The sequence below is a fragment of the Microbacterium sp. MMO-35 genome (genome assembly GCF_037147555.1).
Classification (GTDB): domain Bacteria; phylum Actinomycetota; class Actinomycetes; order Actinomycetales; family Microbacteriaceae; genus Microbacterium.
The window spans coordinates 1-228,090 of sequence record NZ_JBBCVH010000002.1; the positions used below are offsets into that span (position 1 = coordinate 1).

212 protein-coding genes, 9 tRNA genes, 1 other RNA gene and 1 pseudogene (1 of these 223 only partly in view) are annotated in these 228,090 nt (G+C 70.6%); 153 read left to right on the forward strand and 70 right to left on the reverse strand.

What is annotated here, in order from left to right; genetic code table 11:
• Positions 1-249 precede the first annotated feature (249 nt).
• Genes WFJ01_RS03265 through WFJ01_RS03300 form a run of 8 tightly spaced genes read left to right on the forward strand, consistent with a single transcriptional unit; the run spans position 250 to position 7,472 of the window.
• Positions 250-1,026, forward strand: a complete 777-nt coding sequence (locus WFJ01_RS03265; protein WP_251439402.1) for a FadR/GntR family transcriptional regulator — start codon at positions 250-252, stop codon at positions 1,024-1,026.
• A gap of 26 nt (positions 1,027-1,052) precedes the next feature.
• Positions 1,053-1,841: a PDC sensor domain-containing protein gene (locus WFJ01_RS03270; protein WP_336628197.1), complete on the forward strand. Its 789-nt coding sequence runs from the start codon at positions 1,053-1,055 to the stop codon at positions 1,839-1,841.
• 46 nt (positions 1,842-1,887) lie between these two features.
• Positions 1,888-2,187 carry an Asp-tRNA(Asn)/Glu-tRNA(Gln) amidotransferase subunit GatC gene (gene gatC / locus WFJ01_RS03275; RefSeq protein ID WP_251439404.1) on the forward strand — a complete coding sequence of 100 codons (300 nt, stop codon included), beginning with the start codon at positions 1,888-1,890 and terminating at the stop codon, positions 2,185-2,187.
• Positions 2,184-3,698 (forward strand): Asp-tRNA(Asn)/Glu-tRNA(Gln) amidotransferase subunit GatA, encoded by a 1,515-nt coding sequence (gatA, locus tag WFJ01_RS03280; RefSeq protein WP_336628198.1) that lies wholly within the window; start codon positions 2,184-2,186, stop codon positions 3,696-3,698. The genes gatC and gatA overlap by 4 nt, the downstream gene beginning before the upstream one ends.
• Positions 3,698-5,212, forward strand: a complete 1,515-nt coding sequence (gatB, locus tag WFJ01_RS03285; RefSeq protein WP_336628199.1) for an Asp-tRNA(Asn)/Glu-tRNA(Gln) amidotransferase subunit GatB — start codon at positions 3,698-3,700, stop codon at positions 5,210-5,212. The genes gatA and gatB overlap by 1 nt, the downstream gene beginning before the upstream one ends.
• A 48-nt stretch (positions 5,213-5,260) precedes the next feature.
• Positions 5,261-6,514 carry a DNA polymerase IV gene (gene dinB / locus WFJ01_RS03290; protein WP_336628200.1) on the forward strand — a complete coding sequence of 418 codons (1,254 nt, stop codon included), beginning with the start codon at positions 5,261-5,263 and terminating at the stop codon, positions 6,512-6,514.
• Positions 6,515-6,574: 60 nt separating this feature from the next.
• A complete protein-coding gene (locus tag WFJ01_RS03295) occupies positions 6,575-6,910 on the forward strand; it encodes a hypothetical protein (protein WP_251439416.1) in 336 nt (111 codons plus the stop codon).
• A complete protein-coding gene (locus tag WFJ01_RS03300; protein WP_336628201.1) occupies positions 6,891-7,472 on the forward strand; it encodes a hypothetical protein in 582 nt (193 codons plus the stop codon). The genes WFJ01_RS03295 and WFJ01_RS03300 overlap by 20 nt, the downstream gene beginning before the upstream one ends.
• A 7-nt stretch (positions 7,473-7,479) precedes the next feature.
• On the opposite strand, the gene WFJ01_RS03305 is transcribed toward WFJ01_RS03300, so the two are convergent.
• From WFJ01_RS03305 to WFJ01_RS03325, 5 genes and pseudogenes are all read right to left on the reverse strand, one after another.
• Positions 7,480-7,986, reverse strand: a complete 507-nt coding sequence (locus tag WFJ01_RS03305) for a DUF2017 family protein (RefSeq protein WP_336628202.1) — start codon at positions 7,984-7,986, stop codon at positions 7,480-7,482.
• Between the two features lie 5 nt (positions 7,987-7,991).
• Positions 7,992-8,288, reverse strand: a complete 297-nt coding sequence (clpS, locus tag WFJ01_RS03310) for an ATP-dependent Clp protease adapter ClpS (protein WP_251439421.1) — start codon at positions 8,286-8,288, stop codon at positions 7,992-7,994.
• Positions 8,285-8,632: a metallopeptidase family protein gene (locus tag WFJ01_RS03315; RefSeq protein ID WP_251442298.1), complete on the reverse strand. Its 348-nt coding sequence runs from the start codon at positions 8,630-8,632 to the stop codon at positions 8,285-8,287. The genes clpS and WFJ01_RS03315 overlap by 4 nt, the downstream gene beginning before the upstream one ends.
• A gap of 111 nt (positions 8,633-8,743) precedes the next feature.
• Positions 8,744-9,145, reverse strand: a pseudogene (locus WFJ01_RS03320) (GNAT family N-acetyltransferase); the annotation flags it as partial.
• Between the two features lie 44 nt (positions 9,146-9,189).
• The gene (locus WFJ01_RS03325; RefSeq protein WP_251439423.1) at positions 9,190-10,410 is read right to left on the reverse strand and encodes an ROK family transcriptional regulator; all 1,221 of its coding nucleotides are present in this window, start codon (positions 10,408-10,410) and stop codon (positions 9,190-9,192) included.
• Between the two features lie 150 nt (positions 10,411-10,560).
• Between WFJ01_RS03325 and WFJ01_RS03330 the strand changes: the two genes are divergently transcribed.
• The 4 genes from WFJ01_RS03330 to WFJ01_RS03345 all read left to right on the forward strand — a co-directional run bounded on the left by WFJ01_RS03330 (position 10,561) and on the right by WFJ01_RS03345 (position 15,688).
• A complete protein-coding gene (locus WFJ01_RS03330) occupies positions 10,561-12,711 on the forward strand; it encodes a chitosanase (RefSeq protein ID WP_336628203.1) in 2,151 nt (716 codons plus the stop codon).
• A 1-nt stretch (position 12,712) separates the two neighbouring features.
• Positions 12,713-13,999: an MFS transporter gene (locus WFJ01_RS03335; RefSeq protein WP_336628204.1), complete on the forward strand. Its 1,287-nt coding sequence runs from the start codon at positions 12,713-12,715 to the stop codon at positions 13,997-13,999.
• Complete coding sequence (locus WFJ01_RS03340) at positions 13,996-14,973, forward strand: hypothetical protein (RefSeq protein ID WP_336628205.1); 978 nt, start codon at positions 13,996-13,998, stop codon at positions 14,971-14,973. Before WFJ01_RS03335 ends, WFJ01_RS03340 begins: the two co-directional genes overlap by 4 nt.
• Before the next feature lie 85 nt (positions 14,974-15,058).
• Positions 15,059-15,688 (forward strand): LysE family translocator, encoded by a 630-nt coding sequence (locus tag WFJ01_RS03345; protein WP_251439430.1) that lies wholly within the window; start codon positions 15,059-15,061, stop codon positions 15,686-15,688.
• A 19-nt stretch (positions 15,689-15,707) separates the two neighbouring features.
• Here WFJ01_RS03345 and pdxR read toward each other — a convergent pair whose 3' ends face one another.
• The 3 genes from pdxR to orn form a co-directional block, all read right to left on the reverse strand.
• Positions 15,708-17,087: a MocR-like pyridoxine biosynthesis transcription factor PdxR gene (pdxR, locus tag WFJ01_RS03350; protein ID WP_336628206.1), complete on the reverse strand. Its 1,380-nt coding sequence runs from the start codon at positions 17,085-17,087 to the stop codon at positions 15,708-15,710.
• A 68-nt stretch (positions 17,088-17,155) separates the two neighbouring features.
• Positions 17,156-17,228 (reverse strand) — tRNA-His (locus WFJ01_RS03355).
• Positions 17,229-17,264: 36 nt separating this feature from the next.
• Positions 17,265-17,891: an oligoribonuclease gene (gene orn, locus WFJ01_RS03360; protein ID WP_251439434.1), complete on the reverse strand. Its 627-nt coding sequence runs from the start codon at positions 17,889-17,891 to the stop codon at positions 17,265-17,267.
• A 45-nt stretch (positions 17,892-17,936) separates the two neighbouring features.
• On the opposite strand from orn, the gene WFJ01_RS03365 reads away from it, so the two are divergent.
• Positions 17,937-18,008: transfer RNA gene (locus tag WFJ01_RS03365), tRNA-Arg, on the forward strand.
• 20 nt (positions 18,009-18,028) lie between these two features.
• Here WFJ01_RS03365 and WFJ01_RS03370 read toward each other — a convergent pair.
• Together WFJ01_RS03370 and WFJ01_RS03375 are read right to left on the reverse strand one after the other, a co-directional pair.
• Positions 18,029-18,724 (reverse strand): phosphatase PAP2 family protein, encoded by a 696-nt coding sequence (locus WFJ01_RS03370; RefSeq protein ID WP_295033861.1) that lies wholly within the window; start codon positions 18,722-18,724, stop codon positions 18,029-18,031.
• Between the two features lie 201 nt (positions 18,725-18,925).
• Positions 18,926-19,189, reverse strand: coding sequence for a hypothetical protein (locus tag WFJ01_RS03375; protein WP_251439437.1), 264 nt, complete (start codon positions 19,187-19,189; stop codon positions 18,926-18,928).
• A 103-nt stretch (positions 19,190-19,292) separates the two neighbouring features.
• On the opposite strand from WFJ01_RS03375, the gene WFJ01_RS03380 reads away from it, so the two are divergent.
• Together WFJ01_RS03380 and WFJ01_RS03385 are read left to right on the forward strand one after the other, a co-directional pair.
• Positions 19,293-19,919 carry a LysE family transporter gene (locus WFJ01_RS03380; RefSeq protein WP_336628207.1) on the forward strand — a complete coding sequence of 209 codons (627 nt, stop codon included), beginning with the start codon at positions 19,293-19,295 and terminating at the stop codon, positions 19,917-19,919.
• A gap of 164 nt (positions 19,920-20,083) precedes the next feature.
• Positions 20,084-20,554 (forward strand): single-stranded DNA-binding protein, encoded by a 471-nt coding sequence (locus WFJ01_RS03385; protein ID WP_336628208.1) that lies wholly within the window; start codon positions 20,084-20,086, stop codon positions 20,552-20,554.
• A 61-nt stretch (positions 20,555-20,615) separates the two neighbouring features.
• On the opposite strand, the gene WFJ01_RS03390 is transcribed toward WFJ01_RS03385, so the two are convergent.
• Positions 20,616-22,211, reverse strand: coding sequence for an isocitrate lyase (locus WFJ01_RS03390; protein ID WP_336628209.1), 1,596 nt, complete (start codon positions 22,209-22,211; stop codon positions 20,616-20,618).
• Between the two features lie 159 nt (positions 22,212-22,370).
• Here WFJ01_RS03390 and WFJ01_RS03395 point away from each other — a divergent pair, with 159 nt between their 5' ends.
• The 3 genes from WFJ01_RS03395 (at position 22,371) to WFJ01_RS03405 (ending at position 25,187) form a co-directional block, all read left to right on the forward strand.
• Entirely contained in the window at positions 22,371-22,892 is a 522-nt protein-coding gene (locus WFJ01_RS03395; protein WP_336628210.1) for a DUF6993 domain-containing protein, read from the forward strand.
• Between the two features lie 92 nt (positions 22,893-22,984).
• Positions 22,985-24,664, forward strand: coding sequence for an energy-dependent translational throttle protein EttA (gene ettA / locus WFJ01_RS03400; protein ID WP_251439442.1), 1,680 nt, complete (start codon positions 22,985-22,987; stop codon positions 24,662-24,664).
• Entirely contained in the window at positions 24,657-25,187 is a 531-nt protein-coding gene (locus WFJ01_RS03405; protein ID WP_442928016.1) for an acyl-CoA thioesterase, read from the forward strand. Before ettA ends, WFJ01_RS03405 begins: the two co-directional genes overlap by 8 nt.
• A gap of 15 nt (positions 25,188-25,202) precedes the next feature.
• Here WFJ01_RS03405 and WFJ01_RS03410 read toward each other — a convergent pair whose 3' ends face one another.
• The gene (locus tag WFJ01_RS03410) at positions 25,203-26,087 is read right to left on the reverse strand and encodes an acyl-CoA thioesterase (protein WP_336628211.1); all 885 of its coding nucleotides are present in this window, start codon (positions 26,085-26,087) and stop codon (positions 25,203-25,205) included.
• Between the two features lie 61 nt (positions 26,088-26,148).
• On the opposite strand from WFJ01_RS03410, the gene WFJ01_RS03415 reads away from it, so the two are divergent.
• Both WFJ01_RS03415 and WFJ01_RS03420 read left to right on the forward strand, forming a co-directional pair.
• Positions 26,149-26,805: a hypothetical protein gene (locus tag WFJ01_RS03415; RefSeq protein WP_336628212.1), complete on the forward strand. Its 657-nt coding sequence runs from the start codon at positions 26,149-26,151 to the stop codon at positions 26,803-26,805.
• A 59-nt stretch (positions 26,806-26,864) separates the two neighbouring features.
• Positions 26,865-27,680, forward strand: a complete 816-nt coding sequence (locus tag WFJ01_RS03420) for a DUF2971 domain-containing protein (RefSeq protein WP_336628213.1) — start codon at positions 26,865-26,867, stop codon at positions 27,678-27,680.
• Positions 27,681-28,008: 328 nt separating this feature from the next.
• On the opposite strand, the gene WFJ01_RS03425 is transcribed toward WFJ01_RS03420, so the two are convergent.
• From WFJ01_RS03425 to pepN, 5 genes are all read right to left on the reverse strand, one after another.
• Positions 28,009-28,296, reverse strand: coding sequence for a helix-turn-helix transcriptional regulator (locus WFJ01_RS03425; RefSeq protein WP_336628214.1), 288 nt, complete (start codon positions 28,294-28,296; stop codon positions 28,009-28,011).
• 128 nt (positions 28,297-28,424) lie between these two features.
• Positions 28,425-30,095 (reverse strand): FAD-binding dehydrogenase, encoded by a 1,671-nt coding sequence (locus tag WFJ01_RS03430; RefSeq protein ID WP_336628215.1) that lies wholly within the window; start codon positions 30,093-30,095, stop codon positions 28,425-28,427.
• A 37-nt stretch (positions 30,096-30,132) separates the two neighbouring features.
• Positions 30,133-30,558, reverse strand: a complete 426-nt coding sequence (locus WFJ01_RS03435) for a globin (protein WP_251439453.1) — start codon at positions 30,556-30,558, stop codon at positions 30,133-30,135.
• On the reverse strand, positions 30,555-31,772 hold the full coding sequence (locus WFJ01_RS03440) for a mechanosensitive ion channel family protein (RefSeq protein ID WP_336628216.1): 1,218 nt from the start codon (positions 31,770-31,772) through the stop codon (positions 30,555-30,557). Before WFJ01_RS03440 ends, WFJ01_RS03435 begins: the two co-directional genes overlap by 4 nt.
• 138 nt (positions 31,773-31,910) lie before the next feature.
• Entirely contained in the window at positions 31,911-34,523 is a 2,613-nt protein-coding gene (gene pepN, locus WFJ01_RS03445; RefSeq protein ID WP_336628217.1) for an aminopeptidase N, read from the reverse strand.
• 193 nt (positions 34,524-34,716) lie between these two features.
• On the opposite strand from pepN, the gene WFJ01_RS03450 reads away from it, so the two are divergent.
• The 7 genes from WFJ01_RS03450 to WFJ01_RS03480 all read left to right on the forward strand — a co-directional run bounded on the left by WFJ01_RS03450 (position 34,717) and on the right by WFJ01_RS03480 (position 41,848).
• Positions 34,717-35,892, forward strand: a complete 1,176-nt coding sequence (locus WFJ01_RS03450) for a ferrochelatase (protein WP_336628218.1) — start codon at positions 34,717-34,719, stop codon at positions 35,890-35,892.
• Between the two features lie 65 nt (positions 35,893-35,957).
• Positions 35,958-36,443, forward strand: coding sequence for a ribose-5-phosphate isomerase (locus WFJ01_RS03455; RefSeq protein WP_251439459.1), 486 nt, complete (start codon positions 35,958-35,960; stop codon positions 36,441-36,443).
• Positions 36,443-37,444, forward strand: a complete 1,002-nt coding sequence (locus tag WFJ01_RS03460) for an Fpg/Nei family DNA glycosylase (RefSeq protein ID WP_336628219.1) — start codon at positions 36,443-36,445, stop codon at positions 37,442-37,444. Before WFJ01_RS03455 ends, WFJ01_RS03460 begins: the two co-directional genes overlap by 1 nt.
• Positions 37,445-37,491: 47 nt before the next feature.
• The gene (locus tag WFJ01_RS03465) at positions 37,492-38,163 is read left to right on the forward strand and encodes an FMN-binding negative transcriptional regulator (protein ID WP_336628220.1); all 672 of its coding nucleotides are present in this window, start codon (positions 37,492-37,494) and stop codon (positions 38,161-38,163) included.
• Positions 38,160-39,656: an amidohydrolase gene (locus WFJ01_RS03470; RefSeq protein ID WP_336628221.1), complete on the forward strand. Its 1,497-nt coding sequence runs from the start codon at positions 38,160-38,162 to the stop codon at positions 39,654-39,656. Before WFJ01_RS03465 ends, WFJ01_RS03470 begins: the two co-directional genes overlap by 4 nt.
• 107 nt (positions 39,657-39,763) lie before the next feature.
• Positions 39,764-41,128 (forward strand): sensor histidine kinase, encoded by a 1,365-nt coding sequence (locus tag WFJ01_RS03475; RefSeq protein WP_336628222.1) that lies wholly within the window; start codon positions 39,764-39,766, stop codon positions 41,126-41,128.
• A 48-nt stretch (positions 41,129-41,176) separates the two neighbouring features.
• The gene (locus WFJ01_RS03480) at positions 41,177-41,848 is read left to right on the forward strand and encodes a response regulator transcription factor (protein ID WP_336628223.1); all 672 of its coding nucleotides are present in this window, start codon (positions 41,177-41,179) and stop codon (positions 41,846-41,848) included.
• 36 nt (positions 41,849-41,884) lie between these two features.
• Here WFJ01_RS03480 and WFJ01_RS03485 read toward each other — a convergent pair whose 3' ends face one another.
• Complete coding sequence (locus WFJ01_RS03485) at positions 41,885-42,370, reverse strand: Dps family protein (protein ID WP_251439471.1); 486 nt, start codon at positions 42,368-42,370, stop codon at positions 41,885-41,887.
• 205 nt (positions 42,371-42,575) lie between these two features.
• Here WFJ01_RS03485 and WFJ01_RS03490 point away from each other — a divergent pair, with 205 nt between their 5' ends.
• The 5 genes from WFJ01_RS03490 (at position 42,576) to WFJ01_RS03510 (ending at position 47,811) form a co-directional block, all read left to right on the forward strand.
• Complete coding sequence (locus tag WFJ01_RS03490; RefSeq protein WP_336628224.1) at positions 42,576-44,681, forward strand: acyltransferase family protein; 2,106 nt, start codon at positions 42,576-42,578, stop codon at positions 44,679-44,681.
• A 35-nt stretch (positions 44,682-44,716) separates the two neighbouring features.
• Positions 44,717-45,244 (forward strand): gamma carbonic anhydrase family protein, encoded by a 528-nt coding sequence (locus tag WFJ01_RS03495; RefSeq protein ID WP_295032441.1) that lies wholly within the window; start codon positions 44,717-44,719, stop codon positions 45,242-45,244.
• Between the two features lie 45 nt (positions 45,245-45,289).
• Positions 45,290-45,363 (forward strand) — tRNA-Ile (locus WFJ01_RS03500).
• A gap of 58 nt (positions 45,364-45,421) precedes the next feature.
• Positions 45,422-46,021 carry a TetR/AcrR family transcriptional regulator gene (locus WFJ01_RS03505; protein WP_336628225.1) on the forward strand — a complete coding sequence of 200 codons (600 nt, stop codon included), beginning with the start codon at positions 45,422-45,424 and terminating at the stop codon, positions 46,019-46,021.
• Positions 46,018-47,811: an alpha/beta fold hydrolase gene (locus WFJ01_RS03510; RefSeq protein WP_336628226.1), complete on the forward strand. Its 1,794-nt coding sequence runs from the start codon at positions 46,018-46,020 to the stop codon at positions 47,809-47,811. The genes WFJ01_RS03505 and WFJ01_RS03510 overlap by 4 nt, the downstream gene beginning before the upstream one ends.
• A gap of 65 nt (positions 47,812-47,876) precedes the next feature.
• Here the strand turns inward: WFJ01_RS03510 and WFJ01_RS03515 are convergent, their stop codons facing one another.
• Positions 47,877-48,083, reverse strand: a complete 207-nt coding sequence (locus WFJ01_RS03515; protein ID WP_336628227.1) for a CsbD family protein — start codon at positions 48,081-48,083, stop codon at positions 47,877-47,879.
• A gap of 150 nt (positions 48,084-48,233) precedes the next feature.
• Between WFJ01_RS03515 and WFJ01_RS03520 the strand changes: the two genes are divergently transcribed.
• Together WFJ01_RS03520 and WFJ01_RS03525 are read left to right on the forward strand one after the other, a co-directional pair.
• Positions 48,234-48,551, forward strand: coding sequence for an ArsR/SmtB family transcription factor (locus tag WFJ01_RS03520; RefSeq protein ID WP_251439479.1), 318 nt, complete (start codon positions 48,234-48,236; stop codon positions 48,549-48,551).
• Positions 48,548-49,072: an SRPBCC domain-containing protein gene (locus tag WFJ01_RS03525; protein WP_251439481.1), complete on the forward strand. Its 525-nt coding sequence runs from the start codon at positions 48,548-48,550 to the stop codon at positions 49,070-49,072. The genes WFJ01_RS03520 and WFJ01_RS03525 overlap by 4 nt, the downstream gene beginning before the upstream one ends.
• 12 nt (positions 49,073-49,084) lie before the next feature.
• Here the strand turns inward: WFJ01_RS03525 and WFJ01_RS03530 are convergent, their stop codons facing one another.
• The gene (locus WFJ01_RS03530; protein WP_336628228.1) at positions 49,085-50,347 is read right to left on the reverse strand and encodes an alpha/beta fold hydrolase; all 1,263 of its coding nucleotides are present in this window, start codon (positions 50,345-50,347) and stop codon (positions 49,085-49,087) included.
• Positions 50,347-52,347, reverse strand: a complete 2,001-nt coding sequence (locus WFJ01_RS03535) for a DUF262 domain-containing protein (RefSeq protein WP_336628229.1) — start codon at positions 52,345-52,347, stop codon at positions 50,347-50,349. The genes WFJ01_RS03530 and WFJ01_RS03535 overlap by 1 nt, the downstream gene beginning before the upstream one ends.
• 171 nt (positions 52,348-52,518) lie before the next feature.
• On the opposite strand from WFJ01_RS03535, the gene WFJ01_RS03540 reads away from it, so the two are divergent.
• Positions 52,519-53,292, forward strand: coding sequence for a hypothetical protein (locus tag WFJ01_RS03540; protein WP_251439486.1), 774 nt, complete (start codon positions 52,519-52,521; stop codon positions 53,290-53,292).
• A gap of 205 nt (positions 53,293-53,497) precedes the next feature.
• Positions 53,498-54,001, forward strand: coding sequence for a DUF3145 domain-containing protein (locus tag WFJ01_RS03545; protein ID WP_233309964.1), 504 nt, complete (start codon positions 53,498-53,500; stop codon positions 53,999-54,001).
• Positions 54,002-54,258: 257 nt separating this feature from the next.
• Here the strand turns inward: WFJ01_RS03545 and WFJ01_RS03550 are convergent, their stop codons facing one another.
• The 7 genes from WFJ01_RS03550 to WFJ01_RS03580 form a co-directional block, all read right to left on the reverse strand.
• A complete protein-coding gene (locus WFJ01_RS03550) occupies positions 54,259-55,500 on the reverse strand; it encodes a beta-ketoacyl-[acyl-carrier-protein] synthase family protein (RefSeq protein WP_336628230.1) in 1,242 nt (413 codons plus the stop codon).
• Between the two features lie 79 nt (positions 55,501-55,579).
• On the reverse strand, positions 55,580-55,828 hold the full coding sequence (locus WFJ01_RS03555) for an acyl carrier protein (RefSeq protein WP_045270633.1): 249 nt from the start codon (positions 55,826-55,828) through the stop codon (positions 55,580-55,582).
• 64 nt (positions 55,829-55,892) lie between these two features.
• A complete protein-coding gene (locus WFJ01_RS03560; RefSeq protein WP_336628231.1) occupies positions 55,893-56,891 on the reverse strand; it encodes a beta-ketoacyl-ACP synthase III in 999 nt (332 codons plus the stop codon).
• Positions 56,888-57,823, reverse strand: a complete 936-nt coding sequence (locus WFJ01_RS03565; RefSeq protein WP_292880387.1) for an ACP S-malonyltransferase — start codon at positions 57,821-57,823, stop codon at positions 56,888-56,890. The genes WFJ01_RS03560 and WFJ01_RS03565 overlap by 4 nt, the downstream gene beginning before the upstream one ends.
• A gap of 118 nt (positions 57,824-57,941) precedes the next feature.
• Positions 57,942-59,159, reverse strand: a complete 1,218-nt coding sequence (locus tag WFJ01_RS03570) for a PucR family transcriptional regulator (protein WP_251439490.1) — start codon at positions 59,157-59,159, stop codon at positions 57,942-57,944.
• 13 nt (positions 59,160-59,172) lie between these two features.
• Positions 59,173-61,896, reverse strand: coding sequence for a pyruvate dehydrogenase (acetyl-transferring), homodimeric type (gene aceE, locus WFJ01_RS03575; protein ID WP_336628232.1), 2,724 nt, complete (start codon positions 61,894-61,896; stop codon positions 59,173-59,175).
• A gap of 147 nt (positions 61,897-62,043) precedes the next feature.
• Positions 62,044-62,116: transfer RNA gene (locus WFJ01_RS03580), tRNA-Val, on the reverse strand.
• A gap of 41 nt (positions 62,117-62,157) precedes the next feature.
• Here WFJ01_RS03580 and WFJ01_RS03585 point away from each other — a divergent pair.
• The gene (locus tag WFJ01_RS03585; RefSeq protein WP_336628233.1) at positions 62,158-63,288 is read left to right on the forward strand and encodes an aminotransferase class V-fold PLP-dependent enzyme; all 1,131 of its coding nucleotides are present in this window, start codon (positions 62,158-62,160) and stop codon (positions 63,286-63,288) included.
• Positions 63,289-63,310: 22 nt separating this feature from the next.
• Here the strand turns inward: WFJ01_RS03585 and WFJ01_RS03590 are convergent, their stop codons facing one another.
• Positions 63,311-65,479, reverse strand: coding sequence for a copper-translocating P-type ATPase (locus WFJ01_RS03590; protein WP_336628234.1), 2,169 nt, complete (start codon positions 65,477-65,479; stop codon positions 63,311-63,313).
• Positions 65,480-65,553: 74 nt separating this feature from the next.
• On the opposite strand from WFJ01_RS03590, the gene WFJ01_RS03595 reads away from it, so the two are divergent.
• Positions 65,554-65,958 (forward strand): YchJ family protein, encoded by a 405-nt coding sequence (locus tag WFJ01_RS03595; protein ID WP_336628235.1) that lies wholly within the window; start codon positions 65,554-65,556, stop codon positions 65,956-65,958.
• 48 nt (positions 65,959-66,006) lie between these two features.
• Complete coding sequence (locus WFJ01_RS03600; protein WP_251439496.1) at positions 66,007-66,762, forward strand: zinc ribbon domain-containing protein; 756 nt, start codon at positions 66,007-66,009, stop codon at positions 66,760-66,762.
• 28 nt (positions 66,763-66,790) lie between these two features.
• Here the strand turns inward: WFJ01_RS03600 and WFJ01_RS03605 are convergent, their stop codons facing one another.
• Positions 66,791-67,630 carry an aldo/keto reductase gene (locus WFJ01_RS03605; protein ID WP_251439497.1) on the reverse strand — a complete coding sequence of 280 codons (840 nt, stop codon included), beginning with the start codon at positions 67,628-67,630 and terminating at the stop codon, positions 66,791-66,793.
• A gap of 143 nt (positions 67,631-67,773) precedes the next feature.
• Between WFJ01_RS03605 and WFJ01_RS03610 the strand changes: the two genes are divergently transcribed.
• Both WFJ01_RS03610 and rnpB read left to right on the forward strand, forming a co-directional pair.
• Complete coding sequence (locus WFJ01_RS03610) at positions 67,774-69,501, forward strand: bifunctional 3'-5' exonuclease/DNA polymerase (RefSeq protein ID WP_336628236.1); 1,728 nt, start codon at positions 67,774-67,776, stop codon at positions 69,499-69,501.
• Positions 69,502-69,513: 12 nt separating this feature from the next.
• An RNA gene (gene rnpB, locus WFJ01_RS03615) (RNase P RNA component class A) lies at positions 69,514-69,885 on the forward strand.
• A 72-nt stretch (positions 69,886-69,957) separates the two neighbouring features.
• On the opposite strand, the gene ppgK is transcribed toward rnpB, so the two are convergent.
• The gene (ppgK, locus tag WFJ01_RS03620) at positions 69,958-70,701 is read right to left on the reverse strand and encodes a polyphosphate--glucose phosphotransferase (RefSeq protein WP_251439499.1); all 744 of its coding nucleotides are present in this window, start codon (positions 70,699-70,701) and stop codon (positions 69,958-69,960) included.
• A 66-nt stretch (positions 70,702-70,767) separates the two neighbouring features.
• On the opposite strand from ppgK, the gene WFJ01_RS03625 reads away from it, so the two are divergent.
• The 5 genes from WFJ01_RS03625 (at position 70,768) to WFJ01_RS03645 (ending at position 77,276) form a co-directional block, all read left to right on the forward strand.
• Positions 70,768-71,013, forward strand: a complete 246-nt coding sequence (locus WFJ01_RS03625; RefSeq protein WP_292880366.1) for an SPOR domain-containing protein — start codon at positions 70,768-70,770, stop codon at positions 71,011-71,013.
• A gap of 5 nt (positions 71,014-71,018) precedes the next feature.
• Complete coding sequence (locus WFJ01_RS03630; protein ID WP_251439501.1) at positions 71,019-72,356, forward strand: glutamine synthetase family protein; 1,338 nt, start codon at positions 71,019-71,021, stop codon at positions 72,354-72,356.
• 12 nt (positions 72,357-72,368) lie between these two features.
• The gene (locus WFJ01_RS03635; RefSeq protein ID WP_336628237.1) at positions 72,369-75,350 is read left to right on the forward strand and encodes a bifunctional [glutamine synthetase] adenylyltransferase/[glutamine synthetase]-adenylyl-L-tyrosine phosphorylase; all 2,982 of its coding nucleotides are present in this window, start codon (positions 72,369-72,371) and stop codon (positions 75,348-75,350) included.
• Positions 75,351-75,397: 47 nt separating this feature from the next.
• Entirely contained in the window at positions 75,398-76,321 is a 924-nt protein-coding gene (locus tag WFJ01_RS03640; RefSeq protein ID WP_292880357.1) for a diacylglycerol/lipid kinase family protein, read from the forward strand.
• 106 nt (positions 76,322-76,427) lie between these two features.
• Positions 76,428-77,276 carry a transposase gene (locus WFJ01_RS03645; RefSeq protein ID WP_336628238.1) on the forward strand — a complete coding sequence of 283 codons (849 nt, stop codon included), beginning with the start codon at positions 76,428-76,430 and terminating at the stop codon, positions 77,274-77,276.
• Positions 77,277-77,378: 102 nt separating this feature from the next.
• On the opposite strand, the gene glnA is transcribed toward WFJ01_RS03645, so the two are convergent.
• Entirely contained in the window at positions 77,379-78,803 is a 1,425-nt protein-coding gene (gene glnA / locus WFJ01_RS03650; protein ID WP_251439508.1) for a type I glutamate--ammonia ligase, read from the reverse strand.
• A gap of 163 nt (positions 78,804-78,966) precedes the next feature.
• Here glnA and WFJ01_RS03655 point away from each other — a divergent pair, with 163 nt between their 5' ends.
• A complete protein-coding gene (locus WFJ01_RS03655) occupies positions 78,967-79,395 on the forward strand; it encodes an RDD family protein (RefSeq protein WP_292880351.1) in 429 nt (142 codons plus the stop codon).
• A gap of 6 nt (positions 79,396-79,401) precedes the next feature.
• On the opposite strand, the gene WFJ01_RS03660 is transcribed toward WFJ01_RS03655, so the two are convergent.
• Entirely contained in the window at positions 79,402-79,884 is a 483-nt protein-coding gene (locus WFJ01_RS03660; RefSeq protein ID WP_336628239.1) for an ATP-dependent zinc protease family protein, read from the reverse strand.
• A 25-nt stretch (positions 79,885-79,909) separates the two neighbouring features.
• Here WFJ01_RS03660 and WFJ01_RS03665 point away from each other — a divergent pair, with 25 nt between their 5' ends.
• The gene (locus WFJ01_RS03665; protein ID WP_251439513.1) at positions 79,910-81,106 is read left to right on the forward strand and encodes a RimK family alpha-L-glutamate ligase; all 1,197 of its coding nucleotides are present in this window, start codon (positions 79,910-79,912) and stop codon (positions 81,104-81,106) included.
• A 72-nt stretch (positions 81,107-81,178) separates the two neighbouring features.
• Here the strand turns inward: WFJ01_RS03665 and WFJ01_RS03670 are convergent, their stop codons facing one another.
• Complete coding sequence (locus tag WFJ01_RS03670) at positions 81,179-81,889, reverse strand: DUF4191 domain-containing protein (protein WP_251439514.1); 711 nt, start codon at positions 81,887-81,889, stop codon at positions 81,179-81,181.
• Positions 81,890-82,046: 157 nt separating this feature from the next.
• Between WFJ01_RS03670 and WFJ01_RS03675 the strand changes: the two genes are divergently transcribed.
• On the forward strand, positions 82,047-83,516 hold the full coding sequence (locus WFJ01_RS03675; RefSeq protein WP_336628240.1) for a hypothetical protein: 1,470 nt from the start codon (positions 82,047-82,049) through the stop codon (positions 83,514-83,516).
• A gap of 11 nt (positions 83,517-83,527) precedes the next feature.
• Here the strand turns inward: WFJ01_RS03675 and sucB are convergent, their stop codons facing one another.
• The 3 genes from sucB to WFJ01_RS03690 all read right to left on the reverse strand — a co-directional run bounded on the left by sucB (position 83,528) and on the right by WFJ01_RS03690 (position 88,213).
• Positions 83,528-85,267, reverse strand: coding sequence for a 2-oxoglutarate dehydrogenase, E2 component, dihydrolipoamide succinyltransferase (sucB, locus tag WFJ01_RS03680; RefSeq protein ID WP_336628241.1), 1,740 nt, complete (start codon positions 85,265-85,267; stop codon positions 83,528-83,530).
• 97 nt (positions 85,268-85,364) lie between these two features.
• A complete protein-coding gene (gene lpdA, locus WFJ01_RS03685) occupies positions 85,365-86,738 on the reverse strand; it encodes a dihydrolipoyl dehydrogenase (protein ID WP_292880341.1) in 1,374 nt (457 codons plus the stop codon).
• Entirely contained in the window at positions 86,735-88,213 is a 1,479-nt protein-coding gene (locus WFJ01_RS03690; protein WP_336628242.1) for a leucyl aminopeptidase, read from the reverse strand. Before WFJ01_RS03690 ends, lpdA begins: the two co-directional genes overlap by 4 nt.
• Positions 88,214-88,323: 110 nt before the next feature.
• Between WFJ01_RS03690 and WFJ01_RS03695 the strand changes: the two genes are divergently transcribed.
• The 3 genes from WFJ01_RS03695 to WFJ01_RS03705 all read left to right on the forward strand — a co-directional run bounded on the left by WFJ01_RS03695 (position 88,324) and on the right by WFJ01_RS03705 (position 91,423).
• Complete coding sequence (locus WFJ01_RS03695) at positions 88,324-89,256, forward strand: proteasome assembly chaperone family protein (protein WP_336628243.1); 933 nt, start codon at positions 88,324-88,326, stop codon at positions 89,254-89,256.
• Positions 89,257-89,480: 224 nt separating this feature from the next.
• Entirely contained in the window at positions 89,481-90,722 is a 1,242-nt protein-coding gene (locus WFJ01_RS03700) for an RNA polymerase sigma factor (protein WP_251439526.1), read from the forward strand.
• Complete coding sequence (locus WFJ01_RS03705; RefSeq protein ID WP_251439528.1) at positions 90,719-91,423, forward strand: coenzyme F420-0:L-glutamate ligase; 705 nt, start codon at positions 90,719-90,721, stop codon at positions 91,421-91,423. The genes WFJ01_RS03700 and WFJ01_RS03705 overlap by 4 nt, the downstream gene beginning before the upstream one ends.
• Before the next feature lie 132 nt (positions 91,424-91,555).
• Here the strand turns inward: WFJ01_RS03705 and WFJ01_RS03710 are convergent, their stop codons facing one another.
• Positions 91,556-92,578 (reverse strand): sugar-transfer associated ATP-grasp domain-containing protein, encoded by a 1,023-nt coding sequence (locus WFJ01_RS03710; protein WP_336628244.1) that lies wholly within the window; start codon positions 92,576-92,578, stop codon positions 91,556-91,558.
• A 116-nt stretch (positions 92,579-92,694) separates the two neighbouring features.
• Here WFJ01_RS03710 and WFJ01_RS03715 point away from each other — a divergent pair, with 116 nt between their 5' ends.
• Positions 92,695-93,417 (forward strand): alanine racemase C-terminal domain-containing protein, encoded by a 723-nt coding sequence (locus WFJ01_RS03715; RefSeq protein WP_251439532.1) that lies wholly within the window; start codon positions 92,695-92,697, stop codon positions 93,415-93,417.
• Complete coding sequence (locus WFJ01_RS03720; RefSeq protein WP_336628245.1) at positions 93,405-94,454, forward strand: alanine racemase; 1,050 nt, start codon at positions 93,405-93,407, stop codon at positions 94,452-94,454. The genes WFJ01_RS03715 and WFJ01_RS03720 overlap by 13 nt, the downstream gene beginning before the upstream one ends.
• Positions 94,455-94,547: 93 nt before the next feature.
• Here the strand turns inward: WFJ01_RS03720 and WFJ01_RS03725 are convergent, their stop codons facing one another.
• Positions 94,548-94,763: a DUF7455 domain-containing protein gene (locus tag WFJ01_RS03725; RefSeq protein ID WP_251439536.1), complete on the reverse strand. Its 216-nt coding sequence runs from the start codon at positions 94,761-94,763 to the stop codon at positions 94,548-94,550.
• Positions 94,764-94,945: 182 nt separating this feature from the next.
• On the opposite strand from WFJ01_RS03725, the gene WFJ01_RS03730 reads away from it, so the two are divergent.
• The 3 genes from WFJ01_RS03730 to WFJ01_RS03740 are packed head-to-tail and all read left to right on the forward strand — an operon-like array spanning position 94,946 to position 98,463.
• Entirely contained in the window at positions 94,946-97,063 is a 2,118-nt protein-coding gene (locus WFJ01_RS03730) for a DNA gyrase/topoisomerase IV subunit B (RefSeq protein ID WP_442928017.1), read from the forward strand.
• Complete coding sequence (locus tag WFJ01_RS03735; RefSeq protein WP_336628246.1) at positions 97,063-97,539, forward strand: GNAT family N-acetyltransferase; 477 nt, start codon at positions 97,063-97,065, stop codon at positions 97,537-97,539. Before WFJ01_RS03730 ends, WFJ01_RS03735 begins: the two co-directional genes overlap by 1 nt.
• 12 nt (positions 97,540-97,551) lie before the next feature.
• Positions 97,552-98,463: an arginase family protein gene (locus tag WFJ01_RS03740; protein WP_336628247.1), complete on the forward strand. Its 912-nt coding sequence runs from the start codon at positions 97,552-97,554 to the stop codon at positions 98,461-98,463.
• Between the two features lie 3 nt (positions 98,464-98,466).
• Here the strand turns inward: WFJ01_RS03740 and WFJ01_RS03745 are convergent, their stop codons facing one another.
• Positions 98,467-99,696, reverse strand: a complete 1,230-nt coding sequence (locus WFJ01_RS03745) for a glycosyltransferase (protein ID WP_336628248.1) — start codon at positions 99,694-99,696, stop codon at positions 98,467-98,469.
• Positions 99,697-99,780: 84 nt separating this feature from the next.
• Between WFJ01_RS03745 and WFJ01_RS03750 the strand changes: the two genes are divergently transcribed.
• Genes WFJ01_RS03750 through WFJ01_RS03765 form a run of 4 tightly spaced genes read left to right on the forward strand, consistent with a single transcriptional unit; the run spans position 99,781 to position 103,823 of the window.
• On the forward strand, positions 99,781-100,788 hold the full coding sequence (locus tag WFJ01_RS03750; RefSeq protein ID WP_336628249.1) for an NAD-dependent epimerase/dehydratase family protein: 1,008 nt from the start codon (positions 99,781-99,783) through the stop codon (positions 100,786-100,788).
• The gene (locus WFJ01_RS03755) at positions 100,785-101,585 is read left to right on the forward strand and encodes an MBL fold metallo-hydrolase (RefSeq protein ID WP_336628250.1); all 801 of its coding nucleotides are present in this window, start codon (positions 100,785-100,787) and stop codon (positions 101,583-101,585) included. The genes WFJ01_RS03750 and WFJ01_RS03755 overlap by 4 nt, the downstream gene beginning before the upstream one ends.
• Positions 101,582-102,904: a F390 synthetase-related protein gene (locus WFJ01_RS03760; protein WP_336628251.1), complete on the forward strand. Its 1,323-nt coding sequence runs from the start codon at positions 101,582-101,584 to the stop codon at positions 102,902-102,904. The genes WFJ01_RS03755 and WFJ01_RS03760 overlap by 4 nt, the downstream gene beginning before the upstream one ends.
• A 19-nt stretch (positions 102,905-102,923) precedes the next feature.
• The gene (locus WFJ01_RS03765) at positions 102,924-103,823 is read left to right on the forward strand and encodes a 3-oxoacyl-ACP synthase III family protein (protein ID WP_295034113.1); all 900 of its coding nucleotides are present in this window, start codon (positions 102,924-102,926) and stop codon (positions 103,821-103,823) included.
• 18 nt (positions 103,824-103,841) lie between these two features.
• On the opposite strand, the gene WFJ01_RS03770 is transcribed toward WFJ01_RS03765, so the two are convergent.
• Positions 103,842-106,286: a DNA gyrase/topoisomerase IV subunit A gene (locus WFJ01_RS03770; RefSeq protein ID WP_336628252.1), complete on the reverse strand. Its 2,445-nt coding sequence runs from the start codon at positions 106,284-106,286 to the stop codon at positions 103,842-103,844.
• A gap of 80 nt (positions 106,287-106,366) precedes the next feature.
• On the opposite strand from WFJ01_RS03770, the gene WFJ01_RS03775 reads away from it, so the two are divergent.
• Positions 106,367-107,494, forward strand: a complete 1,128-nt coding sequence (locus WFJ01_RS03775; RefSeq protein WP_336628253.1) for an alkaline phosphatase family protein — start codon at positions 106,367-106,369, stop codon at positions 107,492-107,494.
• Positions 107,495-107,557: 63 nt separating this feature from the next.
• Here the strand turns inward: WFJ01_RS03775 and sepH are convergent, their stop codons facing one another.
• Positions 107,558-108,634, reverse strand: a complete 1,077-nt coding sequence (gene sepH / locus WFJ01_RS03780) for a septation protein SepH (protein WP_336628254.1) — start codon at positions 108,632-108,634, stop codon at positions 107,558-107,560.
• A 193-nt stretch (positions 108,635-108,827) separates the two neighbouring features.
• Between sepH and WFJ01_RS03785 the strand changes: the two genes are divergently transcribed.
• Positions 108,828-109,121, forward strand: coding sequence for a DUF4193 domain-containing protein (locus WFJ01_RS03785; protein WP_233310015.1), 294 nt, complete (start codon positions 108,828-108,830; stop codon positions 109,119-109,121).
• Between the two features lie 95 nt (positions 109,122-109,216).
• Here the strand turns inward: WFJ01_RS03785 and WFJ01_RS03790 are convergent, their stop codons facing one another.
• On the reverse strand, positions 109,217-109,723 hold the full coding sequence (locus WFJ01_RS03790) for a DUF3093 domain-containing protein (protein WP_336628255.1): 507 nt from the start codon (positions 109,721-109,723) through the stop codon (positions 109,217-109,219).
• Between the two features lie 12 nt (positions 109,724-109,735).
• Between WFJ01_RS03790 and dut the strand changes: the two genes are divergently transcribed.
• The 5 genes from dut (at position 109,736) to WFJ01_RS03815 (ending at position 115,356) form a co-directional block, all read left to right on the forward strand.
• Positions 109,736-110,209 (forward strand): dUTP diphosphatase, encoded by a 474-nt coding sequence (dut, locus tag WFJ01_RS03795; protein WP_251439557.1) that lies wholly within the window; start codon positions 109,736-109,738, stop codon positions 110,207-110,209.
• Complete coding sequence (locus WFJ01_RS03800) at positions 110,206-110,814, forward strand: DUF3710 domain-containing protein (protein WP_251439558.1); 609 nt, start codon at positions 110,206-110,208, stop codon at positions 110,812-110,814. Before dut ends, WFJ01_RS03800 begins: the two co-directional genes overlap by 4 nt.
• Positions 110,811-111,596, forward strand: coding sequence for a DUF3159 domain-containing protein (locus WFJ01_RS03805; RefSeq protein ID WP_442928018.1), 786 nt, complete (start codon positions 110,811-110,813; stop codon positions 111,594-111,596). The genes WFJ01_RS03800 and WFJ01_RS03805 overlap by 4 nt, the downstream gene beginning before the upstream one ends.
• Before the next feature lie 194 nt (positions 111,597-111,790).
• Positions 111,791-114,613: an aconitate hydratase AcnA gene (gene acnA / locus WFJ01_RS03810; RefSeq protein ID WP_292880284.1), complete on the forward strand. Its 2,823-nt coding sequence runs from the start codon at positions 111,791-111,793 to the stop codon at positions 114,611-114,613.
• Positions 114,614-114,750: 137 nt separating this feature from the next.
• The gene (locus WFJ01_RS03815; protein WP_336628256.1) at positions 114,751-115,356 is read left to right on the forward strand and encodes a hypothetical protein; all 606 of its coding nucleotides are present in this window, start codon (positions 114,751-114,753) and stop codon (positions 115,354-115,356) included.
• A 155-nt stretch (positions 115,357-115,511) separates the two neighbouring features.
• On the opposite strand, the gene WFJ01_RS03820 is transcribed toward WFJ01_RS03815, so the two are convergent.
• Positions 115,512-116,681, reverse strand: a complete 1,170-nt coding sequence (locus WFJ01_RS03820) for a citrate synthase (protein WP_336628257.1) — start codon at positions 116,679-116,681, stop codon at positions 115,512-115,514.
• Between the two features lie 131 nt (positions 116,682-116,812).
• Between WFJ01_RS03820 and WFJ01_RS03825 the strand changes: the two genes are divergently transcribed.
• The gene (locus WFJ01_RS03825) at positions 116,813-118,126 is read left to right on the forward strand and encodes a citrate synthase (protein WP_336628258.1); all 1,314 of its coding nucleotides are present in this window, start codon (positions 116,813-116,815) and stop codon (positions 118,124-118,126) included.
• Positions 118,127-118,187: 61 nt separating this feature from the next.
• Positions 118,188-120,170 (forward strand): 1-deoxy-D-xylulose-5-phosphate synthase, encoded by a 1,983-nt coding sequence (dxs, locus tag WFJ01_RS03830; protein WP_336628259.1) that lies wholly within the window; start codon positions 118,188-118,190, stop codon positions 120,168-120,170.
• Positions 120,171-120,197: 27 nt separating this feature from the next.
• On the opposite strand, the gene WFJ01_RS03835 is transcribed toward dxs, so the two are convergent.
• The 4 genes from WFJ01_RS03835 to WFJ01_RS03850 form a co-directional block, all read right to left on the reverse strand.
• A complete protein-coding gene (locus tag WFJ01_RS03835) occupies positions 120,198-120,731 on the reverse strand; it encodes a hypothetical protein (RefSeq protein ID WP_336628260.1) in 534 nt (177 codons plus the stop codon).
• Between the two features lie 68 nt (positions 120,732-120,799).
• Entirely contained in the window at positions 120,800-121,492 is a 693-nt protein-coding gene (locus WFJ01_RS03840; RefSeq protein ID WP_251439573.1) for a TetR/AcrR family transcriptional regulator, read from the reverse strand.
• 58 nt (positions 121,493-121,550) lie between these two features.
• Positions 121,551-123,077 carry a glycerol-3-phosphate dehydrogenase/oxidase gene (locus WFJ01_RS03845; RefSeq protein ID WP_336628261.1) on the reverse strand — a complete coding sequence of 509 codons (1,527 nt, stop codon included), beginning with the start codon at positions 123,075-123,077 and terminating at the stop codon, positions 121,551-121,553.
• A complete protein-coding gene (locus WFJ01_RS03850) occupies positions 123,074-123,673 on the reverse strand; it encodes a TetR/AcrR family transcriptional regulator (RefSeq protein ID WP_336628262.1) in 600 nt (199 codons plus the stop codon). The genes WFJ01_RS03845 and WFJ01_RS03850 overlap by 4 nt, the downstream gene beginning before the upstream one ends.
• 20 nt (positions 123,674-123,693) lie before the next feature.
• Between WFJ01_RS03850 and WFJ01_RS03855 the strand changes: the two genes are divergently transcribed.
• Genes WFJ01_RS03855 through WFJ01_RS03865 form a run of 3 tightly spaced genes read left to right on the forward strand, consistent with a single transcriptional unit; the run spans position 123,694 to position 127,904 of the window.
• A complete protein-coding gene (locus WFJ01_RS03855; RefSeq protein WP_336628263.1) occupies positions 123,694-125,358 on the forward strand; it encodes an FAD-binding oxidoreductase in 1,665 nt (554 codons plus the stop codon).
• A 4-nt stretch (positions 125,359-125,362) separates the two neighbouring features.
• Positions 125,363-126,259, forward strand: a complete 897-nt coding sequence (locus WFJ01_RS03860; protein WP_336628264.1) for a diacylglycerol/lipid kinase family protein — start codon at positions 125,363-125,365, stop codon at positions 126,257-126,259.
• A gap of 4 nt (positions 126,260-126,263) precedes the next feature.
• On the forward strand, positions 126,264-127,904 hold the full coding sequence (locus WFJ01_RS03865) for a GMC family oxidoreductase (RefSeq protein ID WP_336628265.1): 1,641 nt from the start codon (positions 126,264-126,266) through the stop codon (positions 127,902-127,904).
• Between the two features lie 196 nt (positions 127,905-128,100).
• Here the strand turns inward: WFJ01_RS03865 and WFJ01_RS03870 are convergent, their stop codons facing one another.
• The 4 genes from WFJ01_RS03870 to WFJ01_RS03885 form a co-directional block, all read right to left on the reverse strand.
• Positions 128,101-130,245, reverse strand: coding sequence for a 3-hydroxyacyl-CoA dehydrogenase NAD-binding domain-containing protein (locus WFJ01_RS03870; RefSeq protein WP_336628266.1), 2,145 nt, complete (start codon positions 130,243-130,245; stop codon positions 128,101-128,103).
• Positions 130,246-130,253: 8 nt separating this feature from the next.
• Positions 130,254-131,459 carry a thiolase family protein gene (locus tag WFJ01_RS03875; protein ID WP_292880246.1) on the reverse strand — a complete coding sequence of 402 codons (1,206 nt, stop codon included), beginning with the start codon at positions 131,457-131,459 and terminating at the stop codon, positions 130,254-130,256.
• A gap of 115 nt (positions 131,460-131,574) precedes the next feature.
• Positions 131,575-132,771: an HRDC domain-containing protein gene (locus WFJ01_RS03880; RefSeq protein WP_251439590.1), complete on the reverse strand. Its 1,197-nt coding sequence runs from the start codon at positions 132,769-132,771 to the stop codon at positions 131,575-131,577.
• Positions 132,764-133,345, reverse strand: coding sequence for a DUF3000 domain-containing protein (locus WFJ01_RS03885; protein ID WP_251439592.1), 582 nt, complete (start codon positions 133,343-133,345; stop codon positions 132,764-132,766). Before WFJ01_RS03885 ends, WFJ01_RS03880 begins: the two co-directional genes overlap by 8 nt.
• A 25-nt stretch (positions 133,346-133,370) precedes the next feature.
• On the opposite strand from WFJ01_RS03885, the gene WFJ01_RS03890 reads away from it, so the two are divergent.
• Positions 133,371-134,531, forward strand: coding sequence for an alpha/beta hydrolase family protein (locus tag WFJ01_RS03890; protein ID WP_336628267.1), 1,161 nt, complete (start codon positions 133,371-133,373; stop codon positions 134,529-134,531).
• A 107-nt stretch (positions 134,532-134,638) separates the two neighbouring features.
• Here WFJ01_RS03890 and WFJ01_RS03895 read toward each other — a convergent pair whose 3' ends face one another.
• Complete coding sequence (locus tag WFJ01_RS03895; RefSeq protein WP_336628268.1) at positions 134,639-135,085, reverse strand: SufE family protein; 447 nt, start codon at positions 135,083-135,085, stop codon at positions 134,639-134,641.
• A gap of 19 nt (positions 135,086-135,104) precedes the next feature.
• Complete coding sequence (locus WFJ01_RS03900) at positions 135,105-135,998, reverse strand: sulfurtransferase (RefSeq protein ID WP_336628269.1); 894 nt, start codon at positions 135,996-135,998, stop codon at positions 135,105-135,107.
• Between the two features lie 178 nt (positions 135,999-136,176).
• On the opposite strand from WFJ01_RS03900, the gene zapE reads away from it, so the two are divergent.
• From zapE to WFJ01_RS03925, 5 genes are all read left to right on the forward strand, one after another.
• Entirely contained in the window at positions 136,177-137,229 is a 1,053-nt protein-coding gene (zapE, locus tag WFJ01_RS03905) for a cell division protein ZapE (protein WP_251439601.1), read from the forward strand.
• A gap of 173 nt (positions 137,230-137,402) precedes the next feature.
• On the forward strand, positions 137,403-138,638 hold the full coding sequence (locus WFJ01_RS03910; protein WP_292880228.1) for an ammonium transporter: 1,236 nt from the start codon (positions 137,403-137,405) through the stop codon (positions 138,636-138,638).
• A 40-nt stretch (positions 138,639-138,678) separates the two neighbouring features.
• Positions 138,679-139,245, forward strand: a complete 567-nt coding sequence (locus WFJ01_RS03915) for a type II toxin-antitoxin system PemK/MazF family toxin (RefSeq protein WP_336628270.1) — start codon at positions 138,679-138,681, stop codon at positions 139,243-139,245.
• Positions 139,246-139,300: 55 nt separating this feature from the next.
• On the forward strand, positions 139,301-141,436 hold the full coding sequence (pta, locus tag WFJ01_RS03920; RefSeq protein ID WP_336628271.1) for a phosphate acetyltransferase: 2,136 nt from the start codon (positions 139,301-139,303) through the stop codon (positions 141,434-141,436).
• A complete protein-coding gene (locus tag WFJ01_RS03925; protein ID WP_336628272.1) occupies positions 141,433-142,623 on the forward strand; it encodes an acetate/propionate family kinase in 1,191 nt (396 codons plus the stop codon). The genes pta and WFJ01_RS03925 overlap by 4 nt, the downstream gene beginning before the upstream one ends.
• 18 nt (positions 142,624-142,641) lie before the next feature.
• Here the strand turns inward: WFJ01_RS03925 and WFJ01_RS03930 are convergent, their stop codons facing one another.
• Positions 142,642-144,642, reverse strand: a complete 2,001-nt coding sequence (locus WFJ01_RS03930) for an ATP-dependent helicase (protein WP_336628273.1) — start codon at positions 144,640-144,642, stop codon at positions 142,642-142,644.
• 145 nt (positions 144,643-144,787) lie between these two features.
• On the opposite strand from WFJ01_RS03930, the gene WFJ01_RS03935 reads away from it, so the two are divergent.
• The 4 genes from WFJ01_RS03935 to WFJ01_RS03950 all read left to right on the forward strand — a co-directional run bounded on the left by WFJ01_RS03935 (position 144,788) and on the right by WFJ01_RS03950 (position 146,640).
• A tRNA-Val gene (locus WFJ01_RS03935) sits at positions 144,788-144,863 on the forward strand.
• Positions 144,864-144,955: 92 nt separating this feature from the next.
• Positions 144,956-145,441 (forward strand): SRPBCC domain-containing protein, encoded by a 486-nt coding sequence (locus tag WFJ01_RS03940; RefSeq protein ID WP_336628274.1) that lies wholly within the window; start codon positions 144,956-144,958, stop codon positions 145,439-145,441.
• Complete coding sequence (locus WFJ01_RS03945) at positions 145,438-145,752, forward strand: ArsR/SmtB family transcription factor (RefSeq protein WP_336628275.1); 315 nt, start codon at positions 145,438-145,440, stop codon at positions 145,750-145,752. Before WFJ01_RS03940 ends, WFJ01_RS03945 begins: the two co-directional genes overlap by 4 nt.
• Before the next feature lie 93 nt (positions 145,753-145,845).
• Positions 145,846-146,640: an SDR family NAD(P)-dependent oxidoreductase gene (locus WFJ01_RS03950; RefSeq protein ID WP_336628276.1), complete on the forward strand. Its 795-nt coding sequence runs from the start codon at positions 145,846-145,848 to the stop codon at positions 146,638-146,640.
• A 23-nt stretch (positions 146,641-146,663) separates the two neighbouring features.
• Here the strand turns inward: WFJ01_RS03950 and WFJ01_RS03955 are convergent, their stop codons facing one another.
• Positions 146,664-147,020, reverse strand: a complete 357-nt coding sequence (locus tag WFJ01_RS03955; RefSeq protein ID WP_336628277.1) for a VOC family protein — start codon at positions 147,018-147,020, stop codon at positions 146,664-146,666.
• A gap of 118 nt (positions 147,021-147,138) precedes the next feature.
• Complete coding sequence (locus tag WFJ01_RS03960) at positions 147,139-148,035, reverse strand: MerR family transcriptional regulator (RefSeq protein WP_336628278.1); 897 nt, start codon at positions 148,033-148,035, stop codon at positions 147,139-147,141.
• A 149-nt stretch (positions 148,036-148,184) separates the two neighbouring features.
• On the opposite strand from WFJ01_RS03960, the gene WFJ01_RS03965 reads away from it, so the two are divergent.
• From WFJ01_RS03965 to WFJ01_RS03985, 5 genes are all read left to right on the forward strand, one after another.
• Positions 148,185-148,260 (forward strand) — tRNA-Gly (locus WFJ01_RS03965).
• Positions 148,261-148,308: 48 nt separating this feature from the next.
• Positions 148,309-148,379: transfer RNA gene (locus WFJ01_RS03970), tRNA-Cys, on the forward strand.
• A gap of 29 nt (positions 148,380-148,408) precedes the next feature.
• A tRNA-Val gene (locus tag WFJ01_RS03975) sits at positions 148,409-148,480 on the forward strand.
• A gap of 106 nt (positions 148,481-148,586) precedes the next feature.
• Complete coding sequence (locus WFJ01_RS03980) at positions 148,587-149,234, forward strand: hypothetical protein (protein WP_336628279.1); 648 nt, start codon at positions 148,587-148,589, stop codon at positions 149,232-149,234.
• Between the two features lie 127 nt (positions 149,235-149,361).
• Positions 149,362-149,613: a hypothetical protein gene (locus tag WFJ01_RS03985; RefSeq protein ID WP_336628280.1), complete on the forward strand. Its 252-nt coding sequence runs from the start codon at positions 149,362-149,364 to the stop codon at positions 149,611-149,613.
• Here the strand turns inward: WFJ01_RS03985 and WFJ01_RS03990 are convergent.
• Genes WFJ01_RS03990 through WFJ01_RS04000 form a run of 3 tightly spaced genes read right to left on the reverse strand, consistent with a single transcriptional unit; the run spans position 149,610 to position 151,449 of the window.
• A complete protein-coding gene (locus WFJ01_RS03990; protein WP_336628281.1) occupies positions 149,610-150,602 on the reverse strand; it encodes a hypothetical protein in 993 nt (330 codons plus the stop codon). The two genes, WFJ01_RS03985 and WFJ01_RS03990, sit on opposite strands and share 4 nt — an antisense overlap.
• The gene (locus WFJ01_RS03995; protein ID WP_336628282.1) at positions 150,599-150,931 is read right to left on the reverse strand and encodes a hypothetical protein; all 333 of its coding nucleotides are present in this window, start codon (positions 150,929-150,931) and stop codon (positions 150,599-150,601) included. Before WFJ01_RS03995 ends, WFJ01_RS03990 begins: the two co-directional genes overlap by 4 nt.
• A 20-nt stretch (positions 150,932-150,951) precedes the next feature.
• Positions 150,952-151,449 (reverse strand): hypothetical protein, encoded by a 498-nt coding sequence (locus tag WFJ01_RS04000; protein ID WP_336628283.1) that lies wholly within the window; start codon positions 151,447-151,449, stop codon positions 150,952-150,954.
• Between the two features lie 186 nt (positions 151,450-151,635).
• Between WFJ01_RS04000 and WFJ01_RS04005 the strand changes: the two genes are divergently transcribed.
• Positions 151,636-151,839, forward strand: a complete 204-nt coding sequence (locus WFJ01_RS04005; RefSeq protein WP_336628284.1) for a hypothetical protein — start codon at positions 151,636-151,638, stop codon at positions 151,837-151,839.
• Between the two features lie 109 nt (positions 151,840-151,948).
• On the opposite strand, the gene WFJ01_RS04010 is transcribed toward WFJ01_RS04005, so the two are convergent.
• The 5 genes from WFJ01_RS04010 to WFJ01_RS04030 form a co-directional block, all read right to left on the reverse strand.
• Positions 151,949-152,812 carry a hypothetical protein gene (locus tag WFJ01_RS04010; protein WP_336628285.1) on the reverse strand — a complete coding sequence of 288 codons (864 nt, stop codon included), beginning with the start codon at positions 152,810-152,812 and terminating at the stop codon, positions 151,949-151,951.
• Entirely contained in the window at positions 152,809-153,108 is a 300-nt protein-coding gene (locus WFJ01_RS04015; protein ID WP_336628286.1) for a hypothetical protein, read from the reverse strand. Before WFJ01_RS04015 ends, WFJ01_RS04010 begins: the two co-directional genes overlap by 4 nt.
• Positions 153,105-153,401 carry a helix-turn-helix domain-containing protein gene (locus WFJ01_RS04020; protein ID WP_336628287.1) on the reverse strand — a complete coding sequence of 99 codons (297 nt, stop codon included), beginning with the start codon at positions 153,399-153,401 and terminating at the stop codon, positions 153,105-153,107. The genes WFJ01_RS04015 and WFJ01_RS04020 overlap by 4 nt, the downstream gene beginning before the upstream one ends.
• Positions 153,402-153,815: 414 nt before the next feature.
• Positions 153,816-154,976 (reverse strand): tyrosine-type recombinase/integrase, encoded by a 1,161-nt coding sequence (locus WFJ01_RS04025; protein ID WP_336628288.1) that lies wholly within the window; start codon positions 154,974-154,976, stop codon positions 153,816-153,818.
• Between the two features lie 237 nt (positions 154,977-155,213).
• A complete protein-coding gene (locus tag WFJ01_RS04030) occupies positions 155,214-155,687 on the reverse strand; it encodes a hypothetical protein (RefSeq protein ID WP_336628289.1) in 474 nt (157 codons plus the stop codon).
• Between the two features lie 94 nt (positions 155,688-155,781).
• On the opposite strand from WFJ01_RS04030, the gene WFJ01_RS04035 reads away from it, so the two are divergent.
• From WFJ01_RS04035 to WFJ01_RS04050, 4 genes are all read left to right on the forward strand, one after another.
• On the forward strand, positions 155,782-156,381 hold the full coding sequence (locus tag WFJ01_RS04035; protein ID WP_336628290.1) for a YdcF family protein: 600 nt from the start codon (positions 155,782-155,784) through the stop codon (positions 156,379-156,381).
• Positions 156,382-156,442: 61 nt separating this feature from the next.
• The gene (locus WFJ01_RS04040) at positions 156,443-157,705 is read left to right on the forward strand and encodes a low temperature requirement protein A (protein WP_336628291.1); all 1,263 of its coding nucleotides are present in this window, start codon (positions 156,443-156,445) and stop codon (positions 157,703-157,705) included.
• Positions 157,706-157,951: 246 nt separating this feature from the next.
• Positions 157,952-159,880 (forward strand): threonine--tRNA ligase, encoded by a 1,929-nt coding sequence (gene thrS / locus WFJ01_RS04045; protein WP_336628602.1) that lies wholly within the window; start codon positions 157,952-157,954, stop codon positions 159,878-159,880.
• Positions 159,877-160,437: an HIT family protein gene (locus WFJ01_RS04050; RefSeq protein ID WP_251439638.1), complete on the forward strand. Its 561-nt coding sequence runs from the start codon at positions 159,877-159,879 to the stop codon at positions 160,435-160,437. The genes thrS and WFJ01_RS04050 overlap by 4 nt, the downstream gene beginning before the upstream one ends.
• A 157-nt stretch (positions 160,438-160,594) precedes the next feature.
• Here the strand turns inward: WFJ01_RS04050 and pdxY are convergent, their stop codons facing one another.
• Positions 160,595-161,446: a pyridoxal kinase PdxY gene (gene pdxY / locus WFJ01_RS04055; RefSeq protein ID WP_336628603.1), complete on the reverse strand. Its 852-nt coding sequence runs from the start codon at positions 161,444-161,446 to the stop codon at positions 160,595-160,597.
• Between the two features lie 90 nt (positions 161,447-161,536).
• On the opposite strand from pdxY, the gene pdxS reads away from it, so the two are divergent.
• The 11 genes from pdxS to WFJ01_RS04110 all read left to right on the forward strand — a co-directional run bounded on the left by pdxS (position 161,537) and on the right by WFJ01_RS04110 (position 172,457).
• The gene (gene pdxS, locus WFJ01_RS04060) at positions 161,537-162,439 is read left to right on the forward strand and encodes a pyridoxal 5'-phosphate synthase lyase subunit PdxS (RefSeq protein WP_292887267.1); all 903 of its coding nucleotides are present in this window, start codon (positions 161,537-161,539) and stop codon (positions 162,437-162,439) included.
• Complete coding sequence (pdxT, locus tag WFJ01_RS04065) at positions 162,436-163,044, forward strand: pyridoxal 5'-phosphate synthase glutaminase subunit PdxT (RefSeq protein WP_292887264.1); 609 nt, start codon at positions 162,436-162,438, stop codon at positions 163,042-163,044. The genes pdxS and pdxT overlap by 4 nt, the downstream gene beginning before the upstream one ends.
• A 104-nt stretch (positions 163,045-163,148) precedes the next feature.
• Positions 163,149-163,907, forward strand: a complete 759-nt coding sequence (locus WFJ01_RS04070) for a YebC/PmpR family DNA-binding transcriptional regulator (protein ID WP_251439661.1) — start codon at positions 163,149-163,151, stop codon at positions 163,905-163,907.
• A 16-nt stretch (positions 163,908-163,923) separates the two neighbouring features.
• Positions 163,924-164,553, forward strand: a complete 630-nt coding sequence (locus WFJ01_RS04075) for a GrpB family protein (RefSeq protein WP_336628292.1) — start codon at positions 163,924-163,926, stop codon at positions 164,551-164,553.
• Entirely contained in the window at positions 164,550-165,137 is a 588-nt protein-coding gene (ruvC, locus tag WFJ01_RS04080) for a crossover junction endodeoxyribonuclease RuvC (protein WP_336628293.1), read from the forward strand. The genes WFJ01_RS04075 and ruvC overlap by 4 nt, the downstream gene beginning before the upstream one ends.
• 9 nt (positions 165,138-165,146) lie before the next feature.
• Positions 165,147-165,764, forward strand: a complete 618-nt coding sequence (gene ruvA, locus WFJ01_RS04085) for a Holliday junction branch migration protein RuvA (RefSeq protein WP_292887254.1) — start codon at positions 165,147-165,149, stop codon at positions 165,762-165,764.
• Positions 165,757-166,785, forward strand: coding sequence for a Holliday junction branch migration DNA helicase RuvB (ruvB, locus tag WFJ01_RS04090; RefSeq protein WP_336628294.1), 1,029 nt, complete (start codon positions 165,757-165,759; stop codon positions 166,783-166,785). Before ruvA ends, ruvB begins: the two co-directional genes overlap by 8 nt.
• 72 nt (positions 166,786-166,857) lie before the next feature.
• Positions 166,858-167,307: a preprotein translocase subunit YajC gene (locus tag WFJ01_RS04095; RefSeq protein WP_251439671.1), complete on the forward strand. Its 450-nt coding sequence runs from the start codon at positions 166,858-166,860 to the stop codon at positions 167,305-167,307.
• Between the two features lie 69 nt (positions 167,308-167,376).
• Positions 167,377-169,104, forward strand: a complete 1,728-nt coding sequence (gene secD / locus WFJ01_RS04100; RefSeq protein WP_251439673.1) for a protein translocase subunit SecD — start codon at positions 167,377-167,379, stop codon at positions 169,102-169,104.
• Entirely contained in the window at positions 169,104-170,105 is a 1,002-nt protein-coding gene (gene secF, locus WFJ01_RS04105) for a protein translocase subunit SecF (protein ID WP_336628295.1), read from the forward strand. Before secD ends, secF begins: the two co-directional genes overlap by 1 nt.
• Before the next feature lie 90 nt (positions 170,106-170,195).
• Positions 170,196-172,457, forward strand: coding sequence for a RelA/SpoT family protein (locus tag WFJ01_RS04110; RefSeq protein WP_336628296.1), 2,262 nt, complete (start codon positions 170,196-170,198; stop codon positions 172,455-172,457).
• 31 nt (positions 172,458-172,488) lie between these two features.
• Here WFJ01_RS04110 and WFJ01_RS04115 read toward each other — a convergent pair whose 3' ends face one another.
• The 3 genes from WFJ01_RS04115 to WFJ01_RS04125 all read right to left on the reverse strand — a co-directional run bounded on the left by WFJ01_RS04115 (position 172,489) and on the right by WFJ01_RS04125 (position 175,169).
• A complete protein-coding gene (locus WFJ01_RS04115) occupies positions 172,489-173,043 on the reverse strand; it encodes a type IV toxin-antitoxin system AbiEi family antitoxin (RefSeq protein WP_336628297.1) in 555 nt (184 codons plus the stop codon).
• A gap of 83 nt (positions 173,044-173,126) precedes the next feature.
• The gene (locus WFJ01_RS04120) at positions 173,127-174,770 is read right to left on the reverse strand and encodes a DUF349 domain-containing protein (protein WP_442928019.1); all 1,644 of its coding nucleotides are present in this window, start codon (positions 174,768-174,770) and stop codon (positions 173,127-173,129) included.
• Positions 174,771-174,857: 87 nt separating this feature from the next.
• Positions 174,858-175,169 (reverse strand): hypothetical protein, encoded by a 312-nt coding sequence (locus WFJ01_RS04125; RefSeq protein WP_336628298.1) that lies wholly within the window; start codon positions 175,167-175,169, stop codon positions 174,858-174,860.
• Positions 175,170-175,297: 128 nt separating this feature from the next.
• On the opposite strand from WFJ01_RS04125, the gene WFJ01_RS04130 reads away from it, so the two are divergent.
• From WFJ01_RS04130 to WFJ01_RS04370, 49 genes are all read left to right on the forward strand, one after another.
• Positions 175,298-176,635, forward strand: coding sequence for a replication-associated recombination protein A (locus WFJ01_RS04130; protein ID WP_295032539.1), 1,338 nt, complete (start codon positions 175,298-175,300; stop codon positions 176,633-176,635).
• Positions 176,636-176,640: 5 nt separating this feature from the next.
• Positions 176,641-177,972 carry an acyltransferase family protein gene (locus WFJ01_RS04135; RefSeq protein ID WP_336628299.1) on the forward strand — a complete coding sequence of 444 codons (1,332 nt, stop codon included), beginning with the start codon at positions 176,641-176,643 and terminating at the stop codon, positions 177,970-177,972.
• A 153-nt stretch (positions 177,973-178,125) separates the two neighbouring features.
• The gene (gene rpsD, locus WFJ01_RS04140; protein ID WP_251439687.1) at positions 178,126-178,755 is read left to right on the forward strand and encodes a 30S ribosomal protein S4; all 630 of its coding nucleotides are present in this window, start codon (positions 178,126-178,128) and stop codon (positions 178,753-178,755) included.
• 140 nt (positions 178,756-178,895) lie between these two features.
• On the forward strand, positions 178,896-179,087 hold the full coding sequence (locus tag WFJ01_RS04145; protein ID WP_091734964.1) for a hypothetical protein: 192 nt from the start codon (positions 178,896-178,898) through the stop codon (positions 179,085-179,087).
• Positions 179,088-179,154: 67 nt separating this feature from the next.
• The gene (gene alaS / locus WFJ01_RS04150) at positions 179,155-181,815 is read left to right on the forward strand and encodes an alanine--tRNA ligase (protein WP_336628300.1); all 2,661 of its coding nucleotides are present in this window, start codon (positions 179,155-179,157) and stop codon (positions 181,813-181,815) included.
• Positions 181,812-182,285, forward strand: coding sequence for a Holliday junction resolvase RuvX (ruvX, locus tag WFJ01_RS04155; RefSeq protein ID WP_336628301.1), 474 nt, complete (start codon positions 181,812-181,814; stop codon positions 182,283-182,285). Before alaS ends, ruvX begins: the two co-directional genes overlap by 4 nt.
• 1 nt (position 182,286) lies before the next feature.
• Positions 182,287-183,642 (forward strand): endolytic transglycosylase MltG, encoded by a 1,356-nt coding sequence (gene mltG / locus WFJ01_RS04160; protein ID WP_336628302.1) that lies wholly within the window; start codon positions 182,287-182,289, stop codon positions 183,640-183,642.
• A 1-nt stretch (position 183,643) separates the two neighbouring features.
• Positions 183,644-184,465: a shikimate dehydrogenase gene (locus tag WFJ01_RS04165; protein WP_336628303.1), complete on the forward strand. Its 822-nt coding sequence runs from the start codon at positions 183,644-183,646 to the stop codon at positions 184,463-184,465.
• Between the two features lie 45 nt (positions 184,466-184,510).
• Positions 184,511-185,740 carry a chorismate synthase gene (aroC, locus tag WFJ01_RS04170; RefSeq protein ID WP_336628304.1) on the forward strand — a complete coding sequence of 410 codons (1,230 nt, stop codon included), beginning with the start codon at positions 184,511-184,513 and terminating at the stop codon, positions 185,738-185,740.
• A complete protein-coding gene (locus tag WFJ01_RS04175; protein ID WP_336628305.1) occupies positions 185,727-186,254 on the forward strand; it encodes a shikimate kinase in 528 nt (175 codons plus the stop codon). The genes aroC and WFJ01_RS04175 overlap by 14 nt, the downstream gene beginning before the upstream one ends.
• Positions 186,251-187,369: a 3-dehydroquinate synthase gene (gene aroB / locus WFJ01_RS04180; RefSeq protein WP_251439700.1), complete on the forward strand. Its 1,119-nt coding sequence runs from the start codon at positions 186,251-186,253 to the stop codon at positions 187,367-187,369. Before WFJ01_RS04175 ends, aroB begins: the two co-directional genes overlap by 4 nt.
• Entirely contained in the window at positions 187,366-187,881 is a 516-nt protein-coding gene (locus WFJ01_RS04185) for a GNAT family N-acetyltransferase (RefSeq protein WP_336628306.1), read from the forward strand. The genes aroB and WFJ01_RS04185 overlap by 4 nt, the downstream gene beginning before the upstream one ends.
• 12 nt (positions 187,882-187,893) lie before the next feature.
• Positions 187,894-188,352, forward strand: coding sequence for a type II 3-dehydroquinate dehydratase (gene aroQ / locus WFJ01_RS04190; protein ID WP_251439703.1), 459 nt, complete (start codon positions 187,894-187,896; stop codon positions 188,350-188,352).
• A gap of 107 nt (positions 188,353-188,459) precedes the next feature.
• Entirely contained in the window at positions 188,460-189,023 is a 564-nt protein-coding gene (efp, locus tag WFJ01_RS04195) for an elongation factor P (RefSeq protein WP_251439705.1), read from the forward strand.
• Between the two features lie 3 nt (positions 189,024-189,026).
• Positions 189,027-189,437: a transcription antitermination factor NusB gene (nusB, locus tag WFJ01_RS04200; RefSeq protein ID WP_233309511.1), complete on the forward strand. Its 411-nt coding sequence runs from the start codon at positions 189,027-189,029 to the stop codon at positions 189,435-189,437.
• Between the two features lie 148 nt (positions 189,438-189,585).
• On the forward strand, positions 189,586-192,543 hold the full coding sequence (locus WFJ01_RS04205) for a DEAD/DEAH box helicase (protein ID WP_336628307.1): 2,958 nt from the start codon (positions 189,586-189,588) through the stop codon (positions 192,541-192,543).
• Between the two features lie 99 nt (positions 192,544-192,642).
• Entirely contained in the window at positions 192,643-194,223 is a 1,581-nt protein-coding gene (locus WFJ01_RS04210; RefSeq protein WP_251439707.1) for a Rieske 2Fe-2S domain-containing protein, read from the forward strand.
• Between the two features lie 48 nt (positions 194,224-194,271).
• The gene (locus WFJ01_RS04215; RefSeq protein WP_251439708.1) at positions 194,272-194,529 is read left to right on the forward strand and encodes a hypothetical protein; all 258 of its coding nucleotides are present in this window, start codon (positions 194,272-194,274) and stop codon (positions 194,527-194,529) included.
• Positions 194,526-194,906 (forward strand): type II toxin-antitoxin system VapC family toxin, encoded by a 381-nt coding sequence (locus tag WFJ01_RS04220; protein ID WP_336628308.1) that lies wholly within the window; start codon positions 194,526-194,528, stop codon positions 194,904-194,906. The genes WFJ01_RS04215 and WFJ01_RS04220 overlap by 4 nt, the downstream gene beginning before the upstream one ends.
• Before the next feature lie 78 nt (positions 194,907-194,984).
• Entirely contained in the window at positions 194,985-195,524 is a 540-nt protein-coding gene (pyrR, locus tag WFJ01_RS04225; protein WP_251439710.1) for a bifunctional pyr operon transcriptional regulator/uracil phosphoribosyltransferase PyrR, read from the forward strand.
• A complete protein-coding gene (locus tag WFJ01_RS04230; RefSeq protein WP_251439716.1) occupies positions 195,521-196,525 on the forward strand; it encodes an aspartate carbamoyltransferase catalytic subunit in 1,005 nt (334 codons plus the stop codon). The genes pyrR and WFJ01_RS04230 overlap by 4 nt, the downstream gene beginning before the upstream one ends.
• A complete protein-coding gene (locus WFJ01_RS04235; protein WP_336628309.1) occupies positions 196,522-197,823 on the forward strand; it encodes a dihydroorotase in 1,302 nt (433 codons plus the stop codon). Before WFJ01_RS04230 ends, WFJ01_RS04235 begins: the two co-directional genes overlap by 4 nt.
• Positions 197,820-198,359, forward strand: a complete 540-nt coding sequence (locus WFJ01_RS04240) for a PH-like domain-containing protein (protein WP_251439720.1) — start codon at positions 197,820-197,822, stop codon at positions 198,357-198,359. Before WFJ01_RS04235 ends, WFJ01_RS04240 begins: the two co-directional genes overlap by 4 nt.
• On the forward strand, positions 198,356-199,507 hold the full coding sequence (gene carA, locus WFJ01_RS04245) for a glutamine-hydrolyzing carbamoyl-phosphate synthase small subunit (RefSeq protein ID WP_336628310.1): 1,152 nt from the start codon (positions 198,356-198,358) through the stop codon (positions 199,505-199,507). Before WFJ01_RS04240 ends, carA begins: the two co-directional genes overlap by 4 nt.
• Positions 199,507-202,794 carry a carbamoyl-phosphate synthase large subunit gene (gene carB / locus WFJ01_RS04250; RefSeq protein ID WP_336628311.1) on the forward strand — a complete coding sequence of 1,096 codons (3,288 nt, stop codon included), beginning with the start codon at positions 199,507-199,509 and terminating at the stop codon, positions 202,792-202,794. Before carA ends, carB begins: the two co-directional genes overlap by 1 nt.
• Positions 202,791-203,633 (forward strand): orotidine-5'-phosphate decarboxylase, encoded by an 843-nt coding sequence (gene pyrF / locus WFJ01_RS04255; protein ID WP_336628312.1) that lies wholly within the window; start codon positions 202,791-202,793, stop codon positions 203,631-203,633. The genes carB and pyrF overlap by 4 nt, the downstream gene beginning before the upstream one ends.
• Positions 203,626-204,540 carry a guanylate kinase gene (gene gmk, locus WFJ01_RS04260; protein WP_251439733.1) on the forward strand — a complete coding sequence of 305 codons (915 nt, stop codon included), beginning with the start codon at positions 203,626-203,628 and terminating at the stop codon, positions 204,538-204,540. The genes pyrF and gmk overlap by 8 nt, the downstream gene beginning before the upstream one ends.
• A gap of 94 nt (positions 204,541-204,634) precedes the next feature.
• A complete protein-coding gene (gene rpoZ / locus WFJ01_RS04265; protein WP_251439735.1) occupies positions 204,635-204,889 on the forward strand; it encodes a DNA-directed RNA polymerase subunit omega in 255 nt (84 codons plus the stop codon).
• A 145-nt stretch (positions 204,890-205,034) separates the two neighbouring features.
• Complete coding sequence (gene metK, locus WFJ01_RS04270) at positions 205,035-206,228, forward strand: methionine adenosyltransferase (protein ID WP_336628313.1); 1,194 nt, start codon at positions 205,035-205,037, stop codon at positions 206,226-206,228.
• Positions 206,229-206,257: 29 nt separating this feature from the next.
• Positions 206,258-208,273, forward strand: a complete 2,016-nt coding sequence (locus WFJ01_RS04275; RefSeq protein WP_336628314.1) for a primosomal protein N' — start codon at positions 206,258-206,260, stop codon at positions 208,271-208,273.
• Between the two features lie 55 nt (positions 208,274-208,328).
• Positions 208,329-209,279, forward strand: coding sequence for a methionyl-tRNA formyltransferase (gene fmt / locus WFJ01_RS04280; protein WP_336628315.1), 951 nt, complete (start codon positions 208,329-208,331; stop codon positions 209,277-209,279).
• A 92-nt stretch (positions 209,280-209,371) separates the two neighbouring features.
• Positions 209,372-210,727: an RsmB/NOP family class I SAM-dependent RNA methyltransferase gene (locus WFJ01_RS04285; protein WP_336628316.1), complete on the forward strand. Its 1,356-nt coding sequence runs from the start codon at positions 209,372-209,374 to the stop codon at positions 210,725-210,727.
• Between the two features lie 61 nt (positions 210,728-210,788).
• Positions 210,789-211,484 carry a ribulose-phosphate 3-epimerase gene (rpe, locus tag WFJ01_RS04290; RefSeq protein ID WP_251439743.1) on the forward strand — a complete coding sequence of 232 codons (696 nt, stop codon included), beginning with the start codon at positions 210,789-210,791 and terminating at the stop codon, positions 211,482-211,484.
• Positions 211,481-211,744 carry a phosphoribosyl-ATP diphosphatase gene (locus tag WFJ01_RS04295; protein WP_045252002.1) on the forward strand — a complete coding sequence of 88 codons (264 nt, stop codon included), beginning with the start codon at positions 211,481-211,483 and terminating at the stop codon, positions 211,742-211,744. Before rpe ends, WFJ01_RS04295 begins: the two co-directional genes overlap by 4 nt.
• A 40-nt stretch (positions 211,745-211,784) precedes the next feature.
• Positions 211,785-212,627 (forward strand): ATP phosphoribosyltransferase, encoded by an 843-nt coding sequence (hisG, locus tag WFJ01_RS04300; protein ID WP_251439744.1) that lies wholly within the window; start codon positions 211,785-211,787, stop codon positions 212,625-212,627.
• The gene (hisF, locus tag WFJ01_RS04305; protein ID WP_336628317.1) at positions 212,627-213,388 is read left to right on the forward strand and encodes an imidazole glycerol phosphate synthase subunit HisF; all 762 of its coding nucleotides are present in this window, start codon (positions 212,627-212,629) and stop codon (positions 213,386-213,388) included. Before hisG ends, hisF begins: the two co-directional genes overlap by 1 nt.
• A complete protein-coding gene (gene hisI / locus WFJ01_RS04310; protein WP_251439746.1) occupies positions 213,385-213,759 on the forward strand; it encodes a phosphoribosyl-AMP cyclohydrolase in 375 nt (124 codons plus the stop codon). The genes hisF and hisI overlap by 4 nt, the downstream gene beginning before the upstream one ends.
• Entirely contained in the window at positions 213,759-214,337 is a 579-nt protein-coding gene (locus tag WFJ01_RS04315; RefSeq protein ID WP_336628318.1) for a Trp biosynthesis-associated membrane protein, read from the forward strand. The genes hisI and WFJ01_RS04315 overlap by 1 nt, the downstream gene beginning before the upstream one ends.
• Positions 214,338-214,428: 91 nt before the next feature.
• Entirely contained in the window at positions 214,429-214,659 is a 231-nt protein-coding gene (locus tag WFJ01_RS04320; RefSeq protein WP_251439750.1) for a DUF6704 family protein, read from the forward strand.
• 2 nt (positions 214,660-214,661) lie between these two features.
• Complete coding sequence (gene trpC, locus WFJ01_RS04325; RefSeq protein WP_336628605.1) at positions 214,662-215,438, forward strand: indole-3-glycerol phosphate synthase TrpC; 777 nt, start codon at positions 214,662-214,664, stop codon at positions 215,436-215,438.
• Positions 215,435-216,685, forward strand: a complete 1,251-nt coding sequence (gene trpB / locus WFJ01_RS04330; RefSeq protein WP_336628319.1) for a tryptophan synthase subunit beta — start codon at positions 215,435-215,437, stop codon at positions 216,683-216,685. Before trpC ends, trpB begins: the two co-directional genes overlap by 4 nt.
• Positions 216,682-217,470 carry a tryptophan synthase subunit alpha gene (gene trpA, locus WFJ01_RS04335; RefSeq protein WP_336628320.1) on the forward strand — a complete coding sequence of 263 codons (789 nt, stop codon included), beginning with the start codon at positions 216,682-216,684 and terminating at the stop codon, positions 217,468-217,470. The genes trpB and trpA overlap by 4 nt, the downstream gene beginning before the upstream one ends.
• 29 nt (positions 217,471-217,499) lie before the next feature.
• A complete protein-coding gene (lgt, locus tag WFJ01_RS04340; RefSeq protein WP_336628321.1) occupies positions 217,500-218,513 on the forward strand; it encodes a prolipoprotein diacylglyceryl transferase in 1,014 nt (337 codons plus the stop codon).
• 169 nt (positions 218,514-218,682) lie between these two features.
• Positions 218,683-223,200 carry a glutamate synthase large subunit gene (gene gltB, locus WFJ01_RS04345; protein ID WP_295033035.1) on the forward strand — a complete coding sequence of 1,506 codons (4,518 nt, stop codon included), beginning with the start codon at positions 218,683-218,685 and terminating at the stop codon, positions 223,198-223,200.
• Entirely contained in the window at positions 223,193-224,656 is a 1,464-nt protein-coding gene (locus WFJ01_RS04350; protein WP_251439765.1) for a glutamate synthase subunit beta, read from the forward strand. The genes gltB and WFJ01_RS04350 overlap by 8 nt, the downstream gene beginning before the upstream one ends.
• 58 nt (positions 224,657-224,714) lie before the next feature.
• On the forward strand, positions 224,715-226,160 hold the full coding sequence (gene pyk / locus WFJ01_RS04355; RefSeq protein WP_251439768.1) for a pyruvate kinase: 1,446 nt from the start codon (positions 224,715-224,717) through the stop codon (positions 226,158-226,160).
• Positions 226,161-226,235: 75 nt separating this feature from the next.
• Positions 226,236-226,318 (forward strand) — tRNA-Leu (locus tag WFJ01_RS04360).
• Positions 226,319-226,522: 204 nt separating this feature from the next.
• Positions 226,523-227,140 (forward strand): ANTAR domain-containing response regulator, encoded by a 618-nt coding sequence (locus WFJ01_RS04365; RefSeq protein ID WP_045252013.1) that lies wholly within the window; start codon positions 226,523-226,525, stop codon positions 227,138-227,140.
• A 4-nt stretch (positions 227,141-227,144) separates the two neighbouring features.
• A complete protein-coding gene (locus WFJ01_RS04370; protein ID WP_336628322.1) occupies positions 227,145-227,696 on the forward strand; it encodes a GNAT family N-acetyltransferase in 552 nt (183 codons plus the stop codon).
• 4 nt (positions 227,697-227,700) lie between these two features.
• On the opposite strand, the gene WFJ01_RS04375 is transcribed toward WFJ01_RS04370, so the two are convergent.
• Positions 227,701-228,090: the 3' portion of a hotdog fold thioesterase gene (locus WFJ01_RS04375; RefSeq protein ID WP_336628606.1), read on the reverse strand. The gene runs 9 nt beyond the window's last position; the window shows 390 of its 399 coding nt (coding positions 10-399); its start codon lies off the right edge, out of view; its stop codon occupies positions 227,701-227,703.

A 228,090-nucleotide genomic window follows, 5' to 3' on the forward strand; every position in this document is an offset into this window, starting at 1 on the left:
CCCCGAAGGACCCAGCATCGAGAAGAACTCCCCCTCCGCGATCTCCAGATCCACACCATCCACAGCAGTCACAGACCCGAACGCACGCGTGAGTCCGGTCAATCTGATCGCGACGGGCTTGTCGGCCATCACATCTCCTTCGATGCGAGGACTAATCCTCTGTTAGTAGATGTTTGGAATCATATGGGAACAGAGGATTTTGTCAACCGGCGTGTTACCGTCGTCTCACAGCCCCGAGAGGAGAGCGGCGTGGCACAGGTGTCGGCAGGCGTGGATCCCGCGCGATCGGCCGTCTTCGCGCCCCTGTCCGACGTCGGCCGCGCGGAGATCGTGGAGCGCCGGCTGCAGGACGCGATCACCTCGGGAGTCCTGCACGACGGCGAGAGACTGCCCAGCGAATCGCAGCTGGGACGCCGGCTCGGCGTCGCCGTCGTCACCGCCCGGGAGGCGCTCGAAGCCCTGCGCGACGCCGGCCTCATCGAGACGCGGCGCGGCCGCGACGGCGGCAGCTTCGTCACCTTCGATCCCGACACCGCCCGCCGGTTCACCGACGAGCGCATCAGGGCGGTCAGCCGGGTCGAGCTGCGGGACGCGTCCACGCACTACGCGGCGATCGCCGGCATGGCCGCCGAACTCGCGGCCGATCGTGCCGGGGAGGACGACGTCCTGGGCCTGCGCGAGCTCGAGGAGCAGGAGGACCTCTCCACGGCGGGCGGGGCACGACGCGCCGTTGCGCGGTTCCAGCTCGAGATCGCGGCTCTCAGCCAGTCGCCGCGTCTCGTGCGCGAAGAGCTGCGCCTGCAGGCGGAGATCGGATCGCTGATCTGGCTGGGGCTGCGCGAGGACGACAACCGCAGGCGCAGCCGTGCCGCACGGCAGGCGCAGGTCGATGCGATCGGCGCCGCCGACACCGCGGGCGCGCGAGCGATCGCCGTCCGCCGCATCACGGGCGGTGTCGAGTGGCTGCTGGATGAGAAGTCCCGGCTGGAGACGGCCGCGGAGGCCGTCGCCTCCGCCCGGGCGTGAGATCGAACACACAGAAGGAGCGCGAGATGACCGGCACCGTCGCCGAGCATGACGCACGCATCGCCGAGCGCATCGAGGGCACGTTCGCGCCCCTCTTCGCCCTCGTCGAGGACTGGCGCACCGCGGTGCAGGACCAGTTCGGCGCCTTTTCCGCGCAGGGGGCCGCGCCGACCGCCGCCGTCCTGGACCCCGTCATGGAGGCGCTGGCGAGACCCGCCCTGGAGGCGCCGGGCGGGCTCGTCACCGGATCCGGTTTCGTCGCGACGCCGGGCGTCTTCGCCGACGCGCCCTGGCATCTCGCCTGGTGGCTGCGTGAGATCCACGGCCTGGACCGCGGCGACCGCGGCGGCGTACGCCGGCTGGAGGCCGTGAACGATCCCGAGTCGGACCAGTTCCGCGACTATCGGCAGCTCGAGTGGTGGAAGGTGCCGGAGCGCACGGGGGAGCGTCACGTCACCGGTCCCTACGTCGACTACCTGTGCACCGACGACTACACCGTGACCGTGACGACTCCGGTCGCGCACGAGGGACGGATGGTCGGTGTGGTCGGCATCGACGTGCACGTGTCGAGACTGGAACGCGTGGTCCTGCCGATCCTGCGCGAGGCGGAGGGCACCGGCACGATCGTGAACGCCGCGGGGCGCGTGGTCGCCTCGAGCGACTCGCATCGGGTGACGGGCTCGCTGCTGCGCGGGGAGGACGTGCAGGGCGCCCTCGCCGCTCTGCGCGAGGGCGCCGTGTCCGCGGCCGGCACCGAGGGCACGCGCGTCTCCCGCTGCGGCGACACCGCGCTGGTCCTCGTCCTGCAGACCTGAGGCACGCCGGGCGGGGGAGCGACAGCCCGCTGGCTAGACTGTCCTGGTGTCTGAAATCACCCCCGATCTCGTACGTCATCTCGGCGTGCTCGCGCGCATCCAGCTCTCCGACGACGAGGTGACGCAGCTGACCGGCCAGCTGGACGCCATCGTCGACAACATCGCGAAGGTCTCGGAGGTGGCGACCCCTGACGTCGCCGCGACGAGCCACCCGATCGCGATGCACAACGTCTTCCGCGAGGACGTCGTGGGTCAGACCCTCACCACCGCGCAGGCGCTGCAGAACGCGCCGGACGCCGATGGCGACCGCTTCCGCGTGACCGCGATCCTGGGAGAAGAGCAGTGAGCGAGATCATCCGCTGGACCGCCGCGGAGCTCGGCGCCAAGCTCGCCGCCGGAGAGGTGTCGAGCGTCGAGGCCACCCAGGCGCACCTGGACCGCATCGCCGCCGTCGACGGCGACGTGCACGCCTTCCTGCACGTCAACGAGCACGCGCTCGACGCGGCGGCCGAGATCGACCGCCGCCGCGCCGCGGGCGAGCAGCTCGGCGAACTGGCGGGCGTGCCGCTCGCCATCAAGGACGTGCTCGTCACGACCGACCAGCCGTCCACGAGCGGCTCCCGCATCCTCGAGGGTTACCGCTCGCCGTTCGACGCCACCGTCGTCGCACGGTCGCGCGCCGCGGGTCTCGTCGGCATCGGCAAGACCAACATGGACGAGTTCGCGATGGGATCCTCCACCGAGCACTCCGCGTACGGGCCCACGCACAACCCCTGGGACCTGGACCGGATCCCCGGCGGCTCCGGCGGCGGCTCGGCTGCGGCGGTCGCGGCCTTCGAGGCGCCGCTGGCCCTCGGCTCCGACACGGGCGGATCCATCCGTCAGCCCGCGCACGTGACCGGCACGGTCGGGATCAAGCCGACCTACGGCGGCGTCAGTCGCTACGGCGCCATCGCGCTCGCGTCGAGCCTCGACCAGGTCGGCCCCGTGAGCCGTACCGTCCTCGATGCCGGGCTCCTGCACGACGTCATCGGCGGTCACGACCCGAAGGACTCGACGTCGCTTCCGGAGGCCTGGCCGTCGTTCGCCGCGGCGGCGCGCGAGGGCGCGACCGGGCAGGTCCTCCAGGGGCTCAAGGTCGGCGTCATCAAGGAGCTGCCCGACTCCGGCTTCCAGTCGGGAGTCGCGAGCTCGTTCCACGCCGCTCTGAAGCTGATGGAGGCGCAGGGCGCGGAGATCGTCGAGATCTCGGCACCGCATTTCGAGTACGGCGTCGCCGCCTACTACCTCATCCTGCCCGCCGAGGCGTCGAGCAACCTCGCGAAGTTCGACTCGGTGCGCTTCGGCCTGCGCGTCACGCCCGACGGCGGCGGCACGGTCGAGGACGTCATGTCGCTCACCCGTGAGGTCGGCTTCGGTCCCGAGGTGAAGCGCCGCATCATCCTCGGCACCTACGCGCTGTCCGCCGGCTACTACGACGCCTACTACGGCAGCGCGCAGAAGGTCCGCACGCTCATCCAGCAGGACTTCGACGCCGCGTTCGCGCAGGTGGACGTCATCGCCACGCCGTCCGCGCCGACCACGGCGTTCAAGCTCGGCGAGAAGATCGGCGACCCGCTGCAGATGTACCTGAACGACCTCACGACGATCCCGGCGAACCTCGCCGGCGTGCCCGGGATCTCGATCCCGTCGGGCCTGGCCGAGGAGGACGGACTGCCCGTGGGCATCCAGTTCCTCGCCCCCGCCCGGGAGGACGCCCGCCTGTACCGGGTCGGCGCCGCACTGGAGACGCTGCTCGTCGACGCGTGGGGCGGGCCGCTGCTCGACCGCGCTCCGATCCTGGGAGGAACCCGCTGATGGCCGCCGTGAAGCTCATGGACTTCGACAAGGCGCTCGAGCTGTTCGAGCCCGTGCTCGGCTTCGAGGTCCACGTCGAGCTCAACACCGAGACCAAGATGTTCTCCGACGCCCCGAACCCGGCGAACGAGCGCAATCACGACGCGGAGCCCAACACCCTCATCGCGCCCGTGGACCTGGGCCTTCCCGGATCCCTCCCGGTCGTCAACGAGAAGGCCGTGCGCTCGTCGATCAGCCTGGGCCTCGCGCTCGGCTGCTCGATCGCGGAGTCCTGCCGGTTCGCGCGGAAGAACTACTTCTACCCCGACCTCGGCAAGAACTACCAGATCTCGCAGTACGACGAGCCGATCGCCTTCGAGGGGTCCGTCGAGGTCCAGCTCGAGGACGGCACACTCGTGACGATCCCGATCGAGCGCGCGCACATGGAGGAGGACGCCGGCAAGCTGACCCACATGGGCGGCGCGACCGGTCGCATCCAGGGCGCGGAGTACTCGCTCGTCGACTACAACCGCGCCGGCGTGCCGCTCGTCGAGATCGTCACCAAGCCGATCTTCGGCGCCGAGCACCGCGCCCCCGAGATCGCGAAGGCGTACGTCGCCGCGATCCGCGACATCGTGCGGGGACTCGGGATCTCCGAGGCGCGCCTGGAGCGCGGCAACCTGCGTTGCGACGCGAACGTCTCGCTGCGCCCCCGCGGCCAGGAGAAGCTCGGCACCCGCACCGAGACGAAGAACGTGAACTCGATGCGCTCCGTCGAGCGCGCGGTGCGGTACGAGATCCAGCGGCAGGCGGCGATCCTCGCCGACGGCGGCTCGATCACGCAGGAGACCCGGCACTGGCACGAGGACACCGGCACCACGTCGCCGGGCCGGCCCAAGTCGGACGCCGACGACTACCGCTACTTCCCGGAGCCGGATCTGCTCCCGGTGGAGCCCCCGCGCGAGCTGGTCGAGGAGCTGCGGGCCGCGCTGCCCGAGCAGCCGGTCGCCCGCCGCCGTCGGCTGAAGGCGGACTGGGGCTTCGGCGACATCGAGTTCCAGGGCGTCGTGAACGCCGGGCTGCTCGACGAGGTCGAGGCGACCATCGCCGCGGGCACGACGGCGGATGCCGCGCGGAAGTGGTGGACGGGGGAGATCAGCCGCATCGCGAACGAGCGCGAGGTCGACGCCGCGTCTCTCATCGCCCCGGCATCGGTCGCCGCGCTGCAGCAGCTCGTCGACGCCGGCACCCTCACAGACAAGCTCGCCCGTCAGGTGCTCGAGGGCGTCATCGCCGGAGAAGGCACCCCGCAGCAGGTCGTCGACGCCCGAGGGCTCGCGGTCGTCTCCGACGACGGCGCGCTCATCGCCGCGATCGACGAGGCACTGGCCGCCCAGCCCGACGTCCTGGCCAAGATCAAGGACGGCAAGGTGCAGGCCGCCGGAGCCGTGATCGGCGCCGTGATGAAGGCGATGAAGGGGCAGGCGGACGCCGCGCGCGTCCGCGAGCTCATCCTGGAGCGCGCCGCGCAGTGAGTCAGAGGCCGCCGGCGCGATGTCGGCGGCCTCGGCCAGAATGGTGTCATGGGCAGAGGAGATGGATCCGGACGGACCGTCTCGGCTCCCGGCGCGGACGACACCGGCACGGGCATCCTGCACGTCGACATGGACGCGTTCTACGCGGCGGTCGAGGTCCTGCATGATCCGAGCCTGCGCGGGCTTCCGCTGATCATCGGGTCGCCGGACGGGCGTTCCGTGGTGTCCAGCGCCTCGTACGAGGCACGGCGATACGGCGTCCGCTCGGCGATGCCGGTGTCGCAGGCGATCCGGCTGTGCCCTGCTGCGCGGATCGTGCCGCCCGACTTCACGAAGTACCGCGACGTCTCGCAGCAGGTCATGGCGATCTTCGAGCAGGTCACGCCGCTGGTCGAACCGCTCTCCATCGACGAGGCGTTCCTCGATGTCCGCGGCGTGCGGCGGCTCTGGGGCAGCCCGGGAGTCATCGGCGCGATGATCCGGAATCGGGTGCAGGCCGAGGTCGGGATCACCTGCAGCGTCGGAGTCGCGGCCACCAAGCACGTCGCCAAGATGGCCTCGACCCTGGCGAAGCCGGACGGTCTGCTCGTCGTCGCGGAGGCCGAGACGCTCGAGTTCCTCGCCGCCAAGCCCGTGCGGGCCATGTGGGGAGTGGGACCGAAGACAGCCGAGACGCTGGAGTCGCGGGGCATCCGCTTCATCCGCGACATCGTCGCGACGCCGATGCCCGCGCTCGAGCGCGCGGTCGGCCCCGCGCTGGCGCAGCGCCTGCACGACCTCGCCCGCGGGCAGGATCCGCGGGGGATCGAGACCAGCCGAGTGGAGAAGAGCGTCGGTCACGAGGAGACGTTCGACATCGACGTCACCGATCGGGAGGCGCTGCGCTCGGAACTGCTGCGGCTCGCCGACCGCGTCGCGGCCCGTCTGCGCCGGGCCGGCTGGGAGGCGGGCACCGTCGCCGTCAAGATCCGCTTCTCCGACTTCACCACGGTCAACCGCTCGCAGACGCTGCCCGAGGCGACGTCGGTGGGGCAGCGCATCGGCGAGGTCGCGCGCACCCTGTTCGACGCGATCGAACGCCGCGATCCGGTGCGGCTGGTCGGGGTGCGGGCCGAGCGGCTCTCCGGAGCCGGCGGGGCGCTCGGCCTCTGGGACGACGACGCCGACTGGCGACGCGTCGAGGATGCGCTGGACAGCGCGCAGGCGCGCTTCGGATCCGGCTCGGTCACGCGCGCCCGGCATCTGGGCGCCCGGCCCGGCCGCGGCTCTGCGCCGCATCCCCGCGCGCACGGTCTCGACTGACCCGGGGGAGATCCACCGGGCACGGTGGTCGGGGCCGCCGAGGTGGGCTAGCGTGGATGCATGCCGCACATCGCACTCGAGCTGGGAAAGAATTCCGCCTCCTTCGGCGTCAAGAGCGCCTACGGCGAGCCGCAGGAGGTCGACGGTGCACAGTTCACGCCGGTGGCGCTGACGTTCTCCGGCTTCGGCGGCGCCTCGGGCGGCGCGCAGGGCGCCGGCGAGGGAGAGGGCGGCGGCGGAGGCGGGATCGCGATCCCGCTCGGGGTGTACGTGCGCCGCGAGGAGGGGCTGCGGTTCGAGCCGAACATCGTCTCCCTGCTGGCCGTGGCGGTGCCCTTCGTCTGGGTCGCCGGTCGCGCGATCTCCCGCATCATCCGTGCCGTCAAGAAGCGATGACCCGGTCGCCCGCGCGCTCGGGCATGCGGTCGCCCGCGTAGCCGACGCGGTGCGCGCCGTGCAGGCGTCGAACCCCGTCGTCCTGATCGACGGTCGCAGCGGCGCCGGGAAGTCCACCCTGGCCCGCCTGGTTTCCGAGCAGTGGCCGCTGCAGACGGCACCGCAGCTGGTCGCACTGGATTCGATCTACCCCGGCTGGGACGGGATGGATGCCGGGGTGGAACGCGCCTACGAGCAGATCCTCCGGCCGCACGGGCGCGGCCTCGTCGGCACCTGGCAGCGCTACGACTGGGAGGCCGGCGAATACGCGGAGAGCTATGCCGTCGATCCGTCGCGCGGAGTGATCCTGGAGGGCTGCGGCGCGCTCGCACCCCGCACGGCGCGCGTCGCCGACGTGCGGGTGTGGGTCGAATCGCCCGAGTCCAGCCGAAAGCGCCGGGCGCTGGATCGGGACGGGGACACGTTCCGTCCGCACTGGGACCGGTGGGCGCTGCAGGAGGTCGTCCATCTGCGGCGGGACGATCCGATCGGTCACGCGACGCTGGTGGTCTCGATCCCGTAGCCGGCGCTCAGCCCGCGGACGGCGCGGCGTCGTCCTCCGCGTCCGCCGCCTCCACGAGCAGCTCCAGGCGATAGCCCAGCCACTCGTAGACGCCGAGCCGGGGATCGTCGGGGTCCGGCGTGGGCTCGTCCTCGATGCCGAGCTTCGTGGCGATCACGAGCCGCAGGGCGGCGAGAGTGCGCAGCCAGGGATCGACGTGGGCCACGGGGATGGTCAGCTGCCCGGAGACCGCGACATCGCCGTCGAGGACCGATTCGAGGTCGTCGCGCACGATCCGCGCCTCCGCCGCCCGTCGGTCCAGCAGATCGTCGCGGGTCGCCGCGGCGAACTCCGCGGAGGCCTCCGGGTCCTGAGGGTAGACGGCCGGGGTCAATCGGGCCAGCAGGTGCCCGTCCTGGTCCGCCTGGACGACGGACTCGGAGTCGCGCAGCAGGGAGACGAACTGGCCCACGAGGTCGGCGAGCTGGTGCACTTCGATCGCCTGCATCGGGACGCCGATGCCGGATCCGGGCACGGCGGTCACTCTCCGGCCCGACGCACGGTCGCCCAGAGCCCGTAGTCGTGCATCGCCTGCGCGTGCACCTCCATGGTCTCCCGCGGACCGGTGGCGACGATCGCATGCCCGTCGTTGTGCACGGCGAGCATGAGGCGGGTGGCGCGGTCCTTCGGATACCCGAAGTAGCTGCGGAACACCCGCACCACATAGCTCATCAGGTTGACCGGGTCATCCCACACGACGAGCTCCCAGGGCACGGCGGGAGCGGCCTGCAGATCGACCTGCTCCTCGACGTCCGGTGCGACCAGCGGCGCGCTCATGCCCAGCCCAGTTCGTGCAGCTGCTGGTCGTCGATGCCGTAATAGTGCGCGATCTCGTGCACCAGCGTGGTGTGCACCTCGTCGCGGAGCTCTCGTTCGTCGGCGCTCTGGGCGAGGTGCGGCTCCCGGTAGACGATGATCCGATCGGGCAGCTCGCCCATGCCGTAGTTGCCCCGTTCGGTGACGGCGAGTCCGTCGTACAGCCCGAGCAGATCGAGCGAGCCGTCCTCGGGACGGTCCTCCACGACGAAGACGAGGTTCTCGAGGCCGTCCACCATCTCGTCCGGGAGGCGGTCGAGCTCGTCTGCGACGAGGTTCTCGAAGGCCTCCGCGTCCATCGTCATGCCCCCGCGGACATCGATCGTCATGTGGACGCGGCGCCCCAGCTCGTCGAGGCCGAGACGGTGCTCCGCCGCTGCCAGCGCGCGGTAGAAGGGGTCGTCGGGCGGGTCCGTCTCGACGAAGCCGGCCGATGCGTAGAACGGCGCGTTCCAGGGCACCTCGGCGAACGTGCGCAGGGTGACGCTCGTGTGCCCGCGTTCCGCGGCCTCGTCGAGGGCGGCCTCCAGGAGCTCGCGTCCGTGCCCGCGTCGGGCGTGCGCGGGCAGCACGGAGAGCTGCTCCAGATGCGCGATGCCGTCCTCCTCGAGCACGTGCACGAACCCCACGGCGGGGCCGTGCTCCGCCTCGGAGACGACGAGGACGTAGCCGCGCTCGGCGGCACGGGCGGCGCCCGGCGGAGCCCCGTGGCCGAGTGCGGACCCGAAGCGCTCCGTGAAGAGCGCATCGGCCTCGTCCTCGATCCGCGCGAGCTCCGCGAGATCGGCGTCGGTCGCGGTGCGCACGAAGGAGGCCATATCTCGATGCTATCCGGGTCGGCGGGTCCGTTCGCCGAGCTCCGTCAGATCGTCCGGGTGTCCCGCGGGGCTCCCGCCGCGACGAGGATCTCCTCCTGCAGCCTCGCGAGCGCGAGGCGGCGGGCGCCGTCGAGCACGGGGCTCTCATCGAGGCGGGTGAGGAGCACGGCGGGCCGTGCGATCACGCTGTCGTGCAGGTGCCGTTCGACGAGGGCGCGGAGACGTTCGCCGCCGGCGACGGCCATGTCGCCGGCCAGCACCACCAGCTCGGGCGCGATGATGGCCACCACGGCGGACAGGCCGAGAGCGAGGCGCCGCGCGATCTCGTCGAGCACCGCCGTCGCCTCCGGCGCGTCGGAGGCGACGGCGGCTTCCAGGGCCGCGGCGGGGGAGGCCCCCTCGAAACCGTGGCGGGCCAGGAGCCGTCCGAGTGCCGGCGCGGCGGCCAGGGCCTGCATCCCGCTTGCGCCGTACTCGTTGACCTGCGGGGGGATCGGCGCGCCGGGGAGGGGGAGGTCCGCGATCTCGCCGGCGCCGCCCGCGAGTCCGCGATGAACGCGTCCGGCGAGCATGACGCCCATGCCGATGCCGTCGGAGACCCAGAGAACTGCGAACACGTCATGGCCCATCGCCGCGCCGTGCGCGTGCTCGGCGACCACGACGAGGTTCACATCGTTCTCGATGTCGACCGGGGCGCCGAGGCGCTCCTCGAGCGAGGCGATCAGGCCTTCGCGCTGCCAACCCGGCAGATGCGCCGCGAAGCGGACCCGGTCCGCACGCGGGTCGGTCGCGCCCTGGATGCCGATGACGACCCTGCGCAGACCCGAGGAGGGGATCCCCGCCGACGCGCACGCCCCCTCGAGGAGCTCCTGCACCCGTTCGACCGGGTCGGGGGCGGTCGCAGCCGTGCTCTGCTCGCCTTCGGGGGTCGACAGCGTGAAGGAGCCGACGACGGTCCCGGTGAGGTCCACGACGACGGCCGAGATGCGCTCCGGTGTGACGTCGACGGCGGCGGCGTGGCCGGCCCGGCCGTCGATGCGGAAGACCTCGGCGGCTCGCCCGATCGCTCCGTCGCGGCTTCCGTCGCTGCGGACGAGGCCGTCGTCGAGCAGCTGAGCGAGCAGGTGCGACGAGGTGGGCTTGGAGACGGCGAGCAGACGCGCGATCTCAGGCCGGGTGAGCGGACCCTGATCCAGCAGGAGCCGCAGTGCCGCGCGCGCGTTGATCGAGCGGACGACGCTGGTTCCGGTCGGGCGTTCTGGCACGGGATCCTCTGGTTCGGTCGGGGGCCTTCCGAATGCTATCGAGCGAAAGGCGTTGCGCCGACCAGGAGGCTCCGGTATAACTCTTCGTAAACAAGGTTTCCTAAAAGGGAAACCGCTTTCACCGGAGGAATCATGCGTCAACGTCGACCGATGATCGCGCTCGTGGCAGCGGCGATCATCATCCCGCTCAGCGGTGTCATGTCTGCGACGGCTCAGGCCGCCACCCCCACCAGCCTTCGCGACCCCGTCAAACGCGAGATCGCGCAGGAGATCGTGACCAGCGCCGAGAACTCGGCTCTGGACTGGTACAACCGCTACTCGTACATCGAGGACATCAAGGACGACCGCGGCTACACCGGCGGGATCATCGGCTTCACCTCGGGGACGCACGACATGCTCGTGCTGGTGCAGCAGTACACGGACAAGTACCCCGGCAATCCCCTGGCCAAGTGGATCCCGAAGCTGAAGCAGGTCGACGGGACCAAGAACACCGGCCCGCTGGGGTCGGCGTATGTGAAGGACTGGGAGGCCGAGGGCAAGAAGCCGGAGTTCCAGCGCGCGCAGCGGGACCTGACGCGCTCGATGTACTTCGACCCGTCCATGGATCTGGCGACCTCGGACAAGCTCGGCGCCCTGGGGCAGTTCGCGTACTACGACGCGGCGGTCGTGCACGGCTTCGACGGCATGGAGGACATCCGCAAGGCCGCGCTCAAGAAGGCGAAGACCCCGGCCCAGGGCGGCAACGAGACGACCTATCTCAACGCCTTCCTGGACGAGCGCGTGAAGGAGATGAAGAAGGAGGCGGCGCACGAGGACGTCAGCAGGATCGAGAAGGCGCAGCGCGTCTGGCTGAAGGCGGGGAACCTGAACCTCGACACTCCCTTGAAGTGGTCCGTATACGGCGATCCCTACTCCATCGCGAGCGACCCGACTCCGCACTGGCCGGCGAGCGAGCTGGGCGGGACGGACTCCACGCCGAGCCCTTCGCCCACGCCCACGCCTACTCCGACGCCGACCCCGTCTCCCACGACGACTCCGAACCCGGGTGCGGTGCTCATCTCCCAGGGGCGGCCCGTCACGGCATCGTCGGTCGAGAGCACGACCTATGCGGCGAAGCTGGCCGTCGACGGCGACGCGAAGAGCCGCTGGGCGAGCAAAGAAGGGTCCGATCCGCAGTGGATCCAGGTGGACCTCGGCACCGGCGCGACCGTCTCGGCGGTGACCCTGAGCTGGGAGGCCGCGTATGCGAAGAAGTACCGGGTGGAGATCTCCGCCGACGGCAGCAACTGGAGCACCCTCGCGACCGAGAACGCCGGTGACGGAGGCAGCGACCAGATCGCGGGGCTGAGCGGCGCCGGCCGGTACCTGCGCGTCTACGGCACCGCCCGCGGCACGGCCTACGGCTACTCGCTCTACGAGCTTCAGGTGTACGGCACCGCAGGCACCCCCGGCGGAGGCAACCCCGATCCGGGATCCGGCGCCTTCACCGTGGTCGCCGCCGGCGATATCGCCGGTCAGTGCGCCAAGGCCGCGTCAGACTGCAACCATTTCGCGACGGCGGCCCTGGCGCAGTCCATCGATCCGGCCTTCTACATCACGCTCGGAGACAACCAGTACGACGACGCGCACGCGTCCGATTTCGCGAGCTACTACGACAAGTCCTGGGGTCGCTTCAAGGACAAGACGTATCCCATCCCGGGCAACCACGAGAAGTACGACCGGGACTACGACGAGCACACCGATCGCGGCGATGAGAAGGCCTACCGCGACTACTTCGGATCCCGGGCGACGCCTCAGGGCAAGACCTGGTACAGCTTCGACCGTGGGAACTGGCACTTCATCGCGCTGAACTCGAACCGGTGGTTCGACGCCGAGCAGATGTCGTGGCTCGACGCCGATCTGGCGGCGAACACCAAGCCGTGCACCGTCGCGTACTACCACGAGCCGCTGTTCACCACGGGAGAGCACGGAAACACGCTCTCGAGCAAGCCCGCGTGGAGCAAGCTCGAGGCGGCCGGCGCCGAACTGATCCTCAACGGCCACGACCACGACTACGAGCGCTTCGCTCCGCAGACGGCAACGGGTGCGGCATCGGCGACGGGGCCGGTGGAGATCATCGCCGGACTCGGCGGGGTGAACCAGCGCGACCTCAACGACACCCCGCAGAAGAACAGCGTGAAGCGCATCAACGACACCTACGGCGTGCTCCGGCTCGATCTCACCGACACCACGTTCACCACGAAGTTCGTCTCGATCGACGGCACCGTGCGCGACACGAGCCCGACGTACACCTGCCACTGACATGTATCTCGCCGGCAGCAAAGCGCGGCAGGACGCCGGCGACCAGGCGGCTCCCACCTCGGTGGGCCGTCGGGTCGCCGGTGCCGGAACCACCGCGATCGCTCTCGGATCGGTGAGCCTGCTCACCGATCTGTCCTCGGAGATGGTGACCGCGGTCCTGCCGCTGTACCTCGTCGTCGGGCTCGGGATGAGCCCGCTCCAGTTCGGGCTCCTCGACGGGCTCTACAACGGCGTGACCGCCTTCGTGCGTCTGCTCGGCGGGCATGTCGCGGACCGCTGGTCCCGGCACAAGCTCGTGGCGGGGATCGGCTACGCGCTGTCCGCCGTCTGCAAACCGCTCCTGCTCCTCGCGGGCGCGAACACCACGGCGCTGTCGGCGACGCTGGCCGTGGACCGGATCGGGAAGGGGATCCGGACCGCACCCCGCGATGCGCTGATCTCCCTGTCGGTCGACGATGCGCACCAGGGGCGGGCGTTCGGGGTGCACCGCGCGATGGACACCGCGGGGGCTCTGGCCGGCCCGCTGGTCGCGTTCCTGCTGCTCTGGCTCGTAGCCGACGCCTTCGACGCCGTGTTCATGGTGAGCTTCTGCGTCGCGTCGCTCGGGGTGCTCGTGCTGATCGCGTTCGTGCCCGGACGCACGGCGCCGGCGACGACGGAACCCCGACCGACTCTGCGCCGGACGGTGGGCATCGTCCGCGGTCCGCGATTCCGGCGGCTGCTGATCGCCGCGACCCTGCTCGGACTCGTCACGATCGGCGACGGCTTCCTGTACCTCGGCGTGCAGGACCGGGTGCACATCGACACCGCGTTCTTCCCGCTGCTTCCGCTCGGCAGCGCTGCGGTCTACCTGCTCCTCGCTGTGCCGTTCGGGCGCTGGGCGGATCGGATCGGGCGCCGCGTGCCGTTCCTGCTGGGCAATGTCGCGCTGCTCGGCGCCTATCTGGTTCCGCTGCTGCCGCTCGCGCCCGTCGTGCTGATCCCGGCCGTGCTGGGTCTTCTGGGCGTCTTCTACGCCGCGACGGACGGTGTGCTGATGGCCCTCGCCGGTCCGTTGATCCCGCGGTCGAACCGGGCGGGCGGGATGGCACTGCTGCAGACGGGGCAGGCGGCGGGGCGGCTGCTCGCCGCGGTGCTGTTCGGGGCGGCGTGGACGCTCTGGGGCGCGGCGCCGGCGTTCGGCGGCGCCGCGTGCGCGCTCCTGGCCGCGGTCGTCGTGGCGGTGGTGCTGATCCGTCCCGAAAGTCGCGGATCTTCGGCATCCGACTCGCTCGAGGACGTGTCGTGACGCGACCGTCGGGACTGTCCCGCTCTGCACGGATCCTCGTCGGGGTGACGGCGGTGGCGCTCGTCGCGCTCGGCATCGGCTACACCGCCTCGGCAGTGGGACGATCTCCGGCCGGAGCGCACGCGCAAGGGCATGCGACGCCGGCGACGCATCCCGGCCTGTACATCCGAGACGGGGACGGCGCGATCGTCGTGCAGGACCGGGGTTCCTCGGGCGGGACCAGAACCGGGACGGGGTTCGCCTGTCAGCGGTTCTACGCGGCGGGCGGGACCGCCGTGTGCCTGAAACCGCGCACGGCGGTCACGCCGATGAGCACGGCGCTCATCCTGGACGATCGCCTGCGCGTGCAGAAGGAGTTCGACTTCGGGGGCGTCCCCAATCGGGCGAGGGTCTCCGCGTCCGGCCGGATGGTCTCCTGGACCGTGTTCGTGACCGGGGACGACTACGCGACGACGGACTTCTCCACCCGGACGGGCTTCTACGACCGCGAGGACGACTTCCTCGTCAAGTCGATGGAGGATGTGGGACTCTACATCGACGGTCAGTTGCGCGATCCGGCGGATGTGAACTACTGGGGCCTGTCCTTCGCCAAGGACGACAACACGTTCTACGTGACGGTGTCGACCGGTGGCACGACGTATCTCGGCAAGGGGGATCTGGCGACCTGGACCGTCCGCACGCTGCGCACCAACGCGGAGTGTCCATCGCTGTCGCCGGATGAGACGCGCATCGTCTTCAAGAAACGGGTGCGTCCTGGCGCGGATGCCCCCTGGCGGCTCTCTGTGCTCGACCTGTCGACGATGAAGGAGACGCCCCTGGCGGAGACGCGGAGCGTCGACGACCAGGCGGCATGGGTCGACGATCAGACGGTGTCCTATGCGGTCGACGGCGGTGTCTGGGAGGTCCCCGCAAGCGGAGCCGGCGCGCCCCGCTCGGTCGCGCCCGGGGCGTCGTCGCCCAGCCTCGTCCGCTGAGGGCCGGGCGCCCGGCGTCTTGGACCGGTGAGAATCGCACGTCTTGGACCTTCTCGATGAGCCAAGCGACATCCATGCTGAGCGGATGGACGCGAGCTTCCTCGTCACATCGATCGTGATCACGGCGACCCCCGGCACCGGTGCCCTCTTCACCATCTCCGCGGGGCTGTCCCGGGGCGCACGGGCGGGGATCGTCGCGGCCCTGGGCTGCACCCTGGGCATCGTTCCCCACCTGCTGCTGGCGCTGACCGGCGCGGCGGCGGTCGTCGCAGCGAATCCGCCGCTGTTCGAGGCGCTGCGCTGGGTGGGCGTCGCCTATCTGCTCTACCTGGCCTGGGGGATGTGGCGGGATGAGCGGGGGTTCGCCGAGGACGATGCGGACACGCGGAGTCGTGCAGCGGGCACGACCGCGCGCGTGATCCGCGACGCCGTGCTCGTCAACCTGCTGAACCCGAAACTCACGATGTTCTTCTTCCTGTTCCTGCCGATGTTCGTGGACGCCGCGGCGCCCGGGGCGGTGGCACGGATGGCCGGCCTCGGCGCGGTGTTCATGATCGTCACGTTCGTGATCTTCGCCGGCTACGGTGCCGGTGCCGCGGGACTCCGGGGTGTCGTCCTCGCCAGGCCGGGAGTCGACCGTCTGCTCGGCCGCGGTTTCGCCCTGACGTTCGCGGTGCTCGCCCTGATCCTCGCGTTCACTCCGCACCAGGGCTGAGCCGGCCGCGGAGGACGGCTCAGATCAGCCGGCCGAGGGCGGCGATGGCCGCCTCGAGTCGTGCGGGGGAATGCGGGCCGTAGCCGATCACCACGCCGGGATCGCCGGGGGAGAACCGGTAGGCGGAGAGCGGTGCGACGCGGATGCCCGCGGCCGCGGCGCGCTCGGCGAGGGCGGTGTCGTCGACGTGTCGGGGCAGGAGCACCAGCAGATGCAGACCCGCGGCGATGCCTTCGATCCGTGCATCGGGAAGATGCGCGCGGACGGCGGCGACGGCGGCGTTGCGGCGCTCCCTGTGCCGCAGGCGCAGCCGGCGGACCTGCCGCTCCAGCGCGCCGGTGCGGATGAGTTCGGCGAGGGCGAGCTGAGGCAGGGCGGGGGAGCCGAGGTCCGTCGCCCAGCGCTTGCGCACGAGGTCGTCGTGCCAGTGCTCCGGCGCGACCATCCAGCCGATCCGCAGGGCCGGAGCGAGCACCTTGGAGAGGCTGGAGACGTGCAGGATCCTGTCCGGGGCGCTGGCATGGAGGGCACGGACGGGAGCACGGTCGTAGCGGTACTCGGAGTCGTAGTCGTCCTCGATGATGAGTCCGTCGGACTGTTCGGCCCAGGCGACGAGCTCTCGACGTCGTGCGGGCGAGAGCAGGGCTCCCGTGGGGAACTGATGCGCCGGCGTCGTGAGCACGGCGCGCGCGCCGGTCGCGGTGAGCGCCTCGACGTCGATTCCGTCGGCGTCCACGGGCACGGGCAGGAGCGAGTCCAGCCAGTAGTCGAGGATCCGCCGGTTGCCGTCCGCGCTCGGATCCTCGATCGCGCACGCGGTGAGGCCGCGATCACGCATGACCTGGGCGGTCAGGCTGAGCGCGCCGGTGACCCCGGCCGTCACGATGATCCGCTCGGGAGGGACCACCACTCCGCGGCTGCGCGCGAGCCATCCGGAAAGCGCGATCCGCAGTGCGCCCACCCCCTGCGGATCCGCATACCCGAGCTCGCGAGAGGTCGCCGCCGAGAGCACGCGCCGCTCCGCGCGCAGCCAGGCGGCGCGCGGGAAGGCGCTCAGATCGGGTGCGCCCACCGAGAGATGCAGCGTCTCGGGGCGGGCAACGGCGGCGTCGGTGGCCGGGCCGGGAGGTGTCGCGGGCGGCACCGTCTCGGCGACCCTCGTTCCCGCGGCTCCCTCGGCGAGGAGGAGACCCTCCTCGGCGAGGCGTCGGTATGCCTCGACCACGACGCCGCGCGAGAAGGCGAGCTCGGCGGCGAGCTCGCGGCTCGGCGGCACGCGCGCACCCGCGCCGAGGGCGCCGTCGGCGATCGCCGTGCGCAGCTGGGCGGCGAGCCAGGTCGTCCGCTCTCGCGGGGGCGCCGCAGCGGGGTCGAGGTGGAGGAAATCGGATCCGGTCATCTGCCACGGATCCTAGCCGGAGAAGGAGAGGAGGCCCGGATCCGATCGGATCCGGGCCTCCTCCTGAGGGTGGCTAACGGGGCTTGAACCCGCGACCCCCGCGACCACAACGCGGTGCTCTACCAACTGAGCTATAGCCACCATGTGCCTGCCGGAGCGGGCAACCTCACCAGTGTATTACAGGTTCGAGGCGAACTTTGACACGACGGCGTCCGAGGTGCTCTGAGCCTCGTCGCTGGAGGGTCCGGGCTGCTCCACGAACACCGCGCGGCGGTAGTACTCGAGCTCACGGATCGACTCCAGGATGTCGGCGAGGGCGCGGTGTCCGCCGTCCTTCGAGGGAGCGTGGAAGAAGACCCGGGGGAACCAGCGGCGCGACAGCTCCTTGATGCTGGAGACGTCGACGTTGCGGTAGTGCAGGTACTGATCGACGTCGGGCATGTACTTGGCCAGGAACATGCGGTCGGTGCCGATCGTGTTCCCGGCCAGGGGAGCCTTGCGCTCCTGCGGCACGAAGCGCCGGATGTATTCGAGGGTCTGCGCCTGCGCCTCGGCGAGGGTCAGGCCCTGGGGGATCTCCTCGAAGAGGCCGGAAGTCCGATGCATGTTCGTGACGAAGTCGTTCATCTGGCCGAGCGCGGCGTCGCTGGCGCGGATGACCACGTGGAACCCCGGATCCAGCAGGCGCAGTTCGAAGTCGGTGATCACGACGGCGATCTCGACGAGTTCGTCGATCTCGAGATCGAGCCCCGTCATCTCGCAGTCGATCCAGACGAGTCGATCGTTCTCGGACGAAGAAACCATGCCGCCATCCTACTGAGCGCCGCCGACGCGCTAGCCTGGAGGGGCGCCTCCGTAGCTCAGCGGAAGAGCAGCGGCCTTCTAATCCGCTGGTCGCAGGTTCGAATCCTGCCGGGGGCACTCCTTCGGACTCGGACCGCTCAGGCCGCCGCGCGGCGGCCGATCCGTGCCGCGATCACGTCGACGATGAGCCAGCGCACGGCTGCGGCGGTGCTGAGCGACCAGATCACGGAGGCGAGAACGTCGGTCGGGAAATGCAGCCCGTCGCTCACGACCGCGAGACCGATGACGACGGTGGCGACGACCCCCAGGATCACCGGCAGCCAGGCGAAGCGGGTGCCGCGCAGCAGGAACCAGAAGGCGACCGCGAGCGCGACGACGTACGCGGTGTGGCCGCTGGGGAAGGACCCGTCGGTCTGCAGCGGGGAGAACGGGTGGGCGAGCAGCGCCGCGTCGGGGCGGGGGCGGTCGACGAGGATCTTGATCGCGGCGACGGGCAGCCAGGTGAATGCGACGAGGAGGCCGAAGAGGATCGCGGTGCGCAGCGAGCGGGATCCCGCCCAGACCGCGGCTGCGATGACGAGGGTGATCGCGACGGCAGGAACCGGTTCGATGCCGCGATAGACCGCGCTGCCGAGCGCGCCCCACCATCCGGTGTGCGTCTGATTGAGGGCGACCACCAGCGCTTGATCCGCCTGGGTCGTCTTCATCGCGAACCCGAGGGCCACGACCACGAGGGCCCCGACCACGGCCGTCGCGACGGCGATGAGGGGCCGGGTGGTCGCGCGCTCGATTCCGGTGAGCGGGCGGGGTCGTGCATTGCGCACCTCGGCCATGTCGTGTCCTCTTCCTGACGGCAGGTTCCTTGCGGCGACGCGGGCGCCGCGGACGGCGCATGCGGATCGACGCGCCGAGGATCCATGCTCGCCGAGCCAGGCTAAGGATTGGCCAAGAAATGCGCGGCGGGGCAGCGGTGCGCTCCGCCGCGGGTGCCGCAGCGCGGGTGCCTCGGACGGATGCGAGGCGTGCCCCGAGGGTCAGAACCGCAGGGCGGCGACCGCGTCGTCGGCGCTCCAGAAGTCTCCGACGATGCGGAACAGGCCCGAGGGGAGATGAAGGCGCTCAGCCCGATAGCGGAGTCCGAGGTCGTGCGGAACGATGCGCAGGTGGCCCCGGATGGCTCCTCGGGCGTCGAGCACGCGCCACAGTCGCTCGCCCGCGGGCTGAAGCGTCTCGACGGCTCGGCTGAGGACCGGGGTCGCCCAGCGGATGGTGGGGGCGGGCGTGATGTCGATGGTCATGGTTCCTCCTTCACCTTCGAACATAAGGACGGCCACCGACATTCGGCCCGCCTCTCCGGGCCGCCCTGCGCGCGCGGCTTCCCGGAGTCCCTACACTGTGCTGGTGACCGTGACCGTCTGGCTCTCCCTGGTGGTGGCGTGCGTGGTGATCAGCCTCACGCCGGGCGCCGGTGCGATCAACACCATGACCAACTCGCTGAACGAGGGGTGGCGTCGCTCGATCTGGGGGATCGTCGGGCAGCAGCTCGCGCTCGTGGTGCACGTCGCGATCGTCGCTGCGGGGGTCGGCCTCCTCGTCGCCCGCGTGCCCTGGCTGTTCGAGACCGTGCGGTACCTCGGGGCCGCCTATCTCGTCTATCTCGGGATCCGGCTCATCGTCGCGCGCGTCCCCGACCCCGCAGAGGAGCAGGCCGTCGAGCGGTCGCCCGAGGGGCGCTGGCCGATGCTGCGCCGTGGCTTCTGGGTCAACCTGCTCAATCCGAAGGCCATCGTGTTCTTCCTCGCCTTCGTCCCCCAGTTCATCCGGCTCGACCGTGATCCGTGGCCGCAGTATCTGATCCTCATTGGGACGACCGTGGTCATCGACGTCGTGGTGATGTGGTTCGTCTTCGCCGCGACGGCGCAGAGCTTCCGCCGGCTCACCTCCAGCCGGCGCGGCCAGCGCACGCTCAACACCGTCTTCGGCGCCCTGTTCATCGCCGTGGCCGCCTTGCTGCTGTTCGTGCACTGACCCCACCGGACGGAGGGCGTCCGGGCCTTCCCTGCACAGCCGGGGTCCGCGACCGGTTCTGCACCGATCCGGACGACAGCGCGTCGAGCGCACCCCCGTCGCGGCACCATCTCTCCAGAAGCGGAGCCGAGGGCGGCTCCGTGCGAACAGCGAGGAGAGCAGACATGGCCGACAGCATCACCGTCCTGGGCAACATCGCCACGGTGCCGGAGCCGGGCCGCACGACGTCAGGATTGCCGACCCTCGGGTTCCGCATGGCGACGAACCACCGGCGCCAGGACGGCACAGGCGCCTGGGTCGACGTGACCACGAACTGGTTCGAGGTCAGGGCATACCGAGCTCTCGCGGAGAACGCAGCCGCGTCGCTGTCGAAGGGGGACGCCGTCATCGTCACCGGGCGGCTGCGGCTGCGCGAATGGGAGGGCAAGGAGGGTCGGCGGGGGATGAGCGTCGAGATCGACGCCGACAGCATCGGCCCCGACCTGCGCCGCGGGCGCAGCGTGTTCCACAGGATCGCGCACACCGCGGCGACGGCGCCGGCGGACACCGCGGCCGCCGAACCTCCGACGGGCGAGATCGGAGAAGCGGCGGACGACGGCTGGGCGGCACCGGGTGCGGACCGGACCCCCTTCTGAGCGCGTGCGCTCGCGAGAATCGGGCCCCGGCGACGCCGGGACCCGATTCCACCGGGGATGGTCAGCTGAACTGGTTCATCGTGTTGTCCTTGCCGCCGGCCTTCAGCGCCGCGGCTCCGGCGAAGTACTCCTTGTGGTTGTCGCCGAGGTCGCTGCCGGCCATGTTCTGGTGCTTGACCGTCGCGATGCCCTCGCGGATCTCGCGGCGCTGCACATCGCGGACGTAGGTCAGCATGCCCTCGTCGCCGAAGTACCCCTTGGCCAGGCTGTCCGTCGACAGCGCGGCCGTGTGGTACGTCGGCAGGGTGATGAGGTGGTGGAAGATCCCGGCGCGCGCCGAGCCGTCGCGCTGGAACGTGCGGATCCGCTCGTCGGCGAGACGGGCCAGCTCGGTGTCGTCGTAGTCGACGCTCATGAGGTTCCCGCGATCGTAGGCCGAGACGTCCTCGCCCTGTGCGGCGAGCTGGTCGAAGGCCTGCTGGCGGAAGTTGAGGGTCCAGTTGAACGACGGGCTGTTGTTGTAGACGAGCTTGGCGTTCGGGATCACCTCGCGGATCCGGTCGACCATGCCGGCGATCTGCTCCACGTGCGGCTTCTCGGTCTCGATCCAGAGCAGGTCGGCGCCGTTCTGCAGCGAGGTGATGCAGTCGAGCACGCAACGGTCCTCACCGGTGCCGGGGCGGAACTGGTACAGATTGCTCGCCAGCCGCTTCGGGCGGAGCAGCCGGCCCTCGCGGCGGATCACGACGTCCCCGTCGCTCAGGTCGGCCTCGCCGATCTCCTCGACGTCGAGGAAGGCGTTGTACTGGTCGCCCAGGTCGCCGGGGGAGGAGGACACCGCGAGCTTCTGCGTGAGCCCTGCACCGAGGGAATCCGTCCTGGCGACGATCACGCCGTTGTCGATGCCGAGCTCGAGGAAGGCGTAGCGGACCGCGTTGATCTTGGCGAGGAAGTCCTCGTGCGGAACGGTGACCTTGCCGTCCTGGTGACCGCACTGCTTCTCGTCCGACACCTGGTTCTCGATCTGGATCGCGCAGGCGCCCGCCTCGATCATCTTCTTCGCGAGCAGGTAGGTCGCCTCGGGGTTGCCGAAGCCGGCGTCGATGTCGGCGATGATCGGGACGACGTGCGTCTCGTAGTTGTCGATCTGCGACTGGATGAACTCGACGGCGGTCTCGTCGCCGGCGGCCCGTGCGTCGTCCAGTTTCGTGAACAGCAGGTCGAGCTCGCGGGCGTCCGCCTGGCGGAGGAACGTGTAGAGCTCCTCGATGAGCGCGGGGACCGAGGTCTTCTCGTGCATCGACTGGTCGGGGAGCGGGCCGAACTCGGATCGGAGTGCGGCGACCATCCACCCGGAGAGGTAGAGGTAGCGCTTGTTGGTGCTCTTGAGGTGCTTCTTGATCGAGATGAGCTTCTGCTGGCCGATGAAGCCGTGCCACACGCCGAGCGACTGGGTGTAGACCGAGGAGTCCTCGTCGTACTCGCTCATGTCGCGGCGCATGATGTCCGCCGTGTACTGCGCGATCTCCAGGCCCGTCTTGAAGCGGTTCTGCGCCCGCATCCGTGCGACGTACTCCGGGTTGATCGCATCCCAGCTGGATCCGTGCTGCTTCTTGAGCGCCTCGATGGCGGTCTCGTCGTTCTGGAACGCGGTCATGATGTTTCCTCCGTGTGCTGGCGGGCCGCCGGGAGCGGGTGCCCTGCGGTTTGGTTCCACCATGCCCAACATCGATCGGTCCTTCCGGCCAAACGGCGGGAGAAGATTCTGCAAAATTCTGCAATCAGGAACAGATTCCCGTCCCCGTAGACTCGATGCGTGTTCAGAGGCCGATCGACCGCCGCCGCGCAGGCACCCCTCGTGACGGCGGGCGCACTGCTTCTGGCGCTCACCCTCGCCGCATGCGCCCCGGCGGGGTCGGCGCGCCCTTCCGCGTCGAGCGGGCCGTCCGGCACGGGCGGAGCTTCGGCGCCGACGACCGCTGCACCGGCTCCCCAGCTCGTGCCCGGAGGTACGGCGGATGAGAACCTCCCGCTGTTCCGCGCCGTGACCGAACGCGTCTGGGGCTCGGAGCAGCGCGAGTCGGGCCGGGCGTACATCGACGCGCTCGCGGCAGCCGGCTTCGACCGCGGTGCGATGCAGGTGACCGAGGACCGCTCGACCGTGGACAACCCCGCCGAGAGCATCCAGTTCTCGGTGCGCTGGGGCGATGCGTCGTGCCTGGTGGGTCAGGTCGGGCCGTCCACCGGGGATCCGGTCACGGCGGTGCTGCCGCAACTCGACGGCGGCGCCTGCCTCGTCGGCAAGACCGCGCCCGTCGGGCCGCAGCCGCCCCGGTAGGCTGGAGTGTCGATCCCGAGGTCCTGAGCCTCCAGGCCCGCCGCCGTCCGCCCGGTCCCCACGATCGTCATCACGACAGAAGGAGTGCCCTCGTGGCCGAATACATCTACTCCATGGTCCGCGCCCGCAAGGCGGTCGGCGACAAGCTCATCCTCGACGACGTCACGATGGCGTTCCTGCCCGGAGCGAAGATCGGCATGGTCGGTCCGAACGGTGCCGGAAAGTCCACCATCCTCAAGATCATGGCGGGGCTCGACACCCCGTCCAACGGCGAGGCCAAGCTCAGCCCCGGCTTCAGCGTGGGCATCCTGATGCAGGAGCCCGAGCTCGACGAGACCAAGACCGTCTTGGAGAACATCCAGGAGGGTGTGGCGATCAAGGCCAAGGTCGACCGGTTCAACGAGATCTCGGCGCAGATGGCCGACCCGGATGCGGACTTCGACACCCTGCTCGCCGAGATGGGCGTGCTGCAGGAGGAGATCGACGCGGCCGACGGCTGGGATCTCGACTCCCAGCTCGAGCAGGCCATGGACGCGCTGCGCACCCCGCCGGGGGACGAGCCGGTCACCAAGCTCTCCGGAGGCGAGAAGCGTCGCGTGGCCCTGGCGAAGCTGCTGCTGCAGAAGCCGGATCTGCTGCTGCTCGACGAGCCCACCAACCACCTCGACGCCGAGAGCGTGCTGTGGCTCGAGAAGCACCTGCAGGCTTACAAGGGCGCGGTGATCGCGATCACCCACGACCGGTACTTCCTCGACAACATGGCGGAGTGGATCGCCGAGGTCGACCGCGGCCGCCTGATCGGCTACGAGGGCAACTACTCCACCTATCTGGAGAAGAAGGCCGAGCGCCTCGACATCCAGGGCAAGAAGGACGCGAAGCTCGCCAAGCGCCTCAAGGACGAGCTGGAGTGGGTGCGTTCGAGCGCGAAGGGGCGTCAGACCAAGTCGAAGGCGCGTCTGGCCCGGTACGAGGAGATGGCGGCGGAGGCCGAGCGCACCAGGAAGCTCGACTTCGAGGAGATCCAGATCCCCGCGGGTCCGCGTCTCGGCAACGTCGTGATCGAGGCGAAGAAGCTGAAGAAGGGCTTCGGCGATCGCTCGCTCATCGACGGCCTGAGCTTCAGCCTGCCGCCCAACGGCATCGTCGGCGTGATCGGCCCGAACGGCGTCGGAAAGACCACGCTCTTCAAGACGATCGTGGGCCTGGAGCCGCTGGACGGCGGCGACCTCAAGGTCGGCGAGACCGTCAAGATCAGCTACGTCGACCAGTCGCGCGCGAACATCGACCCCGACAAGACCCTGTGGGAGGTCGTCTCGGACGGCCTCGACATCATGATGGTCGGCAAGACCGAGATCCCGTCCCGGGCCTATGTCTCGAAGTTCGGCTTCAAGGGCCCGGACCAGCAGAAGAAGGCCGGTGTCCTGTCCGGAGGCGAGCGCAACCGCCTCAACCTGGCCCTGACGCTCAAGGAGGGCGGCAACCTGCTGCTCCTCGATGAGCCCACCAACGACCTCGACGTCGAGACCCTGGGCTCCCTGGAGAACGCACTGCTGGAGTTCCCCGGCTGCGCCGTGGTGATCACGCACGACCGGTGGTTCCTCGACCGCATCGCCACGCACATCCTGGCGTACGAGGGCACGGACGAGAACCCCGACCAGTGGTACTGGTTCGAGGGCAACTTCGAGTCCTACGAGGCGAACAAGATCGAGCGCCTCGGTGCCGACGCGGCCAACCCCCACCGCTCCACGCACCGCAGGCTGACGCGTGACTGAGACCGGCGACGCCGGTGCGCCCGCGGCGGCGGCCCCCCTCGGGGTCGCTGCCGGGCAGCGCCTGCACATCCCGATCCAGCTGCGCTGGGGCGACCTGGACGCGTTCAACCACGTCAACAACACCTCGATGCTGAAGCTGCTCGAGGAGGCGCGGGTGCGCGCGTTCTGGCGCCCGGGCGAGGGGGAGCACGGCCCCAGCACCGCCGTGCTCGACTCCGGACTCGACGCCGGCGCGCTGACGCTCGTGGCACGGCAGGAGATCGAGTACTTCGCTCCGGTGCCGTATCAGCGGCACCCGCTCGAGGTGCAGATGTGGTTCGGCAAGATCGGCGGCTCCAGCGTCGAGGTCTGCTACGAGGTGTTCAACGACGCCTCGTTCGACGAGCGCGTGCTCTACGCGCGCTCGACGGCGGTCATCGTGCTCGTGAGCGCGGAGACCGGGCGGCCCGTCAGGATCAGCCAGGAGATGCGCGACGCCTGGGCGCCGTACGTCGGTGCTCCGATCGTCTACGCGCACCGCTGAGCGGATCGCGGCGTCTCAGGACGCGGGCACCCGGATCGTGATCTCCTGCGCGACGCTCGCCACCAGATCGCCGTCTCGGGTGTAGATGCGGCCGCGGGCGAGACCTCGTCCGCCGCGCGCGTTGGGCGAATCCTGCACGTAGAGGAGCCAGTCGTCGACCCGTCCGGGACGGTGCCACCACATCGCATGGTCGAGGCTCGCGACCTTGAGCCCCGGAGTCGCCCAGCTGAGCCCGTGGGCGCGCAGGATGGACTCCTGGATCGACATGTCGCTGAGGTACGCCAGGGCGGCGCGGTGCAGCGCGGGATCGTCGGGGAACGGGGCGCGCAGCCGCATCCACACCGCTTGCCGGGCGATGTGCTCCGCGCCGGCGTCGCGGAACAGCGGTCCCTCGACGTGCCGCATGTTGACCGGACGCTCCGCCAGCATGCGCTGCGAGAGCGGGTGGATCCCGTCCGAGAGCTCCTCGTCGGGGCGCAGGTCCTCCGGGGCGGGGATGCCGTCGGGCATCGGCTCGGCGTGCTCGATCCCCGGGTTCTCGTCCTGGAAAGAGGCGATCATCGAGAAGATCGGCACGCCGTTCTGGTAGGCCTGCGATCGTCTGGTCGAGAAGGAGCGGCCGTCGTGGATCCGGTCGACGGCGTAGGTGAGCCCCTGCGAGGCGTCGCCGGCGCGCAGGAAATAGCCGTGCATCGAGTGCGGGATGCGCCCGTCCGGCATGGTCCGCTCGGCGGCGATGATCGACTGTCCGAGCACCTGGCCGCCGTAGATGCGACCGGTCGGCATCGGGTGCGAGGCGCCGGTGAAGATGTCCTCCGTGGTGCGGGCGTCCGTGGCGCCGAGATCCAGGATCCCGAGCAGCATGTCGACCGAGCGCCGGGCGTCCTCATCCGAATCCATGGGATCCTCTCCGCCGGGAAGGCGGGCGGGGAGCCGCACGCCGATTGATAGTTTAGAGGGCGTGCCCACGCCCCTGATCCTCGCCGACGCCGACACCGCGCGCGACGCGCTCACCTTCGTCTCCCGTGCCGCGCGGGCCGGCGACGAGGGCGTGCGACTGCAAGCCGACGGCGGCGTCCTGGCGATGACCGCGGCCGCGCTCGCGCCGCAGACGCTGTTCGACGCCACTCCGACGATCCTCGCGATGCGCATCGTGCACGCCGACCCGGAGCTGCGCTGCGACATCGTGATCGATGAGCTCACCGCCACGGACGATCCGCGCTCGCTCGCTCTGCCCGACACCGGGCTCAGCCCCGCCTGGGCCGGCATCGCGCCGCCGCGCGGCGGATGGGCGTCCGCAGGGGCGCTCGGCGCCGACGTCATCGCGCAGCGCGCGCAGTGGGGGATCTCGGCGGTCGCGCACGGATCTCCGGCCGGCGCGGGGGAGGACGCCGTTCGTTCGCTGCGGGCCGCGATCTGGGGCGAGCCCGACGAGGATCTCCTCGGCCTGCCCCGGGGGGTCGCGTTCGCCGCGCACGCGTTCGGCTTCATCTCCGGCGCCGAACAGGTGCCGGTGACGACCTCCGGCCGGTGGACGCGGCTTGCGTTCTCCCGCGGGCATGTGCTGAGCCGGGGTCCCGCCGCCGTGGGGCTGACGGCCGTGCGGGCGACCGGTTGAACAGAGATGCTCGGACAACCGAGACTGGCTCAGAAGTCGATCATCGTAAAGGAAAGCTGATGGAAGATGGTCTGATATACCACTACACCGATGCATCGGGGTTGCTGGGCATCGCGAAGTCAGGGAAATTGTGGCTTACAGATGTCACCTACATGAATGATCGACGCGAGCTGGACTACGGAATTGAAGTACTGCGCGAGGCGCTTAAACCGCGATTGTCCGCGTTGCAGCGCGCGGCAGCGCTAAATCCGGGTGAAGAAAGCCCGGAGGGTAACATAAGTCGTGTGATCGGTGGCGTCATATCCGAACTCAGCAGAATGCTGAAACCCGACGATCCAGGATTTCGCGTCTTTGCGGCATGTTTTTGTGAAGAAGGTGACTTGCTCAGTCAATGGCGCGGATACGCGAAAGGTGTAGGTGGGTTTTCGCTCGGATTCGACCCGGATATATTGGCGCGGGATAAGGGAGGTGCATCTCCTCTTGTCAAGGTTGCATACGGCCCCAGTGAAGCGCAGAGCTTGATAGAAGCCATTATGCCTCGCATCGCTCCTCAGCCGACTGGCCACCCAGGCGCGCACGCCTACACTCAAGCAGAACAGATTGTTCCCATCATCGCAAGAATCAAACACCCAGGATTTCGCGAGGAGCGTGAGCACAGGTTGATCCATCGTTACTGGGGGCGAGGAGGTGGGGATTTGCGAGCGACAGATTCGGGTCTTGTATCCTATGTCGAGAGACCTTTTGATATCAACGCAATTCGTCGGATAATTGTGGGTCCGAGCGCTGACGATCGCAATTTGCGAGCGGCGTACGATTTAGCAAATAGTGTGGGCAAGGGTATTGAAGTTGTGAGATCCGCTATTCCGTTTCGTTAACATATTGACTTATGCGTCCGTAGGCTAGTCCTTCATTTGGATCGGGCATAGCGAGTCGCGATCTCGGGCGAACCCGACGAGGCTCTGCTTGGCTCGCACAGCGGTATCGCGTTCTCCGCGCACGCTTTCGGCTTCATTGCGTCGTGTCGCGATGCTCACTCAGCACACCGCTCCGGCGCCGAACAGGTGCCGGTGACGACCTCCGGCCGGTGGACGCGGCTCGCGTTCTCCCGCGGGCATGTGCTGAGCCGGGGTCCCGCCGCGGTGGGGCTGACGGCCGTGCGGGCGACGGGCTCCGCAGGCTGAGTCCGCCCGAGGCGGATCCGACTCAGCCGCGTGCGCGCCGGGCGGGGTCCGCACGCGCCGATCCGTGGGATCTCTCGCGCTCCCACACGACGGCCACGAGGTCATCGAGCGGCATCCCGAACGCCGCGGCGAGCTTGAGCCACGTCTTTAGGTCGCCGTAGTGCCGTCCCTGCGAGAGGTTGATCAGCGTCTGCCTGCTGACGCCCGAGCGCTCTGCGAGCTGATCGAAGGTGAGGCTCGACGCGTGACGCGCCTTGTTGAACGCCACGCGGAGCTGATCCAGATCGGGCTCGGGCGGCGTGAAGGGCACATCTCAAGTCGATCGGTGCGGGCGCATCGAGTCAGCACAGAGAACTGTACTTTCAGTACAACTCTCTGTATCGGGATGGTGACCGCCCGTCCGCACGGCGGCGGTTCCCGGGACGGCTCCCGGGGCGGTCAGACGGCCTGTGCCGCCGCGCGTCCCGCGGCGCGGCCGGAGAACAGGCAGCCGCCGAGGAACGTCCCCTCCAGCGCGCGATACCCGTGCACTCCGCCTCCTCCGAAGCCGCTCGCCTCGCCTGCGGCGAACAGCCCGGGGATCACGGTGCCCTCGGCATCCAGCGCACGCGCCTCCAGGTCCGTCTCGATGCCGCCGAGTGACTTGCGGGTGATCACGCGGAGCCGGACCGCGATGAGAGGTCCGGCAGACGGATCCTGCAGCCGGTGCGGACTCGCGGTGCGGATCAAGCGGTCGCCCCGATAGGCCCGGGCGGAACGCAGCATCGCGATCTGCGCGTCCTTCGTGAAGTCGTTGCCGATCTCGCGATCGCGCGCCACGACCTCCTCCCGCACGCGCTCCGGATCCAGGGCCTCGCCGCCGGGGAGCTCCTGCATGCGTGCGACGAGGCGGTCGAGATCCGTCTCGACGACGAAGTCCTCGCCCCGGTCGAGGAACGCCTGTACCGGGTCGGTCGGTCCTTTCGCGAGCCGCGAGCGCACGAGCAGCGGCACGTCCTTGCCGGTGAGGTCCGGGTTCTGCTCGCTGCCGGACAGCGCGAACTCCTTCTCGACGATCTGCCGGGTCGTGACGAACCAGGAGTGGTCGTGACCGGTGCCGCGCAGGTGGGCGAGCGTGCCGAGGGTGTCGAAGCCGGGATAGAGCGGGACGGGCAGGCGACGTCCGGTCGCATCGAGCCACAGCGACGAGGGGCCGGGCAGGATGCGGATGCCGTGGCCGGGCCACACCGGATCCCAGTTGCGGATCCCCTCCACGTAGTGCCACATCCGGTCGCCGTTGATGAGACGAGCGCCCGCCGCCGCGGACACCGTCTGCATGGAGCCGTCGACATAGGCGGGCACCCCGGTCAGCATGTCGGCCGGCGGTGTGCCGAGGCGGGCCGGCCATGCGGCGCGCACCAGGTCGTGGTTGCCGCCGATGCCGCCCGACGTCACGATCGTGGCCGCCGCGGTGATCTCGAACATGCCGACCGCGTCGCGCGCGCTCGGCTCGCCACGCCCCGCGGCGGAGGAACCGAGGATCTCGCCCTGCGCTCCGGACACCGCGCCGTCCTGCATGGTGAGCGCGGTCACGCGGTGCCGGGGGAGCACCGTCAGATGCCCGGTCCGCTCCGCCTGCTCCAGGGCCGCCTGGAAGGGGGCCACGATGCCCGGTCCGGTGCCCCAGGTGATGTGGAAGCGGGGCACCGAGTTGCCGGGTCCCAGGGCTCCGTACCCGCCGCGCTCGGCCCAGCCGACGACCGGGAAGAAGCCCACCCCGCGCTCGCGGAGCCAGGCGCGCTTCTCGCCGCTCGCGAACTGCAGGTACGCCTCCGCCCAGCGCCGCGGCCAGGCATCCTCCGGCCGGTCGAAGCCGGCATTGCCGAACCAGTCCTGCCGCGCCAGCTCGTAGGAGTCCGTGATCCCCATGCGGCGCTGCTCGGGGGAGTCCACGAGGAACAGCCCGCCGAAGGACCACCAGGCCTGCCCGCCGAGGTTCGTGCGCGGCTCCTGATCCACGACGATCACGCGTCGGCCCGCCGCGGTGGCCTCGGCCGCCGCGACGAGCCCGGACAGTCCCCAGCCGATGATCAGGACGTCGGTGGAGTGGATGCTGGTCTTCGCCGTCATGAGGTCTCCGTCGATCTCTCAGGTGAGGCGGACGGCGCTAGAGCGTCGGCCGGCCTCCGGCGTCCGGGCCGATCCCGGACGGTTCGAACGTGTTCACCATGGCATGCGCGGCGCGTTCGAGGTAGTCCCACAGCGTCGCCTCCTGGATCGGCGGGAGCCGGGCGTCGTCCACCGCCGCGCGCATGCATCGCAGCCAGCGGTCGCGGGCGTCGGGATCGACGTGGAACGGCATGTGCCGCATCCGCAGCCTCGGGTGACCGCGCTGCTCGCCGTAGGTCGTGGGGCCGCCCCAGTACTGCTCCAGGAACATCCGGAGACGGTCTGCGGCAGGACCGAGATCCTCCTCCGGGTACATCGGCTTCAGTACCGGATCGAGCGCCACCTCGCGATAGAACACCTCGACGAGGCGCTGGAACGTCGCGTGGCCGCCGATCTCGTCGTAGAAGGACACCGGCTCGGTCATCGTTCGTCTCCCGGGTTCTGGGGATCCTGCGGGCTCTGCGGATCGGGAAGCGGAGGCAGGGGAAGGCTCTGCGGCGCGGAGGGCGGAGTCTTTGGCTTCTCCGTCTTCTTCGGCGCAGAGGAGCCCGCGGGTGCCGGCTTGGTGCGCGGCGGCGGGGTGACCGTGGCCGGCTTCTCCCCGGCGGTCTTCTTCTTGCGCCAGAATCCGCGCTCGGGCACCGACGGCGTCGCCACCGGGTTGGGGCGGGTGCGCGGCGGGTTCGCCCCGTGGACCCGCCGCGCGCCTTCGGGGCCGGCGAGCTGGACGGTCGCCATGCTCGGCACGGTCAGGTCCATTCCGAGCACGGTGTCGCGCAGGCGCATCCGCAGCTCCTGGGCGACGTCGTCCATCGCGTTCGTGCGCGTCTTCATGACGACCCTGATGACGAGCGCGTCGCCGTCGATCGACTCGAGTCCCCAGATCTCGGGCTTCTCGATGATGCGGGTGCGCCACTTCGGGTCCTTCGCGAGCCCCTGCGCGGTGGTGAGCAGCGCGTCCTCGACGGCGGGGACGTCCGCATCGGCCGGCACCCCGAGGTCGATGATCGCGCGCGCCCAGCCCTGGGACATGTTGCCGATCCGGGTGATCTCGCCGTTGCGCACGTACCAGAGCGTGCCGTTCGCGTCGCGCACCTGCGTGATGCGCACGCTCACGTACTCCACGACGCCGGAGGCGAGGCCCAGATCCACGACGTCGCCGATGCCGACCTGGTCCTCGGCGACGAGGAACATGCCGTTCAGCACGTCCTTGACGATGTTCTGGGCCCCGAAGCCGAGACCCGCGCCGACCGCGGCCGTGAGCAGGGTGAGGGATCCCAGCAGCGAATTGTCGATGATGTTCACGATCAGGACGATCGCCACCACCACGAGGATGACGTTGACGATGTTCTGCAGGATCGTGCCGAGCGTTCTCGTGCGCTGCACCAGCCGCATGTCGGCGAGCGGGGAACGCTCGAGCGCCCTCGTATCGGTGACCTCGGCCTTGGACTTGGCTCCGGCGACGATGCGGCGCACGACGCGACGGATGGCGAACCGCAGACCGTAGGCGAGGGCTGCGCAGACGACGATGACGAGAGCCGCCTGCAGCGCTTTACCGCCGATGGCAAGGAGCGCACTAGGCAATCCCTCCCACCATTTCGCGATGTCGGAGGGCAGATCCACGGGGACGATGTTCATCGCTCCCGATCCTATGACCGCGCCCTTGGCGGGTTCTGAACGGCGACGGCGCTTCCCGGTGATCCGGGCTCCGGGTGGCCCGGAGACGACGAAGGGCCGGGGGAGAGCGAACTCCCTCCGGCCCTTCGAGGCGGTGCGTCAGGCCTGTGCGTCGGCCGTCACGGCCTCGGCGGCCTCCGCATCGCGAGCCTGGGCGGCCAGGGCGCGCTCGACATCGGCGAGGTTCTCGAACACGAGGCGACGCAGCGCAGGAGCGGCGTCCTGGTGGGCGGAGAGCCAGGCGCGGGTCGCGTCGCGCAGGGCGACGTTCGCGAGCGCCTTCGGGTACAGGCCGACGATCAGGTAGTTGGCGACCTGGAACGTGCGGCCCTCCCAGATCGGGAGCAGGGCGTCGAAGTACTGCGGAACGAACGGCTCGAGCAGCGCGACCCCGGCCGGGTGCGTGAAGCCGAGCGCCGCGGAGCGGACGATCGTGTTGGACAGGTCGTCGTGGTCGACGAGGGACGCCCAGGCGGCCTGCTTGTCCTCGGGCGTGGGCAGCGCCGCGCGGGCCTGGGCAGCGAACTCCCCGCCCTTGGCGGTGTTGTCGCTCTCCAGCGCCGCGTCGATCGCGGCGCCGTCGACGGCCCCCACCGTGGCGAGGCCGACGAGCAGCTGCCAGGAGAGGTCGGTGTCGATCGTGAGCCCGTCGAGCGTCAGCGCGCCGTCGCGCAGGCGACGGACGACGTCGGCGTGCTCGGCCGTGGTGAGCGAGTTCGCGAAGGCCGTGACGAACTGCAGCTGGCTGTCCGAGCCGGCCTCGGCGCCCTGGGCGAGCGCCCACAGGCCGTCCGCGACGCGCGTGCGGGCGGCGTCGCGGTGCTCCGGCGTGACGTACAGCGCGGCGGCGGTCTGCAGCTGGCCGAGGGTGGTGCGCACCGTGGTCGACTCGGTCTCGCGGCCGATGTTGCCGAGCACGAGGTCGATGTAGTCGCTCGCCGCGCTCTCGGCGTCGCGGGTCTGGTCCCAGGCCGCGCCCCACACGAGCGAGCGGGCCAGCGGGTCGCTGATGTCGGCGAGGTGCGCGACGGCGGTCGCCAGAGAGCGCTCGTCGAGGCGGATCTTCGCGTAGGCGAGGTCCTCGTCGTTGAGCAGCACCAGGTCGGGACGCTTCAGGCCCTGCAGCTCGGGGATCTCGGTGCGGTCGCCGTCGACGTCCACCTCCACGTGGTGGGTGCGCACGAGGGCTCCCGAGGCGTCGAGGTTGTAGAAGCCGATGCCCAGGCGGTGCGGGCGGATCGTCGGATAGTCGGCAGGGGCGGTCTGGGTGACGGCGAAGCGGGAGATGGACCCGTCTCCGGCCTCGGCGATGACCGGCGCGAGCGTGTTGACGCCGGCGGTCTCCAGCCACTTCTTCGACCACACCGTGAGGTCGCGGCCGCTGGTCTTCTCCAGCTCGACGAGCAGGTCGCTGAGCTCGGTGTTCTGCCACGAGTGCTTCTTGAAGTACTCGGAGACACCGGCGAAGAACGCCTCGATGCCCACCCAGGCGGCGAGCTGCTTGAGGACGGATCCGCCCTTGGCGTAGGTGATGCCGTCGAAGTTCACCTGCACGTCGTCGAGGTCGTTGATCTCGGCGACGACGGGGTGCGTGGAGGGGAGCTGATCCTGGCGGTAGGCCCAGGTCTTCTCCATCGCGTTGAAGGTCGTCCAGGCCTCGGTCCACTCGGTGGCCTCGGCCGTGGCGATGGTCGACGCCCACTCGGCGAACGACTCGTTCAGCCACAGGTCGTTCCACCACTTCATGGTGACGAGGTCGCCGAACCACATGTGGGCGAGCTCGTGCAGGATCGTGACGACGCGGCGCTCCTTGACGGCGTCGGTCACCTTGCTGCGGAACACGTAGGTCTCGGTGAAGGTCACCGCGCCCGCGTTCTCCATGGCGCCGGCGTTGAACTCCGGCACGAAGAGCTGGTCGTACTTCGCGAAGGGGTACGGGACGCCGAACTTCTCCTCGTAGTAGGCGAAGCCCTCACGGGTCTTGTCGAAGATGTAGTCCGCGTCGAGGTGCTCCCACAGGCTCTTGCGCCCGTAGACGCCGAGCGGGATCACGGCGCCGGAGGCGCTGGTCAGCTCGGAGAACGTCGCCTCGTAGGGGCCGGCGATGATCGCCGTGATGTACGAGGAGATCCGCGGCGTGGGCTCGAAGCCCCAGGTGGCGACCGCGCCGGCCTGCTCGGATCCGGTTCCGTTGGACGCGTCGTGGTGGATCGGCTCGGGGGTGGGGGAGTTCGAGACGACCTTCCACGCGGCGGGTGCGGTGATCGTGAACTGGAACGTCGCCTTGAGGTCGGGCTGCTCGAACACGGCGAAGACGCGACGGGAGTCGGGCACCTCGAACTGCGAGTACAGGTAGACCTCGCCGTCGACGGGATCCACGAAGCGGTGCAGGCCCTCGCCGGTGTTCGTGTACTCGCAGTCTGCGTCGACCACGAGCAGGTTCTCGGCCGCGAGGCCGTCCAGGGCGATCCGGGAATCGGCGAAGGCGCCCGTCGGATCGATCTGCTCCCCGTTCAGGGTGATCTCGCGCACCTCGCGCGCGATCAGGTCGATGAAGGTCGAGGACCCCTCGGTCGCGGTGAAGCGCACCACGCTGCGGGATCCGAACACCTCCGCACCCTTGGTCAGGTCGAGCGCGATCTCGTAGGACTCGGTGTCGACGATCGCGCGGCGCTCCTGCGCCTCGATGCGGGTGAGGTTCTCTCCAGGCACTGCTCAGACTCCCAGGGGTGAGGGTTTCGGCCGCAAGATCCGCGCTGCTGGCGCCGGCGGCAACCCTCCCAGCCTACGCCAGAGCGCGTCTCGCACGGTTTCCCGGGTAACCGCGGCGAAAGGAGTCGCGGTGAGGGCGCTCGGCGGCGGCAAAGGAACTTCAGGAGAAGATGGGAGGGTGAGTGCTCGAAACGTGACCGCAGCAACCGTCCCCTTCGCCTCCGCGCCTGCCGCGAGCGGGCCCGAGTTCGTCGAGACCCCCGTCGCCTACGACGGGATCCTGCTCGCAGGATTCGGCGGACCCGAGGGGCAGGACGACGTGATCCCGTTCCTGCGCAACGTCACCCGCGGCCGAGGGATCCCGGATGAGCGCCTGGAGGAGGTCGCGCACCACTACCGGCACTTCGGCGGGGTGAGCCCGATCAACGCGCAGAACCGCGCCCTCAAGGCCGCGCTGGAGGCGGAGCTCGCACGCCGCGGCATCGACCTGCCGGTGTACTGGGGCAACCGCAACTGGGCGCCCTACCTCTCCGACGCGGTGAGCGAGGCGTCCGGCAACGGCGACACGACGCTGCTGGCCTTCGCGACGAGCGCCTACAGCTCGTTCTCCAGCTGCCGTCAGTACCGCGAGGACTTCGCCCGGGTGCTCGAGGAGACCGGTCTCGGCGAGACCGTGACGATCGACAAGATCCGCCCGTTCTACGACCACCCCGGGTTCGTCACGTCCTTCGTGGAGGGCGTGCGGGACGCCATCGAGTCGTTCACCGCCGACGGTGCGGACCCGGCCGCGATCCAGGTCCTGTTCACCACCCACAGCGTGCCGACGGACGACGCGCTGCGCTCCGGCCCTCGCGATGTGGACTGGGGCGCGGGCGGCGCCTACGCCGCGCAGCACGAGGCCGTTGCAGCCTGGGTCATGAGCCGTGTCGCCGAACTCGTGCCGTCCGCCGCCGACGTGCCGTGGGAGCTCGTGTATCAGTCGCGTTCGGGCCCCGCCTCGCAGCCGTGGCTCGAGCCCGACATCTGCGACGTCATCGAAGAACTGCCCGCGCGCGGGCGCACCGCGGTCGCCGTGGTGCCGCTGGGCTTCGTGAGCGACCACATGGAGGTGCTCTGGGATCTCGACACCGAGGCGAAGGACGCGGCCGCCGAGGCAGGGCTCGCTTTCATGCGCACGCCGACGCCCGGAGTCTCGGACTCCTTCGTCGCGGGGATCGTGGACCTCGTCCTGGAGCGTCTCGAGGGCCGCCCGGTCGCGGACCGCGCGCACGTCACCGCGCTCGGTCCGGCGTTCGACGTGTGCCGCCCCGGCTGCTGCGAGAACATCCGCGCAGGGTTCAAGCCGGCCGCCGCCGGCATCGCGCCCTGAACCGCCCGCGGGGGAGCGCCGTCACGCCGCCCCGCTGCGCAGACGGCGCTCCGTAGGATTGGGGCATGCGCATCCACATCGCCACCGATCACGCCGGCCTCGAGTTCTCCACCCAGCTGCAGCATCACCTCGCCGAGGCCGGGCACGAGGTCGTGGATCACGGCCCCGTCGAGTACGACGCCCTGGACGACTACCCGGCGTTCTGCATCCGCGCGGCTCAGGCGACCATCGCCGACCAGCGCGCCGGCGTCGATGCGCTCGGCGTCGTCTTCGGCGGATCGGGCAACGGCGAGCAGATCGCGGCCAACAAGGTCGAGGGGATCCGCGCCGCCCTGGTGTGGAGCATCGCGACCGCCGAGCTCGCCCGGGAGCACAACGACGCCAACGTCATCGCGATCGGGGCGCGCCAGCACACCTTCGAGGAGGTGGCCGGATTCATCGACCGCTTCATCGCCACGCCGTTCTCGGGCGAGGAGCGCCACGTGCGCCGGATCGCTCAGATCGCCGACTTCGAGCGCGACGGCTCGCTGCTCCCGGATCCGCGCGCCTGATGCCCGAGGGCCATTCCGTCCACCGGATCGCGCGGCAGTTCGCCCGCAACTTCGTCGGCAAGGCCGTGTCCGCGTCGAGTCCGCAGGGACGATTCGCGGAGGGGGCGGCGCTGCTCGACGGTCGCGTGGTGGAGAGCGTGCAGGCGGTCGGCAAGCAGATGTTCCTCGAGACCGAGGGCGATCTCTGGCTGCGCGTGCACCTCGGGCTCTACGGCGCCTGGGACTTCTCCGGAGAGATCCTCGTGGATCCGACCATCGCCTCGGCGAACGGGCGCATGGGGCAGACGAACCAGCGCGGCACCGATCTCGACGAGACGCCGATCCTGGACGAGGACGGCGAGAACTCCCTGGCGTCCATCGGCGCTCCGCGGAAGACCCGGGTGCACGTGCGCATGTCCGAAGCCACGAAGGGGCTGTCGGACGAGGGCGCGGAGTGGCCGCCGCCCGTCGTCGGGCAGGTGCGGTTGCGCCTTCTGACGGATTCGACCTGCGCGGATCTGCGCGGGCCGACGGCCTGCGTCCTGCAGACCCCCGACGAGATGCTCGCGACGGTCGCGAAGCTCGGACCGGATCCGCTCGTGGGCGATGTGGACGAGGGCGAGGAGCGCTTCGTGGCCGCGGTGCGGCGCCGGGGCGTGCCGATCGCGCTCCTGCTCATGGACCAGGCCGTCGTCAGCGGGATCGGGAACGTGTACCGCGCCGAGCTGCTCTTCCGGGCACGGCTCAACCCGCACACCCTGGGGCGGGACGTTCCGGAGGAGACCGTTCGCGCGCTCTGGCGCGACTGGGTGCGCCTGCTCACGATCGGCGTCGAGACCGGCCAGATGATGACCATGGACGACCTCACGCCCGATCAGTACCGGGCCGCGATGGCGCACCGGGACGACAGGCACTGGGTGTACCACCGCACCGGCCTGCCGTGCCGGGTGTGCGGCACGGACATCGTGCTCGAGGAGATCGGCGCCCGCAAGCTGTACTGGTGCCCCCGCTGCCAGGCGTGACGACGTCGCCGGGGCCGTCGGAGCGCGGGCGACCCTAGGCTGGTCCCATGCGTCAGAACCCGAGCTTCGCCATGACCGATGTCGCCGAGTTGCGGCGGATCATCGCGGCGAATCCCTGGGCGACGCTGGTGGGCCGGGACGAGAACGGCATGACGGCGTCGCACTACGCGGTGCTGCTGGACCCTGACCGCGACGACCTCACCGTCGTCGGTCACGTCGGACGTCCGGACGACATCGTCCTCGGGCTGGGAGCCCAGGAGCTCCTGGTCGTCTTCCAGGGCCCGCACGGCTACATCTCGCCCGGCTGGTACGGCGACGTCGCCGCGGTGCCGACGTGGAACTACGTCGCCGTGCACCTCTCGGGTACGCCGGAACTGCTGGACGCCGAGGAGAACCTGCGCGTGCTGGACCACCTCGTCGATCACTTCGAAAGCCGGCTGGCGGATCCCCGCGGCATGTGGGCCCCGCCGAACGACGCGGCGTTCCTGCGCCGGCTCGAGGCCGGCACCATCGGCTTCCGGCTGACGCCGACCCGCGTCACCGCCAAGCGCAAGCTCAGCCAGAACAAGCCGGACGAGGTGATCGAGAACGTGATCCTCGAGCTCTCCGGAGACGGCGAATACGCCGAGCCGCGCCTCGCGGCCGAGATGCGCCGGGCGCACGACGCGCGGCTCGCCGCACGCGATGCGGCGACGGCAGCACCGGCGGCGGAGCGATGAGCGGAGGCAGCATCGCCGCGATCCGCGGTGTGCGCATCACCGGCGCCGGACGGCGACTGCTGGCGGTCGACGGGCCGGTGGACGTGATCCTCGAGGACGGCAGGATCGCCGACGTGGCGCCGACCGGGGCGCTCCCGCTGCGCGGGCCGGTGCTGGAGGGCGACGGCGCCTGGCTCGCGCCGGGCCTGTGGGACCACCATGTGCACACGGTGCAGTGGGCGCTCGCGGCGCAGCGTGAAGACCTGTCGGCGACGACCAGCGCCGTCGAGGCCGCCGCGGCCATGGCGCGTGCTCCGCTGCTGCCGGACGGACGCCGAGTCGGCTCGGGATTCCGGGATGTGCGCTGGACCGACCGCCCGAGCCTCGCGCTGCTCGACGAGGGCAGCGGCGACGTCCCCACCTACCTCATCAACGCCGATGTGCACAGCGTCTGGCTCAACTCCGCGGCGTTCCGGCGCGAGGGCTTCGCGGCGCCCCTCGACGGCATCCTGCGCGAGGAGGACGCCTTCGAGATCTCCCGTCGGCTGAACGCCGCGGACCCCGCCGTCGCGGACGCCGCCGTGGCCGCGGCGGCGCGGCGTGCCGCCGCGCGCGGAATCGTGGGGATCGTCGATTTCGACATGGCCTGGAACGCCGAGGCGTGGGCCCGGCGCGTCGCCCGGGGCTTCGACACGCATCGCGTCGAGTTCGCGGTCTATCCGCATGACCTCGATCGTGCGATCGCCGAGGGGCTGAGCACCGGGGACGCCCTGGCCGAAGACCCGTGCGGACTGGTCCAGGTCGGCCCCCTGAAGATCATCTCGGACGGTTCCCTCGGCACCCGCACCGCGGCGTGCAGTCACGGCTACGCCGACGATCCGCACAACCACGGGGTGCTCACCGTGCCGCCCGCCGAGCTCCACGACCTGCTGATGCGCGCGACCGGATCCGGCCTCGAGATCGCGCTGCACGCGATCGGGGACGTCGCGGTCACGGCCGCGCTCGACGCCTTCGCCGCGACCGGCGCGCAGGGGACGATCGAGCACGCTCAGCTCGTCCGGCACGGCGACCTCGCGCGGTTCGCACGCCTGGGCGTCGCCGCGAGCGTGCAACCGCAGCACGCGCTGGACGACCGGGACGCCGCCGACGTGCTGTGGTCGGCGCAGACGGCGATCCCGTATCCGCTGGCATCACTGGATCGCGCGGGTGCGAGCCTGCGGTTCGGCTCCGATGCCCCGGTGGCGCCGCTGGACCCGTGGCAGGCGATCGCCGCGGCGGTGTTCCGCACCGACGACGAGCGGGCCGCGTGGCACCCCGAGGAGCGCATCGACGTCAAGACCGCCCTCGCGGCGAGCGCGCATCGCGGGACCGGAACGGGGGCGGCGGTGCAGCCGGGTGCCGACGCCGATCTCGTGCTGCTCGGCGCCGATCCCTCCACGGCGGACGCGCGGACGCTGCGCTCGATGCCCGTGTCGGCGACCGTCGTCGGCGGATGGGTGACGCACGGGGGATAGCCCCCGGACAGATCCGGCGGTGCGCACCCTGGCCGGCGGGATCGGAGAACGGCATCGTTGAGGTGGGCCCGATCGGCGCCCTTCCCTCACGGACTCAGGAGAACACGATGACCACCGTCACCCGACGGCTCGACGCCCACCCGACCGCACCACCGGCCGCGCCCCGCCGAGGCTACGGACGGGCGTGGGCCGCTGCACCGGGCAATGCGCTGTACCTCGCGGTGCTCTCGCTGCCCCTCGCGATCGTGGCGATGGGGGTGACCTGGTCCGTGTTCGGGCTCGGCATCGGCTCCCTCGTGCTCGTCATCGGCGTGCCGATCCTGGTCGGCTCGCTCTACGTCGCCAGAGGCTTCGCCGAAGCGGAGCGGGCGCTCCTGCGGATGACCGACCACCCGCCGATCGCCGCCCCCGACTGGCGACGCGGGACCCGCGCCGGCGGGCGATGGGCGCGGCTGACGCAGCCGCTGCGCAACGCGCACTACTGGATGGCGCTGCTGTCGGCGCTGCTCGTGCGCCCGATCGTCGCGATCGTCGGATTCGCGTTCGCGATGATCTGGATCGTGCTCGCCCTCGGCGGGCCGACGTACTGGTTCTGGTCGCCGTTCACGGAGAACGGCAGCGCGGAGAAGGTCTGGGTGCCGTGGGCCGTGCAGCACATCTTTGGCGGCATCGATCCGAACCCGGATCCGCACCGGTGGGCGTCGATGCTCTACCTCGTCGTCGGGCTGGTGTTCCTCGCGACGCTGCCCCTCGTGCTGCGCGGGCTGGTCCGCCTGCACGGCTCCGTGGCCGCTGCGCTGGTGGGTCGCTGGGAGTCGGACGACCTCGCGGCCCAGGTCGTGGGCCTCGACGCCTCGCTCGGCGCGGCGGCGCGCGCCGAGGATGAGGGTCTGCGCCGGCTGGAGCGCGATCTGCACGACGGTCCGCAGCAGCGCCTGGTGCGCCTGCAGATGGATCTCGCGGCCCTCGAGCGCCGCGCGGCCGACGGGGACGCCGAGGCGGTCGCCGCGCTCGCCCAGGAGTCCCGCGGACACGCGCAGGCCGCACTCGACGAGTTGAGGGCTCTGGCCGGCGGGGTCGCCCCGCCGCTGCTCCAGGATCGCGGGCTCGCCGAGGCGATCGCGGCCCTGGCGGCGGCGAGCCCGCTCCCGGTGCACGCGTCCGTCGGCCCGGACGTCGCCCCGGCTCTGAGTCCGGAGGCGGCGCGGAACCTGTACTTCGTGGTCGCGGAGCTGCTCACGAACGTGGCGAAGCACGCCGGCGCCCGGAGCGCGGCGGTCGCCGCGATGCGGGACGGGGACGAGGTGCGCCTGACGGTCCAGGACGACGGGCACGGTGGCGCCGAGCCGCGCAGCGGGGGAGGCCTGGAAGGGCTCGCGCGCCGCGTGCAGGGCATGCGGGGGACGCTGCACCTCGACAGCCCCGTCGGAGGACCCACGATCGTGACGGTCGAGGTTCCGGTCTCGGCGTAGCGGGAGCGTGCGGCGGAGCCGTCCCGGACGCCCTCTAGTCTGAAGGGCGTGACCGATCAGGAGACTCCGCTGCGCGTGATCCTCTTCGAGGACTCGATCCTCCTGCGCGAGGGCCTGGTGCGGCTGTTCGCCGAGGCCGGGTTCGAAACGGCGGGCGCGTTCGTCGACGCCGAGGACGTGGTCGCCCGCACGCGCGACGCCGGCGCGCAGGTGGCCGTCCTCGACGTGCGGATGCCGCCGACCTTCCGCGACGAGGGCATCCGTGCGGCGCTCGCGCTGCGGGCGACGCTGCCGGAGGTGGGCGTCCTGGTGCTGAGCCAGTACGTCGAGGGCGTCTACGCCCGTGAGCTGCTCGGCGCGGGGGAGGGCGGCGTGGGATACCTGCTGAAGGACCGGGTGACGTCGCTGGAGGAGCTCTCCGCGGCGGTGCGCCAGGTCGGCCGCGGGGGCACGGTGCTCGATCCGCGCGTGGTGCAGCAGCTGATGCGGACGGGGCCGGATCCGCTCGGTGCGCTCACCCCGCGCGAACGCGAGGTCCTCGAGTCGATGGCGGAGGGGCGCAGCAACGTGGCGATCGCCGGGCAGATGGGCATCGGCGTGGGCGCCGTGGAGAAGAACATCTCGGCGATCTTCGCGAAGCTCGGCCTGGAGGACTCCGGCACCGCCCACCGGCGCGTGCTGGCGGTGCTCGCCTATGTGCAGAACGACCCCCGTCCCTGAGCGGGGCGGGGGTCGTCCGCGAGGTGCGGTGGTGCGTCAGGCCGCGACGTGCGAGACCAGGAACCAGCGGTCCTTCTCGAGACCGCGCTGGATCTCGATGGCGACGTCCTGGCTGGTGAGGTCGATCTCGTCGAGGCCCTCGACGGCGGCCTTCACGTTCACGAGGATCGCGTCGATGTCGGCGATCACGGCGCGGACGAGGTCGTCCGAGCGCGTGAAGCCGGCGGGGACCTGAGTGGCCCCGGCCTTCTCGGCGACGACCGCGGCGCGGGCGTCGATCGGCAGCCCCAGGGCGACGATGCGCTCGGCGGCGGTGTCGGCGAAGTCGCCGGCGTGGTCGACGATCACGTCGAGCAGCTCGTGCACGCCGACGAAGTTCGCGCCGCGCACGTGCCAGTGCGCCTGCTTGCCGTTCAGGGTGAGCGCCTGCAGGCCGAGCACGACCGGGGTGAGGAACTGCGCGGCGCCGGCGGCGACGGTCGGGTCGACGGACGTTGCGGTGATGGTCTCGGCGTTGCTCATGATGTCTCCTCGGTGATCGTTCGGATCCGTGCCTGCTGATGTCTTGACCCCAACGCTACTCAGCTCAGAATGTTCCGCAAGCAAGCTGAGGCAACGCTAACTCGCAGATCACATGGCAATTCGGCAAGGCTAGCCTTTCCTGTGGATCCCGGTGCGCACCGCGTGGAGGACGGGAGTGCGGACAGATCCGGGATACCTTCGTCAGGTGGCATCAGCTGGTACCTCCTCTCGTGCGGCCCTGCGTCGTACCCGAACGTCCGCCGCGCAGAAGGTCGGATCGAACTTCATCCCCCATGTGCAGGGGCTGCGCGCGATCGCGGTGCTGGCCGTCGTTCTGTATCACTTCTGGCCGGGACGGCTGAGCGGCGGGTACGTCGGCGTCGACATCTTCTTCGTGATCTCCGGCTTCCTCATCACGGCGCACCTGGCACGCGAGCTGAACGCCACAGGCCGGGTGAACCTCGGCCAGTTCTGGGCGCGGCGCGCACGGCGTCTGCTGCCCGCGTCGCTGCTCGTGCTGCTGTTCTGCGCGATCGTGGCGGCGATCCCCGTGCTCTCGCCGCTGTCCCAGCTCCCCGCCGAGCTGCAGGAGATCGTCGCCTCGACGTTCTACGTGGAGAACTGGTTCCTGGCGCTGAACTCCGCCGACTACCTCGCGCACTCGGGCGACCCGACCATGGTGCAGCACTACTGGTCGCTCTCGCTGGAGGAGCAGTTCTACGTGCTCTGGCCGCTGATCATGCTCCTCGCGGCATGGATCGCGGTGAAGTACTTCCGCGGCTCGCGGCTGCGTGCGGCCGCGATCGCGATCGGCGTCGTCTCGGTGGCGTCGTTCGCGTTCTGCGTGTGGTTCACGGCCACGAATCCCGCACCGGCGTACTTCGTGACCTTCGGGCGCATGTGGCAGTTCGGTGTGGGCGCGGTGATCGCGCTCGTGCCGCGTCTGCGCGTGAGCAACGCGATCGGCAGCTTCATCCTGGGCTGGGGCGGCATCATCGTATTGCTCGTCGTCATCTACCGCTTCGACGGTCAGACCCCGTTCCCGGGCTACATGGCCGCGATCCCGACCCTTGCGGCGGCGGCGATCATCGCCGCCTCGAACACGGAGCGCTGGTGGTATCCGACCCGCATCCTGGCGATCCGCCCGATGCGCTTCACCGGCGACATCTCCTACAGCCTGTATCTGTGGCACTGGCCGCTCATCATCATTGCGCCGTCGGTGCCGTTCTGGGGCCTCTCGATCTATCACCGCGTGGCGCTCGTCGGCATCTGCTTCCTGCTCGCCTGGCTCACGAAGAAGTTCGTGGAGGATCCGACGCGGATGTGGAAGCCCCTGACCTCCCGCAAGCCCCGGCTCTCGCTGTGGGCATCGCTGGCCGCCATGGTGATCGTCGCGGGCACGGCCGGCGCCGGGTGGGCCGCGAACGCGGGCACCTACCAGCAGGGGGTGCAGGCGATCGCCGAGCTCCGGGCCAACCCGCCGGCCTGCTTCGGCGCCGCGGTGATCCTCGACGAGTCCTGCGCAGGGAAGAAGACCGACCAGATCCTGCCCGCGCCCGGATTCGCCGGCGTGGATCGCCCCGAGCAGTCGCAGTGCTTCGTGCAGCTCAACGATGCCCGCCCGGTCTCGTGCGAGTTCGGATCCAAGGATCCGAAGGCCAAGCAGATCGCACTCATCGGCGACAGCCACGCCTACCAGCTGCTGACGACGTTCCAGGGCATCGCCGAGAAGGAGGGGTGGCATCTCACCACCTACTTCAAGGGCGCGTGCCCGTGGAACACCACGCCGCTGTCCACCGGAGGCGCCTTCGGCGATGCCTGCACGCAGTACCGGGCCGCCGTGGCCAAGCAGCTCGAGGGCAAGCACTTCGACGCGATCTTCACGGCGGCGCTCTCCACCACGCCCTATGCGGCGGGGGAGCACGCCTCGTCCTACGACGCCGCGGTGGCCGGCTATCGGGAGGCGTGGGCGACGCAGACGTCCCAGGGCACGCCGGTGATCACAGTGGTCGACAACCCGGTGTGGGAGACCGACCCGAACAAGTGCCTGCGCACGCGGGCGCAGAGCGCCTGCGACGGAGCGCGATCCGACCTGCTGACCGAGAAGGATCCGCTGCGCGAGGCTGCGGCGGGGCAGAAGGACGTCACCCTCCTCGACTTCACGAAGGTGTTCTGCGACGACGAGACCTGCCGGGCGGTCGTGGGCGGGGCGAACATCTACCGCGATCAGGACCACATCACGGTGACGTTCGCCAACTCGCTCGCCCCGCAGTACACGGCGGCGTTGAAGGCGGCGATGGGGATCGGCTGACGGCCGGTCCCCGGCGGGACGGATAGGGTCGCGGTATGAGCGACGCCACGATCCTGTCCCTGCCCGATCGCACCCCCGTCATCGACCCGTCGGCGTTCCTCGCCTCGGGGGCGAAGATCATCGGCGCGGTGACCCTCGGCGAGGGCTCGAGCGTCTGGTACAACGCGGTGCTGCGCGCGGACTCCGCGGAGATCAGGATCGGAGCGGGCAGCAACGCGCAGGACAACGTCTCGGTGCACGTCGACGCAGGGCACGGCGTCCTGATCGGCGACGACGTCTCGATCGGGCACAACGCTGTGGTGCACGGCTGCACGATCGGGGACGGATCGCTGATCGGCATGGGGGCCGTGGTGCTGAGCGGTGCGATCATCGGATCCGAGTGTCTCATCGCGGGCGGCGCGCTCGTGCTGGGCGGCACGGAGGTGCCGGACGGGTCGATGGTGGCGGGCGTTCCCGCCAAGGTGCGCCGTGCGCTCACTGCCGAGGAGCGGGAAGGTCTGCGCCGGAACGCGCGGATCTACCGCGAGCACTCGACCCAGCACCGCGAGGCGCGTCCGCTCTAACGCCGCGCGCACGACGTCGCCGGCGCCCGGTAGTCTCGACTGTGCGGGGCGGTGGCCAAGCTGGTGAAGGCAGTGGGCTCATAACCCAACGATCGCGGGTTCAAGTCCCGCCCGCCCCACGTTGCTCACCTTCTCCTGAATGCAAAAAATATGGCGACCGGTCTATATAATCGAAACATGGCTACCAAAGGAGAACTGACCAAGGCGCGGCTCGCAGAGTCGATGCTCGAACTCATCCAGACGAGCGGATACAGCGGAACGGGCTTGAGTGCCGTGATCGACCACGCATCGGCTCCGAAGGGATCGGTCTACTTCCACTTCCCCGAGGGGAAGGAAGGGCTGGGGGTCGCGGCCGTCGAGCTTGCCGCCGCGCAGTTCGGGGCGCTGATCGCCGAGGCCGTCGACTCCGCGGGAAGCGTTCCCGCCGCGGCCCGGACGGCGATCGAGGCGTTGTCGAGCATCGTCGGCGGCAGTGACTTCCGCCTGGGGTGCCCGGTCTCCGTCGTCACCCTCGAGATGGGTGCGGAGAGCGAGCGGCTGCGCCGGGCGTGCGCAGCAGCCTTCGCTTCGTGGATCGGCCCGATCGCAGCCCTTCTCGAATCCGGCGGTGCCGGCGCTGAGGAGGCGCGCACCCTGGCGACCTTCGTGGTCTCGACGATCGAGGGTGCCGTCATCGTCTCTCGGGCGATGAAGACCACCGAGCCGCTGTCCGCGGCGGCCGACGTGATCGCCGCCCTGCTCGAGCAGCGCCTCCCGCAGAAGGGGGATGCACGATGACCGCGTCGGCGGCACCGCGTCACGCGCTCGTCTTCGGCGCTTCGGGCCTGGTCGGCCGTCACCTGATCCTCACCCTCGCCGAGTCAGGTGCGGCCGTCACAGCGGCCGTCCGCAGCGCCGAATCCGGTGCGCGCGTCGAGCGATGGCTGAGGGAGCACGGTCTGACCCGGGCCATCGAGACGACGATCGTCGACTTCGACGCCCCGGAGATCCTCGCCGGCGGGGCCGCGGCGTTCCGCTGCGTGACGGAGATCCACAACTGCGCAGGGTCCTATCGGTTCGGCATGCCCGCGGCGGAGGCCCGCCACGCGAACGTCGGCATCGTCGAGAAGCTGATCGATTTCGCCGAGCGGCTCCCCGAGCTGCAGCGCGTCGTCCACATCTCGGGCTACCGGGTGGGAGGTCAGGACCCGACGACCGTCCCCTGGCCGGAGGAGCACCGCGCCCGCGTGTATCGGGAACTCGGCGGCTACGAGGCCTCGAAGGTCGAATCCGATGCCGTGTTCCACGCCGCCGTCCTGGAGCGCGGGATCCCGTGGACCATCGTCAACCCGGCGAGCGTGATCGGTGACAGCTCGACGGGGGAGGCCGATCAGCACATCGGCCTGGCTGCGACGATCGAGCAGGTCTGGGACGGGACCGCCACCGCCCTGCCAGCAGGCCGGGACACGTTCCTCCCCGTCCTCACCGTCGACTATCTGGCGGCGTTCATGGCGGCAGCGGCGATCGATCCGGCGGCGGCGGGCAAGGCCCTCTGGGTGCTCGACGATGCAACACCCCCACTGGCGGACCTGCTCACGCACGTCGGTCGACACCTCGGCGCGAGGGTTCCGAGATTGCGGGTCCCCGTCAACGTCATCAAGAGACTTCCGCGGCAGATCACCAAGGCGGATCCCGAGACGCTCGGCTTCCTCTCGGACGATCGATACCCGACGGCGCCGGCGCTCGCGCTGGCCGCGGAGCGCGGCATCGTCATGCCGGACGTCCTGGTCTCTCTCGAGCGCTGGGCCGACCACCTGGCGGCGCACCGCTTCGGACGCGCGACAGCGGACGACCGGCGGATCGTCGGCGGCGGCGGACTGAGGACGTTCGAGCTCGGGCAGGTGGGATCGCATCGGCTGATCCTGCCGGGGCTGCCCGTGAACGCCGACACATGGGCCTACGTCGCCTCGGCCATCGGCGCGCGGGCCGTCGACCTTCCGGGCCTCGGCCTGAGCGGCGGAACCGGGGTGCGGGATTGGATCCGGTGGCTGCCGGGGGTGCTGGGGGAGGAGCCCGTCGAGCTGATCGGGCACTCCCTGGGTGCGGCTGCAGCCGTCGTCGCGGCGCAGCACTTTCCACACCGCGTCGCGTCGCTCACGCTGGTCGCACCGTTCTTCCTTCAACCGCGGGCCGGGCTCTCGGTGCGCATGCGACCGCTCATCCGCAGCTACCTGCGGCGTGTCGACCCGGCGCGGCTGTCGCTTCGGCTCACCGGATCGACAGCGCTCGAATCGACGGTGAGCGACCTCAGGCGCACGGGCGCGATGGGGGTGGCCTCTCAGCTGGCGCTTGCCGGCTCGGCCCGGTGGCGTGCCGCCCTCCGGGACGCGCTCGAGCATTTCGACGGACCGATCCGCATCATCGCCGGAAGCGAGGATCCGCTGGATCCGGGCACGGCAGACCATGTCGCATCACGTCCGAACGCCGAGTTGATCTCGGTGGCGGGCGCCGGGCACCACCCGCAGCTGACCCACGGTCAGGAGGTCGCCGGCCTGCTGGCGGGGGTGTCCGAGACCGCCGTGATGTAGCCGACCCGACCGGGGCCGCCCCGCCGTGCTCCCTCCGGGTCCCGGTGGGGCGGCCCGGCGCCGCGTCAGCGTTCCGTGGCATCCTTGAGGTGCTCGCCGGCCCTCTTCGCGTCGTCCTTGAGGTTCTCGCCGGCCTCCTTGAGGTCGGCCTTGGCCTGGTCCAGCTTGCCCTCGTTCTCGAGCTTCTCGTTGTCGGTGACCTTGCCGGTCGCCTCCTTGGCCTTTCCCGTCAGCTTCTCGGCGGTGTTCTTCATGTGGTCTGCAGCGCTCATGGGCCTGCTCCTCTCCTGCGGGTCGATGAGCACAGACTCGCAGGCGGCCGCCGGCAGGTCGACGGGGTTGACGAGGCGTCGGCCGGTCGCTACAAGGGGCGGCACTGATTACCCTTGTTGTTACGTAACTGATCAGGTACATTGTCGGTCATGGATGCCGTGCTGCAGGCCCTCGCCGACCCGAGTCGACGGGTGGTGCTCGGGATCCTGCGTGATCATGAGGCCACGGCGGGCGAGCTCGCCGATGCTCTGCCCATCGCGCGGCCCGGCGTCTCCCGGCACCTGCGCGTGCTGCGTGAGGCGGGTCTGGTCGACGTGCGGCAGGACGCGCAGCGGCGGATCTACCGCCTGCGTCCGGAGGCGCTCTCCGGTATCGACGAGTGGCTCGCCGACTATCGCGACCTGTGGGTCCAGCGGCTCGACGCGCTGCACACCGAGATCGCACGAGGGAAGAGGGACGACGCATGATGGACACCGGGATGATGTGGGACATCGACGACGCTCACGGCGGTATCCGCGTCGAGGAGGTGTACGACACCGATCTCGAGGACCTGTGGCGGGCCTGCACCGATCCGGCGCGACTCGCGCGCTGGATCGTTCAGGTGACGGGGGACCTGAGACCCGGAGGCATGCTGGAGGCCACCTTCACCAGTACCTGGACCGGCCGCATGCGGATCGAGGTGTGCGATGCCCCTCGGCATCTCCTGCTCACGCAGCAGCCGGGCACTGAGGAGGAGACCGTGATCGAGGCCTGGTTGCAGGAGGAGGGCACGCAGTCGCGACTGATCGTGGAGGAGCGCGGATTGGGGTCCGGCGTGCTGCATTTCCACGCGGCCGGCTGGCAGGTGCACCTCGAGGATCTCGCCCGTTCGCTGCGCGACCCCGCAGGCGCCCATCCGGACGGCTGGTCGGCGGAGGCGCCCGCCGCGGCCTGGCAGGCCCGCTGGCGGGACCTCCTCCCCGTCTACGCATCGTCCCGGGGCGTCTGAGGGTGCGGCGGGTCAGCGTGTGCGGCGGTCCTGCGCGAGTCCGATGAGGTGCTCGAGCACGGGGCCGGAGCGCAGCCCGTTGTGCTCGTGCTCGCTCGTCACCCACAGGCGCACTCCGGGCAGCAGTCCGGCCGTCTCCAGCGAGTACTCCAGGGGCACGTACGGGTCGTTGACGTACACCGCCGCAGCGCCGTTGGCCTCCGACGCGACGAGGGCTTCGGGCGCGTAGATCTCCGGCCATTCATGCTGTGCCAGGGCCAGGGACACGTCGCGCCACGGACGGAACGCGGGGACCGTCTCGGTCCACTCCCGGCGGATGTGCTCGCCGGTGAACAGCGTGACGTCCTCGACGAAGTCGGCGGGCTCCACCCGCTCCGCGGACCAGCCGGTCACGTGGCCGTTCGCGTAGCTGGACTCGTGGAAGACGAAGTAGAGCGGGTTGCGCCCGTCGAACGGCATGGCTGCGGCGAGGTCGTACCGGAACGCATTGGTGTCGGGGGCGAGCTCGAGCAGCTGCCAGAGCGTCTGCCAGCCGTCGTCGGTGCCCAGCGCCGAGCCCACCGAGCGCAGGCGCGAGGGCGAGACGACCTCGCCGTCGGGCAGCACGATCCCGCCCGCTGCCGCGAGGTCGACGAGGCGACGCATGCGATCCCGATGCTCGGGGAAGCGCCGGTAGTAGCGCTCGGACGCGTCGCGCATCTTGTCGTAGCAGAGCGCGTAGACCTCGTCCGGGGTGCGGGTGACCGTGCTGAGCCCGCCGGTGAGATAAGCGGCGTCGATCGAAGAGGCGGCGGCCGATAGGTAGGCCAGTGTCGTGAACCCGCCGAAGGACTGTCCGAGCACGTTCCAGCGGTCGGCGCCCAGGTGCGCGCGCAGGGCCTCGCAGTCGCGCACGATGGCATCGGCGCGCAGGTGGGTGAGGTGCTCGGCGACGGCCTCGGCACCGCGGTCGAGGATGCCGTCGGACACCGGGGTCGATCGTCCGGTGCCGCGCTGGTCGATCAGGACGACGCGGTAGTGCTCCAGCGCCTGGTCGAGCCAGGCGGGGCCGGCCGGCGCGTGCAAGGCGCGGGGCGCCTCGTGGCCGGGGCCGCCCTGCAGGAACACGAGGTACGGCAGCGACTCCCCGCCCGTTCGGGTCACCACGGAGGCGAACACGTCGATCGTGCGGGTGTCCGCGGGATCGGACCACACCAGCGGCACGGTGAGCGTGTGCTCTTCGATGGACAGGTCCATCATGCGGCGGCGAAGGACAGGGGCGGCAGAGATCGTCATCACATCACATTCCCGATGTAGGAGTACTTCACGAACACTTCGGCGGCGAGACCCGACTCCTCCAAGAGGCCCTGCACCGCACTCATCATGTATTTCGAGTCCCACCCCATGTAGAGGAAATGGCCCTCGTCGAGCTGATCCCAGGCGCCGTTCCAGGCCTTCTCGGCGTAGATCGGGCCGCCGTTGCGGGCGTTGAAGGCCTCGAGGGCTTCGCGGGTGTCCGTCCATCCGCGGCGGAAGACGCGGTTGAACAGGTACTTCACATCGGGCACGTCCCAGCGCTCTCCGCGATACTCGACATACTCGAACTCGCGCTCCCAGCCGGCCGGCCAGCCGCGACGGCGCACCGCGTCGAGGATCGGCGTGAGGCCGTCGTCGTCGATCTCGGTGACGGCCGGGCGCCGCCAGATGCTCAGGAACGCATCCGTCAGCGCCGCGGTGCGCTGCGAGATCGCGGCGGTGCCCCACGCGTCGCGCTCGGCGAGTGCGGACGTGCCGGGGATCCGGCTTCGACGGTACGCCTCGCGCTTGCTGGGGAAGGAGTCGCCGAAGACGCGCTCGGCCAGCGACTCCTCGATCAGCGTGAGGTTGCCGAGCGTCGACGCAAGCGCGCGATGGCTGTTCTGCTCGTCCTCGGTGTACTCGCTCCAGAGGCGAACGCCGTCGCCGGACCAGTTGTTGTGCGGGGCCGGGGGCACCACGTACTCGACGTCGTATCCCTCCGGGTCCGCGAGCCCCTCGAGACGGCCCAGCACGTAGAGCGCATGCGGGAGATCCGCGAACTTCAGGGCGACCCTGATGCGCTCGTCCGAGGGGGTGATCCGCGCGAACGCCTTCAGCAGTTCGTCCGGTCCCTCGGCTCTGGCGCGGCAGAGGCGGGCGATCAGCCGGTCGGTGGGAACGCCGACCACGGCGCGGCGCAGCAGCAGGGACTGGATGCGCTCCAGGGTGCGGATGAGCTCGTCCTTCGTGATGAGACCGTGCCGGTGGTCCCGATAGGCGCTCATGACGAGCGGATAGGTCGCGCGGCCGAAGGTGTTCACGTACGCGAGCTGCCGGCGGACCTCCGGATCCGGCTCCCTCGCCGGATCCAGCAGCACGCCGTAGATCTCCGCGTACTCGCGCCACACGCTCGCCTGTGCCCGGAGCGTCTCGAGATCGGGCCGCGGGAACTCGTGGCGGAACGCGCTGTAGACGCCGTGCTCGCCGGCGACGGCGACCTCGCGTCCCGTCGTCATGATCAGGTAGTGCCGCCAGAAGGCTCCGATGGCCTGGCCGGTGCGGCGCTCGATCGGCAGCCAGAACTCGTCCTCGACCTGCTGCTGCTCGGAGTGCGACAGGCCCATGAGCACGTAGTTGTGGATCAGCTCGTGGTCGCGCAGCGGTTCGCCGGTGGAGTTCAGGCTCTCGAAGATCTGCTGAGCGCTGGCCGCCGCGCCGAGGGTGATCGCGACGTGCTCGAGCTTCTGCAGGCCCCGCCAGATCCGGGGAGCCTCGTCGGCGTGCACCTGGGAGCGGAAGAAGGCGTAGTTGTCGTCGAAGCGGGACTCCTGCTGTCCCGGAGCGCGCCGATCGAGCACGACCGACTCGAAGAGACCCGCCCAGGCCTCATGCGGTCGCAGCTTGGTGCGTCCGGAGTCGCCGGGACGCACCAGGACGCGCTCGAGCTCGGCCGCGAGGGCCGGATCGGTCTCCCGCACCGTGTGGTGCAGGGCGGCGATGAGCAGCATCAGCGTGGTGATGCGCTGCTGCCCGTCGATGAGGATGAGGTCGGCCTCCGCGTGAGCGTCGTCCTCGGCGGAGAGGATGGATCCGATGAAGTGGCGGTGGGCGTCGTCCTCGTCCGCGACGGAGCGGATGTCGGTCAGGAGCTTCTCGCAGCCGCCGATGTCCCAGCGGTACTGCCGCTGATAGACGGGGACGACGATCGTGGTCGCGGGGGAGGAGAGCCACTCGATCGTAGAGACTGCGGTTGCTTCGACGTTCGTGGCCGTGCTCATGCTGCTGTGCTTCTCCTCGGATCCGGGCTGCGTACCCAGTCTATTCAGCGGCCGGAGGGCGCCGGATATTCACGGCTCGGTCCCCGGGGGCGTCTGAGGGCCGCTGTTAGGCTGTCCTAAGAAGGGCCTGTTAAAACGTGCTGGCCCCTTATGAAAGGACATGACTCGCTCATGGCATACATCAAGTCCGCCGCCCTCGAGGACAAGGGCTTCGTCGTCCTCGACAGCTACAACCAGGAGCTCGACCCCAAGGAGTGGCTCGACATCGAGTACAACGACTGGAAGTCGTCGGGCGACACCCGTTTCGCGCCGCTCGCATCCGCCAAGGGCGAGATCGAGTGCAACGGCTTCTGGAATCACGTGCCCCCGCGCACGGACAAGGACGGCGTCTGGATCGACGAGCAGACGTCCAAGGCGCCGAACCTCACGCGCCGCGCGCAGGAGCCGGGCGCGAACGTCGGCCGCTGCCGCGTCATCGAGCTGCAGCCCACGCCCTACGGCGAGTGCCTCTACAACCTGCACCAGGACGACAACAACCGTCTGAACCCCGACGGCACCGGCTGGGTCGTGCGCGGCTTCTTCAACCTCACCGACGACAAGGACAGCTACTTCGTCCTGCGTGAGAACCGCACCGACCCGAGCGTCGAGTACCGCATCGCGCTCCCGGCCGGCGCGCAGCTGATCGTGGACACGCAGCGCCTCTGGCACGCGGCCACCCACAACGGCACCGAGCCGCGCTACTGCCTCATCACCTCGTGGACCTCCGGCCCCGAGCTCGATGCCTACATCGAGAAGTACCACGGCACCCAGGACGTGGAGAACTACGAGGTCGCACAGGAGATCCTCGACGCCGGCTACGAGGAGCAGGCCCGTCGCGACGCCGCCCGCGCCGCGTACTACGCCGCCAAGGGCCAGCAGGAGAAGATCGCGATGAGCGAGGCCTGAGCCTCCTGACTCGCCGGAGCCCGTCGCAGGGCTCCTGTACCACGACCCCCGGCGTCGACGCGCCGGGGGTCGTTTCCTTTTCGCAATGAGTTACATGCTTGTGATTTCGCTGGGTATCGGTGAGAATGGGCGCATAACCGCATACCGCCATGCTTCGCGGATCAGGTCGTAGGGGAAGACGCACCTGATGAAACGGAGAAAGACCATGGCGACAGCACAAGCACGCGGAGTGGTGTACATCCACTCCGCACCGCGCGCGCTCTGCCCGCACCTGGAATGGGCGGTCGGACGCGCTATCGGGCGCGCCGTCAACTTCGAGTGGTCGGAGCAGCCCGTCCTCGACGGCGCCCGCAGGGCGGAGTTCTACTGGGACGGACCCGTCGGCACCGGCGCCGCTCTCGCGACCGCGATCCGCGGCTGGGAGCACCTGCGCTTCGAGGTGACCGAGGATCCGACACCGCGCAGCGATGGCGGCCGCTGGCTGCACACGCCGGACCTCGGCGTGCACTACGCGCAGACCGACGCGGCGGGCAACATCGTCGTGGGCGAGGACCGCATCCGCTACGCGATGGAGATCGCGGCCGGCAGCCCGATCGAGCTGCAGCGCGAGCTCGACGTCGCGCTCGGGTCGGCGTGGGACGAGGAGCTCGAGCCCTTCCGGCACGCGAGCGACGACGCCCGCGTCGTGTGGCTCCACAAAGTGGGCTGAGCCGCTTCGCCGGCGGGACGGCTGAGACAGAAGGACTCGTGTCGCGCTCCTCCCCACGGAGGAAGCGCGACACGAAGGGACGAGGATCGGAGGAGGCGCGACTATCGGGAGTCGGAGAGAGAGGACCCGGAGACCGAGAAAGCGAATCCCCGATCCGCAACCGGAGAGATAACAGAACAGCACAACCGAACAGAACGAGAATCGCCCCGACCGCTTCGATGAGGAAGCGACCGGGGCGATTCTCGTGGGAGTCGGCGTCAGCCGTCGTAGGAGCGGATCGCGACGACGGCGTTGTGACCGCCGAACCCGAAGGAGTTGCTGATCGCGAGCTGCGGGCCGTCGCCGAGCGGCTGAGGCTCGCCGGACAGCTTGAACGGGACGGCCGGATCCGGCTCGGTCATGTTGATCGTCGGCGGGGCGACGCGGTCGCGCAGGGCGAGGATCGTGAACACGGCCTCGAGCGCACCGGTGCCGCCGAGCAGGTGCCCGGTGGACGCCTTGGTCGCCGAGACCGGGATCTCGGTGATCCGGTCGCCGAAGACGTTCTTCAGCGCCTCGTACTCGTTCGGGTCGCCGACCGGAGTGGACGTGGCGTGCGCGTTGATGTGGGTGACCTCGTCCGGCGTGGCGCCCGCCTGGGCGAGCGCCTGCTCGACCGCACGGGTGGCGCCGGCGCCGGTCGGGTCGTTCGCGGTGATGTGGTGCGCGTCGGCGGACACTCCGCCGCCCACGATCTCGGCGTAGATCTTGGCGCCGCGGGCCAGTGCGTGCTCGAGCGTCTCGAGCACGAGCGCGGCGCCGCCCTCGCCCATGACGAATCCGTCGCGGTCGATCGCGCCGGGGCGCGAGGCGTGCTCGGGGTCGTCGTTGCGGCGGGAGAGCGCCTGGGCGGAGGCGAAGGAGGCCATCGTGATCGGGTGGATCGCGGACTCCGCACCACCGGCGATCACGACATCGGCCAGGCCCTCCTGCAGGTGGTCGAAGGCGTTCGCGATCGACTCCGTGCTGGAGGCGCAGGCGCTGACCACGGAGCGGGCGTAGGCCTTCGCGCCGAACTGGAGCGAGAGGTTGCCGGCGCCGGCGTTGGGCATGAGCATCGGGACCGTGAGGGGCATGACCCGGCGCGGTCCCTTCTCGCGCAGCGTGTCCCAGGCGTCCAGCAGCGTCCACAGGCCGCCGATGCCGGTGGCCCAGTCGACTCCGAGGCGCTCCGGGGCGACTTCGGGCGCACCCGCGTCCTCCCAGGCCTCGCGGGCCGCGATCAGGGCGAACTGCACGGACGGGTCGAGACGCTTGGCCTCGTGCCGCGGCAGGACCTCCTCGGGCCGGACGGACGCCTCGGCGGCGAAGGTGACCGGGATCTGGTAGGTCTCGATCCAGTCGTGCGTCAGGGTGTGCGTACCGGACACGCCCGCGAGCAGGTTCGCCCAGTTCTCCGGGGCGCTGCCGCCCAGGGCGGACGTGGCGCCGATGCCGGTGACGACGATGCGCTTGGTCATGCGTGGTTCCTTCTGGGAATCGGGTGGGGGAGAGGAGGATGCCACGCCCCGCGGAGAGCGGGGGTGGCATCCGCGGGTGTCACTCCTGGCCGGCGACGATGAAGCTCACGGCGTCACCGACGGTCTTGAGGTTCTTGACCTCGTCGTCGGGGATGGTGACGCCGAACTTCTCCTCGGCGTTGACGACGATCGTCATCATCGAGATGGAGTCGATGTCCAGGTCGTCGGTGAAGGACTTCTCCAGAGCGACCTCCGAGGCGTCGATGCCGGTCTCGTCGGTGATGAGCTCTGCCAGGCCGGCGAGGACCTCGTCGTTGCTGAAAGCCATGATTTCCTCTTTCTATGGGGTGGTATCGGAACCGGTGAACAGTCTAGGAGTCGGCGGCGCCCGCTCAGGGGAGCACGACCACCTGCGCGCCGAACACGAGGCCGGCGCCGAAGCCGATCTGCAGCGCGAGACCGCCGCTGAGCTCGGGGTGCTCCTCGAGCAGACGGTGGGTCGCGAGCGGGATGGACGCGGCAGAGGTGTTGCCGGTGGTCTCGATGTCGCGGGCGATGACGGTGGTCTCCGGCAGCTTCAGCTGCTTGGCGAACTCGTCGATGATGCGCATGTTGGCCTGGTGCGGGATGAACGCGGCCAGGTCGGCCGCCTCGACCCCGGCCTGCTCGAGCGCCTGCTTGGCGACCTTCGCCATCTCCCAGACAGCCCAGCGGAACACGGTCGGGCCCTCCTGGCGCAGCGTCGGCCACGGCGCCTGGCCGTCGCGGAACTCGGTGAGGGTGTGGTTCATGCCCACGGCGTCGGACTTGGATCCGTCGGATCCCCAGACGGTCGCCGAGATGCCAGGGGTGTCGCTCGGACCGATCACGACGGCGCCCGCACCGTCGCCGAGCAGGAACGAGATGCTGCGGTCGGCCGGGTCGACGATGTCGGAGAGCTTCTCGGCGCCGATGACGAGAGCGTTCTTCGCGGCCCCCGCACGGATCAGGGCGTCGGCCTGTGCGACCGCATAGGCGTACCCGGCGCATGCGGCGTTGATGTCATAGGCGGCCGCGGGGTTCGCGCCCACCCGGTCGGCGACGATCGCGGAGACCGACGGGGTCTGCTTCGGATTGCTGATCGTCGCCACGATGACGACGTCGATGTCGGAGGGTGCGAGGCCGGACTTCTCGATCGCCTCGGCCGCCGCGGCGGTCGACAGATCGATCGCATCGGTCTCCGGCACCGCGCGGGTGCGGGTGATGATGCCGGTGCGCTGGCGGATCCACTCGTCGCTCGAGTCGATCGGCCCGATCAGGTCGTCGTTGGGCACGGCGTTCTCGCCGCGCGCCGCACCGACGGAGTAGATGCGGGTGTACGCGGGGCCGGTGGCCTGCTTGAGCGTGGTCATGCTGCTTCTCCGTTGTCGTCGGTGCCGTTCAGCAGCGCGACCGCCGCGTCGAGGTCGTCGGGGGTCTTGACCGCGACGGCGGGCACGCCGCGCAGGCCGCGCTTGGCGAGGCCGGTGAGGGCGCCCGCGGGGGTGAGCTCGACGAGGCCGGTGATGCCCTTGTCGGCGAAGGAGGCCATGCACAGATCCCAGCGCACGGGCGAGGAGACCTGCGTGACGAGGTTCTCCAGCGCGGTGGCGCCGTCGGCGAGCACCGAGCCGTCCTTGTTGGTCCACAGGGGCAGGGCGGGGTCGCTCGGGACCACATCCGCGATGGCTCGGCGGAGGGTCTCGACGGCGGAGGACATGTAGTCGGTGTGGAAGGCGCCGGCGACCTGCAGCGGGATCACGCGCGATCCGCGCACCGGGGCCTCTGCCAGTGCGGCGAGGGCGGGCAGCGCCCCCGCCGCCACGATCTGGCCGCCGCCGTTGTAGTTCGCCGGGGTGAGGTCCAGATCCGAGAGCAGGGCGAGCACCGCCTCCTCGTCACCGCCCAGGACCGCACTCATGCCGGTCGGAGTATGCGCGGCGGCGTCGGCCATCGCACGGCCGCGGATGCCCACGAGGCGCATGGCGGTCGCGGCGGGGATGACCCCGGCGCCCACGACGGCCGCGAACTCGCCGACGGAGTGGCCGGCGATGCCGTCGGCCGTGCGGCCCGCGCGTTCACGGAGGGCCTTCTCCGCGATGAGCGAGGCCGCGACGATCAGCGGCTGCGCGATGCGGGTGTCGCGGATCGTGTCCGCGTCGGAGACGGTGCCGTGCTCGATCAGATCGACCTCGGCGGCCTCGGAGTAGGCGGCCAGGTCTTCGGCGACGCCGTCGAGCTCGAGCCAAGGGGAGAGGAAGCCGGGGGTCTGGGAGCCCTGTCCCGGGCATGCGAAGACGATCACGTTCCCAGTCTGCCAACGATCTGGCGGTTTCGGTGGCACAACCCTCACAAGAATCCGCGAATCGGTTGTATCCGAGCCACAGAGCCCTCGGTTCTCGCGCGGTCGCGGAGGACCGGTGTCAGCGCAGACGCCGGGGGCGCAGCCCTCGACGCGCCGGGTCTGCGGTGCCGATCGTTCCGAGCACGAGCGCGGTCTGCAGGATGAAGGCCTCGCGCGGGCCGGTCGCATCCCAGCCGATGACCTCGCTGATGCGCTTCAGCCGGTACCGCACCGTGTTCGGATGCACGAACAGCTCGCGGGCGGTCGCCTCGAGAGACCGGCCGTTGTCGAGATAGCTCCACAGAGTGGTGACCAGATCGCTGGAATGGTCGTTCAGCGGGCGGAACACGCGCTCGATGAGGGTCTGCTTCGCCAGCGGGTCGCCGGCGATCGCCCGTTCGGGCAGCAGCTCGTCGGCGTCGACGGGACGCGGCGCACCGCGCCATGCGCGTGCGACGGCGAACCCGGCGAGGGCCGCTCGGGCGCTCTGCCCGGCGTCGACGAGTGCGGCGACCGCCGGGCCGACCACCACGTGCCCCGGGCCGAAGGACGGCTCGAACGTGCCGGCGATCTCGGCGAAGGAGAACTCGTCGGCGTCGAGGTCGTCGTCCGCCGCCGCCGGCTTCGCCCGGCCCACCACGAGCACCAGCCGGGAACCCTGCACGCCGATGAGCACGTCGACGGCCAGCTTGCGCGCGGTGCGGCGCACCTGGTCGACGTCGAACTGCGGCGGCGTGGTCCCGACGATCACGCAGACCTCGCCGTGACCGTGCCAGCCGAGCGCCGCGATGCGGCTGGGGAGCTCCTCGTCGGCCTCGCCCGTGAGGATCGAGTCGACGACCAGCGCCTCCAGGCGCGCGTCCCAGAGGCCCCTCGCCTCCGCCGCTCGGGCGTAGACGTCCGCGGCAGCGAAGGCCACGTCCCGCGAGTACAGCAGGATCGCGTCGCGCAGATGCCCGCCCTTGCCGGCCACGCGCTCCTCGGTCACTTCGACGGTGACCCGGATGAGCTGCAGCGTCTGCTGCAGGCTCACGCTGCGCAGCAGCTCGCGAGGGGCGGCCGCGAAGATGTCTGCGGCGATCCAGGGCGTCGACGTCGGATCGTCGTACCACTGGATGAACGAGGTGATGCCCGCCTGCGCCACCAGCCCGACGGCGGAGCGTCGGGCCGGCGGCATCTCGGCGTACCACGGCAGCGAGTCTTCGAGACGCTGCAGGGTCGCCGTGGCGAGATCACCGGAGATGCGGCGCAACCAGGCCAGCGTCTCCTCCTTGGTCATCTCAGGGGATCGGCTCATCGTGCTGCGCGGGTCAGCTCTCGCCGCCGGCGTTGCCGCTGGTTCCCGCGTTCACGTTGTACAGGTCGTACTTCGAGATCGCCTGGCCCACGACCGAGCGGTCGATGCGGCCCTGGTCGGCCAGTGCCTGCAGCGCGCGGACCACCATCGACGGTCCGTCGATCTTGAAGAACCGGCGGGCCGCGGCGCGCGTGTCGGCGAAGCCGAAGCCGTCGGCGCCGAGCGTGTAGTACGCGCCGGGGACCCACTGGCGGATCTGGTCCTGCACCGCGTGCATGTAGTCGCTCGTCGCGATGAACGGGCCCTGGGCGTCCTTCAGCTTCTCGGTCAGGTACGCCGTGCGCGGCTCCTGCTCCGGGTGCAGGAAGTTGTGCTCGTCGGCGGCGAGGCCGTCGCGGCGCAGCTCGGTCCACGAGGTGACCGACCAGACGTCGGCGGAGACGCCCCAGTCGGCGAGGAGGAGCTCCTGCGCCTCGATCGCCCACGGCACGCCGACGCCGGACGCGAGCAGCTGCACGCGCTGACCCTCGCCCGATCCGACGGAGATGCGGTGCAGACCCTTCCGGATCCCCTCCACGTCCACGTCCTCGGGCTCGGCGGGCATCCGCATCGGCTCGTTGTACACGGTCAGGTAGTACATGACGTCCGGGTCGGGGTGCGTGCCGCCGTACATGCGCTCGATGCCGTCCTGCACGATGTGCGAGACCTCGTAGCCGTAGGCCGCGTCGTAGACGAGCGTCGCGGGGTTCGTCGACGCGAGCAGCGGCGAGTGGCCGTCGGCGTGCTGGGTGCCCTCACCGGTCAGCGTGGTGCGCCCGGCGGTGGCGCCGATGATGAAACCGCGGCCCATCTGGTCCCCGGCGGCCCAGAAGGCGTCTCCGGTGCGCTGGTAGCCGAACATCGAGTAGAAGATGTAGATCGGGATCAGCGGCTGGCCGTGCGTCGAGTAAGCCGTCGAGGTCGCCGTGAACGCGGCGACCGCACCGGCCTCGTTGATGCCGACGTGCATGAGCTGGCCCTGCGGGCTCTCCTTGTACGCGAGCAGCAGCTCCCGGTCGACCGAGGTGTAGTTCTGGCCGTTCGGGTTGTAGATCTTCGCGGTCGGGAAGTACGCGTCCATGCCGAACGTGCGGGCCTCGTCCGGGATGATCGGGACGATCCGCTCGCCGAAGCCCTTGACCCGCATGAGGTCCTTGACCATGCGCACGAAGGCCATGGTCGTGGCGACCTCCTGGTTGCCGGATCCCTTCTTCGGCAGCGCGTAGTCCTTCTCCTGCGGCAGTTCCAGGCCCACGTGGGTGGTGCGGCGCTCGGGGAGGAAGCCTCCGAGGTCGCGGCGGCGCTCCAGCATGTACTGGATCGTCTCGTCGTTCTGTCCCGGGTGGTAGTACGGCGGGCGGTACGGGTCGGCCTCGAGCTGCGCGTCCGTGATCGGGATGTGCATCGTGTCGCGGAAGAGCTTGAGGTCGTCCAGCGTCATCTTCTTCATCTGGTGCGTCGCGTTGCGCCCCTCGAAGTGCGGGCCGAGGCCGTAGCCCTTGACGGTCTTCGCGAGGATGACGGTCGGCTGGCCCTTGTGCTCCATGGCGGCCTTGTAGGCGGCGTACACCTTGCGGTAGTCGTGACCGCCGCGGCGCAGGTGCCAGATGTCGTCGTCCGAGTAGTCCTTGACAAGGGCGAGCGCGCGCTCGTCGCGGCCGAAGAAGTTCTCGCGGACGTAGGCGCCGCTCTCGGCCTTGAAGGTCTGGAAGTCGCCGTCGGGCGTGACGTTCATGAGGTTCAGCAGGGCGCCGTCGGTGTCCCGGGCGAGCAGGTCGTCCCACTCACGGCCCCACACGACCTTGATGACGTTCCAGCCGGCGCCGCGGAAGAAGCTCTCCAGCTCCTGGACGATCTTGCCGTTTCCGCGCACCGGGCCGTCGAGGCGCTGCAGGTTGCAGTTGATCACGAAGGTCAGGTTGTCCAGGCCCTCGTTCGCCGCGACCTGGAGCTGTCCGCGGGACTCGACCTCGTCCATCTCGCCGTCGCCGAGGAACGCCCACACGTGGGAGTCGTTCTGCTTGATGCCGCGGTTGGCGAGGTACTTGTTCGTCATCGCCTGGTAGATCGCGTTGATCGGGCCGAGGCCCATCGACACGGTCGGGAACTGCCAGAACTCCGGCATCATCCGCGGGTGCGGGTAGGACGGAAGGCCGTTCGGCGCGCCGGACTTCTCCTGGCGGAACGCGTCGAGCTGCTGCTCGGCGATCCGGCCCTCGAGGAAGCCGCGGGCGTAGGCGCCGGGGGAGGCGTGGCCCTGGTAGAAGATCTGGTCGCCGCCGGACGGGTGGTCCTGGCCGCGGAAGAAGTGGTTGAAGCCGACCTCGTACAGCGAGGCGGCCGATGCGTAGGTCGAGATGTGTCCGCCCACACCGATGCCGGGGCGCTGCGCGCGGTGCACCGTGATCGCCGCGTTCCAGCGGATCCAGTGGCGGTAGCGGCGCTCGAGCTCCTCGTCGCCGGGGAACTCCGGCTCGTTCTCCGGGGCGATGGTGTTGATGTAGTCCGTGGTGGGCACCATCGGCACGCCCAGGTGCAGGTCCTTCGAGCGCTTCAGCAGGCTGAGCATGATCTCGCGGCCGCGGCCGTGGCCCTTCGCGCCGACGAGCTCGTCGAGCGATTGCTGCCATTCGCTGGTCTCCTCCGGGTCGCTGTCGAGCGGGCCCTGGGAGTACGGATCCTGGTCGTGAACAGTCACAGGAGGCCTTTCGTCTGTCTGGCAGGTCGTGCCAACGAAATCGGGATGCGGCGCGGGGGAGGCTTGTCGACTCCGCACAAGAGCGCGCGTCAGTCAGCCTAGCCCCGATCGCCGAGACCGGGCGCACGGAGGCGCCGAGGGTCGAGGTGCGCCCAGAGAGACTCGAACTCCCGACCACATCGGTGTAAACGACGTGCTCTACCAACTGAGCTATAGGCGCGTGCCTCCAGCCTAGCGGGGCGCGTGTGCCAGGCTGGGCGCATGAACCTTCCGCACGATGATGTCGATCCCGACGGCCTGCTGGAGTACTCGGTGGTCTTCACGGACCGCTCCCTGAACCACATGTCGGCACGGTTCGTCGAGGTGATGCAGAGCATCCAGGCCGACCTGCGCGCCGCCTACGGCGCGACGACCACGGCGGTGGTGCCGGGCGGCGGCACTTACGCGATGGAGGCGGTCGCGCGCCAGCTCGCCACCGGACGCCGCTGCCTCATCGTGCGCAACGGGCTCTTCTCCTATCGCTGGTCGCAGATCCTCGACGTCGGCGACATCACCCAGAGCACCGTCGTGTGCACGGCCCGGCCGGAGTCCGACGACGCGCAGGCTGCCTGGGCGCCCGCGCCCGTCGAGGAGGTCGTCGCGGCCATCCGGGCGCAGCGCAGCGAGGTCGTGTTCGCCCCGCACGTCGAGACGGCCGCGGGGATCCTGCTCCCCGACGCGTACGTGCGGGCCCTCGCCGATGCCGTGCACGAGGTCGGCGGTCTGCTCGTGCTGGACTCGATCGCGTCCGGTGCCCTGTGGGTGGACATGGCGGCCCTCGGGGTCGACGTGCTGATCTCGGCGCCGCAGAAGGGGTGGAGCGGATCCCCGGGCGCGGGGTACGTGATGCTCGGCGACGCGGGCCGGCAGGCCGTGACGTCGCGGGTCTCCTCGAGCTTCGCGATGGATCTGGCGAAGTGGCTGTGGATCGCGGAGGAGTACCGGGACGGCCGGGCTCCGTATCACGCGACGATGCCCACCGACACGCTGCAGCACAATGCGCTGCTGATGGCGGAGACCCGCGAACGCGGGTTCGAGGCGCTGCGCACCGCCCAGTGGGAGCTGGGCACCCGGGTGCGCGCACTCCTGGCCGAGCGAGGCCTGCCGTCGGTCGCGGCAGCGGACTTCGCGTCGCCGAGCGTGGCGGTCGTGCACACGACCGACCCTGCGCTGCGGACGGGCGTCGCCTTCCGCGAGCAGGGGCTGCAGATCGCGGCAGGGGTGCCCCTGCACTGCGGCGAGCCCGATTCGTTCTCGACGTTCCGCATCGGTCTCTTCGGTCTCGACAAGCTCGCCGACGTGGACGGTACGGTGCAGCGTCTCGCCGACGCTCTGGACCGGATCGGGCGCTGAGCCCGACCCGGTCCCGCGGTGCTCAGCGTCCGGTCGCCGTGACGCTCTCCGGCCGCAGATCCAGCCGTCGCAGGAGCTGTGCGTTGAGCGCGACGACGACCGTGGACACCGACATGAGCACCGCTCCGACCGACATCGGCAGGAGGAACCCGATCGGCGCCAGAACGCCGGCGGCCAGGGGGACGGCGGCGAGGTTGTAGCCCGCCGCCCACCACAGGTTCTGCCGCATCTTGCGATAGGCCGCGCGAGACAGCTCGATCGTGGAGACGACCGAGCGGGGATCCGAGCTCGCGAGCACCACTCCGGCCGAGCCGATGGCGACGTCGGTGCCCGCGCCGATCGCGATGCCGACGTCGGCCTTGGCCAGCGCCGGAGCGTCGTTGACCCCGTCGCCCACCATGGCGACGACGCGGCCCTCGCTCTGGAGCTCGCCGACGCGAGCCGCCTTGTCCTCGGGCCGCACGCCGGCGAAGTAGCGCCGGATGCCGAGCGCTGCGGCCACCGAGGCGGCGACCGCTTCCGCGTCCCCGGTGATCATGACCACGTCGATGCCGCGCCTCTGCAGTGCCTGCACGGTCGTGCGCGACTCCTCGCGGATCGCATCAGCCAGACGGAGGGCGCCTGCGACGACGCCGTCGACGAGCACGTGCAGGATGATCGCGCCCTGCGCACGCCACTGGTCGGAGACCGCCATCTCGGCGACGCCGGCGCGGGCGAGCAGGGCGGGCCCGCCGACCTCGACGATGCGCCCGGCGACCGTCGCGCGCACGCCCAGCGCCGGCTCGGACCGGAATCCCGACGCCTCGGTCCGCGGCAGCCCCCGGTGCGCCGCCGCGATGCGGATCGCCGCGGCGAGAGGATGCTCGGAGTCCGCCTCGGCGGAGGCCGCGACCGCGAGCAGTTCGTCGTCGGTGAAACCGGGGGCGGCGGCCACCGCCGTCACGGCGGGCGCCCCTTCGGTGAGCGTGCCGGTCTTGTCGAACAGCACGGCGTCGACCTGACGCATCCGTTCGAGCGCCATCCGATCCTTGACGAGGATTCCGCCGCGCGCCGCGCGTTCGGTCGCGATCGACACGACGAGCGGGATGGCGAGCCCCAGCGCATGCGGGCAGGCGATCACGAGCACGGTGATGACGCGGACCACGGCGGCGTCGGGCAACCCGATCGCCGTCCAGACGATCGCGGTGAGGACGCCCGAGATGAGGGCGAACCAGAACAGCCAGCCCGCCGCACGGTCGGCCAGGCGCTGTGCTCGCGACGACGAGGCCTGCGCCTCGGCGACCAGCCGGCCGATCCCGGCGAGCGCCGTGTCCTCGCCGACGGCGGTCACCCGCGCGCGCAGCGCCGAGTCGGTCGCGATCGTTCCGGCGACGACCGGGTCGCCGACGGAGCGGGCGACCGCACGCGATTCGCCGGTGATCATGGACTCGTCCACCTCGGCGGATCCCTGCACGACCGTCGCGTCGGCCGGCACGCGCCCTCCGGGGCGGATCAGCACGAGGTCGCCGATCCGCAGATCGGCGGGAGCGACCATCTCGACCTCGTCGCCGACGACGCGCTCGGCGGAATCGGGGAGCAGCGCGGCGAGCGAGTCGAGCGCGGAGGTCGTCTGGGCCAGGGAGCGCATCTCGATCCAGTGGCCGAGGAGCATGATGACGATCAGCAGCGCCAGCTCCCACCAGAAGTCGAGTTCGTGGTCGAGGAGCCCGAGCGTCGCACCCCAGGAGGCGAGGAAGGCCACGGTGATCGCGAGGGCGATGAGCAGCATCATCCCGGGTCGTCGTGCGCGCAGCTCGCCGACAGCGCCGACGAGGAAGGGCCGCCCGCCCCAGACGAAGAGCACGGTGCCGATCACCGGAGGGACCGCGCGCAGCACGAGGAGATCGGGCACCTCGTAGCCGACGAGCATGGCGAACATGGGGGAGAGCGCCACGACGGGCACGGCCAGCACGAGCATGATCCAGAACAGGCGCCGGAACTGCGCGACGTGGTCGCCGTGACCGCCGTGACCGCCTCCGGTGCCGTGGTCGCCGTGACCCGTTTCGGTGTCGTGGTCGCCGTGCCGCGCGTGAGCGGCGTGGCCTGCGTGCGGGGCGTGGCCGCCAGGCTCCGCGTGCGGGCCGTGCGGCGCTTCGTGCATCGGCGCGTCGTCGTGCGCGTGGGTGGTTCCGTGCATCGCTCGTTCGTCCATGATGACTCCAACCATATACCCCCTAGGGGTATTCCGCAGGAGGGGTTCGCCCGTGGGGTCATAGAGTGGATCTGATGGATGAGGCGGCCGGCGACCGGGATCCCGCGCGGCGTTGCCCCTGCGGGAGCGGCGATCGGTTCGATGCCTGCTGCGGGCCCCTCCTCGCGGGCCGCGCCGCGCCGACCGCCGAGCGTCTGATGCGCTCCCGCTACACCGCGTTCGCGATCGGCGACACCGAGTACCTGCGGCTTTCCTGGCATCCCTCCACGCGGCCCACGCGGCTGGACCTCGACGAAGACGTGCGGTGGCTCCGTCTCGACGTCATCGCGAGGAGCTCGGGCGGACCGTTCGACACGGAGGGCGTGGTGGAGTTCGAGGCGATCCACCGCTCGGCGGCCGGCCGCGGCGTCCTGCACGAGCGCAGCCGGTTCCTCCGCGAGTCCGGACACTGGTACTACCTCGACGGCGACGTGTCCTGACGGATCCTGCCGCGCAGGCGGATGCTCGTCTGGCGTAGGTTTGAGGGCGTGAAAGCCAACCCCGCGCACCAGATCGTGCTCCTCGACATCGCCGACATCGACCGCCGCATCCTGCAGGCCGACCACGCGCGCACGCACCCGGTCCAGGGGGAGCGGATCAACGAGCTCGCCGCTCAGCGCCAGGGGCAGCTGCGCGAGCTGACCGAGCTCTCCGGTGCGAGGGACGACGTGCAGGCGGAGCTCAAGCGGCTGGAATCCGACGTCGCACTGGCGGCGCAGCGGCGCGATCGCGACGCCGAGCGGCTCGCGGCGACGCAGAACCCCAAGGACGCGGTCGCTCTGGAGCAGGAGATCGCGAGCCTCGGACGACGGATCAGCGATCTCGAGGACGCGGAGCTCGAGATCATGGGCCGGCTCGAGGACGCCGACGCCGCCGTCGCGGCCCAGCAGGCCCTCATCGACGAGACGGTCGCCGAGGGCACCCGACTGACCGCCGAGGCCAAGGCGCTGATCGCCGCGGCCGTGACCGAGGGGGAGCAGCTCGCCCGGGATCGGGTCGCGCTCGTCGACTCCGTCTCGCCCTCGCTCATGGCGGAGTACCAGCGGCGGTCCGGTCGGACCGCGGGGGCGGCGCTGCTGCGTCGCGCCACGTGCGAGGGGTGCCGGATGGTCCTGTCGGGGACGGATCTCAACGTCATCCGCCAGGCCGCCGACGACGACGTGGTGTCGTGCCCGGAGTGCGGCTGCATCCTGGTGCGCACCGAGGAGTCGGGACTGAGGAGCAGCGCCGCCGCGGCCGACTGACCTCGTCCGCGCGGCGTCGCCGTGCTCGTCAGAACTCTTCGTGGGTGGCGGGATCGGCGCCCCAGAGGCGCCCGTCGGATTCGCCCAGCGCGGTGATGGCGTCGACGTCGTCCCGGCTCAGACGCACCTGCGCCGCGGCGAGGTTCTGCGCCTGATGCTCGGCTGAGGCCGCCTTCGGGATCGCGACCACGCCGCGCGCGGCGTGCCAGGCGAGCACGGTCTGCGCCGGCGTGATCCCGCGTGCGGCGGCGATCGTCGTGATGACCGGATCCTCGAGCACCTCGCCGGCCCGCCCGAGCGGACTCCAGGCCTCGGTGATGATCCCGCGGGCGCGGTGATAGGCGAGCGCCTCCTCCTGCGGGTAGCGGGGATGCAGCTCGATCTGGTTCACGACCGGTCGCACACCCGTCGCGTCCTCGATGCGCTCCAGGTGCTCCGGAAGGAAGTTCGAGACGCCGATCTGGTGGACGAGTCCTCGCTCGCGCGCCTCGATCAGCGCCTGCCATGCCTCGACGTACGAGTCCTGGCGCGGCAGCGGCCAGTGGATGAGGAACAGGTCGATCGCCTCGGCTCCCAGGCGGAAGCGGCTCTCCTCGATCGCGTCGAGCGCCTTCTCCCGCCGGTGGTGGCGGCCGGCCAGCTTCGAGGTGACGATGAGCTCGGCGCGATCGACGGCGGCGCCGGAGATGCCCCAGCCCACCGCGCCCTCGTTCTCGTAGTTGAACGCGGAGTCGATCAGCCGGTAGCCGCTCTCGATTCCGCTGCGGACGGCGTCCGCGCCCGCCTCGCCGCGGAATCCGTAGGTGCCGAGGCCCTGGACGGGCAGGGTGAAGCCGTTGTGGGCGATGAAGGGGGATGCGTCGGACATGGGGTCTCCTCTCCGGTGCTTCCACGCTAACGGTGCTCGAGGCCCTCCGTGCGGGACGCGATACACGCCGACATACCCGGTCGTCACCGGTTCGTCAGGGAGTCTGTCGCGCACCGCGCCGGAGACGGCGTAGATTCGAAGACATGATCGAATCGGCCGTTCCGCACGAGGTCGTGCTGGGACGCTCGGATCGGCCCGAGCACTGGTGCCTCGTGTCGTTCGGTGCGGACGGGGCGGAGCAGGGGATGCGCGAGCTTCCCGCGGCCGGCCTGCACGCCGCGATCGCGGCGATCGAGGAGACGGCGCACCCGCGCTGGGTGGTGCGGAGCCTGCGCGACGTCTATCCGCCGCTGCTCGCCGCGGGGATCCGGATCCGTCGCGCGCACGACCTGCTGCTGTGTCATGCGATCCTGCGCGACACCGCGAGCCTCGCGGAAGCGGTGCCGCCGTCCCCGCGCTGGATCCGCGTGGATCCGCTCGCAGGGTCGGCGGCGGCGCCCGCGCTGTTCGACCTGCACGACGTCGCGGTGTCGCCGGCGGATCAGGTGCCCGAGATCGACGAGCTCCGCGCCGAGTTCGCCCGGCAGAGGTCGGCCCTGCGCCGGGCTCCGGACGGGCGGCTGGCGCTGCTCTGCGCGGCGGAGTCGACCGGCGCGCTGATCGCCGAGGAGATGACAGCGGCCGGGGTGCCGTGGAGCACGAACGTGCACGAGCGGCTCCTCACGGAGGCTCTCGGCCCTCGTCCCGTCGCCGGGGCGCGCCCGGCGCGGATGGCCGAACTCGCCGCCGAGATCGCGCGCACGCTGGAAGACCCCTCGGTCAACCCGGACAGTCCGCCGCGGCTGCTGAAGTCCCTGCGTCGTGCCGGCATCCTCGTCGACTCCACCTCCCGCTGGGAGTTGGGGGAGATCGAGCACCCGGTCGTGGAGCCGCTCCTCGCCTACAAGAAGCTCGCGCGGCTGTTCACCGCGAACGGCTGGCACTGGCTGGGCGAGTGGGTGCGCGATGAGCGCTTCCGTCCGATCTATCTGACCGGTGGCGTCGTCACGGGCCGCTGGGCCTCCAGCGGCGGGGGTGCGCTGCAGATCCCGCGGAGCCTGCGCCCGGCGGTGCGCGCCGATGAGGGATGGGTGCTGGTGAGCGCCGACGTCGCCCAGCTGGAGCCGCGTGTGCTCGCGGCGATGTCCAAGGACGGCGCGATGGCGGCCGCGGCGCGGGGCGCAGATCTGTACGAGGGCGTCGTGCGCTCCGGAGCCGTGCAGACGCGGCAGGACGCCAAGTACGCGGTGCTGGGCGCGATGTACGGCGCGACGACCGGGCCCAGCGGCCAGCTCGGGCCCCGGCTGCGCAGCGTCTTCCCACGCGCGATGGCGCTCGTCGACGGCGCGGCGAAGACCGGCGAGGACGGCGGGGTGGTCTCGACCCTGCTGGGGCGCAGCTCGCCGCGACCGGATGCGGCCTGGACCGCTGCACAGTCGCGTGCGAGCGATCCCGACGCCGATGGCGCCGACGAGCGGGTGGCACGCAGCAGGGCGAGGGATCGCGGCCGGTTCACGCGTAACTTCGTCGTGCAGGGAACCGCGGCCGAGTGGTCGCTGCTGTGGCTCGCCGAGATCCGGCATCGGCTGAGCGCGCTGCCCGAGGCCGCCCGGCCCGCCGCGGGGTCGGGTCCGGTGTTCGGTCGTCGCCCGCATCTCGCCTTCTTCCTGCACGACGAGGTGATCGTGCATGCGCCGGCGGAGCTCGCCGACGAGGCCGCACAGGCGGTGCGGGACTCCGCCGATGCCGCGACCCGCCGCCTCTTCCCGGGATTCGACATCGACATCACGCTCGATCTGCGCATCGCCGAGGATGCGGGGAAGTCCTCGTAGACTGGTCGGGAACGGGTCGGCCGGACGGTCGCGTGGCGGGAGACCGCACCGAGGAACGTCCGGGCTCCACAGGGCAGGGCGGTGGGCAACACCCACCCGGAGCAATCCGCGAGACAGTGCCACAGAGAGAAGACCGCCCCCGCCGTCAGGCGCGGGTAAGGGTGAAAGGGTGGTGTAAGAGACCACCGGGGGCCGTGGCGACACGGCCCGCCAGGTAAACCTCGCCCGGAGCAAGGCCAGACAGGGGATGATGACGCGGCTCGCCGAGTCCCCGGGTAGGCCGCTGGAGCGGCGCGGCAACGCGTCGCCGAGAGAGATGACCGTCGAAGGGACACCCCGAGAGGGGCCCCGGAACAGAACCCGGCGTACAGGCCGGCCCGTTCTCCGCACGGAGAAGGCCCGGATCCGCAGCAGTGCGGATCCGGGCCTTTCGTGCGGGGGCCGGAGGTGTGCGGGTCAGTCCGCGGCGAGCGACGCGGCGCCGATGATGCCCGAGGAGTTGCGGTGCACCGCGGCCACGATCGGGGTCTTCAGATCCAGCAGCGGCAGGAACTTCTCGGGGTGCTTGGAGACGCCGCCGCCGACGACGAACAGGTCGGGGCTGAACAGGAACTCGACGTGCGAGAAGAAGTCCTGCAGGCGCGCCGACCACTCGGCCCAGTCCAGCTGATCGCGCTCCATGGCCGAGTACGCCGCCCACTTCTCGATCGACTCGCCGCGGAAGTCGAGGTGGCCGAGCTCGGTGTTGGGAACCAGCACGCCGTTGTAGAGGAATGCGGATCCGATGCCGGTGCCGAGCGTGGCGAGGATCGTGAGGCCACGGGCGTCGCGGGCCGCGCCGTGGCGGCTCTCGGCGACACCGGCGGCATCGGCGTCGTTCACGAAGGTGATCTGCCGGCCGAGGCCGTCCTCGAAGAACCGCTCCGCCTCGAAGTCGATCCAGTCCTTGGCGATGTTGGCCGCGGACAGGGTGCGGCCGTGCTTCACGATCGCGGGGAAGGCGACGCCCAGGGGGAGCCGGGAGTCCTGCACGCCGAGGGTCGAGAGCACCTGCTTGACCGTCTCGAGCACGTCCGCGGGCTTCGCGCCCTTCGGGGTCGGGATCCGGATCCGGTCGGATTCCAGGGTGCCGTGCTCGAGATCGACGACACCCGCCTTGATGCCGGTCCCGCCGATGTCCACGCCGATCGCTTTTGCCATGCGCAACAGCCTAGCGAGACGCGGGAGCCCCAGTAGGATCGTGACAAGCACACAGGAGGAGCAGCGATGAGCGACGCGCACCGCGACGACAAGTACGACGGCGAAGACTTCGGCGACGAGAAGTACTGGTTCAACAGCAAAACCGGGCAGGTCGAGCACGGCATGCTGTCCTCCTCCCTCGACCGCATCGGGCCCTTCGACACCGCAGAGGAGGCGGCTCGCGCCCCGCAGGTGCTCAAGGAGCGCTCGCGGCTCTGGGCCGACGAGGACGCGGCGGAGGACGACTGGGGCGGGGCGGACGGCGCTCGATGAGCGGGATGGACAAGCAGCGGGACTTCGTGCTGCGCACCATCGAGGAGCGGGGCGTCAAGTTCATCCGCCTCTGGTTCACCGACGTGATCGGCACGCTGAAGTCGGTGGCGATCGCTCCGGCCGAGGTGGAGGGCGCCTTCGCGGAAGGCATCGGTTTCGACGGCTCGGCGATCGAGGGTCTCACGCGGACCTTCGAGTCGGATCTGCTCGCGCAGCCGGACCCGACGACGTTCCAGATCCTCCCGTGGCGCGGGGAGATCGACCCGACGGCCCGCATGTTCTGCGATCTGACGACGCCGGACGGGCGTCCGGCGGTCGCCGATCCGCGGCACGTCCTCAAGCGCACCCTCGCCAAGGCGGCCGATGCGGGCTTCACGTTCTACACGCATCCGGAGATCGAGTTCTATCTGCTGAAGTCGTCGCAGTTCGGGCCCGAGGGCCCGGTGCCGGTCGACTCGGCGGGCTACTTCGACAACGTCCCGGGCGGCACGGCGCACGACTTCCGCCGCCGCTCCGTGCGGATGCTCGAAGACCTCGGGATCTCGGTCGAGTACAGCCACCACGAGGGCGGTCCCGGGCAGAACGAGATCGACCTGCGCTACGCGGACGCGCTCACCACGGCGGACAACATCATGACGTTCCGCACCGTGGTGAAGGAGGTGGCCATCGAGCAGGGCGTCTACGCGACGTTCATGCCGAAGCCGCTGAGCAACCACCCGGGCAGCGGCATGCACACGCACATGTCGCTGTTCGAAGGCGACCTGAACGCGTTCTACGAGGAGGGCGCCAAGTACCAGCTCTCCCGCACCGGACGCCAGTTCATCGCGGGCCTGCTCCGGCACGCGAACGAGATCGCGGCCGTGACGAACCAGTTCGTCAACTCGTACAAGCGGCTCTGGGGCGGCGATGAAGCCCCGAGCTTCGTCACCTGGGGGCATGCGAACCGGTCCGCGCTCATCCGGGTGCCGATGTACAAGCCGAACAAGGGGCAGTCCACGCGGATCGAGTACCGCGCCCTCGACTCGGCGGCCAACCCCTATCTCGCGTACGCACTCATGCTGGCCGCGGGCCTCAAGGGGATCGAGGAGGGGTACGAGCTGCCGCCGGAGGCGGAGGACAACGTGTGGTCGCTGAGCGACACGGAGCGCCGTGCGCTGGGCTACGCGTCGCTGCCCGCGAGCCTGGACCACGCGCTCGAGCTGATGGAGGACTCGGAGCTCGTCGCGGAGACCCTCGGCGAGCAGGTGTTCACCTATGTCCTGCTGAACAAGCGCAAGGAGTGGGAGGCGTACCGCGGTCAGGTCACGCCGTTCGAGCTCAAGAGCAACCTCGAGCTGCTCTGATCGGGCCGCGTCGTGCCCCGATTCGACGATTCGCTCTCCCTCTCCGCTCTCGCACGGCTCGGCTTCGTCGAACTGTCGGAAGCGGCGGCGGGACTGCGTGAGCTGTCCGAGCTGTCCGGCGCTTCGCCCGCGGCGCTGATCGAGGGACTGCGCAGCGCGGACCCGGACGAGGCCCTCGCGGGCCTCATCCGGGTCGCGCGCCGTGACCCGGCGGCGGTGGTGGCCGTGCTCTCCGACGAGGGCGCCCGCGCCCGGGCCTGGACCGTGTTCGGCGCCTCGCCCGGACTCGGGCGGTTCTTCGAACGCCGGCCGGCAGAGCTCGTCGTGCTTCAGGAGGACCGGCCCGCGCTGCCGACCGCTCAGGAGCTCGGCGCCGAGATGCTCGCATCCGTCGGCGCCGACGACGGGTTCGCCGCGACGGCGGACGCGGCGGCGCGGGTGCGTCTGCGTGTCGCCTATCGGCGCGCCGTGGTGCGGATCGCGGTCTGGGACCTGGCGGCGCCGGATCCGGTCGAGGCCGTCGCCCCGGTGGCGTCGGCCCTCGCGGACGCGGCGTCGGCCGCGCTCGAGGCGGCTCTCGCGGTCGCCCGAGCAGAGGTCGCGGGGGCATCGGAGGATGCGCGGCGTGACGTGGCTCTCACCCGGCTGGCCATCATCGGCATGGGCAAGACGGGGGCCCGCGAGCTGAACTACGTCAGCGACGTCGACGTGATCTACGTCGCCGGCACGGAGGACGAGGAACGGCTGGACGAGTCCAAGGCCATCGACATCGCCACGAGGCTGGCCCGCAGCACGATGCAGGCGATCTCGGGCATCGAGGCGGAACCGCCGCTGTGGGAGGTCGACGCGGCGCTGCGCCCCGAGGGCAAGCAAGGCGCGCTCGTGCGTTCGCTCTCCTCGCACGTGGCCTATTACGATCGCTGGGCGAAGAGCTGGGAGTTCCAAGCCCTGCTGAAGGCGCGTGCGATCGCCGGTGATGCCGATCTCGGCCGTGAGTATCTCGCCGCGGTGCAGCCCAAGGTGTGGTCGAGCGCGGCGCGGGAGGACTTCGTCGGCAGCGTTCAGCGCATGCGCGAGCGGGTCACCGAGCACATCGCTCCGGAAGACGTCCCCTACCAGCTGAAGCTCGGGCCGGGAGGCCTCCGTGACATCGAGTTCACCGTGCAGCTGCTCCAGCTGGTGCACGGGCTCACGGATCCCGAGATCCGCACCCGGGGCACTCTCGAGTCCCTGGATGCGCTCGTCCTCGGCGGCTACATCGGCCGTGCGGAGGCCGCGCTGTTCGGGCGCGACTACCGTGTGCTGCGTCTCATCGAGCATCGTCTGCAGCTCCGCGAGATGCAGCGGACGCATCTCGTCCCCCGCGAGGAGGAGGCGCTCCGCGTGCTCGGGCGCGCGACCGGTCTCGCGGAGACCGCGGACGGCATCCGGCGGGTCTGGGAGGACGTGCGCCGCGAGGTCCGCGACCTGCACACGCGCCTGTTCTACCGGCCGCTGCTGAGCGCGGTCGCCTCGCTGCCGGAGGAGGAGCGCACGCTCTCCACCGACCAGGCCCACGACCGCCTCGCGGCCATCGGCTTCCGCGACCCCGCCGGCGCCCTGCGGCACATCGGCGCGCTGACCACCGGCCTCAGCCGCAAGGCGACGATCCAGCGGCACCTGATGCCCGTCATGGTGCGCTGGTTCGCCGACGGCACGGATCCCGATTACGGCCTCATCGCGTTCCGGAGGATCAGCGAGCGCCTGGGGGACACCCCGTGGTTCCTGCGGATGCTGCGGGATTCGTCCGGCGCTGCGGAGCGGCTCACCCGGGTGCTGTCCACGTCCCGCTACATCGGCGAGTTGATGGAGTGGATCCCCGAGTCCGTCGCCTGGCTGGAGAGCACGGAGCAGCTGCGGCCCCGGCCGGGCCGGGCGCTGGACGAGGAGGCCAGGGCGATCCAGACCCGGCACGAGACGATCCTCGACGCGATGCGGTCGGTGCGGGCCCTACGACGGCGCGAACTGCTGCGGACTGCGATGGGTGCGGTGCTGGACGTGCTCACGATCGACGATGTCGCCGCCGCCCTCACCGCGATCACGGAGGCCACGATCCAGGCGGCACTGCGCGCCGTGCGGCGCGACGCGGTGCCGGCGGAGGACGACGCGCTCGATTTCTCGGTGATCGCGATGGGGCGCTTCGGGGGCGCGGAACTGGGATTCGGGTCGGATGCGGACGTGCTGTTCGTCTACGACGCGAACGGGATCGAGCCCCAGCGCGCGCAGCAGCTCGCGGCGCGCATGGTCGCCGGCCTGCGCGAGCACCTGACCGATCATCGTCTGCCTCTGGAACTGGACGCGGATCTGCGCCCGGAGGGCCGCAACGGTCCGCTGGTGCGCAGCCTCGACGCGTACGCGGAGTACTACCGGCGCTGGTCGCTGTCCTGGGAGGCGCAGGCGCTGCTGAGGGCCAGGGGGGTGGCCGGCAGCCACAAGCTCATCGAGCGCTTCACGTCCCTCGCCGACGGCGTGCGCTATCCCGAGGCGCTGGACGTGAACTCGCTGCGGGAGATCAAGCGCATCAAGGCGCGTGTGGAGGGGGAGCGCCTGCCGCAGGGGGTCGATCCGCGTCGCCATCTGAAGCTCGGGCCCGGCACGCTGAGCGACGTGGAGTGGCTGATCCAGATCGTTCAGCTGGAGCACGCCCACGCGGTACCCGCGCTGCGCACCACCTCGACCCTGGCGGCCCTCGACGTCGCTGTCGGTGCCGGCTTCGTACCGGAGGAGGCGGGGGAGCGGTTGCGCGAGGCATGGCGGTTGTCGAGCCGGCTGCGCTCCGCGATGACGCTGCTGACCGGTCAGACCAAGGACGTCCTGCCGGCGGATCCGCGCGAGCTCGACGGAGTGGGCCGGATCCTCGGCTACCCCGATCGCTCGGCGGTCGCGGTCGAGGAGGAATACCTCCGTGTCACGCGCCGCGCGAGAAAGGTGTTCGAGACGCTGTTCTACGGCTGACGCGAGGAGATCCACCATTCGCACGGAGGAACGGGCAGGCTGAGACCATGACGAAGATCGGCGTGGTCCGCAACCCCGTGAAGCTCGCGTCCGAGGAGGAGGTGCGCGCGGCGATCCTGCAGAGCATCCCCGACGCCGACATCCGGTTCTCCACGACCACGGAGGACGACCCGGGGCGTGCCATGGCGCAGGACGCGGTCGACGCCGGCTGCGAGCTCATCCTCGCCGCAGGGGGCGACGGCACCGTACGCGCGGTCGCCGCCGTCGTCGCCGGAACCGACAGTGCACTGGGGATCCTGCCGCACGGCACCGGAAACCTGCTCGCCCGGAATCTCGGCGTGCCCCTGGACAGCACGCAGGCCGCGGTCGCGCACGCCCTGGCCGCGGAGCCGCGCCGGATCGATGTGGGAACGATCGAGATCACCGACGGCGACGACCCGGGCGAGCACGTGTTCGTGGTGATGGCCGGCCTCGGACTCGACGCGCGCATGCTGGAGGAGACGGACGACGAGCTCAAGGCGAAGGCGGGTTGGCTCGCCTATGTGAAGGCGCTCGGCGCGGCGGCGGCCGGGACCGAGCTGGTGCGCGCCTCGCTCTCCCTCGACGACGAGCCGGAGGATCGCGCGCAGCTCCACACGCTCCTGATCGGCAACTGCGGCATGATCCAGGGCGGGATCACGCTGCTTCCCGATGCCGCACCCGACGACGGCGTGCTGGATCTTCTGCTGGTCAGCGCGGACGGCGTCGCCGACTGGTTCGAGACCGTGCGCACCCTGGTCTGGGACAACGGACTGCGACGTCTGCTCGGTGGGGAGACCATGAGCACGGATGTGATGCGCCACGCGTCGGCTCGACGGGTCAGGGTCGAACTGGAGGAGGCGCAGCCGTTCCAGATCGACGGCGAACAGCACGGAACGGTGCGCGCCTTCACCGCGGCGATCCGGCCGGGCGTCCTGCTGGTCCGGGCCTGAGTTCCGAGAGCCCGTCTCTTCACCGAGACCTGGGCGGAGACACCGCGCGCCCCCGTCAGCGAGACCGGGGTTTGCAAGTCTGCGCCCCGGGGACGAACATCGCACTGTGACCGAGTTCGACAGCATCGCGGCGGAGCTCCTCTCCTGCGCGCCCGGTGACTTCGTGTCCGCGCGGGAGACCCGCGCGAAGGAAGCGGGGGACGCGCACCTCGCGGCGCGGATCCGCGCACTGCGCAAGCCGACCACCGCGGCCTGGGCCGTGAACCTCTTCGCGCAGGAGCGCGCGCCGCAGTTGCAGGAGGCGCTCCAGCTCGCCGCCGCGCTGCGCGAAGCACAGGCCGAGCTCGACGCGCCGGCGCTCGCGAAGCTGGGCCGGGACCGGCGCGCGCTCACGGCGCGGCTCGCCGAGGACGCGGCAGAGCTCGCGCGCGCCCGCGGGGGACGCATCAGCGCCGGGACGCTCGACGCGGTGCAGCGGACCCTCTCGGCGGCGTTCTTCGACCCGGGCGCGGCAGCCGCTGTCGCCTCGGGAAGACTCCTGAGTGAGCTCGACGGCGACGGCACACCCGTCGATCCGTCCACGGTGATCGCCGGCGACGTCGCGGACGCGCCGGTGGCAGCGACGCGACCCGATGACGAGCTGGCCGCCCTGCGGGCGCGTCGTCGGGCGGAGCAGACGCTGAGACAGGCCGAGCGAGAGCGCGCGGCGGCCGAACGCGATCACGCTGCGGCCGAGCGGGCCGTCCGGGATGCATCGCGCCGCGGCGCGCAGATCGCTGCGCGCATCGCCGAGCTCGAGGGCGAGCTCAGCGCCGTGCGGGAGAGTGCGCAGGCAGCGGCGATGGCGGTCTCGGGCGCCGAAGCGGAGGAGAGGCGGGCGGCGGCGGAGCTCGCGCGCCGGGAAGAGATCGTCGCGGCGGCGCGCGCGGCATCGGACGCGCGCCCGGCCGGCTGAACGGAGGAACGAAGAACCCGCCTCAGCCGGGGGACGCTGAGACGGGTTCTTCGGAACTGCGGTTCTCCTGCGGACCAGCCCCGGGAGAACCGCGGAATCTGCTTACACCCCGTAGTAGAGCTCGTACTCGTACGGGTGCGGGCGCTGTGCCATCGGCAGGATCTCGTTGTTGTACTTGTAGGAGATCCAGGTCTCGATGAGCTCCTCGGTGAACACGCCGCCCTCGAGGAGGAAGGCGTGGTCGGCGCGCAGCGCCTCGAGCGAGTCCAGCAGAGAGTTCGGCACCTGCGGGATGTTCTTGGCCTCCTCGGGCGGGAGCTCGTAGAGGTCCTTGTCGATCGGCTCGAGCGGCTCGATGCGGTTGCGGATGCCGTCGAGGCCCGCCATGAGCTGCGCGGCGAAGGCGAGGTACGGGTTGCCCGATGCGTCCGGCACGCGGAACTCGATGCGCTTGGCCTTCGGGTTCGAGCCCGTGAGCGGGATGCGGATCGCGGCGGAGCGGTTGCCCGCGGAGTAGGCCAGGTTGACCGGCGCCTCGAAGTGCTTCACCAGGCGGTGGTAGCTGTTCAGGGTCGGGTTGGTGAAGGCGAGCACCGCGTGCGCGTGCTTGAGCAGGCCGCCGATGTACCAGCGCGCCGTGTCGCTGAGCTGGCCGTAGCCGTTCTCGTCGAAGAACAGCGGCTTGCCGTCGAGCCACAGCGACTGGTGCGTGTGCATGCCGGAGCCGTTGTCGCCGAACAGTGGCTTCGGCATGAACGTGACCGTCTTGCCCCACTCCTCGGCCGTGTTCTTGACGATGTACTTGAACTTCAGGATGTCGTCGGCCGCGTGCACCATGGTGTCGAAGCGGTAGTTGATCTCCTGCTGACCGGCGGTGCCGACCTCGTGGTGCGAGCGCTCGAGGTGGAAGCCGGAGTCGATCAGGCGCAGCGTGATGTCGTCGCGCAGGTCCGCGGTCTTGTCGACCGGCGCGACCGGGAAGTAGCCGCCCTTGAACGGCGTCTTGTTGCCGAGGTTGCCGCCCTCCTCCTCGCGGCCGCTGTTCCACGCGGCCTCCTCGGAGTCGACCTTGTAGAAGCTCTCACCGGCGGTGACGGAGTAGCGCACGTCGTCGAAGATGTAGAACTCGGCCTCGGGGGCGAAGTACGCGGTGTCGGCGATGCCGGTCGAGGCGAGGTACTTCTCGGCCTTCTTCGCGACCTGGCGCGGGTCCTTGCTGTAGATCTCGCCGGTGCGCGGGTTGTAGATGTCGAACACCATGACGATGGTGCTCGCCTCGCGGAACGGGTCCACGTAGGCGGTGGTCACGTCGGGGATGAGCTGCATGTCGGACTCGTGGATCGACGCGAAGCCGCGGATCGAGGAGCCGTCGAAGAGCTGGCCGTTGGCGAAGAAGTCCTCGTCGACCGTCGCAGCCGGGATGTTGAAGTGCTGCTGCACGCCGGGCAGGTCGGTGAAGCGGATGTCGAGGAACTTGACGTCGTTGTCGCGGATGTACGCGAGCACGTCGGCGGGGGTGGTGAACATGCATCAACTCCTGGAGGAACGGGTGCGGTCGAGCGACCTGCAAGCAGGTTACGGGCGAGGGATGACGCGGCCGTGTCTGGAATGTTTCCGGCGTGTTACGTCCGGGCGAGGGTCCGACGGCGGCGCGTCGGGTGCTCTGCATCGCCTCGCCTAGGCTGGAGGGATGTCCGACACCGCGCAGAGCTATCCCGGCGAACGACTCGGCCTCCCGGAGACCGGACCCGGCAGCGTCGGTCGTCTCGGGCGTCGGATCGCGGCGCTGTTCATCGACTACGCCGCCGCGACGATCATCGCCACCGCGTATCTCGGATTCCAGCAGTGGGCGCTGCCGAAGGAGGCGGGACTCAGCCAGTTCGCGCCGATGATCGTCTTCGCCGTGCTGCAGATCGTCTTCATCCCGACGATCGGAGGGAGCCCGGGCCATCGCATCGTCGGGATGCGGCTCGTGATGCTGCACGGCGGCTGGGTGGGGCTGTGGCGCCCCATCGTGCGCACGGTCCTGCTGGTCTTCGTGATTCCGGCCGTGATCTTCGACGCGGATCAGCGGGGACTGCACGACAAAGCGGTCGGAACCGTCCTGATCCGCGCCTGAGACCGCTCAGACAGCCGCGTGGCCGCGATTCAGGCGGCGGTAGGTCTTGGGCGCCTTGCCGCCCAGGAAGGACCGTGCCGGGTCGATCGTGAAGCCCTGACGCAGCGCCTCCCGCCCTATCAGCATCCGGAAGCCCATCTCGCTGCGATTGCTCAGGGTCACTTCGGCGGTGACCCTCCGATCGACGAGGATCAGATCGAGCAGCACGACGAGCCGGCTCTGCGCATGTCCGGACGACGAGCGCACGTCCCGGCGGTCGAACACGGGGAGCTCCACGGGAACGAGCTCATGGGCGCCCTGCCACGGGCGCACGTCGAAGCGCACCCAGGCCGCACCGTCGCGTTCGAACTCGCGGATGTGCTGCGCGTGCAGCGACGAGCTGCGTGCCCCGGTGTCGACCTTCGCCTTGATCCACGGCATCCCGACGTCGGGCAGGGAGACCCACTCCCGCCACCCGATAAGGGTGCTTGAATGAGTAGGTCGGTCCACACACACATCCTGGCAGGAAATCACCGTGAAGCTCGCCGTGCTCTCGCGCGCCCCGCAGTCCTACTCCACCCAGCGCCTCCGTGCCGCCGCGATCCAGCGCGGTCATCAGATCAAGGTGCTGAACACCCTGCGCTTCGCGATCGACCTCACCGCGGATGAACCGGACCTGCATTTCCGCGGGCGGCGCCTGAGCGACTACGACGCGATCCTGCCCCGCATCGGCAACTCCATCACCTACTTCGGCACGGCCGTCGTGCGCCAGTTCGAGCAGATGGACGTCTACACGCCGAACACGGCGAACGGCATCTCGAGCGCGCGCGACAAGCTGCGGGCGAACCAGATCCTCTCCCGCCACAACATCGCGATGCCGCCCACGGCGTTCGTGCGCAACCGGGCCGATGTGCGCCCGGCGATCGAGCGGGTCGGCGGCGCCCCGGTCGTCATCAAGCTCCTCGAGGGCACCCAGGGGATCGGGGTGATCCTCGCGCCGCAGGTGAAGGTCGCCGAGGCGATCATCGAGACCCTGCACTCGACGAAGCAGAACGTGCTGATCCAGAAGTTCATCGCGGAGAGCCGCGGCCGGGACATCCGCGCCCTCGTCGTCGGCGACCGCGTCGTCGCCGCGATGCGGCGGGTCGCCAACGGCGACGAGTTCCGCTCGAACGTCCATCGGGGCGGGACGGTGGAGGCCGTGCAGCTCGACCCCGTCTATGAGCAGACGGCCGTGCGGGCAGCCCAGATCATGGGGCTGCGCGTCGCCGGCGTGGACATGCTGGAGGGCGAGGACGGTCCCCTGGTCATGGAGGTCAACTCCTCTCCGGGGCTCCAGGGCATCGAGGCGGCGACCAGCCTCGACGTCGCCGGCGCCATCATCGACTTCATCGCGAACCAGGTGAACTTCCCCGAGATCGACGTGCGTCAGCGGCTCAGCGTGTCGACGGGCTACGGCGTCGCCGAGCTCGTGATCCACGCGGGCGCCGAACAGGTGGGCAAGCAGCTCGGCGAGCTGGGGCTGTGGGACCGCGACATCACCGTGCTCACGCTGCACCGCGGCGTCACCGTGATCCCCAACCCCCGCAAGCATGTCGTGCTGGAGGACGAGGACCGTCTCCTCTGCTTCGGCAAGCTCGATGAGATGCGGTCGATGATCCCCGAGCGCCGACGCCGCAGGGCGAAGGTGCGGAAGCTCCCGAAGGAGCATCTGCCCGATTCGGCGAACTGAGCGGACGCCGCCCTCACGACGAAGCGCCCGGTACCCGCGGGAAGCGGGGCCGGGCGCTCGGACGTTCCGTGCTCAGCGCGGGCGCGGTGCGCGCGTCTTGAGCGGGTCGATGCCCTTCGGGATCGGCAGCGAGGCGACCGACTGCGACACCGACTCCATGCGCTTGATCACGGCGGCCATCGTCGCGTTGTCGATGGCCTTGGGAAGCTTCTTGATGGTCTTGGCGAGCTTGTCGATCGAGACGTCGTCCTCGCCGTGGCCGACGTAGAACACGTTGACGGGCACGCCCTGCGCGACACGCATCGCCTTGGTCTTCTCGTCCTTGACGAGACGGGTGAGACGACCGCGTGCGCCCTCGGCGACCACGACGATCCCGCCTCGTCCGATGGCGCGGTACACCGCGTCCTGCGACTTGGGGTTGACCCCGACCGGCATCTCGGAGCCCTGCCAGCTGCGGCCGAGCGACGTGCTGAGCACGTGCCCTGCGGCGCCCGGCATGCCGTCGATCTTGCGGTACATCGCCGTCGTCGACAGACGGGTCATCAGGAACATGGCGCCGAGCACGCCCGCGAGCAGGCCGGTGACGCCCCACAGCACGACGCTCCAGATCTGAAACGGGGGGATCAGATAGCCGACGATGACGCCGATGAGGATGCCGGCCACCAGGATCGCGATCTGGGCCCAGGGCAGCCACGGGTAGATCTCCCGGGTGAAGCGGAAGAGCGAACGCAGCTGGGAGAAGAAGCCGGGCTGCTTCTCCGTCGCGGAGGGACTTTTTGCCATGCCTTCCAGCCTACCGATTCCGCGGGCTCCATGACGGCGCGCGGGCGAACGCGCTGGGCGAACACGATCGTCCTGCACAGAGGGGATGCGGAGCGTTCAGCGCACAGATCGCGGGCGGCCGGATCCGCGGAGAACGCCGCCGAGGTCGAATGGGGGCATGACCGAACGCAGCATGGGCACCGCCGTGGCGGGGGCGCACCGCACGATCCGGGTGCTCGGTGAGAACGAAGGGCCGTTCCCGGGCGCCCTCGTCCCGCGCAAAGAGGGGATGGCCGTCCGCGTGCCGGCGGAACGGCTGCGGGGCTGGCCCGGGTGGGCGCTCGCGGGCGCGGAGCACGTCGTGGCGCCGCTGGACATCGTGCTGCGGCCCGATGGTCACGACGTGCTGCTGCCGTGGTGCGTCCGCTCCGTCAGCAGCCAGCTGGCGCTCCGGAGTGCGGGAGAGGCCGAGGGAGTGACACGGGGCGAGGCCGTGACGCTCGCGGTCAGCATCCTGCGCGGCGCGGTCGAGCTGATGCCCGGAGACGCCGGGGAAGCCCCGGAGCCTCGGGGACGATGGTGGCTGACCGACGAGGGGCGTCCGGTGTTCGCGATCGCCCCGTCCGCCGAGACCGAGGAGGAATCGCCGTGGGCATCCGCTCGGCGGCTGCTGAGCGACCTGGAGCGCGCGGTGGATGACCGGGCGCTGCGTCGGCTGCTGCTCCGTCTCGCCGATGCGACGCAGGATCCGCGACGTCTGCGCGCCGAGGCCGGGCGCTGGGAGGAGGAGCTGCTGGAGATCGCGGCACCGCGCACACTGCGCATCGTCGAGGGCGACCTCACGGATGCACGGGACGCCGTGGACGCGGCGCGGCGCCGAGAGGGGCTGCCTCCCCGCCGCTGCGATCTGCGGCTCGCTCGCGACTCGCGACGACGTGTCAGGGAAGGGAGTCGGCGCGGGACGGTTCCGCGCTCCGCGGGCGCGACGACGGCATTGCTCACGACTCCGGCGCGGGTGATCGAGGCGGGGCGGCGAGCCATGGCCGGGCTGTCGGCGCGACTCGCCGGGCGGACCTCCGCCGGGCGACGGCGGCGGGCCGGGGCCGAAGCGCCCGTGCGGCGTCGGCGATGGGTCGGGCCGGCGACGGTCGCCGCCTCGGTCGCGGCGGTGATCGCCGTCGGCGGTGCGCTCTGGCCGACCGGCAGCGGCAGCGCCGGGGCGGCCGATGCGACGCCGCGGGAGTCGGCGGCGGTGTCCGGACCCGGAACAGACCGGCCGGACTCTGACTCGGTCGTTCCCGTGCCGGCTTCCACCGCCCCGGATAATCCGCGTGCCCTCGGACCCTCCGCAGAGCCGGATCCGGAGCGCGCGGGGCAGGAGCTCGTCTCGGGCGTGCTCCGCTGTCAGGCGGCGCCGATGCCCGCCTGCGGGGATCTGTGGAACGACGGTCCCGGCGCGATCAAGCCGGTGCGCGATCCGGGCGGGTCGCTCTCGCTGATCGAGGACTACGGCGACCTGGCCGCGCTGCGGAGCGGCTCGGGGGAGGGCGGTCAGATGGTCGTGATCATCCGCCGAGACGCCGAATGGCGGATCCGTGATGTGTACGACATCGCGGATCCGCCATCCGATGAGAGCGGTGCCTCGTGAATCCGTGCGGATCAGGCTCCGAGCTGCGCGGCGAAGTCGGCCGCCTCCAGGCGCGCCTTCACCGACGAGAGGAAGCGCGCGGCATCCGCGCCGTCGATCGTGCGGTGGTCGTAGGACAGCGCAAGGTACACGTAGGAGCGGATCGCGATCGCCTGCTGGCCATCGACGGTCACGACACCGGGCCGCTTCACCACGATGCCGGTGCCGAGAATCGCGGACTGGGGCAGGAAGACGACGGGGGTGTCGAACAGCGCGCCACGCGAACCGGTGTTGGTCAGGGTGAACGTGCCGCCGGCGAGCTCGTCGGGCTTCAGCTTGTTGTCGCGCGTACGGGCAGCGAGGTCGGCGATCTCGTGGGCGATCTGGGCGATGTTCTTGGAACCCGCGTCGCGCAGCACCGGGGTGAGCAGGCCGCGCTCGGTGTCCACCGCGATGGAGATGTTCTCCGAGGCGGGGTACACGATGTCCGTGCCGTCGACCGTCGAGTTCACGATCGGGAACTCCTGGAGCGCCTCGGCCGCGGCCAGGGCGAAGAACGGCAGGAACGACAGCTTGTCGCCGGTCTTCTGCTGGAAGGAGCCCTTGACCTCGTCGCGGTACGCGGCGAGCTTGGTGACGTCCACCTCGACCACGGTGGTGAGCTGCGCGGTCTGCTGCATGGACGCGACCGCCCGCTCCGCCAGCACCTTGCGCAGGCGGGACATCGGCTGCGTCGTACCGCGCAGCGGCGAGATCACGCGCTCCTTCGGAGCGGCGGCCACCGCAGCCGGTGCCGTCGCCGCCGGAGCGGACGCCGCGTTGAGCACGTCCTCCTTGCGGATGCGGCCGCCGACGCCGGTGCCGGCGACGGTCGCCAGATCGACGCCCTTCTCGGCGGCGAGGCGGCGCACCAGCGGGGTGACGTACAGCGAGTCGGAACCGGAATCGGCGATGGGAGCAGCGGCCGGGGCCGGAGCGGCGGCCGGGGCCGGAGCGGCGGCCGGGGCCGGAGCAGCAGCGGCCGCCGCCGGGGCAGCCGCCGGAGCCGGAGCGGCAGCGGGAGCCGGAGCCTCAGCGGGAGCCGGGGCGGCGGCGGGAGCCGGAGCAGCAGCCGGAGCCGGGGCCTCGGCGGGAGCCGGAGCCGCAGCGGCGGGGGCGCCGCTGCCGATGCGTGCGAGCACCGCACCGACGGCGATGGTCTCGTCCTCGGCGGCCAGGATCTCCTGGAGGGTGCCGGCGACGGGCGACGGGATCTCGGTGTCGACCTTGTCGGTGGAGATCTCCAGCAGCGGCTCGTCCACCGCGACGTCGTCGCCGACCTGCTTCAGCCAGCGGGTGACGGTGCCCTCGGTGACGCTCTCGCCCAGCTCGGGCAGGCGGACATCGGTCGCGTCAGACGATGCGGCGGGTGCCGCAGCAGGGGCAGCGGGGGCAGCGGCAGGCTCGGCGGCCGGCGCCTCGGTGGCGGGGGCAGCGGCCTCGGCAGCAGGGGCAGCGGCCTCAGCGGCCGGGGCGGCAGGCGCGGAAGCGCCCGAGCCGTCGCCGATGCGCGCGAGGATGGCGCCGATCTCGACCGTGTCGTCCTCGGCGACGAGGATCTCCTCGATCACACCGCTGACGGGCGAGGGGATCTCGGTGTCGACCTTGTCGGTCGAGATCTCGAGCAGTCCCTCGTCGGCCTGGACGGTGTCGCCGACCTGCTTGAGCCAACGGGTCACAGTGCCCTCGGTGACGCTCTCGCCGAGGGCGGGAAGGACCACAGGTGTGCTCATGACGGAGTCTCCTTAAGGAAGTTCGTGATGGTGTTCAGCTTAGTGGGCAACCGGGTGTTCAGCCCAGCATTGATTTCCACGATGCGCAAGAAAAGTTTCACAATGCGTGAAGTGGCTTGCCCGCGAGCGCGAGGAACGCCTCGCCGAGGGCCTCGCTCTGCGTCGGGTGCGCATGGATCAGGGGCGCGATGTCCTCGGGGTGGGCCTCCCAGCTCACGGCGAGCTGGCCCTCGGTGATGAGCTCGCCCACGCGGTCGCCGAGCAGGTGCACGCCGAGCACGGGGCCGTCCTTGAGCCGCACGACCTTGACCAGGCCGCCGGTGCCGATGATCTCGCTCTTGCCGTTGCCTGCGAGGTTGTACTCGTAGGACGCGACGCGCTCGGCGCCGTGCGCCTCGATCGCGGCGGCTTCGGTGATCCCCACGGACGCAACCTCCGGGCTGCAGTAAGTGACGCGGGGCACCTGCGAGTCGGGGATGACGGCGGGCGCGAGGCCGGCGATGCGCTCGGCGACGGCGATGCCCTGCAGGAACCCGCGGTGCGCGAGCTGGAGGCCGGGCACGATGTCCCCGACGGCCCAGACGTGCGCGACATTCGTGCGCAGCTCCGGATCCGTCAGCACGAAGCCGCGATCCATCTCGATCCCCGCCTCCTCGAAGCCGAGACCCGAGGTCGCCGGTCCGCGGCCCACGGCCACGAGCAGGTAGTCGGCGTCGTAGGTCGTCCCGTTCTCCAGCGTGACCGTGACGCCGTCGGCCGTCTGGGTCGCACTCGCGAACCGCACGCCCAGCGAGTACGCGATGCCGCGGCGGCGGAACGCGCGCTCCAGGCCCTTGCTGAGCGCGATGTCCTCGTTCGGTGCGAGATGCTCCAGCGCCTCGACGATCGTGACCTCCGCGCCGAACGAACGCCAGACGCTCGCGAACTCGACACCGATGACTCCGCCGCCGAGGATGACCACGCGCTGCGGGACCTCCTCGAGCGCGAGCGCCTGCTCGCTGGTGAGGATGCGCCCGCCGATCTCCAGGCCGGGCAGGCTGCGGCTGTACGAGCCCGTGGCGAGGACGACGTCCGCGCCGGTGTAGACGTCCTCGCCGACGGCCACCGAGCGATCGGGGCGCAGGGTTCCGGATCCGCTCACGACCGTGATGCCCCGGGCCTTGATGAGGCCCTCGAGGCCCTTGAACTTCTTGGCGACGATGCCCTCGCGATAGGCGCGGACGCCTGCCGGATCGATGCCCTCGAATGCGGCGCCCACGCCGTATTTCGCGGCGTCACGGACGTTCTCCGCCACCTCGGCGGAGTGCAGCAGAGCCTTGGTCGGGATGCACCCGCGGTGCAGGCAGGTGCCGCCCACCTTGTCCTTCTCGATCAGGGCGACCGACTTGCCGAGCTCCGCGGCGCGGAGGGCGGCCGCGTAGCCGCCGCTGCCGCCGCCGAGGATCACGACGTCGAAGCTGTGCGCGGTCATGCCCTGCCTCCGTTCGCTCGCTTCTCGGCGAAGGCGATCAGAGTGCGCACGATCGCGCCGGTCGCCCCCTTCTCGATGAAGCCGTACGGGGCGCCCTTGTGCTCGGACGAACCCGCGATGTCGAGATGGGCCCACGGGATCCGCGGGGCGTCCGCCTCGTCCGAGGCGCGTCCGACCATCCGCCGAAGGAACAGCCCCGCGAAGAGCGCTCCTCCGGCGGGATCGCCGATCTTGGCGTTCACGAGGTCGGCGATCGGCGACTTCAGCTCGTCCTCCATGTGCTCGGGGAGCGGCATCGGCCAGGCCGCCTCGCCCGTTGCGGATGCCGCGGCGAGGACCTCCTGCACCGTCGGGTCGTCGCCGAAGACGCCGGTGTGCCGCATGCCGAGGGCGACGATGATCGCGCCGGTGAGCGTCGCCACGTCGAGGATCACGTCCGGGTTCTCCCGGCTCGCGGCGACGAGGCCGTCGGCCAGGACCAGGCGGCCCTCGGCGTCGGTGTTGAGCACTTCCACGGTCTGTCCGTCCGCGAAGCGCAGCACGTCGCCCGGGCGGATCGCGGAGCCCGAGGGCATGTTGTCCGCGATGCACAGCCAGGCGGTGACCCGGATCGGAAGGCCGAGCGAGGCGACCGCCTGGGTCGCGGCGAGGATGCTCGCGGCGCCCGCCATATCCGTCTTCATGCCGACCATGCTGGCCGGCGGCTTGAGCGAGAGGCCGCCCGTGTCGAAGGTGATGCCCTTGCCCACCAGTGCGATGTGTCCGGTGGCGTCGGCGGGGGAGTAGTCCAGACGGACGAGACGCGGCGGGCGGGCCGAACCCTGGCCCACGCCGAGGATGCCGCCGAAACCGCCCGCGGCGAGCGCCGTCTCGTCGAGGATCTCGACCTCGACCGGCAGGTCGGCCACCGCTTCCGCGGCGCGCGCGGCGAGATCCTCCGGGCCGAGCCACTCGGCCGGAGTGGTCACCAGGTCCCGCGTGAGGGCGACCGCGTCGGCGAGCGCCTTCGCATGCGCGATCTCTTCGGGGGAGAGGTCGGCATGCAGCACCACGACGCCCGCGCGCCGGGGCTGCTCGCCCGACCGGTAGTCGTCGAAGCGGTAGCCGCCGAGCAGCGCGCCCTCGGCGGCGGCCACGGCGAAGCCGGAGACGGCGTCGCTGAGACGCACCTCCACCCGGTCGAACCCGGTGAGCGTGCGAAGCGCGGCGCCCGCGGCCTCGCGCACGGCGTTCGCGTCCGGCGACGAGCCGGCGCTCACCACCGCGACCGGGACCTCGGCGACCTCGGGTGCAGGGATCCTCGCGACGACACCTGCTTTCCCCGTGAAGCCGACGGCGGTCAGCGCCGCGTGCGTGGAGGAGAAGGGGGACAGGTCTTCCGGGGTGTCCGTGAGACCGGCGACGACGAGCACGACCGCATCCGCGTTCGTGTCCGCCGGAGCGCCTGTGGAGAGCTCGAGCGCAGGTGACGTCATGGCCTCCATCCTAGATTCGGACCGGGGCGGCCGGAGCGGATGCGCCGCACGTGTGTTCGCTCTCAGCGCTCTGCGGATCCGCGGCGCGAGGGGGCTCGTAGCATGGAGGCATGCCCATCTCCGGAGAGATCCACGAACGCGTCGCCCGCTCCGGCGGTGTGCCGTCCGGCCTGCCTCTGGTCATCCTGCTGACCGGGTTCACCGACGCGGGATCGGCGGTCTCCGGGCTGATCGACCACCTCGGCGAGACGACGGCTCCGGAGCCCGTCCTGGTCTTCGACAACGATGCGCTGCTGGACTATCGCGCGCGGCGTCCGGTGCTGACTTTCGACCAGGACCACATCGCCGACCTCACTCCGGCACGGCTCGAGCTCTCGATCGCGCACGACGCCCTCGGCCGCCCCTTCCTGCTGCTGGCCGGGTACGAGCCGGACTTCGCCTGGAACGCGTTCGCCGACGTCGTGCTGGACTTCGCGGCGGAGCACGAGGTGTCCACGGTCACGTGGGTGCACGCGATCGCCATGCCGGTTCCGCACACGCGGCCGATCGGGGTGACGGTAAGCGGCAACCGCGCAGAGCTGATCGCGGTCCATTCCGTGTGGCGCCCCCGCACCCAGGTGCCGGGGACGGCGGGGCATCTGCTCGAGCACCGTTTCGTGCGCGCCGAGCGGAGCGTCGCGAGCTTCGTGCTGCTGATCCCGCACTACCTCGCCGACACCGAGTACCCCGACGCGGTGCTGACCGCGGCGGAGAAGGTCATGGCGGCCACGGGCCTCGTGCTGCTGACGGACGATCTACGGGAGAAGCGCGTCTCGTACCTGGAGCGCGTGGACGAGCAGGTCCGCGACAACGAGGAGCTCGGCCAGATGGTCAGCACCCTGGAGCACCGGTACGACGCGTACATGGCCGGGCTGGACTTCGAGGACGAGGGCCCCTCCGGGTTCGACGAGCGATCCCTTCCCAGCGCCGACGAGCTGGCGGCCGAGCTCGAGCGCTTCCTGGCGTCGCGCCCCGGTGACGAGGACAAGAACGGCCGGATCTGATCTCCTCCCCGGGAGGTTCCCGGGAGGATCCGGCTCTCCGGCAGGATCCGGCCTCGTCCACGGCAGAGTGTGCGATACTTATCTGACGACCCGTTGTCAAGACCCTCCGCAAGGTCGGGGACTTGACAAGGGTCTTACTAGTGCCCGAAACGGCACAGGCCGATCAAGCCGAAAGGCTGAGCGAACACAGGGCGCCCGCGCAGCGCCCCGGTGAGAGGCGAGACGTGACGACTGCCACGAAGAAGAACACCCGGACGAAGAACGAGGCCACCGAGCCCGAGGAGGTCGCGGCCACCGCCGCCGACGCCGCGGAGCAGGCCGCCCCGACCACGGCGGCGGCGAAGAAGCCGGCCGCGAAGAAGACCGCCAAGGCGAAGAAGGACGCTGTCGACGAGGCCACCTCCGACGAGTCGGCCGTCGACGCGGCGGACGACGGCGATGAGGAGGAGGGCGCCAAGCCCGCCTTCACCGAGCCGCTGCCCACCGGCGCCATCCGGATCAGCTCGACCGACGAGGACGACGTCCCCGTCTACTCGACCCAGATCACCGGCGCCACCGCGGACCCGGTCAAGGACTACCTGAAGCAGATCGGAAAGGTCGCGCTGCTGAACGCGGCCGAAGAGGTCGAGCTCGCGATGCGTATCGAGGCCGGCCTGTTCGCCGAGGAGAAGCTGTCGACCATGTCGCCGGCGGAGAAGACCGGCCAGCTCGGGCTCGACCTGCAGTGGGTCGCCCGTGACGGTCAGCGGGCCAAGAGCCACCTGCTCGGGGCCAACCTGCGCCTGGTGGTCTCCCTCGCCAAGCGCTACACGGGCCGCGGCATGCAGTTCCTGGACCTCATCCAGGAGGGAAACCTCGGTCTCATCCGTGCGGTCGAGAAGTTCGACTACACCAAGGGCTTCAAGTTCTCGACCTACGCGACTTGGTGGATCCGTCAGGCGATCACCCGCGCGATGGCCGACCAGGCCCGCACGATCCGCATCCCGGTGCACATGGTCGAGGTCATCAACAAGCTCGCCCGGGTGCAGCGTCAGATGCTGCAGGACCTCGGTCGCGAACCCACTCCGGAGGAGCTGAGCCGTGAGCTCGACATGACCCCGGAGAAGGTCATCGAGGTGCAGAAGTACGGCCGCGAGCCGATCTCGCTGCACACCCCGCTCGGCGAGGACGGCGACAGCGAGTTCGGCGACCTGATCGAGGACACCGAGGCGGTCGTCCCGGCCGACGCCGTCGGCTTCACGATGCTGCAGCGCCAGCTCGAGCAGCTGCTGGACTCGCTCTCCGAGCGCGAGGCTGGCGTGATCCGCATGCGCTTCGGCCTCGGAGACGGTCAGCCGAAGACGCTCGACCAGATCGGCGACACCTTCGGCGTGACCCGCGAGCGGATCCGCCAGATCGAGTCCAAGACGATGGCGAAGCTGCGCCACCCGAGCCGGTCGCAGTCGCTGCGGGACTACCTCGAGTGAGCGCGGAGGCGAGGCCCAACGACGGCAAGAACCTCGAGATCTCGGTCGAGGGGGCGCGCTGGCAGCGGATCCCGATCCGCACGAAGGTGGTCATGCCCGGCGACGTGCTCGCCGACATCGTCACCGAGTACGCCGCGGGCGAGGTGCAGAAGGGCGACATCCTCTTCATCACCGAGAAGATCGTCGGCATCACCCAGGGTCGTTCGTTCCTGCTCGAGGAGATCCAGCCGCGCAAGCTGGCGTTCTTCCTGTCGAAGTACGTCACGCGCACGCCCTACGGCATCGGTCTCGGCATGCCCGAGACCATGGAGATGGCGCTGCGCGAGTGCGGCACGCCCCGGATCCTGCTCGCGGCGGCGGTGTCGGCCGTGACCAAGGCGTTCGGGCGCCGCGGCGACTTCTACCGCATCGCCGGTGAGAAGGCGCGCGCGATCGACGGACCGACCGAGGGCACCATGCCGCCGTACGACCGCTCGGTCGTGCTGGGACCCGCGCGCCCGCGCGAGGTCGCGCACGAGATGCAGCGGCTGATCGGCGGCGTCTGCGATGTCGCCGTGGTCGACATCAACGACCTCGGCGGCAACATCCTCGGGTCCACGCTCGACAAGCCCGCGGAGAAGGGCCTCGTCGCGATCCTCAAGGACAACCCGCTCGGTCAGGGCACGGAGTCGACGCCGATGGGCATCATCCGCCCGGCCTGACTGCTCGCCGGGGTCGTTGAGCGAGCACCGACGAAGTCGGAGCGAGACGAAACGCGGTTCTTCTGCGGGAAGCCGCGTTTCGTCTCGGTCTCGCTGCGCTCGTCCTCGCTGACGACCCCGGGGAGATGCAGCTCAGAACTTGATGGCGGCCTGGTAGCGCGGCTTGTGGCCGGTGCGTATGCCCGAGACGCTCGGCTTGTTCTCGTAGACGCCGGCGCCCCAGTTGCCCTCGACGAGCACGGGGCCGTCCGGGCCGACGACGATGTCCCAGCCGACGTACTGCACCTGCGGCACGACGCGGGCCACCTGGTCGACGAACGCCTTGACCTCGTCGATGAGCGGCAGCTGGAAGTCGGCGATGCGGAAGCCCGAGTCGGGGTGCAGCTCGTGCACGTGCCCGTGGGAGTCGTAGCCGGCGCTCACCGCGTGGCCGTCGTCGTCCAGCATCGTGTAGAAGCCGCCGAACGACATCTGGTCGCTGACCTCGCCGCGGCCGAACTTCTGCGCCATCGCGAGGATGTGGGTCTTCTCGCCGTCGAAGAACGCGGTCACCCGGGTCGTGTTGACCGTGCCGGGGCAGACGGCGGCGAGATCGGGGTGCTGGCGGATGACCTCTTCGACGAGCAGGCGGCCCTGGCCCAGCAGGTCGGCGTGGAACGTGTCCCAGTCGGAGACGTCGGCGGCGTGATAGCGGAACACGCCGGAACCGGCCTGGCCCATCGGTGTCTTCACGATGACGGTGCCCTGGCGCTGCACGAAGTCGCGCAGTTCGTCCGCGTTGCCGGGCTTCACGACCATCCACTCGCGGCGGAGGAAGTCCGAGAACTTCTCGTCGAACTCGATCTTGTCGTGGAAGAGGTGCCGGAAGTCGGGATGCGCGTAGCGCTCCGAGATCTGGTTCGACACGGGGTGCGTCATGTAGGTGGCGCGCTCCGCGCGGTTGAGGATCGCGAAGTCGTAGTCGATGTAGTCCTGGAACCCGACGTTGTGGCGGCCGGCGGACCACAGCATGTCCACCACCACGGCGGGGACGGCCTTGCCGTGCTGCGCGGACGCCTCCTTGGCGCGCTCGATCACCGAGCCGACATTGATGCGACGGGCGCGCTCGGCGAGATAGCCGAGACGGGACTTGAGGCCGAGGCCGTTCGAGGGCATGCGTACTCCGGGTCGAGGATCGGGAACCGGTCCATTCTAGGCGGCGATGCTCCGAGACCCCCGGGACGAGCCCTCGCCGCGGAGGGGCGGTCGCGCTGCGCCGCTAGGCTGGGACGGTGACCGCACTGCTCCCCGCCTCCGATTCGCGGAGCGCGATGCTGCGAGCGGTGGTGTCGCGCTCGGCCCTCGCGGAGGGCGCGGCGAGGGCCGTCGCCGCCGCAGGCGCAGGGGTCGCCGATCTGCGCAGGGATGCCTGGGGGCACGGGCTGCTCGAGACCGCGCGGATCGCGCAGCGCGCCGGCGTCGACGCGGTGCGCGTGGACGGAGCCGACGAGGTCGCGCTGCTCGCCGCCGAGGGGATCGTCGCCACGTGCGAGCGCCGGCCCGACCTGGATCCGGCGCTGTTCTACGGCCTTCCGGACGCGTCCGCCACCGTGGCGGGCGAGCCGGCGATGAGCGCGGTCGGCCGCGTGCTGTCCACGAAGGACATCGCCGCGGGCTCCGGGGTGTCCTACGGCTACATCCATCGGGCCCCCGTCGATTCGCGCCTGGCCCTCGTCACGGGCGGCTACGCCCAGGGCGTCGTGCGGGCCCTCGGGAGCCGCGCGTCGGTCGAGATCGACGGCGTCGTGCACCCGATCGTCGGCCGGATCGCGATGGACGTGTGCGTGGTCGACATCGGCGACGCCGAGGTGATTCCCGGAGCAGCCGCGATCTTCTTCGGGGGCCGCGGCCCTCTCGCCGCCGGACTCGCCGAGTGGGCGCGGATCACGGGGATGACCCCGGGCGAGCTCGCCGCCGTGCTCGGACAACGGACGGAGCGCGTGTGGCTGGACTGAACGGACCGGTGCTGCGCGCCGACGAGGCCGTGCTGCGGGCGAACATCGCCGCGGTGCAGGCCCGTGTCACCCCTGCCGAGCTGATGATGGTCGTCAAAGACGACGGCTACGGACTCGGCGCCGACTGGGCCTCACGGGTGGCTGTGGATGCCGGAGTGGGCTGGCTCGGCACCTATGACATCCCGACCGCCGTCCAGCTGCGCGCAGCAGTCGGCCGGCAGCCGCGGCTCTTCGCCTGGGTGACCTCGTCCGACGAGGAGATCGCCGCGGCGCTGCACGCGCACATCGACCTCGGCGTGGGCAGCGTCGAGTATCTCGAGCGCGTGATCGTGCAGGCGGATGCGACGGGGTTCCGCGCGCGGATCCACCTCAAGATCGACACAGGGCTGCACCGCAACGGCCTGTCCGCCGAGGAGTGGGACGACGGCGTCCGCATCGCGCTGGACGCCCAGCACCGCGGGATGATCGACCTCGTCGGCGCCTGGAGCCACCTCGCGGAGGCCAGCGACGCGGAGGACGACGCCGCGCAGGCGCGATTCCTCGCGGCGGTGACCCGGGCGGAGACGCTCGGCGCACGGTTGCCGTATCAGCACCTGACGGCGTCCGCGGCGACCTGGGAGCGCCCGGAGCTGCGCGGCACGCTCGTGCGCGTCGGGGCGTTCTGCTTCGGCGTGCGGTCTGCGGACGGCCCCGACCTGCCCGGAATCGCCCCGGCGGCCGAGCTCGTGGCCCCGGTACGGCGGATCGAGGACGACGAGGTCGTCATCGGCGCCGGATCGTTCGACGGGCTGCCCAGCACCCTCGCCCGTCGGGTGCGGGTCGGCACCCCCGGCGGCGCGCGGGAGCTCAGGTCCGTGGGGATCGACGAGATGCGCGTCGAGGCGTGGCAGGGAGCGAGCGTGGGCGACGAGGTCGTCGTCTTCGGGCGGGGGCGATGCGGCGAGGAGTCGCCCACGACCCTGGCCGAAGCCGTCGGGACCGTGGGCGAGGAGATCCTCTGCCGTCTCACGCCGGGCGTGCGCCGCGAGTACCGCTGAACCGGCCCGAGCGACGAAAACGCCCGATGTCGGGTGACACCGGGCGCTTCTGTGCATCCGCGGCCGGTCGTCGTGGCCGCGGACCTCGGGCTCTCAGGACGCTTCGCTGAGGCGCGACGTCTCGTCGTGCCAGCTCGTGGCCACGGCCCGCAGCTTCTCTTCGTACTTGCGTCCGTGGTGGGCGCAGTAGAGCAGCTCGTGCCCGTTGACCACGGCGGCGATGTAGGCCTGGGCTCCGCAGGCGTCGCATCGGTCCATCGCCGTGAGGCGGGGGATGACGGTGGCATCCCGTTCGGTCGTCGCGTTCATCTCGATGCCTCCTTGGTGTATCGGGTCCGCTGTGAGGTGTGCTCAATACAACCACGCAGACCTGGGAGTCATGCCCGCGAGACGGCGTGTTTCGCTCAGCGCGTACGAAGGCCCTGCGGGTCCGGATCGCGGTAGGAGTGTCGACCGCCGTACGTCTGCGGGCCTCGATACGATTGAGGATTGTGACAGCCGAGTACTCCGCCCATCATCTCCAGGTCCTCGAAGGGCTCGAAGCGGTCCGCAAGCGACCCGGCATGTACATCGGCTCGAACGGCTCGCCGGGCCTCATGCACTGCCTCTGGGAGATCATCGACAACGCCGTGGACGAGGCCGTCGCCGGCAACGGATCCAAGATCGACATCATCCTGCACCCCGACGGGAGCGTCGAGGTTCACGATCGCGGACGGGGAATCCCCGTGGATGTGGAACCCCGCACCGGACTCACGGGCGTGGAGGTCGTCTTCACCAAGCTGCACGCCGGCGGCAAGTTCGGCGGCGGCTCGTACGCGGCCTCGGGCGGGCTGCACGGCGTGGGCGCCTCGGTCGTGAACGCCCTCTCCGAGCGCCTCGACGTCGAGGTGGACCGCGGCGGCAAGGTCTACGCGATGTCGTTCCGTCGCGGCGAGCCCGGTCTGTTCACCGACGACGGCGAGAAGCGCCCCGATGCGCCGTTCGCGCCGTTCCAGGACAAGAGCGAGCTGCGCGTGATCGGGAAGGCGGCCAAGGGCGCCACCGGCACCCGGATCCGCTACTGGGCGGACCGGCAGATCTTCACGAAGGACGCGGCCTTCCAGCTCGCCGACCTCGAGAACCGCGCCAGGCAGACCGCCTTCCTCGTACCAGGACTGGAGCTCGTCGTCCACGACGAGCGCGTGCCGGCGGGCTCGGACGCAGAGTCCGACGCGTCGGCCGCCGCCGTCGGCAACGAGACCTCGTACCACTACGAGGGCGGCATCTCGGAGTTCGTGGAGTACCTCGCGACCGATGCGCCCGTGACCGACACCTGGCGGGTGCAGGGGGAGGGGACCTTCAAGGAGACTGTCCCCGTGCTGCAGCCGGACGGGCACATGGTGGCGACCGAGGTGGAGCGGGTCTGCGCCGTCGACATCGCCCTGCGCTGGGGCACCGGGTACGAGACCACCACCCGGTCCTTCGTCAACATCATCGCGACCCCCAAGGGCGGCACCCATCAGCAGGGCTTCGAGCAGGAGCTCCTCAAGGTGCTCCGGGCCCAGGTCGAGCAGAACGCGCGACGGCTCAAGGTCGGCAACGACAAGCTGGAGAAGGACGACGTGCTCGCCGGCCTCACCGCCGTGCTCACGGTCAACGTCCCCGAACCGCAGTTCGAGGGGCAGACCAAGGAGGTGCTCGGGACCCCCGCGGTGCGCCAGATCGTGGCCCAGGTGCTCCGCAAGGACCTGGGGGAGCGGTTCAGCTCGCCCAAGCGCGACGACAAGAGCCAGGCGGCTCAGCTGCTCGACAAGATCGTCGCCGAGATGAAGGCGCGCGTCTCGGCGCGCGCCCACAAGGAGACGCAGCGCCGCAAGAACGCGCTCGAGTCCTCTTCCCTGCCCGCGAAGCTCGTGGACTGCCGCTCGACCGATGTGGCGCAGACCGAGCTCTTCATCGTCGAGGGCGATTCCGCGCTCGGCACCGCCAAGCACGCCCGCACGAGCGAGTACCAGGCTCTGCTGCCCATCCGCGGCAAGATCCTGAACGTGCAGAAGGCCTCGGTCAGCGACATGCTGTCCAATGTCGAATGCGCCTCGATCATCCAGGTGATCGGCGCCGGCTCCGGGCGCTCCTTCGACCTCAGCACCGCCCGCTACGGGAAGATCATCCTGATGAGCGACGCGGATGTCGACGGCGCGCACATCCGCACGCTGCTGCTCACGCTCTTCTACCGGTACATGCGACCGCTCATCGAGGACGGACGCGTGTTCGCCGCGGTGCCGCCGCTGCATCGGGTGATCGTGATGAACCCCGGATCCAAGCCCAACGAGACCATCTACACGTACAGCGAGGGCGAGCTGCACGCGCTGCTCGCGAAGCTGCGCAAGCAGAACAAGCGCTGGCACGAGCCGATCCAGCGGTACAAGGGTCTCGGCGAGATGGATGCCGAACAGCTCGCCTCCACGACGATGGACCGCTCCGGACGGCTGCTGCGCCGTGTGCGCATGGAGGATGCCGAAGCCGCCGGCCGGGTGTTCGAGCTCCTGATGGGCAACGAGGTCGCTCCGCGGCGCGAGTTCATCATCGACTCCTCCGACCGCCTGGCCCGCGAGGCGATCGACGCCTGATGACCGCGCTCGCACCGGGCGTGTCACTGCGCCCCGCGCGCCCGGGCGATGTCGATACGGTCGCGGCGCTCAAGGAGCGCGTGCTGCGCGGGGATCTCGAACCGCTGGTCGGCTGGGATCCGGCGCGCTCGCGCGCCCGCGTCGTGGAGCACTTCTCCCCGGCGCACACGTGGATGATCCTCGTCGACGGCGAGACCGCGGGCACGATCACCCTGCGTCCCGACCGCGATGCGCTGTGGCTGGAGATGTTCTATCTGGACGAACGGCACCAGGGACGGGGCATCGGATCCTCCCTCCTTCGCGCCGTGCTGAAGGACGCGCCCGTCGATCGGCCGCTGCGGCTCCAGGTGCTCGTCGGCTCCGCGGCCCTGCGCCTGTACGAGCGGCACGGCTTCGTCGTCGAGGAGAACGACGGCGTGGACATCTGGATGCGCCGCGACCCACGCGCGGCTGCCGAGTCCGTCCCGGCGCCTTGACAGACTGGGACGATGGTCGCGCTCGTCTCCGCCCCCACGAATCTCGGACTGCGTCCGCCCGTGCGCGGCGGCGTGCCCGGCACGGCCAAGGCCCCGGAAGCCCTGCGGGAGGCCGGCCTGCATCGTCGGCTCCATGCCGGGGGCGCGGTCGACGCCGGCGTCGTGCTGCCCGGACGCTATGTGGACGATGACGGACGGCGCCCGAAGGGAACGGTGCGCAACCAGGCGGCGATCGTCGATCACGCGCGGCGACTCGCCCATCGGCTGTTCGAGATCCGGGAGTCGGGTGAGGCCCCTCTCGTGCTCGGCGGAGACTGCAGCCTCGTGATCGCCGCAGGACTGGCGTCGCGGGTGAGCGGCGGCGGGGGACTGGTGCACATCGACGGGCACACCGACTTCCGTCATCCGGGCAACAGCGCCGCCGTCGGCAGCGTCGCGGGCGAGGACCTGGCGATCGCGGTCGGCCGTCATGCGCCCGAGCTCGCCGGGATCGACGGGCTCGGGCCGTACTTCGACGCCGGCCGCGTGGCGCACATCGGGCACCGCTACGAGGACGCCTTCGCCGAGGAGGTACGCGACGCGATCGCCCTCGTCGTCCCCGCCGATGAGGTGATCCTGCACGGAGCGGCGCGGGCCGCGTCCCGCGTGCGGGCGATCGAAGGGCTGGGGCGCGACTACTGGATCCAGGTCGACGTCGACGTGCTCGACCCCGTGCACATGCCCGCCGTGGACAGCCCCGATCCCGGCGGCCTCGCCCCCGATGAGCTGACCGCCCTGCTGCGCGCCCTCGCGCCGCACGCGTGGGGTGCCTCGGTGACGGTGTTCGATCCGGATCTGGATCCGGACGGCGGCCATGCCTCGACCCTCGTCGACGTGATCGCCGAAGGTCTCGCCGAGCTCGGGACGGCTCTCCGCGAGGACTGATGCTCAGCGCGAGGAACGCGCGGACACGGCGGCGCGATAGACGCGGATGAGCCCTTCGCGGTGGGCGCTCTGTGTGACGTGAGGCCGGTGCGCGATGGCGGCCGTGCTCATGCCTGCGACCCGGGCGGGATCGTCGCGCAGCGCGGCGAGCGCCTCGGCGAGCCCCGCGGCATCCGGTCGTGGTGCGACCAGATGACCGTCGGGCGGCAGAGCCTCGGACAGGTCGGGATCCGCGACGATCACCGGCAGGCCGGCGGCGACCGCCTCGAGGAGCACCATCGGCTGATTGTCGAAGTCGAAGGAGCTGGACACGAACACGTGCGCCGCGCGCATCGCGGAGAGCACGTCGGCCTGGGACACGGAGCCGCGCACGTCCACGCGTCCCGGCCCCATCCGGGCAGCCTCGCGGGCGACCGCCCGGCGCGAGATCCCGTCGCCCAGCATCACGGCCTCGACCCCCGGGGTGCGGGACACGGCGTCGAGGAAGACCTCGGGGCGCTTCTCGGGCGACAGCCGGCCGCACCACAGCGCCCGCAGCGGAGCCCCGGGTTCCGGCCGGCGTTCGGCGGGCGCCCCGAGCGCCGCGAGCACGGTGCCCTCGAGCCCGTTCGAGAGCACGTCCACGGGGGTCCGCACCCCCTGCGCGACGAGCTTCGCAGCGAAGTGCGTCGACGGCACGATCACCCGGTCTGCGCGTTGAGCCTGGCTCACCATGAGCCGCCACATGCGCCGTGCCGTGCGAGTGCGGGCGTAGGGGGCGCTCGTGTCGAGGCGGACCGCTCGCGAACCGGGGCCGGCACCGAGCCCGCGCCGATGCAGCCCGGCGAGCAGGGCCGTCGTGATCGCCGGCAGCGGGAGCACCGCGCGCGTGTAGACGTCGATGCGCCCGTGCATGGTCTGGACGAGCGGGATCCGCAGCGCTCGCGCGGCACGATACGCGGCGAGGGCGGCGAACATCTCGGTGTGCACGTGCACGACGTCGAAGCCCGCGAGAGCGCGTTCGAGCTGGCGGGCCGCGTCTCGCAGCGGCCACGTGAACGGGTAGCCGTCGGGTGCGAATCCGCGCGCGGTCGGCAGCCGGACCACGGTCGGATCGGGGGAGGGCTCCGCGAGCGGTGCGAAAACGGTGACCTCGTGCCCTGCGTCCATGAGCTCTTCGCGGTGAGCCTTGATCGCGGTCTGCACGCCGCCGAGCGTCGGCAGGTAATAGTCGGTGACCATCGCGATGCGCACGGTCCCACTCTAGGCGCGGCCCGACGCCGCCCCGCGGGCGCCGGAGCTCCCCAGGGCCGGGCGATCGTGCCTTAGCATCGGGGCATGTCTGCGTCCGCCCGGCCCGTCCTCGTGACCGGAGCCGGGGGATTCCTCGGCGGGTACGTCGTGCGCGAACTCAGGGCCCACGGCATCCCGGTCCTGGCCTCGGGACGCGATGCGCAGGCGCTCGCACGGGTGGCTGCGCCGGCGGAGACGCTGGTCTCGTCCCTGGCCGGGCTTCCCAGTGCGGTGCGCCCTGTCGACGCGATCGTGCACTGCGCCGCGCTGTCCTCGCCCTGGGGGCGTCGGAGCGACTTCGCGGCAGCCAACGTCGAAGGCACCGCCGCGGCCGTGTCGTTCGCCGAGAAGAGCGGAGCGCGCCGGTTCGTGTTCGTGTCGTCGCCGAGCGTCTACGCCGCGGCGCGTGATCGGATCGGCATCCGGGAGGTCGACGTCGACCCCGGCAACCGCCTGAACGACTACATCCGTTCCAAGCTCGCCGCCGAGGAGCTGCTGCGCGAGGCGCAGCGGGCGGGACGGATCCACGAGCTCGTGATCGTGCGTCCGCGCGGACTGATCGGCGCGGGGGATCCGAGCCTCGTCCCACGGCTCATCGCCGTGCACCGTCGCATCGGCGTGCCGCTCTTCGACGACGGGCGCAACCTCATCGACGTCACCGCGGTGGAGAACGCGGCGAGCGCCCTCCGCCTCGCGCTGCGCGCGGGCGATCCGGCCGGCGGCGTCTACAACATCAGCAACGGCGACCCCCGGCCGTTCCGCGAGCTGCTCGAGGGGCTGCTGTCACGGCTCGGCGAGACGCCCCGGTTCCGACGGCTGTCACGGCGCGGTGCCTGGACGCTCGCGGCGTCGCTCGAGGGGATCTGTCGGGCGCTTCCGGGGAGACCGGAGCCGCCGCTGACCCGGTACACGCTCTCGACGATCGCCTATGCGCAGACGCTCGACATCTCCCGGGCCCGCTCCGAGCTGGGCTACGCGCCGGTCGTGTCACTGGACGAGGCGCTCGACCGCGCCGTGGCCGACCTGCGTGCGCGGGCGGAGCGTGGGGCATGACGCGCCGGCTGAGGCACTATGCCTGCGGGAGCACGGTGCACGACATCGGCGTCCTCTTCCGCGGCTCCGGACGCGCGGTGCGTGAGTTCCCGTCCGGGGTGTTCCTCTACGAGCCGGGGGACGGGCGCCGGATCCTCGTCGACACCGGATACGCTCCCGAGCCCTGGGACACGGGGTGGCGCGGCGCCGTCTACCGGCGCATCCTGCCGCCGAGCATGGCCGCCGAAGAGGACGTCGCGCGTCAGCTCGCGGACGACGGCGTCGCTCCCGAGAGCGTCACCCATGTCGTGCTGAGCCACCTCCACCCGGACCACATCGGGGGTGTCGGGCTCTTCCCGGCGGCGCGCATCGTGACGACCGCCGGACAGCTCGAGACGCTGCGGCGGGCGCGCCTGCGCGACGCGATCCTGCCCGGTCTGCTGCCGGCCTGGTTCCCCGGGCCGGATCCGCTCGTCCTGGCGCGGAGCGATTTCGCCCCGACGGAGGTCGCGGGCGTGGGCCTGAGCGTCGCGGATCCGTTCCCCGGGGCGGGCGTGCGGATCGTGGATCTGCCCGGGCACGCGAACGGGCACATCGGCGTGCTCGTCGATGACCGCGTGCTGCTCGCCGGAGATGCCGCCTGGGGCTCCGATCTGCTCGCCGAGGAGCCGCGGATGCGTTCCCTGCCGCGGGCTCTCCAGCACGACGGCGACGCCTACGGCGACACAGCGGGCAGGCTGGTGGCGCTCTCGCACGCCGGGATCCGAGTGGTCTGCAGTCACGATCCGATCGGCGACCGAGAGCTGCTCCCGAGATGAGCAGGCTGCGGATCGTCGCGGAGTTCGCCGCCACGCGCTGGTTCCGGCCGTTGCGCACGCGCGCCGCGGTGGAGCGTCGGCAGCGGCGCCTGCTGCGTCGCCATCTCCGATTCCTCCGTCGCAGATCCGCCTACTTCCGGCCCCTGCTCGCTGAGCGATCCGCGGGTCTCGCGGCGCTCCCGCTCATGGACAAGGGCATCATGATGGAGCGCTTCGACGAGCTGAACACGGTCGAGGTCCATCGCGAGGACGCGTTGCGGACCGCGCTCGCGAACGAGCGCTCGCGCGACTTCGCCGCCGACGTCCGGGGCTGCTCGATCGGATTGTCCAGCGGCACGAGCGGGCACCGCGGCCTCTTCCTCGTGAGCCGCGCGGAACGAGAGGCCTGGGCCGGGACGATGCTCGCGCGCACGCTGCCGCGCGGACGGATCCTCGGACACCGCATCGCGCTGTTCCTGCGTGCCGACAACACGCTGTACGAAGCGGTGGGATCCCGCGCCGTCTCCTTCTCCTACTTCGATGTCTTCGCGGAGATGACGGAGAACCTCGATCGTCTCGACCGCTACGCACCGACGATCCTGGCCGGACCCCCCTCGGTGCTGCTCGCGATCGCCCGCGCGGCGGAGAGGGGCGAGATCGCCGTGCACCCGGAGAAGGTCTACGCCGTCGCCGAGGTGCTCGAGGTCTCCGATGAGCGCAGGATCGCGGCCGGGCTGGGACAGGAGCGGATCCATCAGCTCTATCAATGCACCGAGGGATTCCTCGCGCACACCTGTGAGGAGGGCGTTCTGCACCTCAACGAGGACGGCGTGCTCATCGAGCGGGAGCCGCTGGGCGGCGGCCGGTTCGTGCCCGTCGTGACGGATCTGCGTCGCCGGGCGCAGCCCATCGTGCGCTACCGTCTGGGCGATGTGCTCCGGGAGCGCGACGTCCCGTGCCCGTGCGGGAGCGCCCTGACCGCGGTCGCCCGGATCGAGGGGCGCGAGGGCGACACCCTGCGGCTGCCGGGGCGGGACGGGGGTGTCGTCGAGGTGTTCGCCGATCTCGTGTCCCGCGCCGTGGTCTACGCGGACGGGGTGGCGGAGTACCGCATCGTGCAGACGGGGCGCCGGGAGCTGGAGGTCGGCATCGAGGCGGCCGGGGACACGCCGCTCGCGCTCGCGCGGGCGCACGTCGCGGCGGAGCTGGGATCCTTGGCGGACCGCCTCGGCGCGGAGCGGGCCCAGGTGCGCTTCGTGACCTACGCGCCGGAGCCGGGGCGGAAGCTGCGTCGCGTCGAGCGACGCTGGAGGGGGGAGCAGGACGATGCGGAGCTGTGAGATCGCGGGGTGGGGCAGCATGCTTCCGGGCCGGACGGTGCGGTTCGGCGAGAGCGTGCGCTATCGCATCGAGGATGACGTGTCGCACCTCGACATGCTCGTCGGGGCGGCGCGGCGCGCCATCGCGCACGCCGGCCTGACGACCGATGACGTCGATCTCGTGCTGGGGGCGTCCGCCGCGGGGGTGCAGCCGATCCCGTGCACCGCGGCACTGGTCTGGGAGCGTCTCACCTCGGCCGGCCATGCCGCCGCCTTCGATGTGAACTCGACCTGCACGAGCTTCGTCACGGCCCTGGACATCGCCTCCCGGTATCTCGACGACGGCGACCATCGGACGGTGCTCGTGGTCGCCGGCGACGTCGCCTCGCGGTTCCTCAACCCCGACCAGCAGGAGAGCTTCGAGCTGTTCAGCGATGCCGCGGTGGCGGTCGTGCTGCGCCGTGCCACGGCGCCCGATCGCGGGGTGGTGTCGAGCCTGCAGCAGACCTGGCCCGCACACGCGCACGACACGGAGCTGCGCGGGGGCCTGTCGCACGCGCCCGCCCAGCAGTACGCGGCGGCCGATCCGGCCGATTACCTCTTCGACATGGATGGACGGCGTGCGCTGCTCGGGATGATGCGCGTCCTGCCCGATTTCTTCGACCGCTTCCTGCGCAGGGCGGGCCTCGTCCACGACGACATCGCCCTGTGGATCCCGCATCAGGCCTCGGCGGCGCTCGGGCCGATGCTCGACCGGATCGGGGTGCCGGCGGATCGCCGTGTCGACGAGGTCGAGGCGTTCGGCAACATGGTCTCCGCGTCCGTGCCGTTCATGCTGACCCGGGCGCTCGAGTCCGGCCGCATCGCCACGGGCGACACCGTCGTCCTGTGCGGCACTGCCGCCGGCCTCACCGCCAACGCGCTCGCGCTGCGGCTCTGAACGGCGAGGGGGCGGAGGTCAGGCTCCGAGCACCCCGCCGATCGAGCCGATCACGCCGTCGATCGGCTGGCCGGAGGCGTCGCGCTTCGCTCCGACGTCCGGCAGCGTGCGCGCCGAACCGTCGGGGCCGACCGCGAGCGCCGGCTCCGTGCCGACCCAGGCCAGCGTGAGCCGATCCTCGCCCTTCAGGAACGCGTGCGCGCGGACGCCGCCGGTGGCGCGGCCCTTCCCGGGGAACTCGGTGAAACGCGATGCCTTGGCGCGCCCGGCGTCGGTGCCGGCGATCATGCCTGCGGCTCCCGAGACGGTCACGACGATGGCGTCGTCGCCGGCGTCCAGGACGGAGAACGCGATGACCTCGGCCTTGGCGCCGAGCTTGATGCCGGCCATGCCGCCGGCCGGAGCGCCCTGGGGGCGCACGCCCGACGCGGCGAAGTGCAGCAGCTGCGCGTCGCTGGTCACGAACACGAGTTCGGCGTCGTCGGGCGCCGAGCCCGCGCCGACCACGACATCCCCGGGCTTCATGCCGATGATCTCCAGCTCCGGCTTCACCGCGAGGGCCGACGGGACGACGCGCTTCACGACGCCCGTCCTGGTGCCGACGGCGAGCGGAGTGTCGTCGTCGAACCGGATGAGGGCGAGGATCCGCTCGCTCTTGTCGAGCAGCCCGATGTAGTCGCGCAGCGGAACGCCGGCCGCGAGGTGGACGGACGCCGACGGCGCCGAGGGGAGATCCATCGCGGTGAAACGCAGGACGCGTCCGGCGGAGGTGACCGCGCCGATCTCGGTGCGCGTGGTCGTCGTGAGCGTCGAGAGGACCGCATCGTGCTTGCTGCGCCGCGCGGCGGGGGAGAGCACCTGGCCCGGCTCCAGGTCGACCCGCACCGCACGACCGGTGGTCGAGAGCACGACGACGGTGGGCGCGTCGGCGATCTGCGTGTCCACCGGTCCCTTGGCGGCGCGCGCCTTGGGGGGCGCCGCGTTGAGGAGCAGGGTGCGCCGCGGGGTTCCGTAAGCCTCGGCGGCCGCGTCGAGCTCGGTCGCGACCTGGGCGCGCAACAGCGCCTCGCTGCCGAGCAGCTCCTGCAGCGCGGCGATCTCGGCGAGCAGCTGGTCGCGCTCGGTCTCCAGCTCGATGCGGGAGAACTTGGTGAGGCGCCGCAGGCGCAGCTCGAGGATGTACTCGGCCTGGCGCTCGCTGAGGTCGAAGACGCTCTGCAGGCGGGTGCGGGCCTGTTCCGAATCGTCCGAGGAGCGGATGACCTGGATGACCTCGTCGATGTCGAGGATCGCGATGAGAAGACCCTCCACGAGGTGCAGGCGCTCCTCGCGGCGGGCGAGGCGGAAGCGGCTGCGCCGCGTGACGACCTCGAGGCGGTGCCGCACGTAGACGCTGAGGAGCTCCTTGAGCCCGAGGGTGCGCGGCTGCCCGTCGACGAGGGCGACGTTGTTGATGCTGAACGAGTCCTCGAGCGGGGTCAGCCGGTACAGCTGCTCCAGCACGGCGTTCGGGTCGAAACCGGTCTTGATGCCGATCTGGATCCGCATGCCGTGGTTGCGGTCGGTGAGGTCGTTGACGTCGCTGATGCCCTGGAGCTTCTTCGCCTGCACCGCGTCGCGGATCTTCTCGATCACGCGCTCGGGACCGACCATGTAGGGCAGTTCCGTGACGATGATGCCGGTCCGGCGCGGGCCGAGAGGCTCGATCGAGACCTTGCCGCGCACCTTGAACGCCCCGCGGCCGTTCGCGTAGGCGTCGCGGACGCCATCGAGGCCCATCACGATCCCGCCCGACGGGAAGTCGGGGCCGGGGACGAACTCCATGAGCTCCTCGGTCGTCGCCTCGGGGTGCTCGAGCAGGTGGATGGCCGCAGCGACGACCTCGATGAGGTTGTGCGGCGCCATGTTGGTCGCCATGCCCACGGCGATGCCGCTCGCTCCGTTGACGAGCAGGTTGGGGAACGCGGCCGGCAGCACGGACGGCTGCTGGAACTGGCCGTCGTAGTTGGGCACGAAGTCGACGACGTCCTCGTCCAGGCTCTCCGTCAGCGCGAGGGAGGACGGCGCGAGACGTGCCTCGGTGTACCGGGACGCGGCAGGCCCGTCGTCGAGCGAGCCGAAGTTGCCATGGCCGTCCACGAGCGGCAGACGCAGCGAGAACGGCTGCGCGAGACGGACGAGCGCGTCGTAGATCGCGGAGTCGCCGTGCGGATGCAGCTTGCCCATCACGTCGCCGACGACGCGCGCGCTCTTCACGTGCCCGCGGTCGGGCCGCAGGCCCATCTCCGCCATCTGGAACAGGATCCGCCGCTGCACGGGCTTGAGTCCGTCCCGGGCATCCGGGAGGGCGCGGGAGTAGATGACCGAGTACGCGTATTCCAGGAAGGAGCCCTGCATCTCGCTCGACAGATCGATGTCCTGGATGCGCTCTTCGATCGGCTCGGGCGGCGTGGTGCGGGGCATGGGCTTCCTGCGGTAATCGGGAGGCGGCGGAGCGGTTCTCGACGCCGGACCGCGCCGGTCTCTGTGCGAGACTGACTCGGATGACCCTTATGCTACCGGCGATCCCGTCGTCCCCCCGGAGCATCACCGGGGTGGCGCGCGACCTGCTCGGCGCGCTCGACGGACGCGCGGGAGCCCTCCCGGCGGCGCGATCGGCCGTCCTCGTCGTCATGGACGGGCTCGGCGCGATCCCGCTGAGGGCGCATGCCGGCCATGCGCGGCGTCTGACCGCGGCGATGGCCAAGAAGGACGTGCTCTCCAGCGTCTTCCCCTCGACGACCGCCGCGGCGCTCACGAGCCTGCTCACCGGGGTGGATCCGGGCCACCACGGACTCGTCGGCTACGAAGTGCGTGACCCGCGCACCGGCACGATCGTGAACCAGCTCTCGGGCTGGGAGAAGGCGAAGGCGGATCCCCGCGAGTGGCAGCGCACGCCGACCGTCTTCGAGACCGCGGCGGCCGGCGGCCGTCCCTCCTTCGCCGTCGGGCTTGCGGAGTACGCGCGCAGCGGATTCTCGGCGGCGACTCTGCGCGGCGCCGAGTTCCATGCGGCACGGACGGCGTCGGAGCGCATGGCACTGGCGCTGAACCTCGCCGAGGAGCATGAGGGCGCGCTGGTCTACTGCTATCTTCCCGAGGCGGACAAGGCCGGGCACAAGCACGGCATGGCGTCGGGGGAGTGGGTCGCGGCGCTCGAGGAGCTCGACGCGGCGATCCCCGGGACGGTCCCCGACGGCGTCGGTCTGCTCGTGACCGCCGACCACGGGATGGTCGACGTCCCCGCGTCCCGGCACCTCGTCATCGACGGACGCAGCCCCCTGCAGGACGGCGTCGCCGCGATCGCTGGTGAGCCCCGCATGCTGCACGTCTACCTGGAGGATCCCGCGCGGACCGACGAAGCCGCCGCGCGCTGGGCCGCCGGAGTGGACGGGGCGGCCGACGTCCTCACTCGTGCGCAGGCCGTGCGGGGAGGTCTGTTCGGATCCGGAACCACCCCGGAGGCGCAGTCGCGGATCGGCGACCTCGTGGTCCCGGCGCGGGGCCTGTGGGCCTTGTACGACGGCGCGGCCGCGGATCAGCGGTCGCAGGGCATGGTCGGCCAGCACGGTTCGCTGAGCGCGGAGGAGCTGCGCGTGCCGCTCATCCGCCTCGGTGCGTTCGCCCGCTGAGCGACCTCCACGAGGGCGGCACGACACGGCGACGCCGGAGCCCGGCGAGATCCGGCCGCGCCGTCAGTCCTCGCTGCGGGCTCCGAACACGATCTCGTCCCAGGAGGGCATGCCCCGGCGCCGGCGGCGCGAGCCGGAGTCTCCGTCGATCGACGACGGCGCCTCGGACTCCTCCGGAGCGGGCTCCGGCTGATAGCCCGGCTCCAGCGCGTCGAAGAGGGCGAGCGGACGGGAGTCGTCGCTCTCCTCTTCGACACGGGGACGGGCCTCGCGCTGACCGCGTCGACGGCGCAGTGCCTCCAGCAGGTCGGCGGTGTCGGACGGAGTGGCCGGGGCGAACGACGCGCTGCGCGTGGCCGCCTCCTGTGCGTTCGAGGACGACTGGGGGTGGCGTGCGGAACGCGGCTCGGGCGCGTCCGTCGATCCTTCGTCGCCGGTGGTCTCGGACGCCTCGGCCGGAGCGGCCGGCGCAGGCACGAGGCGCGGGCCGAAGGCGCCGGAGTCGAACCGGGTCTCGTCCTTGTAGGGCGACGGGCGGTCCTTGTCCAGGGCGCGCAGGCGCGGGATCAGCCCCTCCGGCAGCGAGCCCTGCCGGGACAGCTGCGTCGCATCGGCGTTGAGCGGTGCAAGGGCGCTGCGCCGCGGGTCGAAGCTCCAGCGCGCGTCGTGCTCGACCTCGTTCGCGGTGAACTCGAGCTTGACGATCCAGCCGCTGTCGTCCTTCCAGCTCGCCCACCGCTCGTCGGCCGCCGCCAGCTCGGCCAGCTTCGCCCTGATCGCGACTCCGAAGGTGGGCTGGGCGTCGGGTTCGACCTCGCTCCCGATCAGCACGGGGACCGCGAGCGCCTGGCCGACGATGTGCTCGCGCTCGGCGAGCACCGGGCCCTCGAACCGCTGCACGACCTCGAGGTCGACGCCGAGCAGCTCCGCCACCTCGGCCGCGGACATGCCCGCGCGGACATGGGCCTGGATCTCCCGGGGGCTGGCGGCGAGCGGAGCGGGCTTCTCCTCGCGTCCGGCCTTCGCCCGGCGCAGCTCGGTGCGCAGCACCTCGTCGATGGGCAGGGCGAATCGTTCCCCCGACTCGGTGGCGAGGACGAGGACGTCCTCCTCTGCGCCGACGATCGTGACGTGTTCCATGGCTTCAGCCCCTCAGGATGAGTGTCGATTCATGGTGTCATGGGCCGGGGCGGGCGCAGGGAATATCGTGGGCGCGCCGTGAGTTCCGGTGGGATGGATCGAGTGGCATTTGCGATTTGCACGCGCGTCATGCAAACTATGGGCCGCCGAACACCCCCGGCTCCCGCCACTCGCAGGATGAAAGTGGAGATCCATGGCAACCGATTACGACGCCCCGCGCAAGAGCGAAGACGAGAGCGAGTCCATCGAGGCTCTCAAGGAGCGCGTCCCCGACAAGCTGTCGGGATCGATCGATGTCGAGGATTCGGACAACCCGGGTGGCTTCGACCTTCCCGGGGCGGACCTCTCCGACGTCGAGCTCGACGTCGTGGTGCTGCCCCCGCAGGAGGACGAGTTCACCTGTGTCAGCTGTTTCCTCGTGAAGCATCGCTCACAGCTCGATCACGAGGACAAGGCAGGCCCCATCTGCAAGGAATGCGCGGCCTGATTCCTCGACGCTGCTCGCGCCCGGACCATCCTGGTTCCGGGCGCGTTCTGCGTTCTCGGGCCGAACCGGAAGCAGAAGGCCCGGAAGCAGAAGGCTCAGACCGAGGCCGCGTCCGTCGCCGCGGAGGCGCGGGCGGCCTCGATCGCGGCCGCCAGTCGATCCGGAGTGCGCGTCGAGATCGTCCAGCTCGGCGCGGGGTCGGTCGGATCGGTGTTGGGCACGATCACGACGCCGTCGATGCCGCCCCGGATGAGGTGCCAGCCGCGGGCCGGGAGCGCCGGGCCACGGGCCTGCCGGGCGTCCTCGCCGGTCCGGATCTCGGGTGCGCCGAGCCAGGAGGCGTCGATCCATGCACGGCCCGCGCGCAGAACGCGCCGATCCACCTCGACGCGCGGCGAGCCGGCGATCATCAGCGCGATGATGGCGATCGTGGCGACCACGCCGATCGCGAGGGCGATGACGGATCCGGCGGGGACGAACACCAGGGTGATCATCGGACCGCCCAGCGCTGCCGCGAGGAACAGCCAGAGGCTCGGCGCGAGACGCTCGCGATAGCGGACGACGGCGGAAGCGGGGCGGGCGTCGCCCGGTGCGTTCTGCATTAGCCTCTTTCCGTGACCGAAACCGTGGACGTTCCCATTATCGCGCCCGAGCCTCCCGTCTATGCGCACCCGGGCGACGCCGGGGCCGACCTGGTCTCGACCGAGGCGGTGCGCCTCGAGCCGGGGCAGCGGGCGCTCATCGGCACCGGCGTCAGCATCGCGCTGCCCGAGGGATACGCCGCATTCGTGGTGCCCCGCAGCGGACTGGCCGCGAAGCACGGGATCACCGTGGTGAACGCGCCGGGAACGGTCGACGCGGGGTATCGCGGCGAGATCAAGGTCAGTCTTCTGAATACGGACAGCGATGCGGCGTACGATGTCGCGGTCGGTGATCGCATCGCGCAGCTGATCGTCATGCCCGTCACCCGAGCCCGGTTCATCCCGGTCGGAACCCTCGACGAGTCGGCGCGCGGTGCGGACGGATTCGGATCCACCGGCTACCAGACCCAGAGCGCCGCCCCTGTCGGCGCGGAGGAGAACGCATGAGCGACGAAAGCACGTCCGACCTCGAGCCGACCGAGGACACGGTGTCGGCGCCCGCGCACGACCGCGCGGTCGACGGCCCGTTCGACGAGAGCGAGGCCAATCCGGTCCGTCCGTACATCGATCTCGGCGCGATCAAGATCCTTCCCCGGGAGGGCCTGAACCTGCGCCTCGAGGTGGAGGAGCAGACGCAGCGCATCGTCGCCGTGGGCCTGGACTACGCCGACTCGACGCTGCAGGTGCAGCCGTTCGCCGCTCCGCGATCGAGCGGCCTCTGGGACGAGACCCGTGCGCAGATCCAGGAGCAGATCTCGCAGCAGGGCGGCACCGTGACGGAGCGCGACGGTGCTCTGGGTGCGGAGCTCCTGGCCGAGATCCCCGCCGTCGCCGGCGACACGGCCGTCACCCGGCTCGCGCGCTTCGTCGGCGTCGACGGGCCGCGCTGGTTCCTGCGCGGCGTGATCGGCGGGGCCGCCGCCTCGGATGAGACCGCGGGCGCTGCCGTCGAGGATCTGTTCCGATCGATCGTCGTCGTCCGCGGCGGGGCTCCCATGCCGCCGCGCGACCTCATTCCGCTGCGGATGCCCGCGGCGCCCGGCACAGCGTGAGCACGGCGGGCAGACCGGAGCGGCCCGCCGAGTCGGGAGCCGAGCAGTACGTGCCGCCGCCGGCTCCGGATGCGGTGCAGAGCCTGGGTGCTGCACTCGGCGGCGCGGCGCAGCGGCTCGGTATCGATCCCGCCTCCGGCGCCAGTACCGGACACGTCGTGTGGCGCGCCATGGGCGGATGGCGCGGCGTCCTGGAGTCGGTGCTGCCCAGCGCCGCATTCCTCGTGATCTACACGCTGCGCCCCGAGCCGCTCTGGCTCTCCCTGGTCGTCTCCGTGGGCCTGGCCGCCGTCTTCTCCGTCATCCGCCTGCTGCAGCGTTCCCCGGCGGCGTCGGCCCTCGGCGGCCTCGTCGCGGTCGCGGTCGCGGCGGGACTGGCGCTCTGGACCGGCCGTGGCCAGGACAACTTCGTCCCCGGCTTCTTCACGAACGCCGCCTACGGCACCGTGCTGCTGGTCTCCGCACTCGTCGGCTGGGCGCTCATCGGCCTCGCCGCGGGCTTCCTCATGGGCGATGTACGGGGCTGGCGGCAGGAGCCGCGCAAGCGCCGGGCGTTCTTCTGGCTCACGATCGCCTGGGCGGCGCTCTTCTTCGCGCGGCTGGCCGTGCAGCTGCCGCTCTACTTCTCCGGCAATGTGCAGGCCCTCGGCACGCTGAAGCTCGTGATGGGCCTGCCGCTCTTCGCGCCGATGGTGGCGCTCACCTGGCTGGTCGTCCGCGCGCTGTATCCGGCCGGACGCGACGCCGAAGCGGTGGAGGAGCGGTCGGATCCTGCCTCCTGAGACCCGCGTGAATGACGGACTCATCCGCCGTCTCCGCGTGCTAGATTTATCTCGACGTCAAGATAAATCGACACCTTTCGCTCGCTCGCGCCGAAGCGCAGACTGGTAAGGCCCGCCTTGCTAGCCGCGCGGGGGAGCGGGCGAGCAAGATGGAGTCGCCTGTCGCTTCCATCCGAACAGAAGGAGACGGATCCGTGTCCACGGTGAACAGCTTCGGTGCCAAGAGCACCCTGACGGTCGGCAGCACCGACTACGAGATCTTCCGGATCGACACGGTCCCCGGGTACGAGAAGCTCCCGTTCAGCCTCAAGGTCCTCCTGGAGAACCTGCTTCGCACCGAGGACGGCGCGAACGTGACCAAGGCTCAGATCGAGGCGCTCGGCTCCTGGGACCCGGCCGCCCAGCCCGACACCGAGATCCAGTTCACGCCGGCCCGCGTCGTCATGCAGGACTTCACCGGCGTGCCCTGCATCGTCGACCTCGCGACCATGCGCGAGGCCGTCACCGCCCTCGGCGGCGACCCGAGCAAGATCAACCCGCTCTCGCCCGCCGAGATGGTGATCGACCACTCCGTCATCGCCGATCTGTTCGGCCGCCCCGACGCGATCGAGCGCAACGTCGAGATCGAGTACGAGCGCAACGGCGAGCGCTACCAGTTCCTGCGCTGGGGCCAGACCGCGTTCGACGACTTCAAGGTCGTCCCCCCGGGCACTGGCATCGTGCACCAGGTGAACATCGAGCACCTGGCCAAGGTCATCTACGACCGCTCCGTCGACGGCGTCCTGCGCGCCTACCCCGACACCTGCGTCGGCACCGACTCGCACACCACGATGGTCAACGGCCTGGGCGTGCTGGGCTGGGGCGTCGGCGGCATCGAGGCCGAGGCCGCCATGCTCGGCCAGCCTGTCTCCATGCTCATCCCGCGCGTCGTGGGCTTCAAGCTCACGGGTGAGATCCCCGCCGGGGTCACCGCGACCGACGTCGTGCTCACGATCACCGACATGCTGCGCCAGCACGGCGTGGTAGGCAAGTTCGTCGAGTTCTACGGCGCCGGCGTCGCATCTGTGCCGCTCGCCAACCGCGCCACGATCGGCAACATGTCGCCGGAGTTCGGCTCCACGGCCGCGATCTTCCCGATCGACGACGTCACGCTCGACTACCTGCGCCTGACCGGTCGCGACGAGCAGGCCGTGGCCCTCGTCGAGGCCTACGCGAAGCAGCAGTCGCTCTGGCACGACGCCGCGAACGAGCCCGGTTTCAGTGAGTACCTCGAGCTCGACCTCTCCACCGTCGTGCCCTCGATCGCCGGCCCGAAGCGTCCGCAGGACCGCATCCTCCTCTCCGAGGCGAAGGCGCAGTTCGAGAAGGACATCCTGAACTACGCGACCGGTCCGATCGACGTCGCCGACTCCGGCTCGTTCCCCGCCTCCGACCCGGGATCCGTGCCCGGCGAGGAGATCGAGACCAACGAGATCCCGGTCGTGCTCAACTCCGGTGCGCCCACCGAGGCGTCCAAGCCGGTCAAGGTCAAGACGCCCGACGGGCAGAAGTACATCCTCGACAACGGCGCGGTGACCCTCGCGGCCATCACCTCCTGCACGAACACGTCGAACCCGTCGGTCATGATCGCCGCGGGTCTGCTCGCCCGGAACGCCCTCGCCAAGGGACTGAAGCAGAAGCCGTGGGTCAAGACCACGCTCGGCCCCGGATCCAAGGTCGTCACCGATTACTACGAGAAGTCGGGCCTCGACAAGGACCTCGAGGGTCTCGGCTTCTACACCGTCGGCTACGGCTGCACGATCTGCATCGGGAACTCCGGTCCGCTGATCGAGGAGGTCTCCGCCGCGATCAACGAGAACGACCTCGCGGTCACCGCGGTGCTCTCCGGCAACCGCAACTTCGAGGGCCGGATCAGCCCCGACGTGAAGATGAACTACCTCGCCAGCCCGCCGCTGGTCGTCGCCTACGCCCTCGCCGGGTCGATGAACTTCGACTTCGACACCCAGGCGCTCGGCACCGACGGCGAGGGCAAGGAGGTGTTCCTCAAGGACGTCTGGCCCGACCCCGCCGAGGTGCAGCAGATCATCGACTCGTCGATCTCTCGCGACCAGTTCATCAAGCAGTACGCGACCGTGTTCGACGGCGACGAGCGCTGGACCAGCCTGCCCACCCCGACCGGCCCGGTCTTCGAGTGGGACGCCGACTCGACCTACGTGCGCAAGGCGCCGTACTTCGACGGGATGCAGGCGGAGCCGGCGCCGGTCACCGACATCTCGGGCGCCCGCGTGCTCGCGACGCTCGGCGACTCGGTCACGACCGACCACATCTCGCCCGCCGGCAACATCAAGGCCGGCACCCCGGCCGCGCAGTACCTCACCGAGCACGGCGTCGCGCAGAAGGACTTCAACTCCTACGGCTCGCGCCGTGGCAACCACGAGGTCATGATCCGCGGCACGTTCGCCAACATCCGGCTGAAGAACGCGCTGGTCAAGGCGGTCAACGACGGGCAGCAGATCGAGGGCGGTTACACCCGCGACTTCACCCAGGCCGGTGGCCCGCAGTCGTACATCTTCGACGCCTCGACCAACTACCAGGCACAGGGCACCCCGCTGGTGATCTTCGGCGGCAAGGAGTACGGATCCGGATCCTCCCGCGACTGGGCGGCGAAGGGCACGAACCTCCTCGGCGTCAAGGCGGTCATCACCGAGAGCTTCGAGCGGATCCACCGCTCGAACCTCATCGGCATGGGTGTCGTCCCGCTGCAGTTCCCCGCCGGCGAGTCCTGGGAGTCCCTGGGCCTGGACGGCACCGAGATCGTCTCGATCGCGGGTCTCGAGGAGCTGAACGAGGGCACCACTCCCAAGACGGTGCGCGTCACCGCCGAGCCGAGCGAGTTCTCGCCCGAGGGCAAGCAGACGGTCGAGTTCGACGCGGTCGTGCGCATCGACACCCCCGGTGAGGCCGACTACTACCGCAACGGCGGCATCCTGCAGTACGTGCTGCGCTCGCTGGTCTGATCCACGCACGCGATTCGGGGCCGGTTCCTTCGGGAGCCGGCCCCGTTCGCGTGTGCGCTCCGCGCCCACCGCCGCGTGTCGGCATCCGCACGCCGTGCGACGCGTGTCGGCGTCCGCACCCGCGATAGCATCCGTGGGTGGAACACGAGGAGGCGCCCTTTACGGTGGCAGTCGGCGAAGGGGCTCCCGTCTCCGTCCGCAAGCGCGTCGGCCGCCCTCTGCTGGTTCTCGCTGCCGCCGCGGTGGTGCTGTTCGGCGGCTGGGAAGCGGCAGCCGCACAGTTCGCTCCCGCGTCGGTCGTCGCTGCGGCCGTTCTCGTGTCGGCGGCAGTCGTGCTGGCGGCCTTCGGCGAGCTCGCCTACCGGGATCTGACTTCCGGCGCCATCGATCGGTACGTGCTGGCGTGGGCCGGATCGCTGTTCGCCTGCGGAGTCGCGCTGTCCTTCGGCGTGATCGGGTGGATCCCCCTGGCTGGGGCCGGCTGGGTCCTCGCGGGCCAGAGGTTCGCCCCGGTGAGGCGGATCCGGAGGGCGATGCCGCACCGGCGCTGGAGGACCACGGTGACCGCGTCGGCGGCGACCGGAGTCGTCTGCATGCTCCTTCTCCCGCTGGCCGTCGGCCTGGGGTCCCTTCCGCTGATCGTGATCGTGATGGCGGGACGCATCGTGGCGCCACTCTTCTTCGGCTTCGCCCTCCGATGCCGGGGCCGCACGACGTACTCCGGTGCTCCGGCCGACGACTGAGCCAGGACCTTCGGCGACGCGAGGCGCGCCGCCGCGTGTCGGCGTCCGCCTCGCCCCGCGACGCGTGCAGGAGATCGCGACGCATGCAGGAGCTGGTCGGGGAATCGATCCTGGAGGCGCCGTGGGATCCTGCACGCGTCACGAATGCTCGGCGATCAACGAGGTCGTGACGCCGCCCCGACGTAACGGGACGAGGGGCGCAGGATCTTGCCGTCCTGCACCTGTTCGCAGGCATGCGCGCCCCATCCGATGAGCCGCGCCGAGGCGAAGGTCGGGGTGAACAGCTCGCGGGGGATGCCGCACGCCTCCATGACGACCGCGGCGTAGAGCTCGACGTTCGTGCGCAGGGCTCGCCCGGGCTTGAGCTCGTCCAGGACGCGCAGCACGGTCTGCTCCACGGTCACGGCGAGGTCCACGCGGTCCGTCGCCAGTCCGTCGGCGCGCAGCCGCTGAGCGACGCCGCGCAGCAGGCGGGAACGGGGATCCTCCGTGCGGTAGACGGCGTGTCCGAACCCCATGATCCGGCCGCCGTGCTGCACGCGCTCGCGCACCCAGGCGTCCGCACGCTCGGGTGCGCCGATGTCGTCCAGCATGTCCAGAGTGCGCGCCGGAGCGCCCCCGTGCAGCGGCCCGGACAGCGCTCCGAGCGCGCCGCCGACGCACGACGCGAGGTCGGCGCCGGTGGACGCGATGACCCGTGCCGTGAACGTCGACGCGTTGAAGCCATGGTCGATCGCCGCCGTCAGATAGGTCCCCAGGGCCGTGGCGAGGCGGATGTCGGGCGTGACGCCCGTGAGCATGCGCAGATAGTCGGTGACCGGGTCGAGATCTCCGTCGGGCTCGATCGGATCCTGACCCGTGCTCCAGCGGTGCAGCGCGGCGATCAGGGCCGGCGCGACCGCGGCGAGGCGGATCGCGTCATCGATCCGCTCGGTCTCCGTCTCGTCGTAGAGCGCCCGCCTGCCGTCCGCGGACGAGATCAGGGCGAGTCCGGTGCGCAGCTGGGCCATGGGGTCCAGCGCCGACGTCGCGATCGCCGACAGTGATCCGTGCAGACTTTCGGGGATCGCGCGCGCGGAAGCCGTGCGCGCGCGAAAGGCCGCGGCCTCCGCGCCGTCCTGGGGGAGGCCGCCCAGCGCGACCAGGTGCCAGGCGTCCTCGAAACGGGCCTCGGTGGCGAGCTCCACCCCGGAGACTCCGCGGTAGTGGAAGAAGCCCTCCTCGCCGCGGACGTCGCCGATCGCGGTCTCTGCGACGACCACGTTGGTGAGTCCTCGCGGGACGTCGATGAGCTGCGTGTCGTTGCGATCGATGGTGATGGCCATGTCGGCTCCTCTCTGGCGAGTCGCGGATGGCGGCTCTGTGCTCCTCGGAGCCGCGATGCGGCTCCTCGCTCACCCTGCATAGTGGATCCGGATATCGTCAATGTTGATCGGATCAATGAGAGGAGCCGACGATGGACGCACTCACGGCCGCGCAGACCGCGGCGCGGCTCGGCGTACGGACGGAGACGCTCTACGCGTACGTCTCGCGCGGCCTGATCTCGCGGGAGCGCGGAGCGCACGGCTCCCTTTTCGACCCGCTCGAGGTGGAGCGCTTCGCCCGTGCTCGCCGCCGCGTGACCTCGCCCTCGCACGGCGCGGCCCGCGCTGCCGGCGCCGACGGGAGCCCGCTGGCGGTCATCGACACCGACATCGCCTTGATCGAGGACGGCGAGCTCTGGGTCCGCGGCATCCCGATCGACGAGCTGGTCGCGGGAGAGGGCGGTCCGCCGAGGTTCGACGCCGTCGTGCGGTGGCTCTTCGCCCGCACCGACCTGCCGGCGGAGGACGCGCCGCCGCTGGAACGGCCCGACAGCGCAGCGGCGCGCCGGGTGGTCGCCGCGCTGCCCGTCGCCGCCGGGGCGTTCAGCCGCCTGCTCGCCGCGGTCGCGGCTCTCGCGGCGGAGGATCCCGAGCGCTACGACCTCCGCGCGGAGACCGTGGCGCGGGTGGCGCCCCGTCTCGTCGCGGGGCTCGTCGACGCGCTTCCGACGGTCGGCACGGAGCGGGAGGCGAAGGATGAGCCGGCACCGGACCGCAGCGCGGAGGAGGAGCACGTCGCGGCGCGGCTCTGGCCTCGTCTCACGGCCCTTTCGGCATCGCCCGACCGGCTGCGGGTGCTCGACGCCGCACTCGTCCTGCTCGTCGACCACGACATGGCGGCATCGACGCTCGCCGCGCGGGCGGCGGCGTCGGCGCGCGCCCACCCGTACGCGGTCGTGGCGGCCGGATTCGGCGCCCTCGACTCCGCTCTGCACGGCGCCGTGAGCGCCGCCGTGCACGCGCTGCTGCGGCAGGTGCAGGACGGCGAGGATCCGGCGGCGGCGGTCGCGACCGCGACGCGTCTCGGCGGCGCGGGGATCCCCGGCTTCGGGCAGCTGCTGTATCCGGACGGTGATCCTCGCGCGCGGCTGCTGCTGCGACGGATGCGGGAGACCTCGGATCCGCGGGCTCGGGCGGCGCTGGATCTGGCGGACCGGGTCACCGCCGTCGTGCATGCCAGGACGGGCCTTCACCCGACCATCGATCTCGCGCTGGCCGTGATGGCGCTGGCCTGGGACATGCCCGCGGACGCCGGGGAGACCGTCTTCGCCGTCGCGCGCTCCGCCGGCTGGTGCGTGCATGCGCAGGACGAGTACGGACGGGCTCCGCTGCGGTTGCGGCCGATCGGGCACTACGTCGGTCCGGATGCGGCGGATGTCCAGCGCCCCGGGAGCAATGCTCGGTAGTCTTGGTCGGTGCTGCGGGCTCCGGCTCGCGGTTCCCGTTTCGTTTCAGGAGGCAGATACGGTGGCGATCCTTCCCGGCATCTCCGGTCCCCGCGACCTCGATCGGCTCACCCCCGAACAGCTCGTGCAGCTGGCCGCGGAGGTCCGCTCGTTCCTGATCGAGAACGTGGCCCGCACGGGCGGCCACCTCGGACCGAACCTCGGAGTCGTCGAGCTGACGATCGCCCTGCATCGGGTGTTCTCCTCGCCGGATGACCCGATCATCTTCGACACCGGCCATCAGTCGTACGTGCACAAGCTCCTCACCGGGCGTCAGGACTTCTCCGCGCTGCGCTCGCGCGGAGGTCTGGCCGGCTACCCGCAGCGATCGGAGAGCCCGCATGACGTCGTCGAGTCCTCGCACGCCTCCAGCTCGCTGAGCTGGGCCGACGGGATCTCCCGCGCCTTCACCGCGACGGGACGCGAGGACCGCCACGTCGTCGCGGTCGTCGGCGACGGGGCGCTCACCGGTGGGATGACGTGGGAGGCGCTCAACAACATCTCCGATGACAACGAGCGCAACCTCGTCATCGTCGTGAACGACAACGGCCGCTCCTACGCCCCGACGATCGGCGGAATGGCGCGGTACATGAACCGCGTGCGCACGGCGGGCGTGTACCGCGACCTGCATCAGAAGTCGGATCGGTTCTTCCGTGCGTTCGGCCCGGTCGGGCGGGCGTTCTACCGCGGCGTGCGAGGCGGTACGCACGGCTTCCTCTCGCGCTTCTCGAACAACGAGGAGCTGTACTCGAACCTCGACATCAAGTACCTGGGCCCGGTGGACGGGCACGACATCCCGTCGCTCCTCGAGACGCTGCAGCTCGCCAAGGACTTCGGCGCGCCGGTCATCGTGCACGTGATCACAGAGAAGGGGCGCGGCTATCAGCCGGCGCTCGATGACGAAGCGGATCAGTTCCACGCCGTGAACAAGATCGATCCGAAGACGGGAACGCCCCTCGCCGCGACGAGCACGGGATGGACCGATGTGTTCGCCGAGTCGCTGGTCGACGTCGGCGCGCGCACGCCGAACGTCATCGCCATGACGGCGGCGATGCTGCGCCCGACCGGGCTCGCTCCCTTCGCCGAGCGCTTCCCGGACCGGGTCTACGACGTGGGCATCGCCGAGCAGCACGCGGTCGCATCCGCGGCGGGGCTCGCGTACGGGGGACTGCACCCCGTCGTCGCCCTGTACGCCACCTTCATGGGACGTGCGTTCGATCAGGTGCTCATGGACGTCGGCCTGCATCGCGCGGGCGTCACGTTCGTGCTCGACCGGGCCGGCGTCACGGGCCCCGACGGCCCCAGCCATCACGGGCTGTGGGATCTGTCGATGCTGCAGATCGTGCCGGGGATCAGGATCGCCGCCCCGCGCGACGGTGAGCGGCTTCGTGAAGAGCTGGAGGAGGCCGTCGCGGTGGACGACGCGCCCACCGTGATCCGCTTCCCGAAGGGGGCCGTGACGCCCGAGATCCCGGCTCTGGAGCGCCTGCACGACGGTGTGGACGTGCTGTCGCGCGGCGAGAGCGAGGATGTGCTGCTGGTCGGGATCGGCCCGTTCGCGACGCTCGCCCTCGATGTGGCGGAACGGCTCAGGGCGCAGGGGATCGGCGCGACCGTGATCGACCCGCGCTGGGCGATCCCCGTGCAGCCGTCGGTCGTCGAGCTCGCGGCCCGGCATCGCCTCGTCATCACGCTCGAGGACGGCATCCGCGTCGGCGGCGTCGGCACACGCGTGCGTCAGGTGCTGCGCGAGGCCGGCATCGACACGGCGGTCGACGAGCTCGGCCTGCCCGACGAGTACATCGACCACGCGAGCCGGGAGCAGATCCTGGAGGACGCGGGGCTCACCGCCGGCAAGATCGCCCAGGACGTGGTCGCGCAGGTGCTCGGCACGAGGGTTCCGATCGCACGCCCGACGGGCGAGATGCCGTTGCACACGGGCGCGGTCGACATCGTCGCGGGCCGCACCGTCGACTCGGACGCCGAGGAGCGCAGGCGGCTCTGACGCGCCTTGGCCCGGAACGCTCGGAGGTCACCGAGAGGCGGTCGCGGGGATTCGCCGACGGCGGCGGAACCACGCCGGGGTCTTCAGCCCCCGGTCGGCGCGCAGCGCGATGGAGGCGGTTCTCGCCCACCCGAGCGGGATGGCCGCGCTGCCGGCGAGGAAGCCGGTGACGAGGAACGCGCTCATCAGGCTGATCTGGTCCCGGAACAGCAGATGTGAGATGGCGAGCGAGACGGCGCCCGAGAAGACGGTGCCGAACACGCACCAGGCCAGCAGGTGCGTGCGGAACGTCCGGACCCGGACCAGAGCGCGTCCCAGCAGGAGAGCGGGAAGGATCCCGATCACCGTGGCGATCAGGCTGAAGGGAACGGCGTAGGCGCCCACGAAGAGCACGAGTCCGATCGAGCCGCCCAGCGCGGAGAGGAAGACCTCGATCGAGGGCCCGTCATGGACCATCCCCATGACCAGGCTCGCCAGCTCGGAGAGGATCACGAAGAGCGCGAAGTGCAGGGCGACCGCGCGTGCCGCGCCGCTCGCGAACTCGCCGGAGTCGAACGCCATCGGCTTCGCCGGCGTCCGGAGAGAGGGCCAGGCCTGCGTCGGAGGCGTGGGCCGAACGGTCTCGGCGCTCACGGCCGCACGTCCGCGATCTGGTCGAGGAGATCGCGCGTGACGCCGCGAACTCCGGGAACCCGCAGGAACGGCAGCGCGACGGCGAACAGCCGTAGGCCGGTGTCCAGCAGACGGGTCGTCTTCGCCTGCCCCGGCGACTCGTCGTAGGTCCACCGTAGGATCAGGGCCAGGTACATCGGGAAGAGCGCCTCCGGAAGGCGTTCGGCGATGTCCTCGGGAAGGCGATGAGAGGCCCCGCCGACGACCTCGCGGAGCAGCCCGATGGTCATGTCGCGCGCGGGGGAGGACTCCACCGAGAGCGGGTTGATCGGCGAGTCGGGGGAGACCATCGCGCTGAGGAACCCCGGAGCCACCGCGCGATACGCGCCGACCGTCTCGAGTCCGGTCTCGAAGAACACGCGCAGGCGGTCGACGAGCCCGGTCACTCCGTCCAGCCGCGGGCGCGCCGCCGCCCCGTGGTCCCGCTGCTGCTGGTCGTAGAGCTCCTGGACCAGGTGTTCCTTGGAGGGGAAGTAGTAGTAGGCGTTGCCGACGGAGACGCCGGCCTCCTTGGCGATTAGGCGGATCGTGGTGTCGGGATAGCCGCGTTCGACGAACGAGGCCATCGCCGCGTCGCGGATCCGCGCCCTGGTCGCCTCCGCCTTGGGGGTGAGGGGCTTCTGGGAGGCGTCCGCCGATGAACTGAACATGTTCAAAGAATACCCCTGCGGAGTCGTCGCGTCCAACCGGTCGTCAGCGCGAGGTCGCTCAGGCGAGGTCGGCCAGCGTCTCGGCGACCAGGGACGTGACCGCGTCGTGCGCGCGGATGCGATCGTCGTCGACGAGGCCGATGCGCGTGCGGCGGTCGAGCACGTCGTCGGCGGTGAGCGCACCCTCCGCCCGCACGGCGAACTCCACTTCCGCGCGCGTGATGTCGAGACCCGGTGCGACCTGTGCGCGAGGATCCGCGCACCGGGCCCGGGCCAGGATCCCTTCCGCTTCGGCTCCGTACCGCCAGCCGAGCGAGCCTCTCCCGGGCCACGGCGCCGCGATCGCGCCGACGAGCGGCAGCCGGGCCGTGCGTGAGGGGCCGACCGGGAGTGCCGCGAGAGCGACCGCTCGATCGACCGCATCCTCCGCCATCTTCCGATAGGTGGTGAGCTTGCCTCCGAGCACGTTCACGAAGCCGCCGTCCGACAGGGCGACGAGGTGACGTCGTGAGATGTCCGCGGTGGATGCGGCCTCCGTGTCGACCAGCGGTCTGAGGCCCGCGTAGGCTCCGCGCACCTGATCACGTCTCACGGGGGTGCGCAGCCCCGGGTTGAGCGTGTCGAGCAGGAAACGGATCTCGGCTTCGGTCGGCGCGGCGACGGCGGGAACGGGGCCGGGAGCGTCCTCGTCCGTGAGCCCGACGACCACGCGCCCGAGCTGCTGCGGGAGCGCGAACACGAAACGGCTGATCGATCCCGGGTGCGGCATCGTGAGTGCCGCGGTCGGTCCGCCGAGCGCTTCCGCGTCGAGCACGATGTGCGTGCCGCGGCTCGGACGCATCCTGATCGCGTCGTCGAGCTGCCCGGCCCAGACGCCGGTGGCGTTCACCACCGCTCGTGCGCGCAGCTCGAGCCTCTCGCCGGAGAGCGCATCCTCCACATGGGCCCCGTGGCGATGCAGGCTGAGCGCGCGCACCCGGGTGAGGATCCGCGCACCATGCGCCGCCGCGGTGCGCGCGACCGCGACGACGAGCCGCGCGTCGTCGACGAGCTGGCCGTCGGCGGCGAGCACGGCGCCGTGCAGGCCGACCGGATCGAGTGCGGGGACCATCCGCCGTGCCGTGCGCGCCGAGATCGGACGAGGTCCGGGGAGCACCGCCGCGGGAGTTCCGGCACGAAGCCGCAGCAGGTCGCCGAGGGCGAAACCGACCGCCCCCACGGCGCGCTGCCGCATGGTCACGGCAGGGGAGAAGGGGAGCAGCTGGGGCATCGGACGGATGAGGTGCGGGGCGATCCGCGTCATCAGCAGATGCCGCTCGAGCGCGCTCTCCCGCGCCGTCGCGACGTCGCCGGTCGCCAGGTAGCGCAGGCCGCCGTGGACGAGCTTCGAGCTGAAGCGGCTCGTGCCGAACGCGAGGTCCTCGGCCTCGATGAGTGCGACGCTCAACCCTCTGGCGGCCGCGTCGAGCGCGACGCCGGCGCCGGTGATTCCGCCGCCCACGACGAGCAGATCGGCCACCTGCTCCGCGGCGAGCGCGAGCTCGCGGCGACGTCGTGCGGCGTCGAGCTTCGAGGATCCGGTCACGGTCGCAGCAGCCCCTCCAGCGCGGCGCGCAGTTCGCGTTCCCAGGACGCCTCATCGATCAGCTCGCTCACCGTGTTGTGCGAGAGTAGCGCCGACTGCGTGATGAGCAGCAGCATCACGGCCATGGCCTGCGGATCGTCGCGACGCACGGAGCCGCCGCGCTGCGCCGCATCGATCGCGACGGCGAGCCAGGCGAGGATCGCCCGCTGGCTGGATCCGACCCGTTCCAGGGTGTAGCGGGTGAACGACGCCGGTTCCTCCTCCAGCAGATGCCGGTAGACGGGATCGGCGCGGAACCGGGCGGCGAAGCGCAGCACGTCGTCGACGATCTCGGATCGACTGGTCGCGGGCTCATCGAACGCCGTGAGGATGCCGACGACGCGGCGCAGCAGCGCGGACCGCACCGCGTCGTCGGCGTCCGACCAGCTGCGGTAGATCGTCGGGCGGCTGACTCCGGCGCGCCGGGCGAGCTCGGCGATCGTCACGCCGTGCACGCCGCGGGACGCGATGAGGGCGTCGGCGGCGTCGAGGATCCGCGTCTGGGTCGCGTCCCAGGAGGGGAGCGCGGGATCGAAAGCGTCTTGACGTTTTGTCATGATCTGTCACACTGTAACGCATGAGGACCGAGAGCGGCAGACCTGCCGGGAGCGACGACGCTGTGGCGATGACCGAGGTCGCGCCGATGCGCTGGGACGGCTGGGGCGACCCGGCGCGCGCGGATGCGCTGCCCTTCGCCGTGCGGTCCCTGCTGCCGCTCCTCCTGGGCCGTGTGCGTCGCCCTGCCCCCGGACCCGCGCTCGATGAGGTGCGGCTCGACGATCCCGCGCTCACCGCCGCGGATCTCGACGCATTCCGTGCCCTGCTCGGCGCAGAGCACGTCCGCACGGATGCCGAGAGCCGCATCCGGCATGCGGGTGGCCGGTCGACACCGGATCTGCTGCGGCGCCGCGATGTGGTCCAGGCCGCGCCGGACGCGATCCTTGCGCCGGGAGGTCACGACGAGGTCGCCGCGTGCCTGCGCCTGGCCTCGGAGCGCGGCATCGCCGTCATCCCGTTCGGCGGCGGGACGAGCGTCGTCGGCGCCCTCGACCCCGAACGCGGGGAACAGCGCGCGGTGGTGAGCCTGGATCTCGGCCGGCTCAGCGGTCTGCTCGACTACGACGCGATCAGCGCGGAGGCCGTGCTCGCCGCGGGCACGACGGGGCCGGAGGCCGAGCGCCTGCTCGCCGAGCACGGCATGGAACTCGGCCATTACCCGCAGAGTTTCCGTTACGCGACCATCGGCGGATTCGCCGCGGCGCGCTCGTCCGGGCAGAACTCGGCCGGCTACGGGCGTTTCGAAGCGATGGTCACCGGCATCAGGGTGGCCACCCCGACGGGCGACATCGACCTCGGCCGCTCGCCGGGGAGCGCCGCAGGACCCGATCTGGTGCGCCTGTTCCTCGGATCCGAGGGCATCTTCGGCGTCATCACCGAGGTGCGCGTGCGCGTGCATCCCGTGCCGGCCGAACGGGTGCTGGAATCCTGGACGTTCCCGGACTTCGCCGCCGGCGCCGCGGCCCTGCGGCACATCGCGCAGCACGGCGGTGGTCCGACCGTCATCCGGCTCTCCGACGAGACCGAGACGGGGGTGAGTCTCGCGCAGGTCGGCAAGATCGGCAAGGCACTCGCGAAGGGGGCGAGCGTGGTCACCGTGTTCGAGGGTGAGGATGTCGCAGCGCGGCGCGCCCGCACCGCCGCGGCGCTGCAGGCCGCCGGCGGCACGTCGCTCGGCGAGGGCGCAGCGGAGGACTGGCTGCGCACCCGCTTCGACGGTCCCTACCTCCGTGATGCGCTGCTCGATGCCGGCGTCTTCTGCGAGACGCTCGAGACCGCCACGACCTGGTCGCGCCTGGCCGGCCTGCGTGATGCGGTGACCACGACGCTCAAGTCGGGTTTCGCCGAGTCCGGGCGCAAGGCGTTCGTCATGTGCCACATCTCCCACATCTATCCGACCGGTGCGTCGCTGTACTTCACCGTGCTGGCGCCGCTCGGCGACGAGCCGCTCCCGGCGTGGGCGAGGATCAAGCACGCCGTCGGCGACGCGATCATGTCCGCGGGAGGCACGATCAGCCACCATCACGCGGTGGGCCGTGATCACGCGCCCTGGCTCGCCGAGGAGATCGGGGAGACGGGCATCCGCATCCTCCGAGCGGTGAAGCGGGAACTGGACCCGCACGGCATCATGAACCCCGGCGCCGTGCTCGGATCCGTCGCGGTCACGGAACATCCGGGAGAGTAGCCGCGTGCCGAGGATCTCGCTCATCGCCAACCCCCGTTCCGGAAAGGGGCGCGGCGCCGCGGCCGCCGACGCCGCCGTGGCCGCCCTGCGCGCGTCGGGAGCAGAGGTACACGTCCATGCGGGCGCGTCCGCCGCGGACACCCGTGCGCTGATCGCGACGGCGCTGACGGAGCAACCGGATGCGATCGTGGTCGTCGGAGGCGATGGAACCGTCTCCGAGGTCCTGCCGGAGCTGGTCGAGGCGACGGTGCCGCTCGCTCTCGTGCCCGCGGGCACGGGCAACGACCTCGCACGCGCTCTGGCGCTGCCGCTGCACGATCCCACGCAGGCGGCGCTCCTCGCCCTGCACGGCCGTCCACGCCGGATCGACGTGGGCGAGATCGTGACGGGCGCCCGCACGGTTCCGTTCCTGACGGTCGCCGCGCTCGGCTTCGACGCGAAGGTCAGCGATCGCACCAATCGGCTCCGGTGGCCCCGCGGGGCCGCTCGCTACTACCTCGCGATCCTCGTCGAGCTGGCGCGGCTCGCGCCCACCCGATTCCGGCTGGCCTGCGACGGGGAGGCCCTGCACGATGCGCCGGGCACGCTGATCGCGGTCGGCAACACCACGAGCTACGGCGGCGGGATGCCGATCACCCCGACGTCGCTCCCGGACGACGGGCTGCTGGACGTGGTGCACGTCGCGCCGCTGCGTCGGCACACGCTGGTGCGCCTGTTCCCGCTGCTCCTCGCCGGTCGTCACCTCGAACGCCGGGAGGTCGCGCACCGTCGGGTGCGGCAGATCGAGGTCGAGGCAGCCGACCTCGTGGTCTACGCGGACGGCGAGCGCATCGCCGAACGAGGCTGCACGATCCGGGTGCGCCCGGGCGCGCTCACCATCCTGGTTCCGGAAGGGGACTGAGACGATGACGGACTTCGACGAGGATGTCGTGGTGATCGGATCCGGATTCGGCGGTTCCGTCGCGGCCCTCCGGCTGGCGGAGAAGGGGTACCGTGTGCGGGTCTACGAGGCCGGGCGCCGATTCGCGGACGAGGACTTCGCCAGGACGAACTGGAACGTGCGGCGCTACCTGTGGGCGCCCGCGTTCGGCTGCTTCGGCGTGCAGCGGATCCATCGGCTCCCGCACGTGATGATCCTTGCCGGGGCGGGCGTCGGCGGCGGATCGCTCAACTACGCCAACACGCTCTATCAGCCCGGAGCCGCCTTCTTCGAGGACCCGCAGTGGGCCGGCATCGCGCCCTGGCAGGACGAACTCGGCCCGCACTACGCGACGGCCAAGCGCATGCTGGGCGTGGTGGAGCACTATCCGCACACCGGGCCGGTGGAGCGCATCATGGCCGGTGCCGCCGAGGATCTCGGGGTCGCCGCTTCCTTCCGACGGGCACCCGTCGGCGTGTACTTCGGCAGACCCGGCGAGACCGTCGAGGATCCGTTCTTCGGCGGCGAGGGTCCCGCACGGAGCGGTTGCACGCTCTGCGGCAACTGCATGGTGGGCTGCCGCGTCGGCGCGAAGAACACCCTCGTGAAGAACTACCTCGCGCTCGCGGAGCGACGCGGCGTCGTCGTCGAGGCGCTCCGCACCGTCGTCGAGGTGCGCGAGCGCGCGGAGGGAGGATTCTCCGTCACGACCCGCCGCAGCGGCGCCTGGGGCCGAGGTCGCACGCGCACCGTCACCGCCGAGCAGGTGGTCTTCGCGGCGGGCACGTGGGGCACCCAGCAGCTGCTGCACCGGATGAAGGCCTCCGGCGCGCTGCCGCGGATCCCGGATGCGCTCGGCCGGCTCACCCGCACCAACTCGGAGGCGCTCGACGGGGCGGTCTCCACCGCCGTGCCGGCCGGCGCGGAGTACGCACGCGGCGTGGCGATCACCACCTCGTTCCACGTGGACGACCGAACGCATGTCGAGAACGTGCGCTACGGTCCCGGATCCAACCTCATGGGGGCCTTGGCGACCGTCCTGGTGCCCGGCGATCGTCCGCTGCTTCGACGGCTCGGCGCGCTGTGCGGCGCGGCGCTGAGACATCCGATCCGGCAGCTCCGGCTCGGGTCGCTGCGCCGCTGGAGCGAACGCGGGATCATCGCCCTCGTCATGCAGAACGCGGACAACTCCTTGACGCTGTCGCTGCGTCGGCGGTTCGGCAGGGACGTGCTCACCAGTGCCCAGGGCCACGGCGCGCCGAATCCCAGCCACCTTCCCGAGGCGCACCGTGCGGCGGAGGCGATCGCGAGACGCATGACCGCGGAGACGGGCGTGCCTGCCGATGCCCGCGGATCCTGGCCGGAGGTGTTCGGCATCCCGCTCACCGCCCACTTCCTCGGCGGAGCGGTGCTCTCCGACGCACCCGAACACGGCGTCGTCGATCCCTACCACCGGGTGTGGGGACATCCCGGACTCTCCGTCGTCGACGGCTCCGCGGTGCCGGCGAACCCCGGGGTCAACCCCTCACTCACGATCACCGCCCTCGCCGAGCGCGCACTCTCGTACTGGCCGCGCCGAGGCGAGCCCGATGCCCGGCCGGAGCAGGCCGCGTCCCGGGGTCGCTGAGCGCGCACCGCGGGAGCAGACGGCGTCCCGGGGTCGCTGAGCGCGCACGGCGGGAGCAGACGGCGTCCCGGGGTCGTTGAGCGAGCACGGCCGCAGGCCGAGCAAGACGAAACGCGGTTCCCTGCAGGCCAGGCCTGAGGGGAACCGCGTTTCGTCTCGGCCGCGCGACGCGCGTCCTCGTCAACGACCTCGAGGGTCAGGCGCTCGCGATGCCTCGGATCGCCGGAGTGTGGAACGTGGCGCCGAACATGCGCTCCGACGCACCCTCGCGATCGAGGTACGGCGAGGCGCCGCCGTCGATGAACGGCCAGCCCGCGCCGAGGATGAGGCACAGGTCGATGTCCTCGACCTCAGGCACCACGCCTTCGTCGAGCATGAGCTTGATCTCCTGCGCGAGCCCGTCCTGCACGCGGCGGAGGATCTCGGCGGCGGGCGTCGGGGTGGAGCCCGCGGCCTGCTTCACGAGCTTGTCCGCGGCCTTGGTGAAGCCGGTCACCCGGCCGCCCTTGTCCTTCTCGACGACCTCGGGCAGATCGGCGAGCGCGTGGAAGTTCTCGTTCGCGTAGAAGCGCTCCGGGAACGCGTGCACCATGGTGTCCTGCACGTGCGCGGCGACCTTCCAGCCGACCAGGTCGATGAGCTGGAACGGTCCCATCGGCAGCCCGAGCGGTCCGAAGGCCTTCTCGACGTCGGCGACGGGCGTGCCCTCGTAGACGGCGCGCGCGGCCTCGCCCATGACCTTGGCGAGAAGGCGGTTCACCACGAAGCCGGGGGCGTCGGCGGTGAGCACCGCGTTCTTGCCCAGGCCCTTCGCGACGACGAAGGCGGTCGACAGTGCGGCATCGGTGGTCGTCGGCGTCTTCACGATCTCGATCAGCGGCATGACCGCGACCGGGTTGAAGAAGTGGAAGCCGACCAGCCGCTCGGGATGAGCGAGCTGGGATCCGATCTCCTCGACCGAGAGCGAGGACGTGTTGGTCGCGAGGATGGCGTCCTCGGCGACGATCTTCTCGATCTCGCCGAACACCGCCTGCTTCACGCCGACCTCCTCGAACACGGCCTCGATCACGAAGTCGCAGTCGGCATAGAGGCTCTTGTCGGTCGTACCGGTGACGAGGGCGCGCAGCTTGTTTGCGGAGTCCGCGTCCAGGCGGCCCTTCGCCTCGAGCTTGCCGATCTCGTCGTGGATGTAGGCGACGCCCTTGTCGACGCGCGCCTGGTCGAGATCGGTGATGAGCACCGGCACCTGGAGCTTCCGCACGAACAGCAGCGCGAACTGGCTCGCCATGAGGCCGGCGCCGATGATGCCGACCTTGGTGACCTTCTTCGCGAGCGCCTTGTCGGGCGCGCCGACGGGGCGCTTGGCGCGCTTCTGCACGAGATCGAACGCGTACATCGACGCGGCGAACTGGTCGCCCGTGACGAGGTCGGCGAGGGCCTCGTCCTCCCGGGCGAACCCTTCCTCCCTGGTCCCGCTCTTCGCCTTGTCGAGCAGGTCGAGGGCCACGTAGGGAGACCGGGGCACGGTGCCGATCTTCGACTCCAGCATGCCGCGGGCCATCTTGATGGCGATCGGCCACTTGGTGAGACGCTCGATCTTGCCGGGCTCGTTCTTCCGCTCGACCTTCTTGCCGCCGAGCACCGCGTCCGCCCAGCGCAGTGAGTCCTCGAGGAAGTTCGCGGCGGGGAAGATCGCGTCCATCATGCCGAGCTCGAAGGCCTGCTGCGGCTTGAGCATGCGGTTCTGCTTGAGCGGGTTCGAGATGACGACCTCGAGCGCGTTCTCGATGCCGATGAGGTTCGGCAGCAGGGAGGCGCCGCCCCAGCCCGGGATGATCCCGAGGAACACCTCGGGCAGGGCGATGGCCGCCGCCGAGGCGTCGACCGTGCGGTAGGTGGAGTTGAGCGCGATCTCGACGCCGCCACCGAGGGCGAGGCCGTTCACGAACGCGAAGGACGGCACTCCGAGCGTGCTGAGGGAACCCAGCACCTTGTGGCCCAGCTGCGCGATGAGGCGCGCGTTGTCGCGGGATCCGACCCTGCTGATGTCGGAGAGGTCGGCACCGGCGGCGAGGATGTACTGCTTGCCGGTGATGCCCACCGCGTCGATCTCACCGGCGCCGGCCCGCGCGCGGAGCCCGGCGAGCGTCTCGCCGAGTTCGGTGAGCGTCGCGGGGCCGAGCGTGTTCGGACGGGTGTGGTCGCGGCCGTTGTCGAGGGTGATGAGGGCGAGCACCTTGCCGGAGGGCAGGCGCACGTCGCGCACGGGGGAGTGCGTGACGACCTCGCCCTCGGTGAGGTCCATGATGGGCGAGAAGTCGATGGCGTCGTAGTTCGTCATTCCTGCACTCACTTCCGCTTCTTGCCGTCGAAGTAGGGGTTCTCCCAGATGACCGAGCCGCCCTGGCCGAGCCCCACGCACATGGCGGTGAGGCCGTAGCGGACGTCGGGACGCTCCGCGAACTGCGCGGCGAGCTGGATCATCAGCCGCACACCGCTGGCGGCGAGCGGGTGGCCGAGCGCGATCGCGCCGCCCCAGGCGTTGACCCGGGGGTCGTCGTCGGCGATGCCGAAGTGGTCCAGCAGCGAGATGACCTGGATCGCGAACGCCTCGTTGAGCTCGAAGAGACCGATGTCGGAGATCGTGAGGCCGGCCTTCTTGAGGGCCTTCTCGGTGGACGGGATCGGACCGATGCCCATGATCTCCGGCTGCACGCCGGCGAACGCGAACGAGACCATGCGCATCTTCGGGGCGAGGCCGAGCTCCTTGACGGCGCCGCCTCCGGCGAGCAGCGACATGGTCGCGCCGTCGGTGAGTGGGGAGGAGGTACCGGCGGTCACGCGGCCGTGCGGACGGAACGGCGTCTTGAGGTTCGCCAGATCCTCCATCGTGGTCTGCGGGCGACGACCCTCGTCCTCGGTCGCGAGACCCCAGGCGCCGTCGGCTCCCTTGATCGCGACGGGCACGAGGTCCGGCTGGATCTTGCCGGCGTCGTACGCGGCCTGCACCTTGTGCTGGCTCAGCATGCCGAAGCGGTCGGAGCGCTCCTTGGTGAGGTGCGGGAAGCGGTCGAAGATGCGCTCCGCGGTCACGCCCATGTTCAGGGCGCCCGGGTCGACCATCTTCTCGGCGACGAACCGCGGGTTCGGGTCGGCGTTGCCGCCGATGGGGTGGTGCCCCATGTGCTCCACGCCGCCGGCGAGGGCGAGGTCGTACATGCCGACGCCGATCGATGCACCCATCGTGGTGACGCTGGTCATGGCGCCGGCGCACATGCGCTCGACGGCCAGGCCGGGCACCGTCTGCGGGAGCCCGGCGAGGATCGCGACCGAACGGCCGAGGGTGAGTCCCTGGTCGCCCGTCTGCGAGGTCGCCGCGATGGCGACGTCGTCGATCCGGTCCAGAGGGACGTTCGCGTTCCGCTCCATCAGGCCGATCGTGGCCTTGACGGCCAGGTCGTCCGCGCGGGTGTTCCAGTACATGCCCTTCTCGCCGGCGCGCCCGAAGGGGGTGCGCACTCCATCGACGAAGAAGACGTCCGAGATCTCGGCCACTCTGCCTCCACACATCCAGGTTCGAAGACCGCGCGAGCGCAGGGCCTCCAGATTTCAGGGTCGCACTCAGCCTAGGAGCGAGGGGGGATGCGCCGACGAATCGGTTGGGCTGAACCTACGAAGCGGGTCCGGACGCCTCGTCCGGCGTTTGCGCAGCTTCGACAAAAGCATCGGCGATCCGCTGTGCGGTTTCCTCAATCTGCCAGGCGCGCGCCTCGCGCGCGGCGAGGGCCCCGCCGATCGACGCCGCGTCGATCTCCGTCGGCGGCTCCCAGGCCACACGTCGCAGCGTGTCGGGGGTCAGGAGGTTCTCGGTCGGCATGCCGAGCTCCTCGGCGCGGGCCTCGACCGCCGCCCGTGCCGCCTTCAGCCGGGCGTCGGCCTCGGGGTTCCGGTCCGCCCACGCGCGGGGCGGGGGAGGCGCGTCGCTGGGCACGCGCTCACGGGGGAGATCGGTGCGCTCGCGTCCGCGCTCGATCGCCGCCCACCAGCGGTCGAGCTGGCTGCGGCTGGCGCGTCCCGTGAAGGCCGACACTGCGGCGAGCGCGCCCTTGTTCTGCGGATTGGCCTGCACGGCGGCGATGAGGGCCCGATCGGGCACGAGGCGGCCGGGGGAGACATCCGACTCGCGGGCGAACTCCTCGCGTGCCTCCCAGAGTTCGCGGGCGACGGCGAGATTCTTCGCTCCGCGGACCTGATGCAGTCCGCTCAGCCGACGCCAGGGCTCCTCACGCGGAGGCTTGGGCTGGCGGAGCCTGGTCGCCTCGAACTCCTCGGCGGCGAACGCGGTCTTTCCGGACTCCTCGAGCTCGGCGGCGATGAAGTCGCGGACGTCGATGAGGTGCAGCACGTCGAGCTCCGCGTACTCGAGCCAGGCATTCGGCAGCGGGCGGGTCGACCAGTCCGCCGCGGAGTGCTCCTTCGCCAGCACGATGCCGAGCGCTCGCTCGACGACTGCCGCGAGGCCGACGCGCTCGTAGCCGAGCAGGCGGGCGGCCAGTTCGGTGTCGAAGACGCGGGCCGGTGCGAGCCCGAGCTCGTGGAGGGAGGGGAGATCCTGGCTCGCCGCATGGAACACCCACTCCTCGGCGCCGATCGCCTCCTGCAGCGGCGCGAAAGACGAGATCCCGATCGGATCGAACAGGAACGCGCCGGCGTCCCGCCGGAACACCTGCACCAGATACGCCCGCTGCGAGTAGCGGAAGCCGGAGGCGCGCTCCACGTCCACGGCGGCGGGGCCCTGTCCTGCGGCGAGTTCCTGCGCGGCGGCGGCGAAGGCCTCGTCGTTGTCGATGACGACGTAGTCAGTCACGGATGGTTCTCCTGGCGCCGAACACGGCGATGTCCTCTGAGCCCGGCGGCAGTCCCGCCAGCATTCCGACCAGCTCCGCCCACGCTTCTGCGTGCGGGGCGAGCGGGCCCGTCGGCGACCACGACGCACGCAGTTCGATCTGAGCGCCATCGCCCTCCGCCGCCAGCCCGCCGAACCCCTTCGAGAGGGTCTTCGTCGAGGTGCCGGACGCGGAGTGGTGCGACGCGCCGCGGGAAGCCAGCGCATCGATCAGCCAGGACCACGCTACATCCGCGAGGAGCGGATCCGTGCCGATCTCCGGTTCCAGGGGCGCCTGGGCGAAGGCGACGATGCGCCACGGACCGCCCCAGGCATCCGGTTCGGAGGGATCGTGCAGGAGGACGAACCGTCCCGTCCCGTACAGCGAGTCGCCGTTCTCGTCGGGCCGCACGTCGGCCGCGAACGCCAGAGCGTCCGGGGCGAGACCGGAAGGCGCGGGGATCTCCCGCACCACGATGTCGGGCCGGAAACCGAGCGCTCGCAACTGCTCGGCGGCATGCGCGAAGACGCCGTCGGGTCCGGGATGAGCGCTCACGCGGACAGACTAGAGTCAGGAGGCGATGAAGAGTCTCAGGCACGCCGCGACGGTCGGCGCGATCGCATTCGCGGGGGTCGCGGCTCTCGGCGCCGCGATCGGCGGAGCCCTCGTGCTGCGGATCGCGCGAGAGGTCGTCACCCCGGCGCCGCGCAAGAACGACACCGACGTGCTCGCCGTCGACACCGGCGCGCAGACGATCGAGCTGGGGCGCACCCCCGACACCGAGCTGCCCGGCAGCTACGGCCTGTACGTGGAGGGAACCCCGGGCTACGTCAAGCTCGGCGCCGTGCTGCACGCGGACGCGCGCACAGTGCGACGCAAGCTTCTGACGCAGATCGCACCCGGAGCCGAGATCGGCCGGCGTGCGGCGTTCAGCGGCTACTACTACCTGGCGCCCGGGGAACTCCACGTGCCGTACGAGTCCGTGCTGATCGGAACGCCCGCCGGGCCCTGCCCGGCCTGGCTGTTCCCGGCGGAGTCGACGACCTGGGTGGTGCAGGTGCACGGGCGCGGCGCGACGCGTTCCGAGTGCCTGCGCGCCGTTCCGGTGCTGCACGCGGCCGGGCTGCCGGTGCTCGTGACGTCCTATCGCAACGACGGCGAGGGGCCGCGCACGCGCCCGGGTTCGTACGGTCTCGGGAGCACGGAGTGGCAGGACGTAGATCTCGCGATCGCCTACGCGCTGCGTCATGGGGCGGAGCGGATCCTGCTCATGGGGTGGTCGATGGGCGGCGCGATCGCGCTGCAGGCGCTCGTCTCCTCCGACCACGGCGGCGCGGTCGTCGGCATGATCCTGGATTCGCCCGTCGTGGACTGGCGGACCGTGCTGCGGTACCAGGCGCGGGCGATGCGACTGCCGGATCCGCTTCCGCAACTGGCGATGGACGCCCTCGGGCAGCCCTGGTCGGCACGTCTGAGCGGCGCGGACCAGGCGATCCCGTTCGACGCGCTCGACATGGTCGCGCGCTCTGCGGAGCTGGACGTCCCGATCCTGCTGCTGCACAGCGACGACGACGGGTTCGTGCCCGCGGACGCGTCGCACGCCCTCGCGGCGGCCCGTCCCGATCTGGTGACCATGCCGCCCTTTACCGGCGCCCGGCACACCAAGCTGTGGAACTACGACCAGAACCGGTGGACCGACGCGATCACCGACTGGCTCGGCGAGCACGGCTTCGCCGACTGACCGAATCCCTATCCGACCGCGAGACCGAACCTCCCTCGCGAGACCGTGGGAAGAAAGCGCGGTCTCGTGAGGGAGGTTCGGTCTCGCGGTCGGGCAGGGGCGGGGCGTCAGGAGGCGAGGCGCGTGCGCACCTGGCGCTTGGCCCGCATGAGCATTCCGCTCATCCCCGAGATCCGCAGCGGGGAGACGACCCTGGTGAGACCGATGGACTGCGGGAAGTCGTCGGGGATCGCGAGCACCGCCTCGGGGCTCAGTCCGGCCATGCCCTGCGCGAGGATGCTGGCGAAGCCCCGGGTCGTCGGCGCCTCCGCCGGCGCGGTGGCGTGCATCGTGACGGCCCCGTCGGCCACCTCGACGTAGATGTAGACGGGCGACTGGCACTCCGCGACGCGCTCGGTCATCTCGGGGTGCGCGGCGACCTCGTCCGACACCGGCGGGAGCTCGTTCGAGAACTCCAGCAGCAGCTGCAGTCGATCCGATTCGGGCAGCTCCAGGAACTCGTCCCTGATCTCGGCCAGGGAGTCGGGGAGGGCGGAGGCGGGGGTGTCAGTCATCCCCGCCATCCTCCCACGCTCAGATCGAGCCGGGCTCCTCGCCGGTGACGATCGGCACGCGCACCGCGCTGCCCCATTCGGTCCAGGATCCGTCGTAGTTGCGCACGTTCTCGAAGCCGAGCAGGTGCTTCAGCACGAACCAGGTGTGAGCGGAGCGCTCACCGATGCGGCAGTACGCCACGACGTCGTCCCCGGCCTCGAGACCCGCGCCGTCGAGGTAGATCGCCTCCAGCTCGGCGCGGGGCTTGAAGCCCCCGTCCTCGGCGATGGCCCTGGCCCACGGCACGTTCTGCGCAGTGGGGATGTGCCCGGCGCGCAGCGCGCCCTCCTCCGGGTAGGCCGGCGCGGACGTGCGCGAGCCGTTGTACTCCTCGGGGGAGCGCACGTCGATGAGCGGGTTGCCGAGGTGGGCGAGCACGTCCTCTTTGTAGGCGCGCAGCGCCGTGTCGTCGCGCTCGACGACGGGATACTCAGTGGCCTCCCGGGCAGGGAGCTCGGTGGTGATCTCGCGGCCCTCGGAGATCCAGCGGTCGCGACCGCCGTCGAGCAGGCGCACGTCCTCGTGTCCGAAGAGCGAGAACACCCACAGCGCGTAGGCGGCCCACCAGTTGTTCTTGTCGCCGTAGATGACGACGGTGTCGTCGCGGGAGATGCCCTTGCGGCTGAGCAGCTCGGCGAACCCGGCGCCGTCGACGTAGTCGCGCACGACCGGGTCGTTCAGCTCGGTGTGCCAGTCGACCTTCACCGCACCGGGGATGTGCCCGGTCTCGTACAGCAGCACGTCCTCGTCGGATTCGACGACGACGAGGCCCGGCTCGCCGAGGCGGGCGGCCAGCCATTCGGTGCTGACGAGGCGGCCGGGCTCGGCGTAGTCGGCGAACGTTGCGGAGGTGGTGTCGAACTCGACGGTCACAAGGTGCTCCCTCGGAGACGGTGGTACAGGGCGGCAGGGTCCGTGAGCGGTGCCTCGCACGCGATGACGCGCGGTGAAACCGGTGACGGCGACGGCGTAGGGTTGATCCGTCACCTCGACACTAGAACCCCGTGCGCCCCTGCGCATCCGCAGGGTAAGACTTCGACACAGGATCCGCATGACCGATCAGGCCGCCCCCTCCGGCGTCGTCCACCTCATCGACCGCCAGCCGCAGATGACCGGCACCGAACTGCTGACGGGGCTCGTGCCTCCTCCGCAGTTCGACGGCGCGACGTTCGACAGCTACCGGTCGGATCCCGCCTTCCCCTCCCAGGAGGAGGCGAAGCAGCAGCTCATGGCGTTCGCCACGGGGGCGCAGCCGATCAAGCGCGGAGGTCTGTTCCGCCGCGCGCCCAAGGTTCCGGAGTCCAAGCCGGGGGTCTATCTCGACGGCGGCTTCGGCGTCGGCAAGACCCACCTCCTCGCCTCGATCTACCACGCGATGCCCGCGCGGAGGAAGTACTTCGGATCCTTCATCGAGTACACCGCGCTCGTCGGCGCGCTCGGCTACCGCAATACGGTCGACCTGCTGCGCGGATCCGATCTGCTCTGCATCGACGAGTTCGAGCTCGACGATCCGGGCGACACGATGGTGATGACGCGCCTTCTCGGCGAGCTCGTCGGCGGAGGCACCAAGCTCGCCGCCACCTCGAACACCCCGCCGAACGCGCTGGGCGAGGGGCGCTTCGCGGCGCAGGACTTCCTCCGCGAGATCCACGCGATGTCGGACAGCTTCGAGACGATCCGCATCGACGGCGTCGACTTCCGTCAGCGCGCGCTGGACGGTCATGCCCTCGCTCTGAGCGCCGACGAGTACGCCGCGCAGCTCGGCGCCCTGAGCGCCGGACACCGCGTCTCGGACGACGCGTTCGACGACATCGTCAAGCACCTCGCCCAGGTGCACCCGTCGCGCTACATCCGCCTCATCGCCGGTGTCGAGGCGCTGGGGATCCGCGATGTGCGTCAGCTCACCGATCAGTCGGAGGCGCTGCGGTTCGTCGCGTTCGTCGATCGTGCGTACGACGCGCAGATCCCGATCCTCGCGACCGGTCGTCCGCTGGACGAGGTCTTCAGCGAGGAGATGCTCGGCGGGGGATACCGCAAGAAGTACCTGCGGGCCATCTCGCGCCTGAACGCGCTCTCGCACGCGGAGCGCCCCGCCACGGTCTGACGCGGTGGTCTCGGAGCGCGCGAGAGCGGCCGCCGAGCCTGCCGAAGAGCCACGAAACACGTTGTTCACACGGGAGCGCCTCCTGTAACACTGCCGCAACATGCGCCGTGTCCGCGCGAAACACGACGTCGCCACACTGAAACGCACACGGCGATCAAGTGGAGGCGCAGCGCATGGAAGCAACAGGGAACATCTCCTGGGGAGTCACGGCGACGGCGCTCGTGCTGCTCATGACCCCGGGAGTCGCGTTCTTCTACGGCGGTCTGGTCAAGGCCAAGAGCGTCATCAGCATGATGATGATGAGCTTCGGCGCGATCGGGCTCGTCGCGGTGCTGTGGATCCTCTACGGGTCGTCCATGGCGAGCGTCTCCTCGCCCACCCAGTTCGCGGGCGACCCGTTCGCCGACTTCGGGCTCGCGTCGCTCGCGAGCGGCAAGGGATCCAACATCGCGCTGCTGACCGTCGGGTACGGCGCGACCTTCGCGATCATCACCGTCGCGCTCATCTCCGGTGCGATCGCCGACCGCGCCAAGTTCGGGCCGTGGCTCATCTTCGTGGGGGTGTTCGCCACCGTCGGCTACTTCCCGATCGCCGCATGGGTGTGGGGCGGCGGATGGATCATGCACCTCGGTGCGATGCTGTTCGGCAAGGACAGCGGCATCGAGTTCATCGACTACGCCGGCGGCACCGCCGTGCACATCAACGCGGGCGCGGCCGCGTTCGCCCTCGCCCTCGTGCTGGGCAAGCGGATCGGGTTCCAGAAGGGCATCCAGAAGCCGCACAACGTCCCGCTCACCCTCCTCGGCGCCGCCCTGCTGTGGTTCGGCTGGTTCGGTTTCAACGCCGGTGCGCAGTGGACCACGAAGGGGATGGACGGGGTCGGGCTCATCACGATCAACACCTTCGGCGCTGCTGCGGCCGGCATCCTCGGCTGGATCCTCATCGAGCGGATCCGCGGCGGCAAGGCCACGTCCGTCGGAGCGGCGAGCGGTGCGGTCGCCGGACTCGTCGCCATCACTCCGGCGTGTGCGAACCTGACGCCGGGTTGGGCCCTGCTGCTCGGCGCGCTGACCGGCGCGGTGTGCGCCCTGGCCGTCGAGCTCAAGTTCCACCTCGGGTTCGACGACTCGCTCGACGTGGTCGGGCTGCACCTGGTGGGCGGCTTCATCGGCACCATCTACCTCGGCTTCTTCGCCACCGGCCAGGGCCTGTTCACCGGCGGCGACCTCCGCCTGCTCGTGGTGCAGGTGCTGGCGTCGGGCGGCGTGCTCGTCTACTCCTTCGTCGTGGCGCTGGTGATCGGCCTCGTCATCGACAAGACCATCGGCTTCCGTGTCACCAGCGAGGACGAGATCGCCGGCGTCGACCTCGTGGTGCACGGCGAGGAGGGCTACGCGCTCACCTCGTGAGGCCCGCGGGGATGCGGGAACGCGCGGATAGGGTGTCATTGTGACCACCAATGGCAACGGCATCCTGTCCGCGCTCGTCGGCGCCGTCGCCGCGATCCTCCGCTCGCTCGGCGGCGGCTCGCGCCAGGCCCGGGCATCCGCCTCCCCGGCGGGGACGGCCGCGGGAGCACCGGCCGTCGTACCGGGTCAGGGCGGCCTGACCGAGACCATCGAACTGGATCCGAGGTCGGTGCGGAACCTGCGGGTCGCCTACGCGCCGCGCCGGGACGGCGCGCCGGACGCCGGCGAGATCGTCTGGACCTGGGTGCCCTACGCCGAGCGCGACGGTCGCGGCAAGGACCGGCCCGTGCTGGTCATCGCGACGCAGTCGGCGGAGCGCGTGTACGCGGTGAAGCTCACGAGCAAGTCGCACGACGGCGACCGCGACTTCCTCTCCCTCGGATCCGGTCCCTGGGACGGTCAGGGACGCGAGAGCTGGGTGGACGTCGACCAGCTGTACAGCGTGCACGTCTCCGGCGTGCGCCGGGAGGCGGCGGCTCTGGACCGCCGCCGGTTCGAGAGCGTCGCGGGCGTCCTGGAGCGCCGGTTCGGATGGACCTCCGCCTGAGCGGTCCTCGCCGGAACGGGTCCGTTCCGCGTCGGGGCCGCCGTAGGCTGGGCTCGTGGCGAAGAGCATCCTCATCACGTCCATCGAAGGCCATTCCGGCAAGTCGCTGATCGCGCTGGGGGTGATCGACGCGCTGAGCAGGGCGACGGCGCGCGTCGGCGTCTTCCGCCCCGTGACGCGGGCGAGCGACGGCACCGACGACGTGCTCGAGATGCTCCTCTCGCGCAGCGGGATCGGACTGCCGGCCGCGGACTGCATCGGCGTCGGCTACGACGAGCTGCACGCGGATCCGGATGCCGCGCTCGGCCGCATCCTCGAGCGCTTCCACGCCGTCGAAGCGCGCAGCGATGCCGTGGTGATCCTCGGCAGCGACTACACGGACGTCGCCGGTCCCGCAGAGCTCGGGCTCAACGCCCGCATCGCGGCGAACCTGGGCGCGACCGTGCTGCTGGTGCTCGGCGGGCGGGACACCGCGGGCCACGGCGAGCGCCTCGGGGCGACCTCGGCGCGCACCGCCGCGCAGCTCGGCCAGCTGGCGCGGCTCGGCATCGCCGAACTCGCGCAGGAGCGGGCGGTGCTGTCGGCGATCGTCGTCAATCGCGCCGATCCCGATCACGGCGAGGACATCCGTGCCGCCGTCTCCGCGGTCCTCGAGGAACGGACGGAAGACGGTGCCGACGGTGTGCCGGTGTGGGTCATCCCGGAGGACCCGCCGCTCGTGGCGCCGTCCGTGCGCGGCGTGCTGCAGGCGCTCGGCGGCCGGCTGGCGCGGGGCGACGAAGGGCTCCTGGACCGCGAGGTGCTGGACGTCGTCATCGCCGGCATGTCGATGGTGAACGTTCTCCCGCGGCTGATCGAATCCTCGGTCGTCGTGATCCCCGCCGACCGTGAGGAGGTGCTCCTGGCCACGCTGCTCGCGCAGGCCGCCGGTACCTTCCCGTCGATCGCCGCGATCGTGCTCAACGGGCCCTTCGTGCTCCCGGAGCCGATCGAACGGCTGCTCGACGGCCTCGGCCCCCGGGTGCCGATCATCGCGACCGATCTCGGGACCTACGAGACGACCGTGCGCGTGATGAACGCGCCGGGCCGCCTCTCCGTCGACGCGCCGCACCGGGTCGGACGGGCGCTGGCGCTCTTCGAGCAGCACGTCGACGTGCCCGCGCTCATCGCGCTGCTCGGCGTCGCGCGGTCCGACGTCGTGACGCCGCTGATGTTCCAGTACGAGCTGTTCGACCGGGCGCGCACCCAGCGCCGGACGATCGTCCTTCCCGAGGGAGGGGACGACCGCGTGCTGCGCGCCGCGGGCGCGGTGCTCAGCGGCGGCATCGCCGATCTCGTGATCCTCGGCGACGAAGCGGCCGTGCGCTCGCGCGCCCGCGAGCTCGGCGTCGACCTCGATGCGGCGCGCATCGTGTCGCCGACGGATCCCGAACTGGTGCCGCGCTTCGCCGCCGAGTACGCCCGGCTCAGGGCGCACAAGGGGGTGACGCTCGCCCAGGCCGCGGACACGGTCACCGACGTGTCGTACTTCGGCACGCTCATGGTCCATCTCGGGCTGGCCGATGGCATGGTCTCGGGAGCCGCGCACACGACCGCGCACACGATCCGGCCGGCGTTCGAGATCATCAAGACGCGCCCCGGTGTCTCGGTGGTGTCCTCGGTGTTCCTCATGGCGCTCGCCGATCGGGTGCTCGTCTACGGCGACTGCGCGGTGATCCCGGATCCCACGAGCGAGCAGCTCGCCGACATCGCGATCTCGTCGGCGGCCACGGCGACGGCCTTCGGCATCGAGCCGCGGGTGGCGATGCTGTCGTACTCGACCGGCGACTCCGGATCCGGGGCCGAGGTGGAGAAGGTGCGCGCGGCGACGCAGCTCGTGCGCGAACGCGCGCCGGAGCTCCCGGTCGAGGGGCCGATCCAGTACGACGCGGCCGCGGACGCCGCCGTGGCGCGGGCGAAGCTGCCGGGATCGTCGGTGGCGGGGCGAGCGACCGTGTTCGTGTTCCCCGACCTCAACACGGGCAACAACACCTACAAGGCGGTGCAGCGCTCGGCCGGCGCCGTCGCCATGGGACCGGTGCTGCAGGGGCTGAACAAGCCCATCAACGACCTGTCCCGCGGAGCGCTGGTGGAGGACATCGTCAACACGATCGCGATCACGGCGATCCAGGCCCAGGAGGTGCCCGCATGAGCGTCGTGCTCGTGATCAACAGCGGATCCTCGTCGTTCAAGTACCAGCTCGTCGACACGGCCACCGGAGCGGCGCTCGCGTCGGGGCTGGTCGAGCGGATCGGGCAGGACGAGGGCCGGGCCGTGCACGTCGACGCCGCGGGGACGGAGACGGAGCGGATCCTGCCGATCCCCGACCACACCGCCGGCTTCCACGTGATGCTGGACGCCTTCGGCGCGCACGGTCCGTCGCTGGACGAGTTCCCGCCCGCGGCGGTGGGGCATCGGGTGGTGCACGGCGGTGCGCGCTTCTTCGAGCCGACGGTGATCACGCCGCAGGTCGAGGCCGACATCGACGAGCTCGCGGCTCTCGCGCCGCTGCACAACCCCGGCGCGCTGCAGGGGATCAGGGCCGCAGAACGCGCGTTCCCGGCGGTGCCGCACGTCGCCGTCTTCGACACGGCGTTCCACCAGACGCTCCCGCCCGCCGCCTACACCTACGCGATCGACCGCGATCTGGCGGAGTCGTACCGCATTCGGCGATACGGGTTCCACGGCACGTCGCACAAGTTCGTCTCCGAGGCGGCCGCAGCGTTCGTCGGCGGCGAGCGGGAGGGCCTGCGACAACTCGTGTTCCATCTCGGCAACGGGGCCTCCGTGACCGCCGTGCTCGGCGGCCGGTCGGTGGAGACGTCGATGGGGATGACGCCGCTGGAAGGGCTCGTCATGGGAACACGGTCGGGCGACATCGACCCCGCGGTGCTGTTCACGCTCGCACGGCGCGCAGGCCTCACGGTGGCGGAGCTGGACGAGCTGCTGAACACCCGGAGCGGACTGAAGGGCCTTTCCGGCGTCTCCGACATGCGCGACGTGCTCGCCCGGGCCGCGGCGGGGGATGAGGCGGCGACGCTCGCCTTCGACGTGTACATCCACCGGCTGCGCGGCTACGCGGGGGCCTACATCGCCCAGCTCGGCGGCGTGGACGTCATCTCGTTCACCGCGGGAGTCGGCGAGAACAACGCCCTGGTGCGTCGTGAGGCGATGGCGACCCTGGGGTTCGCGGGAGTCGAGATCGATCCGCTGCGGAATGAGACTCCGGGGCGGGGGATCCGGGTGATCTCGACCGACTCCTCGCCGGTGACGGTCCTCGTCGTGCCGACCAACGAGGAACTCGAGATCGCGCGGCAGACCGCCCGGATCCTGGAGTGAGCGCGACGCTGCGCGCGGTCACGCGAACAGCGCGTCGAGATCGTCCAAGCGCACCCGCGGGTCCTGGGACGCCGGTGAGGCGCCGGGAGCGGTGACCCTGGTGTCCACGACGGCGAGGCACGCGAGCGCCTCACTCGTCAGGAACCGGCTCGGCTTGGCCAGGACGTGCCGGGCCGCGAATGCCGTGGGGTGCGTGGGCAGGGTGGCCGGCGCGTAGATGCTCAGCGTGTCGCGGGCTCGCGTGAGGCCGACGTAGAACAGGCGCCGCTCCTCTTCGAGCCCCGCCCTCGAGGTCAGCGCCATATCGGAGGGCATGGCGCCGTCGGTCGCTCTCAGCAGATGCACCGCGGACCATTCGAGCCCTTTCGCCGAGTGGATCGTCGACAGCGTCACCCAGTCCTCGTCGAGGTGCGGCGTGGAGGCCCAGTCGCCCGCCAGGGTCACGGGGTCGATGGCCTGGTCGCCCACGAACGCCCGGAGATCCCGCTGCCTGGCCGCGGCCTCGGCCACCGCGGCCACGTCGGCCGCGCGGCGCTGCCAATCGGGGTAGTGCTGGGCCAGCAGCGTCGTGGCCGCGTCGACGCACGCCTCCACCAGCTCGGGCACGGGGGATCCCGCGTCGACGACGCCGAGCAGGGAGAGGGTGGTTGCGAGCCCGACGCGCGCCGTGGCCGGCGCCGCGGCGATCGCCTCCGGGCCGCCGGCGATGCCCTGATCGGCGAGGACGCCGGCGAGGCGGCGCTCGCCCACCTTGCCGAGTCCGCGATGCCGGGTGAGCAGGCGGTACCAGGCGATCTCGTCGGCGGGGTTCAGCACCACGCGGAACGCGGCGAGCAGGTCCCGCACATGCGCGGTCTCCAGATAGCCGATCCCGCCGAACTTCGCGAAGGGGATGCCGCGGACTTTCAGTTCGACTTCGAGCAGTGCGCTGTGCGAGCCGGCGCGCATCAGCACCGCCTGCTCCCGCAGGGGCAGACCGTCCGCGTGGGCCGCGAGGATCCGCTCCGCCACGGTGCGCGCCTCGTCGTCGGCGTTCTCGCAGCGGACGAGCTCGGGCCGCGGCGCCGTGCCCGGACGGTGCGCCACCAGGCGGATCGGGAAGTCCTGGGGGCGTGCGGCGTTCGCCAGGTCGAGGATGGGCTGGGTGGAGCGGAAGTTCCGCTCGAGGCGGATGACCTGGGCCTGGGGGTGCCGGTCGAGAACGCCCTGGAGCTGCCCGGCCCCGGCGCCGCGGAAGCCGTAGATCGCCTGCGCGTCGTCGCCGACCACGGTCAGACCGCGCCCCTGGGGGCAGAGCTCCTGGACGATCTCGGCCTGCACGCGGTTGACGTCCTGGTACTCGTCGACCAGGACCCAGTCCCAGCGCGCGCGGAGCCGTGCACCGACGTCGGGATCGCGCAGCAGCGAGCGCCACGCGACGAGGAGGTCGTCGAGGTCGAGCAGGCCCCGGGCCCGCTTGCGCTGCGTGTACGCACGCAGCAGCGCCATGATCTCGTCGGCGTGATCGAGCGCCCAGGGGAACTGCTCCTGGATGATCTCGCGCCCGGGTCGCTCCAGGCTGACGGCCCTGGATCCGATGTCGGAGATCGCCCTGCTCGTCGGCATGCGGCGGTCCGTGCCGTCGAGGCCGTGCTCGCTGCGCAGGAGGTCGACGAGGTCGACGATGTCGTCCGGAGCCAGGACCGTGACGTCGGCCAGTCCGAGATGATGCGCGTTCTCGGCGACGATGCGATGCGCGACCGCGTGGAAGGTCCCTCCGGCGATCCGCTGGGCGAGCGCGGTGTCGCCCACCATCGCGGCAGCGCGGGAGGTCATCGCCGCCGCGGCCCGGCGGGTGAAGGTCAGCAGCAGGATCCGCTCCGGCGCGGCGCCCGCATCGATGAGCCGGGCGACGCGGCTGGTCAGGACCCGGGTCTTGCCCGTGCCCGCGCCGGTCGCGACGACGAGCGGCTCTTCGCCGTGCTCGACCGCGCGGCGTTGCATCTCGTCCAGGTCATCGACCAGCTCTGCAGTGCTCACGGTGATGACGGTATCCGCGGGCTCGGACATCCCCGGATCGCCCTCGGCCGGTGTCTGCGCCACGCCCGGCGGACGGCGTGGTCGGAGTGCCGCCGCCGGATCGGGTATGCTCTTTACCTGTGCCTCAGGGCACGAAAACCCGCAAGGGCGATTGGCGCAGTTGGTAGCGCGCTTCCTTCACACGGAAGAGGTCGTCGGTTCGAGTCCGGCATCGCCCACCATCATCTCCTCCTCCCTCCGGAGCCTCTTGGGGTAACCTCTCCGTTGCAGGACAGCCGGTCTCGGCGTTCCTGCCGGTTCGGGAGGATGTCACATGCAGGGTGCCACCGGCGGCGATCGAGCAGTGCTCGACGGCGAGACCTACACGGTGACCCGGAGCATCTCCATCGCCGCGTCCGTCGAGAAGGTATGGCGCGCGATCACGGATCCGGAGCATCTCTCGCGCTGGTTCGGCCGCACCGTCCTGTGCGGCGCGGGGGTCGGCGCGGTGGGGACGATGACCTTCGAGGGGCACGGGGCCGTCCCGATCCGCGTGGAGGCCGTGGACGCGCCGCGCTCGGTGACCTACCGCTGGAACAACGACGACGCCCTCGGCATCCTGCCCCCGGACCTCGACGAGTCGAGCTCGACGGTCTTCACGTTCACCCTCGAAGCCCAGGAATCGGGCACGAGGCTCACCGTCGTGGAGACCGGCTTCGAGCGCACCTCCGCCCCGGAGGCGAATCTCGAGAGCCACCGACGCGGCTGGGACCTCGAGATCGACAAGCTCGTCGCCCTGCTGAGGGAGGGTGGACGATGACGGCCTCGCTGGTGCCCGTGTTCGCCGCGCTCGGCGACGAGACGCGGTGGAGGATCCTCGCCACGCTGGGGGAGGGGGATGCCTCCGCCTCCGCTCTGGCCGCGCGCTTCCCGGTGTCCCGGCAGGCGATCGCGAAGCACCTGTCGGTGCTCGCTGACGTCGGCCTGGTCGAACCCGTGCGCGTCGGTCGCGAGGTGCGCTATCGCGTCGTCGGGTCCGAACTCAGCGCCGCAGCGCGCCGGCTCGACGCGATCGGCCGGGAGTGGGAGGGCCGGCTCGCGGTGATCAAGGAGATCGCCGAGCGGCTCTGATCCGGATTCCCATCTTAGTGCAACCTGAGGGTTGCGTCAGAGTGCTCCCAGTGCAATCCTGAAGTTGCAGACGCAGACGAAGGAGAGCGCATCATGCTGCTGGAGAACAAGGTCGCGGTCATCCATGGCGGCGGCGGGTCGATCGGAGCGGCCGCCGCCCGGGTCTTCGCGCGGGAGGGGGCGCGGCTGTTCCTCGCGGGGCGCTCGCTGCCGCGGCTCGAGGCGGCGGCCTCCAGGGCGCGATCGGAAGGCGGCGAGGTGTCGGTCGCCGTCGTCGACGCCTCCGACCCGGTCGCCGTCGAGCGGCACGCGGACGAGATCGCCGAGAGCGCGGGGCGCATCGACGTCGCACTGAACGCGGTGGGGTTCGACCATGTGCAGGGGAGGGGCCTCACGGAGACATCCCTCGACGACTATCTGCATCCGGTCGTCGGCTATCTGCGGACGAACTTCCTCACGGCGAAGGCCGCGGCGCGCCACATGGTCGCGCAGCGCGCCGGTGTGATCCTGACGATCTCGACGCCCGGCGCACGGCTCTCCGGACGCGGGCTGATCGGCAACGCCGCGCAGTCCGCCGGACTGGAGGGCTTCTCACGCGCCCTCGCCGGCGAGCTCGGGCCCGACGGCGTCCGGGTGGTCTGCGTGCGACCGCACGCGATCTCGGACGCGCTCACGACCTCGTACACCCGGGCGATGTTCGGACGGATCGCCGACGCGTCGGGCCTCGGCATGGACGAATGGATCCGGGGACTCACCGGGTCCACGGCACTGGGGCGCCTTCCGGTGCTCGACGAGGTGGCAGAGTATCTCGCCTTCGCCGCGTCCGACCGTGCGGGGTCGATGACCGGCGCGATCGCCAATCTCACCGCCGGGGCGCTCGTCGACTGACGGGCGCCCCGGGGAGAGGCGGCTCAGGCGTCGGTCTTGCGCTGCCACAGGCCGAACCGGTTGCCCGCCGGGTCGGTCAGATGAGCGAAGAGGATGGCCCCGTTGTCCACCAGAGGCAGAACCGTCCCCGCGCCGTGGGAGAGCGCGGACGCGATGCTCGTCTCGATGTCGGCGACCTCGACGTAGAACACCGCCCAGGTGCCCGACCCGATGCCGCTCGTGTCCCAGAGCCCGCCGCCGGTGTCGTTCACCATGCTGTAGCCCGCGGGTCCCGCGGGTCCGAAGCTCCAGCCGAACACCTCGCCATAGAAGGCACGCGCCGCCTCGGGGTCGGGCGTGCCGATCTCGAAGTAGTTCACCGTGTTCATGGTCTCGTTCATCCCCATCGTCCTCTCGATCTGCGGCGCCGGTCGTTCCCGGCGCCCGCAGATCAAGGCTGGAACCTGCCACAGTGGCAGAGTCAAGCCCGCCGTCCGACGGAGGCGCGTCGGGGTCGAGTCACGCGATCGGGATGTTGACCTCGGTCACCCACTGGTCCGGGTCGTCGGTCCGCCCGGGGCCGACGACGTACAAGTTGAACACGGGGCCGATCTGGGTGCGGCCGTGCTGCGCGACCCACTCGCCGAGCGCCTCCGTCGCCCGCCCGATCGACTCGAACCCGCCCCGGTGCGTCGTCCAGGCGACCCGGCGGGACGGGAGATCGACGATCTCGAAGCCGTGCCGCGGCGTGAACGGGCCGCGGTAGTCGCGCCAGATGGCCATCTCCACGTCGTCGTCGCGGTACTCGGCGTCGAAGTACGTCGCACCGATCAGGTCTCCGAACATGCTCGGATCCACCTCCGCGGGGGAGGCGAGCAGGTCGCGCAGGTCGGACCAGAGCTCGCCCTCCGCCGGGTAGCACGCCACCGTCCGATGCAGAGCGAGCACGCGGGCCGCGGAGAACGTCCGCTCGCCGACGACCGGCTCCGCGCCGTCGATCCCGGCGATCAGGGAGCGGGTGAGACGCCGCTGAGCGGCCAGCTGCTCCACGGCCTCGTCGAGTCCGACGACATGCGCTTCCAGGCGTTCGTGAAGGGTCTCCGGCGACTCCTGGAACAGCGGCAGCAGCTCCGCGATCAGCGGGATCCCGCAGCCTGCATCGCGGAGCGACCGGATCCGCCCCGCCGTGCGCAGCTGCTCGGGCGCATATCGGCGGTACCCGGTGAACGGGTCGACTTCGGCGGGGGCGAGGAGTCCGCGCTCGTCGTAGTGGCGCAGCATCCGCACGCTGATCCGCGAGTACCGGGAGAAGTCTCCGATGCTCAGCAGGGCGCCGCCGATGCGTGCCGGCGAGGTCGGAACGGCGAGGGGACCGACGGGTCGTGCCTCTTCGTCACGCTGCTCGTCACGGGTCATGCCCGGCATTCTGCCATTCGGTCCTCGCGTCGCCCAGCGGTGTCCGGGCCGTGCCCGTGGACACGCCCGAGAACGAGGCCCGGTTTGGCGAAGCGTGGATCCTCGGCTAATGTATTTCAAGTGCCCGGGACACCGGGAAAACACAAAACGCGGATGTAGCGCAGTTGGTAGCGCACAACCTTGCCAAGGTTGGGGTCGCGAGTTCGAGTCTCGTCATCCGCTCCAGTGCAGGAGCCCCTTCGGGGGCTTCCGCATGTGGGTTCGAATCCACATGGTGGCGTGGCCGAGAGGCTAGGCACCGGCCTGCAAAGCCGTTTACACGGGTTCGAATCCCGTCGCCACCTCGCTCTTCTCAACTGAATAGCCTGAACAGGCGCGATTGGCGCAGCGGTAGCGCGCTTCCCTGACACGGAAGAGGTCACTGGTTCGATCCCAGTATCGCGCACACACTAAATGCCAGATGAGGCCCGGATTTCCGGGCCTTTTCTGTTCCCGTTACCGCGCCGCTACCAGTTGATTCCAGTTTCCAATGGACCGCTAGGCTCCCAGGCATGAACGATTGGTGGGCGTGGCTCGCAAAGTTGCTCGCGCCATACACAGACCTCATCAGTGCAGGGGCGACCGCGGTGTCTGCTGTCTTCGCAGTGGTCACGGCGATCATCGCAATCGTTGCCATCAGCGCGACAGCGAGGGACAGCAAGGAGCGAACGCGTCCCGTGGTCATTGCGCTGTTCCGTCAGTCACAGAACAGCGACACCGCCTTCGAGCTTGTGATCAGGAACTATGGTGCGTCGGCGGCCAGAGACCTACGAGTGACGTTCGACCCGCCCCTCGACGCCGAAAGTCGTCTGGAGAAGAACACCGGGATGCTCGCGACGCGATACGACAGCTCGGTCCCATGGCTTCCGCCAGGTAGCGAGCTGACCAACACGTGGTGGAGTGGTGTCAACAACGGCGGGCCCGAGCTGGTCAACAAGCTAAAGACGCCTGACAAGGTCGTCGTGTCGGTCTCGTACAAGGGCAATCGTCTGCGGCGTTTCGGCGAGAACTTCTCGCTCGCTGCGTCCGACATTGCACTCACGACGTACAACGAGTCCAGCACCTCCTTCCCCGGGAGAATGGCCTCTATCGCTGCTTCCTTGAGTGGGATCCAGAAGACTCTCAAGGAGTTGCGAACGAGCCTTGGTCGTACGGAATGAGACTGTGGGACCTACGCTGCGTGCTACTTCTGAGGCACGAGACACGGCCTGGGGCGCCAAAGATCTAGGACACGGCACAGCATTGAGCACAGTCCATGACTCGTCTTGGTTCTCGTATGCTCGGCACATGAAGCGACTCCTCCCGAAGTTGTCACCCGAGCTGGCGCAGGAAGCCTGGGAGCGTGGTGATCGATTTTTTGTGGCACGCATCTATCTCGGGCTGGGCACTTCCGGGCGCCGTGAGATGGTGCAGGCGGATGACCACTTCGCCAACGAGCAGATGACGACGATCGCGAACATCGGATGGCAACTTCACACCTGGGCTGTCGACGGCGAGATCGGGCTACCGCTATATGTCCGCCCCCAGTCCAACGCCTAGGACCGACTTCCTAGGATGGCCCGAGCCAGTTCGCGGATCTGGGACAAGTCGATGTGAGCCCAGGGCTCGGCATTGGGGCGGGCGCCCTTTGGTAGCGCGGCCCAGCCGATCAGGCCATCGATGTGCTCCAGGGACCGGAGGTAGCGCGGCATCCCGAGGAGGTCGCGCACGCTGAGGGCCATAGCCTGCTGGCCGACTCCCTGCGCGCGGTCGATTGCCGCATCGCATCGAGCGCAGACAACGCCGTCCAGGGTGTCCGGCATCGGCCTGCCGCCGATGGTCGCGCTGTCGGCGGACATGAGGGTCCAGACGCTCTCCGCGTCCTCTCGGAATGCCTGCACTGCTCCCACGCCGCACAGGAGGCACCCCGAGGGGCTGCCGTCGTCCGAGGGCGCGAGCACGTCCACAGGACGCGCCACGTCGCGCGCGAGGAGTGCGGCGGCGGCGTCTCGGAGCGCCTGCCTCTGGTCCTCGCTGACGTGCGCCCATCGCTTGCTGCTGGCCGGCGTCCGCGTGACTCCGGCGTAGCCCGCGGCGCGAGCGTGCAGCACCCACGCGGCGCTGCCGCCCAGGATCGTCAAGGCGTCCATGAGCGTGCGCAGCGGCTTGACGTTCGCGGTCAGCCGGTCGATGATCTGCGGGCTCGTGATCCCGAGGATGTCGAGCCCCGCAAGGGCGTCTTCGAGGCGATCGATCGCGATGGTCCGATCGCCGATGCTGCCGCGCACCGTGGGGTGTGCGTCCATGAGGTCGGACGCTGCCGCGCGAGTCATCCGGCACGTCGCGCAGCGCGTCCAGAGAAGGTCCAACTGCCCGTCACCGGGGCCATGGCCGGTCGCGGGCTTGTAGAGCGTCAGCACGTCCAGATCGGAATTATCCACAGGCCTGCGCACCGCGATCCCGCACGAGCCGCACGGGAGCGAGGCCGAGGGGATCGCCTCCCAGGCGTCGGCGTGCTCGATCTGCTGTTCCTTCAGGGTCGTTGTCACAGGGCACCTCGCGTTTTCGAGTTCAGTTCGGCTTGGGCTGCACGGAGCTTGGCCTTGGTGGCGGGATCGGTCGTGACCTGGAGGGCCTGGCTGAGCATGCCCTTCACGATGCGGGCATCCTCCGGGTTCATCACGACCGCCCCGTCGGGCTGAGGAAGCACGACCCGCACGCCGCGCCCGAGACCCGGCTTCGGCTGCGCGGCCTGCGGCGGCTCGGGCTTGGCTTCCCAGGCCGCGGGCGACTCAGGATCCCGAGGGGTCGGCACCGGCTTCGCGGCCTCGCGGTACTGCTCAGCCTGGCGGGTCGCTTCGTGATCGACGGCGATCATGTGGGGCTGGTACCGGCGCGTCATCTTTGTGCCGCCCGTTGCACGACGCGATCGGCGCACACGCCGCGCGCGACGTTGCCGAAGCAGTATTCGCCCACGGCCGCGTCGTGCTCGGCGCACGGGACCGTCAGCACCGAAGGGACCATCGCAGTGCGGCGGATGCCTGCGCGGACGCGCATGGCGTACTCCTCGCGGGCCGTGACGTCCGGGTCAGGCTCACCGCGGGAGGCCCCCAAGACCGGTCCCGCGGTGAGCCGTCGTTCGTCCCCCGCATGTCCTCGGACAGGGGACGTGGGAGGCTCCTCCACTGTCGGCGCGTTACCACCGCGGAGGAGCCGGTCAATGGTCGCTTCCGCGTCGGCGGCAGCGAGGTTGCGCGAGCGCTTCGCGCTCTTCAGGGTGCCGCCGTGGGCAAGCACGGTCAGGGCGTTGACGGTCGCGTCTTCCTTCGCGTCGGAGATGTGCTCAGGACGACGCGCAAGCTGGATGCGGTGGGGGCTGTCTTCAGATCGGGACATGACGGGGGCCTTTGAATCAGGCCCGGCCCTACCGCCAGCAGCGCACCTCGGGCCGTGCAAGGGCCCTCATCCGCAAGCGTACTACGCCACGTTCCGCCGTGGTACCCCAGAGGGGTATTGGGTATCCTGGAGGGGTCGCGAGGGTACCGAGAAGAGCCCTCGCGGCTTCACCGAATGGAGCCCGACATGACCGCCCAGCACCTCGCCACGATGAGCATGACCGCGCGCACGATCGACCCGATGCAGGCGAACCCGATCACGTCCATCGTGGCCAGCATCCGGGCCATGGAGAACGACCTCACGCCTCGTCAGCAGGAGATCCGCGAGTATGGCCGTCGTCGCACCGCGGCTCTCGTGGCAACCGGCCTTTACGACCCCGTATACCCCTGAGAGTCGCGGCCCTGCCTGCCGGGCCACTCTGCCTGTGCCCTTGCCCCGCCCTTGCCCTGCCCTTGCCCTGCCCTACTCCCTTCGGGAGTAGTAGGGGCAGGGCATGGGCTCAGGCCTGCGTGGCACGGCTCTTCCGGAGCGTCACCGCCTTCTCGATGACCGGCTTGGACGGACGCCCCGGCCTGCCCTCGGTCAGGGCAAGGGCGGCGCGCTGGCTCGCTGTCGCCGGGACTCCCTCAGCGTCGAGCCACGCGGCGGCCTCCTCCACGGTCATCACCGCGGCTCCAGCCGCGTCGAGCTTCGCCTTCGATGGTTTCCGCTTCGGCTGGCTCTCGATCACGCGCTGCGCCCAGGCGACCTGGCTCACGCGCAGGCGCTCCCGGTTCTCCGTCGATCTGCTCGCGATCGGATCAGAGTCCAGCGCTTCCTCGGTGTGGTCAAGCCACCAACGGGCCAGCGCGCGACGGGCCTCCCGCCCGAACTCGAGCATGATCCACGCCAGCGGCGAAGCGTCGTACCCTCCGTCGATGTCGAACACGTCGAGAGCCCAGTGCATCGGGTCGTGACGCTCGCTGTCCTCGCCCTTCTCGCAGCGCGGGCACGTCAGCAACCAATCCCGAATGCTCTGTGCGGTGCACTTGGTGCATTCGGACTGCGGATCGAGTGAGAACCAGCCGTTCTCCTCGATGATGATCGACACCCACGGATCATCGCGGCGATCTTCGGTGCGATGATCGCCAGGGCACGGGAACTTCAGCACGTAGGGGAGGTTCCGGAACTCGGGCCACCGCTTGCCGGGCTTCCACTCCTTCACCGTCACGTGTTCAGCGCCCAGCCTCGCGGCCACGAGGCCAGCCACCCACAGGTGCGTCAGCATGGAGGGAGTCAGCGGCACGCCTGCTCGGTAGAGCGTCTGCGCCAGTTCCTCGATCGCCTCTGCGAAGCTCTCGGGCACTTCCTCGACATCGCTCACGACAGCGCCTCCCTCATCGCCTCGTAGGCGGCCATGCAGTCGGCGGACACCGAGGCCGCCCGGTCGCGCTCCTCGGCCGTCCGGGCGGGGGACCGGGCCTCCTCGCGCTGTTCCCGGCGTCGCTGGATCGCCTCCAGGCGGCGCGCCACGCCCGCGCACCTGTTGGTGCAGTAGCGCCCGACCGACTGCTTCCACGGGTGGAAGGTGCGCTCACAGACCGGGCACACGACGGTCTCTGTGCTCCGGGATGAGTGGAAGGGGTTGAGGATCGGCGCGAGGACGAAAGAGACGGTCATGACGGCTCCTCGGTGACGACTTCGGCGCGCACGGGTGGGATCACGGTGACGATCCGGGCGTCCGGGCCGAAGGGCTGGCGCGGCTGGCGCTTGGCGGCGGGGATCACTTCGAGCAGCCGCTCGACCTCGTTGAGGTCAACGCGGATCGCACGGGTGCCGGGCAGCTTGAAGCCGGTGAGGGTGCCGTCGCTGATCCGGTTGCGGATCGTACGAACGTCGCAGCCCCAGATTCGAGCGGCCTGCTCCTGGGTGCCGAGACGGCGGCGGGCGGGGGTGGGGATGTTGCCGGACATGGAGAAAGCTCCTCACGATGTGGCACAGCTGTGCCTATCTCGTGGGAGCTTCGGAGGATTCCGCACTGACCATCGGCTTCATTACTCCACCGTGATCGTTCACCCGTTTCGCTGGGTGGCTACCAAGTGCTGGCGTCGTGGATTGTCGAGGCCGTTACGCCTTACCTCGTGGTTCCAGTCTACCAAGCGTTCCCGTTGCGCGCGCGGCTCCCAGCGGGCATCTGAGCTCATTTCACGGGCTACCGGGACGGCGATGTGCCGACGCCGTGAAATGCCCTCAGATGCCCACTGGCAGTCGCTTCCAAGATGACTGCTTCTTCGGGATCGGCTCGGTTTCCGGCCGCGCGGCGACCTGCGCCGAGCCGTGAAAGACGGACCCCGCGCTGGCGTCGTGGCACGGGCTCTCGCCGGCTCTTACGACCCCGCGGCGGCGACCATCTCGGAAAGGCGCGAGGCAATCACCGCATCGCGGTCCTGCGCCGCGTGCTGGTATCGCATCGCTGCTGCCGGGGTCGAGTGCCCGAGGCGTGCCATGAGCTCAGCGAGGGTCGCGCCGGTCTGGGCCGCGAGCACCGCGCCGGTGTGGCGGAGGTCGTGGAAGCGGAGATCGGGACGACCGGCGGCGTCACGCGCGGGGTAGTAGACGCGTGCCATAGCGCTCTGGCGCATGTGTCGCTCGGCGTCGTTCTTCGATGGGAACAGCAGGCCATCACCTCCTGGCGCTGTGAACCGCATCAGGTGATCGCGGACCATCGGCATCAGATGCGGGGGAATGGCGACGCGGCGGACGCCAGCCTTGGTCTTGGGCGTCTTGACCACGAACTTGCCATCGGCCATGACGACGGCGCGCGCGACGCGGATAATGCCGTTCTTCGTGTCCACGTCGCCGCGCCGTAGCTCGGTCAGCTCTCCGAATCGCAGTGCGCAGAACGCCGCGAGCTGGACGAGCAAGCGATACCTCTCCGGAATCGCCTTCGTCAGCGTCACCAGTTCCTCAAGCGTCGCCGGGATGACTTCGTGCTGCCGATCGACGGAGCCCGCACCGCGGATCCGGGCAGGGTTCTCGATGATGTGCCCATCCTCCGCGGCCGACTTCATGATGGTCCGCAGGAGGGAGTAGGCGCGGGCTCTGTAGGTATCCGCGTTGGTACGCGTGCGCTTCTTCTCCGACGCCGCCGCGAGCTTCTCCAGGCGCTTCTCAAAGCCGTCGTACCAGCGTTCGACCTCCTTGCGGTCGATCATGTTGAGCGGCTTCTTCCCGAACTCAGGGAGGATCACGCGCTCCAGGAGGTCGGTGTAGTTCTCGCGCGTTCGGTCGGCGATCGGCTGCCCCTTGACCTTCCGCGTCCTTACCCACGTCTTCGCGTACTCCTCGAAGAGCGTCGCCGTGGTCGATGCGCCAGGGGAGACCCAGCGGCCAGATGAGATGTCCGCGTACACGATCTGCAGCCACTTCGTACCGTCGCCCTTGGTCAGGAAGGACTTGCCGTAGCGCTTCCCGTCCGGTGCGGAGTAGCGGGCGAGCCACTTGCCCGAGGCCATCTTGTGAATCGTGCCGACCTTCATCTTGGGCATAACGGAACTCACTCTCTGCGAGGTGCGGAGCGGTGCTGGCGTGCTACCAGCGTGCTACCAGTTGGGGTTACATTCCGTTCCACTTGGTTCCACTCGGTTCCAGTGGGGAATTACCTGGTCAAGCACTATTTTACGCGAGATTCCGCGCGATATGGGGTGATACCCGGTTCTCTTTCGATCCCAGTATCGCGCACAGGAGAAACCCCCGGCTTACCCGGGGGTTTCGTCGTTTCCGGGTCAGCTGGACAGGGCGCCGAGCGCCACCCGCGCGGCCAGGGCGAGCACCGCGGCTCCCACGATCAGGTCGGTCCACGTCGCGACGCTCTCCTGGGCGTTCTTGCCCTTCTTCGGAAGGTGCATGAGTCCCGCGATGAGCAGGAACACGCCGCCGGCGAGCCCCGCAGGCAGCGCCCAGGACGGGATGAGGGCGAGCAGTCCCGCGAGTCCCATTCCGATGTTCGCGGTGCCGAGCTCGCGCGTGAGCTGGATCTCCTGCACGCTCGGCGCCGCCGAGCCGAGGATCGCCGCCGTCGGGCCCTTCCCCGACACCTGGACGAGCCCGGCGACGAGCAGACGCGTGCCCACGCCCCAGAACACCCACCATCGGCCGAAGACGAGAACCGGATCCCCGCCGACGGTGAACAGCTCGATGAGACCGCTGACGATCGGGAGGACGACGGTCTGCCCGATCACGACGATGAAGTAGCCCATGGATCGCTCCCGTGCTCGAAGTGCGACTGATCCCGCTGACCCATCGTGGCAGCCGTCCGGCCGGCACCACCACCTCGCGTCCTAGCCTGGACCGATGCACAAGACGCCTGCCGCGACCACCGCCGCTCTGGCGGCCGCCGGTGCTGCCTTCCTGCTCTGGGGAGAGGTCGTGTCGGCGCGTGCGAGCCGGCGCGGGCTGGCGGCGGGCCGCCACGGGGCGCGGCGCACGGTGCTCGTCCTCGGCTACGGCAATCGCGGTGCCCGCGCCAACGCAGTGAACCGGTTCCGCGTCCGCGCAGGGCTCCGCACCCTGCGCACCGCGGACGATGTGCTGGTCTTCTCCGGGGGTGCGGTGCGCGGGGCGGAGCCGGAGGCGCAGATCCTCGCCCGGTACGCCGCGCAGCGCGGCTTCTCCGGGACCGCCCTCGTCGAGACCGCGAGCCGGACCACCGAGGAGAACATCGCCAACTCCCTCCCGCTCCTCGAAGACGCCGTGGAGCTCGCGATCGTGTCGAACGCCCTGCACGCCGAGCGCGCCCGGGGGCTGCTGCGGGCCGCCCGCCCGGATCTCGCCGCCCGGCTCATCCGCGCCGACGACTACCGCTTCGGAGAGATCACCGTGATCAAGGCGATCGCGGCGGCCCTGACCCTCCGGAAGGGGTACCGGGATCGCCGGGATCCGGCGCCGCGCTAGGTTGGACGCTGCACGATTCCGCGGCGCGGCTGCGGGGTCCCGAGGGGAAACGGGGAGCAGCATGACGAACGCGGTCGAACGGTATCGGCACGGACTGCGGCCGATGCGCGGGCGTCCCCGGCATGAGCCGCACCGCGCGGCGACGCCGCTCGAGGCGCTCTACGATCTCGTGTTCGCCGCGGCGTTCGGGGTGGCCGGGGCGCAGTTCGCGGCCGGCGTCGCCGCCGGCCACGGGGGAGCGGCGGTCGGCGCGTTCGCCTTCGCGACCGCCGCCGTCATCTGGGCGTGGATCAACTTCGCCTGGTTCGCCTCCGCCTTCGACACCGACGACTGGCTGTTCCGCGTCTTCACGATGGTGCAGATGTCCGGAGTGATCGTGCTCGCGATCGGGCTGCCCCGGATGTTCGAGTCCCTCGAGCTCGACGGCGTGTTCGACAACCGCGTCATGGTGGCGGGCTACATCGTCATGCGGGTCGGACTCCTGGCGCAGTGGCTGCGTGCAGCGCGAGACCCCGCCTATCGCCGGCACGCGATCACCTACGTCGTGTTCATCGCGATCGCTCAGCTCGGCTGGGTCGTGGTGGCCTGGGCGCCGCTGCCGTTCGGAGCCGCGATCCTCGCGGCCGCGCTGTGCTGGCTGGTCGAGCTCGGCGGCCCGGTCGTCGCGGAGCGCAAGGGCGAAGGCGAGGGACGGGGCACGCCCTGGCACGCGCACCACATCGCCGAGCGCTATTCCCTGCTGACGATCATCGCCCTGGGCGAGACGGTCATCGGGACCCTCGCCGCAGCCCAGGAGATCTCGGAGACCCAGGGCTGGACCGGTGATGCCGTGGTGGTGATCGGTGCGGGCGTCGCGATGACCTTCGCCCTGTGGTGGTCGTACACGATGATGCCGTCCGGTGCGATCCTCGCCGTCCATCGTCGACGCTCGTTCGTCTGGGGATACGGCCACGCGTTCATCTTCGCGAGCGTCGCCGCCGTCGGGGCCGGCCTGCACGCCATCGGTTACGCCTTCCGCCATGAGCACCCGCTCGCGACACCCGTGGTCATCCTCATGATCGCCATCCCCGTGATCGTCTTCATGGTCTCGATCTCGCTGCTGCATTCCTATCTCGTGCACTCGCTGATGAAGGGCCTGCCGCTGCACGCCCTCGCCATGCTGCTGCCGGTGCTCGGCATCGTGCTCGCGTTCGCCGGCCTGCCGCTGTGGGCCTGCCTGCTCGTCGTGCTGGCGGGCCCCGTGCTCGTCGTCGTCGCATACGAGGCCGGCGGATGGCGGCTCGCGCAGCGGCACCTGGACCAGGCTCTGGCGGTTGCGGCGTAGGATTCTCCTATGGACTTCGCCCGACTGACGCACGCGACCCCGATCGCGCTCAGCGGCACGCGAACTCTCAGGGCCTGAGCGGGCAGGGCGCCGACGCGCCCGAAGCTGAGCCGAGACCATCGCCAAACTGGAGAACTTCCTTTGTCTGAGAACCCTGTGTCCGCCCCCGCATCGCCGTCCTACCCCTGCGACGGCTTCGCGCTCTACGGCGCGAACGGCCCGTACAGCGATCGCTCCGTGATCGCCATGCTCGTCAACGGGCAGCAGAAGGACCTCGCCGCCCTCGTCAACGAGGACGACGACGTCCAGCCCATCACGATCGACAGCCCCGAGGGCCTCGCGATCCTGCGCCATTCCACCGCCCACGTGCTCGCCCAGGCCGTGCAGCGCATCAAGCCTCAGGCCAACCTCGGCATCGGCCCGCCCATCACCGACGGCTTCTACTACGACTTCGGCGTGGACACCCCGTTCACGCCGGAGGACGTCAAGGCGATCTCCAAGGAGATGCAGCGGATCCAGCGCGAGGGCCAGCGCTTCGTGCGCCGGGTCGTGAGCGACGACGAGGCGCGTGCCGAGCTCGCCGACGAGCCGTTCAAGCTCGAGCTCATCGGGCTCAAGGGTCCCGGCGCCGACAAGACCGAGGGCGCCTCGGTCGAGGTGGGCGAGGGCGAGCTCACCATCTACGACAACGTGGCCAAGGACGGCGAGGTCGTCTGGAAGGATCTCTGCCGCGGCCCGCACCTGCCGAACACCCGCATGATCGGCAACGGCTGGGACCTCACGCGGATCGCCGCGGCCTATTGGCGCGGATCCGAGAAGAACCCGCAGCTGCAGCGCATCTACGGCACGGCCTGGCCGACCAAGGACGAGCTGCGCGCCTACCAGCAGCGCCTGGAGGAGGCGGCCAAGCGCGACCACCGCCGCCTGGGCAAGGAGCTCGACCTGTTCTCGTTCCCGGACGAGATCGGATCCGGTCTGTCCGTCTGGCATCCGCGGGGCGGCATCATCCGCGGCGAGATGGAGCAGCATGCGCGTCGTCGGCACATCGCCGACGGCTACACCTACGTGTACACGCCGCACATCTCCAAGGAAGACCTCTTCCTCACGTCCAACCACCTCGTCACCTACCGCGACGGCATGTTCCCGCCGATCCGGATGGACGAGGAGCGCGACGAGGCTGGGCACGTCACGAAGCAGGGCCAGGACTACTACCTGAAGCCCATGAACTGCCCGATGCACATCCTCATCTACAAGGAGCGTGCGCGCAGCTACCGCGACCTGCCGCTGCGGTTCGCCGAGAACGGCACCGTCTACCGCAACGAGCTCTCCGGAGCCTTGCACGGCCTCACGCGCGTGCGCGGCTTCACCCAGGACGACTCGCACCTGTTCGTGACGCCGGACCAGCTCGAGGCCGAGGTCACGAAGGTCCTCGAGTTCATCCTGTCGATGCTGCGCGACTTCGGTCTCAACGACTTCGAGCTCGAGCTCTCGATGCGCGACGACGAGAAGGACAAGTGGATCGGCTCCGACGAGTTCTGGGAGTACTCCACGAACGCGCTGCGCAACGTGGCCCTGGCGTCCGGTCTGAAGCTCACCGAGGTCCCCGGTGAGGCGGCCTTCTACGGTCCGAAGATCGATCTCAAGACGACCGACGCGATCGGCCGGGTGTGGCAGCTGTCCACGGTGCAGGTCGACCCGAACCTGCCGGAGCGCTTCGGACTCGAGTTCACCGACAAGGACGGGCAGAAGAAGCGCCCGATCATGATCCACCGGGCCCTCTTCGGTTCGATCGAGCGGTTCTTCGCGATCCTGCTCGAGCACTACGCGGGCGACTTCCCGCTGTGGCTCTCGCCGGTGCAGGTCGTCGGGATCCCCGTCGCCGACACGTTCGCCGACTATCTCGACGACGCCGTCGCCGCTCTGCGCGCGGCGGGTGTGCGCGCCGAGGTCGACCACTCGGACGAGCGCATGCAGAAGAAGATCCGCAACCACACCACGGGCAAGGTCCCGCTCATCCTCATCGCAGGGGAGCAGGACCGGGCTGCGGGCACGGTCTCGTTCCGGTTCCGCGACGGCACCCAGGAGAACGGCGTTCCGCTCGCGGAGGCCGTCGACCGCGTGCGTCGGGCGATCGAGAGTCACGCGCTGATCCAGACCGCCGGCGACCTGGCATGAGCGACGTCGGGGACGCGGGCGCGGGCGCGCAGCTGGAAGACGCCGCGCACCTCGCCGGCGTCCCCGACGAGTTCCAGCGCCTGTGGGTGCCGCATCGGATGGCGTACATCCAGGCGGGCCCGGAGCCGCTGCGCGAGGAGTGCCCGTTCTGCGAGGCGCCGAAGCATCCGGACGAGGAGCGGCTCATCGTCGCCCGTGGACGCACCGCATACGTGCTGCTGAACCTGTTCCCGTACAACTCGGGACATCTGCTCGTGTGCCCGTACCGGCACATCGCGACCTACGACGAGGCGACGGCCGAGGAGGTCGCGGAGATCGGCGAGCTCACCCAGATCGCGATGCGCGTGCTCAAGGCGACCTCGCGCTGCGACGGCTTCAACCTCGGCATGAACCAGGGGGCCATCGCGGGTGCCGGCGTGGACGCGCACCTGCACCAGCACGTGGTGCCGCGGTGGAACAGCGACGCCAACTTCTTCCCGATCATCGCGAAGACCAAGGCCCTGCCGCAGCTGCTGGGCGACGTGCGCAACACGGTCGCGGACGCCTGGCCCGCTTGAGCCCGGGACGGCGCTCGGCGCGCCGGACCGTGCCTCGCCCGAGATCAGGTGGATCGCCCGAGATCAGGCGCCTTCATCAGGATCCACCTCATCTCGGGCGATCCACCCGTTCTCCGCGCGGGGTCGCATCCGCGTCGCGCGACCGGCCCGGATCGGCTCAGCGCACCTGACGTGCCGCGAACTGCAGCGGCGGGTTCGCGTAGAACTCCTGTGCGGGGATGAGCTGCAGCTCACGCGCGCCCGACTCCAGGGTGAGCCTGAGCAGCTCGTACACGCTCGACACGGTCCGTTCGAGGGCCGTCTTCGCGTCCTTCGTCTCGACGTAGTGCGCGGTGAAGAGCGCCGCGGTGACGTCGCCGGATCCGTTGGCCTTCATCGGCAGGTGCGGCGTGGCGACGAGCCAGGCGCCCTTGTCGTCGATGGCCAGCATCTCGATCGTGCCCTCTTCGCGGTCGGGGCGCTCGACGCTCGTCACCAGCACGGTGTTCGGGCCCATCGCACGCGCCGCGTCGACCGAGGCGAGCGTCGATTCGAGCGTGTCCGGCTCGGTGCCCGTGAGGAAGCCCAGCTCGAACTGGTTCGGGGTGATGATGTCGGCGACGGGCACGACCTTGTCGCGCAGCAGCACGGGGATCGCGGGAGCGACGAAGCAGCCCGACTTGGCGTTGCCCATGACGGGGTCGCACGCGTACACCGCGTTCGGGTTGGCGGCCTTGACCCTGGCGACGGCGTCGACGATCACGTCGCCGATGCCCTCGCCGCCCTGATAGCCGCTCAGCACCGCGTCGATCTCGCCGAGCACGCCGCGCTCCTCGATCCCGGTGATGACCTCGCGGACGTCGTCCGGGGCGATCATCGGCCCGCGCCAGGCGCCGTAGCCGGTGTGGTTGGAGAAGTTCACCGTGTAGACGGGGAGGACCTCGACGCCGATGCGCTGCAGCGGGAACACCGCGGCGGAGTTGCCGACATGGCCGTAAGCGACGGCGGACTGGATGGAGAGCACCTTCAGCATCCCTCGATCCTCTCACTTGAGGCGGGGATCCCGCGCCACTGTCTGCGCGGTGCCGGGACGCGTGCCAGACAGCGTATGATCTGTCCTATGACAGAACTTGCACCCGAATCGACCACCGGAACCGGCCGCGTCAAGCGCGGCCTCGCCGAGATGCTCAAGGGCGGCGTCATCATGGACGTCGTCACTCCCGAGCAGGCGAAGATCGCGGAGGACGCGGGTGCCGTCGCCGTCATGGCCCTCGAGCGGGTGCCCGCCGACATCCGCGCCCAGGGCGGCGTGTCGCGCATGAGCGATCCCGACATGATCGACGGGATCATCTCCGCCGTGTCGATCCCGGTGATGGCGAAGGCGCGCATCGGCCACTTCGTCGAGGCGCAGGTGCTGCAGGAGCTCGGCGTCGACTACATCGACGAGTCCGAGGTGCTCTCGCCGGCCGACTACGTCAACCACATCGACAAGTGGGGCTTCACCGTGCCCTTCGTCTGCGGTGCGACCAACCTGGGCGAGGCGCTGCGCCGCATCACCGAGGGCGCGGCGATGATCCGCTCCAAGGGCGAGGCCGGCACCGGTGACGTCTCCGAGGCCATGAAGCACATCCGCACGATCCGCGGCGAGATCGCACGCCTGACCACCCTGTCCAAGGACGAGCTGTACGTCGCCGCCAAGGAGCTGCAGGCGCCCTACGAGCTGGTCGCAGAGGTCGCCGAGAAGGGCGCGCTGCCCGTGGTCATGTTCGTGGCCGGGGGAGTGGCGACTCCCGCCGACGCGGCGATGATGATGCAGCTCGGCGCCGACGGCGTGTTCGTCGGATCCGGCATCTTCAAGTCGGGCGACCCGGCGGCCCGCGCCGCGGCGATCGTGAAGGCGACCGCAGCCTACGACGACCCCGCCGTGATCGCGCAGGTCTCCCGGGGCCTCGGCGAGGCCATGGTCGGCATCAACGTGGCGGACCTTCCCGCCCCGCACCGTCTCGCGGAGCGCGGCTGGTGACATCTCCCGTGCGGATCGGCGTGCTCGCGCTGCAGGGTGATGTGCGCGAGCACGCCGCGATCCTCACCGCGCTCGGGGCGGAGGCGGTTCCCGTGCGCCGCCCCGAGCAGCTGGACGGGCTCGACGGCCTGGTGATCCCGGGCGGCGAGTCGAGTGTGATCGACAAGCTGTCCCGGATCTTCGGGGTGCGGGATCCGCTGCGTGCGCTCATCGCCGACGGCCTGCCGGTCTACGGCACGTGCGCCGGGCTGATCCTCCTCGCCGACGAGATCGAGGGGGCGATCGACGGGCAGCTCACCTTCGGCGGGCTCGACGTCACCGTCGCGCGCAACGCGTTCGGCGGCCAGGTCGAGTCCTTCGAGACGACCCTGGACGTCGACGGCATCGACGAGCCGGTGGACGCGACGTTCATCCGGGCGCCCCTCATCACGCGGGTGGGGCCGGGCGCCTCGGCGATCGCCGCCCTGCCCGACGGGGGTGTGGTGGCGGTGCAGCAGGGGAACCTGCTCGGCACGAGCTTCCATCCCGAGATGAACGGCGAGACGCGTCTGCATGCGCGGTTCCTGGAGCTGGTCGAGGCGCGCCGCGCCGTCGCGGCGGCCTGATCCCGGCGGTATCGCGCCGACCGTCGGTGCCCGGAGCGCGGATCTTCTAGAATGGACGATGCCCTGGCGGGATGAACCACAGGGCGGATACGAGCGGGAGACATATGTCCGGGCATTCCAAGTGGGCCACGACCAAGCACAAGAAGGCCGTCATCGACGCGCGCCGTGCCAAGTCCTGGGCCAAGCTCATCAAGAACATCGAGGTCGCCGCGAAGCTCGGCGGACCCGACCAGGCCGGTAACCCGACGCTGTTCGACGCCGTGCTCAAGGCGAAGAAGACCTCCGTCCCGAAGGACAACATCGACCGCGCCATCAAGCGCGGCGCCGGCATCGGCGGCGAGTCGGTCGAGTACTCCTCGATCATGTACGAGGGCTACGGCGCCCACGGCGTCGCGCTCATGATCGAGTGTCTGACCGACAACAAGAACCGCGCCGCCGCCGAGGTCCGCACCGCGCTGAGCCGCAACGGCGGAACCCTCGCCGACCCGGGAAGCGTGGCCTACAACTTCACCCGCAAGGGCGTGATCGTCGTCGAGGGCGAGAACACCACCGAGGACGACGTCATGATGGCGGCGCTCGAGGCCGGCGCCGAGGAGATCGAGCCGCACGCGCAGGGCTTCGAGATCATCACGGACGCGTCCGACCTGGTCGCGGTGCGCACCGCCCTCCAGGAGGCGGGCATCGAGTACGAGTCCGCCGACGTCGAGTTCGTCCCCAACCTCAAGGTGGAGATCGACGCCGAGGCCGCGCGCAAGATCTTCCGCCTCATCGACGCGCTCGAGGACAGCGACGACGTGCAGAACGTCTACGCGAACTTCGACCTCACGCCCGAGGTGCAGGCCGAGCTCGAGAACGACGAGTAAGCCGCGAGATCCTTCGATGGCCGCGCCGGAGATCGTCCCGTACGATCCGGCGTGGCCATCGGTCGCTTCGCGCTGGATCCGGTGGATCCGGGAGGCGTTCGCGCAGGCCGGAATCGCCGTCGCGGGGTTCCAGCACATCGGATCCACCGCAGTGCCGGGCCTCGCCGCCAAGGCGTACCTGGACCTCCAGCTCCTCGTCCCGGTGATCCCCGATGAAGCCGCGGTCAGCGCGGCGCTCGGGTCGCTCCGGATCGAGAGGGCGCGCGGATCCCGGCCCGACTCCCCGGGGGTCGATGTCGACACGCCTCGACCCGGATCCGACGCCCGTCACCATGAGAAGCTGCTCTACTTCCGGGAGCTGGATCGGACGGGACCGGCGCAGGGGCTGATCCTGCACGTGCGGCGCGCCGACTCGCCGTTCGCCGACTTCGTCGTCGCCTTCCGCGACTGGCTGCGCGCGGATCCCGCGGCCCGAGACGAATACGAGCGGCTGAAGCGAAAGCTCGCGGAGGACAACGCCGCCGCTGCCGACTACGACGACTACACGAGGGCGAAGAGCGTGTTCATGGACCGCGCGCAGGCGGCTATGGGCTGGCCGCGCGCCTCGGCGACGAGTGGCGGATCCGCGCCTAGCCTGGAGGGATGAGCGGAGTACGACGGGTACTGGGCATCGACCCCGGCCTCACGCGCTGCGGCGTCGGCGTGGTCGACGTCGACCCGATGCGCCGCGGCACGCTCGTGCACGTGGGCGTGATCCGCACCCCGGTGGATGCGCCGATCGGAGAGCGGCTCGCCGCGGTCGCCGCGGGGATCCGCGCGGTGATCGCCGAGCATGCACCGGATGCGGTGGCCGTGGAACGGGTCTTCGCCCAGCAGAACACGCATACTGTCATGGGCACGGCCCAGGCCAGCGGCGTCGCGCTGCTCGTCGCCGCCGAGCACGGTCTCCCCGCCGCCACCCACACGCCGAGCGAGGTGAAGGCGGCCGTGACCGGATACGGCTCCGCCGACAAGAAGCAGGTGCAGGCGATGATCGCGCGCATCCTGCGGCTCGATGCGCCGCCGCAGCCCGCCGATGCGGCGGATGCCCTCGCGATCGCTCTGTGCCACGCGTGGCGCGGGCCCGGTCTGATCGGCGCGGCGGGCGAGGGTGGCGCGCAGACGCCGGCCCAGAAGGCCTGGGCCGATGCGGAGCGTGTCGCTCGAACATACCTACGAGCACGTGCGTAGACTGCTCACATGATCTCCTCCCTGCGTGGCACCGTGCTGTCCGCGACCACGGACTCCGTCATCATCGAGGTCGGGGGAGTCGGCTTCTCGGTCGCGGTTCCGGGCGATGTCGCACACACCGCCCGAGTGGGGCACGAGCTGCGCCTGCACACCTCGCTGATCGTGCGCGAGGATGCCCTGTCGCTCTACGGCTTCGCGGACTCCGCAGAGCTCGAGGTCTTCGGCCACCTGCTCTCCGTCACGGGGGTGGGGCCGAAGTCCGCCCTCGGGGTGCTCTCGCATCTCTCGGTCGACCAGATCGCGACCGCGGTCGCCGCGGACGACGATGCGCCCTTCCGCCGGGTCTCCGGGATCGGCCCGAAGACCGCGAAGCTCATCGTGGTGCAGCTCACCGGCAAGCTGCAGGCCCCCGTCGCGGCACCCGCGACGGCCTCGATCCCCGACGAGATCGGCACGCAGCTGATCGCGGCCCTCATCGGCCTCGGCTGGTCCGAGCGCGTCGCCGCCGAAGCCGCCGAACGGAGCACGACCGAGGCGAGCGAGACCGAACGCGGATCCGTGGCGCTGCTCCTGCGGCGCACGCTCGCGTCGCTCGGCCCCGCGCAGGGCGGGGCCGGCCGTGGTTGAGTTCCAGGATTCCGGCCAGGCCGTCGACGAGGCCGAGCTCGCCATCGAGGGCGCGCTGCGCCCGTCGAGCCTGGACGAGTTCGTCGGACAGCACAAGGTCCGCGGGCAGATGAAGCTCCTGCTCGAGGCCGCGCGGATCCAGGATCGGCCGGCCGATCACATCCTGCTCTCCGGCCCTCCGGGGCTGGGCAAGACCACGCTCGCGATGATCGTGGCGCACGAGAGCGGCCGCCCGCTGCGGATGTCCAGCGGCCCGGCGATCCAGCACGCGGGCGACCTCGCGGCACTGCTCAGCAGCCTGACGCCGGGCGAGGTGCTGTTCATCGACGAGATCCATCGGATGGCGCGCTCCGCAGAGGAGATGCTGTACCTCGCGATGGAGGACTTCCGCATCGACATCATGGTGGGCAAGGGGGCCGGGGCGACGAGCATCCCGCTCGAGCTCGCGCCGTTCACGCTCGTCGGGGCGACGACACGATCGGGCCTGCTGCCCAATCCGCTGCGCGACCGGTTCGGCTTCACCGCGCACCTCGAGTACTACGAGCCGGATGAGCTCGAGCGCGTCGTGGAGCGCTCGGCGATCGTCCTGGGAGTGGGCGTGCCGGCGGTGGCCCGCGCCGAGATCGCCCGGCGCTCCCGCGGCACTCCGCGCATCGCCAACCGGCTTCTGCGCCGCGTCCGCGACTACGCCCTCGTACACGGCGAGGGAGCGTCCGCGTCCGTCGACGACGTGCGCGCCGCGCTCGAGCTCTACGACGTCGACCGCATCGGACTCGACCGACTCGACCGCGCCGTCCTGGACGCCATCGTGCGCCGATTCCGCGGAGGGCCGGTGGGGCTCAGCACCCTCGCCGTCTCGGTCGGGGAGGAGGCCGACACCATCGAGAGCGTGGTCGAGCCGTACCTCGTGCGGATCGGCTTCCTCGGTCGCACGCCCCGGGGTCGCATCGCGATGCCCGAGGCCTATGCGCATCTCGGAGCGGCGCACCCCGAGGGGGCCGCGTTGTTCGATGACCTATAATCGCTGAAGACTTCCACCGTCCCCATTTCTGTGCGCCATCGATGGCGCATGCCCGAAAGGTGCACCGCTCGCATGAATATCGCGACCTTCTTCTCGCAGTACGGCCTGTTCTTCGTTCTGGCCATCCTGCTCGTCTTCATGGTGTTCTCCACGCGCCGCCGCAACAAGCGGATGAAGGAGGAGCAGGAGAAGAAGGCCCAGGAGACGGTGCCCGGCGCCCGGGTGCTGCTCCAGGGCGGCCTGTACGGCACGATCGTCGAGTTCGACCCGGAGAACCTGGACCGTCCTGCGAAGGTCGAGATCGCACCCGGAGTGGTCATCGAGGTGCACTCGCAGGCGATCCTGCGCATCGTCGACGAGGAGCAGCCCGCCCCGGTCGAGGAGAGCGCGCACACGCCGCTCGACGAGCAGACGCCGCTGGACGAGCACACTCCGCTGGACGAGCGTGCCGGGGACATCCGCATCGAGTCGGCCGAGGAGACCCGCGCGCGCCTGGAGCGCGAAGCCGACGACAAGAACTGACGCGCGCCCCGCCCGGCGCACGACCGTCCCTCCGGACAGACCGTCCCCCTCAGAAAGCGAAGAACCTTCGTGGCATCGTCTTCTCCCGTCAAGCACGCCTGGCGGGTCCTGCTCGGCCTGCTCATCGCCATCGGCGTCCTGTTCGGACTGAACGCCCTCGGCGTGTACGGCTTCGGCAAGAGCTCGTGGACGCCTCAGCTGGCCCTGGACCTGCAGGGCGGCACGCAGATCATCCTCAGCGCCCAGACCGCCGACGGCAAGGATCCGAACGCCGACCAGCTCACGCAGGCCGCGCAGATCATCCGTCAGCGCGTCGACGCCTCGGGAGTCGGCGAGTCCGACATCACGACCGAGGGCGGGCGCAACATCGTCGTCCAGATCGCCGGCAAGGCGGATGAGGCGACGCGCAACCGGATCCAGGCGAGCGCCAAGATGGAGCTGCGCGCGGTGCTGGCGGCGACCAGTCCGTCCACCTCCTTCGTGGGCGATGACGGCAAGTCGACGCCGTACCCGACTCCGGCCCCGGGCCTCGCCTCCACGCCGTCGCCGTCGCCCACTGACGGCAGCGACATGTCGTGGGTGACGCCGAAGCTGCAGGCCGAGTTCCTCGCCTTCGACTGCAAGACGAAGCGCGACGCCGCGAAGCAGCCGACGGATCAGCCGCTCATCGCCTGCGACAGCAGCGGGCAGGCCAAGTACCTGCTCGGGCCTGTGGAGCTCGACGGCACGTCGATCAAGGATGCGACGGCCGGCCTGAACCAGCAGAACGGCCAGTGGGAGGTCAACCTGACCTTCGACGGCAAGGGCACCGACGCCTTCGGCAAGGTCAGCCAGCGCCTCTACGCCTTCACGCAGCAGAACCAGACGCCGCGCAACCAGTTCGCCTTCGTGCTCGACGGGTCGGTCATCTCCGCACCGACCATGAACGGCGTCATCCTCGACGGACGCCCGTCGATCAGCGGCTCGTTCACCCAGGAGACCGCGAAGAGCCTGGCCGACCAGCTCAAGTTCGGTGCGCTGCCGCTCAGCTTCACGGTGCAGAGCTCCGACACCATCTCCGCGACCCTCGGCTCCCAGCAGCTGCAGATCGGCCTCATCGCCGGACTCATCGGCCTCGGGCTCGTCGCGATCTACTCGCTGCTCAGCTATCGCGCGCTCGGCTTCGTCATCATCGCCTCGATCGCCGTGATGGCGGTCATCACCTACGTGCTCATCTGCATCCTGGGCTGGCGCATGGGCTTCCGGCTGTCGCTGGCCGGTGTGGCCGGTCTGATCGTGTCGATCGGATTCACGGCGGACTCGTTCATCGTCTACTTCGAGCGAATAAGGGACGAGCTGCGCGACGGGAAGTCCATCACCGGTGCGGTGGAGGACGGCTGGAGCCGCGCCAAGCGCACGATCTACATCTCCAAGTCGATTAACATCCTCGCGGCCGTGGTGCTGTACATCCTCGCCGACGCGACGGTCAAGGGCTTCGCCTTCACGCTCGGTCTCACGACCCTCATCGACGTGCTGATCTTCGTGGTCTTCACGCACCCGGTCATGCAGCTCCTGGCCCGTACCCGGTTCTTCGGCAACGGTCACCCGCTCTCCGGGATGGATCCGGAGGCGCTGGGAGCGGTCTACCGTGGACGCACCGAGTACCGTGCGGTGGCCACGGCCTCCCAGGGCAAGGCAGCCCGTGCCGGCCGCTCGCGCGGTGAGGCGGAGCGCCGCCAGACGATCGCCGAACGAAAGCGCGCGGAGGCCCAGGCCACCGCGGACCAGGGCGCGAGCCGGAACGGGGAGAACGACTGATGCGCTCCATGAACGAGCTCGGCAACGATCTCTACTCCGGCAAGACCTCCTTCCCCTTCGTCGGGAGACGGCGGCTCTGGTTCATCATCGCGATCCTGCTCGTCGTGGGCTCGGCGCTCGTGCCGCTGTTCCGCCCGGTGCAGTTCTCGATCGAGTTCACCGGCGGATCCCAATTCACCGTCGAGGCTCCGGCGAACCGCAACCAGGACATCGCGACGACGGCGGTGCGCTCGGTGCTGCCGAACGTCACCACGAAGGTGACCACGGTCAACAACCGCGACATCCGCGTGCAGACGGCTCAGCTCAAGAGCGAGCAGCAGAGCCACGACGTCGCGGCCGCCCTCGCGAAGGCCTACGGGGTCTCCGTGGACAAGGTGAACACCTCGTTCATCGGCCCGAGCTGGGGCGAGGGGGTGACCCGTCAGTCGCTGTGGGGCCTCGCGATCTTCCTCGCGCTGACGTTCCTGATCCTGGCGATCTACTTCCGCACCTGGAAGATGTCGGCGGCGTCCATCCTCGGCCTGCTCGACGTGCTCGTCATCACGGTCGGCGTGTACGCCCTGGCCGGGTTCGAGATCTCGCCGGCGGCGGTGATCGGCTTCCTGACGATCCTCGCCTACTCGCTCTACGACACCACGGTCGTGTTCGACAAGATCCGCGAGAACACGAGCGAAGAGGGCACGAAGTCGTCGCGCACGTTCGGCGAGGCCGTGAACCTCGCCGTGAACCAGACGCTGATCCGCTCGATCAACACGGCGGTCATCGCGGCGCTCCCAGTCGGTGCGATCCTCTTCATCGGCGCGTTCTGGCTGGGTGCGCAGACGCTGACGGACATCTCGCTGTCGATCTTCGTGGGCATCATCGTGGCCGCGTACTCGACGCTGTTCGTCGCGGCTCCGCTGTACTCCCTGTTCCGCGAGAACGAGCCGGCCATCCGCGAGCACGACAAGCGCGTGCTCGCGGCCCGCGAGCGCGCGACGGTCAGCGCGGTCGAGGTCTGATGCCCCGCAGGGTCGGCGACGGGCAGTCGTCGCCCCTGCACGGGATCCCGCGCTCCTGGGCGCTTGTAGGATGATCTGCCTGGAGGTCGGATGAGCGAGGTCGGGACGACGCCGGGGGCGCCGGCACAGGGATCGAGTCTGCGCAGGCTCGTGCCCCGCATCTTCTCGCGCGCGCCCCGGATCAACGACCTCGACAACCTCATCCGCACGGTGCGGCAGAACCACCCGCGCGGAGATCTCGCGATCATCGAGCGCGCTTACGCCGTGGCGGCCGAGAAGCACCAGGGGCAGAAGCGTCAGAGCGGTGAGCCGTACATCACGCATCCGCTCGCGGTCGCGCAGATCCTCGCCGATCTCGGCCTCGGCCCGCGGGCGATCGCGGCCGCCCTGTTGCACGACACCGTCGAGGACACCGGCTACGCCCTGACCGAGCTCACCGCGACGTTCGGCGACGAGGTCGCGATGCTGGTCGACGGCGTCACCAAGCTCGACAAGGTCAAGTACGGGGACAGCGCGCAGGCCGAGACCGTCCGCAAGATGATCGTCGCGATGTCGAAGGACATCCGGGTCCTGATCATCAAGCTCGCCGATCGCCTGCACAACGCGCGCACGTGGGGCTTCGTGCCGCCCGAGAAGGCGGCGAAGAAGGCCACCGAGACCCTCGAGATCTATGCTCCGCTCGCGCATCGCCTCGGGATCCAGGCGATCAAGTCGGAGCTCGAGGATCTCTCCTTCGCCGTGCTGCATCCGAAGATCTACGCCGAGATCGACAGCCTCATCAAGCAGCGCACCCCCCAGCGGGAGAAGTACATCCGCGAGGTCGTCGACGCGGTCGAGAGCGATCTGCGCGACCTGCGGGTCCGCGGCAAGGTCGCCGGGCGGCCGAAGCAGCTCTACTCCGTCTACCAGAAGATGGTCGTCCGCGGACGCGAGTTCGACGACATCTACGACCTCATCGGCATCCGCGTGCTCGTCGGCACGGTGCGGGACTGCTACGCGGTGCTCGGTGCGATCCACGCCCGCTGGACTCCGCTGCCCGGCCGGTTCAAGGACTACATCGCGACTCCGAAGTTCAACCTCTACCAGTCGCTGCACACCACGGTGATCGGCCCCGGCGGACGCACGGTGGAGATCCAGATCCGCACGCACGAGATGCACCAGCAGGCGGAGTTCGGCGTCGCCGCGCACTGGATGTACAAGGAGCGGATGAACGGCGGCGGCAAGGGCTCCACGGCAGACGCCGACATGACCTGGCTCGCGCACATCTCGGACTGGCAGGCGGAGACGGCGGATCCGAGCGAGTTCCTCGACTCGCTGCGCTTCGAGATCGGCGCGAAGGAGGTCTACGTCTTCACGCCGAAGGGACGCGTGATCGGACTGCCCTCGGGCGCCACGCCGGTCGACTTCGCCTACGCCGTGCACACGGAGATCGGCCATCGCACGATGGGCGCCAAGGTCAACGGGCGCCTCGTGCCCCTGGAGACCGCGCTCAACAGCGGCGACGTGGTCGAGGTGTTCACCTCGAAGAACCCCGACGCGGGCCCCAGCCAGGACTGGCTGACGTTCGTGAAGAGCACCCGCGCGCGGAACAAGATCCGCGGGTGGTTCACGAAGGAGCGCCGCGAGGAGGCGATCGAGCAGGGCAAGGAGGCCATCGCCCGTGCGATGCGCCGCCAGAACCTGCCCCTGCAGCGTCTGATGAGCCAGGAGTCGTTCACCGAGGTGGCGCACCAGCTGCGCTACGAGGACGTCTCGGCGCTCTACGCCGCGGTCGGCGAAGGGCACGTCTCTACCCAGTCGGTGCTGGAGAAGGTCACCGCGCTGATCTCCACGACCGAGGACACCTCGACCGGGGCGATCGACATCCCCGCCCAGGGACGCAGCCGAATACCGCGCGAAGGCGATTCCGGCGTGCTGGTGCGCGGCGCTGCCGACATCCTCGTCAAGCTCGCGAAGTGCTGCACCCCGGTGCCCGGCGACGACATCGTCGGATTCGTGACCCGGGGGAGCGGCGTCTCGGTGCATCGCTCGGACTGCGTGAACGTGAAGGCGCTGTCAGTGGAGAAGGACCGGATGGTCGACGTGGAGTGGGCGCCGACCACCCGCAGCGTGTTCCTCGTGCAGATCCAGGTCGAAGCGCTCGACCGGTCGGGCCTGCTGTCCGATGTCACGCGGGTGCTCAGCGAGCATCACGTCAACATCCTCTCCGCCACGGTGCAGACCACGAACGACCGGCTCGCGCTGAGTCGCTTCGTGTTCGAGATGGGGGACACGGTGCACCTCGACCGGGTCCTCAACGCGGTGCGCCGGATCGACGCCGTCTACGACGTGTACCGGGTCACCTCGTCCTGACTCCGGCCCTCAGACCGCGCGTGCCGTGGCGTCATGCGTCGACGCCGTGCGCGGCGAGGAACCGGGCGACGCGCTGGTGTCCGGGACCCTGATCGGTCGCGGCCAGACGGCGCGCCGTGCGCTGCAGGACCGACGGCTCGGCCTCGGCGAGCAACTGTGCCCACACCCGTCGTCCCGGCTGCGTCGCCGGCCAGCGCAGCAGGTCGATGAGGGTGCGCTCCGGCGTCGTCACGGCGACACCGCCGAGATCCTGCAGGTCGACAGGATCCAGCACCGGATCGTGCACGATGAGCCTGCGGTTCGCCGGGGCGCGGAGGCGGCGACCCGTGGCGCTCTGCACCTCGTGCATCTCGGGCGGCGCATCCCCGGCACCGTGGATCCAGGCCGCACTCATCCCGGCGAAGGCGGCTCCGCGGATCGTCTCGATCAGGGGAGCGAGGGAGGCGGCCCGCAGGGCCGGGGTCTCCACGAGATCGGCAGGGGCGTACACCTCGCCGAGCTCCACGACGTCACCGTCGAGGCGTGCGGCGGACAGCTCCGTCAGGGAGAGCCGCCGGCCGGGGCGGTGCAGGAGAGCGCCGAGCATGCCTCCAGTGTGCGCCAGACGAGACAGGGCGGGGATCCGAGAATCCCCGCCCTGTGGACAATCCGGACTCGCGCCCGTCGCGGTCAGCCGTCGAGCGCGCTGAGCCAGGCGCGACGCGCCTCGAGCGCCTCGGTCGCCTCCTTGAGCGCCCGCGCGTTCCCCGACTTCTCGGCCGCGTCGCGCTCGGCCTCGAGCTTGGCGATGGCCTGCAGGAGCTGCTCGCTCATCGCGCCGGCACGCGCCTTCGTCTCGGGGTTGTTGCGCTTCCAGTCGACGTCCTCGCGCGACTTGAGCTCCTGCTCGATCACGCGGAGGCGGTCGTCCAGAGCACGCTCCTTCTCCCGGGGGAAGATCCGCCCGACCTCGTCCCAGTCGCGCTGGATCCGGGTGAGCAGGGCGCGTGCCTTCGTGAGGTTCGCCTCGTCGCGCACGGCCTTGGCCTCCTCGAGCAGCGCGGTGCGCGCCTCGATACGGGGCGCGGACTCCGCCTCGGTCGCGGCCGCCTGCTCGGCACGCGCGGAGTACAGCGCGTCCCCGGCGGCCTTGAAACGGGCCCAGAGCGCGTCGTCCGCCTTACGGCCGGCACGCCCGGCCGCCTTCCACTCGTCGAGCAGGCCGCGATAGGCGGGGATGCCGTCGACGCCCTTCGGCGCGAGGGCCTCGGCACGCTCCACCAGGCGCGACTTGCGGTCGCGTGCGGCCTTGTGGGTCTCGTCGAGCTCGGCGTAGAAGGCGCGGCGCTGGCGGTCGACGGTCGCGCGCGCGTCGCGGAACCGCTTCCAGAGCTGGTTCGCGGTGCCCTTCGGCAGCCGCGGGCCGTTCTGCTGGTGGCTCTGCCACGCGTCGAAGAGCGCGCCCATCTCCTCCGTGACCTTCTTCCACTGCACGGAGGACAGGTCCTGCGCAGCGATGGCCTCGGAGCGCTCCACGAGCGCGGTGCGCTCGGCGATCGCGGCGTCGACGGCGGCCTTCGCCTCCTGCGCCTCGGCGGCCGAGGCGTCTGCGAGGGAGCCGGTGAGCGCGTCGAGGCGCGCGCGGAGCGCGGCGAGATCGCCGACCGCCGCGGCATCCGTCACCTCGACGACGAGGTGCTGGGCCTGCTTGGCGAGATCGCCGGCGCCGGAGCCGCCGGCCTGGACGCGCTGCTCGAGCGTGTTCACCTTGAACGCCAGATCCTCGAACTTGCGCACGAAATAGGCCAGCGCCTCGGCGGGAGTGCCGTCGGGGTACTGCCCGACCTCGCGCCAGGCGTCGTCCTCGCGGACGGAGACGGTGCCGTCCTCGGTGACCCGGCCCCACTCCGCGGCGTCGGTGGCCCCGCGCGGAACGGCCACGGCGGGAGCCGCGGGAGCCGCGGGACGGATCGACGATGCGGGCGGCCGCGGCATGGCCGGAGGCCGGGGCAGCGCCGTCGGGCGAGGCGCGGGAGCCGCAGCGGCGGGGGTCTCGGCGGCATCGGCCGCAGGAGCCTCGGCGGCATCGGCCGCAGGAGCCTCGGCGGCATCGGCTGCGGGACCCTCGGCGGGGGCTTCTGCGCCGTCGGCTGCGGAGTCGCCGGCGGGCGCCTCGGCGCCGTCGGCCTCGGGCGTCTCGGCGGCATCGGCCGCTGCGGTCTCGGCCGGGCCTTCGGCCGGCGCCTCGCCGGCCGCAGCCGGGCTTTCGACGGCGTTCGGCTCGGCGTGCTCGACGGCGGCGGGGTCTTCGGGGATGTGCTCTTCGGTGGACACGGTGAACTCCTTGCGCGGCGGACCGCGGGAGGCGGAAAGGACAGCCTCAGCCTAGTACGCCGGAGGTCTCCGCGAGAGGGAGCGCGATCAGCCGGCGGGGGTCTCCGTGGGCGCCGGCGTGGCACTCGGCACGGGCGAGACACTCGGCGCGGGCGTGGACGTCGGGGCGGCCGACGGGGACGGCTTCGGCGCGGGGGCGGTCGCCTCGGCGTGCACCACCTGGCTCACGACCGCGCCGACGACCACGAGAGCGCCGATGACGACGGCGATCGTGTTGTCGCGCACGCGGCGGCGCACGCTGCCCTCATGCAGGTCCTGCCGCGCCGCATGGAGGCGGGCACGCTCCTGCTGTACGCGCGCCTGCTGCGCACGGGCGTTCGTCGAGCGGCGAGCGGCCATGGATCCTCCCGGGATGTCGAGGACCGAGCCTATCGCGCGCGGCTCTGCCGAGCCGTGCGCTGCGGGTCCTGATCGGCGGAGGCCGGCCGAGAAGCGGAGTGTCCCACGGCGCGGATAGCCTGGAGCGCATGACTCCTGCAGCCCCGCTGATGAGCGGCCAGACGCCGCTCGCCGTGCGGATGCGCCCGATCTCCCTCGACGAGGTGGCGGGTCAGCAGCATCTGCTGCGTCCCGGATCGCCCATCGTGACGCTCGCGGACCCCTCGGCGAAGACCGCGTCCAGCGTGTCGATGATCCTCTGGGGGCCGCCCGGGACCGGCAAGACCACGCTCGCCCAGGCGATCGCCCGGTCGTCCGGCCGGCGCTTCGTCGAGCTGTCCGCGATCACCGCCGGGGTGAAGGACGTACGAGAGGTGATGCAGGAGGCCCTGAACCAGCGCGACCTGTACGGACAGTCGACGATCCTCTTCCTGGACGAGATCCACCGCTTCACGAAGGCTCAGCAGGACGCGCTGCTGCCCGGCGTGGAGAACGGCTGGGTGATCCTCATCGCGGCGACCACGGAGAACCCGTCGTTCTCGGTGATCTCGCCGCTGCTGTCCCGCTCGCTCCTGCTCACCCTGCAGCCGCTCACCGACGACGACATCGGAGTCCTGATCGACCGGGCCGTCGCGGATCCGCGCGGGCTGAACGGCGGGGTCTCGGTCGACGACACCGCGCGCGCCGCCCTCGTGCGTCTCGCCTCGGGCGACGCACGCCGGGCGCTCACGGGCCTGGAGGCGGCGGCCGCGGTCGCCGCCTCGCCGGATCGCCTCACCGAGGACGAGACGCCCGTCGTGACCGACGACGACGTCGCGCAGGCCGTGGACCGTGCGCTGCTGCGCTACGACCGCCAAGGCGACGAGCACTACGACGTGATCAGCGCCTTCATCAAGTCGATCCGCGGGTCCGACGTCGATGCCGCGGTGCATTACCTCGCGCGCATGATCGAGGCGGGGGAGGACCCGCGGTTCATCGCACGGCGCCTCGTGATCTCGGCGGCGGAGGACATCGGCATCGCCGATCCGCAGGCGCTCGTGATCGCCACGGCCGCGGCCGACGCCGTCGCCTTCATCGGCATGCCCGAGGGACGCATCCCGCTCGCCGAGGCGACCGTCTATCTCGCGACCACGGCCAAGTCCAACGCCGCGTATCTGGCGATCGACGCGGCCATCGCCGACGTCCGCGCCGGCGGGTTCGGGCGGGTGCCCCTGCACCTCCGCGACGCCCACTATCCCGGAGCCAAGCGCCTCGGCCACGGCAAGGGCTACCGGTATCCCCATGACAACGACGCGGGCATCGTGCCGCAGCAGTACCTTCCCGACGAGCTGCGCGGGCGCCGCTACTATCAGCCCAAGGCGCTCGGCGCGGAACGCGAGGTGCAGGCGCGGCTGGAGCGGATCCGCCGCATCCTGGGGGAGGAGTAGGCCGCATGGCGCGTGTCGTTGCGCGGATCCCGCCGGACCGCGACCTCTCGATCGATTTCGTCCGGGCGATCTGCCTTCCCGTGGTCGTCCTCCTGCACGCGCTGCAGATGGGCATCGCCGGCGACCCGCTGCGCGCGTTCAACGCCCTGGCGGAATGGAAGCCGCTGACGGCGATCACCTGGGTCGGGATGATCATGCCGACCTTCTTCATCGCGGGCGGCTTCGCGGGGATCACGACCTGGCGGCGCGTGCACGGCACGGGTGGCACGGCGGCCGAGTACATCCGCGGCAGGATGCTGCGCCTGGCCCGCCCGGTGCTGCTCGCGATGCTCGGCGTCCTGGCGGCGATCGGGATCCTCGCGATGTGCGGGGCGGATCCGGGATTCCTCCGGACGTTCGCCTTCCGGCTCGCAGAGCCGCTGTGGTTCATCGCGGTGTACGCGATCTGCACCTCGTTCGTGCCGCTCATGGCGGTCCTGCACCGTCGGGCCGCCCGGGCGACGTACTTCGGCCTGGCGGCGGCCGCCGTGGCCGTCGATCTCGTCGATCGCTATCTGCACGTGCCGATCGGAGCGCTGAACTGGCTCTTCGTCTGGCTGTTCGTGCAGCAGCTCGGTTTCGGCGTGCGGGACCAGTGGTACTCCCGGCGCCCGCGTTGGCTGCTCCTCCTCCTCGCGGTGACGGCGTACGCCCTCATGGCCGTCGCCGTCTTCGGTATGGACTACGACCCCGACATGATCGCGAACCTGAACCCGCCGACCGTGCTGCTGCTCCTGCTCGGCCTGGCCCAGGTGTACCTGTTCACGCTGCTGCAGCCCGCGATCCGCGCCGCCATGCGGAACCGCGGCGTGCTGCTGACGATCGGCGCCCTCGGCACCTTCGGGATGGTGATCTACCTCTGGCACACCGTGGCGATGGCGGTGGTCGTCGGCGTGCAGCTCGCCCTCGGTCTGCCGTTCCCTCCCGTGCTCACCCCGACCTGGTGGGTCACCCGGATCCCCTGGGTGCTGGCGATCGTCGCCGTGATCGCGCTGCTGTGCCTGATCGTGCCGCGTATCGAAGTCCTGTGGCCGCAGGAGCGCGCCCGCCGCATGCCGCTGACCGCGGCTCTGGCCTGCACCGCGGCGCTGGTCGTGAGCGTCGGTTGGGTGCTGACGCAGGGGTACCTGACTCCCGGGACGGGCGTCGCCGTCGGGCTGCTGGCCGCGTCGATCGTCTGGCTGACGCTGGGCGGCCCCGGCCCGGGATCGGCGCCGGCCCCCGGTGCGCCCGCGGCGGTGGGCGAGGGCGCTCCTCGCGCGCAGCCCGCGGCGAACGGCCGACGAGACCTGATCTGATAGCATGGATCGGCTCGAAACCGTGTTTTCGGGCATCTCTCCACTCCTGCACCACCCTCTCGTCCGCCCCGGCGTGCGCTCGTGAGGGGCGGAATCGAGACGATACGTCCGCGAGCCGTGACCGACACGGCCGCGTATCGAAAGGAACACTTCGTGGTTACGAAGTCCCAGGACCGCCGCAAGGTCCGTCTTTCCCGTGCACTCGGCATCCCGCTGACGCCGAAGGCTGCCAAGTACCTCGAGAAGCGTCCCTACGCTCCCGGTGAGCACGGCCGCACCAAGCGCAAGCAGGACAGCGACTACGCGGTCCGTCTGCGCGAGAAGCAGCGTCTTCGCGAGCAGTACGGCATCCGCGAGAAGCAGCTGGTCATCCAGTTCAACGAGGCCCGCCGCAAGGACGGCCTGACCGGTGAGAACCTCGTCGAGCAGCTCGAGATGCGTCTGGACGCGCTCGTCGTGCGCGCCGGTTTCGCGCGTACCACCGCGCAGGCGCGTCAGCTCGTCGTGCACCGTCACATCCTCGTCGACGGCCAGCTCGTCGACCGCCCGTCCTTCCGCGTGAAGCCAGGTCAGCTCATCCACGTCAAGCCCAAGAGCGAGGGCCTCGAGCCCTTCCAGGTGGCGGCTGCCGGCGGTCACGCCGACGTGCTGCCCCCGGTTCCGGGCTACCTCGAGGTCGAGCTCGACAAGCTGGAGGCCCGCCTGGTCCGTCGCCCGAAGCGCGCCGAGGTCCCCGTGACCTGCGACGTGCAGCTGGTCGTCGAGTACTACGCCGCGCGCTGAGTCCAGCGACACCGCTGTCGGAGTTCAGCGAACTCTGCACACACGCCGAGGAGGCGTCGGGGGAGTCCCCGGCGCCTCCTCGTCGTTTGCGCATACGATGGAGACCGTTGTGACAAGCGGCCCGACCCGGAGGTGGTGACATGAAGAGCCTGCTGTGGTTCCTCATCGGCGTGATCGGCGGCTTCGTCGCCGCGCACTTCCTGAACAAGGACCCCCGCGGACACGACGTGCTGGCGGCGGTCGACGACAGGATCAACGAGTTCACGGGGATCCTCGCCGACGCGTTCCACGCGCAGGAGGCGCGCCTCACCCAGGACAGCACCGCGGACTGACGCGGATCCCTCCCTCTCCCGAAACCGCGCTCCGGCGCGCCCTGACAGCAAGGACCCCTCGACGAGCATGAAGACCGCGGAGATCGCGCAGCGCTACCTGAGCTACTTCGAGAAGAACGATCACCTCATCGTGCCCTCGGCCTCTCTCGTCAGCGACGACCCCTCGCTCCTGTTCACGGTGGCGGGGATGGTCCCGATGATCCCGTACCTCACCGGAGTGGTCCCGGCGCCGCACCCCCGCATCGCCGACCTGCAGAAGTGCATCCGCACCAACGACATCGAAGAGGTCGGCCGCACTGCCCGCCACGGCACCTTCTTCCAGATGCTCGGGAACTGGTCGTTCGGGGACTACTTCAAGGAAGGCGCGATCCGCTACGCCTGGGAGCTGCTGACCAGCTCCGAGAGCGACGGCGGGCTCGGCTTCGACGAGAAGGACCTCTGGGTCACGGTCTTCGAGACCGATGACGAGGCGGAGGCCATCTGGCGCGACATCATCGGCCTCAAGCCGGAGCGCATCCAGCGGCTGGGCCGCGCGGACAACTACTGGAACACCGGCCAGCCGGGCCCCGGCGGGCCGGACAGCGAGATCTTCTTCGACCGCGGCCCCGCCTACGGCAAGGATGGGGGCCCCGCGGCCGACGACACCCGCTTCCTGGAGATCTGGAACCTCGTGTTCATGCAGGACTTCATCGAGAACATCCAGGGCAAGACCGAGTTCGACATCGTGGGCGAGCTCCCGATGAAGAACATCGACACCGGCATGGGCCTCGAGCGCGTCGCCTTCCTCAAGCAGGGCGTCGAGAACATGTACGAGACGGACCAGGTCCGCCCGGTCCTCGACCGCGCCGTCGAGCTGTCCGGACGCACCTACGGCGCCGAGCACGCCGACGACGTGCGCTTCCGCGTCGTGGCCGACCACGTGCGCTCCTCGCTGATGCTGCTCTCCGACGGCGTGCGCCCCTCCAACGAGGGCCGCGGGTACATCCTGCGCCGTCTCATGCGCCGCACGGTGCGCTCGATGCGCCTGCTGGGCGTGGACGAGCCGGTCTTCGGCGAGCTGTTCCTCACGTCGAAGGACGCCATGAAGTCGGCCTACCCGATCCTCGAGCAGGACTGGGCTCAGCTGTCGGCAGCCGCGACCGCGGAGGAGGAGACCTTCCGTCGCACGCTCGACGCGGGATCCACGATCCTCGACCTGGCTCTGGCCGACACCAAGAAGGCCGGGGCGACGACGCTCGACGGCTCCGAGGCGTTCCTGCTGCACGACACCTACGGCTTCCCGATCGACCTGACGCTGGAGATCGCCGAGGAAGCGGGGCTGAACGTCGACCGCGCCGCCTTCGACACGCTCATGCAGGAGCAGCGCGCCAGGGCGAAGGCGGACGCCCGCAGCCGCAAGCGCCAGATCGCCGACGTCTCCGTGTACGGCGACCTGCGCGCCAAGGGCGAGACCGCCTTCCTCGGCTACGACGAGCTGGAGACCGCGACGACCGTGCTCGGGATCCTCGTCGACGGCGCATCGGTCACGAGCGCCGTCGAGGGTCAGGTGGCCGAGATCGTCCTGGCCGAGACCACGCTGTACGCCGAGTCCGGCGGGCAGGTCGCGGACAAGGGCACCATCACCGGCCCCGGGTACGCGCTCGAGGTGCTGGACGTGCAGCGTCCGGTACCGGGGCTGATCAGCCACACCGTCGAGGTCACCAGCGGTGTGGTGTCGGTCGACGCCCCCGCGACCACCACAGTCGACGCGGCCAACCGCCGTGCCGCGCGTCAGGCGCACTCGGCCACGCACCTCGTGCACGCGGCGCTGCGCGACACCCTGGGCAAGACCGCCACGCAGGCCGGATCCCTGAACCGAGCGGGCTATCTGCGTTTCGACTTCTCCTGGGGCCAGGCGCTGTCGGGGGAGACGAAGTCCGAGATCGAGGAGATCGCGAACCGGGCCGTGCAGGACGGCCTCGAGGTCACCACGCGGATCATGTCGCTCGACGACGCGAAGGCGGCGGGTGCCATGGCGCTCTTCGGCGAGAAGTACGGATCCACCGTGCGCATGGTCGACATCGGCGGGCCGTGGTCGCGGGAGCTCTGCGCCGGCACGCACGTCTCCTCGAGCGCCGAGATCGGTCTCATCAACCTCGTCGGCGAGTCGTCGGTCGGTGCGTCCAACCGCCGTGTCGAAGCGCTGGTCGGTCAGGACGCCTTCCGCGAGTTCGCGGCCGAGCGCGCCCTCGTCTCGCAGCTCAGCACGGCGTTGAAGACTCCGCGGGAGCAGCTCACCGAGCGCGTCGCCGACCTCGCGGCACAGCTCAAGGCGGCCGAGAAGCGCATCGCCCAGTTCGAAGCGACCGAGCGCGCCGGCCGGGTGCCCGCGATCGCGCAGACCGCGACGTCTCTCGGCGCCCTGCAGTTCGTTGCGCACGACCTCGGCTCCGTGGCCGGAGCGGACGATGTGCGCGAGATCGCGCTCGGCGTCCGCGACACCTTCGGGTCGACGGCGGCGGTCGTCGCGATCTCGGGCGTCGCCAACGGCCGCCCGATGGTGGTCATCGCGACCAACGACGCCGCGCGTTCCGCCGGCGCCAAGGCCGGCGTCCTCGCCAAGATCGCCGCCGGCGTGCTCGGCGGCGGCGGAGGCGGCCGCGACGACGTCGCCCAGGGGGGCGGGGCGGATGCGAGCGCGCTCCCCGACGCCTTCGCGGCGATCGAGCAGGAGCTGCGGCGCGCGTGACCGGTTTCCGACGGGGTGTACGGCTCGGGATCGACGTCGGACGGGCCAGGATCGGGGTCGCCCGGAGCGATCCCGACGGCCTGCTGGCGGTGCCGGTGGAGACCGTGCCCCGCGACGACGCGTCCGTGACCCGGATCGCCCGGCTCGCCGCGGAGTACGAGCCGCTCGAGCTCGTCGTCGGGCTGCCGATCAACCTCCGGGGCGAGGACACGGCGTCCACCGCGGACGCGCGCGCCTTCGCCGCCGCCCTCGCGCAGGCGAGCGGGCGCGCCGTGCGCCTGATCGACGAGCGGCTGAGCACGGTCACCGCGCACCAGGCACTGCGCGCCTCCGGACGGAGCCAGCGCGCGTCCCGCGGCGTGGTCGATCAAGCCGCCGCCGTCGTGCTGCTCCAGCACGCCATCGACACGGAGAAGGGCACGGGTGCGCCCGCCGGCGTCGCCCTGATTCTCGACGAGGAGAACCGCTGACATGTCCGACCGATCCGAATCGGCCGCCACGCCCGAGCACGAGCCCGCCCTGCACGACCTCTTCGGGGCTCTGCCCGATCCCCAGGTGCAGACGCCGGCTCCGGCCGACCCGCCAGCCGCCCCGGGATCCCGACGCGCCGCACGCGAGGCGGCCAGCACCGGCGCCTGGGCACCGGAGCGCTCGGAGGCGCCGGCTGCGCCGAACGCGGCGCCCGAGCACCACGAGACGCACGCGACGCTGGAAGCCCTCTTCCGTCACGAGGCGGAGCCGCCCGCGGTGCCTAAGCACAAGCGGCGACGCGGATGCCTGGTCGCCCTCATCATCGTCTTCGTCCTCGTCGGCGGCGCAGCCGCCGGCGGCCTGTGGGTGTGGAACACCTACGGGGCCAAGATCAGCGAGACGATGGGCTGGGGCCCGTCCAAGGACTACGAGGCGGGGCAGGCGACGGGGAACGCGCTCGTCACCATCAACAAGGGCGACAGCGGGCAGCAGGTCTCCGAGGCGCTCTACAAGGCGGGCGTGACCAAGACCTCCGACGTGTTCTACACCATGCTGGTGAAGGACAACGTCGCCAACACGTTCTACCCGGGCGTCTACAAGCTGCAGCTGAAGATGACCGCGGCCGCCGCTCTCAAGGCGCTCAACGACCCGCAGAACAAGATGCAGAACTCCGCGGTGATCCCGGAGGGCTACACGGTGGCCGAGACGATCGAGCGCATCTCCAAGAGCGTGGACGTACCGCTCGCGGATCTCCAGGCCGCGGTGCAGACACCCGCGGACTACGGCGTGAACGCCCCCTCGCTCGAGGGCTGGCTGTTCCCCGCCCTGTACGAGTTCGCACCGGGTGCGACCGCGAAGGACGTCGTCTCGACGATGGTCAAGCGCACGAGGGACTCCCTCGCCGCGGCTTCCGTCCCCTCCGCCGATGAGCAGCGCGTACTCACCATCGCCTCGATCATCCAACGCGAGGCGCGCGCCGAGGCCGACTTCTACAAGGTGTCCCGGGTGATCCAGAACCGCCTCGATCAGGGCATGAAGCTGCAGATGGACTCCACGGCGCAGTACGGCTACGGCGAGCTGCACAGCGGCTCGGCGAGCACCTCCGATGCCGCGCAGAACGACGACAATCCGTGGAACACGTACGTCATCGACGGCCTCCCGAAGACGCCCATCGCGAATCCGGGCGACAAGGCGATCGATGCGGCGATGCATCCCGCCGACGGCCCTTGGCTGTACTTCGTCACCGTGAACCTCGACACCGGCGAGACCGTGTTCTCGACGACCTACGCCGAGCACGAGGCGGCCGTGAAGCAATGGCAGGACTGGTGCAAGGCGAACCCGGATTCGGGCTGCTGACATGAGCAGCGGTCCGTCGCGGCTGGCCGTGTGGGGCGATCCGATCGATCACAGCCGATCGCCCGACCTGCACGGCGCCGCCTATCGCGTGCTGGGCCTGAACTGGGACTACGGGAGGCGTCGGGTCGACGTCGCCGGGTTCGATGCGGCACTGGACGGACTGGACGGCACGTGGCGGGGTCTCTCCCTGACGATGCCGCTCAAGGAGCGCGCCTTCGCGCGCGCCGACGAGCGCGATGACGATGCCCTCCTCACCGGGGCGGTGAACACCCTGCTGCTCGGCGAGCGCGTCCGCGGGTTCAACACCGACGTCCGCGGGCTGACCGAGGCCCTGCGCGCCGGCGGGCTCGGCGGCAGCCGCACGGCGCGCGTGCTCGGGGGCGGCGCGACGGCACGCTCGGCCCTGGTCTCCCTGCTGCGGCTCGGAGTCGTCGAGGTCGAGGTGCGCACCCGACGCGCCGAGCAGGCCCAGGAGCTGGCGGCGTTCGGCGAGCGGATCGGGCTGCGCGCCGCAGTGCGCGCCCTGGACGGTCCCGCCACCGCGGTCGACCTCACGGTGTCGACGCTTCCCGGCGACGTGACGCTTCCCGTGGCGGCCGCGGCCGCGCTGGCGGCGGACGGAGGAGCGCTGTTCTCCGCCGCGTACGCCCCATGGCCGACGGCGCTCGCGCAGGCCTGGACGGCTGCGCCGGTGCTGACCGGGCTGGAGATGCTCCTGCACCAGGCGGTCGCGCAGATCAGGATCTTCCTGCACGGCACCCCGGACGAGGAGCTTCCCGACGAGCCCGCGGTGCTCGAGGCGATGCGGGCGGCTCTGCGCTGAAGTCATCCGGGCGGTGCGGCTCCTCCGACATGGGAGACTAGGGGAATGCTCCGCGTGCTCACGGCCGGCGAATCGCACGGCCCCGAACTCATTGCCGTCATGGAGGGCCTGCCCGCGGGCGTGCCCCTGTCCCGCGAGGCGATCCAGTCCGATCTGCAGCGCCGCAAGCTCGGCTACGGGCGTGGATCCCGGATGAAGTTCGAGCAGGACGAGCTGACGATCTCCGGCGGAGTGCGTCACGGCTTCTCGCTCGGCAGCCCGATCGCCATGCGCATCGGCAACACCGAGTGGCCGAAGTGGGTCGAGGTGATGAGCGCCGATCCCGTCGAGCTGACGGACAAGTCCCGTGGGCGCAGCGCCGCACTGACCCGTCCGCGGCCCGGCCACGCCGACCTCGTCGGCATGCAGAAGTACGGCTTCGACGAGGCCCGGCCGATCCTCGAGCGCGCGAGCGCCCGGGAGACCGCGGCACGTGTGGCCCTCGGCGCGGTGGCCCGCGCATTCCTCGGCGAGCTCGGGATCCGCCTGGTCAGCCACACGCTGTCGATCGGGCCTGTGCAGGTTCCCGAGGGATCCGCCCTGCCGACCCCCGATGACGTCGATGCACTGGATGCGGATCCGCTGCGCTGCTTCGATCCCGCGACGAGCGAGCTGATGGTGGCGGAGGTCGATGCCGCCCGCAAGGACGGCGACACCCTCGGCGGCATCGTCGAGGTGCTCGCCTACGGCCTGCCGCCGGGGCTCGGCTCACACGTGCACTGGGACCGCAGGCTCGATGCCCGCCTCGCTTACGCCCTCATGGGGATCCAGGCGATCAAGGGCGTCGAGGTGGGCGACGGCTTCGAGACCACCCGCCGGCGCGGCTCGGCCGCGCACGACGAGCTCTTCGCGACCGACGACGGCATCAGCCGCGGCTCCGACCGCGCCGGCGGCACGGAGGGCGGCATGTCCACCGGCACCGTGCTGCGCGTGCGCGCCGGCATGAAGCCGATCGCGACGATCCCGCACGCGCTGCGCACCGTCGACGTCGCCTCGGGGGAGCAGGCCACCGCTCACCACCAGCGCTCCGACGTCTGCGCCGTCCCGGCCGCGGGCGTTGTGGCCGAGGCCATGGTCGCGATCGAGCTCGCGAACTCCGTGCTGGAGAAGTTCGGCGGCGACAACGTGGCCGAGACCCGGCGCAACCTCGAGGCGTACCTCGCCGCCATCCCCGACGAGCTGCGCACCACGCCGGCGTCCGAGGCGGCGCTGATCCTGCACGATGAGCTCGGCTGAGTCCGCGGCGCCGGAGGTGCTCGTGCTCGTGGGCCCCATGGGCGCGGGCAAGACCAGTGTCGGCCGGAGGGTCGCGAGGACGGCGGGCTGGCGCTTCGTCGACACCGACAAGGCGATCGTCCGCGAGCACGGATCCATCCCGGCGATCTTCGCCGAGCACGGCGAGGATCGGTTCCGCGAGTGGGAGCGGGAACAGGTGGCCGAGGCGATCGCCGGCGGCGGCGTGATCTCCCTGGGCGGGGGAGCGGTGCTGTCCGAGGACACGCGCGACCTGCTGCGCACCGTCCCCGTCGTGATGCTCACGGTCTCCCCGGAGGCCGTGGCGGAGCGGATCTCGGGTACGGATCGGCCGTTGCTGCACGGCGAGGAGGACCCCGTGCACCGCTGGACGAGGATCTTCGCGGAGCGCCGTGCGCTGTACGAGGAAGTCGCCGATGCGCGCTTCGACACCTCACGGGTGCCGATGTCGCGGGTGGCGGATCAGATCGTGGAATGGATGAGAGGACGGGCATGAGCGCCCAGCAGAACGAGACGGCGGACGACGGCACCACGACGATCACGGTGACGGGGAGCACCCCGTACGAGATCACGGTGGGTCGGGACATCCTCGATCGCGTCTCCGCGGAGCTGGCGCCCTCGGTGCGCAAGGTGCTGGTGGTGCACCCGCCGACGCTCGCGGATCGTGCCGCGGAACTGCGCGACCGCATCCTCGCGGACACCGCGAACGGTCCCCGTGAGGTGCTGCTCGCCGAGATCCCGGACGCCGAGCAGGGCAAGCGCATCGAGGTCGCCCAGTTCCTCTGGCAGATCATGGGCCAGGCCGACTTCACCCGCACGGATGCCGTCGTCGGCTACGGCGGGGGCGCGGTCACCGATCTCGCGGGCTTCGTCGCCGCCACCTGGCTGCGCGGGGTCCAGGTCGTGCAGGTGCCGACCACGGTCCTGGGCCTGGTCGACGCGGCGGTCGGCGGGAAGACCGGAATCAACACGAACGAGGGCAAGAACCTCGTGGGCGCCTTCTGGGCCCCTCGCGCCGTGATCGGCGATCTCGACCAGCTGTCCAGCCTCAGTCAGAACGAGGCCACGGCGGGCTTCGCCGAGGTGGTCAAGGCGGGCTTCATCTGGGCGCCCGAGATCCTCGACATCATCGAGGCGGATCCGTCGCGCGCCGTGGACCCGCTCACGCCGGAGTTCCGTCGCGCGGTCGAGCTCGCGATCGGGATGAAGGCGACGGTCGTCTCCGACGACTTCCGCGAGGACGGTCAGCGCGAGATCCTCAACTACGGCCACACGCTCGGGCACGCGATCGAGCACGCGGAGCGGTACCGCTGGCGTCACGGCGCGGCGATCTCGGTCGGCATGCTGTTCGCCGCCGAGCTGTCGCGGCTCGCGGGGCGTCTCTCCGACGACGACGCGAACCGGCACCGCACGGTGCTCGAGTCGCTCGGACTCCCCACCTCCTACCGCGGAGGCGCCTGGCCGACGCTCCTGTCGACGATGCAGCGCGACAAGAAGAGCCGCGGCGGCATGCTGCGCTTCATCGTGCTCGACGGCATCGCGAAGCCGACGGTGCTGCAGGCTCCGGATGAATCGCTCCTGTTCGCCGCCTATCAGGAGGTCGCCGAGTGAGCGTCACCGTGCGCCGCGTCGAGGCGGGCGAATGGCAGCAGGTGCGCGAACTGCGGCTCCGGGCGCTGCGGGATCCGATCGCGGCGCTCGCGTTCCTGGACAAGTATGAGAACGCCTCGGCCCAGCCGGACGAGTTCTGGCAGCATCGCACCGCGCAGGCCGCCGAGGGCGGGCCGAACGGCCAGTTCGTCACGATCGCCGAGGACGGCGCCTGGTCCGGCTCGGCGACGGTGATCGGCAGCCGGGACGCCGCGGAGTCGGCGCTCGTCGTCGGGGTGTACGTCGCGGACGGACATCGCGGCGCCGGGGCCATCGAGGCGCTGCTCGACGAGTGCGCCGCCTGGGCGGCGGAGGGCGGCTTCACCGGCCTCACCCTCGAGGTGCACGTCGACAATCATCGCGCCCAGGCCGCCTACGAACGCTGCGGCTTCACCCGCACCGGCGAGATCACCGAACTCGAGAACGGCCAGGAGTACGTGATGGTGCGCCCGGTCGTGCCCTCCTCGCGCTGATACCGTGACCCTGTGACCACGCCGCGCCGCCTCCTGCTCGTCAACGGGCCGAACCTCAACCTGCTGGGCCGGCGCGAGCCCGGGATCTACGGATCCGCGACGCTCGCCGACGTCGAGCGGATCGCCGCGGACGCGGCGGCCGCGTACGGCTATGAGATCCGGGCGGTGCAGAGCAACCACGAGGGCGTCCTGCTCGATGCGATCCACGCTGCGGCGGACGACTGCGCCGGCATCGTCATCAACGCGGGGGCCTATACGCACACCTCGGTCGCGCTGCGCGATGCGCTCACCGGCGTCGCGCTGCCGTTCGCCGAGGTGCACATCTCCGACGTCTACGCGCGCGAGGAGTTCCGGCACCACTCCTATCTCACCGACGTCGCCGCGGTGCACGTGGTGGGGGAGGGCGTGCAGGGCTACGCCACCGCGACGCGCCGGCTGATCCTGCTGATCGCGGGCCAGGCCGACGGCTGACACCACGGTGCCCTTCTGGCCTCCCATCGGCCCTTCGGTGGGCATCCCGTAAGATGGGACGTCGGCCGATCGGCCGCGCAGACTTCAGGAACGGACTTCTCAGACCCATGGCATCCACCGCAGACATCAAGAACGGCGTCGTCCTCTCCATCGACGGCCAGCTCTGGAACGTCATCGAGTTCCAGCACGTGAAGCCGGGCAAGGGCGGCGCGTTCGTGCGCACCAAGCTGAAGAACGTCGTCAGCGGCAAGGTGGTCGACCGCACCTACAACGCCGGCGCCAAGATCGACATCGAGAACGTCGACCGCCGCGACTTCACCTACCTGTACACCGATGGGGACAACTTCGTCTTCATGGACCAGGAAGACTACGACCAGATCAACGTCGCCGCCGCGACCGTGGGCGACGCCAAGAACTTCATGCTGGAGAACCAGTCGGTGCAGATCGCACTGAACAACGGCAACCCGCTCTACATCGAGCTGCCGGCCTCCGTCGTCCTCGAGGTCACCTACACCGAGCCCGGCCTGCAGGGCGACCGCTCCTCGGCGGGCACCAAGCCCGCGACCCTCGAGACCGGCTACGAGATCCAGGTGCCGCTGTTCCTGGAGACCGGCACCAAGGTCAAGGTCGACACTCGCACGGGCGGCTACCTCGGCCGCATCAACGACTGACGCGTGGGCGCTCGGACCAAGGCGCGCAAGCGCGCCCTCGACATCCTCTTCTCCGCGGACGTGCGCGGTGACGACCTCGCGGTGACCCTGGCGGCCGAGGCCAAGCGCGCGGCGGCCGAGCCCGCCCGCGAGGGATCCTGGCTGTACGGCCGCGAGATCGTGGACGGGATCATCGACCACCGCGACGAGATCGACGAGCAGATCACCACGCACAGCCGCGACTGGAAGCTCGAGCGGATGCCGGCCGTGGACCGTGCGCTGCTGCGCATCGGCGTGTGGGAGATCCTGCACAACGACGAGGTGCCCACCGCCGTCGCGATCGACGAGGCCGTGGAGCTCGCGAAGGAGTTCTCCACCGACGAGTCCGGCGCGTTCGTGCACGGCGTGCTCGCGCGCGTCGCCCGTTCCGCCTGACCGGTCGCGCGACGTCCTCCCTCTTCGGGCGTGTCCTTTCTTCTTCGGGGCGCAGGAACCGGGTATTCCGGTCCTGCGCCCCGAAGCGTCTCCGGACGTTCCGAGGACGGGACTGCGGTGTCCGTAGCCCGCGCCAGGATGGGTCATCATGAGTTCCGCTGACGCCGACGACTGGCGCGTCCTGCTGCCCTCCGCCGCCGCACGCGGAGTTCCTCTGGCGCTCGGCGTCGAGCTGCGCCGCCGCGACAGGGCGGACTCCCGGCACTGGGGATCGCGCCCGCTGCGGACGGCGACCGCGCGCGATCTGGCGAGGGATCCGGGCGAGCTGTTCCTCGCCGTCCGCCCGCTGCGCCGCAATGACGCCGACGACGCCTGGGTGCAATCCGACGCCGACTGGGACGCGGTGCGCCGCCCCGGGACGCGGTACGCCCCCGCGCACTCGCGCTGGTTCGCCGACCTGCTCAGCATCTCCCGGGACTCCCTGCTCTCCGGCACGGCGGGCGACTGGCTGCTGCTGGATCCGGTGGCCTCTCCGCTGCTGTGGCCGCACCTGGGCTCGGCGGCGGACGTCGGCATCCCGATGGTGCCCACCGAGCGCGGCACCCGGCTGCGCTGGGCGGACGATGTCCGCATCGCGGTGGACCTGGCCGCCTCCCGGGGCGGTGGGCTGACCGTCGTCGCGTCGACGGTGGTCGACGGCGAAACGCTCGAGGGAGCGACGACCCGTCCCATCGGCTCCGGCGGCGTCTACGCCCACAGGGTCCTCGGCGCCGACATCGAGCTCGTGCTGGCACCGACGGCGCTCACGGACAGCACCCGCGCACTGCTCGCGTCCTCGGACGGCGTGAGCGTGGCGCCCGTCGACCGGGCGGTGTTCTTCCGGGAGGCGTACCCGCTGCTGCGACGCGGTGCGGACGTCCGCGCGGGCGCCGGAGTGAGCCTGCCGGAGCCGCCGCGCCCGGTGCCGATGCTCATGCTCGACTTCCGCCCCGCCGATGTCGTGGCGTACGAACTGTGCTGGGACTATCCCGGCTACCGGCGCTTCCCCCTGGACGAGAGGGCCGCGGAGTCCGCGGTCCGCGACGGCGCCGCGGAGGCGCAGCGCCGTCCGGCGGTGATCGCGGATTGGACGGCGATCACCAGCCTGCCGTTCGCGCTCAGCGGCACACTCGGCGATGCCGACGCCGCCGAGTTCGTCGCGGTGTTCGCCCCCGCGCTGGAGGAGTGCGGGATCGTCGTCGAGCGCTCGGGCGTTCCCCGCGCCTATCCCGAGCTCACCGGCGACCCCGCGATCACCGTCAACGTCGTGGAGAGCACCGACCCCGATTGGCTCGACCTCGGCTTCGTGGTGCGCATCGACGGGCGCAGCATCCCGTTCGAGCCGCTGTTCCGTGCCCTCGCGCTGCGCCAGGGCAAGCTCAAGCTCGTCGACAACACCTGGTTCTCCCTGCGGCACCCGGCGTTCGACCGGCTCAAGGAGCTCCTCGACGAGGCCGCCGAGCTCACCGAATGGGAGGCGGGGCCGCGGATCCCGCGCACCCGGCTCGCGCTGTGGGAGGACTTCGAGGATCTCGCGGACGAGACGGCGTCGGCCCAGGGCTGGCGGGCGGCGGTGCAGACTCTGCGCGCCGATCCCGGCAGCGACCCCGTCCCGCTCCCGGCCGGCATCGGGGCAGAGCTCCGGCCCTATCAGCACGAAGGCTTCACGCGCCTCGCCCGGCTCTGGCAGCACCGGCTGGGCGGGATCCTCGCCGACGACATGGGGCTCGGCAAGACGGTGCAGCTGCTGTCGCTCATCGCGCACGCCCGCGAGGAGGACGTCACGGGCGGCGACCGGGATGCGCCGTGGCTGGTGGTCGCGCCGACCTCGGTGCTGCCGGTGTGGCGGCGCGAGGCGGAACGCTTCGCCCCGGGCCTGAAGGTCGTCGTCGCCGACCGCACCAGGGATGCCGCGGGCGTCGGCCTGGCGCCGCTCGTCGCCGGCGCAGACGTCGTGATCACGTCGTACACGCTGCTCCGCATCGATGCGGAGGAGTTCGCGGGGCAGCGCTGGGCCGGGGTGGTGCTGGACGAGGCGCAGCATGTGAAGAACCCCGCCACGAAGCAGCACCAGGCGGTGGCGGCCCTCGACGCCCGGGCCGTGTACGCGGCCACCGGCACGCCGCTGGAGAACGGCCTGGCGGAGCTCTGGGCGATCCTGAGCCTCACGTCGCCGGGGCTGTTCCCCTCCGCCCGGAAGTTCCGCGAGGACTTCATCCAGCCGATCGAACAGGGCAAGGTGCCGGAGAACGCCGAGGGTGCGCCCTACCGGCGCGCACGCATCGCGTTGCTGCGCCGGCGGATCCGGCCGTTGCTCATCCGCCGCACCAAGGAGCTGGTGGCGCCCGAACTGCCCGAGCGCCAGGAGCAGGTGCTTCGCGTGGAGCTGAGCCCTGCGCACCGTCACCGCTACGACACCGTGCTGCAGCGCGAGCGGCAGAAGATCCTCGGCCTGCTGCCCGATCTCGATCGGCAGCGGTTCATCGTCTTCCGCTCGCTCACGATGCTGCGGATGCTGAGCCTCGCGCCGGTGCTCATCGATCCGGACGACACCGGGGTCGCCTCGCGCAAGCTCGAGGAGCTCGCGGAGCGGCTCATCGAGCTGCGGGCGGAGGGCCATCGCGCCCTCGTCTTCAGCCAGTTCACCTCGTTCCTGGGGCTCGCCGCCGAGCGCCTGCGCCGTGCGGGGCTGCGGGTCTCCTACCTGGACGGATCCACGCGCGACCGCGACCGCGTGGTGCAGGAGTTCCGCGACGGCGATCAGGATGCGTTCCTGCTCAGCCTCAAGGCCGGGGGCACCGGGCTCACCCTCACCGAGGCCGACTACGTGTTCCTGCTGGATCCCTGGTGGAACCCGGCGGCCGAGGCGCAGGCGGCCGATCGCGCGCATCGGATCGGCCAGATCCATCCGGTCTTCATCTACCGGATGATCGCAGCGGACACGATCGAGGAGAAGGTGCTCGCCCTGCAGCAGCGCAAGGCGCGGCTGTTCTCCGCCGTCCTCGACGACGAGGACCTGTTCGCGCAGCAGCTCACGGCCGACGACATCCGCGAGCTGCTGAGCTGAATACGCTCCTTCACTGCGATCCCGGTTAAGCACGGTCCGTCTCCAGGTCGCTCGCGAGCCTCCCCGGTAGGATCGACAGGTCCACACAGGAGGAGAAGCATGCGGATCACGGGACTCGGACACGCCGGGATGTTCATCGAGACGGCCGGCGGGAACATCATCTGCGACCCCGTGCTCGGTCCGTCGTTCTACGGATCCTGGTTCCCGTTCCCGGACAACCGCGGTCTCGACTGGGAGCGTCTCGGGCGGGAGGCGGACTTCCTCTACGTGTCGCACCGGCACCGCGACCACTTCGATCCGCGCCTGCTGGAGCGCTACATCCGCAAGGACATCGAGGTGCTGCTGCCGGAGTACCCGACGGACGACCTCGAGCGGGATCTCCGCGCGCTCGGGTACGACAACATCACGTACGCGCCGGCGGGGGAGATCATCGAACGCGGCGAGCTGAAGATCATGATCACGCCGCTGCGCGCCCCCAGCGACGGACCGATCGGGGACTCCTCGCTGAGCGTCGACGACGGCTCCGGCTCGGTGCTGAACCAGAACGACTCCCACCCGCTCGACCTCGAGAGCCTGCTGAAGTTCGGCAAGCCGGACGCGTACTTCACCCAGGTCTCGGGCGCGATCTGGTGGCCCATGGTCTACGACCTGCCGCTGGACGCCAAGCAGAACTTCGCGCGCCTCAAGCGCGAGGCGCAGAACAAGCGCGCGATGTACTACATCGAGAAGGTCGACGCGCCCCACGTGTTCCCGATGGCGGGCCCGCCCATGTTCCTGCGCGACGAGCTGTTCGACTTCAACGGCACCGGTCGCAACGGCGAGTCGATCTTCACGGACCAGAAGCAGTTCCTCGCCCACATGCACGAGCTCGCGCCGCAGTACGACGGTCACCTGTTCGTGCCCGGGACGGTCGTGACCGTGGCGGATCGCACGGTCGCCTCCGTCGAGCAGACCCTGTACTCCGAGGAGGAGCTCCTCCACATCTTCGACGAGAAGTGGGACTACCTCGAGGAGCAGCGGGCGAGCCGTCAGCAGGAGCTGCGCGACGAGGAGGCCCGGCGGGCTCCGGTCCTCCCGCCCGAGGAGATGCTCGCGGCGATCAAGGAGTGGTGGGAGCCGCTGCTCAAGAAGTCGCGCACCATCCGCCTCGGCGTCGGCGGCAACGTGCGCTTCCGGATCGGCGACCTCGACATGGTGGTCGACTTCCCCCGGGCCAAGGTGCGCGAGTACGCGGGGGAGGAGTGCATCTACTGGTACACGATCCCTGCCGACCTGGTCTCGACGAACATCGCCGACCACGAGATCGACTGGTCCAACTCGATCTTCCTGTCGATGCAGTTCTCGGTGGGACGCAGCGGGAAGTTCAACGAGTTCCTCACGACGTTCCTCAAGTGCCTCTCGGTCGACCGCATCGAGTACGTCGAGAACTGGTATCAGGAGCAGACCGACCAGACCGAGGACGCCGAGATCGGCGACTGGGTCGTGCAGCGGCGCTGCCCGCATCTGCGCGCGGACCTCACCCGCACCGGCTCGGTCGACGAGGACGGCGTGCTCACCTGCAGCATGCACGACTGGAAGTGGGATCTGAAGACCGGCCGATGCCTGTCGACGAGCGGTCACCCGATCCGGTCGGCGAAGCTCGATCCCGTCACGGAGGCGGCGCTGAGCGAAGCCCCCTGAACGCGCGGGGTTCTGTACCACTCACGCGCCGAGCGGTACACTGGACGCATGGCCACCACACTCCCGCGCATCCAGGTGACGCAGACGCCCGAACTCGCCGCGGGACTCGAACTGGCCGCGAAGGAATGGCCGGGGGCGTCCCGGTCGGAGCTCGTCGCACGACTGGCTGAGGCGGGAAGCGAGACCCTGGCGGCCAAGCGCGCGGCACGGAGGGCCGAACGGCGCAAGGTCCTGGAAGAGACCCGCGGCAAGTATGCCTATCCGCCGGGCTACCTCGAAGAGCTCCGCAAGGACTGGCCCGAATGATCGTCGTCGACGCGAACGTCATCATCGCGTTCTGGACGCCCGACGACCCGCACGCCGATGAGTCGATGGAGATCCTCGATACCGAGGAGGATCTGGTGCTGCACCCCGTCACGTTGGCGGAAACGCTGGTGTGGCCGGTGCGAGAGGGGCGCGAGGACGAGGCGGTGCAGGACGTCGCCCGGTTGGGCGTGGAGCGCCACGCGCCTCTCCTGGACGAACCGGTTCGCGTGGCGAGGCTCTGTGCCGAGTCCCGGCTCAAGCTGCCGGATGCCTTTGTGCTCGCGACGACGGAAGAGCTGGGCGCCACACTGGCGACGTTCGACCAGCGTCTTGCCGACGTCGCTCGTGAGCGTGGTGTGCCCGTGCTCGGCGCCTGAGCAAACCAGGTAGACTCGGTTCATACTTCAGAAGCAACCTTTAACACCGTCCCGTGAGGCGGAGAAGGGAGCCGGTGGATGAGCGCACGCATCGTGCTGCAGGAAGCCGACATCAGGCGCGCCTTGACGCGCATCGCCCATGAGATCCTCGAGTCCAATCGAGGAGCGGAGGATCTGGTCCTCCTGGGCATCCCGACCCGCGGGGTCCCGCTCGCCGAGCGCCTCGCGCTGCTGATCACCGAGATCGCGCAGACCGCCGTCCCGGTCGGCTCGCTCGACGTGACGCTGTTCCGCGACGATCTCGCGAAGCATCCGACCCGGTCCCCGCACCGGACGGACATCCCCGCCGGCGGGATCGACGGCAAGACCGTCGTGCTCGTCGACGACGTGCTCTTCTCCGGACGCAGCATCCGCGCCGCGCTCGATGCGCTGCAGTCGATCGGGCGCCCGGCCGTGGTCCGGCTCGCGATCCTGGTCGACCGCGGGCACCGCGAGCTGCCGATCCGTCCCGACTTCGTCGGCAAGAACATCCCCTCGTCCCGCACCGAGCGGGTGAACGTGCGCCTGCGCGAGGACGACGGCGAGGAGTTCGTCTCGATCGAGGGAGGGGACGAATGAGGCACCTGCTCGACACGCGCACCCTGGCGCGTGAGGACGCCCTGCGGATCCTCGACATCGCCGAGGACATGGCGGACACGCAGTCGCGCGAGGTGAAGAAGCTGCCGACCTTGCGCGGCAAGACGGTCGTCAACCTCTTCTTCGAGGACTCGACCCGCACCCGCATCTCGTTCGAGGCCGCGGCCAAGCGCCTCTCGGCGGACGTCATCAACTTCGCCGCGAAGGGATCGAGCGTCTCCAAGGGCGAGAGCCTCAAGGACACCGCGCAGACCCTGCAGGCGATCGGCGCGGACGCGGTGGTCGTGCGCCACCCGGCATCCGGAGCACCGCGCACCCTGGCCACGAGCGGGTGGATCTCCGCGGGTGTCGTCAACGCCGGCGACGGGACCCACGAGCACCCCACCCAGGGCCTCCTCGACGCCTACACGATCCGAAAGCGCCGGTTCGGCGCGGACAGCCGCGGACGCGACCTCAGCGGCCTCCGGGTCGTCATCGTCGGCGACGTGCTGCATTCGCGCGTCGCCCGGTCGAACGTCTGGCTGCTCTCGACGCTCGGTGCGGAGGTGACCCTGGTGACGCCGCCCACGCTCATCCCGCAGGATGTGAGCTCCTGGCCCGTGCGCGTGCTGTACGACCTCGACACGGCGCTGGCCGAGGAGCCGGACGCGGTCATGATGCTGCGGATCCAGCTCGAGCGCATGCATGCCGCCTTCTTCCCCTCCGAGCGCGAGTACACGCGACGCTGGGGCCTGGACGCCGCCCGCCTGCGTCTCCTTCCCGACGATACGATCGTCATGCACCCCGGCCCGATGAACCGCGGTCTGGAGATCTCCTCCGAGGCCGCCGATTCCGCGCGCTCGACGGTGCTCGAACAGGTCGCCAACGGAGTCTCGGTGCGGATGGCCGCACTGTACATGCTGCTGGCCGGAGCCCCGGCGGGCCCTTCGACAGGCTCAGGGACCAGGACCGAGGACAACGAGATGAATCGAGGAGACCGATGACTGAGAGCCTGCTGTTCCGAGGCGCCAAGATCCTCGGCACCGATTCCGCGGACGTCCTCGTCCGGGACGGGCGCATCGCCGAGATCGGCTCCCGCGTCTCCTCCGCCGGAGCGCGCGTCATCGACGCCGACGGCCTGGTCGCCCTGCCCGGCCTCGTCGACCTGCACACGCACCTGCGCGAACCCGGCTACGAGGCCAGCGAGACCGTGCTCTCCGGCACCCGCGCCGCCGCGGCCGGCGGATTCACGGCCGTGTTCGCCATGCCGAACACGTCCCCGGTCGCCGACTCGGCCGGCGTCGTCGAGCAGGAGCTCGCCCTCGGCGAGGCCGCGGGCTACGCCACGGTTCAGCCGATCGGCGCCGTCACCGTCGGGCAGAAGGGGGAGCGGCTCGCCGAGCTCGGCGCCATGGCCTCCTCCCGCGCCCACGTGCGCGTCTTCAGCGACGACGGCTTCTGCGTGTGGGATCCGCTCATCATGCGCCGCGCACTCGAGTACGTGAAGGCGTTCGACGGAGTGATCGCCCAGCACGCCCAGGATCCGCGGCTCACTGAGGGGGCGCAGCTCAACGAGGGCGCCGTCTCCGCCGAGCTCGGCCTCGCCGGGTGGCCGGCGGTCGCCGAGGAGTCGATCATCGCCCGCGACATCCTGCTCGCGGAGCACGTCGGATCCCGGCTGCACGTCTGCCACCTGTCGACCGCGGGCTCGGTCGAGCTCATCCGCTGGGCGAAGAACCGCGGAGTCGCGGTCACCGCCGAGGTCACCCCGCACCACCTGCTGCTGACCGATGAGCTCGCCCGCGGCTACGACGCGCGGTTCAAGGTCAATCCGCCGCTGCGCACCCAGGAGGACGTCCTCGCGGTGCGCGAAGGCCTCGCCGACGGCACGATCGACATCGTCGCCACCGACCATGCGCCGCACCCGAGCGAGGCGAAGGCCTGCGAGTGGCAGGCGGCCGCGAACGGCATGGTCGGTCTCGAGTCCGCGCTGCGGGTCGTGCACCAGGCCATGGTCCAGACGGGACTGCTGGACTGGTCCGACGTCGCCCGCGTCATGAGCTCCGCCCCGGCGCGGATCGGATCCCTCGCCGGCCACGGCACGCCGATCGAGGTCGGGCAGCCGGCGGAGCTCACGCTCTACGACGCGGACGCGCAGGGCGTGTTCGCGGAGACGGATCTGCACGGTCAGAGCACGAACTCCCCGTATCTGGGCCGCGAGCTGCCGGGCTCGGTGCGCTGGACGGTCCACCGCGGGTACACGACGGTGGAGGACGGCGTCCTGGTGGAGCTCGGCTCGTGAACCAGCAGATCGCCGGCGCGGTGGTCCTCGGGGTCGCCGTGCTGCTCATCCTCGCCGGGGTCTGGGCGTGGCGCGCACGGCTGCGCCGCGACTCGGGACTCACGGCGCCGCTCGGCGTTCCCGAGCACGCCGAGGTGCAGGCGCGGTACGAGACGCTCTACGTGGCGACGACCAGGCACGACCAGTCCCTCGAACGGCTCGCCGTCCGGCCGCTCGTCTACCGCGCCCGCGGCGAGCTCACGATCACCGACCGCGGCGCCGCGCTGAGCCTGGACGGATCGCCCACGGTGTTCCTCGCCTCCGCGCGCATGATCGGCGCGGACCGGGCGACGGTCACGATCGATCGCGTGGTCGAGCCGGGCGGCCTCATCCGCCTCGCCTGGCGCACGGACGACGGCACCGTCGTCGACAGCTACCTCCGCATCACCGGCGACATCGGCAACACGGACGTCTCCGGCGCCGCCCTCGCCGACCTCCAGCGACTCATCAGCTCGCAGCGCCCCGACGCTGCCTCCGAGACAGGAGAATCCGCATGACCCTTTCCCACGATTCCGCCGTGCTCGTCCTCGAGGACGGCACGCGTCACGTCGGGCGCGCCTACGGCGCCCGCGGCACGACCCTGGGCGAGGTCGTCTTCGCGACCGGCATGTCCGGGTACCAGGAGACCCTCACCGACCCGTCCTACGCCGGCCAGATCGTCCTCCAGACGGCCCCGCACATCGGCAACACCGGCATGAACGACGAGGACCCCGAGTCCCGTCGCATCTGGGTCGCCGGCTACATCGTGCGCGACCCCTCGCGCGTCGTGTCGAACTGGCGGGCGAACGCCTCGCTCGACGACACCCTGGTGCGCGACGGCATCGTCGGCATCAGCGGCATCGACACCCGCGCGGTGACCCGCCACATCCGCTCCGCCGGATCCATGCGCGGCGGCATCTTCTCCGGGGCGGACGCCGCGCTGGACGCCGACGAGCAGCTGCGCCGCGTGACCGAGGCGCCGGAGATGGCCGGGCAGAACCTGTCCGCCCAGGTCTCCGTCGACGTGGCCGAGGTGACCCCGGCGACGGGGGAGCGGATCGGCAACCTCGCCGTGCTCGACCTCGGCGTCAAGCAGTCCACGCTCGACAACCTCGCCGCCCGCGGGTTCGACGTGCACGTGCTGCCGCAGTCCTCCACGTTCGCCGACATCGCCGCGATCGAGCCGGTCGCGGTGTTCTACTCGAACGGGCCGGGAGACCCGTCCGCATCCGACGCGCAGGTCGCGGTGCTCCGAGAGGTCCTCGATGCGGGCGTGCCGTACTTCGGGATCTGCTTCGGCAACCAGCTGTTCGGCCGCGCCCTGGGGCTCGGCACCTACAAGCTCACGTTCGGCCACCGCGGCATCAACCAGCCGGTGCTCGACAAGGCCACGGGCCGGGTCGAGATCACCGCGCACAACCACGGCTTTGCGGTCGAGGCGCCCATCGAGGGATCCTTCGACAGCCCGCACGGCTACGGCAAGGTCGAGGTCAGCCACGTCGGCCTCAACGACCAGGTCGTCGAAGGGCTCCGCGCCCTGGACATCCCGGCCTTCTCGGTGCAGTACCACCCGGAGGCCGCGGCCGGCCCGCACGACGCCAACTACCTCTTCGACCGTTTCCGCGACGTCGTCGTCGCCCACCTCGCAAAGAAGGACAGCAAGTAATGCCCAAGCGCGACGACATCCACTCCGTCCTCGTCATCGGATCCGGCCCGATCGTCATCGGTCAGGCCTGCGAGTTCGACTACTCCGGCACCCAGGCGTGCCGCGTCCTCCGCGAGGAGGGCGTCCGCGTCATCCTCGTGAACTCCAACCCGGCCACGATCATGACCGACCCGGACTTCGCGGACGCGACCTACATCGAGCCGATCACCCCCGAGGTCATCGAGACCATCATCGCCAAGGAGAAGCCGGACGCGATCCTGCCGACCCTCGGCGGCCAGACCGCCCTCAACGCCGCCATGGCGCTGCACGAGCAGGGGATCCTGGAGAAGTACGACGTCGAGCTCATCGGCGCGAAGGTCGACGCCATCCAGAAGGGCGAGGACCGCCAGATCTTCAAGCAGCTCGTGCTGGACGCCGGAGCCGACGTCGCCGCGTCCGTGATCTGCCACACGATGGACGAGCTCCTGGCCGGTGCCGAGAAGCTCGGCTATCCGCTGGTCGTGCGCCCGTCCTTCACGATGGGCGGTCTCGGATCCGGCTTCGCCTACGACGAGCAGGATCTGCGCCGCATCGGCGGCGCCGGCCTGCACGACTCGCCCACCACCGAGGTGCTCCTGGAGGAGTCGATCCTCGGCTGGAAGGAGTACGAGCTCGAGCTCATGCGGGACACCGCCGACAACACGGTCGTCGTCTGCTCGATCGAGAACGTGGACCCCGTCGGCGTGCACACCGGCGACTCGATCACGGTCGCCCCGGCGCTCACGCTCACCGACCGCGAGTACCAGAACCTCCGCGACATCGGCATCGACATCATCCGCGCGGTCGGCGTCGACACCGGCGGCTGCAACATCCAGTTCGCCGTGAACCCGGAGAACGGCCGTGTCATCGTCATCGAGATGAATCCCCGCGTGTCCCGCTCCTCGGCGCTGGCCTCGAAGGCGACCGGCTTCCCGATCGCCAAGCTCGCCGCGAAGCTCGCCCTCGGCTATCGTCTCGACGAGATCCCGAACGACATCACGGGTGTCACCCCGGCGAGCTTCGAGCCCACGCTCGACTACGTCGTGGTCAAGGCGCCGCGGTTCGCGTTCGAGAAGTTCCCGGCGGCGGACGCCACCCTGACCACGACCATGAAGTCGGTCGGCGAGGCCATGGCCATCGGGCGCAACTACACGACCGCGCTGCAGAAGGCGCTCCGGTCGCTGGAGAAGCGCGGATCCTCGTTCCACTGGGGTCAGGAGGACCGCAGCGTCGAGGAGCTCCTCGAGATCTCGAAGACGCCGACCGACGGACGGATCGTCGTGCTGCAGCAGGCGCTGCGCAAGGGCGCCACGATCGAGCAGGCCTTCGACGCGACCGCGATCGACCCCTGGTTCATCGACCAGATGGTGCTCATCAACGAGGTCGCCGAGCAGATCCGCACCGCACCCGAGCTCGACGCCGACACGATCCGGCTCGGCAAGGACCACGGCTTCTCCGATGCGCAGTTCGCCGAGCTCCGCGGCCTCACCGAGGCCGAGGTCCGGGGAGTGCGGCACGGACTGGGGATCCGCCCGGTCTACAAGACGGTCGACACGTGCGCGGGCGAGTTCCCGGCGCTCACGCCGTACCACTACTCGAGCTACGACAGCGAGACCGAGGTCACTCCCTCCGACCGCACGAAGGTCGTCATCATCGGGTCGGGTCCGAACCGCATCGGACAGGGCGTGGAGTTCGACTACTCCTGCGTGCACGCGTCCTTCGCGCTGTCCGACGCCGGGTTCGAGACGGTCATGGTCAACTGCAACCCGGAGACGGTCTCGACCGACTACGACACCTCCGACCGCCTCTACTTCGAGCCGCTCACGCTCGAGGACGTGCTCGAGGTGCTGCACGCCGAGGCGCAGTCGGGACAGATCCTCGGGGTCGTCTGCCAGCTCGGCGGACAGACGCCGCTGGGCCTCGCGAAGGGGATCGAGGCCGCGGGCTACACCGTGCTCGGCACGAGCCCCGAGGCGATCGACCTGGCCGAGGAGCGCGAGCTGTTCTCCCGTCTGCTCGACGACGCCGGTCTCGTGGCCCCGCGCAACGGCACCGCGATCGACGTGGAGGGCGCTGTCGCTGTCGCCGAGGAGATCGGCTACCCGGTGCTCGTGCGCCCCAGCTTCGTGCTCGGCGGCCGCGGCATGGAGATCGTCTACGACACCCCGGCGCTGCGCGACTACTTCGTGCGCACCGCGGACGAGGTCATCATCGAGGAGGGCAAGCCGCTGCTCGTGGACCGCTTCCTCGACGACGCGATCGAGATCGACGTGGACGCGCTGTACGACGGGATCGAGCTCTACATCGGCGGTGTCATGGAGCACCTCGAGGAGGCCGGCATCCACTCCGGCGACTCGAGCTGCACCCTGCCTCCGGTCTCGCTCGGTCGCACCGACATCGACCGCGTGCGCGAGGCCACCCTCGCGATCGCGGAGGGCGTCGGCGTGCGGGGACTGCTGAACGTGCAGTTCGCCATCAGCGCCGGAGTCCTCTACGTCATCGAGGCCAACCCGCGGGCGAGCCGCACGGTGCCCTTCGTCTCGAAGGCGCTGGGCATCCCGCTCGCGAAGGCGGCGAGCCGCATCCTGTCCGGCTCCACGATCGCCCAGCTCAAGGGCGAGGGCCTGCTGCCCGAGGAGGACGGATCCCGCGTGCCGCTGGGATCGCCCGTGTCGGTCAAGGAGGCCGTGCTGCCGTTCAAGCGGTTCCGCACCGCCGACGGTCGTATCGTCGACTCCGTGCTCGGCCCGGAGATGCGCTCCACCGGGGAGGTCATGGGCATCGACCGCGACTTCCCGACCGCCTTCGCGAAGAGCCAGGCGGCGGCCTACGGCGGCACGCCGACGTCGGGCACCGTGTTCATCTCGGTCGCGGACGCCGACAAGCGCGCCGTCATCCTGCCCGCGCACCGGCTGCACCAGCTCGGCTTCACCATCGTGGCGACCACGGGCACCGCGGAGATCCTCTCGCGAAACGGCATCCCGGTGACGGTCGTGGAGAAGTACAGCGAGACCCAGACGAACGGGGAGACGAACATCGTCGACCTGATCGATCAGGGAGCGATCGACATCATCGTGAACACGCCGTCCGGCGGCGCGGCGCGCGCCGACGGGTACGAGATCCGTGCGGCCGCGGTCGCCGCGGACAAGGCCCTGTTCACGACCATCGCGACGCTCGGCGCCGCGGTGAGCGGGATGGACGCCGCCGACAAGGGCTTCGAGGTGCGCAGCCTCCAGGAGTACGCCCAGGACCGTCTGGCCCGCGCGTGAACGAGGGCTTCGGTTCCCGGCTGCGCTCCGCGCTCGACCGCCACGGCCCCCTGTGCGTCGGGATCGACCCGCACGCGGCGCTCCTGGACTCCTGGGGGCTGCCGCAGAGCGCCGAGGGCGTCCGCGCCTTCGGACTCGCGGTCGTCGACGCCGCCGCCGGTCGGGTCGCGGCGATCAAGCCGCAGGTGGCCTTCTTCGAGAGGTTCGGATCCGCCGGGTTCGCCGCGCTGGAGGACGTGCTCGCGGCGGCCCGCTCCGCGGAACTCCTGACGATCGCGGACGCCAAGCGGGGCGACATCGGCACCACGATGGCCGGGTATGCGCAGGCCTGGCTGGAGCCGGGAGCGCCGCTGGAAGCGGATGCGCTGACGATCAGCCCGTACCTCGGCGGTGGCTCCCTGGCCGAGGCGATCACGCAGGCGCTTCCTGTCGGCAAGGGCGTGTTCGTCCTGGCCGCGACCAGCAACCCTGACGGCGCCTCGGTGCAGCAGGCGCGCACCGACGTGCCGGGGGAGACGGTGGCGCTGCGCGTCACCCGCGACGTGACGGCACTGGACGTGGCGGGGACGGCGCTCGGATCGGTCGGGCTGGTCGTCGGAGCGACGATCGACCGGTCGGCGTTCGCGCTCGACGACGACACACTGCGGACGGTGCCGCTGCTGGCCCCGGGATTCGGCGCGCAGGGCGCGACACCCGCGGATCTGCGTGCGAGATTCGGTACGCTGGCAGGTAACGTCCTGGCTTCCGAAAGCCGGAGCATCCTGTCCGCTGGTCCGGACGGGATCGCAGCGACGATCGAAGAGCGCGCCGCGCGCTACCAGGAGGTCATGGGTGGTTGAACCGGCAGGGCGCGTCGTGCCCGAGGTCGATCGCGTCGCCGCTGCTCGCCGAGCGGTCGAGCGCCGGCGCGCGCGGGCGTCGCTGAAGCGCGACCTGACCATGCGCGTGGTCGCCCCGCAGGACGTGATCGCGGCCGCCGCGGCGGATCCGCATTCCACCGCCGGATCGCTGCGTGTTCCGGACTTCCTCACCGCCCTGCCGGCGATCGGCGCAGGAAAGCGCGACCGCATCCTCGCCGACCTGCAGATCTCGCCGGTCAAGCGCCTCGGCGGCCTCGGCACCCGGCAGCAGCAGGCGCTGCGCACCTGGGTCGACGGACGGTTCCCGCTCCCCGCCCCGCGCGAGGGCCGCAGCAGACTGCTCGTGCTCGCGGGACCGACCGCCGTCGGCAAGGGCACCGTGGCGGCGCACATCCGGGAGAACCATCCCGAGATCCACCTCTCCGTGTCGGCGACGACCCGTGCGCCGCGCCCGGGGGAGCAGGAAGGCGTGCACTACTTCTTCGTCGACGACGCCGAGTTCGACCGGATGATCGCCGAGGGCGAGCTGCTCGAGCACGCGACCGTCCACAACAAGTTCCGCTACGGCACCCCGCGCAAGCCGATCGAGGCGGCGCTGGCCGAAGGCAAGACCGTGCTGCTCGAGATCGATCTCCAGGGCGCGCGTCAGGTCCGGGCCGCCGACCCCTCTGCGAATCTCGTCTTCCTGCTGCCGCCCTCCTGGGACGAACTGGTCCAGCGGCTCGTCGGCCGCGGCACGGAGGATGCCGAGGAGAGGACCCGCCGGCTGCGCACGGCGAAGGTCGAACTGGCCTCGCAGAGCGAGTTCGACCACCGGGTCGTGAACGAGGACGTCGCCACGGCCGCCCGCGAGGTCGTAGAATTGACCTCAGACTCTGTGCGCTGACGGGTCGCCGGGCTCCGAAGGGCACGGCAACCGGCCGAGCAGCACCCCGCAATCCTCTCCGCGACGCCACGTCGCCAGACTCAGGAGGTCCACCATGGCCGGAAACAACCAGGGCATCATCGACCCGCCGATCGACAACCTGCTCGACCGCGTCGAGTCGAAGTACGAGCTCGTGATCTACGCGTCCAAGCGCGCCCGTCAGATCAACGACTACTACTCCGACCTGCACGAGGGCAACCTCTTCGACAACGTGGGACCGCTGGTCGACTCCTCGGTCGAGGACAAGCCGCTGACGATCGCCCTGCACGAGATCAACGAGGACAAGCTCCGCATCCGCCACGCGGAGTGAGCTGAGCCCGCGCGGTTTCAGACTGGGAGCCGCCGTCATCCCGTCCGTGGATGTCGGCGGCTCCGTCCATACTGAGGTCGGGTCCGGCCCCTCACCCGGGGACCACCCGCCTCGCACACCCGCCCTGCACACCATGGGAGCACCGATGAGCGCGCTGCGTCTGTTCACCTCCGAGTCCGTCACCGAAGGACACCCGGACAAGATCTGCGACCAGATCTCCGACTCGATCCTCGACGGACTGCTCGCGGTGGACACCGGAGCGCGCGTCGCCGTCGAGACGCTCGTCACCACGGGTCTCGTGCACGTCGCGGGGGAGATCCGCACCTCGGGATACGTCGACATCCCGACGATCGTGCGCGACGTGGTGAACGGCATCGGCTACACGTCGAGCGACACGGGCTTCGACGGCTCGTCGTGCGGCGTGAGCGTCTCGGTGGGCGAGCAGTCCGCCGACATCGCGAGCGGCGTGGACCAGGCGCAGGAGCACCGTGAGGGCGGGTCCCGCGATCCGCGCGACCTGCTCGGGGCCGGCGACCAGGGCATCATGTTCGGGTTCGCGACGACCGAGACGCCTCAGCTCATGCCGATGGCCGCGTGGACCGCGCACCGGCTCGCGGAGCGTCTCACCCAGGTGCGCCGCGACGGCACGATGCCGTTCCTGCGCCCCGACGGCAAGACCCAGGTCACCCTCGGCTACGACGGCTTCACGCCGAAGACGGTGGATGCGGTGGTGCTGTCGACCCAGCACAACCCCGAGGTCTCGCAGGAGGAGCTCAAGGCGCTCGTCCGCGAGCACGTGATCGATCCGGTGCTCGCCACGACCGGGCTCGACCTCGACGGCGTCACGCACTACATCAACCCGGCGGGACCGTTCGTCACGGGCGGCCCGAAGGGCGATGCCGGACTCACCGGCCGCAAGATCATCATCGACACCTACGGCGGCGCGTCCCGCCACGGCGGTGGGGCCTTCAGCGGGAAGGACCCGTCCAAGGTCGACCGCTCGGGTGCGTACGCCATGCGCTGGGTCGCGAAGAACGCCGTCGCGGCAGGACTCGCGGAGCGCCTGGAGGTGCAGGTCGCGTACGCGATCGGCGTCGCGCAGCCCGTCGGCCTGTACGTCGAGACGTTCGGCACGGGCAAGGTCGACGACGAGACGATCACCCGCGCGATCCGCTCGGTGTTCGACCTGCGCCCGCAGGCCATCATCGAGGAGCTCGACCTGCTGCGTCCGATCTACGCCGCCACGGCCGCGTACGGGCACTTCGGCCGCGAGCTGCCGGACTTCACCTGGGAGCAGACCACCCGCGCCGAGGATCTGCGCCGCGCCGCCGGTCTCTGATCGATCCCGTCCTCCCGCAGAGCCCGCCCGTGCCCCGGCCGATCGCCCGCGTCCTGCTGGACTCGCCGGTCCCGCAGCTCGACCGGCTGTTCGACTACGCCATCCCGGACGAGCTCCTCGCGGACGCCCTGCCCGGGGTCCGCGTGCGGGTGCCGCTGCGCTCCGCAGGCCGGGTCATCGACGCCTATCTGGTCGAACTCGCCACGGAGGACGACGACGCCCGAGCCCTCGCCGAGCTCGACGCGGTGGTGTCACGCGCCAGGGTGCTGCCGGAGCGGCTGCATGCCCTCGCCCGCCGGGTCGCGGATCGTGCGGCCGGCGGCGCCTCGGACGTGCTCCGGCTGATCGTGCCCAAGCGTCAGGTCCGGGTCGAGAAGGCGTGGCTCGCCGCCGGCGGGGAGGAGCAGGGGGGACGCGATGAGGATCCGGGCGCCGCGGAAGCCGGATCCGACGACGCGGCCGACGCACAGGACGCGCAGGGGAGCGCACTCGGAGCGGCCGACGAGGTGATCGCGCAGTACTCCGGGCTCGCCGAGGCGCTCGCGGATTCCGCGCGGCTCGCGGTTGAGGCGATCCCGCAGCCGGGCTCCGACGGCTTGCCCGAGTGGACCCGACTGCTCGCCGCCGCCGCCGCGCGCACGCTGGCCGGCGGTGCCTCCGCGATCCTCGTCGTACCCGACTATCGCGACCTCGATCAGCTCCTCGCCGCGCTCGAGGTGCTGGCGCCCGGCGCTCCGGTCGCACGGCTGGACTCCCGTCAGGCCAATCCTGACCGCTACCGGGCCTATCTGCGCACGCTCGAGGACACTCCCTGCATCGTCGTGGGCAACCGCTCCGCCGCCTACGCGCCCGTCCGGGCGGGGCTCGTGGCGCTCTGGGACGACGGTGACAGCCTGCTCGCCGAGCCGCTCGCGCCCGGGGTCCACGCCCGCGATGTCGCGCTGCTCCGGCAGGAGCAGGAGGGCTCCGCTCTGCTGTTCGCCGGTCACACCCGCACCACGGATGTGGAGCGCCTGGTAGAGACGGGCTGGATCCGCTCGATCACGGCCGCCCGACGGCGGCTTCCGCGCGTGGTGCTGGATTCCCCCGAGGATCTGGACCGGCGCGGGCAGCGCTTGCCGTCCCGGGCCTTCCTCACCGCGCGGGAGGCCGCCGCGACGGGGCCCGTGCTGCTGCAGGTCGCCCGGCCCGGGTTCTCGCCGACGCTCGTGTGCGCCTCGTGCCGCGCGCCCGCGCGCTGCCGAGCCTGCGGAGGGCCGCTCGGCGCCGCGCACCGCGGGGCGACCCCGGTGTGCGGCTGGTGCGGACGTGCAGCACGCCTCTGGGCCTGCGGATCGTGCGGAGGCGACACCGTACGTCTCGCCGCCTCCGGGAGCGAGCGCACCGCCGAGGAGCTCGGACGGGCGTTCCCCGGCATCCGGGTGATCGTGGCGGACGGCAGCCATCCGGTCGAGCGCGTCGATGCGAAACCGGCTCTGGTCGTCGCCACGCGCGGGGCCGAGCCGCGCGCCGACGGGGGATACCGCGCGGTGGTGCTGCTCGACGGATCCCGCATGCTGCAGGCGCCGGAGTTGCGCATCGGCGAGTCCTGCCTGCGCTGGTGGTCCAACGCGGCCGCTCTCGCCGCGCCCGGCGCGCCGATCCACCTCGTCGGCGTCGACGGCGCAGTCGCGCGCGCCCTCGCCACATGGACCCAGCCCGCCTACGCGCGCGCCGAGCTCGCCGAGCGCGCGCCGCTGCGCATGCCGCCCTCGGTGCGCGTCGCTCAGATCGAGGGCACCGGCGCGGGCGTCCGGCGCGCCCTCGACGACCTCGCAGCGCTGCAACTCCCGCCGGACGCGGTGCTCGGCCCCGTGCCCATCGATGGCGACGAGGACGGCAGGGAGCGCGCGCTCGTGCGCTTCCCCTACGCGGAGGGCGCTCGTGTGGCCGCCGCGCTCCGGGCCGCCGTGGTCGCGGAGGCGATGGGGCGACGGCGGGGGCGCGGCAGAACCGCACGGACTACGCTCTCGGTGAGGCTCGACGTCACCGAACCCGACCTCTGATCCACCCGGACGACCCGGTCGTCCCGCACATCCGAAGCACCTTCGAAGGACCCCCATGCGTCTCGTCTTCGCCGGAACCCCGGCGGCCGCCGTGCCCACCCTCCGTCGCCTCGCGGCCGAGCACGAGATCGTCGCGGTGGTGACCCGCCCCGATGCGCCCCTGGGACGCAAACGGATCCTCACGCCGTCGCCGGTCGCCCAGGAGGCGGACGCGCTCGGGATCCCGGTGATCAGGGCCGCCCGACTGGACGAGGAGGCGACCGGGAGGATCGCCGCGCTGCGGCCTGAGCTCGGCGTCATCGTCGCCTACGGCGGACTCGTGCGCGAGCCGCTGCTGAGCGCACCGGAGCACGGCTGGATCAACCTGCACTTCTCCCTCCTCCCGGCGTGGCGGGGGGCAGCGCCCGTCCAGCGGGCGCTCATCGCCGGCGACTCCGAGCTGGGGGCGACCGTGTTCCAGCTCGTGCCGGCGCTGGACGCCGGCGACGTGCACGCGATGCGGGTCTACCCGGTCGCCGACGATGCCACGGCGGACGACGCGCTCGCTTCGCTCGCCGCCGACGGCGCCGCGCTCATGGCCGACGCCGTCGCGGCCATCGCCGACGGCACCGCCCGCCCGACGGCCCAGCAGGGCGAGCCCACGCACGCTGCGAAGCTCACCCTCGAGGACGGCCTGCTGGACTGGGCCGCGTCGGCGGACGCGGTGTACGCGCGCTACCGCGGCGTCACCAACGAGCCGGGGGCGCACACCACGTTCGAGGGCACGCCACTCAAGGTGCGCGAGCTCGCGAGGACGGGCGAGACGGATCCACTGGCCCCGGGCGAGCTGCGCGGCGTCCGCGACGGGGTGCTCGTCGGCACGGGCACCCAGCCGCTGCTGCTCACGCGCGTGCAGCCCGCGGGCAAGGCCGCGATGGCCGCCGCCGACTGGTTCCGGGGACTGCGCACCGCCGAGGGCGCCGCGGTGCGACTCGGCGCCGGCGATGCACAGGGCGTGCAGCGGTGAGTGCGCAGGGGCGGCAGGACCGCCGGGGACCGCAGCGGCGGGACGGCGGCAGCGGGCATCGCCCGTCGCCGCGGGACGCCCGCGTCCGAGAGGTGCAGCCTGCGCGCCGCGTCGCCTACGACGTGATCCGCGCCGTCAGCACGTCCGACGCGTACGCCAACCTGCTCTTGCCCGGGGCGATCCGGGAGGCCGGGTTGAGCGGTGCGGATGCGGCTCTCGCCACCGAGCTCGCGTACGGGACGCTGCGCCGGATCGGCACCTACGACGCGATCATCGCCCAGGCCGCGGGCCGGGCCACCGCCAGCATCGACCCGCCCGTCCTCGACGCGCTCCGGCTCGGCGTGCATCAGATCCTGGCCACGCGCGTGGCGGCGCACGCCGCCGTCAACGAGTCGGTCAATCTCGTCGCGCGGGAGGCGGGTCGCGGCGCGTCGGGCTTCGCGAACGCCGTGCTCCGCGCCGTCGCCGCACGCACGGAGGACGAATGGCTCGACGTCGTCACGGCCGCCGCGCGCTCCGACGACGAGCGCCTGGGGCTGCGCTTCGCCCACCCGGTGTGGATCATCCGCGCCCTGCGCCGCGCCCTCGCCGCCGAGGGACGCGAGGACGAGCTCGAGGCGCTCCTCGCGGCCGACAACGCCGCACCCGAGGTCACCCTGGTCGCCCTGCCCGGGCTGGCGGAGCCGCAGGAGCCGAAGCGGCCTTATGCGCCGACCGCGTTCGGCTCCGCGGGCGGAGACCCGGGCGCCGTCGTGTCCGCGAACAAAGGCCGGGTGCGCGTCCAGGACGAGGGCTCCCAGCTCGTGGCGCTCGCGCTCGTCGGCGCCCGTCCCGTCGCCCCGGGGGAGCGCTGGCTCGACCTCTGCGCCGGTCCCGGAGGCAAGACCGCGCTGCTCGCCGCGGAGGCGCTGCGGACGGGGGCGACGCTGGATGCGAACGAGGTCGTGCCGGCGCGGGCGGGCCTGGTCCGCAAGGCGGTCGCCCCGGTGCCGCTGCACGTCGACGTCGCGGAGGAGGACGGCAGGATCCTCGCCGCCGACCGCCCCGGCGCCTATGACCGCATCCTGCTCGATGCGCCCTGCACGGGGCTCGGGGCGCTCCGCCGACGTCCGGAGGCGCGCTGGCGCAAGACCGCCGCCGACGTCCCCGAGCTCGCGGCGCTGCAGGAGGAGCTGCTGGCCAGCGCTCTCGGCGCCCTGAGGCCCGGGGGAGTGCTCGCCTACGTGACCTGCTCGCCGCATCTCGCCGAGACCGCGGCGGTCGTGCGGACCGTGCTGCGCGACCGCGACGACATCGAAGAGCTCGACGCCCGCGAGGTCGTCCGGTCGGTCTCGGAGGCTCCGATCGACCTGCCGGCCCCCGCGAGCGGGGCAGGGCACGCGCAGCTCTGGCCGCACCGGCACGGGACCGATGCGATGTTCCTCTCGCTCCTGCGCAAGCGGGCCTAGCCGGCCGACACGAACGCCGTACGTCGGCCCGGGGCCGGGTCGGCACCGGGATAATGGGCGCATGCCCGCCTCTTCCGCCGCCCTGCCCCCCGCTCCGCGGATCAACCCGTCGATCCTCGCCGCCGACTTCGTCAACATGCAGGCCGAGCTCGCCCGCATCGCGACGGCCGACTTCGCACATGTCGACGTCATGGACAACCATTTCGTGCCGAACCTCACTTTCGGTCCGCAGATGGTGGAGCGCATCCAGGCGACGAGTCCGATCCCGCTCGACGTGCACCTCATGATCACGGACCCGGAGCGATGGGCGCCGGGGTATGCCGAGCTGGGTGCCGCGAGCGTCACCTTCCACCTGGAGGCCGCGACCGACCCCGTCGGACTGGCGCGCAGGTTGCGCGACATCGGGGCGAGGGCGGGTGTCGCGGTCAAGCCGGGCACGGCCGCGGAGCCGCTCTACGACATCCTCGACGAGTTCGACCAGATCCTGGTGATGACCGTGGAGCCGGGCTTCGGCGGCCAGGGGTTCATGCCGGAGACGATGCCCAAGCTGCGCGCCCTCGCGGACGAGGCGAAGCGCCGGGGTTCCGACGTGTGGCTGCAGGTGGACGGGGGGATCTCGGACGCGACGATCGCCCAGGCCGCATCCGCCGGTGCCGACACCTTCGTGGCCGGATCCGCCGTCTACGGCGCCCACGACGTCGAGGCTGCCGTCACGCGGCTCCGGGGCCTCGCGCGAGCCGGTAGCCTGGGAGGGTGAAGACCTTCGACGAACTGTTCGCCGAGCTGAGCCGCAAGGCGGCCGAGCGCCCGGAGGGATCCGGGACGGTGCGCGAGCTCGACGCCGGAGTGCACACGATCGGCAAGAAGATCGTGGAGGAGGCGGCCGAGGTCTGGATGGCCGCCGAGTACGAGAGCGACGAGGCCGCGGCCGAGGAGATCTCCCAGCTGCTGTACCACCTGCAGGTGCTCATGCTGGCCAAGGGACTGACCCTGGAGAACGTCTACCGACATCTGTGAAGCGCCCCGACCAGGATCGCTTCGAACGAAAGACCCTTCCATGCTGCGCATTGCCGTCCCGAACAAGGGATCGCTGTCCGAGACCGCCGCCGAGATGCTCGCCGAAGCCGGATACGCCGGCCGCCGCGACACCAAGACCCTGCACGTGATCGACGCCGACAACGACGTCGAGTTCTTCTTCCTCCGTCCCCGTGACATCGCCACCTACGTCGCCTCCGGCGCGCTGGACGTCGGCATCACCGGCCGCGACCTGCTGCGCGACGTGCGCCGCCCGGACGCCCGGGAGATCGAGCAGCTCGGCTTCGCGCGGTCGACCTTCCGCTTCGCCGCGCCTCCCGGCCGGTTCTCGACCCTCGAGGACCTGAACGGGGTGCGCGTCGCATCGGCCTATCCCGGCCTCGTCGACGACTACCTGCGCGAGCACGGCGTCACCGCGGAACTCGTCCCGCTCGACGGCGCGGTGGAGTCCGCGGTGCGCCTGGGGGTCGCCGACGCGATCGCAGACGTCGTGGAGACCGGCACCACGCTGCGCCAGGCCGGGCTGGAGATCTTCGGTCCGGTGATCATCGAGTCCGAGGCGGTGCTCATCAGTCGTCCCGGCGATGCCGAGGGCACCGAGAAGCTGCTGCGGCGCCTGCGGGGCGTCATGGTCGCGCACCGCTTCGTCCTGCTCGACTACGACCTGCCCGCCGATCTCGTCGAAGAGGCTGCGGCGATCGCCCCCGGCCGCGAATCGCCGACCGTGTCGCCGCTGCGCGATCCCGCCTGGGTCGCCGTGCGCGTCATGATCCCGCGTCGGGGCATGAACCAGGTGATGGATCAGCTCTACGCCCTCGGCGCACGGGCGATCCTGGTCACCGCGATCCACGCCGCGAGGCTCTGATGTCGCTCACCGCGCGCGTCATCCCGTGTCTCGACGTGGCCGCGGGCCGCGTCGTCAAGGGCGTGAACTTCGAGAACCTGCGGGACATGGGGGATCCGGTCGAGCTCGCACGGCACTACGCCGCGCAGGGCGCCGATGAGATCACCTTCCTCGATGTGACCGCCACCGTCGACGAGCGCGCCACGACCTACGACGTGGTGCGCCGCACCGCCGAGGAGGTGTTCGTGCCGCTCACCGTCGGCGGCGGCGTGCGCTCGGTCGACGACGTCGCACGACTGCAGGGGGTGGGCGCCGACAAGGTCGGGGTGAACTCCGCAGCGATCGCGCGGCCCGACCTCATCGGCGAGATCGCCGACCGCTTCGGCGCCCAGGTGCTCGTGCTCTCGCTCGACATCAAGCGCAGCCCGCGCACGGCGTCCGGCTTCGCCGTGACGACGCACGGCGGACGCACGGAGACGTCGCTGGACGCCCTGGACTGGGCCCGCGAGGCCATCGAGCGCGGCGCGGGGGAGCTGCTGGTCAACTCCATCGACGCCGACGGCACCAAGGACGGTTTCGACCTGGAGCTTGTCGCCCTCATGAGGGAGATCTCCAGCGTGCCGGTGATCGCGTCGGGCGGCGCCGGCACGGCGGAGGACTTCGCCCCGGCGATCGCGGCCGGGGCCGACGCCGTGCTCGCCGCGAGCGTGTTCCACTCCGGTCAGCTGACCGTGGGGGACGTCAAGGCCGCCCTGGGCGCGGCGGGGGTGCTGGTGCGATGAGCGAGGACACCATCGAGGTCGAGCTGGCCCGGGTCAGCTGGAACGATCAGGGACTCGTCCCGGTGATCGTCCAGCAGTGGGACACGCTCGAGGTGCTCATGATGGCCTGGGCCGACGAGGAGGCGCTCCGGCGCACCCTCACCACGGGACGGGCCACCTACTGGTCGCGCTCCCGTCAGGAGTACTGGCGCAAGGGAGACACCTCGGGTCACGTGCAGCACGTGCACGGCGCTCGACTGGACTGCGACGGCGACACCGTGCTGCTGTTCGTGGACCAGATCGGCGTCGCCTGCCACACCGGCACCCGCACCTGCTTCGACGGGCGGGACCTGAGCGCCGTCGTCTCCGAGGACGGCGAGGCGAGCCGCTGATGCTCACCCGGCGCGCGAAGTCCACGAGCCTGCTGCTGATCCTGGTCGCAGGAGCGCTCGGCGTGCTGTCGTCGACCCAGACCTGGCTGATCGTCGCGCGCGCCGACGGCGGGGAGGCGCTCGACGTCGCCGGAAACGCCGCGCTCCCGGTGCTCGCGCCGCTCAGCCTCACCGCTCTCGCACTCGGAGCCGCCCTCGCCCTCGTCGGCCCGGTGATGCGCCGGATCATCGCGGGGATCGCCGTCGTGGTCGGCGGCCTGCTGCTGGTGCTCACCGCACGGGTGCTCCTGCTGCAGCCGCTCGATGCGGTCGGCCCCGCGCTCACCAAGGTCACGGGGCTGGCGGGCGACGCCGCACTGAAGGGCCTCGTCGACGGCATCACGGTGACGGCCTGGCCCTGGGTCGCGCTCGCGAGCTGGCTCCTGCTGCTGGCCGGAGGGGCGCTCGCCCTGTTCACCGCCGGACGGTGGCGCAGCGGCGGACGCCGCTACCGCACGACGCCGATTTCGCACGAGGGGCCGGTGGATGCGGTGGAGAGCTGGGACGAGCTCAGCCGGGGCACCGACCCCACCCGCTGACGCGGACCTCCCTCGGCTCCGGGCGCCGTCCGCGGCGAGAAGCCCGATCCCGATAGACTTCAACCACACCACCCGACGCTCGGAGGAGAACATGAGCAACCCCATCGCAGATCCCGGCCACGGACACTCGCCTGCGGCTTGGACCGCCGTGGTGATCATGCTGCTCGGTTTCACCGTGGGCACCACCGCCTTCTTCCTCGACATCCCGGTCGTGGTCTGGGTGGGCGTCGCGCTGATCGTGATCGGAGCGATCTCCGGCTGGGTGCTCTCCAAGGCCGGCTACGGCGCGAAGGGCCCGAAGTACCAGCCGAAGGCGCACTAATGGTGCTCGCCGACCTCACGGCCGGCGCAGTCGAGGACGCCGCCCGTCGCGAGCGGGAGCGCCCCTTCGCGATCGTGGAGCGTGCCGCCCTCGATCGCGCCCCCGCGCTGGACGTGCGCGCCGCGCTGGCCCCCGCCGACCGGGTGAAGATCATCGCCGAGGTGAAGCGGGCGAGCCCGTCCCGCGGGGCCCTGGCCGAGATCCCGGATCCGGCGCTGCAGGCGTCCCTGTACCAGCAGGGCGGGGCCTCCGCGATCAGCGTCCTCACCGAGGAGCGCCGCTTCGGCGGAAGCCTCGGCGATCTCGAGGCCGTGACCGCCGCCGTGCAGATCCCCGTGCTCCGCAAAGACTTCATCGCCACGCCGTATCAGGTGTTCGAGGCCCGCGCCGCCGGGGCATCCCTTGCGCTGCTGATCGTCGCGGGCCTGGAGCGCGTGAACCTGGAGCGCCTGTACGCCCTCATCCTCGAGCTGGGGATGACGCCGCTGGTCGAGACGCACTCGGCCGAGGAGCTCGAGGTCGCGATCGACCTGGGGGCCCACCTCATCGGCGTCAACGCCCGTGACCTCACCACGCTGGAGCTCGACCGCGACCTGTTCGGACGTCTCGTGGACCGGATCCCCTCGTCGTCCGTGAAGATCGCGGAGTCCGCGGTGCTGACCCCCGCCGACGTCGCGCACTACGGCGCCGCCGGCGCCGATGCGGTGCTGATCGGCGAGGCCCTCGTCACCGGCGACCCCGTCGCCACCCTGCATTCCTTCCTGGAGGCCGGATCATGACAAGCACGGAGCGGGCAGCGACCCAGAGCCTGCGCGATCAGCCGGGGCCGTTCTTCGGCGACTTCGGCGGACGGTTCATGCCCGAATCGCTCATCGCGGCGATCGATGAGCTCACCGTCGCGTACCACGAGGCGATCGAGGATCCGGAGTTCCGATCCGAGCTCGCGACCCTCCTGCACTCCTATGCCGGCCGTCCGTCGCCGATCACCGAGGTGCCCCGGTTCGCCGAGCACGCCGGCGGCGCGCGGATCTTCCTCAAGCGCGAGGATCTCAACCACACCGGCTCGCACAAGATCAACAACGTGCTCGGCCAGGCGCTGCTGACCAAGCGTCTGGGCAAGACGCGCGTCATCGCGGAGACCGGGGCGGGCCAGCACGGCGTCGCCACGGCGACCGCTGCCGCGCTGTTCGGCCTGGAGTGCACGATCTACATGGGCGAGGTCGACACCGAGCGCCAGGCGCTCAACGTCGCCCGCATGCGCCTCCTCGGCGCAGAGGTGGTGCCCGTCACCACCGGCTCGCGCACTCTCAAGGACGCGATCAACGACGCGTATCGCGACTGGGTCGCCACCGTCGAGACCACCAACTACATCTTCGGCACGGCGGCGGGCCCGCATCCGTTCCCGGCGATGGTGCGCGACTTCCAGAAGATCATCGGCGAAGAGGCGCGTCAGCAGCTGCTCGACGAGGCGGGGCGGCTGCCCGACGCGGTGCTGGCCTGCGTCGGAGGCGGATCCAACGCGATCGGCATGTTCGACGCGTTCCTGGACGACGAGGCCGTGCGCCTCTACGGCGTGGAGGCGGCCGGAGACGGCGTCGACACCCCGAAGCACGCCGCTTCGATCGAGCGCGGCCGACCGGGCGTGCTGCACGGCGCCCGCACCTACGTCCTGCAGGACGAGGACGGGCAGACGATCGAGTCGCACTCGATCTCGGCCGGCCTGGACTACCCGGGCGTCGGTCCCGAGCACTCCTGGCTCAGTGCGATCGGGCGCGCCGAGTACATCCCGGCGACCGACGACGAGGCGATGCAGGCACTGCGCCTGCTCAGCCGCACCGAGGGCATCATCCCGGCGATCGAGTCGGCGCACGCCCTCGCGGGCGCGATCCGGATCGGCAAGGACCTCGGACCCGATGCGATCCTCGCGGTCTGCCTCTCCGGACGGGGCGACAAGGACATGGACACCGCGGCGCGGTACTTCGGACTGTACGACGAGGGCGCCGCCGAGAACGGAGCCGGCGCATGAGCCGCGTCGAAGAGGCCATCCGTCGCGCGCACGACGCCGAACGGGGCGCCTTCATCGGCTACCTCCCGGTCGGCTACCCGGACCTGCAGACCAGCATCGACGCCGCGATCGCGCTCGCGCGCAACGGCGTCGACATCATCGAGCTGGGCCCGCCCTACAGCGACCCCGTCATGGACGGCGCGATCATCCAGGAGGCCACGCAGGCGGCGCTCGCGAACGGCTTCCGGATGCGCGATCTGTTCACCGCGGTCAAGGCGATCACGGACGCCGTCGAGGCGCCCGTCGTCGTCATGACGTACTGGAACCCGGTGCTGCAGTACGGCGTAGACCGCTACGCCGACGATCTCCTCGCCGCGGGCGGGGCCGGGCTCATCACGCCGGACATCACGCCCGAGGCCGCACCCGAGTGGATCGCCGCGAGCGAGCGCACCGGGCTGGACCGCGTCTTCCTGGCCGCGCCGACCTCGACCGACGAGCGGCTCGACCTGGTCGCGTCGAGCTCGACCGGCTTCGTGTACACGGTGTCGACCATGGGGATCACCGGTGAGCGAGCCGAACTGGACAAGGCGGCCCGCACCCTCGTCGGGCGGCTCCGCGCGCACGGGGCCGGACGCGCCTGCGTCGGCATCGGCATCTCCACGGCCGACCAGATCGCCGGGGTGCTGGAGTACGCCGACGGCGCGATCGTCGGCACCGCCCTCGTGCGCGCCCTCCGTGACGGGGGAGTGGAACGCCTCGCCGAGGTGACCCGCGAGCTCGCCACGGGCACGCCGCGCGCACGGTGACGGCGCCCTGACGTCGTAGACTCGTGATCATGCCCTTCGCGCTCCAGAACGCCCTCATCGGCGTGCACGCCAGCATCCCGAGCCCGCCGGTCAGCTACTTCACGCTGAACGTCTTCGGGTGGACGCTGCAGATCCACTTCTACGCGCTGTGCATCATCGCCGGCATCATCGTGGCGACGCTGATGACGAACCACCGCCTCACGAAGCGCGGGGCGGAGCGCTGGGTCGTCGTCGACATCTGCATCATCGCGGTGCCGCTGGCGATCATCGGCGCGCGCATCTTCCACGTGCTGACCCACCCCGGCTTCTACTTCGGCCCGGGCAAGAACACCTGGAACCCGTTCGAGCCCGGCTCGGTCTGGGCCATCTGGGAGGGCGGCATCGCGATCTTCGGCGCACTGATCGGCGGTGCGATCGGCGCATGGCTCGGCTGCAAGTGGACCGGGGTGCGCTTCTCGGCCTTCGCCGACGCGCTGGCGCCCGGCCTCATCCTGGCCCAGGCGTTCGGCCGGTTCGGCAACTACTTCAACCACGAGCTCTTCGGTCTGCCCACCGACCTTCCGTGGGGCCTGGAGATCGAGTCCACGAACTCGGCCTTCCCGGCGGGACTCGCCCCGGGAACCCTGTTCCACCCCACGTTCCTGTACGAGGTCATCTGGAACACGCTCGGCTGCCTGTTCCTGCTGTGGCTGGGCCGCAGGCTGCGTCTGCAGTGGGGCAAGCTGTTCGCCGTCTACCTCATCTGGTACGGCGCCGGACGCATGGTCTGGGAGTCGATCCGCATCGACCCGAGCGAGATCTACTTCGGCCTCCGCACGAACGTCTGGGCCGCGCTGTTCGGCGTGGTGCTGGGCATCGTGATCCTCTTCGTCCAGACGCGTCGTCACCCGGGCCTCGAGCCCTCCGCCTACCAGCCCGGTCGGGAGCCGAGCGACGCTGCTGTAGAATCGCACAACCCCGATGATTTCGTCGACCTGAGTGAGCCTCAGTCCGACGACGATCGCGTGGAGGCGGACGCCACGAGCGCCGCTTCCCGCCCCTGAGAACGGCGCCGACAGGAGCCTCGCTGCGGTGGACGCACGTCCACCGCGAACCACGCACTGAACGAGCGGGCCGATGATGTCCCCGGGTTCATCTGAAATCTGAGGACGGTGACTGGTGTACTTCCAGCCTCCCTACGGCGCTTCCGGCGCTTACCCCCCGAAGCAGGGGATGTATAACCCTGCGTTCGAGAAGGACGCCTGCGGCCTGGCCATGGTCGCGACGTTGCGCGGGGAGCCGGGCCACGACATCATCGCGCTCGCGCTCGAGGCGCTGCGCAACCTGGAGCACCGCGGCGCCATCGGCTCCGATGCGGGCACCGGCGACGGCGCCGGGATCCTGACGCAGATGCCGGATGCGTTCCTGCGGGAGGTCGTCTCCTTCGAGCTTCCCCCGGTCGGCGAGTACGCCGCCGGACTCGCCTTCCTGCCGCTCGACTCCCGCACCCGCCGCACGCAGAAGGCCGGCATCGAGAAGATCGCCGCGGAGGAGGGCCTCACCGTCCTCGGCTGGCGCGAGGTGCCCACGGCGAACCAGCATCTCGGCAAGCTCGCCGACGAGGCGCGTCCCGCGTTCGAGCAGCTCTTCGTCTCGCGTCCCGCGTCGGCTTCCGCCGAGGCGCTCTCCGGCATCGCGCTCGATCGCGTCGCCTACCGGCTGCGCAAGCGCGCCGGTCACGAGCTCGACGCCTACTTCGTCTCGCTGTCGGCGCGCACCCTCGGCTACAAGGGCATGGTCACGACCCTGCAGCTGGAGCCGTTCTACCCCGACCTGCAGGACGAGCGCTTCGCCTCGGAGCTCGCGGTCGTGCACTCGCGCTACTCGACCAACACGTTCCCGTCGTGGCCGCTCGCGCAGCCGCTGCGCATGCTCGCCCACAACGGCGAGATCAACACCGTCGGCGGCAACCGCAACTGGATGCGCGCCCGGCAGTCGCAGCTCGAGTCCGAGCTGCTCGGCGACATCCGCCCGCTCCTGCCGATCTGCACCGACGGCGCCAGCGACTCGGCATCGTTCGACGAGGTGCTCGAGCTGCTCACCCTCACGGGACGCAGCCTCCCGCACGCGATCATGATGATGGTGCCCGCAGCCTGGGAGCGCCAGACGGATCTGGATCCGGATCTGCGCGCGTTCTACGAGTACCACGCGAACCAGATGGAGCCGTGGGACGGTCCGGCCGCCCTCATCTTCACCGACGGCACGCTCGTCGGCGCCACCCTCGACCGCAACGGGCTGCGCCCGGGCCGGTGGACCGAGACGACCGACGGTCTCGTCGTCATCGGCAGCGAGACCGGAGTGCTCGAGTTCGAGCCCGAGCGCATCAAGCGCCGCGGGCGCCTGCAGCCCGGCACGATGTTCGTCGTCGACACGGCGCAGCGCCGTATCGTCGAGGACGACGAGGTCAAGCGCGACCTCGCGAACCTGCACCCGTGGCAGGAGTGGCTGGAGGAGGGGCGCGTGCGCCTCGCCGACCTCCCGGAGCGCGAGCACATCGTGCACCCGGTCGCCTCCATCACCCGCCGCCAGCGCACCTTCGGCTACACCGAGGAGGAGGTGCGGATCCTGCTCACGCCGATGGGGCAGACCGGCGCCGAGCCGCTCGGCGCCATGGGCAGCGACACGCCGATCGCGGTGCTCTCCGAGCGTCCCCGCCTGCTCTTCGACTACTTCGTGCAGCAGTTCGCCCAGGTGACCAACCCGCCGCTGGACGCCATCCGCGAGGAGGTCGTCACCAACCTGTCCCTGGGCCTCGGCCCGGAGCGCAACCTGCTCGACTGGGGTCCGGACCACGCCCGCACGATCGTGCTGGACTTCCCGGTCATCGACAACGACGAGCTCGCCAAGATCCGCCACATCGACAAGTCCCGGCCGGAGCGCTCCAGCGCGACGATCAAGGGCCTGTACCACTTCGACGCCGGCCCCGACTCGCTGGCTCGCCGCCTCGAGGAGATGTGCGCCGAGGTCGACGAGGCCATCGAGCGCGGCGCGGAGCTCATCATCCTCAGCGACCGCGACTCCAACAAGGACCTCGCGCCGATCCCGTCGCTGCTGATGCTGTCGGCCGTGCATCACCACCTCATCCGCCGCGAGGACCGCATGAAGGTCGGTCTCGTGGTGGAGGCCGGTGATGTCCGCGAGGTGCACCACGTGGCCACGCTCATCGGCTACGGCGCGTCCGCGGTGAACCCGTACCTCGCGATGGAGACGGTCGAGCACCTCGTGCGCACCGGCTACATCACCGGCATCACGCCGGAGAAGGCGGTCCGCAACCTCATCTACGCGCTCGGCAAGGGCGTGCTGAAGATCATGTCCAAGATGGGCATCTCCACCGTCGGCTCCTACGCCGGGGCGCAGGTCTTCGAGGCCGTGGGCCTCAGCCAGGAGCTCATCGACGCCTACTTCACCGGCACCGAGACCAAGCTCGGCGGCATCGGCATCGAGGACCTCTTCGCAGAGAACCAGGCGCGGCACGACTTCGCCTATCCGGAGGACGCGGCGGCGCGTGCGCACGAGCGTCTCTGGACCGGCGGCGAGTACCAGTGGCGCCGCGACGGCTCGCCGCACCTGTTCAACCCGGACACCGTGTTCCGCCTGCAGCACTCGACGCGCACCCGGCGGTACGACATCTTCCGCGAGTACACCAAGCTCGTGGACGACCAGGCCAGGGAGCTGAAGACCCTGCGCGGGCTGTTCGAGCTGCGCACGGGGGAGCGTCCGGCAGTGCCGATCGACGAGGTCGAGCCCGTCTCCGCCATCGTCAAGCGCTTCTCCACCGGGGCGATGAGCTACGGCTCGATCTCCCAGGAGGCGCACGAGACTCTCGCGATCGCGATGAACCGCCTCGGCGCGAAGTCGAACACGGGCGAGGGCGGCGAGGATCCGGAGCGCCTGGTCGACCCGGAGCGCCGCAGCGCGATCAAGCAGGTCGCCTCCGGCCGGTTCGGCGTCACGAGCCAGTACCTCACCGAGGCCGACGACATCCAGATCAAGCTCGCCCAGGGTGCGAAGCCCGGCGAAGGCGGTCAGCTGCCTCCGCAGAAGGTCTATCCGTGGATCGCGCGCACCCGGCACGCGACGCCGGGCGTCGGGCTCATCTCTCCGCCGCCGCACCACGACATCTACTCGATCGAGGACCTCAAGCAGCTCATCTTCGATCTGAAGCGGGCCAACCCGAACGCGCGGATCCACACCAAGCTGGTGAGCCAGTCCGGCATCGGCGCGGTCGCGGCGGGCGTTGCGAAGGCGCTCAGCGACGTCGTGCTCGTCTCCGGCCACGACGGAGGCACGGGCGCGAGCCCGCTGAACTCCCTCAAGCACGCCGGAACGCCCTGGGAGCTCGGTCTGGCCGAGACCCAGCAGACGCTCATGCTCAACGGCATGCGCGACCGCGTCGTCGTGCAGGTCGACGGCCAGCTGAAGACCGGCCGCGACGTGATCATCGGAGCGCTCCTGGGCGCCGAGGAGTTCGGTTTCGCCACCGCTCCGCTCGTCGTCTCGGGCTGCATCATGATGCGCGTCTGCCACCTGGACACCTGCCCGGTCGGCGTCGCCACGCAGAACCCGGTGCTCCGCGAGCGGTTCACCGGCAAGCCGGAGTTCGTCGTGAACTTCATGGAGTTCATCGCGGAGGAGGTGCGGGAGCTCCTGGCCGCCCTCGGTTTCCGCAGTCTCGACGAGATCATCGGCCGCGCCGATCTGCTCCGCACCGATGCCGCCATCCGGCACTGGAAGGCGGACGGCCTCGACCTCGCCCCGATGCTCGAGGGCCCGGCGTTCCCTGCGCACGAACCGCGCCGCAGCGCGCGCACGCAGGACCACGAGCTCGAGAAGCACTTCGACACGCCGCTGCTCGAAGCGGCGCGCGAGGCGATCGAGAACGGCACGCCGGTCTCGTTCGATCTGCCGATCCGCAACACGGAGCGCGCCGTCGGCACGATGCTCGGCCACGCCGTGACCGTGCGCCACGGGGGCGAGGGTCTGCCGTCGGGGACGATCGGGATCTCGCTGCGCGGAACCGCCGGCCAGTCGCTCGGAGCGTTCCTGCCGCGGGGCATCTCGATCTCCCTCGAGGGAGATGCCAACGACTACGTCGGCAAGGGCCTCTCCGGCGGCGAGATCGCGATCCGTCCGCACCGTGGCGCGGACTTCGAGCCGCACCGCAACGTCATCGCGGGCAACGTGATCGGCTACGGCGCGACGAGCGGGACGATCCACATCTCCGGCGTCGTCGGCGAGCGGTTCCTGGTCCGCAACTCGGGCGCGACCGCGGTCGCCGAGGGGGTGGGCGACCACGCGCTGGAGTACATGACCGGCGGCGTCGCCGTGATCCTCGGCAGCACCGGTCGTAACCTCGGCGCCGGCATGTCCGGCGGCATCGCCTACGTGCGCGACCTGCACACCGAGCGCGTGAACCCGCTGTCGCTGAACTCGGGGGAGCTGGAGCTGCTCCCGCTCGACGAGGTGGATGCGCAGGAGCTCCGCGAGCTGCTCGCCCAGCACGTGGAGCGCACCGGATCCCCGCTCGCCGCGGAGATCCTGGGGGACGACGACTTCGCCGCCTCCTTCACGAAGATCCTGCCCCGGGACTACGCGGCCGTGCTGCGGACCAGGGCAGAGGCAGAGGCCGAGGGGATCGACCCCGACGGCTCCATCGTCTGGACCCGCATCCTGGAGGTGACCGGTGGCTGATCCCAAGGGCTTCCTGAACGTCACGGAGCGCGAGCTCCCCGCCCGCCGGCCCGTTCCGGTCCGCATCATGGACTGGAAGGAGGTGTACGAGCCGGGCGATTCGGCCGTGCTCCGCCGCCAGGCCAGCCGATGCATGGACTGCGGTGTGCCGTTCTGCCATCAGGGGTGCCCGCTCGGCAACCTCATCCCGGAGTGGAACGACCTCACCTGGCGCGGCGAGGGCCGGGCCGCGATCGAGCGTCTGCACGCGACGAACAACTTCCCGGAGTTCACCGGGCGGCTGTGCCCGGCGCCCTGCGAGAGCGCCTGCGTGCTGGGGATCAACCAGCCCGCCGTCACGATCAAGCAGATCGAGGTGTCGATCATCGACCAGGCGTTCGCCTCGGGCTGGGTCGAGGCCCAGCCCCCGGAGCGCCTGACGGGCAAGACCGTCGCGGTCGTCGGATCCGGTCCCGCGGGGCTCGCCGCGGCGCAGCAGCTCACCCGGGCGGGCCACACGGTGGCCGTCTTCGAGCGCGACGATCGCATCGGCGGACTGCTGCGCTACGGGATCCCGGACTTCAAGATGGAGAAGTCGCACCTGGACGCGCGCCTGCGGCAGATGTCGGAGGAAGGCACCCGGTTCCGTGCCGGCGTGAACATCGGCGTCGACATCACGTGGGACGACCTGCGCACCCGCTACGACGCCGTGGTCATCGCGACGGGGGCCACGCTGCCGCGAGAGCTCGCGATCCCCGGGCGGGACCTCGACGGGGTGCACTTCGCCATGGAGTACCTGGTCGAGTCGAACAAGGCCGTCGCCGGCGACCCGGTCTCGAACCAGATCTCGGCCGAGGGCAAGCACGTCATCGTGATCGGCGGCGGCGACACCGGAGCGGACTGCATCGGCACGGCGCACCGCCAGGGCGCGCTGAGCGTCACCAACCTCGCGATCGGGCGCCAGCCGTCCGCGCATCGGCCCGACCACCAGCCGTGGCCGATGATGCCGACCGTGTTCGAGGTCTCCTCCGCCCACGAGGAGGGCGGCGCGCGCGAGTACCTCGCGTCGACCGTCGAGTTCCTCGGCAACGAGGCCGGCGAGGTGCGCGCCCTGCGCGTGGCCGAGACCGAGTTCGTGGACGGCCGTCGTGTGCCCCGCAGCGGCACCGAGCGCGAGATCCCGGCCGATCTCGTCCTCATCGCGATGGGCTTCACCGGTCCCGAGCACGACACGTTCGGCGAAGAGGCGCCGCAGCGCACCGACCGCGGCGCCTTCCGCCGCGACGAGGACTACGCCTCGACGCTCCCCGGCGTGTTCGTCGCGGGAGACGCGGGGCGCGGTCAGTCGCTCATCGTGTGGGCCATCGCCGAGGGTCGCGCCGCGGCCGCCGCCGTCGACCGTCATCTCATGGGGGAGACGGTGCTGCCCGCGCCGGTCCGTCCGTCGGATGTCGCGATCGGGGTCCAGCCCGCGTAGGCTGGCCCCGGCAGCGTGGCCCTTTATTCCATCCCCCTGACACTTATCGGAGAACGCATTGAGACGTGCCAAGATCGTGGCCACACTCGGCCCCGCAACCTCGACGTATGAGACGGTGCGGGCCCTCATCGATGCCGGAGTCGACGTCGCCCGACTGAACCTCAGCCACGGGGACTACTCCGTGCACGAGAACAACTACGCGAACGTCCGCCGCGCCGCGGAGGACTCCGGACGCGCGGTCGCCGTCCTCGTCGACCTGCAGGGCCCGAAGATCCGCCTCGGCAAGTTCGAGGCCGGACCCTACGAGCTCGCCGTCGGCGACATCTTCAAGATCACGACCGAGGACATCCTCGGCAACAAGGACATCTGCGGCACGACCTTCAAGGGCCTTCCGCAGGACGTCAAGCCGGGCGACTTCCTCCTCATCGACGACGGCAAGGTCCGCGTCGAGGTGGTGGACACCGACGGCACCGTCGTCACCACGCGAGTGGTCGTCGCCGGCGCCGTGTCGAACAACAAGGGCATCAACCTGCCCGGCGTCGCGGTCAGCGTCCCCGCCCTGAGCGAGAAGGACGAGGACGACCTGCGCTGGGGTCTGCGCACCGGCGCCGACCTCATCGCGCTGTCGTTCGTGCGCGATGCGGCGGACGTGTCCCGCGTGCACGAGATCATGGCCGAAGAGGGCGTGAAGATCCCGGTCATCGCGAAGATCGAGAAGCCCCAGGCCGTCGACAACCTCGAGGAGATCGTCGACGCGTTCGACGGGATCATGGTCGCCCGCGGCGATCTCGGCGTGGAGCTGCCGCTGGAGGCGGTGCCGATCGTGCAGAAGCGGGCCGTCGAGCTCGCGCGCCGCATGGCGAAGCCGGTCATCGTCGCGACGCAGATGCTCGAGTCGATGATCTCGAGCCCGGTGCCGACGCGCGCCGAGACCTCCGACGTCGCCAACGCCGTCCTCGACGGCGCCGATGCTGTCATGCTCTCGGGCGAGACAAGCGTGGGCGAGTATCCCGTCATCGTCGTGGAGACCATGGCGCGGATCATCGAGTCCACCGAGGATCACGGGCTGGAGCGCATCCACCCGCTCACGACCAAGCCGCGCACGCAGGGCGGCGCGATCACGCTCGCGGCCCTCGAGGTCGCCGAGTTCGTCGAGGCCAAGTTCCTGTGCGTGTTCACCCAGTCCGGCGACTCGGCGCGGCGCCTGTCGCGGCTGCGCTCGCGGATCCCGATGCTCGCGTACACGCCCGACCCGGCCATCCGCCGTCGTCTGGCCGTCACGTGGGGCGTCCGCACGAGTCTCGTGAACTTCGTGCCGCACACCGACATGATGTTCCACCAGGTCGACGAGCACCTGCTCGGATCCGGCCTCGCAGAGGTGGGTGACAAGGTCGTGGTCATCTCCGGTTCCCCTCCCGGGATCGTCGGTTCCACGAACGACCTGCGCATCCACCGCGTGGGCGACACCGTGCACGGTGCCGCTCCGGCCTACCAGGCCAAGTAGGACGCGACGACGAGGGCTGGTTCCCCTGGGGGACCGGCCCTCGTCGCGTCTCCGGGTGCGCTACAGTCGATCCGGGCCGGCGTGGCGGAATGGCAGACGCGGAGCACTCAAAATGCTTTGTCCGAGAGGACGTGTGGGTTCGAGTCCCACCGCCGGCACCGGGAGCGTCTCGGAGCGGCCGCCAGGTCGCTCCGAGACGCCCTTCTGTTTCGGTATGGGGCGCCTCGAGCCCCAGGGCCCCGCCTGCCAGAGGCTCCGTGCGTCGCGCAGGCGACGTGCGGAGAAGGCCCGGTGGGACTCGAGTCCCACCGCGGGCACCAGGGTTCACGAGATCCGAAACTCCCGTCCAGTAGGATGGATCCGTGACTGAAGAGCAGCAGCCTGAGCAGCCCGCCTCGTCCGCCCCGCGACGCGTCGTCGTCGCCGAGGACGAGTCGCTGATCCGCCTCGACATCGTCGAGATCCTCCGCGACAACGGCTTCGACGTGGTCGGCGAGGCCGGCGACGGCGAGACCGCGGTGCAGCTGGCCACCGAACTGCGCCCCGATCTCGTCATCATGGACGTGAAGATGCCGCAGCTGGACGGCATCAGCGCCGCGGAGAAGCTGCACAAGGGCAACATCGCCCCGGTCGTGCTGCTCACCGCGTTCAGCCAGAAGGAGCTCGTCGAGCGCGCGAGCGAGGCCGGTGCGCTGGCCTACGTCGTGAAGCCCTTCACCCCGAACGACCTCCTGCCTGCGATCGAGATCGCCCTGGCCCGCCACGAGCAGATCATCACGCTCGAGGCCGAGGTCGCCGACATGGTCGAGCGCTTCGAGACCCGCAAGCTCGTCGACCGGGCCAAGGGCCTGCTCAACGAGAAGATGGGCCTCAGCGAGCCCGAGGCCTTCCGCTGGATCCAGAAGGCGTCGATGGACCGCCGCCTCACCATGCAGGACGTGGCGAAGGCGATCATCGAGCAGCTCGCCCCCAAGAAGTAAGGGCGTGGATCTCGGAGACGGGATCCGCCTCCGTCCGCTTCTGGCGGGCGACGGCGAGGACCTCGCCGCCGCGTACGCCCGCAACCGCGAGCACCTGGCGCCCTGGGAGCCGCTGCGCTCCGAGGAGTTCTTCACGGTGCGCTGGCAGCAGGGCCACGTCGACGAGACGCTGCGCGCCGTCGATGCCGGTCGCAGCTGCGCCTTCGTGCTGACGGATGCCGGCGGGCGCATCGTGGGCCGATTGAACCTCAGCGACATCGTCCGCGGTGCGTTCTGGAGCGCCCATCTGGGGTACTGGATCGACGGCGCGGTGACCGGACGGGGCACCATGCGCCGGGCGGTCCGAGCCGTCTGCGACCAGGCGCGCGACGACCTCGGCCTGCATCGCGTGCAGGCCGCCACCCTCCTGCACAACGCGGCCTCGCAGCGTGTCCTCCAGGCGAACAGCTTCCGCGAGATCGGCCGTGCGGAACGCTATCTGAGGATCGCGGGGGAGTGGCAGGACCATCTGCTCTTCGAGCGCATCCTGGAGGATGGTCCGGATCACCGGCCCTGAGCGCTCAGGCGCCGGGAAGATCCTTGATCATGTTCGTGATGCGGATGGTCGAGCAGCGCCGGCCCTGATCGTCGTTCACGACGATCTCGTGAACGGTGAGGCTGCGGCCGAGGTGCACCGGCGTGCAGACGCCGGTCACCACGCCGCTGGTCGCCGAGCGGGTGTGCGTGGCGTTGATGTCGACGCCCACGGCGAGCTTCCCGGGACCGGCGTGCAGGTTCGCGGCCATCGAGCCGAGCGACTCGCCCAGCACCACATAGGCGCCGCCGTGCATGAGGCCCACCGGCTGGGTGTTCCCCTCGACCGGCATCGTCGCGACGCAGCGGTCGACGGAGAACTCGACCCAGCTGAGACCCATCTTCTCCGCCAGCGCGCCCATGCCCCGCTCCGTAGC

Coding starts and splice junctions, on each gene's coding strand:
- WFJ01_RS03270 (WP_336628197.1), top strand. CDS start 1,053: ATGACCGGCACCGTCGCCGAGCATGACGCACGCATCGCCGAGCGCATC.
- gatB (WP_336628199.1), top strand. CDS start 3,698: ATGGCCGCCGTGAAGCTCATGGACTTCGACAAGGCGCTCGAGCTGTTC.
- dinB (WP_336628200.1), top strand. CDS start 5,261: ATGGGCAGAGGAGATGGATCCGGACGGACCGTCTCGGCTCCCGGCGCG.
- WFJ01_RS03295 (WP_251439416.1), top strand. CDS start 6,575: ATGCCGCACATCGCACTCGAGCTGGGAAAGAATTCCGCCTCCTTCGGC.
- clpS (WP_251439421.1), bottom strand. CDS start 8,288: ATGAGCGCGCCGCTGGTCGCACCGGACGTCGAGGAGCAGGTCGATCTG.
- WFJ01_RS03315 (WP_251442298.1), bottom strand. CDS start 8,632: ATGACGATGGACGCGGAGGCCTTCGAGAACCTCGTCGCAGACGAGCTC.
- WFJ01_RS03330 (WP_336628203.1), top strand. CDS start 10,561: ATGATCGCGCTCGTGGCAGCGGCGATCATCATCCCGCTCAGCGGTGTC.
- WFJ01_RS03335 (WP_336628204.1), top strand. CDS start 12,713: ATGTATCTCGCCGGCAGCAAAGCGCGGCAGGACGCCGGCGACCAGGCG.
- WFJ01_RS03345 (WP_251439430.1), top strand. CDS start 15,059: ATGGACGCGAGCTTCCTCGTCACATCGATCGTGATCACGGCGACCCCC.
- pdxR (WP_336628206.1), bottom strand. CDS start 17,087: ATGACCGGATCCGATTTCCTCCACCTCGACCCCGCTGCGGCGCCCCCG.
- orn (WP_251439434.1), bottom strand. CDS start 17,891: ATGGTTTCTTCGTCCGAGAACGATCGACTCGTCTGGATCGACTGCGAG.
- WFJ01_RS03370 (WP_295033861.1), bottom strand. CDS start 18,724: ATGGCCGAGGTGCGCAATGCACGACCCCGCCCGCTCACCGGAATCGAG.
- WFJ01_RS03375 (WP_251439437.1), bottom strand. CDS start 19,189: ATGACCATCGACATCACGCCCGCCCCCACCATCCGCTGGGCGACCCCG.
- WFJ01_RS03385 (WP_336628208.1), top strand. CDS start 20,084: ATGGCCGACAGCATCACCGTCCTGGGCAACATCGCCACGGTGCCGGAG.
- WFJ01_RS03390 (WP_336628209.1), bottom strand. CDS start 22,211: ATGACCGCGTTCCAGAACGACGAGACCGCCATCGAGGCGCTCAAGAAG.
- WFJ01_RS03410 (WP_336628211.1), bottom strand. CDS start 26,087: ATGGATTCGGATGAGGACGCCCGGCGCTCGGTCGACATGCTGCTCGGG.
- WFJ01_RS03420 (WP_336628213.1), top strand. CDS start 26,865: ATGGAAGATGGTCTGATATACCACTACACCGATGCATCGGGGTTGCTG.
- WFJ01_RS03430 (WP_336628215.1), bottom strand. CDS start 30,095: ATGACGGCGAAGACCAGCATCCACTCCACCGACGTCCTGATCATCGGC.
- WFJ01_RS03435 (WP_251439453.1), bottom strand. CDS start 30,558: ATGACCGAGCCGGTGTCCTTCTACGACGAGATCGGCGGCCACGCGACG.
- WFJ01_RS03440 (WP_336628216.1), bottom strand. CDS start 31,772: ATGAACATCGTCCCCGTGGATCTGCCCTCCGACATCGCGAAATGGTGG.
- WFJ01_RS03455 (WP_251439459.1), top strand. CDS start 35,958: ATGCGCATCCACATCGCCACCGATCACGCCGGCCTCGAGTTCTCCACC.
- WFJ01_RS03460 (WP_336628219.1), top strand. CDS start 36,443: ATGCCCGAGGGCCATTCCGTCCACCGGATCGCGCGGCAGTTCGCCCGC.
- WFJ01_RS03465 (WP_336628220.1), top strand. CDS start 37,492: ATGCGTCAGAACCCGAGCTTCGCCATGACCGATGTCGCCGAGTTGCGG.
- WFJ01_RS03470 (WP_336628221.1), top strand. CDS start 38,160: ATGAGCGGAGGCAGCATCGCCGCGATCCGCGGTGTGCGCATCACCGGC.
- WFJ01_RS03475 (WP_336628222.1), top strand. CDS start 39,764: ATGACCACCGTCACCCGACGGCTCGACGCCCACCCGACCGCACCACCG.
- WFJ01_RS03485 (WP_251439471.1), bottom strand. CDS start 42,370: ATGAGCAACGCCGAGACCATCACCGCAACGTCCGTCGACCCGACCGTC.
- WFJ01_RS03495 (WP_295032441.1), top strand. CDS start 44,717: ATGAGCGACGCCACGATCCTGTCCCTGCCCGATCGCACCCCCGTCATC.
- WFJ01_RS03505 (WP_336628225.1), top strand. CDS start 45,422: ATGGCTACCAAAGGAGAACTGACCAAGGCGCGGCTCGCAGAGTCGATG.
- WFJ01_RS03510 (WP_336628226.1), top strand. CDS start 46,018: ATGACCGCGTCGGCGGCACCGCGTCACGCGCTCGTCTTCGGCGCTTCG.
- WFJ01_RS03515 (WP_336628227.1), bottom strand. CDS start 48,083: ATGAGCGCTGCAGACCACATGAAGAACACCGCCGAGAAGCTGACGGGA.
- WFJ01_RS03520 (WP_251439479.1), top strand. CDS start 48,234: ATGGATGCCGTGCTGCAGGCCCTCGCCGACCCGAGTCGACGGGTGGTG.
- WFJ01_RS03525 (WP_251439481.1), top strand. CDS start 48,548: ATGATGGACACCGGGATGATGTGGGACATCGACGACGCTCACGGCGGT.
- WFJ01_RS03530 (WP_336628228.1), bottom strand. CDS start 50,347: ATGACGATCTCTGCCGCCCCTGTCCTTCGCCGCCGCATGATGGACCTG.
- WFJ01_RS03535 (WP_336628229.1), bottom strand. CDS start 52,347: ATGAGCACGGCCACGAACGTCGAAGCAACCGCAGTCTCTACGATCGAG.
- WFJ01_RS03540 (WP_251439486.1), top strand. CDS start 52,519: ATGGCATACATCAAGTCCGCCGCCCTCGAGGACAAGGGCTTCGTCGTC.
- WFJ01_RS03545 (WP_233309964.1), top strand. CDS start 53,498: ATGGCGACAGCACAAGCACGCGGAGTGGTGTACATCCACTCCGCACCG.
- WFJ01_RS03550 (WP_336628230.1), bottom strand. CDS start 55,500: ATGACCAAGCGCATCGTCGTCACCGGCATCGGCGCCACGTCCGCCCTG.
- WFJ01_RS03555 (WP_045270633.1), bottom strand. CDS start 55,828: ATGGCTTTCAGCAACGACGAGGTCCTCGCCGGCCTGGCAGAGCTCATC.
- WFJ01_RS03560 (WP_336628231.1), bottom strand. CDS start 56,891: ATGACCACGCTCAAGCAGGCCACCGGCCCCGCGTACACCCGCATCTAC.
- WFJ01_RS03570 (WP_251439490.1), bottom strand. CDS start 59,159: ATGAGCCGATCCCCTGAGATGACCAAGGAGGAGACGCTGGCCTGGTTG.
- WFJ01_RS03585 (WP_336628233.1), top strand. CDS start 62,158: ATGAACCTTCCGCACGATGATGTCGATCCCGACGGCCTGCTGGAGTAC.
- WFJ01_RS03590 (WP_336628234.1), bottom strand. CDS start 65,479: ATGGACGAACGAGCGATGCACGGAACCACCCACGCGCACGACGACGCG.
- WFJ01_RS03595 (WP_336628235.1), top strand. CDS start 65,554: ATGGATGAGGCGGCCGGCGACCGGGATCCCGCGCGGCGTTGCCCCTGC.
- WFJ01_RS03605 (WP_251439497.1), bottom strand. CDS start 67,630: ATGTCCGACGCATCCCCCTTCATCGCCCACAACGGCTTCACCCTGCCC.
- WFJ01_RS03610 (WP_336628236.1), top strand. CDS start 67,774: ATGATCGAATCGGCCGTTCCGCACGAGGTCGTGCTGGGACGCTCGGAT.
- ppgK (WP_251439499.1), bottom strand. CDS start 70,701: ATGGCAAAAGCGATCGGCGTGGACATCGGCGGGACCGGCATCAAGGCG.
- WFJ01_RS03625 (WP_292880366.1), top strand. CDS start 70,768: ATGAGCGACGCGCACCGCGACGACAAGTACGACGGCGAAGACTTCGGC.
- WFJ01_RS03630 (WP_251439501.1), top strand. CDS start 71,019: ATGGACAAGCAGCGGGACTTCGTGCTGCGCACCATCGAGGAGCGGGGC.
- WFJ01_RS03640 (WP_292880357.1), top strand. CDS start 75,398: ATGACGAAGATCGGCGTGGTCCGCAACCCCGTGAAGCTCGCGTCCGAG.
- glnA (WP_251439508.1), bottom strand. CDS start 78,803: ATGTTCACCACCCCCGCCGACGTGCTCGCGTACATCCGCGACAACGAC.
- WFJ01_RS03655 (WP_292880351.1), top strand. CDS start 78,967: ATGTCCGACACCGCGCAGAGCTATCCCGGCGAACGACTCGGCCTCCCG.
- WFJ01_RS03670 (WP_251439514.1), bottom strand. CDS start 81,889: ATGGCAAAAAGTCCCTCCGCGACGGAGAAGCAGCCCGGCTTCTTCTCC.
- WFJ01_RS03675 (WP_336628240.1), top strand. CDS start 82,047: ATGACCGAACGCAGCATGGGCACCGCCGTGGCGGGGGCGCACCGCACG.
- sucB (WP_336628241.1), bottom strand. CDS start 85,267: ATGAGCACACCTGTGGTCCTTCCCGCCCTCGGCGAGAGCGTCACCGAG.
- lpdA (WP_292880341.1), bottom strand. CDS start 86,738: ATGACCGCGCACAGCTTCGACGTCGTGATCCTCGGCGGCGGCAGCGGC.
- WFJ01_RS03690 (WP_336628242.1), bottom strand. CDS start 88,213: ATGACGTCACCTGCGCTCGAGCTCTCCACAGGCGCTCCGGCGGACACG.
- WFJ01_RS03695 (WP_336628243.1), top strand. CDS start 88,324: ATGCCCATCTCCGGAGAGATCCACGAACGCGTCGCCCGCTCCGGCGGT.
- WFJ01_RS03710 (WP_336628244.1), bottom strand. CDS start 92,578: ATGCCCTCGAACGGCCTCGGCCTCAAGTCCCGTCTCGGCTATCTCGCC.
- WFJ01_RS03725 (WP_251439536.1), bottom strand. CDS start 94,763: ATGAACGCGACGACCGAACGGGATGCCACCGTCATCCCCCGCCTCACG.
- WFJ01_RS03735 (WP_336628246.1), top strand. CDS start 97,063: ATGACCGCGCTCGCACCGGGCGTGTCACTGCGCCCCGCGCGCCCGGGC.
- WFJ01_RS03740 (WP_336628247.1), top strand. CDS start 97,552: ATGGTCGCGCTCGTCTCCGCCCCCACGAATCTCGGACTGCGTCCGCCC.
- WFJ01_RS03750 (WP_336628249.1), top strand. CDS start 99,781: ATGTCTGCGTCCGCCCGGCCCGTCCTCGTGACCGGAGCCGGGGGATTC.
- WFJ01_RS03755 (WP_336628250.1), top strand. CDS start 100,785: ATGACGCGCCGGCTGAGGCACTATGCCTGCGGGAGCACGGTGCACGAC.
- WFJ01_RS03760 (WP_336628251.1), top strand. CDS start 101,582: ATGAGCAGGCTGCGGATCGTCGCGGAGTTCGCCGCCACGCGCTGGTTC.
- WFJ01_RS03765 (WP_295034113.1), top strand. CDS start 102,924: ATGCTTCCGGGCCGGACGGTGCGGTTCGGCGAGAGCGTGCGCTATCGC.
- WFJ01_RS03770 (WP_336628252.1), bottom strand. CDS start 106,286: ATGCCCCGCACCACGCCGCCCGAGCCGATCGAAGAGCGCATCCAGGAC.
- WFJ01_RS03775 (WP_336628253.1), top strand. CDS start 106,367: ATGACCCTTATGCTACCGGCGATCCCGTCGTCCCCCCGGAGCATCACC.
- sepH (WP_336628254.1), bottom strand. CDS start 108,634: ATGGAACACGTCACGATCGTCGGCGCAGAGGAGGACGTCCTCGTCCTC.
- WFJ01_RS03785 (WP_233310015.1), top strand. CDS start 108,828: ATGGCAACCGATTACGACGCCCCGCGCAAGAGCGAAGACGAGAGCGAG.
- WFJ01_RS03790 (WP_336628255.1), bottom strand. CDS start 109,723: ATGCAGAACGCACCGGGCGACGCCCGCCCCGCTTCCGCCGTCGTCCGC.
- WFJ01_RS03800 (WP_251439558.1), top strand. CDS start 110,206: ATGAGCGACGAAAGCACGTCCGACCTCGAGCCGACCGAGGACACGGTG.
- WFJ01_RS03820 (WP_336628257.1), bottom strand. CDS start 116,681: ATGGCCATCACCATCGATCGCAACGACACGCAGCTCATCGACGTCCCG.
- WFJ01_RS03825 (WP_336628258.1), top strand. CDS start 116,813: ATGGACGCACTCACGGCCGCGCAGACCGCGGCGCGGCTCGGCGTACGG.
- WFJ01_RS03835 (WP_336628260.1), bottom strand. CDS start 120,731: ATGGCGTTCGACTCCGGCGAGTTCGCGAGCGGCGCGGCACGCGCGGTC.
- WFJ01_RS03840 (WP_251439573.1), bottom strand. CDS start 121,492: ATGTTCAGTTCATCGGCGGACGCCTCCCAGAAGCCCCTCACCCCCAAG.
- WFJ01_RS03850 (WP_336628262.1), bottom strand. CDS start 123,673: ATGACAAAACGTCAAGACGCTTTCGATCCCGCGCTCCCCTCCTGGGAC.
- WFJ01_RS03855 (WP_336628263.1), top strand. CDS start 123,694: ATGAGGACCGAGAGCGGCAGACCTGCCGGGAGCGACGACGCTGTGGCG.
- WFJ01_RS03865 (WP_336628265.1), top strand. CDS start 126,264: ATGACGGACTTCGACGAGGATGTCGTGGTGATCGGATCCGGATTCGGC.
- WFJ01_RS03870 (WP_336628266.1), bottom strand. CDS start 130,245: ATGACGAACTACGACGCCATCGACTTCTCGCCCATCATGGACCTCACC.
- WFJ01_RS03890 (WP_336628267.1), top strand. CDS start 133,371: ATGAAGAGTCTCAGGCACGCCGCGACGGTCGGCGCGATCGCATTCGCG.
- WFJ01_RS03895 (WP_336628268.1), bottom strand. CDS start 135,085: ATGACTGACACCCCCGCCTCCGCCCTCCCCGACTCCCTGGCCGAGATC.
- zapE (WP_251439601.1), top strand. CDS start 136,177: ATGACCGATCAGGCCGCCCCCTCCGGCGTCGTCCACCTCATCGACCGC.
- WFJ01_RS03910 (WP_292880228.1), top strand. CDS start 137,403: ATGGAAGCAACAGGGAACATCTCCTGGGGAGTCACGGCGACGGCGCTC.
- WFJ01_RS03925 (WP_336628272.1), top strand. CDS start 141,433: ATGAGCGTCGTGCTCGTGATCAACAGCGGATCCTCGTCGTTCAAGTAC.
- WFJ01_RS03940 (WP_336628274.1), top strand. CDS start 144,956: ATGCAGGGTGCCACCGGCGGCGATCGAGCAGTGCTCGACGGCGAGACC.
- WFJ01_RS03945 (WP_336628275.1), top strand. CDS start 145,438: ATGACGGCCTCGCTGGTGCCCGTGTTCGCCGCGCTCGGCGACGAGACG.
- WFJ01_RS03950 (WP_336628276.1), top strand. CDS start 145,846: ATGCTGCTGGAGAACAAGGTCGCGGTCATCCATGGCGGCGGCGGGTCG.
- WFJ01_RS03955 (WP_336628277.1), bottom strand. CDS start 147,020: ATGAACGAGACCATGAACACGGTGAACTACTTCGAGATCGGCACGCCC.
- WFJ01_RS03960 (WP_336628278.1), bottom strand. CDS start 148,035: ATGACCCGTGACGAGCAGCGTGACGAAGAGGCACGACCCGTCGGTCCC.
- WFJ01_RS03980 (WP_336628279.1), top strand. CDS start 148,587: ATGAACGATTGGTGGGCGTGGCTCGCAAAGTTGCTCGCGCCATACACA.
- WFJ01_RS03985 (WP_336628280.1), top strand. CDS start 149,362: ATGAAGCGACTCCTCCCGAAGTTGTCACCCGAGCTGGCGCAGGAAGCC.
- WFJ01_RS03995 (WP_336628282.1), bottom strand. CDS start 150,931: ATGATCGCCGTCGATCACGAAGCGACCCGCCAGGCTGAGCAGTACCGC.
- WFJ01_RS04000 (WP_336628283.1), bottom strand. CDS start 151,449: ATGTCCCGATCTGAAGACAGCCCCCACCGCATCCAGCTTGCGCGTCGT.
- WFJ01_RS04005 (WP_336628284.1), top strand. CDS start 151,636: ATGACCGCCCAGCACCTCGCCACGATGAGCATGACCGCGCGCACGATC.
- WFJ01_RS04015 (WP_336628286.1), bottom strand. CDS start 153,108: ATGACCGTCTCTTTCGTCCTCGCGCCGATCCTCAACCCCTTCCACTCA.
- WFJ01_RS04020 (WP_336628287.1), bottom strand. CDS start 153,401: ATGTCCGGCAACATCCCCACCCCCGCCCGCCGCCGTCTCGGCACCCAG.
- WFJ01_RS04025 (WP_336628288.1), bottom strand. CDS start 154,976: ATGCCCAAGATGAAGGTCGGCACGATTCACAAGATGGCCTCGGGCAAG.
- WFJ01_RS04030 (WP_336628289.1), bottom strand. CDS start 155,687: ATGGGCTACTTCATCGTCGTGATCGGGCAGACCGTCGTCCTCCCGATC.
- WFJ01_RS04035 (WP_336628290.1), top strand. CDS start 155,782: ATGCACAAGACGCCTGCCGCGACCACCGCCGCTCTGGCGGCCGCCGGT.
- WFJ01_RS04040 (WP_336628291.1), top strand. CDS start 156,443: ATGACGAACGCGGTCGAACGGTATCGGCACGGACTGCGGCCGATGCGC.
- thrS (WP_336628602.1), top strand. CDS start 157,952: ATGCTCGTCAACGGGCAGCAGAAGGACCTCGCCGCCCTCGTCAACGAG.
- WFJ01_RS04050 (WP_251439638.1), top strand. CDS start 159,877: ATGAGCGACGTCGGGGACGCGGGCGCGGGCGCGCAGCTGGAAGACGCC.
- pdxS (WP_292887267.1), top strand. CDS start 161,537: ATGACAGAACTTGCACCCGAATCGACCACCGGAACCGGCCGCGTCAAG.
- WFJ01_RS04070 (WP_251439661.1), top strand. CDS start 163,149: ATGTCCGGGCATTCCAAGTGGGCCACGACCAAGCACAAGAAGGCCGTC.
- WFJ01_RS04075 (WP_336628292.1), top strand. CDS start 163,924: ATGGCCGCGCCGGAGATCGTCCCGTACGATCCGGCGTGGCCATCGGTC.
- ruvC (WP_336628293.1), top strand. CDS start 164,550: ATGAGCGGAGTACGACGGGTACTGGGCATCGACCCCGGCCTCACGCGC.
- ruvA (WP_292887254.1), top strand. CDS start 165,147: ATGATCTCCTCCCTGCGTGGCACCGTGCTGTCCGCGACCACGGACTCC.
- WFJ01_RS04095 (WP_251439671.1), top strand. CDS start 166,858: ATGAATATCGCGACCTTCTTCTCGCAGTACGGCCTGTTCTTCGTTCTG.
- secF (WP_336628295.1), top strand. CDS start 169,104: ATGCGCTCCATGAACGAGCTCGGCAACGATCTCTACTCCGGCAAGACC.
- WFJ01_RS04110 (WP_336628296.1), top strand. CDS start 170,196: ATGAGCGAGGTCGGGACGACGCCGGGGGCGCCGGCACAGGGATCGAGT.
- WFJ01_RS04115 (WP_336628297.1), bottom strand. CDS start 173,043: ATGCTCGGCGCTCTCCTGCACCGCCCCGGCCGGCGGCTCTCCCTGACG.
- WFJ01_RS04125 (WP_336628298.1), bottom strand. CDS start 175,169: ATGGCCGCTCGCCGCTCGACGAACGCCCGTGCGCAGCAGGCGCGCGTA.
- WFJ01_RS04130 (WP_295032539.1), top strand. CDS start 175,298: ATGACTCCTGCAGCCCCGCTGATGAGCGGCCAGACGCCGCTCGCCGTG.
- WFJ01_RS04135 (WP_336628299.1), top strand. CDS start 176,641: ATGGCGCGTGTCGTTGCGCGGATCCCGCCGGACCGCGACCTCTCGATC.
- WFJ01_RS04145 (WP_091734964.1), top strand. CDS start 178,896: ATGAAGAGCCTGCTGTGGTTCCTCATCGGCGTGATCGGCGGCTTCGTC.
- alaS (WP_336628300.1), top strand. CDS start 179,155: ATGAAGACCGCGGAGATCGCGCAGCGCTACCTGAGCTACTTCGAGAAG.
- mltG (WP_336628302.1), top strand. CDS start 182,287: ATGTCCGACCGATCCGAATCGGCCGCCACGCCCGAGCACGAGCCCGCC.
- WFJ01_RS04165 (WP_336628303.1), top strand. CDS start 183,644: ATGAGCAGCGGTCCGTCGCGGCTGGCCGTGTGGGGCGATCCGATCGAT.
- aroC (WP_336628304.1), top strand. CDS start 184,511: ATGCTCCGCGTGCTCACGGCCGGCGAATCGCACGGCCCCGAACTCATT.
- WFJ01_RS04175 (WP_336628305.1), top strand. CDS start 185,727: ATGAGCTCGGCTGAGTCCGCGGCGCCGGAGGTGCTCGTGCTCGTGGGC.
- aroB (WP_251439700.1), top strand. CDS start 186,251: ATGAGCGCCCAGCAGAACGAGACGGCGGACGACGGCACCACGACGATC.
- efp (WP_251439705.1), top strand. CDS start 188,460: ATGGCATCCACCGCAGACATCAAGAACGGCGTCGTCCTCTCCATCGAC.
- WFJ01_RS04205 (WP_336628307.1), top strand. CDS start 189,586: ATGAGTTCCGCTGACGCCGACGACTGGCGCGTCCTGCTGCCCTCCGCC.
- WFJ01_RS04210 (WP_251439707.1), top strand. CDS start 192,643: ATGCGGATCACGGGACTCGGACACGCCGGGATGTTCATCGAGACGGCC.
- WFJ01_RS04215 (WP_251439708.1), top strand. CDS start 194,272: ATGGCCACCACACTCCCGCGCATCCAGGTGACGCAGACGCCCGAACTC.
- WFJ01_RS04220 (WP_336628308.1), top strand. CDS start 194,526: ATGATCGTCGTCGACGCGAACGTCATCATCGCGTTCTGGACGCCCGAC.
- pyrR (WP_251439710.1), top strand. CDS start 194,985: ATGAGCGCACGCATCGTGCTGCAGGAAGCCGACATCAGGCGCGCCTTG.
- WFJ01_RS04230 (WP_251439716.1), top strand. CDS start 195,521: ATGAGGCACCTGCTCGACACGCGCACCCTGGCGCGTGAGGACGCCCTG.
- WFJ01_RS04235 (WP_336628309.1), top strand. CDS start 196,522: ATGACTGAGAGCCTGCTGTTCCGAGGCGCCAAGATCCTCGGCACCGAT.
- carA (WP_336628310.1), top strand. CDS start 198,356: ATGACCCTTTCCCACGATTCCGCCGTGCTCGTCCTCGAGGACGGCACG.
- carB (WP_336628311.1), top strand. CDS start 199,507: ATGCCCAAGCGCGACGACATCCACTCCGTCCTCGTCATCGGATCCGGC.
- rpoZ (WP_251439735.1), top strand. CDS start 204,635: ATGGCCGGAAACAACCAGGGCATCATCGACCCGCCGATCGACAACCTG.
- metK (WP_336628313.1), top strand. CDS start 205,035: ATGAGCGCGCTGCGTCTGTTCACCTCCGAGTCCGTCACCGAAGGACAC.
- fmt (WP_336628315.1), top strand. CDS start 208,329: ATGCGTCTCGTCTTCGCCGGAACCCCGGCGGCCGCCGTGCCCACCCTC.
- rpe (WP_251439743.1), top strand. CDS start 210,789: ATGCCCGCCTCTTCCGCCGCCCTGCCCCCCGCTCCGCGGATCAACCCG.
- hisG (WP_251439744.1), top strand. CDS start 211,785: ATGCTGCGCATTGCCGTCCCGAACAAGGGATCGCTGTCCGAGACCGCC.
- hisF (WP_336628317.1), top strand. CDS start 212,627: ATGTCGCTCACCGCGCGCGTCATCCCGTGTCTCGACGTGGCCGCGGGC.
- hisI (WP_251439746.1), top strand. CDS start 213,385: ATGAGCGAGGACACCATCGAGGTCGAGCTGGCCCGGGTCAGCTGGAAC.
- WFJ01_RS04315 (WP_336628318.1), top strand. CDS start 213,759: ATGCTCACCCGGCGCGCGAAGTCCACGAGCCTGCTGCTGATCCTGGTC.
- WFJ01_RS04320 (WP_251439750.1), top strand. CDS start 214,429: ATGAGCAACCCCATCGCAGATCCCGGCCACGGACACTCGCCTGCGGCT.
- trpB (WP_336628319.1), top strand. CDS start 215,435: ATGACAAGCACGGAGCGGGCAGCGACCCAGAGCCTGCGCGATCAGCCG.
- trpA (WP_336628320.1), top strand. CDS start 216,682: ATGAGCCGCGTCGAAGAGGCCATCCGTCGCGCGCACGACGCCGAACGG.
- lgt (WP_336628321.1), top strand. CDS start 217,500: ATGCCCTTCGCGCTCCAGAACGCCCTCATCGGCGTGCACGCCAGCATC.
- gltB (WP_295033035.1), top strand. CDS start 218,683: ATGTATAACCCTGCGTTCGAGAAGGACGCCTGCGGCCTGGCCATGGTC.